This is a genomic window from Streptomyces sp. SM18 (genome assembly GCF_002910775.2).
GTDB lineage: Bacteria > Actinomycetota > Actinomycetes > Streptomycetales > Streptomycetaceae > Streptomyces > Streptomyces halstedii.
Map to the genome: position 1 here is coordinate 4449533 of NZ_CP029342.1, position 230686 is coordinate 4680218.

The following is a 230686-nucleotide window of genomic DNA, read 5'->3' on the forward strand; positions in this document are numbered from 1 at the left end:
CACCGGGGCGATGTCCGGCCCGGCCTCGGGCGGTGTCGCCGGTTCCCGGCCCGGCACGGGTTCGGGCGGGGCTGCCACCGGTCAGGTCCCCGGGTACGGCCCGGCCACGGTCTCCGGACCCGGGGCCCGTGGCCGGTCCGGCAGCGGTCCGGTTCCCGGTGCGGGTACGGGTACGGGTTCCGGTTCGGGTTCGGGTTCCGGTTCCGGGACGGGGGAGAGCACCCGGGAGCGGCTGCGCGGCGCGCTCCGGTCCGCCAGGAACGCCAAGTCCCCGGCCGCCACCGCCTCGGTCTCCGGTCCGGGCGCGTCACCGGGCCGCGCGGGCGGAGCTCCCGCCTCCACCCGCGCCTCGATCACGGACGTCGTGCCGCGCCGCACCCTGGCGATCATCGCGGGCGTCGTCGTGCTCGCGGTGCTGGGTACGGTCCTCGCGCTCACCCTCGGCGGCGACGACGAGGACAAAGGGGCGGGCGGCTCGGCCAAGGGCGACACCACCGCGTCGGCCGGGGCGACGGCCACCGGTGGTGACTCCGGCAAGGGCGACGGGGCGGGCACCGGAGGCGACACGGACAAGGGCGGTGCCAAGGAGGGCCAGGAGGACGGCCAGGGGCAGCAGACCGGCGAGGCGACCGACGACGCGTCACCGTCCGCCCCACAGGACGACCCCCCGGCCGCGGATGCCGTGCCGGACGGGTACAAGAAGGTCTCCGACAGCCAGTTCCACTTCACCATGGCGATGCCCGAGGGCTTCGAGCGCAACGGCACGGCGGGCTCCAACTCCGGCGGCATCTACAACATCGACGGCGGCTTCCCCCGGGTCCAGGTCGACTACAACTCCTCGCCCGGCAACGACGCCGCGGCGGCGTGGCGAGGCCTGCGGGGAGCCGTCGCCGGGAGCAGCAGCGGGTACAAGCATCTCGGCATCCACAAGACCGAGTTCAACGACTATCCGACCGTCGCCGACTGGGAGTTCGTCCGTACCCAGAAGGGCCTGCGGATCCGGGTGCTCAACCGGGGCTTCAAGGTGGACGCCACACACGGCTACTCCATCATGATCAGCTGCGTGGAGAGCGAGTGGGACGGCGCGGAGTGCACCAAGCTGCGCGAGACGGCCTTCGCCACGTTCAAGCCGGCCGACTGACGGGAAGATGATGACGGCCGGTCACGACCGTCGGCCGGCGGCGGGCGGGTGTGCGGGCGGGCCGGACGCCGGGACGCCCGCGTGTACGGACGGGCCGAAGGCGCGGGCGGAGCGGTTGTGTTGGCCGACCCGGCCGCGCGGCGGCGACTTGCCACGTATCGTGAGAGGCCATGGACCGTACGCATCCGGGATCATGGGTCAATTGCACAGCAAGTGACCGCAATTGACGGATTGATGCGGTCTCCGTGACCGGGAGATCGTGCGCTCTGGGGAGGCCTCGTGGACGACTACGCGGGTCGGGTTCTTGCCGACCGCTACCGCCTGCCGCTGCCCCCGTCCGATGCGTACGAACTGGTGGAGACCCGGGCGTTCGACACCTACAGCGGGCAGGAGGTGCTGGTCCGCCAGGTGCCGTTGCCCGAGGTGGTGGACGCGGAGGTCCTGGACGCCGACGGAATGCCGTCGGCGGCGCGGCGGGCCACCGGACGGGCCGTGCGCAGGTCCACCGATCCCGCCGTCCGGCGGGCGATCGAGGCCGCGCAGGCGGCCGCCCAGGTGCCGGACCACCCGCGCCTCGACCAGGTCTTCGACGTGTTCGCGGAGGCGGGATCGCTCTGGATAGTGAGCGAACTGGTCGCGGCCCGGCCGCTCGCCGCGCTCCTCGCGGAGCGCCCGCTCAATCCGTTCCGGGCCGCCGAGATCGGCTCGGACGTGCTCACCGCCCTGCGGGTGCTGCACGCGCACGGCTGGACGCACCGCAACATCACCGTCCGCACGGTGCTGGTCTGCGACGACGGCCGGGTGGTGCTGACCGGCCTGGCGGCGGGGGCCGCCGAGGAGGCGCTGTGCGGGTACGTTCCGGTGCCGCGACCGGACGACGAGGACGGTTACGGGCCGCCGGCGGTCGAGACCGGCCCGACCGGGCCGTACGAAGGGTTCTCGTCCCCGGCCGCCACGCCTGAGCTGGAGACTTCCGACCCGCCGTCGTCCGCCGGGGTACCGGCCGCGCGGGGCCACCTGGAGATCGAGTCGGCGCCGTCGCTCGAAGCCGCCGTGCCGGAGCGCCAGGAGCTCGTCCCGCGCCCGGCCCACCCCGCCGTTCCCGTCGCGGAGCCGGGCGCGGGCAGCGCCGCGCAGTTGCGGGCCGCCCGTGCCGGGGCCATCGCCGCCTACCGGGCGGGCGCCCGCGCGGCGGTCCGCGCCCAGGAGACCCAGCAGCAGGACGGCCCCGCCACCGGTCCGGCGGCGTCCGGCCCCACCGCCGGTCCGGAGGCGACCGGACCTGGCCATGGAAGTGCCTCCGGTCCGGGCGGTGTCTCCGTCTCCGCCGGGGAGGCGTGGCAGGACGGCGGACCAGGGGGCCCGGAGCCCGCGGTGCGGCCGGGCGACCCCGGCGGGCCCGGACGGATACCGGGGCCCGCCGACGCCCCGGGCACCGGTACCGACGCACCGGGCGCGACCAGGCCCGGCCCCGGCTCGTCCGTCACCGGCCTGCCCGCCGGCCGCCCCGGTGGCGGCGAGCCCGGAGCGGGCCCCGCACCGGCCGGGCCCGGTGGTCCGGGGCGGCCCCGGCTGAGCGGGACCTGGGGACGGCCGGTGGAGCCGCCGTACCAGGGGCCGTTCGCCGACGACGACGTCTACGACGACGAGGGGGACGACGAGGACGACGACGGCGACGACGGCATCCTGCCCCCCGGCCGCCGGGTGCATCTCGCCGGTACCTGGGACGACGGCCCCGGCGACGGCCGCCCGGTCCCCGCGGGCGGTTCCGGTGGCGGCTTCGGCTGGGACGAGCCGTGGGCCGAATCCCGGCACGGGGCCGACCGCCCCGACGACCGCCCAGGCGGCCGGAACGACTGGGGCGACGACGACACCGACCACCGCCCCGAGGACCGCCCCGACCGCCTGCCGCAACCCGTGGGCGCCCGTGCCTCCACCAGCGGCTGGGACGAGGTCGTCGCGGGCAGCGGCGGCGAGACCTCCGTCTACCGGGGCCCCGCCACACCGCTCGCAGCCGAACGCGCCCGGCAGGCCCGTATCGCGGTCGTCGGCGCCGTCACCGAGCGGTGGGCGCCCGAACAGGCCGGACCGGTCCACGACAACTGGCAGCTGGCCCCGCCCATCGGCCCCTCCACCGACCTGTGGGCGCTCGGCGCCCTGCTCTACCGGGCCGTCCAGGGCCACGCGCCCTACCCGGAGGAGAACGCGGCCGAGCTCGTCCAGATGGTCTGCGGCGAGCCGCCCGCCTTCGCCGAGGAGTGCGGCCCGCTGCGGCCGGTCGTCGAGTCGCTGCTGCGTCAGGACCCCACCGAGCGCCCCGACTTCGAGGAGCTGCGTGGCTGGCTGCGCTCCCTCGTACGCTCCGCCCCCGAACCGGAGGCGGGCGCCGACGTCGTCACCCTGCCGCCCACGGACACCGACCGGCTGCCCATCGTGCGGCGGCGGGGCGAACTGGTCCGCAGGCGCTGGGGCCGTGGCGCCGCCCAGGGCCGGCACCGCCAGGGCAAGCGGCAGCGCCCCGAGCCGCCGCGTCCCCGGTACGAGAAGCCGCCGCGCGCGCCCCGGGGACCCAAGGAGCCCAAGGAACTGCGGGAGCCCAAGGGCCCCAAGGTGCTGCGCCGGCCTCCGCCCGGCGGAAAGGCGCCGCGACGGCTGGGGCGGCTGCTCCTCGTGCTGATCCTGCTGCTGATGGCCGCCGCCGTGGCCTACGCCGTGCTGTTCATGCCCGGCGCGGACACCGACGCCGACACGGACAACGCCTCCCAGGGCCGGCCCACCGGGTCCGCCTCTCCCGCCCCGGGGAAGAGCCCCTCGGCCGGGGCCTCGGACAAGGCGTCCGCCTCGCCCGGCGGCGGGTCGCAGCGGCCGCAGACCAGCCGCTCCGCCGCCGCCGTCGCCTCCGGTTACGCGCTGCGGAAGGACGCGGAGGGCTTCGAGGTCGGCGTGCCGAAGGACTTCCAGCGCAGCCCGGCCAACACACAGCGTCAGATCGTGTACGGAAGCGACGGATTCAGTGTGCTGATCGTGCCCGGCCGGGACTCCGTCAAGGCCAACGGCGCCGACCCGCTGGACTACCAGCGCACCAAGGAACCGGAGTTGCGCCCCTTCCGGGAGTCCAGCTGGGCCAGCTCGTCGGGTGTGCGACGCGTCGATGTCGGACAACAGGTCATGGCCGAGGGGCAGTTCACCTGGCAGGAGAGCGGCGGCCGTGAGGTGTATGTCCGCAATCTGGTCATGATCGTGTCCGGTCGGTACCACATCGTGCAGGTCATCGGCCCGGTGAACGAGCGTGACAAGGTGACCGGCATCTACGAACAGGCCGTCGCCACCTACCGTGTGAGTTCCTGACGGAGAGTCGGCGGACGCGACAAGCATCACAGTGCGGTCTCGTGGGCGATGCGCGGTTACGCGCCACCGCTTCCCCTCCGTAACCTGGGAGTTCGAGGGAATGGGGCGGGGACACACGTGGAACAGGCGCAGGGTACGGAGTCGGGGCTCGTGCTGGCGGGCCGGTACCGGCTCGGTGACGTCCTGGGGCGCGGCGGTATGGGCAAGGTGTGGCGCGCCCATGACGAGGTGCTCCACCGCACCGTCGCCGTCAAGGAGTTGACCGCCGGACTGTACGCGGCCGAGGCGGACCGGGCCGTGCTCCACGCCCGTACGCAGAAGGAGGCGCGGGCCGCCGCGCGGATCACCCACCCCGGTGTCGTCACGGTCCACGACGTCATCGAGTACGACAACCGGCCCTGGATCGTCATGCAGTACGTGGACGGGCCCTCGCTCGCCGACGCGACGAAGGAGACCGGCGAGATCGAGCCACGCGAGGCGGCCCGCATCGGTCTCCATGTGCTCAGCGCCCTCCAGGCCGCGCACAGCGCGGGCGTGCTGCACCGGGACGTGAAGCCGGGCAACGTCCTGCTGGCCCGGGACGGCCTGGTGCTGCTGACCGACTTCGGGATCGCCGCGATCGAGGGCGACTCCACCATCACCCGGACCGGCGAACTGGTGGGCTCCATCGACTACCTGGCGCCGGAGCGGGTGCGCGGCGGCGATCCGGGGCCCGCCTCCGACCTGTGGTCGCTGGGCGCCACGCTCTACACGGCGGTCGAGGGACGCTCCCCGTTCCGGCGTACGTCGCCGATCTCCACCATGCAGGCCGTCGTCACCGAGGAGCCGCCGCACCCGGACCGGGGCGGCGCCCTGGCGCCCGTCATCACGGCACTGCTGCGCAAGGAGCCCGAGGACCGGCCCACGGCCGCGCAGGCCGAACGGATGCTGCTGGACGCGATGGAGGGCCGCAAGCCCCGCGCGGCCCAGGCGCATGTGCCCACGCAGCGCCTGTCCGACGAGGAGATGCACGCGTTCTCGGTTCCGGAGGGGTCCACGGCCCGGCTTCCGCAGGACGCCCTGCCACCGGAGCCCCCGCCCGTCGCCACCTCGGTGCCCACCGTCCGGCGCAGCCGGGGGCGGTGGCGTACGGCGGTCCTGGTCGTGGCGGTGGCGGCGCTGCTCGGCGGGGCGGCGGGGCTGGTCGCGATGAAGATGGGCGGACGCGACGGGGGGTCGGGCGTCGTCGCGGAGGAGCAGGGCACCGCCGGTCCGGACACCCCGACGCCGTCCGGATCGTCCGAGGAGTCGTCCGGGGCGTCCGGCCCGTCCGAGGAGTCGAAGGGGTCCGGGTCCTCGGAGGAGCCGGCCTCCGACGCGCGGCCCGCCGCCAAGGAGGTCCCCGACGGCTGGAAGCGCGTCGAGGACCCCGAGGGCTTCAGCCTCGCCGTACCGGAGGGCTGGACCCGGCAGACGGACGGCGGCCAGATCGACTACACCCCGGACAACGGGGCGCACCGGATCCGGATAGGCGTCGATCCCGACCCCGACTTCGACACCCCGTACGCGCACATGCTCGGCATCGAGAAGGACCTCGCGGCCCGGCTGCCCGCGTACGAGCGGCTGACGCTGCACTCGAACATCTTCCGCGACCGGCCCGGCTCCCTGTGGGAGTTCACCTGGACGGAGTCCAAGGACCACCCGGGCCCGCGCCACGGGATCGACCAGATGTACTTCGGTGAGCCCGGCGGACCGGAGTACGCGCTGTACATGACCGGGCCCGAGGAGGACTGGGCGGAGACCCGGCAGCTCTTCGAGACGATGCTCCGCAGCTGGCAACCCCCGGCACAGGACGGCTGACGCCCTCCTCGGGGAGGGCCGGGCGCGGGCACCGGGCACTCCTGACGACGGAGCGCACCGGGTACCCCGGACGGCGGACCGCGCGCCGGCCACTCGGCCGGCGGTCTCCGGGCGGCGGTCTCCGAAACCGCCGGGAAAAAGATCCGCGCCGAGGCCGACAGGGGGACGAGCCGGCCCGGATCACGACCGGCGACGGACAGAGAGCCCCTGATCAGCGGTTATGTCGCCAGTGATCACTGGCCGGGTTGCCGGGCGCGGCCGAGGGCGTGCGCGGGGACGGCGAAAACCTGTTACCGACGGGTACCCAAAGCGGGCGACGCGGCATACTCTCGCCCTCATGACGGACTCGCAGGCCCCCTCGACCACCGCCGCCGCTTCCGCCGCCCGCGCCGGCACCAACCCGGTGGCCGCCGCCCCCGCGGGGGCGCGTACCGCCGCCGACGTGGTCACCCCCGAGGTGATCGCGCGGCTGACCCGCGGAGTCGTCGGCTCGGGCCGTACGGCGAGCCACGCCCCGTTCACCGGCGGCAGGCTGGCGGAGCTGCCCGAGTCCACCCCCGAGGACGTGGAGACCGCCTTCGCACGCGCCCGCGCCGCCCAGCCCGCCTGGGCCGCGACACCCGTGGCCACCCGGGCCGCGGTGCTGCTGCGCTTCCACGACCTGGTCCTGCGACGCCAGACCGAGATCCTGGACCTCGTGCAGCTGGAGACCGGCAAGGCCCGCCTGCACGCGCACGAGGAGGTGCAGGGCGTCGCCGTCACCGCCCGGCACTACGGGCGGCAGGCCGCCGCGTATCTGCGCCCCAAGCGGCACACCGGGGTCGTCCCGGTCCTGACGAAGGTCACCGAGCTGCGCCAGCCGCGCGGGGTCATCGGCCAGATCACCCCCTGGAACTACCCCCTCGCGCTCTCCGTCGGGGACGCGCTGCCCGCCTTCGTCTCCGGCAACGCCGTCGTGATGAAGCCCGACACGGAGACCGCGCTGACCGCGCTGTGGGCCCGTGAACTGCTGATCGAGGCGGGGCTGCCCGCCGAGGTGTTCCAGGTGGTCATCGGGGACGGCCCCGTCGTCGGCCCCGAGGTCGTCGCCCGCGCGGACTACGTCTCCTTCACCGGCTCCACCCGCACCGGCCGCGACGTCGCCCAGCGCGCCGCCGCCCGGCTGATCGGCGTCTCGCTGGAACTCGGCGGCAAGAACCCCATGCTCGTCCTCGCCGACGCCGACGTGGAGAAGGCCGCCGCCGGTGCCGTCCGCGCCTGCTTCTCCTCCGCCGGGCAGCTCTGCATCTCCATCGAGCGGCTGTACGTCCACGAGTCGGTCGCGGACGCCTTCGTGGAGCGCTTCGCCGCCCGGACGAGGGCCATGCGCCTCGGCGCGTCCCTCGCGTACGGCGCCGACATGGGCTGCCTCGCCGGTGAGCGGCAGCTGGAGACCGTCGTCCGGCACGTCGACGAGGCCGTGGAGAAGGGCGCCACCCTGGTCGCCGGAGGGGTCGCCCGCCCCGACATCGGTCCGCACTTCTACGAGCCGACCATCCTCGACCACGTCCAGGAGCCGATGGCCGTCTGCACCCAGGAGACCTTCGGCCCCGTCGTCTCCCTCTACCGCTTCACCGACGAGGAGGAGGCGGTGGCCGCCGCGAACGCCACCCCGTACGGCCTCAACGCCAGCGTCTGGACCAAGGACGCCCGGCGCGGCCGGGCCGTCGCCGCCCGGCTGCGGGCCGGCACCGTCAACATCAACGAGGGGTACGCCCCCGCCTACGGCAGCGTCCGGTCCCCGATGGGCGGCATGAAGGACTCGGGCCTCGGCCGCCGGCACGGTTCCGAGGGCATCCTGCGCTACACCGAGGCCCAGACCGTGGCCCACCAACGGCTGATCCCGCTCGCCCCGTCCTTCGGGATGGACGACGAGAAGTACACCGCCTTCATGAGCCGCGCCCTCCAGGCGATGAAGACCTTCCGGCTGCGCTGACCCGCCGCCGCCCCGCCCGTTCCGCCTTCCTTCACCGGCCTTTCTTACCGAGGAGAGCCATGTCCCAGGACAGCCCTGCCCAGAAACCGGCCGGCCCGGCCGTTCCGGCGGCGGACGACGCCGCGTACGACTACGACGTCCTCGTCGTCGGATCGGGCTTCGGCGGCGCGGTCTCGGCCCTGCGGCTGAGCGAGAAGGGATACCGCGTCGGCGTCCTGGAGGCAGGCCGCCGCTTCACCCGCGAGACCCTCCCCAAGAACTCCTGGGACATCAAGAACTACCTGTGGGCCCCGGCGCTGGGCCTGTTCGGCATCCAGCGGGTGCATCTGCTCGGCAAGGTGATGGTGCTGGCCGGCGCGGGCGTCGGCGGCGGCTCCCTCAACTACGCCAACACGCTGTACGTGCCGCCCGCGCCGTTCTTCGAGGACCGCCAGTGGGCCGGCATCACCGACTGGAAGGACGAACTGGCCCCGTACTACGACCAGGCCACCCGCATGCTCGGGGTCCGGCTCAACCCGACCATGACCCCCGCCGACGTCCACCTCAAGGCCGCCGCCCAGGCTATGGGGGCGGGTGACACCTTCCACCTCGCCCCGGTCGGCGTCTTCTTCGGCGACGGCGAGGACGCCGACGGCACCGCGCGCGCGAAGCCCGGCGCGGAGGTCGCGGACCCCTACTTCGGCGGGGCGGGGCCGTCCCGGCGGGCCTGCTCCGAGTGCGGCGAGTGCATGACGGGCTGCCGCCACGGGGCGAAGAACACCCTGAACGAGAACTACCTCTACCTGGCGCAGAAAGCCGGTGCCGTCGTCCGCCCGATGACCACCGTCGTCGCCGTCACCGACGACCCGGACGGCGGCTACCGGGTTTCCGCCGTACCCACACACCGCCGCCGGAAGGCCACGCCCACCGTCCTGCGCGCCCGCCAGGTGATCGTGGCGGCGGGCACGTACGGGACGCAGACCCTGCTGCACACCATGAAGGACCAAGGCCTCTTGCCCCGGATCTCGGCGCGGCTCGGCGAGCTGACCCGGACCAACTCCGAGGGCCTGGTGGGCGCGCAGACCAGCGACCGCCGCTACCGGAAGAAGCACGGCATCGGGAAGGCCGACTTCACCCGGGGCGTCGCCATCACCTCGTCGGTCCACCCCGACGAGAACACCCATATCGAGCCCGTGCGGTACGGCAGGGGGTCCAACGCGATGGGTGCCATGACCATCCTTCAGGTCCCCTACAGCACACACCGGGTACGGGCCTGGTTCGGCAACGTGGCCAGGCACCCGTGGCTCTCGGTCCGTTCGCTGTCCAACCGGCGCTGGTCGGAGCGGACCATCATCGGGCTCGTCATGCAGTCGCTCGACAACTCCCTGACGGCGTACCGCAAACCGGGCGGCCTCGGCAAGGGGCTGCTCACCGCCCGGCAGGGCCACGGCACGCCCAACCCGACGCAGATCGCGGAGGCGACCCAGGCCGCCACGCTGCTCGCCCAGGAGATCAACGGCTTCCCCGGCTCGAACGTCGGGGAGCTGATGGGGACCCCGCTCACCGCGCACTTCCTCGGCGGCTGCGCGATCGGGGAGAGCGCGGAGACCGGTGTCATCGACCCGTACCACCGGGTCCACGGGCACCCGGGCATCTCGGTGGTCGACGGTTCGGCGGTCTCCGCCAACCTCGGCGTCAACCCGTCGCTGACCATCACCGCGCAGGCGGAACGCGCGATGTCGTTCTGGCCCAACAAGGGCGAGGCGGACCCCCGTCCGGCTCAGGGCGCGGCCTACGAACGGCTGACCGCCGTCGAACCGAAGGCGCCCGCGGTGCCGGAGAAGGCCTTCGGGGCGCTGAAACTGCCGTTCCTGGGCATCCCGGCCGTCCCTCCGAGGGTCGCCGCTCCGCGGACCGCTGATCGGGAGCCCGCCGTTCCGAAGGCCGCCGCCGTTCCGAACCCCGCCGATCGGGAGACCGCGCCGGAGACGACCCCGGACGCCTGAACACCTCGGGCCGGCGCACGGCCTCTGACGGGACGTCAGGGGCTGATCGCCCAGGGGCCAGGCACGCCGAAGGGGCCGCGCCCTCACCGGGCGCGGCCCCTCGGATGCCGGCGGTACGCGCCTTACGCGGCGGCGTCACCGTTCCTGCGGCGTCGCACGACGAACATCGCGCCAGCGCCCAGCACCACGGCCGCGCCGCCCGCCAGGGCGATCATCGGCGTCGAGGAGGACGAACCGGTCTCGGCCAGGCTGCCCGTCAGCTGGGCGGTGCCGGCGTTCGGCTTCGTCGTCGGCGGGACCGGGATCTTGCCGCCTTCCTGGGGCGCGGCGCCGTCCTGGTCACCGGCCTCGACGATCTGGAACTTGTAGCTGACGTCCGTGAAGCACGGGACCGTCTCCTCCTCCTGACCGAAGACGAGCCCGCCGCCGAGGCTGAAGCCCGCACCCACCGGGGCGCTCTTCTTCACCTTGACGCGCAGCGGGATGTCCACCTCGTAGCCCGGCTTGATCGTGTCGGTCGCGCCGACGATGCCCGCCGTCAGACCGCCGTCGGACACGTCCTCCCAGGTTCCCTCGTTGAGGGCCTGGAGCTCGACCTGCTTGGTGGTGAAGAGGTCGTCGCCGTGCTTGTCCGTCGAGGCGCCGGCGAAGAACAGGACGTTGTTCACCGTGTTCTTGGAGTCGTTGTAGGCGTTCAGCCGGAACTTGTGCCAGCCGCTGCCCCGGACGATCTTGCCGGAGAGGCCCTTGACGGACAGCTCCAGCGGGCGCGGCTCGCACACCGGGGTGATCTCGTCGTCCTCGGGGTCCGTGTCCTCCGACGGCGTGGCGGTCGGCGTCGGGGACGCCGGGACCGTCGCGGACGGGGTGGCGGACGGGCTGGTGCTCTCGGACGGCGTCGTGGCCCCGTCCTCGGGCTTCTGGGTCTCCTCGGCGTCCCCCGGCGTCTGGGACGTCTCGTCGTCCGGCGTGGCCGACACCGTCTCCTCGGGCGCGGCGGTCTCGGACGTGGAGTCGGAGGGCTCGGGGGAGGTGCTCTCCGTCGTCGTGGTGGTCGGCTCGGCGTACGCGGCCGGTGCCGAGAGCAGCGCGAGGGGCGCTATGACGGCGGTGGCGGCGGCGAGCGCCATGGTGCGGCGAAGCTTCATGTTGGGCCTCAGCGGGTCCGTGGGTACCGCGCGGGTTGCGGTACGGCGAAAGGTGAACGGCCTGCCGTTGTGGGGCACGGGACGAGCCGGAGTGTTCGCCATGCATGACCGGTGGAACGGGGCAACGGTTGCCCCCGGCCTCACAGAATCTTTATGTGGTACACGACACACTCCCGCCACACGCCCACCACGCATCCGCCACATCCCCACCACGCCCCCGACGCATCACCACGCGCACTCCGCGGGCGGCCGGTCCCGGGCGTCCCCGGGTCCGGCCGCACTGGGGTGACCGGGCGGCTGTCCCCTGCCGACCGGCCACACGCGCCGGAACGCGGTCCCACGACGTACCTGCGGTACGCCACACGCCCCGGCGGAGCCACGCGTGGTTTCCCATCGATGCCGCCCCTGGCTGGCACGGACACCCGGACCAACGAGGCCGCCGGAGACCGGTCACGCGCCGTACGGGTGAGAACGGGCCCGAACGCGGGTGCGGCCGTACGCCTTCCCGGTCGGGGTGCGCCGGAGCGCGACCCGGCAGGCCGTGCCCCGGCCCCGCCCGCCGGGGGATCCGGGCCCCGCCTGCCAGGAACCCGCCCCGGTGGCGTCACACCCGGCCGCGGCACAGCTCCAGCAGCGTCATGGCCAGCGCGGTGCCCGGCTTGCCGAGCGCCTGGCTGTAGTGGCCGAGGACGTCCATCTCGCGGGAGAGGTTCACCCGACGGCCGCCGGAGGTGATCCTCGCCTCCTGGATCACGGCGGAGACCGCCATGCGCTCCTGGACCAGGCCGATGATCCGGTCGTCCAGGGCGTCGATGCGCGCCCTGGCGTCCCCGATCAGCGAGGCGGCCTCGTCGGTGTGCGCGCCGGTCCGCTCGGCGGCCGTCTTCGGGGTGGCGGTGCTGGTCATCTGTGACTCCCGGTGAGGTGCGGCTCCCCGGACCGACCGCCCCGCAACGCCAAGGCGCCCCGGGCCTGTCGGCCCGGGGCGCCTGGAGAGGTGCTTGTCAGTTGCTCAAGCAGCACGACCATGGCAGCCGGCGGGCCGGGTGCCATAGGTAAAGACGAAGGTCGTGTGCTGACGCATGGGCGACAGTATGGACCCGCCCCGGCACCGGGGCCACGCCGGGCCCGGATCGTGAGACGGGAGCCCGGCCCGGCCGGGACGGGCGGGGAGCCCGGTGGGGGAAAGCCGGGCGGCCGGTAGAATCGGGAGGACACACCCCTCTCCACCGCCGGAAGGCCGCCCAGTGCCAGCAGCACCCCCCGCCGCCCCCGACAGCACCACCGACGTGGTTCTCGTAGTCGACTTCGGCGCACAGTACGCCCAGCTCATCGCCCGCCGTGTCCGTGAGGCCCGGGTCTACAGCGAGATCGTCCCGTCCACGATGCCGGTGGCCGAGATGCTGGCCAAGAACCCGCGCGCGATCATCCTGTCCGGCGGCCCGTCCTCGGTGTACGCGGAGGGGGCGCCCAGCCTGGACCGTGCGCTGTTCGAGGCCGGGGTCCCGGTCTTCGGCATGTGCTACGGCTTCCAGCTGATGGCCACCACCCTCGGCGGCACGGTGGACGACAACGGAGCCCGCGAGTACGGCCGGACCGCGCTCGCCGTCTCCAAGTCCGGCTCCACCCTCTTCGAGGGCACCCCCGCCGAGCAGTCCGTGTGGATGTCGCACGGCGACGCCTGCTCCGCCGCCCCCGAGGGCTTCACCGTCACCGCGTCCACGGACGTCGTCCCGGTCGCCGCCTTCGAGAACGACGAGAAGAAGCTGTACGGCGTCCAGTACCACCCGGAGGTCATGCACTCGACCTACGGCCAGCAGGTCCTGGAGCACTTCCTCTACCGGGGCGCCGGCATCGAGCCGGTCTGGACGACCAGCAACGTCGTCGAGGAGCAGATCGCCCTGATCCGCGAGCAGGTCGGCACCAAGCGCGCCATCTGCGGCCTCTCCGGCGGCGTGGACTCCGCGGTCGCCGCGGCCCTGGTCCAGAAGGCCATCGGCTCCCAGCTCACCTGCGTGTACGTCGACCACGGTCTGATGCGCAAGGGCGAGACCGAGCAGGTGGAGAAGGACTTCGTGGCCGCCACCGGCGTCCAGCTCAAGGTCGTCGACGCGGAGAAGCGCTTCCTGGACGCGCTGGCCGGGGTGTCCGACCCGGAGCAGAAGCGGAAGATCATCGGCCGGGAGTTCATCCGGGTCTTCGAGCAGGCCCAGGCCGAGATCGTGGCCGAGGCCGCCGGTGGCGAGGACGTCGCCTTCCTCGTCCAGGGCACCCTCTACCCCGACGTGGTGGAGTCCGGCGGCGGCACCGGCACCGCCAACATCAAGTCCCACCACAACGTGGGCGGCCTCCCCGAGGACATCGAGTTCCAGCTCGTGGAGCCGCTGCGCCAGCTGTTCAAGGACGAGGTCCGGATGGTCGGCCAGGAGCTCGGCCTGCCCGACGAGATCGTCCAGCGCCAGCCCTTCCCCGGCCCCGGCCTCGGCATCCGTATCGTCGGCGAGGTCACCAAGGAGCGGCTCGACCTGCTGCGCGAGGCCGACGCCATCGCCCGCGAGGAGCTGACGGCGGCCGGCTTGGACCGTGACATCTGGCAGTGCCCCGTGGTCCTGCTCGCGGACGTGCGGAGCGTCGGCGTCCAGGGCGACGGCCGTACGTACGGCCACCCGATCGTGCTGCGCCCGGTCTCCTCCGAGGACGCGATGACGGCCGACTGGTCGCGCCTCCCGTACGAGACGCTGGCGAAGATCTCCACCCGCATCACCAACGAGGTCGCCGAGGTCAACCGCGTGGTGCTCGACGTGACGAGCAAGCCGCCGGGGACCATCGAGTGGGAGTGACCCCAGCTCCCTGAGGACCTCCGAGGTCAACGACGGTGCCGTCGTCCATTCGTTTGGGCGGCGGCACCGTCGTACGTGCTGGGTACGCTGGCCGAGGAGACGAGACTCTGCCCCATGGGAGCAATCATGAGTGCCGCACCCGACGACGAACTGACCGAGCCCTACCGCTACCCCGTGCCCCCGCCCCAGGGCTGGGTCGCGGAGGACCTCGACCGGCTTCCGGACCTTCCGCGGCACACGGAGCTGATCGACGGGAGTCTCGTCTTCATGAGTCCGCAGCGGAAGTTCCACACGCGCGTGATGTGGCTTCTGGAGAGGGCGTTGCTGGGGTGTCTGCCAGACGGTCTGGACGTCGACCGGGAGATGAGTGTCAAGCTCGACACCAGGAACCGGCCGGAACCGGATCTGCTGGTCTATCGTGCGGAGGCCGACGCCGGAGCAGACCAGACCTGGTACGCACCCGAGGACGTCGTGCTGGTCGTCGAAGTCGTGTCGCCGGACTCCGTCGACCGTGACCGTGACGTCAAGCCCCGTAAGTACGCCGCCGCCGGGATCGCGCACTTCTGGCGGGTCGAGGCCAATGACGACGGCCTGCCCGTCGTCTACGTCTACGAACTCGACCCGGCACTCGAGGCGTACACGCCCACGGGCATCTACCACAACAAGCTCAAGCTGGACGTACCGTTCCCGGTCGAGGCGGACCTCACGGAGCTGTACAGCCGGGGCCGGTAGAACTCGCTGTCCGGGGACGGGGCCGGCGTGCCAGGGTGAGGGCCATGGCCACCGACGACGTACGCGCCCTCATGTCCGCCCCCGGGAACGACCGCCTGATCTGGAACACCCCGCTGTCCGAGGAGCACGCCGCCCGGCTGATCGCCGTCTGCGCGCCCGCCCCGGGGGCGCGGATCGTGGACTTCGGCAGTGGCTGGGGGGAGCTGCTGGCGCGTCTGGTGGAGGCGGCGCCGGGGGCCACCGGGGACGGTGTGGAGACCGACCCGGAGGCCGTGGCGCGGGGGCGGCGGCTGGTCGAGGGGCGCGGGCTCGCCGACCGGGTCTCCTTCCACGAGGTGCCGGCCGCCGCGTACGCGCGGGACGGCTACGACCTGGCCGTCTCCATCGGCGCCGCGCACGCCTGGCCCGGAGGCGCGGCGGAGGCCCTGAGGGCCCTGCGGGCCGCCGTACGGCCCGGTGGCCGGGTGCTGTTCGGGGACGGGTTCTGGGAGCGGGAGCCGTCACCCGCCGCGCTGGAGGGGCTGGGGGCCGAGCCGGGGGACTTCGGCTCGTTGCTGGAGCTGATCAGGCTGGCCGAGTCCGCCGGGCTGCGGGCGCTCCAGGTGACCGTGGCCGATCAGCGCGAGTGGGACCTCTTCGAGTCAGCCGCCAACATCGGCCGGGGCGAGCGCTGGGCGCTGGACCGTCCCGGGCATCCGCTGCACGCCGAGGTGACCGCGGCCGTCGACGCCCGCCGCACCGGCTACTACGGCGGCTACCGGGGGACCCTGGGCCTCGCCTACCTCGTCCTCGGCACCTGACGAACCCGACATTCCACCCCTGGCAATCGCACATGTGTGCAAGGGTTGCCGCCGGGCTGCCCCGATGTGGGCGGATCCCGCTCCGTACGGCACAATTCGCAGAAATCAGAGGCGAGTTGGTTCTGCGAGGGTGGGAAAGGGCGGCGTTCTCCGTGGCGTTGGACGAGGCGAGGGCGAAGAGCACGCACGCGGGCGGCTGCACGTGCGGCGACTGCCCGCACGGAGCGCGCGAGGGACACCGCCGGGCCGTGGCCGCCTTCCTGACGAGACGGGACGAACTGGCCACCGGAAAGGGGCTGCCCGCCGGGGTCGCGCAGTCCGCCTCGGCGTCCCGGCAGTGGGTCTCCGACGAGCTGACCCAGTCGGCCCGCACCCTCGCCGAACGCGGCCGTGAGGCCGGTGACGCCTGGCTCCACACCGTCCGCCGGCGCACCCTGGTCATCGTCTGGGGCGCCGTCGTCCTCCTCGCCCTGGGCGAGTCCTTCACCGCCATCGGCCCCGGCTGGTCCACCGCCCGTACGGCGGGGCTGGCCGCCGGGCTGATCACGGCCGCCCTGCTCACCGGCGCCGCCCACGTGCACCGGGCCCGCGGCGGGCTGCTCGCCCCGCTGATCGGTGAGGACAACCGGCTCTCCACCTCACGCGCCGTCGCCGCCTCCTGGGTGCTGCTCGCCGTCTTCGCGGTCCTGGTCCTCGCCCTCCAACTGGCCGGCGCCTCCGACCACACGGACCGCGACACCCTGATCGAGGGCCTGGACCTGGTCCGCTCGGCCGGGGTGCTGACCGTGCTCGCGCTGGTGTGCGCGGTCGCCGTCGTCGTACGCCGGGTGGTGACCGTACGCGTCCTTGACCAGCGGCTCCAGAAGCTGCGGGCCGACCGGCCACGGGCCGCCGACCTGCTCACCGACGACTCCGGGCGCGGCAGCTTCACCGATGTGCAGTACGTCCTGGTCAGCACGGTGGCCGTGCTGTTCGCCGCGGTCCGCCTGGCCCGCCGCCCCGAGCAACTGCCCGACCTGCCCTGGGGCCTGGCGCTGCTGGTGGCCGTCTCCGCGGCGACCTACTTCGCCGGGAAGTACGCGGAGGGCGGCCGCCCCGTCGTCCTGTCGGTCGTCCGGGCCCGGGAGGCCGGAGACCTGGACGCCCCGATCCGTACCGGCGACGACATCGAGATCCGGGGGGCCGGGTTCGTACCGCCCGGCGCGGGCGGCCCCGACCGCCTCGCCCGGGTCGTCGTCCGGATCGGCCGGGTGCACGTCCACGTCCCGCTGATCCCGGTCGCCGGAGGTTTCGCCAACCCGGCGGACACGGTGCTGACGGTGCCGGTGCCGGTCGAGGTCGAACCGGGCGTCGTGGACGTCCAGGTCATCACGGCGGCGGGCGTCGAGACCGAACCCTGCGCGATCGACGTCACCGACTGAGCCCGCGGGTACGCGCAGGCCCACCCCCTACGTAAGGTCTGTTGAAAGGCCAACGGAAGGCGGGCAGTGATGCAGGGATACGGCACAGGGGCCTACGGGCTGCGGGAGCCGAGGCGTGTCCGGGACCTGGCGCGGCAGTACGCGCTGGTGCCCCTGCGGATCTTCCTCGGCGTCACCTTCGTCTACGCGGGGCTCGACAAGCTGACCGACAGCGCGTTCCTGTCCGCGAGCGGCCCCGGGTCGATCGGCGAGCTGATGGAGTCCGTCCGCGACAGCGCCGCGTTCCCGGGCCTCGTCGATCTCGGGCTGAAGAGCCCCGACGGCTTCGGATACGCCCTGGCGACCGGCGAACTCCTCGTCGGCCTCGGCACCCTGGCCGGGCTGTGGGCCCGGATCGCGGCCCTCGGCGGCGCGCTGATCTCGCTGACCCTGTGGCTGACGGTGAGCTGGCAGTCCACGCCCTACTACTACGGCAACGACCTGGTCTACCTCATGGCCTGGCTGCCGCTGCTGCTCGCCGGAGCCGAGTTCCTGTCCGCCGACGCCCTCCTCGCGTCCCGGCGGCGGCGGAGCCGGTAGCTCACCCACGTCACCGTCGCCGCGCACCAGAGCCCGCCGAGGAACAGCGGGAGGAAGAACGTCCACGGGGCGTCCCAGACCCCCGCCGCGTCCGCCGCGTAGCCGCCGGCCAGGGCCAGCATGACGAGGCCCGCCACCGCGCGGCCGGGCCGGATCTCATGACGTGGCACGGGTGACCTCCACCTGTCCGATGCCGACTTCCAGGGTCAGTTCGACCGTGCCGGCGGGCTTGCTGTCCTCCAGCGGGCCGAAGGTCTGCCGGGTGTGCAGGCCGGTGGCCAGCCGCGTCCCGTCGGGGGCCGGCGTGAACAGCCGGATGTCGCCCAGGCCCGCCTCGGCGTCCACCTTCACCGTCACCCCGTTCGGTACGACGACACGGGCGACGCCCGCCCCGACCTCGACCCGGGTGCGCACCGTGGCGCCCTCGGGGACGGCGAGGCGGGACAGGTCGAGCCTCGCCACCCCGGTGCCCAGCTCGTACCGGGGCTCGACCGTCGCCACCGAGGCCGGCCGCCAGTCCTCGCGGACCCAGTCGGTGCCGATCTCCTTCGGTACGGCCGAGGCGCCCGCCAGCAGGCCCGCGGTGATCACCGCCAGGGTGATCGTGCCGAAGCCGGTACGGCCGAGGAATGAGGCGACCAGCAGACCGAGGCCGAACACCGCGAGGGCGGCGGCGAGCCCGAACTGCAGACTCGTGCCCAGCGGGTGGGTGTCCCAGCTCAGCCCCGTGCCCAGACCGCCCGCGACCAGCGCGAGCAGGAAGACCGGCCCGCCGATCGAACGGGGCCCCCGGGTCTCCGGCGCCCCTCGCGGAGTCAGGAACGGGTCGGTCGTGGTCGTCCCGCGCCGACGCGCGGCCCCGGCGTCGAGCGGCTGGTCCGCGGGACCCCACAGATAGCCCGGACCCATCGGCCCGGTCGTGCCGTCCTTGACGATCGGGTCCCGCCACCAGGACGGGCTGCCCGGCGTGGGCGGCGCCTTCACCTCGGGCGGCGCCCGGGGTGCCTTCACCTCGGCCGGTGCCCCGGGGGCGGGCGGACGCGCGGCCCCGCCGTGGTGCTGCGCCGTCGCGCCCGGCGGCTCCTCGGGGGGCGCCGTCGTGCCCCGGTGCTGGGTCCAGACCGCGAAGCCGACGACGGCCACGGACAGCATCGTCGCGAAGGCGAACATCCCGCCGTTGTGCAGCATCGACAGCAGAAGCCCGCAGCCCACCAGCGCGAAGAGCAGCGCGACCAGGGACGCGCCCTCGACCCGGCCCGACAGCAGCTTGCGCGCCTCGTTCTCCTCCTCGCCCTCCAGGGGCAGCAGGAGCCACGCGAAGCCGTAGAAGATCAGCCCGATGCCACCGGTGACCGCGAGGACGCCGATCACGATCCGGAAGATCACCGGGTCCACGTCGCAGTACCGGCCCAGCCCGCCGCACACCCCGGCCACAGCCTTCTGCCGCGGGCTGCGCTGCAACGGGGGCCGGGGCCCTGGGTGCGGTGCGACACCGGGGGCGGTGTCCTGGGGAACGGTCATGCCTCCATGGTGACGGCCCGTACGCCCCGGCGGGAGACGGGGCGACCCTGGCCGGTCCCTGATATTCCGCTCGGGGATTCCCGGGGGCGGACCGGGGGCGGACAGGGGGGGGCGGGCCGGGGGCGCGGGGGCCAGGGGCCTGGCCGTCACCGGGGCCGGGCGCCGGGTCTCAGGGTCGTCTCCGGGCGGACCCTGATGCCGCCACGGGCCGCCGCGTGTGACCATCGGTCCATGCCATCCGCCACGACCCGAGCCCCGAGCGCTCCCGCACCGGACCTGGAGGAGCCGCCGCCGCGCAAGCTGTACCGCAGCGCCGACGGCCGGCTGCTCGGAGGTGTCGCGCGCGGACTCGGCGGACACGTGGGGCTGCCGGTCGCCTGGGTGCGGTTCCTGTTCCTGGGGCTGTTCTTCGCGGACGGGCTCGGCGCCCTCCTCTACGCGGTCTTCTGGATCGTGGTCCCGCTGGGGGTGGGCGGGGTCGACGCCCCGCGGTCCGTCTTCGAGACCGCGCCGGACGGCCGGCGCCGCCTCCGCAAGCCGGACAAGGGCCAGGCCTTCGCCCTGGTCGCCCTGCTCATCGGTGCCGTGAGCTTCGTCAGCAGCGTCGACATGGGCAACGGCGCCGACCGGTACATCTGGCCCGCCCTGCTCATCGGCGCGGGCTCGGTCCTGGTGTGGCGCCAGGCCGACAACGCCCGCCGGGCCCGCTGGATCGAGGTCGGCCGCCGCCGCCGGGTGCTGCAACTGGCCCGGGGGCTCGCGGGCGTCGCCCTCGTCGGCCTCGGCCTCGCCGTCTTCATGGTGGTCCGCGGCTCGGCGGCCCAGCTCGGCAACGTACTGACCGCCGCGATCGCCGTGCTCACCGGCATCGCACTGCTGGCCGGGCCCTACCTGGTGCGGATGACCCAGGACCTCTCCGAGGAGCGGCTGATGCGCATCCGCGCCCAGGAGCGCGCCGAGGTCGCCGCGCACGTCCACGACTCGGTCCTGCACACCCTCACCCTGATCCAGCGCAACGCGGACGACGGCGGTGAGGTCCGCAGGCTCGCCCGCGCCCAGGAACGGGAGTTGCGTAACTGGCTGTACAACCCCGAGGGCACCGGCAAGGACGAGGACGACGAACCGGAGACGCTGGCCGAGGCCGTCAAGCGCGCCGCCGCCGAGGTCGAGGACAAGCACGGCGTCCCGCTGGAGGTCGTCGTCGTCGGCGACTGCCCGCTCGACGAGAAGCTGACGGCGCAGATGCAGGCCGCGCGCGAGGCGATGGTCAACGCCGCCAAGTACGGTGGCGAGGGCGGTGCCGTACAGGTCTTCGCGGAGGTGGAGGGCAACACGGTCTTCGTCTCCGTACGGGACCGGGGGCCGGGCTTCGACCTGGACGCCGTCCCCGACGACAGGATGGGCGTACGAGAATCGATCATCGGCCGGATGCAGCGCAACGGCGGTACGGCGCGGCTGCGTTCGGTGCCCGACGGGGGCACGGAAGTCGAGCTGGAGATGGAGAGGGCGGGTCAATGACCGAGAACACCGAAGCGACCGGAGGCCCGGAGCGCCGGGTACGGGTCGTGCTCGTCGACGACCACCGGATGTTCCGCACCGGGGTCCAGGCCGAGATCGGCCGCACCGAGGAGACCGGTGTCGAGGTCGTCGGCGAGGCCGCCGACGTCGACCAGGCGGTCACCGTGATCACGGCGACCCGCCCCGAGGTCGTCCTCCTCGACGTCCACCTGCCGGGCGGCGGCGGGGTCGAGGTGCTGCGCCGGTGCGCCCCGATGATGGGCGCGGTCCAGGACCCGGTGCGCTTCCTGGCGCTGTCCGTGTCGGACGCCGCCGAGGACGTCATCGGCGTCATCCGGGGCGGCGCCCGCGGCTACGTCACCAAGACGATCACCGGCAGCGACCTGATCGACTCGGTCTTCCGGGTCCAGGAGGGCGACGCGGTGTTCTCCCCCCGGCTGGCCGGCTTCGTCCTGGACGCCTTCGCCTCGACGGACGCGCCCCCGGTCGACGAGGACCTGGACCGGCTCACCCAGCGCGAGCGGGAGGTGCTGCGGCTGATCGCGCGCGGGTACGCGTACAAGGAGATCGCCAAGCAGCTCTTCATCTCGGTGAAGACGGTCGAGTCCCACGTCTCGGCGGTGCTCCGCAAGCTCCAGCTCTCCAACCGCCACGAACTGACCCGCTGGGCCACGGCGCGACGGCTGGTCTGAGCCGGGTGCCGTCAGGCCGGGGCAGCCAGTGAGATGCCGAGCTTCTCCCCGACCCGGCGGTAGCCGAGGCCCGCGTAGAGCCGCTCGACGTCCGGGTCGCCCGGCTCCAGCCATACGGTGTGGCAGCCACGCTCGAAGGCGCTCGACGTCAGCCAGGCGGCCAGCGCGGCACCGACGCCGCGGCGGCGGAACGGTGCGGCGACGGCGAGGCCGGTCAGTTCGCTGATGCCGTCGGCGGGAGGCGAACAGCAGCCCGTCCCGGCGGACTGCCCGTCCAGCACGGCCAGCGCGGACACCCCGCCGCCGTTCGTGGCGGCCCGCAGCCAGGCGATCTCTCCGTCCTCCGGGTCGCCCTCGCCGCCGAACCCGGTGTGCTGGACGGCGGCGGCCGCGGTGAACTCCGCGTCGGTGACGGGCTCGGTGACGCACAGGCCGTCCACCGGCTTCGGGGCGAGGAAAGTGGCGGGCGTGCAGGCGAGGACCGGGGCACGGCTCTCCACGGTGAAACCGGCCGCGAGCAGGGCGGGTTCGACGGCCGGGGCACAGGCGGGCAGGTACTCCAGGCGGGGCAGCCGGTCGCGCCCGCGCATCGCGGCGACGAGGCCCGCGATGTCCTCGGCGCTGGGTTCCGCGTCCTGATCGGGTATGGCGTAGTTGGCGAACTTCAACGGCCAGCCCGGGTTGTGGCGCACGGTGAAGGGGCCCGAGCGGTAGTGGTCGGGGGAGCGCCGGGCCAGTGTGCGCGTGTAGTGCTGGATGTCGCGGTCCGTCGGCACGGTGGGCCTTCTCTCTCGCGGGGCCGGGCGACCCGGGAGCCTACGCGACCCGGGTCGCTCCCGCGAACGGCATTTCGCTGATCGGCGCGACCCGGACCGGGGCCCCCGGGCGTGGGGCGTGGATCATCTGGCCGCCGCCGATGTAGAGGCCGACGTGGGAGATGCCGGAGTAGAAGAACACCAGGTCGCCCGGGGCCAGTTCGGAACGGGAGACGCGGGTGCCCGCGTCGATCTGGGAGTAGGTGGTGCGGGGCAGGGAGACGCCCGCCGCGCGCCAGGCGGCCTGGGTGAGGCCGGAGCAGTCGAAGGAGTCGGGGCCGGTGGCGCCCCAGACGTACGGCTTGCCGAGGGCCGTGAACGCGAACGCGACGGCCTGTGCGGCGCGGGCGTTGGGGGCCGCGGCCAGGCCTCGGGGCGCGCTCCGGTCGGCGCGTGCGGAGCCGGTGGAGCGGTCGTAGGCGGCGCGCTGACCGGCGTCCAGGGTGGCCAGGAGCTTCTGGGCGTCGGCCAGCTTGGCGCGGACCGCGTCCTTGTGCTTCTTCAGCTCGGCCCGGCGGGAGGCGAGGGCGTCGAGCTCGTTCTCGGCGCGGGCGCGGAGTTGGGCGATCTCGCTCATCTGCCGGCGTACGCCGTTGAGCGCGCCCGCCTGGCGGTCGAGCGCCCGGTCCTCGTAGGAGGCGCGGGCGAGGTACTGGTCCGGGTCGGAGGAGAGGGCCAGCCGGACGGCGGGGTCGATGCCGCCGCCGCGGTACTGGGCGGTGGCGTAGGAACCGAGGGCGTTGCGCGCGGCGTTGAGGCGTTCGGTCCTGCGGGCGGCCTCGTCGCGCAGCGCGTCGAGGGACTTCTCCGCGGCGGCGGCCTTCTCCTTGGTGCCGTTGTACTTCTCGGTGGCGATCTCGGCGTCCTCGTACAGCCGGTCCACCTTGGCCTTGACCTGTGCCGGGGTGAGCTGGGGCTCGGCCTGTGCGGCGCCTTCGAAGGCGGTGGCGGTCGCCGCCCCGGCGAGGGCCAGGGAGGCCGCGGTGCGGGCAGCAGGCCCGGTGAACAGGCGCTGCTTGGGTTTGCGGTGAGCGGCTTTGCGCTGGGCGGCCACGGGGGCGTGGGTCCTTCCGTTCGACTGCCCGTCGGGAGGTGCCGGCGGGCCCGCCGGATTCCGGCGGTACCTGGAAGGGACGCTAAGCCCGGGACACCGGCAGGAGTCGTAATGACTGCTATTTGCCCTGGTGTGACGTTTCGGTTATCGAACATGACCGCAATGGATAAACGGAGTCCGGTAGTCCGTTCTGCTCGCGAGCATGCTCGTAGGTAAGTCGTACCTGACTGAAGAGTGGTGATATGGCCGTGGCTAGGCTGCGGGCCATGAACGTACTCATCCATGTCTTCGTGGCCCTGCACATCATCGGCATCGCCTCCCTGCTGGGCGGGTTCCTGACCCAGATGAAGGCCATGGGGGCCGGTACGGCCCGCTTCGTGCCCGCGATGCTGCACGGTGCGCTCACCATGCTCGTGACGGGCGTCGCCCTCGTCGGTCTCAACCAGGCCGACGGCGCGAGCGTGAACAACATCAAGATCGGCGTCAAGCTGCTGATCCTCATCGTGATCCTGGCGCTCGTCTATGTGAAGCGGGACGAGGAGAGGGTCGACAAGGGCGCGTTCGCGGCGGTCGGTGCGCTGACGGCCGCCAATATCTTCATCGCCACGCTCTGGACCTGAGCGCGCCGGCGCGGAGTGCGGCGCGGGAACGGCGCGGAGTGCGGAAGGGGGCGGGCCCGGTGGCCCGCCCCCCTTTTTTCCTACCTTGCCGTGTGTAGGTTCTCGTTCTTCCTGTCCGATGGGTGGCCGCTGACCTGGGAAGGCTTGGTGCCTTCTCAGCGTTCTGTCCGGAGATTCTTCTCATCAATCTGTCCGATTCCTTGGAGCTCGTAACACGATCATGATCGGGCCTTCTTGAGGCGTCTGAAGCAGATGAGGCTGCAGGCGAGGGAGGTGAAGGCGTCGTGGAGTTCGGTGCGGCGTTCCCAGCGAACTGCGAGGCGTTTGAAGTGGTGGAGGAGGGCGAAGGTCTGCTCGACGACGTAGCGGAGCTTGCCGATGCCCTTGATGTTCGGTGATCCCTTGCGGGAGATGACGGGCAGGATCCGCCGTTGCCGCAGTGCGTCTCGGTTCGGGTTGGAGTCGTAGCCCTTGTCTCCGAGCAGGGCGTCGGGTCGGCGGCGGGGCCGGCCGGGGCGGCCCGCGACGGGTGGGATGCCGTCGACCAGGGCGAGGGTCTGGGTGACGTCGTTGACGTTCGCCGCAGTGGTGATGACCTTGAGCGGGGTGCCGCGGCCGTCGCAGATCAGGTGGTGCTTGCTGCCCGTCTTCCGCCGGTCGACCGGCGACGGACCGGTGTCGGCGCCCCCTTTTTCGCGCGAATGTGGGAGCCGTCCACGCACGCCCGTGACCAGTCGAGTTCGCCGGCCGCGTTCAGCTCCGCGAGCAGGACCCGGTGCAGTTGGTCGAAGACGCCTGCCTTCTGCCATCGGTCCAGGCGGCGCCAGCAGGTCTGTCCCGAGCCGAACCCCAGCTCCAGCGGCAGCAGTTGCCAGGATATGTCGTTGTAGAGGACGAACAGGATGCCCTGCAGACAGAGCCGGTCCGACACCGGCCGCGGCCCCGGCGACCGCTCCGGCCACGGCGGCAGCAACGGCTCGATCAGCGCCCACAACTCATCGTCCACGATCCACGGTCGAGTTCCCACACCTCACGAACGGCCGAAGCATCACATCGGTCACGCCTGGCCAGCGCATCTCAACAAGATCGTGTTACGAGCTCTTGGGCGTCCTGCCGGAGATCGCTGGTTGCCGCCGCAAAGGGATGACGGGCGTCGTGAGGGAGGGCATGATGGACGCCATGTCCAACACACGAAAGGCCCATGCCTCGTAGGCGTCCTTCGCAGGTCCGTCGTGACCTGCCACGGCACTTGCGGCAATGGGAACGTCGAGCCACGGTTGCTGGCTTGTCGTCCCACGTATTGGCGGAGATTGCTCGCGTTGAGCGGCAGCGCCTGTGGATTGGCGCCGCCCACGAAGCTCTGGAGCACTGGCAGAAGATCTGTCGGCAGCCTGGACGCGGCGTGATGTATACGAGGGCGACGCAGTACGACAATTGGTACGACCACGAGACAGGCGAGGACATTGGTCCGGAGCGATGTCGTGGCGTCCTGGAAACACTTGCTCATGCTCTGTCTCCGAGGTCGGCTCGGGATCTGCGGGCGCTCATCGAGCCACTTGATGAACGGTTCCTGAGGCGAACGGTGAAGGACCCGTTCGCGCCGCCAGATGCGCCATGGTGGATGAACCGTGTCAAGCGCCCTTGATCCTTTCGGGACCGCTTGTGCACTGTGGTTTTGAATCTCCTGGGTGGCTTTGTTCACGAGAACCGGTTCTCGTGAACAAAGCCACCGGCGGCTGTCCGGCAGTTGGGGCGGCTCAACAGCCAGCAGTGACCAGTTCGAACGGGGTCACGATTGGTTGCTGTCCCGGCGGGGAAGCTTGTCGCCGATCGCCTCGACGAGAACCTTGACCTCCTCTGGAAACTTTTGGGCCCAGGTCGTCAGGAACGCGCTCTTGACGATGTGGCCAGAGGTGAAGTCCAGGTCGCCGCCGATCTGCTCCCAGATCGTGTGCCGGTCCCAGTTGGTCAGCGCCCGCTCCGTCACTACCTTCTTCACTCGTTCCTGAGCATGCAGGCCCAGGTGGAGGGCCACCGCGAGCCGACCTGCTTCCTCGTCGAGAGAGTCCAACACCCGTTCCAGCACATGGGCTTCGGGATAGCTGGATCCAGGAAGCGTGAAGATGCCCTTATCCGGATTGACGCGTTCGGCCTGGTCGCCGTCGAGGATGCAGATCGACGGATAGACCGCGGTGGGGTCGATGTTGTGATGGGTGTTGACTTTGATGGCAGGGTCGTGGCCTCCCATCGCGTGCACCTTGACCTCGTCCAGCTCGATGCCGCCGTGGCTGCGCAGAGCGGTGAGAACCATGAGCTCGGCGAAGTCGTCCTCGACGAAGATCGCGAGCTTCGCCTGGATTTGTCCGGTGATGGTCCGTAGGGCTTTGACGTCGAGCTTCCCCTGGATCACGTTGCCTTGCAGGGCCGCCCAGACGGCCTTGGAAGGCAACGGGGCGAGCGCGTCGTTGGAGTGCGTGGTGAAGATGACTTGGCAGGACTTGCGGTGGGCGACACCGATCAAGTACTCGACCATGCGCTGAGTGGCCACCGGGTGCAGGCCGTTCTCGATTTCTTCGATGAGGATCATGGCCCCGGGTGAGGCCGCTTCGACCTCGGCGACGATTCGGATGACGCTCGCCTCGCCGGCACCGAAGTGGAACTCGGAGTACCCGTCCCCCCGAGGGGTGAGCCCGGAGAAGAGCGAGACCCTTTCCGCGGCGTCTACATAGAGCTGCTGGAACCCCTCGATGGGCTTGGCCAGGATCTTTGCAGCATGCTGCGTGACCTCGGGAGCAAGGGTCACCTCGCGGACAGCGGCGAAGGATCCCCCGACGGCGGCCTTGAGCTTGGGCCGCTCAGTGGCGGGCAGGGTCCGCTCGACTCCGAACACCAGCACCTCGCGTTCAAGAGCGGTGCGGTTCCACTTCAGTTGCTTGAAGCTGGCGGTGCGCGAGACCGATAGACGCGGTGTGTGCTCTTTGTCGATGATTTCGTACTCGATTGACCAGTTCTGCATGCTGGAGTCGTACTTGCCACTCTTGGCGAAGAACCGTCCTGGCGAGACGCTCTTGTAGGCCAGTGCCGCCGCCCCCAGAACGGTTGTCTTGCCTCCGCCGTTTGGTCCGACCAGGGCGGTGACGGGGAAGTCGAAAGTGACCTCTCGGTCCGTGAAGCCCCGAAGCTTCCGCAAGGTCAGTCGCTTGAGGTACTTGCCGTAGTTTTCCTTGGCAGCCTTCGTCTCCAAGTCGGTGATCACACTCGGTCGGACTTCGCTCCTGTAGTCAGTCACCACTACCCCGTCTGTCTCTTGACTGATTATTGGTTCATCGTCGCAGATCCGGCAAAAGGACTCATCGAGTAACGAGGAAAGACTCATGGAGCTGTGCGACGGCGTGGTTTGTGGTGCTGGACTTCGTGCATCGCTGCGCGGAGCCCATCGGGTGTGAGCGCGTAGTAACTGATCGTTTCAGAATGAGGTTCGCAGGCGGCGGAGGCATATGAGGCTGCAGGCCAGTTCGAGCAGGCCCTGGTGGAGATCGGCGCGTCGCTCGTAGCGGATGCGGAGCCGTTTGAACTGGTGCAGCCAGGCGAAGGCGCGCTCGACCACCCAGCGCACCTTGCCCAGTCCTGAGCCGTGGGCGACACCGCGTCGGGCGATCACCGGTTTAACGCCGCGCTTCCACAGCAGGCGGCGGTACTTGTCGAAGTCGTAGCCCCGGTCGGCATACAGACGCCGGGGTTTTCGGCGGGGGCGTCCTCGCAGACCCCGGATCGGTGGGACCGCGTCCAGCAGAGGCAGAAGCTGGGTGACGTCGTGCCGGTTGCCGCCGGTGAGTGTGACGGCCAGCGGAGTTCCGTGGCGGTCGACGATCACATGATGTTTTGAGCCGGGGCGGGCGCGGTCGACGGGCGAGGGCCCGGTGTGATCCCCCCTTTGAGAGCCCGGACATGGGACCCGTCCACGGCGCAGTCGTCCAGGTCCAGCAGGCCGGCGCGGCGCAGCTCACTCAGCAGGATGGCGTGCATGCGGGGCCAGACACCGGCCTCGGTCCAGTCCCGCAGCCGGCGCCAGGCCGTCACCCCCGAGCAGCCCACGGCCTCCGCGGGGACGTCGCGCCAGGCGACACCGGTCCGCAGCACGTACATGACGCCGGCGAGTGCCGCCCGATCGGGAACACGCAACCGTCCGGGGTAACGGTGGCGCCGTTCAGGAGCAGGTGGCAGCAGCGGAGCAACCCGCTCCCACAGGTCGTCAGGAACAAGATCAGCACGCACTCCGGACACACTGCCGACCAAGATCGCCGAGCACAAGACCCGCAGCCAGACTCATTCTGAAACGATCAGTAAGTGCGTCGGCGACCGGGACCGCAGCCGACTGGGGCTCGCGCGAGCCAGGAGTCTTCGGCTTCGTGTCGGCTGGTGAGCCAGCCCGCTCGTTCCATCCTCTTGAGCTGGTGATAGAGGGTGCCGTTGTCGATGCCGGTTCTCGCATGGATCTGGGCGCCGTAGAACTCTTCGTTCTGGTGGGCGAGCAGGTCGCGCAGCAGGATGAGGGTGGAACTCGTGATGCGGATTCGCTCGGCGGTGATGTCGTCTCCGAAAGGCCTGAGCGGTCCGGGGCTTCGCCGGCTGGTGAGGCGGATTTCGGCTCTGGCCAGAGTGGCCGCGTCCGGCATGGGGGTGATCCGGTCGGGGCCGAGTGCGGAGTGCATCAGCGCCTGGATGTGATCGGTGGCGAGGGATCGCAGGAGGGCATTGCCGTGCCTGGTCGGCCGTTGGGGTTTGTTGAAGGCGGCGCGATGGAACAGCGTGTGCCCGAGATCGCGTTCCAGGCGCTGGAATTGGTGGACCAGTGCGCCTCGGCAGGCACCGAGGTAGTCGGCTGCGGTTTCGAGGCTCGGCAGCGCCATGGCGATCTGGAAGCGGTGAAGGCGGAGCCAGCCGTGCAGCGTGCCCTCGACGGCTGCTCGGACGTTGCGCGGGATGCTCTTGTCGACCTTGGCGGTCATGACGGTGTGGCTGTGAACGCCCGGCGGGCGTAGGGGGATGCCGAGTTGCAGGAACCGCCGGCGGACTGTTTCGTCCTCGGTGCCGAGTTGGGCGGCGATGTCGGATGTTGAGCGCTTGCGGGTCAGGTACTGCTCGCGCAGCCATGTTGCGTCCATGGGGATGGGGCGTTGCGAGTAGTAGATGGTGAGGCCTATCGCCTTCGCCTGCTCGACGACGATGTGGCGGGAGATACCGGTTTCCCGGGCGATGCGGGTGAGTGTCTTGCCGTTCTTGGTGTACTCGCGCTCCAGGAAGGCGGCCGTGAGCACCCCGCGGGCGTGCTCTCGCAGTTTCCAGGCTGAGGTGGGGGTAGTGCGTGCCCATTGCCGCTCGCCATGGTCGATGTATTCGAGGGCGAGTCGGATGTGTGTGACGGTGGTGTTCAGCAGGCGGGCCGCGTCGGACGGCTTGCGTCCTTCGGTGATCACCAGTCGTTTGAGTGCGTCGAGATCGATGTCGTCCAGCCGGGGACCGGGAAGGACCAGCCCGTGGCAGCAGTCTTCGGGCGGCTCCCATGTCACGGGTTCATCGATCCCGAGATCTTCGAGCAGCCCCTGGGCGTGCTGGAGCAGGGCTTGTCTCTGCTGAAGGGAGAGCGAGACGTTGAAGTCGACGTAGCGGTTGCGGTCGTCTGGGCTCTTCCAGGCCAGGGTGTGCCGGGCGTCGGTGAGGTCAGCGCCGGTCAGCAGCTGGAAGAGATATCTCCTGGCCTGGAGCAGGCGGCCAGGGGCGGCGGGCGTACTCGTTTCGCCGGGATGAGTGTTGGTGCGGAACCACAGTTCCTGCCATGCGGCCTCGCTGATCAAGTCGGCAGGGATGAGGGTCCGTCGCCGTTGGTAGTTGATCTCGCTGCCGTGTTCGTCGATGTAGTCGGCGATACGGCAGAGGGCGGGAAAGACCTGTTCATAGCCGCTGTGGCTGATCACTTGCAGTGTGTGTGCGACGTAGTTGGGCAGGTGACCGTGCAGCGGTGTGAGGAGGGCCTTCTTGTCCCTGCTGCCGGCGCCGGGGAGGAAGAGCAGGGCGGCGGCGGTGCCTCGGAACAGGTCGACCCGGAGTCCTTGGGGTGGAAGGAACCGCAAGGTCCAGTGGGACCAAAGCAGTTGTGGGATGTGCTGGGAGCGGGAGGTGTGCGGGGCATCGCCGGGAACGGGGATGCGGGCTGCGGGACTGCCCGAGTACAGGCGGACACGGTCAAGGTGGGTGAGGTGGGCATCGGCCGCGTGGACGAACCTGCCGCGCATGCGGGGTGAGAGCTTCTTCCAGTTCTCCATGGTCATGTCGGCGGGGTGGGGCGCTGTCGCGGCCCCTTGATGTGTGCGGAGCTGCTGGATGCGCTGGATGGCGGTGTCGTGGCAAGGGCCCAGCAGCGGACGGGCGTGGTGCGTGATCACTGCGGTGAGCGGGGCGTTCATCGGCGCCAGCCGGTCGGGCGTGGCCTTGGTGGGGCGCTCGGCCCATGCTGTCGCGGCGATGGTCCCCAGATGGGTGATTTCGTGCTCAGGCAGGACATGCAGGAACCAGCGCGACAGGTGGACCAGGTCGCTCAGGCTCGTGGCTGGAGCCGCGATGTCGGGATCGGCAAGGAGTTCGTCGATCCAGCGCTGAGCTGACAACAGAGGGCTGGTGTCGGGGAGTCGATTCGTTGGCGCGATGCGAAGATCTGTGCCGCAGGGTGGGTCGTCACCGCGGCGGGTGATGCAGATTCCTGCCGGATGGGAGCAGGTGCGGCCCGGGAGCAGGCGGCGTGGCCGGCAGCCGCAGCCGGGACACGTGTCGTGCAGCAGCGTGCGGTGGGTGGTGCAGGCGAACACGCAGGGCAGCCACCAGGCGAGTTTCCACCGTCCCTCGCGCTCGGCCAGACAGTTCGGGCAGTAGCGCGAGCCGCGGGCCTGCCGTGTACGCGGCGGCAGGACGGGATCCGGCAGAGTCTGGTCCAGCTGGTGATCGAGTAGCTGGCAGCGGCGTTCCAGCTCACGAAGCTGGGAGGACGTGATGCTTGTGAAGAGCGTGGAGGTCAGGGAAGGGGTCGGTAGGCCGAAGTCGGTCAGCAGTGCTCGAAGGGAGAGCCCGTTGCGGCGGGCGAGTGCTTCGAGCCAGCTGTCGATTCCCTCGCCGGGGGCGATGGGGACCCGCAGTGGCAGGACGCGATTGCTGCCGAGGATCACGACGCCGCCTTGGACTTGGAGGACAGAGTGCCGTGGGCGAGAGCGGCCGCGAGTTGCTTGCGGGCCTGTTCGGATGCTTCGTCGAGCCGTACTTGGTCGAGCAGGTCGCGGTTCAGCGCCTCGGTCCTGCCACGGATGGCCCGGTAGCAACCGCGCATCAGCAGAGTGAAGTACGACCCAATGTGGCCGCTGGTGCGCTCGAAAAGGTAGCCGGCCAGGTCGATGAGCATGCCGGGGTGGTGCTCCGCCAGCACAAGTTGGCGCTCGGATGCCTTGAGCAGGCTCTGCCAGTGCTGGCGCCCCTGGTCGGAGGTGAGGTGGAACGGGTCCACGCCGAGCCGCGTCCAGCGGCGTGCGGTCTGCGCGAGGACCGTGTTCTTCCCGGTCAGCCCGTCGGCGAAGAAGCGGCGTTCGGCGAGGCCGACGCCGACATAGACGAATGTGACGGGGAGTTCGTTGGCGAGCCACTTCAGATGGTTGCTCACCGCGAGCCCCTCCTTGCGGTCGAGGTCGATGAAGTGGATGTCGTCGATGATCCCCAGACGGGTGTCGCAGCTGAGCACGCAGTCCAGGGCATGGCTGGCCAGGGCTGCCGCGCTGCCCCGGTCGGTGGCGGGATGCCCGTAGAACTCGCAGATCATCCGGTTCAGCGTGCGCAGGGTGGTGTTCGAGGTCAGCCCGACCCGGAAGACCGGGACACGCTCGTTGCCCTCGGCTGTGACCGTTCCGAGGCGGCGGCGCTGCTGGCGGTCGTAGGTGCGGCCGTAGAGGTTGGCGATGGTGGTCTTGCCCAGGCCGGGCAGGGCGTCGACGACCGCCGCCGAGCGGATGCGGTCCCCGTCCTGCCGGTTGCTGGCCACGATCTGGTCCAGTTCCTCGTGGAGGGAGGCCAGCTGAGGGGTCTGGATGATGCCGAAGTTCGCCTGCCAGTCGTGACGCCGGTCGTTGTAGTCCTCACGGGCGTCCTCGCCCAGCGCGTCTAGCTGAGCTCGGGTGAGCATCTCGGGACGCTGCCGCGGAGGAGTGTTGACGTACTGGTTCCAGCCCTCCTTGCGGGACAGGCTGAACAGTCCTGGTGTGCTCATTCCAGTACCTCGAAGGCGTCCGCGTAGAAGTCGTCCCCGTCCGGGGCGTCGAAGATCTCGTCCTCCTCGTCCAGGTCGCTGGTTACGGACCGCTCGGGCACCAGATGCAGGCGGGCCGAGCTCACCGGTGTGCGGGGCTCGTCCTCTGACAGCCGGGGCAGTGGGACCGCGGCTCGTTCGGCGGACAACCGCAGGGCCATGCGGCGTTCGGTGACCATGCCCTGGTCCCAACGGGCGAGGAGCTCGGCCAGAGCCTCGGAGGCGTCGAGATGCCGCCCGCTCCGGAGTGACAGTCGTCGGGCGTGAGCCGCCGCCTCGGCGGAGAACGCCATATTCAGCGCGGGTGCGTGTTCCCATTCCAGCCGGTGCCAGGAGTCGTCGGCTGGATCCTGGAAGTAGATGAACCGCACGTCATCGGGGTGCACACGGAGCGGCCACCGACCGGCGAGCAGGCCGCCGTACGGGCTCTTCTCGTTGCGGTAGCCGTCCAGGGCCGGGCCGTTGTAACGCAACCCGTCGACCTCGACGCCGTAGTGCTGGATAGTGCGCGGCTTGACCTGCAGGAAGTCGAAGACGAGGTCGGGCGACGGAAGAATTCGCAGCCGTCCGGCCCGTGCCAGACCGGCCTGCAGCATTTCCAGCGGCGACAGTTCCACGCCTGGCCACTGAGGGATGACCAGCCCGTCGTGCTGGGAACAGTGATAGACCCCCGTGATCCAATCGCGGATCACGTCTTCCAACTCGTGGATGTAGAAGAACGCCTGGTCCTCCACCTTCTCTCCGCGGCTGTGCAAGTCTGGGCCTTTGTAGGCAGGAAGGTGCTGGATCAGTCCCTCACGCAGAGTGCGGAAGAAGCGTTCGACGGTCGGCTTGTCGGTGGGCTTCTTCGGCTGGGCCGGCTGGATCGACATCCCCAGCCTGGTGCACACACTGATCACGTGGGCCGACATGAAAGCCCGCCCGTGATCGATGATCAGCGTCTCCGGCGGACACAGCCCCCGGCCCGGCACCAGGTCCTTCTCGGTGAACACCACCTGCTGGGGCACGCCGTGATAGGGACCGAGCACCTGCTGGCCAGCGCCGTCCGGAGGGGGAGCGATCGCCTCGAACAGCACTCCCGCGACATCCACAGCCTTGGTGGAAACCGCCGTCACCCGCAGCCCGACGATGCAGCGACTGAACAGGTCCTGGGCGCTGCGGCCGGGTCAGCGACGCCAGCAACAGCCCGGCGCCCTCAGTAGAGTCCGGCAATCCATTGCTTTCCGTCTGGGTATGCGCCGCGAGACGTCCCACCGAGAGTGCGGTGAACTCGCCGGTCCTCGTATTGCGGATGGTCACCCCGCGGTGATCGAACTCCACCACCTCGACCAGGTCGCCGCAGTAGATCAGCCGGGAACCAGGGAAAACCGTTACCGCCTTGCCGCTCATCGGCCCGCCTCCTCGGCGAGCCAGACTGATGTGTGCGTGCTCAAGGGACGTGAAAGATCCGCCGCCAGAGCGCCGGACCACACCAGATGTAACAAGGCCGGCCGGACCAGGTCGCCAGAGTGCCGCCCGATCAGCGCCTTCTCAATGCCGCCGACGCATCGCTGTCCTTGCGCTGCCGCCAACACCTCTGGCAGTAAACGTGACTCGATGACCTGCTGCCGTCGGTAGCCGGCCAGGAACCGGACGTTCTCCACGAGGACCGGGTCGGCCCCCACCCATACTTCGAAGGCCCAACCCCGCAGTGAGCACAGCTCGCGCATCCAGGCGAACTGCTCGACGAACTTCGTCTCCTTTGCCCGCTCCGGCGGCTTGACGTCAACCACCGTCACCAATCCGTCAGCGTGCGTCAGCAACAGATCCGGAACGTGCCGACGGCTTCGGACGCCGTCCTCCCCGGTCAGCTGGAAAGGCTGAGCGGCGATACCTCCCACGTCCCGGGCGAAGTCCGCCAGCAGGATCCGGGCCAGTTCCAGACGGCTCTCGTAAGCAACCAGACGGTCACCCGTTGTCGCGTGATACCACCCCGAGTAATGCCGCCGCCCCTTGTACCAGCGGAATTCCCGCACCGGCAGCCCGGCTGCCACCTCTGCGACGATCACCCGGTCCAGCGTCGTCTGTACGAACTCGCCATCCGCCTGCCGATAGCGCACCTCAACAGGAACCGCCATGACCACCGCCCGGTGTACGAAGCCAGCGGGGTATTGATCACAGCCCCGGCCGAGGCTTCCCAACACGGCCCACCGGCCATGCGGCGACAAGCGGGTACAGAATCCAACACCACCCGTGAGAGTGGACTTCTCATCGCCCTGTCCCATCGGACAAGCCACGGACAGAACGATGAGAAACGGTCAACTCAAATGCGGCCCTACAACCGTGCTCCGGGTCACGCCGGGCGCACGCTCCCGTAGATGGGCATGTAGTAGATCGACTCCTCGCGGACGTTCGCTCCCGGCTTCGGCGCGTGGATCATCATCCCGTCGCCCTTATAGATGCCCACGTGGCTGATGTCGTCGTAGAAGAAGACCAGGTCACCCGGTTGCAGGTCCGCCGTGGCGACCCGGGTTCCGACCTTGACCTGGTCCCACGTGGTGCGGGGCAGGGTGACCCCCGCCTCCTTCCACGCGGCCTGGGTGAGCCCGGAGCAGTCGTACGAGGAGGGGCCCGTCGCCCCCCAGACGTACGGCTTGCCGATCTGGGCGCGGGCGAACGCCAGGACCTTCTCGGCCTTCGACGCGTAGCCGGCGTCCGAGCCGGTGCCGCCGGTCCCGGTCCCCGTGCCCGTACCGGAGCCGGTGCCCGAGCCGGTGCCCTGGCCGGCGGCCGCCTCCTTGGCGGCGCGGTCGGCCTCGGCCTTCGCGGCGGCCTGCTGGCGGGCCAGTTCCTCGGCCTTCCGCTTCGCCTCCGCCTCCTTCTTCCGCTCCAGCTCCGCGAGGCGTGCCTTCTCCTCGGCGGTCAGCTTCGACAGCAGGGAGCGCGCCTCGGACAGCTTCTCCTGGACCTCCTGCTTGCTGGTGCGCAGTTCCGCCTGGGACTCGGTGAGCGTCTGGAGGCTCTTCGTCGCCTCGACCCGCTTGGCGGCCGCCTCGCGCTGCTGGGTACGGAAGTCGGCGACCGCCTTCTGCTGCCGGCTGGTCATCCGGCTCATCAACTGGTCCTGGTCGAAGTACGACTGCGGGTCGTCCGCCAGGAAGAAGGTGGCCGTGGGGGCGATCGAGCCCCCGCGGTACTGCGCCGTCGCGTAGCGGCCCAGCTCACGCCGCGTCTCGTTGAGCTTGTCGGCACGCTCGGCGGCGGCCTTGAGCAGGGCGTCCACCTCGTCGCGCTGCTTCGCGGAGGCGGACTTGGCCTCGTTGTACTTCTGCGTCGCGGTGCCCGCCTGCCGGAACAGGCCGTCGACCTTCTTCTGCACTTCCTCGATGGTGGGTGCCGGTTTCGCGGGGGCGGCCGTCGCGGTCTGCGTGGAGAGCAGGGTCACGGAGGCGAGCGCGGCCGTGGTGAGGCCGACGGCGGGGGTGGTGGCGCGCAGGCGGGTGCGCGGTTTGCGATGCGATGCCAAGGCCGGCATCTCCTTCCGTGGACCGCCTACCGGGTTAGCTGTCGGGTTCGGGCGGAACGGAAGGCTGCCCTACGGTCCCATGGGGCCGGACCGATTCACCCCGGTGCTGCGTGTGGGTCCCCGGTTCCGGTCTCCCGCGAGGGAGGACGGATTCGGCGGAGGCGCCCGCGTGGCGTGGTTCGCCTCAGAGGGGGAACGGGTCACCTGACCGAGCACGCTAGCCAACCGTGGTGTCCCTGTGAAGGTTGATGTTCGATATGCCCGATACGTTTTCGTGACCTTTCCCGTACGGCGGTCGCCGGCCCTGTTCGCGGCCCCGGAATCGTACGGTCCGCATGCTGGTCGTCGCCGTGGGTGACCGGTTGGGGTCATCCTGCCGATGCCGCTCCGTAGTGTCGGTGGGTCGGCCTAGACTCGTGAGGCGATGAGCAGCCTCTTTGACGACAGTTTCCTGGCCGGCCTCCAGCAGGCGGACGACGGCCCCCCGCCGCCTCCCGAGGAGCAGGCACCCGAAGCGGTGCCGGAGGGCCTCTTCGGCGATGTCTTCGACACCCCTCCGCCGCCGCGCGAGACGCACTACCGCGACGGCGCCCCGCGGCCCGTCATCGACTCCGCCGCCCTGCTGGACGGGCTGAACACCGAGCAGCGCGCCGCCGTCGTGCACGCCGGTTCCCCCCTGCTCATCGTGGCCGGTGCCGGCTCCGGGAAGACCCGGGTGCTGACCCACCGGATCGCCCACCTGCTGGCCGAGCGAGGGGTGCATCCGGGGCAGATCCTCGCGATCACCTTCACCAACAAGGCCGCCGGCGAGATGAAGGAGCGCGTCGAGGAGCTCGTCGGCCCGCGCGCCAACGCCATGTGGGTCATGACGTTCCACAGCGCCTGCGTGCGGATCCTGCGCCGCGAGTCCAAGCTCCTCGGCTTCACCTCGTCGTTCTCCATCTACGACGCGGCCGACTCCAAGCGCCTGATGGCCCTGGTCTGCCGCGACCTGGACCTCGACCCGAAGCGCTACCCGCCGAAGTCGTTCACCGCGAAGGTCTCCAACCTCAAGAACGAGCTGATCGACGAGGAGACGTTCGCCGGGCAGGCGTCGGACGGTTTCGAGAAGACGCTGGCCCAGGCGTACGCGCTCTACCAGGCACGGCTGCGCGAGGCCAACGCCCTCGACTTCGACGACATCATCATGACGACGGTGCACCTGCTCCAGGCGTTCCCCGATGTCGCCGAGCACTACCGCCGCCGCTTCCGGCACGTCCTGGTCGACGAGTACCAGGACACCAACCACGCCCAGTACACCCTGGTGCGCGAGCTGGTCGGCCCGTCCGGAGAGGCCGACGCCCCCGGTGAGCTGTGTGTCGTCGGTGACGCGGACCAGTCGATCTACGCCTTCCGGGGCGCGACGATCCGCAACATCCTCCAGTTCGAGGAGGACTACCCGGACGCCACGACGATCATGCTGGAGCAGAACTACCGCTCCACGCAGACGATCCTGTCCGCGGCCAACGCCGTCATCGAGCGCAACGAGAGCCGCCGCCCCAAGAACCTCTGGACGAAGGCCGGCGCCGGCACCCGGATCACCGGGTACGTGGCCGACACCGAGCACGACGAGGCGCAGTTCGTCGCCGAGGAGATCGACCGGCTGACGGACGCCGGGGAGGCGAAGGCCGGCGACGTCGCGGTCTTCTACCGGACGAACGCCCAGTCCCGTGTCTTCGAAGAGATCTTCATCCGGGTCGGCCTGCCGTACAAGGTCGTCGGCGGCGTCCGCTTCTACGAGCGCAAGGAGGTCAGGGACGTCCTGGCCTATCTGCGGGTCCTCGCCAACCCCGAGGACACCGTCCCGCTGCGCCGCATTCTCAACGTGCCCAAGCGCGGCATCGGGGACCGGGCCGAGGCGATGATCGACGCCCTGTCGATGCGCGAGAAGATCTCCTTCCCGCAGGCGCTGCGCCGCGTGGACGAGGCGTACGGCATGGCGGCCCGCTCGGCCAACGCCGTGAAGCGGTTCAACACGCTGATGGAGGAGCTCCGCACGATCGTGGAGTCGGGCGCCGGCCCCGCGGTCGTCCTGGAGGCCGTCCTGGAGCGCACGGGCTATCTCGCCGAACTCCAGACGTCCACCGACCCGCAGGACGAGACCCGCGTCGAGAACCTTCAGGAACTCGCCGCCGTGGCCCTGGAGTTCGAGCAGGACCGGGCCGAGGAGGAGGGCTCGGGCACGCTCGCGGAGTTCCTGGAGAAGGTCGCGCTCGTCGCCGACTCCGACCAGATCCCCGACGAGGACGCGGACGGGACCGGAGTCATCACGCTGATGACGCTGCACACCGCGAAGGGCCTGGAGTTCCCCGTGGTCTTCCTGACCGGCATGGAGGACGGCGTCTTCCCGCACATGCGCGCGCTGGGCCAGGTCAAGGAGCTGGAGGAGGAGCGCCGGCTCGCCTACGTCGGCATCACGCGCGCCCGCGAGCGGCTGTACCTGACGCGGGCGGCGATGCGGAGCGCCTGGGGCCAGCCCTCGTACAACCCGCCGTCCCGGTTCCTGGAGGAGATCCCGGACCAGCACCTGGAGTGGAAGCGCAAGGGCCCGATGGCGGCCCCGGCGGGACCCACCTCGGGCATCACCTCGTCGCTGTCCTCGTCCCGCTCGAAGTCCGGCCCGTCCGGGTTCGCGACCCGGCGCGCGTCGGAGAAGCCGGTCGTCACCCTGGTGGCGGGGGACCGGGTCACGCACGACCAGTTCGGGCTGGGCACCGTGACGGCGGTCGAGGGCTTCGGTGACCAGGCCAAGGCCACGGTCGACTTCGGTGACGAGCGGCCGAAGAAGCTGCTCCTGCGGTACGCGCCGGTCGAGAAGCTCTGACGGGCTAAGGGCGGGGGCACCGGCGGACCGCCGGTGCCCCCGCCCTTCCGTTCGCGCGATGCCTCAGTCGGGGGTGACTTCGCGGTGCCTCAGTTGGGGTTGACGCCGTGGCTGCGGAGCCAGGGCGTCGGGTCGATCGCCGCGCCGCCACCGGGGCGTACCTCGAAGTGGAGGTGCGGGCCGGTGGAGTTGCCGGAGCTTCCGGAGTAGGCGATGACGTCGCCCGCCTTGACCGAACCGGCCCGGATCTTGGTGGTGCTGAGGTGGCAGTACCAGGTCTCCGTGCCGTCGGCCGCGGTGACGATCGCCATGTTCCCGTAGGCGCTGTTGTACTGGGTGCGCACGGTGCCGTCGGTCGCCGCCATCACGGGGGTGCCGTACGAGACGGGGAAGTCGATGCCGGTGTGGACGGACATCCAGTTCACGCCCGCCTGGCCGTACGACGCGCTGAGCCCGTGCTGCTTCACCGGGAGCATGAACTTGGGGCGCAGCGCCTCACGGCGGGCGGCCTCCTCCTCCCGCTTCTTCTTCTCCGCGGCCTGACGCTCCTTCAGGTCGATGCGCTCCTGGGTGCGGCTGGCGCGGTCCGCGAAGTTCTCGGCGTCGGCACTGAGGTTGGCGAGCTGTGTGTCGAGCTTGTTGTTGGCGACGGCCGGCTTGACGGTGTCGGCGGCCGCCATGGACGTGGTGTCGTCCTTCTTCTCGTCCGCGTCCGTCACGCCGCTCACGGAGGCGGCGGCGATACCCGCGACGCTCATCACACAGGCGGAGGGCACGGCGACGGTGAGCAGGGCGGAACGCTTCGCGGGGGTCCGGCGCCGTCCGCGGCCGCCCCCGCGCTGGACCGAACGCCCCACCGGGGCCGAGGGGGAGGGGACACGGGCCGCGGGTACCTCGATGACCTCGGCCAGCTCGGTGACCGCGTCGTGGATACCGGCGGGCTCCCCGGCCGACTCCCCGGCGGACTCGTGCTCGCCCCGCGCGTTCGTGAACGGCCCGTCCGTGAACGGTTCGTCCGTGAACGACTCGTGTCCGGTCATGGACGAGGGGTCGGCGGGGGAGGGGCCGGCGGAGGAGGCCGAAGTCTGCGGTCCGGTGGCCTCGCGGGCGTAGTCGTGGGTGCTGAACTCGGCCGTTTCGTACGGCTGGTGGGAGTCGCCCCGGTGTTCGTACGACGGATACGACGTCTGTTCGGTGGCGTATGGCGCGGTCTCGGGCGTGTCGCCGGTGTTCCAGGCGGTGGCGTCCCAGGCCCCGGTGTCGGCCGGCGCGTACGCGGAGGAGTCGAAGGCGTCCGCGGCGAAGGCCGGTGCCGTGTACGTGCCCGTGGCGTACGCCGTGTCCGCGAACGTGGCGGTGGGGAAGGCGCCGGTGTCCCCGCTGCCCCACGGGTCGGCGGGGGCGGTGTTCCAGCCGCTGGTGTCCCACTGGCCCGTCGCGTCGGGGGTGGCCGTCTGGGTGGGGAGGCCCACGTCGGGCATCCAGATGGCGGTGGTGTCGTAGCTCTGCTGGGGCTGCGGGTGGCCTTGGGCGGCGTAACTCTCGTACGGGGCGGCCTGCTGGTGGGCCCCGGTGTCCCACTGGCCGCTGTCCCACTGGCCGGAGTGGTGCGTGCCGGTGTCGTACTGGCCGGTGGGGTGCGGCTGTTGCCCCGATCCCGTGGTGTCGCCGTAGCCGCCGTACGGGGTGTCCGGTGTGCCGTACGCGGCGCTGAAGCCGCTGCCGTACGTCGTGCTGTGACTGTCGTCGTGGCTGTCGCCGTGGCCCGGGAGCGTTCCGAAGAGCGGATCGGTGGTGTAGCTGCCGGTGGTGCCGCTGTCGTATCCGGCATACCCGGCGTGGGGGTGCTGGTCGTTCACCAACTTCTCTCTCGCCTCGGCAGCAGGACCTGTGCTGGGGTCCGGTGGGGGGATCCCAGGGGGAGCAGTGGCCGCGACTGTACCCGGCGGTATGCGACGACGACAATCTTCCACAGGGTTCAGCCGCTCAGGAAACGGGCAATCGGCCGCCTTTTGGTGGACGGGATGCGGAGGCTTGGCCCTACGTTCGATGTTTGTTCTATTCCTGGGCCTGGGGCCGGATGCCCGGGGTGCGCCGGGGCACGGTGCGGCGTCCGGGGATGCCGGGTTCACGCGGGGATGCCGGGGTTCACGCGGGGCTGCCGGGGTTCAGGGGTGGCTGAAGTGGCGGTTCTGGCGGACCCGGCGGATCCGGGGGTCGCACCACCGTGCCGTGCGGCTGACGGCGCGGTGGTACGACGAACTCGTGCGGCCTCCCTGCACCGGTCCGGTGCGGCACGTGTGCGGCAGGTATCGGCAGGTGTGCCGCGGGATGCGGAGAGCGACGCGTGGCGAACAGGTCCCTGTGTGATTTCCCCCTCCCCGCCCACCGCGAAACGGCACCGTGCGGGATGCTGTGGATAACGTTCGTTCACATCCCCGGCCCGTCAGGCACGGGAGACGCATGTGGAGGCATTGATGGGTGTGACCGGTCCGATCCGTGTGGTGGTGGCCAAGCCAGGCCTCGACGGCCATGACCGCGGGGCGAAGGTGATCGCGCGGGCGCTGCGGGACGCGGGTATGGAGGTCATCTATACCGGCCTCCACCAGACCCCCGAACAGATCGTGGACACCGCGATCCAGGAGGACGCCGACGCGATCGGCCTCTCGATCCTCTCGGGCGCGCACAACACGCTGTTCGCCAAGGTCATCGAGCTGCTGAAGGAGCGCGACGCGGAGGACATCAAGGTCTTCGGCGGCGGCATCATCCCCGAGGCGGACATCCCCCCGCTGAAGGCGGTGGGCGTCGCGGAGATCTTCACGCCCGGCGCGACGACGGCCTCGATCGTCGACTGGGTGAACGCCCACGTCCGTCAGCCGGCGGGCGCCTGAGACGCCCGGCCGCCCGGTTGGCCGACGGCCCCCTCTGCCACGGGGCGCTCCTGGCCGACGCATGCCCGCAGCCCGCGCCCGCGCCCGCGTCGTCGTACACGGGGCGTTGCGTTGTGTCGCGCTGTGTTGCGCTGTGTCGCGGGCGGAGCGCCATGACGCGGCGGTACGCGGAGACGTGTGCGCCGTGTGCCGGGCAGTGCGTCGGTGCGGTGTCCCATGCGCCGGGTGGGGCGGTGGGGTACGCCGTCGTCGTGGGGCGGGCTGGAACGTGGGGCACCCCCGAGGCCGGTAGTCACCCACATGCTGCGGAGGCGGGCGGATCACCCGCATGCTCCGGGCAGGAGGGCCACCCGCATGTTCCAGAGGCGGGCAGGTCACCCGCACGCTCGAAGGTGGGCAGACCACCCGCACGCTCCGAAAGTGGTCAGGTCACCCGCACGCTCCCGGGGCGGGCAGGTCGTTCCCATGCCTCGGGGCTTGCCGGGGCCGCGTCGTGTCGCCGTGGTCCGGCTCCGGATCGGGGTCCGGATCAGGGTCCGGCGACGGTCGCCCGCCGTCGTCCATCAGCTCCCTGTCCATGGCCGCGCGCAGGCGCAGGGTGGCGACCAGGCGCCGGAACGCCTCCGACCAGTAGCCGCCCGCGCCCGGTGAGGCGTCTTCCGGCTCGTCCTGGGTCGTGGTGAGCACTTCGAGCCGGTCCGCCTCCGCCGGGTCGAGGCAACGCTCGGCCAGACCCATGACACCGCTGAAGCTCCACGGGTAACTCCCCGCGTCGCGCGCGATGTCCAGCGCGTCGACCACCGAACGGCCGAGCGGTCCGGCCCAGGGGACGGCACACACACCGAGCAGCTGGAAGGCCTCGGAGAGACCGTGCGCCGCGACGAAACCGGCTGCCCAGTCCGCCCGTTCGGCCGGGGGCAGGATCGCCAGGAGTTGTGAGCGTTCGGACAGGGAGGCCGTGCCGGGGCCGCTCGCCGGAGGTATGGAGGGGGCACCCAGCAGCGCCCTGGCCCACGCCGGGTCCCGTTGCCGCACTGCCGCCCGGCACCACGCGGCGTGCAGTTCGGCCTCCCAGCCGTCGGCCACCGGCAGGGCGACGACCTCCTGAGCGGTGCGGCCCCCGAACCGCTCCCGCCAGACGGTGAGCGGAGCGGCTTCCACCAACTGGCCCAGCCACCACGAGCGTTCACCACGTCCGGACGGGGGGACCGGCGTCACGCCGTCCCGCTGCATGTCGGCGTCGCACTCGTGCGGGGCCTCCACGGCGACCGTCAGCCCTACGCCCGTACGGTCGGCGTTCACACACGTCAGCGCCCGCGAAGCCATCCGCCGGGCCAGTGCCGATGCGGGCAGGGCGGACAGCAGCTCGGCGGCCACGGAGCGGACGTTGCGGCTGCGGTCCGACAACGCCGCCTCCAGGAAGGGCTCGTCGACGTCACCGAGACCCTCGCGGAGGGCGTCGAGGAACATCAGCCGGTCTTCCGCACGCTCGGCGGACCACGTCCCGGCGAGCAGGGCCCGTCCGGCCGAGGGATCGTGCGCCCGTACCGCACCGAGCAGCGCGACCCGCTCCGCGAAGAGCCCCTCTTCCCAGAGCCGCCGCACCGCGTCCGGGTCGTCGGCGGCGACGAGGCGGGCGCCGGTCGAGGCGCGCAGGGCGAACCTCCACTCCGGATTCAGCGCCGCCAGCCAGAGCCCGCGCGGCCCCGCGAAAGGCAGCACGTACGGGCGCAGATCCGTGCGGGCCCTGGCCGCGTCCAGCAGCGCGGGCAGCAACTCGGCCGGTGCACGGAAACCGCGCTCACCGGCCAGGGCCAGCCATTGCGGGATGAGCTCGGTGAGATCGGGTGCCGCGCCCCGGCGGCCGCCGCCGGACGGCGCGGAACGGTCGGCCAGCAGGTGCGCGAGCCGTCTGCGCGCCGCTTCCGGCAGCGGCGGCCGGAGGTCGGGAGGTGCCGGTACGGGCAGCGCGGCACCGACCGAGGGGAGCAGCCCGGCCCGGCGCCGCACGGTGTGCAGCGCGGCCGCCTCCAGAAGCGCCGCCGGACCCTCCGTGGGGCGCGGAGCCGAAGCGCCCGGGGCCGAAGAGCCCGGAGTGGGCGGGCCCGGAGTCGGCGGGCGGCGCTCCGACGAGCCGGCGCCCGCCGTACCGGTCCGCAGCGGTCGCCGGTCCGTGCCCAGCAGCGCCGAGGTGACCAGCTCCTCCCACGGGACGCTTGCCGCCGACATGCCGGGCTCGGGGGCGGCGGAGGCCGCGGTTGCGGAGGACGTGGCGGTGGTGGGTGCGGTGGAAGCAGTAGGCGTGGTGGAGGTGACGGACGGGCTGGACGGGGCGGAGGTGACGGGCGGGGTGGGGTCGATGGACGTGGTGCCGGACATGTGGTGCCCTCCGATGTCGGTCGAGCGCGGTCGGTCACAGCCGGGTCATGGGGCGTCAGGAGAGGGCCGTCGGGAGAGGGCATCAGGCGGGGGCCTCGGACGGGGGCGTCAGACAGGCGCGTCAGACGAGGGCGACGATCGGGCAGCTGCCCGCTTCCGGTGCGCCCGCACGCGACGCGCCGGGCTCCCGCACGCCGGTGCCCCGTGCGGTCGGGCCCTCATCGCCCATGTCGCGGGCGCCCACGCCTCGTTCGGACCCGTCCCGTTCGCGCGTGTCAGGTCCGGGAGCGTCTCCCTCGCCCGGGTGCCACGCGGCCAGCGGGTCGAAGCCCCGGTGGCCGCACTCGCCGAACACCGAGACGGGTCGGCCCCCGGCGAGCGCGACGAGCTTCCACAGGCCGGTGCGGGACAACGCCTCGGGTGTGATCGGCAGGGCGGAGCCGTCGGACGTCCCCACGAGCTGCCAACCGCCCCCTGACGGCACGGGTATCGCGTCCCGCAGGGTGACCGGCCATGTGTCCAGCCAGGGATCGTCGCGCAGCGCCCGTCCGTAGGCGGCGGTGGCCTCGGCCGTCGTGCCGCCGCGCGGTGGTGCGGCCCTGGTGGCCAGGGTCTCGAACGGCTCACCCAGGTCGCTCCGCAGCCGCCCGCCGCCCGCATACCGCGTGACCTCCGCGTCGATCGTCGTGCCCACCGTGAGGGAAGGGGCGGGGGAGCGACCGGGGGCCCCGAAGGAGAGCAGCAGCGTGGTGCGTCCGGACTGCTGCCCGTACAGCCAGATGCGCCGGGCCACCAACTTGCCGTCCGGTGTGTCGTGCTGGGCGAGGACCAGCCACCGGTCGCGGAGAGGCGGCCCCTCGGCGGGTGCCGTCAGCCCGACCCGTGTGCGGACCGTGGCGGCCAACGGGGCCGGCAGATGCTCTCTCCGGAGCCAGGCGGAGTCCAGCAGATGGAGCAACGCGCACTCTTCGAGCAGCCGCGCCGGCCAGTTGGGGCCCGATGCGGTGATCGCCCCCAGCTTCCGCACCCGCGCGGCGAGGCCCGGGGCCTGTGCGTCGACCATGCGGGCCGCCGTCTCCTCCCACAGGCCGTGGTCCGGGCGGTCGGCGGCGGCGATCCCGCCGCGCAGCAGGTCGGTGAGGCGCTGCTCCAACTCCAGGGCGCCGCCGGTGATCCGCTCGGCACGACGCTCCGCGCGCCGCCTGGCCGCCTCCAAATCGACGGGGCCGCCACCCGCCGCGGCTCTCGCTCCGGCTCCCTGACGCGCCGAGCCGCGTGCCGCCCCGGCGGCGTGTGAGGCGTGGTCAGGTACGCCTGTCCGCACCTCTTCCGCCGTCCCGCGCTCCAACGGGCGGGCGGTGTGCGTGGGTTCTCCCCCGTGAGATCTCAGCATGGTGAAGACGGTAGAAGGCACCACTGACAACGGCCTTTGACCTGCGCTTCCGTCGCCCGGCGGTCGATTGTCAGTGCCATGGTGCACGGTGGAGGACACATCGGGTCGAACGATCTGGAGGGGGATCCATGACCGTGTCCGAGTCCGTACACACCGCTTCGACCACCACCGCCTCGACCACCGCCTCGACGCCCGTCGCGACCACTCCCGCGGGGGCCGGTGCCGCCATGCCGGACGGAGTGCTGAGGCCGCACGCCGAGCACGCCTTCGCGGACGAGCTCAGGGCCCTCGCCGCCGCGGACGACCGTCCCCGGCCGGCCCGTTGGCGGCTCTCGCCGTGGGGCGTGGCCACGTACCTGCTCGGCGGCACCCTGCCGGACGGCACGGCGATCACTCCCAAGTACGTGGGGCCCCGCCGCCTCGTCGAAGTCGCCGTCAGCACGCTCGCCACCGACCGGGCGCTGCTGCTCCTCGGCGTGCCGGGCACCGCCAAGACCTGGGTGTCCGAGCATCTCGCCGCGGCGGTCAGCGGGGACTCGACCCTGCTCGTGCAGGGTACGGCCGGCACCCCGGAGGAGGCCGTCCGTTACGGGTGGGACTACGCGCAGCTGCTCGCGCACGGCCCCAGCCGGGCCGCGCTCGTGCCGAGCCCCGTCATGCGGGCCATGGCCGAGGGCACGACCGCCCGGGTGGAGGAGCTCACCCGCATACCGGCCGATGTGCAGGACGCGCTGATCACCGTCCTGTCGGAGAAGACGCTGCCCGTGCCGGAGCTCGGGCAGGAGGTCCAGGCCGTGCGCGGGTTCAACCTCATCGCCACCGCCAACGACCGTGACCGCGGGGTCAACGAGCTCTCCAGCGCGCTGCGCCGACGCTTCAACACGGTGGTGCTGCCGCTGCCCGCCACCCCCGAAGCGGAGGTGGACATCGTGTCCCGCCGCGTGGAGCAGATCGGCCGCTCACTCGATCTGCCCCCGACGCCGGACGGGACGGCGGAGATCCGGCGGGTCGTCACGGTCTTCCGTGAACTGCGCGACGGCGCCACCACGGACGGTCGTGCCAAGCTCAAGTCTCCCTCGGGGACGCTGTCCACGGCCGAGGCGATCTCCGTCGTCACGGGCGGCCTCGCGCTCGCCGCCCATTTCGGTGACGGCGTCCTGCGGCCCGGCGACGTCGTGGCCGGCATCCTGGGCGCCGTCGTCCGGGACTCCGCCACGGACCGGGTGGTGTGGCAGGAGTACCTGGAGACCGTGGTTCGTGAGCGGGACGGCTGGCAGGACTTCTACCGCGCCTGCCGTGAGGTGTCCGCATGACGGCCCGTGCGCCCGCGCGTGCGCCCGGCCGTGCCTCTCGTGGCGGTACGGCCGGTGCGGGCGGTGCGGATCCCGCGACGAGCGGCGGGCCGCTGCTGCTCGGGGTGCGCCACCACGGACCGGGCTCCGCCCGAGCGGTTCTCGCCGCCCTGGAGCACGTCCGGCCGCGAGCCGTGCTCGTCGAGGGGCCGCCGGAGGGTGACGCCCTGCTGTCGCTCGCCGCCGACGAGCGGATGCGTCCGCCCGTCGCCCTGCTCGCCTATGCCGTGGACGACCCGGGGAGGGCCGCGTTCTGGCCGATGGCGGCCTTCTCGCCGGAATGGGTGGCGATCCGCTGGGCGTCGGCGCATCAGGTCCCGGTGCGGTTCATGGACCTGCCCGCCGCGCATGCCCTGGCGGTGCCGGAGCAGCCCGAGCCCCGGCAGGAGGACGCCCGGTCGTTCGACCCGATCGGCGTCCTGGCCTCGACCGCCGGATACGACGATCCGGAGCGCTGGTGGGAGGACGTGGTCGAGCACCGTGCGGCGGACGGGGCCCTGTCCGACCCACGGGCACCGTTCGCCGCGCTCGCCGAGGCGATGGGCGCGCTGCGTGAGGCGTACGGCGACGGCGGGCACCCCCGGGACGCGGTCCGGGAGGCCTGCATGCGGCTGCGGTTGCGGGCCGCCCGGAAGGAGTTCGGGGACGGCGTCGCCGTCGTCTGCGGCGCGTGGCACGTCCCCGCACTGGCCGCGCGGACGACCGTCGCCGCCGACAAGGCGCTCCTCAAGGGCATCCCCAAGGTCCGGACCGAGACGACCTGGGTGCCCTGGACCCACCGGAGGCTCGCCCGGCACAGCGGGTACGGCGCGGGGATCGAGTCGCCCGGCTGGTACGGGCACCTCTTCGACGCCCCGGACAGGCCCCTCGAACGCTGGATGACCAGGGTCGCCGGGCTGCTCCGCGAGGAGGACCGCCTCGTCTCCTCCGCCCACGTCATCGAAGCGGTGCGTCTCGCCGGTGCCCTGGCCGCGGTGCGGGGTCGCCCGGCCGCCGGTCTCACCGAGGCCACCGACGCGGCCCGTGCGGTCATGTGCGAGGGGTCCGACGTCCCGCTCGCCCTCGTCCACGACCGGCTCGTCGTCGGTGAGGCACTCGGGGCGGTCCCGGACGACGCCCCCGCTGTGCCGTTGCAGCGGGACCTCGCCGGACAGCAGCGCACGCTCAGGCTCAGACCGGAGCCGGAGCGACGCGGGCTGGAGCTCGACCTGCGCAAGGATACCGACGCGGCCCGCAGCCGGCTCCTGCACCGGCTGAGGCTCCTCGGCGTCGGCTGGGGCGAACCGTCGGCGGGCCGGGGCGGCACCGGGACCTTCCGGGAGAGCTGGCAGCTGCACTGGCGGCCCGAGCTGTTCGTCCGGGTCGCGGAGGCCGGGGTGTGGGGCACCACCGTGCTCTCCGCCGCGACCGCCCGCGCGGAGTCCGACGCGGTGTCGGCGACGACGCTCGCCGAGGTGACCGCTCTCGCCGAGCACTGCCTGCTGGCCGGGCTGCCCGACGCGCTGGCCGCCGTCATGGACGCCCTCGCGGCCCGAGCCGCCCTCGACGCGGACGTCGGCCACCTCGCGGACGCGCTGCCGGCGCTGGCCCGTGCCCTGCGTTACGGAGACGTACGCGCCACGGACACGGCCGCACTCTCGACAGTGGCCGTCGGCCTCGCCGAACGGGTCTGCGTGGGTCTGCCGTCCGCCTGTACGGGCCTCGACCCGGCCGCAGCCGAGGAACAGCGTGGTCGGGTGGACGGGATACACATCGCCGTCACCCTGCTGGCGGGTGCGGGTGCGGGTGCGGGTGCGGGAGCGGGAGCGGGGGGTGCGGGGTCCGGCGGAGGGACGGGCGCAGAGGGGAAAACCGGGACAGGAGGCGGATCCGAAGCCGGGAGCGAAACGGGCGCAGGGGCCGGAGCCGGTTCGCCGGGCGGCGGGCTGAGGGAGCGCTGGGCGGGTGTCCTGCGCAAGCTCGTGGTCCGGGACACGGTCGCGGGTGTCCTCCGGGGACGGGCCACCCGGCTGCTCCTCGACGACGGGCACCTTTCCGAGGAGGAGGCGGCACGGCTGTTGGGCCTCGCCCTCTCACCCGGCGCGCCACCCACCGACGCGGCGGCCTGGATCGACGGCTTCGTCGGCGGGGCGGCAGGAGGCGGAACGCTACTCGTCCACGACGAACGCCTGCTGGGCCTGGTCGACGGCTGGCTGACCTCTATACCGCCCGCGTCGTTCACCGCCGTGCTGCCCCTGCTCCGGCGCACCTTCTCCACGTACGAACCAGGGGTGCGCCGCACCCTGGGCGAACTGGTCCGCCGTGGCCCGGCGCCGGGCGGTGTCCACCGAGCGGGCGACGCCGAGGCCGGCGGCTTCGGACGCGGGCTCGACGGGGAGAGGGCCGACGCGGTGGTTCCGGTACTGCGGTTGCTGCTCGGCCTCGACACCGGAGAGGCGGGCACCGGAGGCGAGACCACGGCAACGGAGACCACGGCAACCAAGAGCGTGCCAACGGAGAGCATGCCGACGGGGAGCGTGGCAGCGGAGAGCGCGAGCACCGAACAGACAGCCGGGACGGAACGGATCGCGGCGGGTACCGAAGCGGGGAGGACGGCGACGCGATGACCACGTCCCGGGAGACCACCGGCACGAAGGAGCGGCAGATGGCGGCGGGAGCCGGCGGCGCGGAGGGCGCGGACGGTGTCGCCGGACACGGCGGACCCGCGGGAAGCGGCGGGCACCGGGGTCATGGCGAGCACCGCGGGCACGGCGGGGCGGGTGATACGGGCAACGCGGCGGGAGCCGACCGGGGGCATCGTGCCGACGACGCGCACGACGCGCACCACGAGCGGTTGCGGCGCTGGCGCCTGGTGCTCGGACCGGACGGCGCCGAGAGCACCGGACGCGCGCTCACCGGCCAGGACGCGGCGAGAGACGGCGCGCTGTCCGCGTTGTACGGCGGCGGGAAGAAGACCGGCGGCCGTAGCGGGACCGAGCGTTCCGCCGGGCTCGGGGCGTCCGCCCCGGCCGTCGCCCGCTGGCTCGGCGACATCCGTACGTACTTCCCCGGCCCCGTCGTCCAGGTCATGCAGCGTGACGCGATCGACCGCCTGGGGCTGTCCGCACTGCTGCTGGAGCCGGAGATGCTGGAGGCGGTGCAGCCGGACGTCCACCTCGTCGGCACGCTGCTCTCCCTGAACAAGGCGATGCCCGAGACCACCAGGGAGACGGCACGGGCCGTCGTCCGCAAGGTCGTCGAGGACCTGGAGAGGCGACTGGCGCCCCGCACCAAGGCCACGCTGACCGGCGCCCTGGACCGCTCGGCCGTCACGGCCCGGCCGCGCCCCGGGGACATCGACTGGGACCGCACCATCCGGGCCAACCTCAAGAACTACCTGCCCGAGCACCGCACGGTCGTCCCCGAACGGCTCGTCGGACACGGCCGTGCCGCCCGGTCGGTGAAGAAGGAGGTCATCCTCTGCATCGACCAGTCCGGGTCCATGGCCGCGTCCGTCGTGCACGCCGCGGTCTTCGGCGCGGTGCTCGCCTCCATGCGCACCCTCTCGACGCGGCTGGTCGTGTTCGACACCGCCGTGGCCGACCTCACCGACCAGTTGGACGACCCGGTCGACGTGCTGTTCGGCACACAGCTCGGCGGCGGTACGGACATCAACCGCGCGCTCGCCTACTGCCAGTCGAGGATCACCCGGCCCGCCGACACCGTCGTCGTACTGATCAGCGATCTCTACGAAGGCGGCATCCGCGACGAGATGCTCGAACGAGCGGCGGCGATGACGGCCTCCGGCGTCCGGTTCGTGACCTTGCTCTCCCTTTCGGACGAGGGGACACCGGCGTACGACCGGGCACACGCGGCGGCGCTGGGCGCACTCGGTGCCCCTGCCTTCGCCTGCACGCCCGACCTGTTCCCCGAGGTCATGGCCGCCGCACTGGAGAGGCGGCCGCTTCCCGTACCGGACCCCGGCGCCGACGTGCCGTTCCGTCCTCCGTACCCCGGTCACCAGGGCGGTCTGTGACCGTTATCACCGCTCAGGTGTGATCTGCGATTTAGGGTCCTGCCGAGCGCGGGGATAACCTGCCGGGTGGACATGCCGCGTGCCGGAAACACCGAGTGCGCCTCCCTTGTGACCGCAGTCACGTTGCCCTCGCGGCACGCCCACGCAGAAAACGAACCGCGAGACCACTAAATAGGGACGGACGCGCGTGGACCTGTTCGAGTACCAGGCGAGGGACCTCTTCGCCAAGCACGGTGTACCGGTGCTGGCCGGTGAAGTCATCGACACGCCTGAGGCAGCCCGCGAGGCGACCGAGCGGCTGGGCGGCAAGTCCGTCGTCAAGGCGCAGGTGAAGGTCGGAGGCCGCGGCAAGGCCGGCGGCGTCAAGCTGGCCTCCACCCCCGACGAGGCGGTCGCCCGCGCGACCGACATCCTCGGCATGGACATCAAGGGCCACACGGTCCACAAGGTGATGATCGCCGAGACCGCGCCGGAGATCCTGGAGGAGTACTACGTCTCCTACCTCCTCGACCGCACCAACCGCACCTTCCTGGCCATGGCCTCGGTGCAGGGCGGCATGGACATCGAGGAGGTCGCGGAGAAGACCCCCGAGGCCCTCGCGAAGGTCCCGGTCGACTCCAACACCGGTGTGACGATCGAGAAGGCCCGCGAGATCGTCGCCCAGGCGAAGTTCCCGGCCGAGGTGGCCGAGAAGGTCGCCGAGGTCATGGTGACGCTGTGGGAGACCTTCGTCGCCGAGGACGCCCTCCTCGTCGAGGTCAACCCGCTCGCCAAGGTCGCCTCCGGTGACGTCCTGGCGCTGGACGGCAAGGTCTCGCTCGACGAGAACGCCGCCTTCCGCCAGCCTGGCCACGAGGCGCTTGAGGACAAGGCCGCGGCCAACCCGCTCGAAGCCGCCGCCAAGGCCAAGAACCTCAACTACGTCAAGCTCGAGGGCGAGGTCGGCATCATCGGTAACGGTGCCGGTCTGGTCATGTCGACGCTGGACGTCGTCGCGTACGCCGGTGAGAAGCACGGTGACGTGAAGCCCGCCAACTTCCTCGACATCGGTGGCGGCGCCTCCGCCGAGGTCATGGCGAACGGCCTGGAGATCATCCTCGGCGACCCGGACGTCAAGTCCGTCTTCGTCAACGTCTTCGGTGGCATCACCGCCTGCGACGAGGTCGCCAACGGCATCGTCCAGGCCCTGGAGCTGCTCAAGTCCAAGGGCGAGGACGTCACCAAGCCGCTGGTCGTGCGCCTCGACGGCAACAACGCGGAGCTGGGTCGCAAGATCCTCTCCGACGCCAACCACCCGCTCGTGCAGCGCGTGGACACCATGGACGGCGCGGCCGACAAGGCCGCCGAGCTCGCCGCGGCTGCGAAGTAAAGGACGAGGGACTCCAACACCATGGCTATCTTCCTCACCAAGGACAGCAAGGTCATCGTCCAGGGGATGACCGGCGCCACGGGCATGAAGCACACCAAGCTCATGCTGGCCGACGGCACGAACATCGTCGGTGGCGTGAACCCGCGTAAGGCCGGTACGTCCGTCGACTTCGACGGCACCGAGGTACCCGTATTCGGTTCCGTCAAGGAAGCGATGGAGAAGACGGGCGCCGACGTGTCCGTCCTCTTCGTACCGCCGGCCTTCGCGAAGGCCGCCGTCGTCGAGGCGATCGACGCCGAGATCCCGCTGGCCGTCGTGATCACCGAGGGCATCGCCGTCCATGACTCGGCCGCCTTCTGGGCGTACGCCGGCTCGAAGGGCAACAAGACCCGGATCATCGGCCCGAACTGCCCCGGCCTGATCACCCCCGGCCAGTCCAACGCCGGCATCATCCCGGGCGACATCACCAAGCCCGGCCGCATCGGTCTGGTGTCCAAGTCGGGCACGCTGACCTACCAGATGATGTACGAGCTGCGTGACATCGGCTTCTCGTCGGCCGTCGGCATCGGTGGCGACCCGGTCATCGGTACGACCCACATCGACGCCCTCGCGGCGTTCGAGGCCGACCCCGAGACCGACCTCATCGTGATGATCGGCGAGATCGGCGGCGACGCCGAGGAGCGCGCGGCCGACTACATCGCGAAGAACGTCACGAAGCCGGTCGTCGGTTACGTCGCGGGCTTCACCGCTCCCGAGGGCAAGACCATGGGCCACGCCGGCGCCATCGTCTCCGGCTCCTCCGGTACGGCCGCGGCCAAGAAGGAGGCCCTTGAGGCCGCCGGTGTGAAGGTCGGCAAGACGCCGACCGAGACCGCCAAGCTGGCCCGCGAGATCCTCGCCGGCTGACCTCCCGCCGCGGCATCCGCCGCACCGCGCGGAAACGGCGTGGGCCCGCACCCCTCTCGCAGGGGCGCGGGCCCACGCCGTTTCCGGTGTCCGTGTGGTTCCGGGACCGGGCCCTGCCCGTGTGGTTCCGGGACCGGGCCCCGCCCGTGTGGTTCCGGGGCCGGGCCCGTCGGGCGGTGTCAGGGGATCCGGGGCACCAGGCGTTCCGGGCCATGGGCGAGTTCGCCGCGCAGCGCCTTCTGGAGCTTGAGGTCCTGGGCCGTGAGCTTCTCCGGTCCGGCCAGCGGTGGCACGCCCGCCACCCGGGCCGCCGGTGCGATCGGCTGCTCGTAGTGGGTGGGGGCGGTGTTCAGCGTGAAGGCCGTGGCCCCGGCGAGCAGTACGCCGAAGCACACCGTCGCCCGGGTCCACCGCTGGGCACGGCGCTCGCCGCCGGTACGCACGACCGGGGCCGAGGACGGCGCGGGCACCCGTTCGGCGAGGGCGAGCGCCCCCAGCCGCTCGCGAAGGACCACCGACTGTCCGGCCGGGGAGGAGCACCGGGCCAGTTCCGGCAGCCGCTCGGCGACGGTGGCCCGCGCGTTCATCAGCCGTCCCGCCGCGGCCGGGGTGCTCGCCTCGGTCTCGGCCGCCGTCTCCGCGAGGCCCAGCCCCACACCGTCGTGGAGCAGCAGGGTGCGGCGGTAGGAGGCCGGCATCTCCAGCAGGGCGTGGAGGAGCGCGCGGCGCCCTGGCTCCTCGGGCAGGGCGTCCGGGCGGCGGTGGGCCCGGCGCACCCGGTTCCAGGGCGACATCGCGTACTCGTACGCCGCCGCCCGCACCCATCCCGCCGGGTCGCGGTCCCTGGCCACCTCGGGCCAGCGGTGCCAGGCGAGTTGGAAGGCGCGCTCGACGGACTCCCTGGCGAGGTTCCGGCGCCCGGTCAGCACGTAGGCCTGACGGACGAGACCGGGTGCGGTGTGGGTGTAGAGGGCGTCGAACGCCTCTGCGGCGGTGAGGCCCGCCGGAGCGGAGGGGGTTTCGGGGGCGGGAGCGGGAACCGTGTCGGGAACGCTTTCGCGGACCGGCACCGTGCCCGGCACCGGCACCGTGCCCGGCACCGGCACCGTGCCCGGCACCGGCACCGTGCCCGGCACCGGCACCGTGCCCGGCACCGGCACCGGCACGGGAATGGGGGCGGGGTTCGGCGCGCTTGCGTCTGCCTTCACCGATGCCTTCTGGTTCACCGGCGTCTTCGGGGACTTCGGGCCGCTGCCCGCCGTGTCCGCCCCCGCCGTCGCCTCCACTCTCTTCTCCGAACCCGTCCCTGTCCCTGCCCCCGTCCCCGTTCCCGCTCCGGTCTCCACCTCCACCTCCGCCTTCGTTGCCGTGGCCTGAGGCGGTGTCGGTGGTCCGGCCGAGCCGATCACCTTGGCGTAGGCCGCCCGGCGGCGGCCTCGGGGGCTGGTCCGGCCGGTCTCCCAGGCGCGGACGGTGGCCGGGGTGACTCCGACGGCCGTCGCGACCTGTTCCTCGGTCAGGTGCCGTGCCTCACGCAGCCTTTTGCGTTCTTTGGGCGAGGGCAGAGGGGGCGAGGGAGCCGGGCCGGTGGGCTTGCGCGTCATGGTCGTCCTCCACCTACACTGCAATGGGTGAAAAAGTACATAAACATATATTGAGCGACACAGCGACCATTCGTCCGTTACGCGAAAAAGGCGCGTGTCGTTGGCAGCATGGCCCGGGTGACCCAAGTGACCGAACGCAGCCCGATGTTGTCGGCCGGGCGGAGCCGATCCGCCGTCCTGGCCTCCGCCTTCGTACGGGGGACGTGCGCCGCGGGGCTGGGACTGGGCGCGATCACGGTCCTGGTCATGGTGCTGTGGATCAGCTCTTCCTCTCCCGACAGCGGGCCGGGCGGGGCCCTCCACGTCGCCACCGGTCTGTGGCTCCTGGCGCACGGTGCGGAGCTGGTCAGGACCGAGACCTTGAGCGGACACCCGGCCCCCGTGGCGACCGTGCCGCTGCTGCTCACGGTCCTGCCGCTGTGGCTGGCGTACCGGGCCGGCCGCGACTCCACCGAGTCCGGCGGCGACGAGGACCCCGGCGGCAGACGTTCCGCGGTGGGTGTCTGCTGTGCCGTGAGTGCCGGATACCTGCTGGTGGTGCTGGGTGTCGCGGCGTACGCACGGAACAGCGGGCTGCCCGCCGAGCGGGCCTCCCTCGGCTTCCCGGCGGCCGTCGTCGTGGTGCTCGTGGTCGCGGCGGGGGTGTGGGCCTCGCGGGGTCGCCCGTGGGGGCCGGTGCTGGCCTGGGCTCCGTTGAGGGTGCAGGAAGCGGTGGCTCGGGCCCGGTTCCGCGCCGGGCTGGAGGCGGCACTGCGCGCGGCGGCGGCCGGTGTGGCGATGCTGCTCGGCGGCGGGGCCCTGCTGGTGGCCGTGGCGTTGGTGTGGCACGCGGGGGAGGTGCAGGAGTCGTTCCTGACCCTGGCAGGTCACTGGGCGGGCCGGATCTGCGTCCTGCTGCTGGCCCTGGCCTTCGTCCCGAACGCCGCGATGTGGGCGGCCTCCTACGGCCTGGGGCCGGGCTTCGCGCTCGGTACGGCGTCCACGGCCACGCCGCTCACCTTCGGCGGACACCCGGCGCTGCCCGACTTCCCGCTCCTGGCCGCCGTGCCCGCGCAGGGGCCGGGGACTGCGGCGAACTGGGCGTCCGTCGCGGTACCGCTCGCCGCGGGTCTGGTCCTGGCCCGGTTCACCGCCCGCGCCGCCGTCCCGGTGAGCGGAAGCCGGGAGGGGGCGTGGGGCGCCGGGGGTACGGCGGCCGTGGCGGGACTGGCCGCCGCCGGGTGCGGTGCGGGTACGGCGCTGCTGGCGGCGGCGTCGGGCGGTGCGCTGGGGACGGGGGCGCTGGCGGAGTTCGGTCCGGTGTGGTGGCTCGTGGGCCCGGCCGCACTGGTCTGGACGGCGGTGATCGGTGTGCCGGCGGCGCTGCTGACACGGGCCTGGCGGCTGCGGGAACAGGGGTGGAGCTGGCGACGGGACGTCAGCTCCACCGGGGGCGAGCGGCCGGAGTCCGCCCCGGACGAGGCGACGGGCGCCAAGCCGAAGGCCTCGGGCCCGCTCGCGGAGCGGTACGACTTCCTCTCGCCCGGGTCGTGGCACGGGGAGGGGGCGCGCAAGGCCCGTTGGGCGTCGCTCAGGAAGGGTTCCGGCGGGCTGATGGCGGACTTCCCGGCCGGACAGACCGACTCACGGACCGACTCACGGACCGACCTGGGCGCCGTACCGCAGGAACCCTCTCGGGACGCCGCCTCCCAGGACCGCCCTCGGGACGCGCACCAGGACACGGAGAAGGCCGGCGACACGAGCGGCAACGAGACGGAGAGCGCAGGCGCAGACCCGGGTGCGGACACCGACACAGACGCAGGCACCGACCCAGGCACAGACACCGACACAGGCACAGGCGCGAGCCACGCCGAGGACGGCGGCCGCAGCGAGGGCGGCGCAACAGGGACCGGCCGGCTTCCGGATGCCCAGGGGCACGCGGAAACCGGCCAGGAGGACGCGCCGTGACGGTGGAGGACGCCGGAGCGGTTACTCCTTGATGCCGAAGAACGGCCGCAGCGGGTCGGGCAGCTTGTCGTTGCACGCCACGGCACCGGACTTGGTGAGGGCGTCGTTCACGCAGGTGTAGTAGTCGCGGTAGACCAGCTGGACCGTGTAGGTCGTGGCGACGATCGACAGCGCCAGCAGGGCCGTCACCAGACCGCTCACGGCGGCCGTGGTCAGCTGCCGGCCGCTGTTCTGCGGGGTGCCCGGCCGGGTCGACGGGGCGGCGGCGTCCGGGGGGGTGTCAGAGGGGGTGTCAGAGGTGGTGGTGTCTGCCGGCTTGGCCTTGCGCGGACCCGCGCGCAGGGCGCTGACGGCCCAGTACACGGCGAGCGCACCGAGCAGCAGGGCGATCTCGGGGAAGTCGAAGAGGGCGAAGAAGAACGCCCACATGCCGCCGAGGACCGCGTAGCGGGCACGCCGCTGAGCGGGGTCGGTCGGGTCCCAGCGCATCCCGCCGGGGTTGCCTTCGGGGCCGCCCTTTCCGCGCGGGCCACCGGGGCCGCCCGGCCGGTCACCGAAGCCGCCGTCCTCCCGGCCCGGCTGCCGGTCGCTCCACTGACTGCCCCAGACCGGGCGGTCGCCGGACGGTCGTTCGCCCTCGCCACCACCGTGGTCGTGGTCCCCGTCACCCGCTCCGGGAGAGGGGCGGCGCGGCTGCCAGGGCTGGTCGGGCCGGTTCTCCGGCGGTGCCGCGAACGGATTGTCGTCGCCCGGCCCCGAGGCGGAGCCGGAACCCGACGCCGAGGAATCCGGGGAACCCGGCCGCGAGGAACCGGAAGAACCCGAGGAGCCTGAAGAACCCGAAGAACCCGACCCCGAGGAACCCGAGGCCGAAGAGGGACCCGGCGGCGTCGACGGGTCCGGCGAAGAGGACTGGCGTTCCCGCATCAGCGTGGATGCCCGCTCGGGCAGCGGGTGGCCATAGGCGGTGCGGAGGCGGTCCGGCATGTGGTGAACGTCTTCCCCATCTCGTCATGTCCGCCCGGAGGACGGTTCCCTGTCCCCAGACGCTACCTCCCGGTCACGCCCCCGTCCCGTGGGGGCCGCCGGGTGTGCCGGTATCGTTGCTGACGGTCGGACCGTTCGTAGGGTTCCCCGTATTCCGGGGCGAGATTCTTTCGTACGACCATACAAACGCCGGCCCGCGCCCATCCACCCCGGCACATCCGCATCTGCCTGACCCGCGAGAAAGGGCCCCGTCGTGGCCTCCCCGTCCCCTTCCGCCACCCCGGCCCGCCTGGTCGTCCTCGTCTCCGGCTCGGGTACGAACCTGCAAGCCCTGCTCGACGCCATCGACGCCGACCCCCAGGGCTACGGCGCCCGGATCGTCGCGGTCGGTGCGGACCGGCACGGCACGCTCGGCGTCGAGCGTGCCGAGCGGGCCGGGATCCCCACCTTCGTGTGCAAGCTCGGCATCTACCCGAACCGCGAGGAATGGGACGCCGCGCTCACCGAGGCCGTGGCGGAGCACCGCCCGGACCTGGTGGTCTCCGCGGGGTTCATGAAGATCGTGGGCAAGGGCTTCCTCGCCGAGTTCGGCGGACGCGTCGTCAACACCCATCCCGCCCTGCTGCCCAGCTTTCCCGGTGCCCACGGGGTGCGCGACGCGCTCGCGTACGGCGTGAAGGTCACCGGGTGCACCGTCCACTTCGTCGACGACGGTGTCGACACCGGTCCGATCATCGCGCAGGGCGTGGTCGAGGTGACCGAAGAGGACACCCCTGAGGGCGAGTCCGCCCTCCATGAACGCATCAAGGAAGTCGAGCGCACGCTGCTCGTCGAGGCCGTGGGGCGGCTCGCCCGCGACGGCTATCGCATTGAGGGACGAAAGGTTCATCTCGGTCATGTCGGTGAATAAGCCCATCCGCCGCGCCCTGGTCAGTGTCTACGACAAGACGGGGCTCGAAGACCTCGCCCGCGGTCTGCACGAGGCGGGTGTCGAGCTGGTCTCCACCGGCTCCACCGCCGGGAAGATCGCCGCCGCCGGAGTCCCGGTCACCAAGGTCGAGGAGCTCACCGGCTTCCCCGAGTGCCTCGACGGCCGTGTGAAGACGCTGCACCCCCGGGTGCACGCCGGCATCCTCGCCGACCTGCGGCTGGACGCCCACCGCGAGCAGCTCGCCGAGCTGGGCGTGGAGCCGTTCGACCTGGTGGTCGTCAACCTGTACCCGTTCAAGGAGACCGTCGCCTCCGGCGCGTCCGACGACGAGTGCGTGGAGCAGATCGACATCGGCGGCCCCTCGATGGTCCGCGCCGCCGCCAAGAATCACCCGTCCGTGGCCGTCGTGACCAGCCCGGAGCGTTACGCCGACGTCCTGGCCGCGGTCGGGGCGGGCGGCTTCGACCTGACCGCCCGTAAGCGGCTTGCCGCCGAGGCGTTCCAGCACACCGCCGCGTACGACGTGGCCGTCGCCTCCTGGTTCGCGGACGGATACGCCGCCGCCGACGACTCCGGCTTCCCCGACTTCACCGGTGCGACGTACGCGCGCAAGAACGTCCTGCGCTACGGCGAGAACCCGCACCAGCCCGCCGCCCTCTACTCCTCGGGCGAGGGCGGCCTCGCGGAGGCCGAGCAGCTGCACGGCAAGGAGATGTCCTACAACAACTACACGGACACCGACGCCGCCCGCCGCGCCGCCTACGACCACGCCGAGCCGTGCGTCGCGATCATCAAGCACGCCAACCCGTGCGGCATCGCCGTCGCCGACGACATCGCCGAGGCCCACCGCAAGGCGCACGCCTGCGACCCGCTCTCCGCGTTCGGCGGGGTCATCGCGGTCAACCGCCCGGTCACCGTCGCGCTGGCCGAGCAGGTCGCGGAGATCTTCACCGAGGTCGTCGTCGCCCCCGCGTACGAGGACGGCGCCGTCGAGGTGCTCGCCCGCAAGAAGAACATCCGGGTCCTGCGCTGCCCCGACGCCCCGGCCTCCACCGTCGAGACCAAGCCGATCGACGGCGGCGCGCTGCTCCAGGTCACCGACCGGCTCCAGGCCGAGGGCGACGACCCGGCCCACTGGACCCTCGCCACCGGCCAGGCGCTGTCCGCCGACGAGCTGAAGGAGCTCGCCTTCGCGTGGAAGGCCTGCCGGGCCGTCAAGTCCAACGCCATCCTGCTCGCCAAGGACGGCGCCTCGGTCGGCGTCGGCATGGGCCAGGTCAACCGCGTCGACTCCGCGAAGCTCGCCGTCGAGCGGGCCGGCGAGGAGCGCGCACGCGGCTCCTACGCCGCCTCCGACGCCTTCTTCCCCTTCCCGGACGGGCTGGAGATCCTCACCGCCGCCGGTGTCAAGGCCGTGGTCCAGCCGGGCGGTTCGGTCCGTGACGAGCTGGTCGTCGAGGCCGCGGAGAAGGCGGGCGTGACCATGTACTTCACGGGCACGCGCCACTTCTTCCACTGACCGTCGTCCCCCGCGCGGGCCGCACCTCCCGGGGTGCGGCCCGTGTCCGTACCGGGTTCTCCCGCGGTACGGACACGGCTCGCCCCTCTGTTCTAATGAATGGCCTTGTCGGGGCTGCCCCTGCGGCACGCGCGCGACCGGCAACCACCAGCGAGGGATTTCGGCCAGCGGGGGCATCGTGCTTGACCTGAACCAGAGCGGGACCGACACGCCAGGGGACGGGAACAGGAACGGCGACAGGAGCGGGAACGGAAAAGGGAAAGGGCACGGAAACGACGACGGGAACGGCGAGTCCGGCCCGCCCCCCGGGACCGCCGCCCGCACCCTCCACCCCGCGCCCGTATGCCCGTACCTGATCACGGCCGCCGTGCTGTGCGCGCTGTACTTCCTCTACGCCTACCTGCGGTACAGCCACTTCCACTCGCCCTCCTGGGACCTGGGGATCTTCGAGCAGGAGGTACGGGCGTACGCCGGCTTCCACGCCCCCGTCGTGGACATCAAGGGCCCCGGCTACCTCATACTCGGCGACCACTTCAGCCCCGTGGTGGCGCTGTTGGTCCCCCTCTACTGGATCTGGCCGTCGGCCCTCGCCCTGCTCTTCGCACAGGCCGCCCTGTTCGCCGCCTCCGCCGTCGTCGTCGGGCGTACCGCCCAGCAGATCCTGGGCGGCCGCGCGGGGCTGTGCGTCACGGTCGCGTACGGGCTGTCCTGGGGACTCCAGGAGGCGGTCAAGTCGGAGTTCCACGAGATAGCCCTCGCCGTCCCGCTGATCGCCCTGGTCTGCCGGGCGCTGCTGCTGGAGCGGTGGTGGGCCGCCGTCCTGTGGGCGCTGCCCCTGGTCCTGGTCAAGGAGGACCTCGGGGTCACCGTCGCGGTCGTCGGGGCGGTCCTGGCCCTGCTCGGCCGCCGGCTCCAGGGGATGCTGCTGGCGGCGTTCGGGATGTTCGCGTTCGCACTGACCGTCCTCGTCCTCATACCGGCGGCCAGCAGCGCGGGCACCTACGACTACTGGACGAAGATCGAGAAGAACGGCGAGCGGGAGGTGTCCCTGCTCGACTCCGTCCTCGGCGTCCTCAACTCCTCCGTGAAGCTGGAGATGCTCGTCTTCCTGGTCGGCATCACGGCCTTCCTGGCCCTGCGGTCACCGCTGATCCTGCTGGTCCTGCCCACGCTCGGCTGGCGCCTGCTCTCCCAGGACTCCAACCACTGGGGCATGGTCTGGCACTACAGCGCGATCCTCATGCCGGTGGTCTTCCTGGCCATGGTCGACGGTGTCCGCCGCAGCCGCGCCTCGAAGCGCCCCTGGCTCGTCTCGTACGCGAACGTGGCCGTCCCCGTCGCCACCGCGATCGCCGTGACGCTCACCCAGCACCTCCCGTTGCGCGATTTGCTGCGCCCCGAGACGTACGCCGCCGACGCGAAGGCCGAGGCGGCCCGGCGGACCCTGGAGGCGATTCCGGTGGGTGCCCGGGTGGAGACCGACATCACGCTCATGTCGCATCTGACCTCGGACCGTACCGTCTACTGGATGGGCGGGGCTCCGGGCACCGCGCCCGACGTCGTGGCGATCAACCTGGACTTCTGGTCACAGCCGATCGACGACCCGGTGCGGTACGCCGAGCAGCTCCACCCCGAGGCGGAGTACCGGATCACCCACCGGGCCGACCCGTTCGTGGTCATGGAACGGACCACACCGGCGCCCGGAAACGGCTGAAGGCCGTACACCCGCCGGGGTACGGGTGTGACGGCCTTCGCGCGGAACCCCGCACCGGAGTGCGGACGGGATGACGCCGTGCGTCAGTAACGCGGACGCTGGAACCACTGGGCGCCGTCCTGCCGGGCGCAGAAGACGATGACCATGATGCCGAGCGCGACGCTGATGAGGGCGAAGACGTTCGCCGTCAGCAGGCTGATGACGCTGAAGAGCGTCACGAGCGAGCCGTAGATGATCGCCGAGATGCGGATGCCGTTGCCGCCGGTGGAGAACTTGGCGGCGGTCAGGATCGCCCAGAGCGCGATGCCGAGCGTCAGGATCCCGATGACCACGAACACGCCCATGCCGATGTTCGCCATGTCCTGGCTGCTGGAGGAGCCGTAGGTCTCCGTGTCGGAGAGCTGGTCGCTCAGCCAGGCGCCCGCGGCGACCATGATGATCGCGCCGATGACCTGGAAGCCGCCCAGGACGTAGAGCATGACGCGCGCGGCCTTCACGCTGCCGGGCATCTCCCCGGGGACGCCCGGGTAGCCGCCGTAGCCGCCCGGGACCGGGGGTGCCTGCGGGTAGCCGTAACCCTGCTGCGGGACACCCTGCGGGGCCTGCTGGGGATAGCCGTAGCCCGGCTGGCCTTCCGGCTGCCCGCCTTGCTGCTTGCCATAGGGGTTGTTCGGTTCGCCGAAGCTCATGGCGAGGTTCCTCCGTTGCCGATCTGTGGGGACGACGCGATCCGGGTGGAGGAATGCTGCGCAAGGTGCACGGTTGGTCCCCCCGACACCGTCCGCGGTACTGCGCGACTTATCGTCGTCGTGACATCGCCGTTCTGTCCAGTCGAATGCCGGATGCGTTGTGCAAGTGCAACCTCCTGTCCATTCCGGCCACCCGCAATTGGTATGCGGGACGGTTCATCCGCGAAGATGGGTGCCATGACTGCCCAGATTCTCGATGGCAAGGCCACCGCAGCAGCGATCAAGTCCGATCTGGCCGTCCGTGTGGCGGCCCTCAAGGCGCAGGGCGTCACTCCTGGCCTGGGAACCCTGCTGGTCGGCGACGATCCGGGCAGCCGGTGGTACGTCAACGGCAAGCACCGTGACTGCGCCGAGGTCGGCATGGGGTCCATCCAGCGCGAACTCCCCGGCACGGCCACCCAGGAGGAGATCGAGGACGTCGTACGGGAGCTCAACGCCGACCCCGGATGCACGGGCTACATCGTGCAGTTGCCCCTGCCCAAGGGGATCGACACCAACCGGATCCTGGAGCTGATGGACCCGGCGAAGGACGCGGACGGGCTGCACCCGATGAACCTGGGCCGGCTCGTGCTGAACGAGGCCGCCCCGCTGCCCTGCACCCCGCAGGGTGTCGTCACCCTGCTCCGCCGGCACGGTGTGGAGATCAACGGTGCCCATGTGGTGGTCGTCGGGCGGGGCGTCACCATCGGCCGCCCGCTGCCGCTGCTGCTGACCCGCAGGTCGGAGAACGCCACGGTCACCCAGTGCCACACGGGCACCCGCGACCTCTCGGCACACCTGCGGGAGGCGGACATCATCGTCGCGGCCGCCGGTGTCCCGCACCTGATCAAGCCCGAGGACGTCAAGCCGGGCGCGGCCGTCCTGGACGTCGGCGTCAGCCGCGACGAGAACGGCAAGATCGTCGGGGACGTACACCCCGGCGTCCGCGAGGTGGCCGCCTGGGTCGCCCCGAACCCGGGCGGTGTCGGTCCCATGACTCGCGCCCAACTGCTGGTCAACGTGGTCGAGGCGGCCGAGCGCGCCGCCGGGTCCGCTGTCTCCGCCGGCTGATCCGGCCCGGAAGGAACGCCATGGGTGCTGGTACGAGTCCGAGTCCGGCTGACGGGACGCGGTCGGAGGGCTCGCACGCGGCCGAGCCGGGCGAGTCGGCCGGAGCGGCCGTGACGACGGTGCCGGCCGATGCTGCCGTGACGGCTCCGTCTGCGGTGACGGCTGAGTCTGCGGTGACCGGGGAGCGGGGTGAGCCGGGGGAGTCCGCGGCGTCGGCCGCGCCCACGGGCGGAGGGGCCGACGAGGCGACCGGTTCCGACGCGGCCGCCGATGCCGTGCCGGGGCCGCACGCGGCGGGTGCGGCCGGGCCCGACGCTGAGACCGGGGCCGATACGGCGACGGGCGCGGAGCCCGAGGCTGCTGCCCAGGGGGCGGCCGGGTCCGGCAAGGCAGCCGAGCCCGGCAAGACAGCCGAGCCCGAGACCGAGACGCCCGCCGATGCCGGGACCGACGCGGCGGCAGCCGGGCCGGACGCGGCAGGCGGTGCCGACGCGGCAGCCGAGCGCGACGCGGGAGCGGGGCCCGACGCGGCAGCCAAGCCCGACGCAGCCGCCGAGACCGAGACCGAGACCGAGCCCGACGCGGCCGCCGAGGCAGGGCCCGACGCGGCGGCCGCCGAGGACGGTGCTTCGGCGCCGGCTCCTTCGCGGCGTTTCTCCCTCACCCGCGACACCGCCCGTCCGGAGGGCGGCGGCCGGGCGGCGGCGGGTGACGCGTCCGCGCCCGCGCGGCAATGGCCCCTGCTGACGGTGCTCTGCGTGGCCGGTGCCGGGCTGCTGATCGTCGCCGTCGAACCCTTCGCCGAGGCCTTCAGGATCGGCGCGATGCTGATCGGGGCCGCCCTTCTCGCGGGCGGCGTACTGCGCTGGGTCGTGCCGTCCGTCGGCATGCTCGCCGTGCGGTCCCGGTTCACCGACCTCGTCACCTACGGGGTGATGGGGGCCCTGATCGTGCTGCTCGCGCTGACCGCGCAGCCCAAGCCGTGGCTGGACGTCCCGTTCCTCCAGAACGTCGTCCACTTCACGATCCGCTAGCGCGCCTCCCGGCCCCGCACGAGAGTGGTGTCCGTCCCCTCCCCCGAAGAGGGACGGACACCCGACGGGGCGCACCCTGAGCAAGAAGCCCCGGAATACGGTGACTTGAGCGGCCTTGCCCCGTCCTGCCTCCATCGTCATGGACATGCGGTGTCGCTTCAAGGGATGCCTGGTGCCTGTGGCACGGAAGTGACCATTCCGCCATCGTGTGATCGCCGCGCAACGACCTGTCACCACCCGGCGTCCATACACTCTCAGCCAGGGCGCGCGACGGATGACCGGACAACACCGAATGCACCTGTGCGCCCCCCTTCTCCCGAAACTGGGCCACCTTCCCCCGCATCCTCCTGAATAGTCCGGGGGGAACCGACTGGGGGGAACGATGCCGCGTTGGAAGGCGCTTCCGCAGGAACTCGATCCACAGGTGAAGGAGTTCGCGGGGCATGTGCGCAGACTGATCGACCGCAGCGGGCTCGGCCTGGCCGCGGTCGCCGACCGTACGGGGTACAGCAAGACGTCGTGGGAGCGGTATCTGAACGGCAGGCTGCTCCCGCCCAAGGGGGCCGTCGTCGCGCTCGCCGAGGTGACCGGTACGCACCTGGCTCATCTGACGACGCTGTGGGAGCTGGCCGAACGCGCCTGGAGCCGTGCGGAGATGCGGCACGACATGACGATGGAGGCCATCAGGATCTCCCAGGCGCGTGCGGCGCTGGCCGAGACCGGTGCGACGGCCACCGCCACCCCGGCGACCACAGCCGCCACCGCCACGACGGCGGCGCGGGGCGGGCGCGCCGACCGTGGCACCGTGCGCGCCGCCACGGCCGCCCCGGAGCCCGCCGTCGCACCCGAGCCCGGCCCCGGCCCCGATGCCGCCGGTGCCCGTGACATGGACCCCTGGCGGGAGCCTGTGTGGGAGCCGCTCCCGCCGCACCGGGGCGGGAGTGAGGGCGACCCTCCGAGCGGTCTCCGCCGCCCCGGACGCCCGGCCCGTGGGTACGGGGGGACCCACCCGCACGACGGGGGCCGCCCGAGCACGGCGGACGGCCCGCACACAAACGATCGCCCGCGCACAACCGACCGCCCGTACAAGGCGTTCCGCGCCACCGACCGCCCGCGCACGGCGGACCGCCCGCACGGTACGAGCCGCCCACGCCGAACAGCCCGTTCGCACGAGCGGGACCGTCCGGGTGATGTGCGCCGCCCGGACGCCGTTGCCGGCCCGGACGGGCCCGGCGGCCGGCGCCGTACCGTGACGACGCTCCTCGCCGGTGCCCTCGGTGCCCTGTTGGTGGCGGCAGCGGCCGTCCTGCTCACCGGCCTCGGCGCGGGCGACGGCGACGCGACGGCACAGGCCGCCCCGTCCGCCGGACCCGGCACCGCCGCCGGCGTCCCCCGCACGTCGGACGGCGTCGGCTGTGTCGGTGCGGACTGCACCGGCCAGGACCCCGAAGCCATGGGCTGCGGCGGGCAGTTCGCGAGCACCACCACCCGGGTGACGGTCGGCGGCCGCCTCGTCGAGGTGCGCTACAGCAAGACCTGCGCGGCGGCGTGGGCCCGTCTCACCGAGGCCGAGCCGGGGGACACGGTGCGCGTCGAGGCGGGGTCCGTACGGCAGGACGGCACGGTGGGCGCGGACCGGGACGCCTACACACCGATGGTGGCGGTGGAGGACGCCGCGGACGCGCGGGCCTGCGCCACCATCACCTCCGGGAGGACCGGCTGCGCTGCGCCCGGCTGACCCGGCCGGACGCTGCGCAGCGTGACCGGCTGTGTGCGGGGACACAGGGGGGCGGGCGGCCGGGAACGGGCGCGTCGGATAGCCTGGCGGCTGGATATCTCTTCACGTCAAGATTCAGGGGTGTCCAGCACCGGGGGCAGTGCCCCTACCGCCAGCTGTCTAACGGAGACCGCCATGACCCGCACTCCCGTGAATGTCACCGTGACCGGCGCAGCCGGCCAGATCGGCTACGCGCTGCTCTTCCGCATCGCCTCCGGCCACCTGCTCGGCCCGGACGTGCCGGTCAGCCTGCGACTCCTGGAGATCCCGCAGGGTCTCAAGGCCGCCGAGGGCACCGCCATGGAGCTCGACGACTGCGCCTTCCCGCTGCTGCGCGGCATCGAGATCACGGACGACCCGAACGTCGGCTTCGCCGGTGCGAACGTCGCCCTCCTCGTCGGGGCACGGCCGCGCACGAAGGGCATGGAGCGGGGCGACCTGCTCTCCGCCAACGGCGGCATCTTCAAGCCGCAGGGCAAGGCCATCAACGACAACGCCGCGGACGACATCAAGGTCCTCGTCGTCGGCAACCCGGCCAACACCAACGCCCTCATCGCCCAGGCCGCCGCCCCGGACGTACCGGCGGAGCGCTTCACCGCGATGACCCGCCTGGACCACAACCGCGCGATCTCGCAGCTGGCCGCCAAGACCGGTGCCGCCGTCTCCGACATCAAGAAGCTGACGATCTGGGGCAACCACTCGGCGACCCAGTACCCGGACATCTTCCACGCGGAGATCGCCGGGAAGAACGCCGCCGAGGTCGTCTCCGACGAGGCGTGGCTGGCCGACACCTTCATCCCGACCGTCGCCAAGCGCGGCGCGGCGATCATCGAGGCCCGGGGCGCGTCCTCCGCCGCCTCGGCCGCCAACGCCGCCATCGACCACGTCCACACCTGGGTCAACGGCACCGCCGCGGGCGACTGGACCTCGATGGGCATTCCGTCGGACGGCTCCTACGGCGTTCCCGAGGGCATCATCTCCTCCTTCCCGGTCACCACGAAGGACGGGAAGTACGAGATCGTCCAGGGCCTGGACATCAACGAGTTCTCCCGCGCCCGCATCGACGCGTCGGTGAAGGAGCTCACCGAGGAGCGCGACGCGGTCCGCGAGCTCGGCCTGATCTGACCGGACTCCGCCTGATCTGACCGGACTCCGGCCCCACGCCGGATCCGGAACCGTACGACGGAAGGGGCGTCCCCGGCACACACCGCCGGGGGCGCCCCTTCACGTGTGCTCAGGCCGTGAGCAGCCGCTTCGCGAGGTCCCGTACGGCGTCCGTGGCGCGCAGCTGGAGCAGCGGGCCGAAGGTGATCCGGGCCGCGCCCAGTTCGCCGAGGCGCCGGGCGCACGCGGGGTCGTCGGGGGTGCCGTTGGCGTTGAGCGGGACGGGCACGCCGGCCGCCAGCCGGGGCAGGTCGTCCGCGGGGGCGGTGATCGGGTAGACGCACTCCGCGCCGGCCGCGGCGTAGAGACCGGCCCGGGTGAGCGTCTCCTCGACCACGTCCGTACCCTCCGGCAGTGCGGTGAGGTACGTGTCCACGCGGGCGTTGACGAAGAGGCGCCCGTCCGCCGCCGCGCACACCTCGGCGAGCCGGTCCGCCTGCTCCCGGGGGTCGAGGAGCGTCCCGTCGACCGAGTCCTCCAGGTTGCAGCCGACGGCACCGGCCTCCAGGAGGCGTTCCACCAGCTCGGCCGGGGGCAGGCCGTACCCGGCCTCGATGTCCGCCGACACGGGTACGGACACGGCGGCCGTGATCCGGGCGACGGCCGCGAACATCTCGGCGGCGGGCGTCTGCCCGTCCGCGTGGCCGAGGGCAGCCGCGACCCCGGCGCTCGGGGTGGCCAGCGCCGGGAACCCGGCCTCCTCGAAGACACGGGCGCTCGCGGCGTCCCAGGGGCCGGGCAGCACCAGCGGATCGTCCGCCGGGCGGCCGTGGTGCAGGGCGCGGAAGACCGCTACGGGATCGTTCAACAGGGCCTCCGGGTCAGTGCTTGATGTCCCCGGGAGTGTAGTGACCAGGGGTCTGCCGGGTCGTCACCCCGAAGCGGTTCCAGGCATTGATCACCGTGATGGCGGCGATCAGCTGGGCGAGCTCGGCCTCCTCGAAGTGGCGCGCGGCCTTCGCGTACACCTCGTCCGGGACGAAGCCGTCGGTCAGGACCGTGACGGCCTCGGTCAGTTCGATCGCCGCCAGTTCCTTCTCCGTGTAGAAGTGCCGCGACTCCTCCCAGGCGCCGAGCTGGACGATCCGCTCGACGGACTCGCCCGCCGCGAGCGCGTCCTTGGAGTGCATGTCCAGGCAGAGGGCGCAGCGGTTGATCTGCGAGGCGCGGATCTTGACCAGTTCGAGGAGGGCCGGGTCCAGTCCCTTACGGGCCGCGACGTCCAGCCGGATCATGGCCTTGTAGACCTCGGGCGCGAGGGTGGCCCAGGACAGGCGGGCGGGGTGTTCGGGGGCGTACGCGGAGGGCGCGTGGTGCGGGTGTGCTTCGGTCGTCATGGGGACGAAGCTATCGGGCCGGTGGCGCACCGGTATGGTCCATTTCCATGACGGATTCCTGGGCCGCTTTCGGTGCCGACCTGCACATCGAACCGGTCGGGTCCGGGCTCCGCAGCGGGCTGACCACCGCGCTGCGGGACGCCGTGCGGTCGGGGCGGCTGACCCCGGGGACCCGGCTGCCCTCGTCCCGGACGCTCGCCGCCGACCTGGGCATGGCCCGCAACACCGTCGCCGACGCCTACGCCGACCTGGTCGCCGAGGGCTGGCTCACCGCACGGCAGGGCTCGGGGACGAGGGTCGCCGAGCGCGTCCCCGCCGCCCGGGGGTCCTCGGCGGCCGCCCCCGCCCCGCCGGTGCGGCGGCGCCCGGTCCACACGCTGATGGCCGGATCACCCGACGTCTCGGCCTTCCCTCGCGCGCAATGGCTGAAGGCCGCCCGCCGCGCCCTCACCGCGGCCCCCAACGAGGCCTTCGGGTACGGCGACCCCCAGGGCCGTGTCGAACTGCGCACCGTGCTGGCGGAGTACCTGGCGCGGGCACGCGGGGTGTACGCCTCCCCCGGACGCGTCGTCGTCTGCGCCGGGTTCGTCCACGGACTGTCGTTGCTGGGGCAGGCGCTGAGACGGCGCGGGGTGCGGGAGGTGGCCGTCGAGTCGTACGGGCTGCACATCCACCGGGACCTGCTGACCGGGGCCGGACTGCGCACCCCTGGCCTGCCGGTGGACGCGCTCGGCGCCAGGACGGAGCTGCTCGCCGGGATGCGCGGGGTCGGCGCGGTCCTGATGACGCCCGCGCACCAGTTCCCCACCGGGGTGCCGCTGCACGCCGACCGGCGGGCCGCGGCGGTCGACTGGGCGCGGTCGCGGGCGGGCCTGGTCCTGGAGGACGACTACGACGGGGAGTTCCGCTACGACCGGCAGTCGGTCGGCGCGCTCCAGGGCCTCGACCCGGAGCGGGTCGTCTACCTCGGGACCGCCAGCAAGTCCCTGGCGCCGGGGCTGCGGCTGGCCTGGATGGTGCTCCCGCAGGACCTGGTGGACGAGGTCCGGGCGGTGAAGGGGGGCGCCGAGTGGATGCCGCCCACGCCGGACCAGCTGACGCTCGCGGAGTTCATGGCGTCGGGGGCGTACGACCGGCACGTACGGTCCATGCGGCTGCGCTACCGGCGTCGCCGCGACGCGCTCGTGGCCGCCCTCGCCGAGCGGGCCCCGGACGTCCGGGTCAGCGGCATCGCGGCGGGACTGCACGCCGTCCTCGAACTCCCGGCGGACACCGAGCGGTCGGTGGTGCAGGCGGCCGCCTGGCAGGGGCTCGCCCTGGAGGGGCTGAGCCGCTTCCGGCACCCGGAGGCGGAGCCGGGCCGCGAGGGGCTGGTGATCGGCTACGGCTCGCCCGCCGAGAGCGCCTGGGCGGGCGCGCTCGACGCCCTGTGCCGGGTGCTGCCGTAGGGGCCGGGCGCCCCGAACCGCCGTGCTCCGCCCGGAGTTTCGTGGGGCAACGGCTTCAGACGGAGGGGCTATGCATCTAATCTGACAGGCGGTAGGAGGTCGGCCGCGCCCGGCGCGCGGCACGTACGACGGGGGAGAACCGGCCATGGCCACACGCAGACTGAGGTCGAGCACCGTGGTGCTCGGCGGCATGGGGATGCTCGCGCTGACGATCACCTCGTGCGGCTCGGAACCGGACCGGCGGTGCGTCGATCCGGTGAGCCGGGACAAACTGCCGAGCTACGAGTGCCGCAGCGGCGGCAGCGGCTCGTACTACTACGGCGGCAGCGACAAGAACGGCAGGTACTCCGGCGGCAGTTTCGACAAGTCCGCCGTCGACCGGGGCGGTCTCGGCTGCTCCCGTACGGGGGGTGGCTGAGCACGTGGAACGCCGCACCGTCGAGCCGCGCCCCAACTGGCAGCAGACCGTCGAGGCACAGGGGCTGGTGTACCCGCTGACCCGGTACCCGGACGGATCGCTGCGCCCGTACTGGGACGAGAGCGCCTACTACGTCTTCACGCTGCCCGAGGTCGAGGCGCTGGAGGAGGTCGTCGAGGAGCTGCACACCATGTGCCTGGCCGCCGCCGCGCACATCGTGGAGCGGGACCGTTTCGCCGATCTGGGCATCACCGATCCCCGACTGGCCGCCCTGGTCGCCGAGTCCTGGCACCGCCGCTCCGAACTACCGTCCCTGTACGGGCGGTTCGACCTCCGTTACGACGGTCGGGGCCCGGCGAAGATGCTGGAGTACAACGCCGACACCCCCACCTCGCTGGTGGAGGCCGCCGTCCCGCAGTGGTTCTGGATGGAGGACCGCTTCCCCGGCGCCGACCAGTGGAACTCCCTGCACGAACGCCTCGTCGAGGCCTGGGGGCGGCAGGCGGCGCTGCTGCCGCCCGGACCGCTGCACTTCGTCCACACCGACGGCGACGAGAGCGGCGAGGACCTGATGACCGTCGCCTATCTGCGCGAGACCGCCGAACAGGCCGGCGTGGAGACGGAGGCGCTCTCCGTCGAGAGCATCGGCTGGGACCGGCTGAGCGGCCGTTTCGTGGACGACCGGCTCCGCTTCATCCGCGGCTGCTTCAAGCTCTACCCCTGGGAATGGCTGGCCACCGACCGCTTCGGGCCGCATGTGCTGGACACCCTCGACAACGGGGGCGGTACCGGGACCACCTGCTGGATCGAGCCCGCCTGGAAGATGCTGCTCTCCAACAAGGCGCTGCTGGCCGTCCTCTGGGAGCTCTACCCCGGCCACCCCCACCTGCTCCCCGCCTACCTCGACGGACCCCGCGAGCTGGCCGGGCCCCGGGGCGCCGGATACGTGGCCAAGCCGCTGCTCGGCCGTGAGGGCGAGGGGGTCACCCTGCACGGGCCGGGCAGCGAGGCGGTACGGCGCGACGAGGCCTGCTGCTACCAAGGGCTCGCCCCGCTGCCCGACTTCGACGGCAACCGCGTGGTCCTCGGCGCCTGGGTGGTCGAGGACGAGGCCGCCGGGCTCGGCATCAGGGAGTCGGCGGGGCCGGTCACGGACGGATACGCCCGCTTCCTGCCCCACGTCATCCTCTGATCCGGCCGCCCGTCGCGGGAGCCGGCCGCCTGTCGCGGGAGCCGGCCGCCCGGAGCCGGTGCCCCCGCGCGGGAGCGGGCGCCGGCTCCGGAACGGCCCCGCTCAGCCGGCCAGCACGGCGCGGAGCTGGTCCAGGCCCCAGTCCAGGTCGTCCTTGCCGATGACCAGGGGCGGGGCGATCCGGATGGTGGAGCCGTGGGTGTCCTTGACCAGCACGCCCCGGTCCATCAGCTTCTCCGAGATCTCCCGTCCGGTCCCGAGGCGGGGGGAGATGTCCACCCCGGCCCACAGCCCGCGCCCGCGCACCGCCGTCACCGCGTCGCCACCCGTCAGCAGTCCCAGCTCGTGGTGGAGGTGGTCGCCCAGCTCCGCCGCCCGCTGCTGGTACTCGCCGGTGCGCAGCATCGCGATCACCTCCAGGGCGACCGCGCAGGCCAGCGGGTTCCCGCCGAACGTCGAGCCGTGCTCACCGGGCCGGAACACCCCCAGCACGTCGGCCGAGGAGACCACGGCAGACACCGGCACCACCCCGCCGCCCAGCGCCTTGCCCAGCAGGTACATGTCGGGGACGACCCCCTCGTGCTCCAGGGCGAAGGTCCGCCCGGTGCGCCCGAGTCCCGACTGGATCTCGTCCGCGACGAAGAGCACGTTCCGCTGCCGGGTCAGCTCGCGCACCCCGGCCATGTAGCCCGCGGGCGGCACCAGGACGCCCGCCTCGCCCTGGATCGGCTCCAGCAGCACCGCCACCGTGTTCTCGGTCATCGCCGCGTCGAGCGCGGTCAGATCCCCGTACGGCACGATCTCGAACCCCGGGGTGTACGGACCGTAGTCGGCGCGTGCCTCCTGGTCCGTGGAGAAGCTGATGACGGTGGTCGTCCGGCCGTGGAAGTTGTCGGCGGCCACGATGATCTTCGCCATCCCGTCCGGGACGCCCTTGACGCGGTAGCCCCACTTGCGGGCGGTCTTCACGGCCGTCTCCACCGCCTCCGCCCCGGTGTTCATGGGCAGGACCATCTCCATGCCGCACAGCTCGGCCAGTTGGGTGCAGAAGTCGGCGAAGCGGTCGTGGTGGAAGGCGCGCGAGGTCAGCGTCACCCGCTCCAGCTGCGCCCGAGCCGCGTCGATCAGCCGGCGGTTGCCATGGCCGAAATTGAGTGCCGAGTAACCGGCCAGCATGTCGAGGTAGCGGCGGCCCTCCACGTCGGTCATCCAGGCGCCGTCCGCGGTCGCGACGACGACCGGCAACGGGTGGTAGTTGTGCGCGCTGTGCGCCTCGGCCGAGGCGAGGGCGTTCTCCGTGGTCGACACGGGATCTCCGTTCGTCGTGAAAGGTGGGCGGGGTGTGCCCACTTTGTATCGTCGGTCGGATCACCGGCCGGGAAACCTCCGGGGCGCGGCGTGCCTTCGCCGGCCCGCCCGAACGCCCTGCCCGCACCCCCTCCCACGGCGTGCCCAAGGCCCGCCGCGCACGCCCGGCGCATTCCCGCACCGGCTGCCGGGGAACGCCCCCGCACCTGAGACAATGGGGGCATGGCCTCTGATCGTCCCCGCGTGCTCTCCGGAATCCAGCCCACCGCAGGCTCGTTCCACCTCGGCAACTACCTCGGTGCGGTCCGCCAGTGGGTGGCGTTGCAGGAATCACACGACGCCTTCTACATGGTGGTGGACCTGCACGCGATCACCGTTCCGCAGGACCCCGTCGAGCTGCGCTCCAACACCCGGCTCGCGGCCGCCCAGCTGCTCGCCGCCGGGCTGGACCCGGAGCGCTGCACGCTCTTCGTCCAGAGCCATGTGCCCGAACACGCCCAGCTCGGCTGGATCATGAACTGCCTCACCGGCTTCGGCGAGGCGTCCCGCATGACGCAGTTCAAGGACAAGTCCGCCAAACAGGGCGCGGACCGGGCGACCGTGGGCCTGTTCACCTACCCGGTGCTCCAGGTCGCGGACATCCTTCTCTACCAGGCCAACGAGGTGCCGGTGGGCGAGGACCAGCGCCAGCACATCGAGCTGACCCGCGACCTCGCGGAGCGTTTCAACGGCCGGTTCGGGGAGACCTTCACCGTGCCGTCGCCGTACATCCTCAAGGAGACGGCGAAGATCTACGACCTCCAGGACCCGGCGGTCAAGATGAGCAAGTCGGCGTCCACGCCCAAGGGTCTGATCAATCTGCTGGACGAGCCGAAGGCCACCGCCAAGAAGGTGAAGAGCGCCGTCACCGACACGGACACGGTGATCCGCTTCGACGCGGAGAAGAAGCCCGGCGTCAGCAACCTCCTCACCATCTACTCCACCCTCACCGGCACCGCCGTCTCGGACCTGGAGCGGCGGTACGAGGGGAAGGGGTACGGGGCGCTCAAGACCGACCTCGCCGAGGTCATGGTGGAGTTCGTCACGCCGTTCCGGACCCGCACGCGGGAATATCTGGACGACCCCGAGACGCTGGACTCGATTCTGGCCAAGGGCGCCGAGAAGGCCAGGACCGTCGCCGCCGAGACGCTGGCGCGGACGTACGACCGTATGGGACTTCTGCCCGCCAAGCACTGAGTCCAAGGACCCTGGCGAGATCCCTGCCCGAGGGGCCACACTGACGTCGGCACGAGTGACGCACGGCGTCCGGCGTGGCGCTCGGGCAGGGTCGAGAACCGGCCACAGACAACAGAGGAGAACGATGTGGGGACCGTAACGCTTGGCGTTTCGATCGCGGTCCCGGAGCCCTACGGCAGCCTGCTCCAGGAGCGGCGCGCGAGCTTCGGGGACCCTGCCGCGTACGGCATTCCCACCCACGTCACCCTCCTCCCGCCGACCGAGGCCGAGGCGGCCGACCTGCCCGCGGTCGAGACCCACCTCGCGAAGATCGCCACGGCGGGCCGGCCGTTCCCGATGCGGCTGTCCGGCACGGGCACCTTCCGGCCGCTCTCGCCGGTCGTCTTCGTCCAGGTCGTCGAGGGCGCCTCGGCCTGCTCCTGGCTCCAGAAGCGGGTCCGGGAGCGCTCGGGACCGCTGGTGCGCGAGCTCCAGTTCCCGTACCACCCGCACGTGACCGTGGCGCACGGCATCGCCGAGGAGGCCATGGACCGCGCGTACGAGGAGCTCTCCTCCTACGAGGCGGCCTGGACCTGCGGTTCCTTCGCGCTGTACGAGCAGGGCACCGACAGCGTCTGGCGCAAGATCCGGGAGTTCCCGTTCGGGGGCGGCGGCGGCTCACCCGCGGTACCCGCCCAGGGCGGCTCGTCGGTGGACCGGCCCTCGCTGCACCCCTGACCCGCCGGGCCCCCGGGCACACCTGACCCCAGGCCCTACCGCACCGGCAGCCGCCGGAACAGCGGGCGCGGCACATGCCGCAGGGCCGACATCACCACCCGCAGGGCGCCCGGCACCCACACCGTCTCGGAGCGGCGCCGCAGCCCCGTCACGATCGCGTCCGCCACGGCGCCCGGGGTGGTCGCGAGGGGCGCCTCCTCCCGCCCGGCGGTCATCCGCGTCCGTACGAAGCCGGGGCGCACCACCATCACATGCACACCCGTGCCGTGCAGCGCGTCCCCGAGGCCCTGGGCGAACGCGTCCAGCCCCGCCTTGCTGGAGCCGTAGATGAAGTCGGCGCGCCGGGCCCGTTCGCCCGCCACCGAGGAGAGCACCACCAGCGAACCGTGGCCCTGCGCCTGGAGGGCGCCCGCGCACACCAGACCGGCGGAGACCGCGCCGGTGTAGTTGGTCTGCGCCACCTGGACCGCGCTGAGCGGTTCCTCCTCGTCGCGTGTCTGGTCGCCCAGGATGCCGAAGGCCAGCAGCACCATGTCGATGTCGCCGTCGCTGAACACCTTGCCGAGCACCTCCTCGTGCGAGGCGGAGTCCAGTGCGTCGAAGGCCACGGTGCGCACCTCGGCGCCCAGTTCACGCAGCTCGGCGGCGGCGCGTTCCAGCGCGGGGGACGGGCGCCCGGCCAGCCGGACCGTACGGGTGCGGCGGGCGATCAGCCGGCGTGCCGTGGCCAGGCCGATCTCCGAGGTGCCGCCGAGGACGAGCAGGGACTGCGGGGCACCGAAGGCGTCCTTCACGGGGAGCTCCTAGCGACGGGGGCGGGACGGCGGGCGGTCAGAGGGCGAGGCGGCGGGAGAGGTCCGAGCGGAAGGCGCCGTCCGGGTCCAGCTCCGCGCGCAGCGCCCGGAAGTCCGCCAGCCTCGGGTACATCGCGGCCAGCGTCTCCGGCCGCATCCGGGAGTCCTCGGCGAGGCAGACCCGGCCGCCGGCCGCCGCCACCTCGTCGTCGAGGCGGTCGAGCAGCCGTGCCAGCCCGGGGAGCCCGGCCGGCAGGCCGAAGGAGAGCGTCCAGCCGGGCACCGGGAAGGAGAGCCAGCCGGAACCGCCCTCCCCGAGCCGCTGGAGCACGGAGTGGAAGGCCGGGCAGCGCCGCAGCGAGAGCCGGCGGACGACCCGGTGCAGGGCCTCCTCCTGGCCCTCGCCCACCGCGAACCGGTACTGCACGAAGCCGCCCCGGCCGTAGAGGCGGTTCCAGCCGGGGAGCGCGTCCAGCGGGTGGAGGAAGGCGGAGAGGCGCTGGAGCCGCCGGGCGCGCACGGCGCGCGCGCCCCGGAAGCGGAGTTCGGCCAGCAGCGCCGCCGAGGTCCGCCCGAGCAGCCCCTCCGGTACGTACGCCGGGGCGGCGGGCAGCCGCGCCGGGCGGAACTCCAGCGGGGCCTGACGGGCGCGCGCCGGGAGTGCGTCCAGGGGCGCGTGCTCCCCCCGGGTCAGGACGGCGCGCCCGGTGGCCTTCCCGCGCGCCATGAGGTCGATCCGCGCGGCCGCGTACGGGAGGCGGTCGTCCGTCGCGGCGAGCCCGGCCAGCGCCGCGTCCAGACCGGTGGTGCGTTCGGTCTCCACGGACATCAGCGAGGTGGCGACCGGGCGCAGCGCGAGCGTGGCGGACAGGACGACGCCGGTCAGCCCGAGCCCGCCCGCCGTCGCGTCGAACAGGCCGGTGCCCGGCAGCACCGTGCGCACCGTGCCGTCGGCGGTCAGCAGGTCCAGGGAGCGCACATGCCGGGTGAAGGAACCCGCGCTCGGGTGGTTGCGGCCGTGGACGTCGGCACCGATCGCGCCGCCGACCGTGACGAACCGGGTCGAGGGGGTCACCGGGACGAACCAGCCCAGCGGCAGCAGCTCCTCCATCAGCCGGTGCAGGCTCACCCCGGCGTCGCAGACGACCGTGCCGGCGGCGGGGTCGATCGCGTGGACGCGGTCCAGCGCGCTCATGTCGATCACCGAGCCGCCCGCGTTCTGCGCCGCGTCGCCGTGGGCCCGGCCCAGCCCCCGGGCGACGACCCCGCGCGGACCCCGGCCCGTCACGGCGATCGCCGCCTCCTCGTAGGTACGGGGGCGGAACCGGAGCGCGGTCGTCGGGGCGGTGCGGCCCCAGCCGGTCATGGACACCGTGTCGACGGACATGGGGGTGACCGTATCGCCCACGAAAACCCTTTTGAGGGATTTGTTACATCCCTCACCGAAATGGGTGATTGGCTTCTCGGCCGGCCCCCGAGGCCGGTTTTCCGCGGCCGGCCGGGTACGCGTACGTCATGGACTGGCTGAAAAAACTTCCCGTCGTCGGCCCGCTCGTCGGCCGGCTGATGGAGACACACGCCTGGCGCTCGTACGAGACGCTGGAACGGGTCCACTGGGCCAGGCTCGCCGCGGCGATCACCTTTCTCAGCTTCCTGGCGCTGTTCCCCCTGATCGCGGTCGGTGCCGCGGTCGGTGCGGCGCTCCTGTCGGACCAGCAGTTGCACAAGATCGAGAAGCAGCTCGCCGAGCAGGTGCCGGGCATCTCCGACCAGCTGGGCATCGGCAACCTGGTGGACCACGCGGGCACGGTCGGACTGGTCGCCGGTGCGCTGCTGCTCTTCACCGGCATCGGCTGGATCGGGTCCATGCGCGAGTGCCTGCTCGCCGTCTGGGAGAAGGACGACACCCCGCAGGGCAACCCCGTCGTCCGCAAGCTCAAGGACGCCGGTCTGCTGCTCGGTCTCGGCGGCGCGGCGCTCGCCACACTCGCGGTCACCACCATCGGCTCGACGGCCATCGGCTGGACCGCCGAGCAGATCGGCATCCCGGAGAACGGCGCCGGGGGTGTGCTGCTCCAGGTGGCCGCCCTGCTGGTGGCGGTCGGCGCGGACTTCCTGCTGCTGCTCTACATGCTGACCCTGCTGCCGGGCGTGGAGCCGCCCCGGCACCGCCTGATCGTCGCCGGGCTGGTCGGCGCGGTCGGCTTCGAACTCCTCAAGCTGCTGCTCGGCAGCTATATGAAGGGCGTCGCCTCGAAGAGCATGTACGGCGCCTTCGGCGTGCCGATCGCGCTCCTGCTGTGGATCAACTTCAGCGCCAAGCTGCTGCTGGTCTGCGCCGCCTGGACGGCGACGCCGGAGCGCGACGGCGAGGGCGCGCCGGAGGACGGCTCAGGCGCGCCCGCCGGTGGCCCGGACACGCCCGCCGGTGGCCCGGACGCACCGGCCGGCACGGGCACGCCCGCCGGGAACCCGTCCGTCAACGGCGGGGAAGGCGGCGCACCAGGTCGGGCAGCGGCCACCGCCGGTTGACGAGGTACGCCCCCGCGGCCAGGACCACCAGCACCCCGGCGACGACCGACAGCGCGGTCCAGACCCCCGAGCCGGCGGGCGAGGCGCTCGCGGCCGCCGCCTGCTTCCCGGCGGCCGCCGCCGGTGTCGTGCCGGCGTCGGGCTCGGTGCCCTTGCCGGCCTCGGTGACGGCGGACTTCGGCGGCACCAGGGTGCCGACCGGAGTCACCTTGCCGCTCGCGGCGAAGCCCCAGTCGAGCAGGCTCGCGGCTTCCTTGTAGACGGCGTGGCTCACGTCCGACGACGGGTTCATGACGGTGACCAGCAGCACCCGCCCGTCGCGTTCGGCGATGCCGGTGAACGTGTTGCCGGCATGGGTGGTGTAGCCGTTCTTGACGCCCGCGATGCCCTGGTACTGCTCCACGCCGTCGGCGCCGGTGAGCAGCCGGTTGGTGTTCTGGATGCCGAAGGACTGCCGCTTCTTGCCCTTCTTCTTCTCCCCGGGGAACTGCGCGCTGGCCGTCGCGGCGTACTCGCGGAAGTCGGCCTTCTGCATCCCGCTGCGGGCGAAGAGCGTCAGGTCGTACGCGCTGGAGACCTGCTTCGGGGAGTCGTAGCCGTCCGGGGAGACGACCCGGGTGTCGAGTGCCTGGAGCTCGTCCGCGTGCCGCTGCATCGCCGCGACCGTCGCGTCCACACCCCCGTACATCGAGGACAGCACGTGCACCGCGTCGTTGCCCGACTGGAGGAACACCCCCAGCCACAGGTCGTGGACCGTGTAGGTGTAGTCCTCCTTGACGCCCACCAGGCTGCTGCCCTCACCGACCCCGGCGAGCTCGTCCTCGGTCACCAGATGGGTCGTGGTCGGCTGGAGGGCCGGCAGGACCGTGTCGGCGAAGAGCATCTTCAGCGTGGACGCGGGCGGCAGCCGCCAGTGGGAGTTGTGCGATGCCAGCACCTCGCCGTTCTCCGCGTCCGCGACGATCCACGAACGGGCGGTGAGGTCCTTCGGCAGCACCGGCGCCCCCGGCCCCAGCTCCACCTGGGTGCCGATCTCGCCCAGGCGCTTCCCGCCGACGGTGGACATGGGGCCGGTCGGCTTCGGCTGCTTGTCGCCGGGTTTGTCCTTGTCGGCCGCCGCGGCCGGACTGAGGACACAAACGGACAGCAAAGCGGCAGAGAGGACCGTCATTACGGTCTTTCTTAGAGCAGGCACGGTCGGAAACGTACATGGCGTTGCCATGGACCGTGACCCGGATAGGCTGACCCGCCGTGTATACCGCCGGGACAGCCCACCCCGGGCGAAGGCCCCGAAGCGCGGTGGCGATACTGATTCCATGAAGCTCAGCCGCCCCGTGTCCTGGTTCCTGCTCGTGTTCGGGGTGTGGAGCTGGTTCATCTGGATCACTTTCGTCAAGAACCTGTGGAAGGACAGCAGCGGACTCGCGTTCGACGACGCGGGTGACCCGACCGCGTACTTCTGGGTCCATCTGCTGCTCGCCGTGACGTCGTTTCTTCTGGGGACGGCTGTCGGGGTCATCGGGTTCCGTGGTGTCAGGGCACTGCGCCGCGCACGCACATGAACGAGACACGGACGGACGCGGTCCGGCGGGGGAGCGGGGGAACGTAAGTGGTGGTCGTCTTCGTCCTGGTGGCGGTCGCGGTGTTCGCGCTGCTGGCCGGTGTGCACCGCTATGTGTGGCGACGCCTCGTCGGTGACACGACGGCCCAGGGCAGCCTCGCGCGCCGCGCCGGGACGGTCGCGGTGTGGGTGCTGCCCCTGCTGAGCGTGGGCGCCTTCGCCGGAGGGCGGGCGGGATTCCCCTTCTGGCTCCAGCGGGTGCTGGCCTGGCCGGGCTATCTGTGGCTGGCCGTGCTGCTGTACCTGACGCTGGCTCTGCTGGTGGGCGAGGCGGCGCGGCCGCTGCTGCGGCGCCTCCTGGCGCGCCGCGCCGCGCGCACGGCCGCCGCCGGAACGGAACCGGCCGCGGTGCCGCGTACCGCCGCCCTCGTCGCCGCCACCTCCGCGACGGAGACTCCGGCGGGGGCCCCGGCGGAGGCCCCCGTGGAGGCCGCGACCGACACCGATGCCCCCGCCGCGTCACCGCCGCCGGAATCCGTACCGGAACCGGAAGCGGAACCCGCGCCGGAACCCTCCCCGCACACCCCCGCCGACCCCTCGCGGCGGCTGTTCGTCGCGCGGGCGGTCGGTGGCGCCGCCGCCCTCGCGGGGCTCGGCACGGTCGGGTACGGCACCTACGGGGTGCTGCGCGGCCCCCGGGTGAAGCGGATCACCGTCCCGCTCGCCAGGCTGCCGCGCTCCGCGCACGGCTTCCGGATCGCGGTCGTCAGCGACATCCACCTCGGCCCGATCCTCGGCCGTGCCCACACCCGGCGCATCGTCGACACCATCAACGCGACCTCGCCCGATCTGGTCGCCGTGGTGGGGGACCTCGTGGACGGTACGGTCGCCGACCTCGGCACCGCCGCCGAACCGCTCGCCGGGCTCGAAGCGCGGCACGGCAGCTACTTCGTCACCGGCAACCACGAGTACTTCTCCGGCGCCGCCGAGTGGGTCGATCACGTTCGCGAGCTGGGGCTGCGGCCGTTGGAGAACGCCCGGGTCGAGATCGCCGGGTTCGACCTCGCCAGCGTCAACGACGTCGCCGGTGAAAGCGAGGGCCAGGGACCGGACTTCGCCGCCGCGCTCGGCGACCGTGACCGGAGCCGGGCCTCCGTCCTCCTCGCGCACCAGCCGGTCGTCATCGACGACGCCGTCGCGCACGGCGTCGACCTCCAGCTCTCCGGTCACACCCACGGCGGTCAGCTCTGGCCCGGCAACCTGCTGGCAGAGCTGGCCAATCCCACCGTCGCGGGGCTCGAACGGTACGGTGACACCCAGCTGTACGTGTCGCGGGGCGCGGGCGCGTGGGGCCCTCCGGTGCGGGTCGGCGCGCCCTCGGACATCACCGTCGTGGAGCTCGCCTCCAAGCGGACCTGAACGCTGCCGGACATGGCTGGGAACGAACACGCAAACGGCATACCGCCCTTACGCCCAGCAACGAAAGTCGCTGGTAGGAGGCGGTGTGGCCCTGCTTTCGAAGCCATATCCAGTTTTTCGGCGAACAAGTCCCTGTGAGTACCCCATTTGCTCTTCCAGATGTGAAAATCGTGTGATTGGCTGAGTCCGAACATGCGGCAATGTGCGCGAACTCAGCACATGGGCCGCGGTGGGCTGGTAAGGGAGAGCACGGCAACATGCGGTCGATCCGGATACGGATTCTCGCGATTCTCGCGGTACTGATCATTGTCGGCGTCGGCGCCTGGCAGCTGCTCCCCTCGGACGAGGCGAAGAAGGATCCCGTCACGGTCGGGACCTCGGACGTGGTGAGCTCCCTCGATCCGGCCGGGGCCTACGACGCCGGTTCCTGGGCGATCTACAGCAACATCTACCAGTCCCTCCTGACCTTCAAGGCCGGTGCGATCGTCCCGGAGCCGGACGCGGCCGAGAGCTGCACCTTCATCGGGCAGAAGTTCCAGACGTACCAGTGCAAGCTGCGCGACGACCTGACCTTCTCCAACGGTCACAAGGTCACCGCGGAGGTCGTCAAGTACTCCTTCGACCGGATCCTGAAGATCAACGCGGACTCCGGTCCGGCGCCGCTCTTCCCCAGCCTCGACACGATCGTGGTCGACGGGCGCACCATCACCTTCAACCTCTCGGCGCGTGACGCGACCTTCCCGCTGAAGCTCGCCACCGGCGCCGGGTCCATCGTCGACCCCGCCGAGTACCCCAAGGACAAGCTCCGCACCGGGAACCAGGCCGACGGATCGGGCCCGTTCACGCTGAAGTCGTACGAGCCCGGAGTCCAGGCGGAGTTGACGCCGAACGCGGCCTACAAGGGCGCGGTGAAGAGCCCCGGCGGACCGGTCCACATCCGCTACTTCGAAGGCTCCAGCCAGCTCCAGGCGGCCTGGGACGCCGGCAGCGTCGATGTGACACACCGTCAACTGCCCGCCGAGACCCTGGCGGAGCTCAACCCCGGTGCGACCGCGCAGCGCATCACCGAGGCGGGCAGCGCCGAGATCCGCAACCTCATCTTCAACGTCCGTGACGGTTCGGCGTTCTCCGACAAGCGGGTCCGGCAGGCCGTCGCGTGGATCATCGACCGCGGGCCGCTGGTCGGCGACGTCTACCGCAGCACGGTCGAGCCCCTGTACTCCCTGATCCCCCAGGGCTACATCGGGCACAGCACTCCCTTCTTCGACGCCTACCCGCACCCCGACAAGGACGAGGCGAAGAGGCTGATGCAGGAGGCCGGCGTACAGATCCCGCTGCCGGTCACCTTCGCGCACCGCGACGACGACGCGAACAAGAAGGAGAGCACCGAGCTGGTCCGCCAGCTGGAGAAGAGCGGGCTGTTCAAGGTCACCGAGAAGGCCGTGGAGTGGACGGCCTTCCAGAAGGGGTACGCGGCCGGCGACTACGACGTGTACACCGTCGGATGGTTCCCCGACTTCCCGGACTCCGACAACTTCAGCCAGCCGCTCGTCGGCAAGGGCAACAGCCTCAACAACGGCTACCAGAGCAAGAAGGTCGACGACCTCATCGCCGCCACCCAGCAGTACAGCGACCGCAGCCGCACCTCGAACGACTTCAAGGAGCTTCAGCGGCTGGTCGGCGAGGACGTCCCGCTGATCCCGCTGTGGCAGAAGAAGGACTACGTCGTCGCCAAGAGCGAGGTCTCCGGCTCCCAGTACCTCTCCGACGGCACCGGGATCTGGCGCCTGTGGGAACTCAGCTGGATCTGACGCCCTCGCCCGCACGGGCCCCGGGCATGAACTCCACCAGCACCTCGTGGAGTTGCCGCACGAGCGGTCGCAGCACCCGGAACCGGGAGAGCGCGATCGCCCGTGCGGCCAGCGGCGCGGTGCGCTCCACCAGCCGGCGGCTGCGCGCCGCGCCCTCGCTCCGGTCGTAGACCCAGAAGAGCACCAGCCCCATCTGCATCAGCCACATCAACTGCGGCAGTATCGGGCCCAGTTCCGGGTCGTACCGGGTGCTGGACCCGGACAGGCAGCGCTCGTGGAGGGAGATCACCGCCTCGCGGGCGGCGGCCGAGTCCTCGGAGAACGGCGAGAGCGGGCTCTCCGGGTCGGCGGCGTTCTTGAAGAACTGGGCGGCGAAGCGGTGGTACGGCTGGGCCACGTCCAGCCAGCCCAGCAGGACGCCCCGGATGCGTACGGCGAGATCCGGGTCCCCGTCCAGGACCGGCCGCACCGCCGCCGCGTGATCGGCCGCGATCCGGTCGTAGAAGCCCTGGACCAGGTGTTCCTTCGAGGCGAAGTAGTAGTACGCGTTCCCCACGGAGACCCCGGCCTCCTGGGCGACGGCACGCATGGTCGTCCTGTCGTACCCGCGTTCCTCGAAGAGTCTGAGGGCTGTCTCCAGGATCAGGGTGCGGGTCTGCTCGCTCTTCGGGGCCTTCGCCGTCTTCTCTTCCTTCGCCACGGTCCCCAGGCTATCCGGGGCCCGGGTCCCCCGGATTCCGTGTCGCCACGGCCTCGGTGAACTCCGCCCGCAACTCCCCGGGGGAGGGCAGACCCGCGTCCACCACCTCGTTCCACCGGGCGGCCGCCTCCTCGATCCCCTGACGGAACGCGCGCTTCAGGGGGATCCGGAACAGCAGCAGCGCGAGCGCGGCGGGCGGCCGCAGCAGCGCCCGCCCGCGCACGGTCACGAGGACGCCCACCTCCCAGGCCCCCACACCGGCGGCCTCCCACGCCTCCGCACCGGCCTTCCGGGCGTCCTTGCCGGCCTTCCGCGCACCGGCCTCCGGCGCTTCCGCACCGGTCCTCCGCGCCCCGTCGCCGGCCGGACGGACGGTGATCGACAGGTCCGCGCGCCCGAGCGGGTGCCGGGCACGCGCCGACACCGGGGGCCGGGCCGCCGGAAGCGCGCCGGGAGGCGCCGCCACCGCCGCCCACCAGGCGGCCAGGTCGCACCTCGCGCGCCCGGAGATCCGCTGGAGGAAGCCCCCGGCGGGACTGCGCAGGGTGCAGGCCGCCTCCAGCCCCGACGGCCGGTCGGGGGTGCGCAGGCGTAGCGTCACCCGTCCCGCGGCCTCGGCCGACGCCACCCGCTGCTCCACCGCGATCGCGGTCGAGCGCCGCCACTCCCGTATGCCCACCGTCAGCGTCCCGGCGGGGGCCTGGGGCGCCCTGCCGGGCGCGGGCGGAGCCGGGGCCTGGGTGACCGTGTACCGGGCCCCCGCGCGCAGGTGACGGCCCCTCACCAGCCGTACGCCCGGCACGGGTTCACCGCCCTCCAGCAGGGTGCCGCCCGGCCCCGTACGGGTGGACTCCACGACGTCCAGGAGGAGCGCCGCGCACTCCTCGAACCAGGAGCGGTCGAGGGCCGCGACGGTGACGGTGTGATGGAGGCGGGCCACGGGAGATCGGCTCAGGCGCTCATCGACCGGGCGGTGTTGACCTGCGCCATGACCATCTGGAAGGTCTCGGGACCGTTGGCCGGGATCATGGTCGAGTGGTGGCGCCCCCCACTGGTCACCGTGACCTGGACGAAGCCCGTCGTCTTCTTCTCCTTCATCAGGAGGAAGAGCAGACCGACCAGACAGAACAGCGCGAACACGATGGCGAGCACGATCGCCACGGTCGGGATCTTCTCCTCCGTGCGCGACATGTCGGTCGCCGTCCACACCGCGCCCTTGAGCGGCATGGTGCCCGACGGCGTCACGATGCCGTCGTTCATGACGGTGATGTCACCGAACGACAGCATCGCCGTCCCACCGCCCGGATACCCCTGACCCGGCTGCTGCGCCGTGGGGTTGTAGCCGGGCTGCGTCGGCTGCCCGCCGGGGCCCGGGTAGCCGTACCCGGGGCCCGGCTGCGCGGCCGAGTCGGGCAGCGGCTGCGGGTAGCCGTACGCGGGAGCCGCACCCGGCGCCGTGAAGCCGAAGCCCTGGCCCGGTCCGTCCGGCATCGTCGGCGGGTTGCCCGGCTGCTGGGGCGGGCCCCACTTGTATGAGTCGTCCGCGTACGGATTCGGATCGCTCACGACGTTCCCCGTTCTCCATCAAGTCATCCGCTCCCACCGCGTGTCACGTCGGGAGCCGCGGGCCGGTCACCGGCCCCGCATGACCGTACCGTTCCCGCCCCCGCGACGCAGCAGGAGACCCCGCCTCCCGCACGGACGGTGCGGGGAGACGGGGTCTCCGCGGTACGACGGACGGACCCGGACGGGCCGTCGGGTCAGAAGCGGCGTGTGATCAGCGCGCGCTTGACCTCCTGGATCGCCTTGGTGACCTCGATGCCACGGGGGCAGGCGTCCGTGCAGTTGAACGTCGTGCGGCAACGCCACACACCGTCACGGTCGTTGAGGATCTCCAGGCGCTGCTCGCCGCCCTCGTCACGCGAGTCGAAGATGAACCGGTGCGCGTTGACGATGGCCGCCGGGCCGAAGTACTGCCCGTCGTTCCAGAACACCGGGCACGAGGACGTGCACGCGGCGCACAGGATGCACTTGGTGGTGTCGTCGAAGCGCTCGCGGTCCTCGGGGGACTGGAGCCTCTCACGGGTCGGCTCGTTGCCCTTGGTGATGAGGAAGGGCATGACGTCGCGGTAGGCCTGGAAGAACGGGTCCATGTCGACCACGAGGTCCTTGAGGACCGTGAGGCCCTTGATGGCCTCGATCAGGATCGGCTTCTCCGGGCTGATGTCCTTGATCAGCGTCTTGCAGGCGAGCCTGTTCTTGCCGTTGATCCGCATCGCGTCGGAGCCGCAGATGCCGTGCGCGCAGGAACGGCGGAACGTCAGGGTGCCGTCCAGCTCCCACTTGATCTTGTGAAGGGCGTCAAGGACACGCTCCTTCGGGTCGATCGAGATCTGGAAGTCCTGCCACTGGGCCTCGTCCGAGACCTCCGGGTTGAACCGGCGGATCCGGAACGTGGCCGTGATGTACGGGGTGTCGGCGAAGCCGGCCTCGGCGGTGCCGTTCTTCTCCAGGGTCGGGGTAGCCATCAGTACTTACGCTCCATCGGCTGGTAGCGGGTCGTGACGACCGGCTTGTAGTCGAGCCGGATCGACTCGGTGCCGTCGTCCGCGACCTCGCGGTACGCCATGGTGTGGCGCATGAAGTTGACGTCGTCGCGGTTCGGGTAGTCCTCGCGGTAGTGACCGCCGCGGGACTCCTTGCGGGCCAGCGCGGAGGTCGCCATGACCTCGGCCAGGTCGAGCAGGTTGCCCAGCTCGACGGCCTCCAGCAGGTCGGTGTTGAACCGCTTGCCCTTGTCCTGGATGGACACGTCCAGGTAGCGCCTGCGCAGCTCGGCGATCTTGTCGACCGCGGCCTTGATCGTCTGCTCGGTGCGGAACACCATCACGTTGGCGTCCATGCACTCCTGGAGCTCCTGGCGCAGCGCGGCGACGCGCTCGGTGCCCGTGGAGTTCCGCAGCCGCTCGACCTGGTCCTGGACCAGCTGCGCCGGGTTCTCGGGAAGCTCGACGAAGTCGTTCTTCGCGGAGTACTCGGCGGCGGCGATACCCGAACGGCGTCCGAAGACGTTGATGTCGAGCAGCGAGTTGGTGCCGAGGCGGTTGGCGCCGTGCACGGAGACACAGGCGACCTCGCCGGCGGCGTACAGGCCCGGCACGACGGTGGTGTTGTCGGCCAGCACCTCGCCCTCGACGTTGGTCGGGATGCCGCCCATGGCGTAGTGCGCGGTCGGCTGGATCGGGATCGGGTCCGTGTAGGGCTCGATACCGAGGTAGGTGCGCGCGAACTCGGTGATGTCCGGGAGCTTGGCGTCCAGCTGCTCCGGCGGGAGGTGCGTGAGGTCGAGGTAGACGTGGTCGCCCTCGGGGCCGCAGCCGCGGCCCTCGCGGATCTCCGTGTAGATGGAGCGGGAGACGACGTCACGGGACGCGAGGTCCTTCATGACCGGCGCGTACTTCTCCATGAAGCGCTCGCCGTCCTTGTTGCGGAGGATGCCGCCCTCACCGCGGGCGCCCTCCGTCAGCAGGATGCCCATGCGCCAGATGCCCGTCGGGTGGAACTGGAAGAACTCCATGTCCTCCAGCGGCAGACCCCGGCGGTAGCAGGCGGCCTGGCCGTCACCGGTCAGGGTGTGCGCGTTCGACGTCACCTTGAAGAACTTGCCGGTGCCGCCCGAGGCGTAGATGACCGACTTCGCCTGGAAGACGTGGATCTCGCCGGTGGCCAGCTCGTAGGCGACGACGCCGGCGGACTTCTTGACGCCGTCCTCCTCGACGACCAGCTGGTCCAGGACGTAGAACTCGTTGAAGAACTCCACGCCCTCCTTGACGCAGTTCTGGTACAGCGTCTGGAGGATCATGTGGCCGGTGCGGTCGCCCGAGTAGCAGGCGCGACGGACCGGGGCCTCACCGTGGTTGCGGGAGTGACCGCCGAAGCGGCGCTGGTCGATCTTGCCCTCGGGCGTACGGCCGAACGGCAGGCCCATCTTCTCCAGGTCGAGGACGGCGTCGATGGCCTCCTTCGCGAGGATCTCGGCGGCGTCCTGGTCGACCAGGTAGTCGCCGCCCTTGATCGTGTCGAAGGTGTGCCACTCCCAGTTGTCCTCCTCCACGTTGGCCAGCGCGGCGGCCATGCCGCCCTGCGCGGCGCCCGTGTGGGAGCGGGTGGGGTAGAGCTTCGTCAGCACGGCGGTACGGCTGCGCTTGGTCGACTCGATGGCCGCGCGCATGCCGGCGCCGCCGGCGCCGACGATGACGGTGTCGTACTTGTGGATCTGCATGGTTTCCTCTGGTCCCTCTGTCCCGGCGCCTAGCGGATGTTCGGGTCGAAGGTGAAGATCACCAGCGTGCCCAGCAGGACGGTGAACACCGTGGCGGTGTACAGGAGCATCTTCAGCCAGAAGCGGGTGTTGTCCCGTTCGGCGTAGTCGTTGATGACCGTACGGAGGCCGTTGGCGCCGTGCAGCATGGCGAGCCACAGCATCGCCAGGTCCCAGACCTGCCAGAACGGCGAGGCCCAGCGGCCGGCCACGAAGGCGAAGCCGATCTTGGAGACGCCGCCGTCCAGCACCAGCTGGATCAGCAGGTGGCCGATGACGAGGACGACCAGCACGATGCCCGACAGGCGCATGAAGAGCCAGGCGTACATCTCGAAGTTGGTACGCGAGCCCTTGGGCGTCTTGCCCGTGCGCTTGCGCGGGGGCTCGATCACCGGCGCGGGGTGATCGACGTCGTACAGGCTCACGCCCTCGACGTCGCTGATGGCGGACGAGGAAGAGGTCTCGGCGGACATGGGCCTCAGCTCCCGAAGACTTCGCGTACGGCGTGGCCGAGGACGGGGTACAGGGCCCCGACCATCAGCACGATCCAGATGCCCAGGACGGTCCAGAGCATCGTCTTCTGGTGGCGCGGGCCCTTGGCCCAGAAGTCCACGGCGACGATCCGGAGACCGTTCAGGGCGTGGAAGAGGATGGCGGCCACCAGGCCGTACTCGAGCAGGGCCACGAGCGGGGTCTTGTAGGTGGCCACGACCTCGTCGTACGCCTCGGGGGAGACACGCACGAGAGCGGTGTCCAGGACGTGTACGAACAGGAAGAAGAAAATGAGGACACCGGTGACTCGATGAGCCACCCAGGACCACATGCCTTCCCGGCCGCGGTACAGCGTTCCAGCCGGCACGGAAAAACCCTCCGGGAGCGGGGATCGGGGTCGGCCGGCTTGACTGTCGGTCTGACCCGGCCGGGTACGGTCCACCGGCCCCGGCCATCGTAGCGACGGTTTGTCGGTTCCATGGCGGCGGGGCCTGGAGGTGTGATCAAAGTGGCAGCCAAACGGGCACGGACGGGCTATTGCGGGCCTTATACGCCCTGGTCAGAGCAGCGGATCCGGCCGTCCCGCGGCGGTCACGAGCTCGATGATGCGTCCCCGGGCGAGTCGTCGCATCTCCTCCGCGGTGAGCGAACGCTCCTCGTCGGGGTCGTTGGCCAGCCGGGCCCGGATGGCGGTGAGGACCTGGTCCACGTGCTGGGAGGGCGGCACCCCGTCCATGCAGATGACGAACACGTGTCCGAAGCTGTGCTCGTACGCGGCGTGCGCCGCCCGGAGCGCGAGGTGGGCCGCGCGGGGCGCCTCGTGGTGCAGGCAGGGCGCGCACTCGGCGGCGAGCGCCTCGGCGATGTCGGTGGGGCCGAGGTCGTACCCCGCCTCGTCGGAGGCGGCCAGCAGCGAGGCCAGGTCCGGGTACGGGCGGTGGGCCGCCATCCGCTGCGCCCAGCGGCGGCTGCCGCAGCACTCCAGCAGGGCCGCTTCGGCGAGGTCGCCCGTCCAGCCGTTGAAGCGGCCCAGCCCCTTCGAGTGGGCACTGGTGCGGGTGCTCGCGGAGACTGGTTCCGGAACCGGGGTCCGGGCGGGGGTCCGGACCGGGTTCCGGGTCCGGGTCTCCTGCGGAACCGGGACGGAGCCGTGGCCCTGCACGGGACCGTGGCCCTGGACCGGGCCGTGGTCCTGGACCAGGCCTTGGCTCTGGACGGGGACGACCGCCCGGCCGGCCCGGCGCCCTCGCTCCGGCAGGCCTGCGGGGGACTCGCTGGACCTGGACAGCGGAACTCCTCGGACGAATGGCATCTGTGACCCTGGAGAGGGTTCGGAGAGCGACGAGGTTGCGCGGGGGAGAGAGAAGGCTGATGAATGTGTCGCAACGGTAGCGAGACCGGGCAACGAGTACCTCAAACGCACCCGGAATTCACCCGGACGGGAGAGTTCCGGAACGCTTGATGGACGCCCTTCCGGGGCGAACGCCCACTTTTCACCACCTCTGTCCATGCCCCGGTTTCGGCCATGGGGCCCCCTGGGTCCCGGACCCGACATGCGTCTCCCGCCACTCCCTGCCACGGTTCGTCCTTCCGCCCCTTCCACCTCTCCCCTCGCTTTCGCCTCTCCTGTCCCTCCCGCCTCTCCCGCCGCACGGGACTCCCCCGCGATTTCCCAGCTCCCCCACTCCCCAACTCCCCAACTCCCGCGATTCCGTCCCCACGATTCGCCTTCCCCCACGATCCGGAGGATTCTGACCGATGTCGCCCTCGCACAGAGCCACATCACGCTCACGCGGAGCCCTGGTGGCCGGCGCGGCCGCCACGGCGGCAGCCGCAGTCACCCTCACCGTCGTCCTGTGGCCCGACGGTTCCGGCTCCGGACCGCAGAACGGCTCCGCCTCCTCCCGTACGGACGCCTCGCCGTCCCCGTCCCGCAGCTACCCGCTCTCGACGACGCCCCGGACCGTCCCCGCGGTCCGCGAGCACACCCCCGCCCGCGGACCGGGCTGGAAGCCCGGGAAGGACAGCACGGTCGTCGCCGCCGACCACCAGCTGGCCGACGAGGCGCAGCTGCTCGCCAAGGAGCTGAAGATCAGCTACCGGGGTGAGACCGCGGCCCGTGCCGGTGACGTCGAGCTGGCGCTCGGCACCCCCGGCAAGGGCACGGCGGAGTCGTACACGCTGAAGACCGCGGACGACCGGGTCACGATCAGCGGGCCCGACGAGGCCGGTGTCTTCTACGGCACCCGCACCCTCAAGCAGTCGCTCGCGGCGGACGGCACCGTGCCCGAGGGCGTCATACGCGACGCTCCCGACCGGCCGCAGCGCGGCTTCAACCTCGACATCGCGCGCAAGTACTACACCCCCGCCTGGATCGAGGACCGGCTGCGCGAGATGGCCGACCTCAAGCTCAACCAGTTCGGCCTGCACTTCTCGGACGACCAGGCCTTCCGGATCGAGTCCGAGTCGCACCCGGAGATCGTCTCCCCGGAGCATCTGACCAAGGCCGAGGTCCGCGACATCCTGAAGCTCGCCGCGAGCCTGCACATCACGGTCGTCGCCGAGATCGACTCGCCCGGACACCTGGGGGCCGTGCTGAAGGCCCACCCCGACCTGCAACTGCGCAACACGCAGGGAACTCCCCGGCAGGGGGCCATCGACATCTCCAAGCCGCAGGCGGCCGAGATCGTGGACGACCTGCTGCGCGAGTACGCCGAGCTGTTCCCCGGCCAGTGGTTCCACATCGGGGCCGACGAGTACCAGGCGCTCACGGTGAGCGACCCGGCCTCCTCGTACCCGCAGCTCGCCGTCGCGGCGCGCGAGAAGTACGGCAACGGGGCCACCGTGCAAGACCTGACCGAGGGCTGGCTGAACGACCGGGCGGCCGTCGTCCGCGAGGCGGAGAAGATCCCCAAGGCGTGGAACGACGGGTTCTTCAGCGGGGGCACGGTCACCGCGGACAAGGGCATCGAGGTCGAGTACTGGACCGGCAAGGAGATCGGCGCCCGGCCGCCGCAGGACTACCTCGCCGAGGGCCGCAAGGTGGTCAACCTCAACGACGAGTTCCTCTACTACGTGCTCGGCGAGCCCAACAACTTCGTCTACCCGACCGGCGAGCGGATCTACAAGCAGTGGACCCCGCTGGTGCTGCGCGGCACCGAGCCGGTGCCGGAGCGCTACTCGAAGCAGATCCTGGGCGGGCGCTTCGCGGTCTGGGGTGACTTCCCGAACGCGCAGACGCAGGCGCAGGTGGCCGACGGCATCCGGATGCCGCTCAACGCGGTCTCCCAGAAGCTGTGGGACCCGAGGAAGCCGGAGCTGAGCTGGGCGCAGTTCAAGAAGCTCGCGGACGAGGTCGACGCGTCCAACTGATCCCGCCTGACGGCCGGTCCGGGTCCCGACGGCCGCCCGGTCCGGGGTGACCGATGATTTTCGGCCGTGATCCCCCGGGAGCCCCAGCGCTCCCGGGGGATCGATCATTCGAACACCCTCCGAAATTCCCCCGGAAACCCCTCGGAAATGGTCTCGGACCGGAGCGGGGGATGCCCCTCCGTATCGCCTGAGTGACGCTTTTCAGCCATTCGGCGCAGTACGCGGTAAGTGGAGCGAGCGACCGAGAAACCGAGGGGGGCACGTCGATGAGCGTGCTGGAGCTGATCACCCGCGCGGACGAGCGGGGCCTGGCGGCGAGCGGGATCGCCTGCCTGGAGCGGTGCCTGCCGTCCTCGGACGACGGCACCGGCGCGGAGGCGCTGCGCCCGCTCTGGGCGAGCTGCGGGAACGGAAGGGACTGGGCCGCTCGGCTGGTGGCCGCGGGCGAGGCCCTGGAGGGCGTAACCCCGCCGGACGCCGGGAGCGCGGTGGCGGACCGAGTCCGGGACCTGGTCCGCGCGGCACCGAAGGAGTTCGCCGAGGGGCCGTTGCGCATCTGGGCCGACGCCTGCTCGCTGCTCGCGCTGGAGGTCCACCAGGAGTTCGACCTGCCCGCCCCGGACGGCGGGGAGCAGCTGGAGCGTCTGCGGACGGGAGAGGCGGAGGACGCCGGCCCGCTCGTCATGGGTGAACTCCGCCGCCAGATCGCGATCCTGGAACTGCTCGCGGAGACCGAGGGCCCGGCCGGCGGCGGAGCGGGCCTGCGCCGTGCGCTCGACCTGTCGACCGAGGGGCAGCGGGTACTGAAGGCGGCCCTGTCCCGCCGGGCCCGCGGCCGGACCTGAGCGGGTGCTGTTCCCCGGGTGTCCTGATGCGACGTCAGCGGTGTTCAGGTGTCGTAGACGGTGGAGCGGTGTCCGACGCGGACCACCCATACCACCAGTTCGCCGTTGTCGATCGTGTAGATCACGCGGTAGTCGCCCACCCGTAGGCGGCGGCAGTCGGGCTGGGACACGAGGGACGTGCTGTTGAACCCGAGCGGGTCGGCCTCCAGCTCGGTCAGCTTGGTCAGAATGCGGAGGGCCGCGTCCCTCGGGATCTTGCGAAGCTCGGCTTGGGCCTCAGGTCGGAAGACAGTGCGATATTCACTCACCGCGTGCCAACGTCTCCCTCATGACGTCCTCGATCGGGACGCCGGGCGCGGGGTCGGCCATGCGCTCGTCGATGATCCGGTTGATCTCGCGCTCTTCCCACTCCTGATACTTGCGCAGGACCTCGATGGAGACGACAGCGGCGACCTGCTTGCCGCGTCGGGTGATCACGGTGGGCACGTCGTCCCGGTCGGCCCGCTCGACCACGTCCGCCAGGTGGGCGCGGACATCGCGGATGGACTCTATGGGCATCTGCGTCATGCACCAACGGTACATCGTGTTCCATGTGTACACAACGGGTCCGACATGTATGGGCGCGTACGGGCTTCGGTGAGTGGCGTGTGCCCCGGGCGGCAGGTGCGGGTGGCGGGGAGAGTGGCGGACGACGACCGGGGCCGCCACCCCCCACAGGAGAGGCCCCGGCCGTCTTCCACGAGGCCGCGCCGCGACCCCGTACTCAACACAGCGCCGCCGGTGCGTTTTCTGTCACACCGCGCCGCGTCCGGGGACAGTTGCGTGTTGTACAAGTCATGGACGGGGGAGCGTTCGACCACGTAGCGTGCTGAGTCACGCAGAGTGGCGTGGCAGTGATGACCAGCTGCGATTCGGATCAGCAGGGCGGGTTGAGGGAGTGCTGGGGGACGACGCGGAGCTGACCGCCGCGGTGCTCGCGGCACAGGACGGGGACGAGGACGCCTTCCGTACTGTGTACCGCGCTGTGCACCCGCGGCTGTTGGGGTACATACGGACACTGGTGGGCGAACCGGATGCCGAGGACGTGGCCTCCGAGTCCTGGCTCCAGATAGCGCGTGACCTGGACCGGTTCAGCGGGGACGCCGACCGGTTCCGGGGCTGGGCCGCCCGGATCGCCCGCAACCGCTCGCTCGACCACATACGGATGCGGGGCCGGCGCCCCGCGATCGGCGGCGACGAGAGCGAACTGACGGGACGGCCGGCCGAGTCCGACACCGCGGGGGAGGCGCTGGAGGCGCTGGCCACCGGCCGCGCCCTGGACCTCATCGCCCAGCTCCCGCAGGACCAGGCGGAGGCCGTCGTGCTGCGCGTGGTCGTCGGGCTGGACGCGAAGAGCGCGGCCCGCACCCTGGGCAAGCGCCCCGGCGCGGTGCGCACGGCCGCGCACCGGGGGCTGAAGCGGCTGGCGGAGCTCGTGGGCACGGACAACGGCCCCGACGAGGGGGCGTCGGCGGCCGGCGGAGGGCTCGACGGCATGCCCGCGCAACGGCTCGCACGGGGCGGCGCGGTGGCGCCCGCCGGTGTGACGCATTCGCGTCCGTGGACGCAGAGGGACATGTGATGGCCGACGAGCAGGACGAGTGGCTCGACGCGGACACGGCGGAGAACCTGCTCCGCGGCGACCGGGTCGAACCCGACGACGCTCCCGGCCCGAACGGGGCCTGGCGACTGGACGCGTTGCTGCGCGCCGTGCGCACCCCCGGCCCGTCCGCCGGTGAACTCCCTGGTGAGGAGGGTGTGCTGGCCGCGTTCCGGGAGGCGTCCGGGGCGGCGGCCAGGAAGCGGGACGGTGCGGCGCGGTCCACCGGGCCCGCCGGACGGCAGGACATCCCGCGCAGCGTGCGGATCGGTCCGGCGCGTCCGGCTCCCTTCCGGCGCCCCCGCTGGACCCGCCCGGTGCGGTACGGACTGGCCGTCTCGCTCGCCGGGTGCGCGCTCGGCGGGGTGGCGGTCGCGGGGAGTTCGGGCATGCTGCCCGGCCCGTTCGGCGGTCAGGGCGCGCCCGTTCCCGCCTCGTCGGTCTCCTCGGAGGCCTCCCCGAGGGAACTGGGTGCCGAGGTGCCCAGCGCGGATCCGTCGGCCCCGCCGTCCGGTTCGGCCAGTCCGCCCGTCACCCCGGGGAAGCCGGAGGAGGCGGGCCAGGAGGACGGGCGCACCGAGGACGGCGGCGATCCGGCGGGCGGTGGTGGCGACCCGGACGGGGACGACACGGCCACGGGCCGCGGCTCCTCGGACGGCGCGGGCGGCACCGGAGAGGGCGACGCGTCCGGCGGGGCGACGGCCCCGTCCCCCGGCCGCACCGGCGAGTCCGCGACCGAGGCGTACGGGAAGTCGCTGCGGGTCTGCCGGAAGTACCGCGACGACGCCCTGAGCGGCGAGGACCGGCGCAGGCTCCTCGAACTCGCCCGTGGGGAGCGGAACGTGGAGCGTTTCTGCGACCGCCTCCTGGGCGAGGAGGGCGAGGAGGGCGGGGACGAGGACGGCAGGAGCGGCGGAGGCAAGAACGGCGCGGACGGCGGTGGTCACGGGTCCGGCCGGGACGAGGACGGCGGCACGTCGCTCCCCCCGATCAGCTTCCGCACCGCAGACCCGGACCCGGACGGGGACGGCTCGCCGTCCGCCGGGCCGACCTCCTCCACCGATCTGGCGGCAACGCGCTGACCTGCGCAAACGCTCGCCCTGGCAACCGGGCGTAACGTTTTTCGGCCCGGCGGCGCAGTACGGAGTGCCGACTGGTCATCGGCCGCGCGACGAGCCGGGGTTCCCCCCGTACCTTCGGCTCAGCGCGCATGGCGCGGGCGGGACACGTTCCCCCGGTCCCGTCCGCGCCTCTCATTCCGGATCACACGGCTCGTCCCGCTCGCCGGACGCGACGACGCTAGTGGTAGACGACGACCTTGTCGCCGTCCTTCACCTGGGCGTAGAGCGCGGCGATCTTCGCCTCGTCCCGCACGTTCACACAGCCGTGCGAGGCGCCGCTGTAGCCGCGGGCCGCGAAGTCGGAGGAGTAGTGCACCGCCTGGCCGCCGCTGAAGAACATGGCGTACGGCATGGGTGAGTCGTAGAGCGTGGACACATGGTGGCGCGACTTCCAGAACACCGTGAAGGTGCCTTCGCGGGTGGGGGTGTACTCCGAGCCGAACCGGACGTCCATCGACGAGACGACCCGGCCGTCGATCATCCACGACAGGGTCCGGCTGTTCTTGCTGATGCACATCACCCGGCCCTTCAAGCAGCGCGGGTCCGGCTTCGCCACCTCCCGCTCGGTCGGCGGCTTCAGCTCCGCCGCCGTCGGCTTCCGGGTCATCCCCAGCAGCCGTTCCCAGGTCACGGTGTCCGTCCTGCCCGTCCGGGGCAGTCCGCGCTTGCCCTGGAAGGACTGTACGGACGCCTGGGTGGTGGTGCCGTAGTACCCGGTGGGGCTGCGGTCGAAGTGGCCGATCTGGCGCAGCCTGGCCTGGAGTTCGCGTACCCGCTCGCTGGTGTCGCCGGTCCTCATCAGCGTCTCGGGCTCCGGCGGGGGAGGCGGGCTCGGCGAGCGGGTGGGGGGCGCGGCGGACGTGCGGGGCGCGGTGGGGGAGGCGGGGGCCGGTGGGGCGGACCGGGTCGGAGGCCCGCTCGTGGCGCCGCCCGGCTTCGCGTCGTCGGTGGGCCGTGCCGAGGCGGTGGGCGGGGGCGCCGGGGCCGTGGTGCCCGCAGCGCCCGCGGTCTCCACCCGGCAGCCCGTGGTGAGCGCGGCGAGGGCGAGCACGCCGACGGCCGCGGTCGCCGCCGCGCGCGTTCCGCCGCCCCTGCCGCTGGTACGAATCGGTCCCATGTGCCGCCCCCTGGTTCGTCTTCGCCGTCCTGCCGGCCGGCTCTTCCGTCCGTCCTGCCCGTCGCGCCGGCCCTGACTGTCCCATGAGACGGGACTGCCCCGCCGTCCGGTTGCCGAATCCCGTGGATGATGTGCCGGACGGGGCCCTTCCGGTGGTTCATTCTGTGAGGAAGGTCCCAGCGGACGGCACTCCGGTGGCGGGAGGGCCGCCGCTAGAGTCCGTCGCAAGGTTGTTACGCCTGAGTAGGCGGAACGGGAGGCACAGCACATGACGCGTGAGTCCGAATCGGGACTGCCCATCGAGCCGGTGTACGGGCCGGACGCGCTCGACGGCTGGCGGGCCGAGGAGAAGCTGGGTGAGCCGGGGGCGTACCCCTTCACGCGCGGTGTCTACCCCTCGATGTACACCGGGCGGCCCTGGACCATGCGCCAGTACGCCGGTTTCGGCACGGCCACCGAGTCCAACGCCCGTTACAAGCAGTTGATCGCCAACGGCACGGCGGGGCTGTCGGTCGCCTTCGACCTGCCGACCCAGATGGGCCACGACTCGGACGCGCCGATCGCGAGCGGTGAGGTCGGCAAGGTCGGGGTCGCGATCGACTCGGTGGACGACATGCGCGTCCTGTTCGGCGGGATCCCGCTGGACAAGGTCTCCACCTCGATGACCATCAACGCGCCCGCCGCACTCCTGCTGCTCCTCTACCAACTCGTGGGCGAGGAACAGGGTGTCCCGGCCGACAAGCTGACCGGCACCATCCAGAACGACGTGCTCAAGGAGTACATCGCCCGCGGCACCTACATCTTCCCGCCGAAGCCCTCGCTGCGGCTGATCGCGGACATCTTCAAGTACTGCAAGGCCGAGATCCCGAAGTGGAACACCATCTCGATCTCCGGCTACCACATGGCGGAGGCCGGTGCCTCGCCCGCACAGGAGATCGCCTTCACCCTGGCCGACGGCATCGAGTACGTCCGTACCGCCGTCGCCGCCGGCATGGACGTGGACGACTTCGCGCCGCGGCTCTCCTTCTTCTTCGTCGCCCGTACGACGATCCTGGAGGAGGTCGCCAAGTTCCGTGCCGCACGCCGGATCTGGGCGAAGGTGATGCGGGAGGAGTTCGGCGCGACGAACCCGAAGTCGCTGATGCTGCGCTTCCACACCCAGACCGCGGGCGTCCAGCTCACCGCCCAGCAGCCCGAGGTCAACCTGGTGCGGGTCGCGGTCCAGGGGCTGGGCGCGGTCCTCGGCGGCACCCAGTCGCTGCACACCAACTCCTTCGACGAGGCCATCGCGCTGCCCACCGACAAGTCCGCCCGCCTGGCCCTGCGCACCCAGCAGGTCCTCGCGTACGAGACGGACGTGACGGCGACCGTGGACCCCTTCGCGGGCAGTTACGTGGTCGAGAAGATGACCGACGACGTCGAGGCCGCTGCCCTGGAACTGATGCTGAAGGTCGAGGAGATGGGCGGCGCCGTCAACGCGATCGAGCGGGGCTTCCAGAAGAGCGAGATCGAGCGCAGCGCCTACCGCATCGCGCAGGAGACGGACAGCGGCGAACGCGTCGTCGTCGGCGTCAACCGCTTCCGCCTGGACGAGGAGGAGCCGTACGAGCCCCTGCGCGTCGATCCCGCGATCGAGGCCCAGCAGGCAGCCCGGCTGGCGAAGCTGCGCGCCGGACGCGACCAGCGGGCAGTGGACGCGGCGCTGGCGGAGCTGCGGAAGGCGGCCGAGGGCACGGACAACGTGCTCTACCCGATGAAGGACGCGCTGCGGGCGCGCGCGACGGTCGGCGAGGTCTGCAACGCGCTGCGCGAGGTGTGGGGGACGTACGTCCCGTCGGACGTGTTCTGAGGCGGTGGGGGCGCGCGTCCCGGCGGCGGTGCGTCCCGTCGGGCGTGTGTTCCGGTCCGGCGTGGCGTACGTCCCGGCGGCCGGGATGCGGACGGTCCGGGCGGAGTGCCGTACGCGCGTGCGACACTCCGTTCATGCTGGGTGTGACCGATCTTCCGACCTACCTCGCCGGCCTGGTGCTCATCATCCTGCTGCCGGGGCCCAACTCGCTGTACGTGCTCTCCGTCGCCGCCCGGCGCGGGGTGCGCACCGGGTACGTGGCCGCGGCGGGGGTGTGGACCGGGGACACGGTGCTGATGACGCTGTCCGCGCTGGGGGCCGCCTCGCTGCTCCAGACCACGCCGCTGCTGTTCGCCGTGGTCAAGTACGCGGGCGCGGGCTATCTGACCTGGCTCGCCGTCGGGATGCTGCGGACCGCCGTGTCGATGTGGCGTGAGCGGCACCGGCGGGTGGCCGAGCTGACGCGGGACGACGAGGCGGCCGGGACGGCGGGGGAGCGGGAGCGCCCCTACCGGCGGGCGCTGGTGGTCAGCCTGTTCAACCCGAAGGCCATCCTCTTCCTGATCTCCTTCTTCGTGCAGTTCGTCGACCCCGGATACGCCTATCCGGCGCTCTCCTTCCTGCTGCTGGGCACGCTGCTCCAGATCGGCAGCTTCCTGTACCTCTCGACGCTCATCTTCGGCGGTACCCGGCTGGCCACCGCCTTCCGCCGCCGTAAGCGGCTGTCGGCGGGGGCCACCTCGGCGGCGGGTGTGCTGTTCCTCGGGTTCGCGGCGAAGCTGACCCTGAGCAGCGTCTGAGCAGCGTCTGAGCGGGGCGGCGGCCGGCCGTTCAGTGGTGCCAGGCCGTGCCGCCCACGTTGTGGATCATCCGCTGGAGGACCTTGAGGGCCGCCACGTACTCCTCGTCGGGGATTCCCGCGTGGATCTCCGCGATCGCCCGGCTGACCCGCTCGTGGACACGGGCCCGCAGCGAGTGGCCCTCGGCGGTCAGACGCAGCAGGCCGGTGGGGTCCTCGGTGACCAGGCCCCGGGCCACCAGGGTGTCGATCTCGGGTTCCAGCGCGTCCCCGACGTCCAGATAGCCGCGGAGCGTGGCGATCACCTCGGCGCGGGGACGGCCCGCCTCGTCCGCGTCGGCGAGCTGTCCGAGGACCCACCAGGGCGGCTGGGTCAGCCCGTGTTCGGCGAGGGCGGCGCGGATGTGGGTCACGGTCGCCGTGTGGGCGGCCCAACTCCAGTAACCGATGGGCTGGCGGGCGAGGCCCGCGTCGTCATGTGAGTAGTCCATGTCCCGGACCGTAGGAACTCAAGCGGACTTGAGGTCAAGCGGACGTGAGGTCGAGGCCGAGGGCGTGCGCGTACTCGGCGAGGCCCTGGGGGGTGTCGCCCGCCCAGCCGAGATAGCCGTCCGGCCGGACGAGGAACAGGCCGGTGCCGTAGGCGGCGCAGGCGTCCACCCGGTGTGTACGCAGCATGGCGTGGTCCGTGTACGGCGGCGGGGTCCCCGGTCCGACGGCCAGCAGGGTGAAGTGCGGGCCGCGGAAGACGTCGAAGAGGCGCCGGCCGTCGCCCGCCGCGCCGTCCGGGGCCCGGTCGCCCGCCTCCAGCAGCCCCGCCCGGCCGCGGGACAGCGGCCCCTCGCGGTAGCCGAGGCCCAACTGCTGGGTGTTGGTGCCGCGTTCCTCCTGGCCACGGTGGATCCGGGTCGAGAGGCCCAGCATGTCCGCGGCGACGGGGCGGCGTTCCTGCTCGTAACTGTCCAGCAGGCTGTCGGGGGCGCCGCGCAGCAGCACCTGGCCGAGCTTCCAGCCCAGGTTGTACGCGTCCTGCACGCTGGTGTTGAGGCCCTGGCCGCCCGCCGGGGAGTGGACGTGCGCGGCGTCGCCCGCGAGGAAGACCCGCCCGTCGCGGAAGCGGCCGGCCAGCGCGGCGCGCGGCCGGAAGTCCGAGGCCCAGCGCACCTCGGTGACGTCACCGGCCGCCAGATGGGTGCGGGCGGCGACCAGCTTCCGTACGCCCTCCGGTGTGGTGTCGGGCGCGCCGTCCTTGAACTGGGCGACCAGCTGGAAGTCCGCCGTGCCGGGCAGCGGGCACAGGGTGGTGTATCCGCTCCCGCCCATGAAGACGTGCCAGTTCAGCCGGTCCAGGGCGGCCGCGTCGATCCGGACGTCGGCGACCAGCACGGGGGAGGGGTCCACCGTCTCCCCCTCCATCGGGATGCCGAGGGTGCGGCGGACCGTGGAGCGGCCGCCGTCGGCGGCGACCAGGTAGGACGCCCGGACCGGCCCGGCCGTGAGCTGGGCGGTGACCCCGTCCCCGTCCTGCGCCAGGTCCGTGAGGGCGGCCGAGAAGAGGACGTCGCCGCCCAGTTCGCGCAGCCGGGCGAGCAGGATCTCCTGCGTACGCCACTGGGGCATCGTCCAGGGCTCCCCGTACGGCTCGGCCTCGGTCGGCGTGGCGCGGCGGAACATGTCGTGCTCGCCCCGCCGTTCGCCGTTCTCCCAGACCATGCCGACGGGCGCGGCCCCGCCGTGCTCCCGCACCGCGTCGCCCACGCCGAGGTCGTCCAGGACCTCCCGGGTGCGTGGCTGGATGCCCTTGCCGCGCGAGCCCGGGAAGAGCGCGGGGGCCTGCTCGACGACCTGGGCGGGCACCCCGCGGCGGGCCAGGTCGCAGGCGAGCGCGAGGCCGCTGGGGCCCGCGCCGACGATCAGCACACCGGTTTCCTTAACGCCGTTAAGTTCCATGGTGGCGAGTGTGAACTTAACGCTGTTAAATTGTCAAGGTGGGAACGACGAAGATCGACCGGGCACGCGTGGCCGGCACCGCCCTCCGGCTGCTGAACGAGGTGGGCCTCGACGGGCTGACCCTGCGCGCCATCGCCAGGGAACTGGACGTCAAGGCGCCCGCCCTCTACTGGCACTTCAAGGACAAGCAGGAACTCCTCGACGAGATGGCCACGGTGATGTACCGCCGGATGCTCGACGAGGACCTGCCCGGCCCCGCCCCCGGCCGCTGGCAGGACCAGCTCGTGACGTACCAGTGCGTCCTGCGCCGGGCGCTGCTGCGCTACCGCGACGGGGCGAAGGTCTACAGCGGCGCGCGGTTCACCGGGACCGACCACGCGCCCGGCCTGGAGGCCCATCTGCGCACCATGACCGACGCGGGGTTCACGCCGCGGCAGGCCGTGCGCGCGGGCACCACCGCGAACGCGTACACGATGGGGTTCGTCACCGAGGAGCAGGGCGTCCAGCCGATGCCCGACGAGCGGCGCGAGGGGTACGACGTCGCCGAGCGGGCCGCGCGCATGGAGCGGTACCCGCTCGTCGCCGCCGCCGGGGCCGAGATCTTCGGCGCGTACGACGAACGCTTCGAGGACGGCCTGTGGATCCTCGTCGCGGGCATCGAGGCGCGGTACGGGGTGAGCTGAGAGCGGCTCGCGACCGGGGCCCGGTCCCCGGTCACCCGGTGGACGCGCAGAGTTCACCGGGTGTCGGGCCGGAAGACACCCGCACCTCGACGGGACTCATTAGCGTGTGCGGACCAAGATCGAAGGTGAGTTCCGCGTGCCCCAACTGTCCGTCGTCGTCCCGTTCCACAACGTCGCGGCCTTCGCCGACACCGCGCTGGGCAGCCTGGCCCGCAACGCGGGCCCCGACGTGGAGTTCCTGCTGGTCGACGACTGCTCCACCGACGAGACACCGGCCGTCGTCGACCGCTGGGCCGACCGGCTCCCGCAGGCCGAGGTCATCCGGCACACCACCAACGTGGGGATCGCCGCGGCCCGCAACAGCGGCATCGACGCGGCCCGAGGCGACTACGTCACCTTCCTCGACGGCGACGACTGGTACGCCCCCGGTCATCTGGCCCGGCTGCTGCACGCCGTCCGGGAACTGGACTGCGACTTCGCCCGCACCGACCACGTCCAGTCCACCGGCACCAGCCGCGTGGTGCGAAGAGCGCCCGCCCGGCTCCGCGACACCGTGCTGGACCCGAGGGACGGCATCGCGGCCCCCGAGCGGGAGACCATGGTGGACTACCCGTTCGTCTGGGCCGGGATCTACCACCGCCGCCTCTTCGAGGACGGCGCCCTGCGGTTCGCCACCGACCTGCGCACCGCCGAGGACCGGCTCTTCGTATGGCGGATGCACCTGCACGCCCGCAGCTATGCCGCCCTCGGCCTGTACGGCGTCTTCTACCGGCGCGGGGTCCCCACCTCCCTCACCCAGATCAAGGACGCCCGCCAGCTGGACTTCTTCGCCGCCTACGACACGCTGATGGACGAGATCGGGCGGGACCGGGACGCGGAACTCTTTCTGCCCAAGGCGGTCCGCACGTACTGCGCCATGATCGCGTTCCACAACGAGAAGGCGGACGCGTACGAGCCCGCCACCGCGAAGCGGCTGCGCCACGAATCGACCGCCGCACTGCACCGCATGCCGCAACCGGTGCTGGACACCACCCTGACGATGATGGACAGCAAGCGCCGCACCCTGCTCCAGCGCCTGCGCGACAAGCAGAAGGCCGCCTGACCCATGACGCTGCGCACCCAGATCTTCCAGGTCTCCACCCTGTACGGGGCGGCCACCGTCGCGGCGGCGCTGGACGCGGGCATGTTCGGGCCCGGCCAGGACAGCCACCGCGTCCTGCTCGTCTCCAACAACGCCGAGGTCCCCGAAACCGCCCTGCGCCTGGAGGAGATGCGCGGATACGGCTCGATCGCCGCCCGCTTCGACTCCGTCGTCGACTGGAACGACGCGATCAGCCCGCACCACCCGAGCGGCTGGGGGCCCGTCGCCGAGGAGACCGTGCTGTGGCAGCGCGCCTTCCGCCTCGCCTGGGGCATCGACCCCGCGTCCCGGGTGGACCTCGCCGTGGAGTCCATCCAGGTCAACCCGGCCCGCGCGCTGGCGGCGATCTTCTCGGAGAGCGCCCTGCACGTCTACGCCGACGGCCTGATGAGCTACGGCCCCACCCGCAACCGGATCCCGGCCACCCTCGCCTGCCGCGTCCAGCGGGTGCTGCACCTGGACCTGGTGCCCGGCCTGCGACCGCTGCTGCTCACCGAGGCCGGCGTCGCACCCGAACTCGTCCCGGACGAGGCCTTCCGCGCGGTCCTCGCCGAGATCGCCCGCGCCGCGGACGGCGACCGCGGGCTCGCCGGGGCGGAGGAGGCGGCACCCACGGCCGTCCTGCTCGGGCAGTACCTCGCGGCGCTGAACATCCTCACCGCCGAGGAGGAGGAGGACCTCCACGCGCGCATGCTGCGCGGCGCCGCGCGGGCCGGCCACACCTCCGTCCTCTTCAAGCCCCACCCCACGGCCCCGGCGCGCTACTCCCGGGCCCTGGAGGACGCCGCCGCCGAGGCCGGGGTCCGGCTGACCACGCTGGACGGCCCGTTGCTCGCCGAGACCCTCTACGAGCGGTGCGCGCCCACGCTGGTGGTCGGCTGCTTCTCGACCGCCATGTTCACCGCCGCCGTGTACTACGGCATCCCCGTCGCCCGGGTCGGCACCCGCCTCGTACTGGACCGCATCACCCCGTACGAGAACAGCAACCGCGTCCCGCTGACCATCGTCGACCACCTCGTCCCCGACCTGGACCAGATGGGCGCCGAGCCGGTACCCGCCCTGCCCGGGGCGGCACCCGACACACTCGCGCCGCTGGTGCGGACGGTGGGCTACTGCATGCAGTCCGGCCTCCACCCCGCCCTGCGCGCCGAGGCCGAGACATGGCTGCGGGCCCGGCTGGACGCCACCACCCAGCACTACTTCAAGCGCCGCCGCCTCCAACGGCTCCTGCTGCCCGGCGCCGGACCGCGCGGCGCGGCCGTCCGGCTGCGCCGCACCGTGCGGCGGACACGCAGCAGTCTCGGGTTCTGACCGGCGGGCACGGGGTCTTCACCTTCCGGACACCCCGGCGAAGTGAGCGTTCATCCCACGGGAGTTCACCGGGCCGTGGAGCGTTCGTAGCCTGCGAGGACCATGCCCTCCTCCTCCGCCTCCCCCGCCGTCCCCGTGCCCGCTCCCGTCCTCGGGGGACCCGCCACCGCGGCCGCCGCGCCTGAAACCGCTTCCGCACCGGGGGCCGGGCCCCTGCCTGCGCCACGCCGTGAGCACCGGTACGACATCGACCTGATCCGGCTGCTCTGTTCCGTCGGGGTGATCCTCTGCCACACCGGTTCGGCCTTCGTGAACACGGCGCACCGCACGGCCGCCGACGGCCCGGCGACCTACTGGGCCGGGCTGGTGGCCGACTCGGCGGGCCGCTTCGCCGTACCGCTGTTCTTCGCGATCGCCGGCTGGGTGGTCCTGGTCGGGGCCCCGCCCCGGGACGGCCGCCAACTGCGCGTGCGGATCGTGCGGATCGCGGTCCCCCTCGCCGTGTGGACGGCGCTCTACCTGGCGTGGGGGCGGCTGCGCGGCACCAACGACGCCCCCGTCCGCGATCTGGCGCTGGACGCCCTGTTCGGCTCGGTGCGCCCCGCCTACCACCTCTGGTACCTGTACGCCTACATTCCCGTGATCATGCTGCTGGCCTTCGCGGCGGCGGTGAGGGCGGGCCGCCGCTCCTGGGGCCTGGGCGCCGCGCTGCTCGTCCTGGCCGCCGCCCCGTCCCTCTGCGGCGACCTCGCCTCCCTCACCGGTGCGGACGTCCCGCGCTTCGGCTGGGGCTTCGGCCCGTACCAGCTGATCTACGCGGTGCTCGGCGCGCTGCTGCTGGCGGCCCCCGCCGGTACGCGCGGTGCCCGGCGGCTGCTGTGGCTGCTCCCCACCGCCGCCGCCCTGGCCGCCGTGGTCGCGTACCAGCACGCGGTGCACTACGCGATCCCGTACGCGAGCGTCCTGGTCGCCCTGTTCAGCGGCGGAATGCTGCTCTGCCTGCACCGGGTCCGGGTACCGGTCCGGTGGCGGCCGGCCCTGAGCCGGCTGGCCGGTGCCTCGTTCGGCGCGTACATGATCCACATTCTGGTCCTGGGCGTGCTCACCGACGCCCTGGTCACGGCGGACCTGACCTGGCCCGCGGCCCTGGCCCTCGTCGCGGCCGTGACGACGGCCACCACCGCGCTCTCCTTCGCCGCCGCCCTGCTGTGGACCCGCCTCGGCCTGAGTCGCGCGCTGGGCTGAAGCGGGGGCGGGACGGCTCGGGCCGGGCCGTCCGGGTCAGCCCCCCGTGCCCCCGCTCAGCGCGCGGGCGCGGCGGGCCAGGCGGCGTACGGTGGCGTTGCGGCGGACGGCCGCGAGGCGGGCCGGGACCGCGCCGGGCAGGGCCAGCGAGGCCAGGCGGCGGCGTGTGAAGTAGCGCCAGGTGCGGCCGTTCAGGCGGCTGGAGAGGTACCGCTCCGCCGCCGGACGCAGATCGGGCCGCACCCGGGGCCGCATCGCGAACGCGACCGCCGCCAGCAGGTCCGCCAACTCCCCCTCAGCCTCGGGCCCGACGGCGGGCGGGCCGGAGGCCACGGCGGCCGGGTCGGCGAGGTCGGGCAGCAGGGCATCGGTGAGCGTCACCGCGGTCCGGGCGCCGTTCTCGTACGGGGTGAGGCGCTTCAGGAGCGTGCCGGTGCCCGAGACGGCCACCGGGATCCCGTACAGGGAGGCGGCGGTGAGCAGCACGGGGGACGCGCAGCCGACGACCAAGGCGGGACGCAGACGGTCGATGAGGACCTCCGGGAGTACGGAGGTTCCGAACGGCGCTCCCTGGCCCGTGGTCAACTCGGCCCCCAGTCGGGCCGCTTCCTCCGCCAGCTCGTGGACCCACGGCACGGCCGCGCCGGGATCCGGGGCGAACACCAGCCGGGTGAAGCCGGAGGCGACGACCCCGCGCACCATCGCCCGATGCAACTCCCGCTCCTCGGAAGCCGGGAGGAGCCCCGCCTCGGCCAGGCCCTCGCCGAGCAGCAGAGCGGATGCCTGAGAACCCGTCAACTCCGATGGGCTCGGAGTGAGTTCGGCGTACACCTTGGCCAGGGCGGACGCCGGTACCGCCCACGGCCGCGCGCCGAACTCCGCGAGCAGGTGCGGGCGCAGGCCCGGCAGCGGGTCGGTGTGCAGCAGCCGGCGGACCCGGGTCCCGGTCAGTGCGGGGAGCTTGCCGCCGGTGGGGCCGTAGGCGTCGAGGCCCGCGGTGTACGCGTCGATCGGCGCACCCGTGAAGATGTCCGCGACGGCCTGGGCGGGAGCGGTGGTGAGGGATTCCAGCACCAGCGCCACGGGTGCGTCCGCGAGCCCCCAGGCCCTCCGCAGATGCCGTTCCCACAGGGGTACGTCGTCGGCGCGCGGAACCCAGTCGGCGGGGTGGAGCGGGGCGATGGCCTCGTTCCAGGAGACGACGTCGTCGAAGCGGGCCCGCAGCCCGTCGAAGCCCGGCACGGCGGAGACCGGGGGCACGGCCTCCGGTACGGGCGCGGTACCGGTGAGCAGCAGGACGCGGCGGCCGGAGCCCTCGAAACAGCCGGAGTCGGCGGCGGCCGCGAGCACGGCCACGGCCCGGAGCGTCGAGGCGGCGAGGATCAGCGTGGTCACGGGGCGGCCGTCTCCTTCGCGGCGGCCGGGCGCCGGCGCAGTCTGCGCAGCGGGGCGGCCCGCCGTACGTCCATGGCGTCCAGCGCCTCGTCCAGCACCGGCCGCGGCAGCCGCCTGAGCGCCGCGGCGCCGAGCGACTTCAGCGAACGGGCCGCCTGCGGTTCGAACTTGCCGATGTCGCCCAGGTGGTGGGCCAGCACGGCGCAGTAGGTGCGTACCGCCTTCGGCAGCAGGGTCTCCGCGTCGCGGTCCGCCGCGGTCTCCTCGACGACCTGGTCGAACGCGCGGAGGAAGTCGAGCTGGCGCACGTCACCGATCTGCGTGAGGGAGGAGGGGACCCCCCGCCGGTAGAAGTGGCCCAGCGTCCCCAGCACCGCGAAGGACTCCGCCTCCCGGTGCAGACGCCAGATCCACGGCCGGTCCTCGGCGGTCCGCAGCCCGTCGGTGAAGTGCAGCAGCCCCCGGTCCAGCAGTTCGCGGTGATAAAGACCGGCCCAGGCGAACGCGTAGTCCACCGAGGTCGTCCGGTGGGCGGGCAGGATCGCGTCCCGGGGCGCGCTCACCACGCCCCGCGGGCCGTGCGGGACGCGCCGCACCGTGCGGGTCCTCCCGGTGACCCGCACATGGTCCGTGCGGACGAACGAGCAGCCCAGGCGTTCCGTCTCGGTGAGCAGCCGGGCGTAGTGGCCGGGCACCAGCCAGTCGTCGCCGTCCAGGAAGGCGATGTACTCACCGCGCGCCGCGTCCAGCCCGGTGTTACGGGCGGTCGCCAGCCCGCGGTTCTCCTCGTGCACGAGCAGCACCGCCCCCTCGACGCCGTCCTGGGCGCGGCGCAGGAGTTCCCCGGTCCCGTCGGTCGAACAGTCGTCGACGAGGATGAACTCGATGTCCTCGCGCGCGTTGGCGCGCAGACTTCGCAGGGTGTCGGGGGCGTACGCCAGAACGTTGTAGAACGGCACGATGACGGAGAGCTTGACCACCCGCGCCACGGTAGGGGCGGGTCCGGCACCCGCCCTTTCCTGCGGGGGTCCGGCGGGTGAACGACGTGCGGCACCCCGGTGAACCGGTGCGGATCCGCTCCCCGCGGGGCGGCCGCGCGGGCCGGTTGGCCAAGCGTCGGCGGGCTGTTAACCATCTGTTGCCCCCTCGTTGGGCCGCTCCTCGGAATGCCTTCCTAGCTTCTAGGACGTGCCTCCACGTACCAGTGACACGGCTGATCCGGCCGACACCGCACCAGCCGCCCGCCCGGCGCTCAGGGCCGCCGTCCTCGCCGACTCCGACACCCGGTGGAAGTGGGGCGCGCTCACCGCGCGCCGCCTGACCGCCCCGGGCGCCGGGACGGGCGACGGGGCCCGTCCGGTCGAGATCGACGGACTGCTGCTGCGCGGCCGGGCCACGCCCACCCCCCGGCAGCTCGCCGAGGTCGGTGACGTCGGTGTGGACACCGGCCGGGTGCGCGAGGTGACCGCGGTCGAGTTCCTGCACGCCGTACGCGACGAGGGGTACGACGTCCTCGTACTCGCCCTCGTCGGCGGCGCCGTCCAGGCGATGCTGCACGGCCTGGCCGCGCTGCGGCTGCCCCGCAGGCCCGTCGTCGTCACCGGATACGTGGGCGTCGTCTACGAGAAGCTCGCGGACGGGCTCCTGCTGCGGCACGGCGCGGACGTCGTCCTCGCCAACTCCCGCCACGACGCGGAGCGTTTCCGGGCGGTGTACGAGGGGGTCGGCGCCGACGCGTCGGCCGTCACCGAGGCCGCGCTGCCGTTCCTCGGCGGGGAGCCCCACCGCCCCGAGGAGGGCCGCACCACCGTCGTCTTCGCCGCCCAGCCCTCCGTGCCGGCCTCCCGCGCCGACCGTACGTACCTGCTGCGCAGGCTCGTCGAGCACGCCCGGCTGCACCCGGACCGCGAGGTGCTGCTCAAGCTGCGCTCCAAGCCGGGCGAGCACACCACCCACATCGAGGAACTGCCCTACCAGCGCCTCGCGGAACGCCTCCCGGGCGGGCTTCCCCCCAACCTCCGCCTGGTGTACGGGCACATGGGCGAGGTCCTGGACCGCACCGACCTGCTGGTCACCGTCTCCTCGACGGCCGCCCTGGAGTCCCTGCACCGGCGCGTCCCGACGGCCGTCCTCTCCGACCTCGGCGTACGCGAGACCCTCGGCAACCACCACTTCGTCGGGTCCGGGCTGATCACCTCCTGGGACCGGCTGGACGACGGACACCTGCCACGGCCCGACGCCACGTGGCTGGCCGGCCAGGGCGTCGCCGCGGACGGCTCGTACGCCTCCGCCTACGACACCGCCCGCGCCCGGGTCTCCACCCTCCTCGCGGCCGACGCGCTGCCCGCCCTCGCGCCGTACTACACACCCGCCTCGGCCCCCGGCTACCTCCCCGGCATCCTCGCCCGCCACCAACTGGCCCCGGACGGCCACCCGCTGCCCGGCGCCGTGGCGCCGAGGGAGCCCGGCCGGGTCAGGGGAGCGGTACGCGAGACCGTCCGCAACGCGGCACGCGGCGCCTACCGGCACGGCGTCCAGCGCGTCGCCCCCGTGATCCGCCGGATGGGCGAGCTGTGACCACCACCTCAGGAGCATCCATGACCCCGCCACCGACGCCGTCCCCGGCCGCACCCGCCGTGCTCGCCGTGATCCCCGCACGCGGCGGATCCAAGGGCGTACCCGCCAAGAACCTCGCCCAGGTCGGCGGCGTCCCCCTGGTGGCCCGCGCGGTCCGCGCCTGCCTCGCCTCCGCCGAGGTCACCGACGTCGTCGTCACCACCGACGACCCGGACATCGCCGAGGCGGCCCGCGCCGCCGCCGACGCCCTGGGGGAGTCCGGACGGCTGCACTGCGTCGCCCGTCCCGCCGCGATCGCCGGCGACACCGCGACCAGCGAGGCGGCCGTCCTGCACGCCCTGGACGCCTACGAGGCGCTGCGCCACGGCCGCACCGCCGACGTGGTCCTCCTCGTCCAGTGCACCAGCCCCTTCCTGACCCGCGAGGACATCGACGGCGTCGCCCGCGCCGTCGCCCGCGACGGAGCCGACACCGCCGTCACCGTCGCCCCCTTCCACGGCTTCCTGTGGCGCGACGGCAGCGCGGTCGAGGACGACACCTACGGCGTCAACCACGACAAGGCCGTACGCCCCCGGCGCCAGGACCGCCCGCAGGACTTCCTGGAGACCGGCGCCGCGTACGCCATGGACGTCACCGGCTTCCGCACCCACCGCCACCGCTTCTTCGGCCACACCGCGCTCGTGCCGACCGACCCGGCCCGGGTGCTGGAGATAGACGATCCGCACGACCTGGCCCGCGCCCGCGCCCTGGCTCCGCTCCTGGACCCGTCACCGCTGCCGACCCGCGCGGACGTGGACGCCGTCGTGCTCGACTTCGACGGCACCCAGACCGACGACCGCGTCCTCATCGACTCCGACGGCCGGGAGACGGTCGCCGTGCACCGCGGGGACGGTCTCGGCATCGCCGCCCTGCGCAAGGCCGGCGTACCGCTGCTGATCCTGTCCACCGAGCGGAACCCGGTCGTCGCCGCCCGCGCCCACAAGCTCCGCGTCCCCGTCCTGCACGGCATCGACCGCAAGGACCTGGCGCTCAAGCAGTGGTGCGAGGAGCAGTCCGTCGACCCCGGCCGGGTCCTCTACGTCGGCAACGACGTCAACGACCTGCCCTGCTTCGGCCTCGCGGGCTGGCCCGTCGCCGTCGCGAGCGCCCACGACTCGGTACGCGCCGCCGCGCGCGCCGTCACGACCACACCCGGCGGCTCCGGCGCCGTCCGCGAGATCGCGGCCTGGCTGCTGGGGCCCACCCTCACCGACTCCGAACCGACCCCTGTCACCACCCCCACCCAGTAAGGAAGCACCACCATGACCCGCACCTCCCGCCTGCGCACCCTCGGCACCCGTACCGCCGGCCCCGGCCACCCCGTCTACGTCACGGGCGAGATCGGCATCAACCACAACGGCGACCTCGACAACGCCCTCGCGCTGATCGACGTGGCCGCCGAAGCCGGCTGCGACGCCGTCAAGTTCCAGAAGCGCACCCCGGAGATCTGCACCCCGCGCGACCAGTGGGACATCGAGCGCGACACCCCCTGGGGCCGGATGACGTACATCGACTACCGCCACCGCGTGGAGTTCGGCGAGGCCGAGTACACCGCCATCTCCGAGCACTGCGCCGCGCGCGGCATCGACTGGTTCGCCTCCCCGTGGGACACCGAGGCCGTCGCCTTCCTGGAGAAGTTCGACGTCCCCGCCCACAAGGTGGCCTCCGCCTCCCTCACCGACGACGAGCTGCTGCGCGAACTGCGCGCCACCGGCCGTACGGTCATCCTCTCCACCGGCATGTCCACGCCGCGCCAGATCCGGCACGCGGTCGAGGTGCTGGGCAGCGACAACATCCTGCTGTGCCACGCCACGTCCACCTACCCGGCCAAGGCCGAGGAGCTGAACCTGCGGGTCATCAACACCCTCCAGCAGGAGTACCCGAACGTCCCGATCGGCTACAGCGGCCACGAGACCGGCCTCCAGACCACGCTGGCCGCCGTCGCCCTCGGCGCCACCTTCGTGGAGCGCCACATCACCCTGGACCGCGCCATGTGGGGCTCCGACCAGGCCGCCTCCGTGGAGCCGCAGGGCCTGACGCGCCTGGTCCGCGACATCCGCACCATCGAGGCCTCCCTCGGTGACGGCGTCAAGAAGGTCTACGAGTCGGAGCTCGGCCCGATGAAGAAGCTCCGCCGGGTCACGGGCGTCGTCGCCGAGAACGAGAGCGCGCCGGCCGCCGAGCCGGTCGCGGTCTGACGGGCCGACCGGTGAACCTCGCCTTCGTCGAGAGCCCGGTCCAGCTCCTGAACGTCCTGGAGTGGACCCACACCCGGGGAGAACACGACAGCACGGTCGTCGTCGTCCTCCCCCCGGTCGACCCGATGTCGCGCGGTCAGCTGCGCAGGATGGCGGAGCTGGCCCGCGACGAGGGCGCCACGGTCCGCTGGCAGGAGGCGCGCGGGGAGACCGGCGCGCCTCTCAAGGCCCTGCGGGCGCTGACGGGACTGATCCGCCAGGCGGACCGCATCGTCATCGGGGACCCGTTCTCCCGGTACGTGCAACTGCTGCTCTCACTGGTCCGCCCCCGCCGGACCACCGTGGTGGACGACGGCACGGCCACCATGGAGTTCGTCGCCCAACTGGTGCGTGGCGAAAGCCTGGTGCGCTGGCACCGGCGGGGCAGCCGGGGCCCGCGCGACCTGCTCCTGGCCCCGGTCACCGCCGCCGCCCGCCGCAGCTTCGTCCCGTCGGCGAAGCGTACGGTCGAGGTGTTCACGGCGATGCCGGTCGAGGCGCCCGAGGGCGTCGAGGTCACGGCCAACACCTTCGCCTGGACCCGGGCCCGGTTCGGCCCGCCGTCCCTCACCAAGGGCGCCGACCTGGTCGGTACGTCCCTGGTGGAGACGGGCGTCATAGACCCCGTCCCGTACGAGGAGGCGGTGGCCACCCTGGCCCGCACGCACGGGGCGACCCGCTACTTCGCCCACCGCCGCGAGTCCGCGCACAAGCTCCACGCCCTGGAGGCCGCCACCGGCCTGGAGATCGTCCGCCCGGACCTCCCGCTGGAACTCATCGCCCGCCGGGGCCCGATCGGCCACACGGTGCTGAGCTTCCCGTCCACGGTGGTCCACACCCTGCCCCTGGCCCTGGCGGGCACGGGCGTGAAGGTCGCGGTGTGCGACATAGCCCCGGAATGGCTCCGGGACACGGCCTCCCCGCGTGCGCAGGGATTCCTGAGCGGGGTCACGGAGACGGCCCGGGACGTGCAGCGGCTGGCACCCTGGCGGGTGACGGCGGTGACGGAGGGATGAGGCGGGAGGGTGCCCTCCCCGGCGGGTGTCCGCGCCGCACGCACGCCGCGTGCGGCCCGCGCACGGCCCCGGTGCTCTTCTCAGCCGTCGATCGTGCGGAGGAAGTGGTCCGCGTCGTCGGGCTCGGCGAGTCGGCCGACCTCCAGCCAGGAACCGTCGGCGAAGCGGAACCGGAAGGTGGCGAACCCGCGTGGCTGGCCGGCCTCGCCCTCGACCCGGACCTCGGCAGACGGGTACTCCGCCACGATCCGGAAGTCGTCCGCCCTGGTCGGTGACAGCCTCCGGCGGGGGGAGGCGGCCACACAGACGCGGTCCCGGGTCAGCATCACCAGGCGCTTGGGGCTGGGCGAGTGCCCGTACCAGCGCAGCAGCGCCTGCCCCGCCGCCAGGTGCCAGTCACCGTCGAAGACCCCTCCGCCGGGCTCGTCCCCGTCCCGTGCGGGGGTGCCCCGGGAGCCCCGGGACGCGGAGGAGGACCGTGACCGGCCCCGGTTGCGTCCCGGCTCCAGCAGCCGGGGCACCTTCTCGATGAGCATCAGCGGGACCACCACGAAGAAGAACAGGGTGCCCAGGACGTACAGCAGCCAGTGGTGCCTCGACTTCAGGCGGCCGTTGCCCGCCGCCCGGTGAACATCCTTGGGCGGTACGGGAATCGGCCTGGCCACCTCGCACCACACCACGGCCACCGGGTCCTCACCCAGAACCTTCCGCGCCCGCCGCCGCACAGCACGCTTCGCCATGCCGGGAGTCTAACGACGCGGTCCCGCACGGAAGACGGGGAGCCCGCCCCCGTCCGCTCCCGTCCGGACCGGGAGGTGGTGCGCGCGGACGCCCGGACCCCGCTCGGCCGGTACGGGCCGGTCGGCTACCGGGCCGCGTCCCGCCAGACCGTCAGGTCCCCTTGCAGAAAGCCGAGTTCAGGCACCGCCGTCGACTTCGTCTGGATGGTGTACAGACCGATGTTGCCCTCGGTGTCCTGCATGCAGATCTCGGTGCCGGCGGCGGACGCGGCCAGGGACAGGCTGGTGCGCTCCGCTTTCTTGGCGCTCCTGAGCATGAGACGGCACTCGTCCAGAGTGGTGCCCTGTGAGCCGAATATCTGCACGAACACGGTGGTGTCACTCTTCAGTTGGCAGTCGCCCGACGTGCAGTCGAAGTGGATGTCACCCTTGCGGTTCGTCCGCTTCGGGTCGGCACTCTTGAGGCTCAGCGAGTTGTCCGCGTCCAGTGACACCAGGGTGAAGCCCTCCGGCCGTGGATCAGGGGAGGACTTCTCCGAGGAGGCGGTGTCGGCGTCCCCGGACGCGGGGTCACCGTCGGAACCGGACCCGGCCCCGGACGAGTCCGACGTCTCCGAGGTGTCCGATGCCTCCGAGGAAGAGTCAGAGCCCGAGGAGGACCCCGGTCCGGATGCCGAGGGCTGTGCGCTGGTTCCCGACGCGGAGGGCCCGGAGCCGGCCGTGATCCGGTCGTCGAGCAGTCCCTTCGCCTCCATGACCGACCACGCCAGTGCCACGACCAGCAGCGCGCCTCCTGTCACACCGGCGGCCGTGAGCAGCGCGGTGCGCCGCCTGCGGGCCCTGCGCTCTTCCGGCGACGGCGACGGCGACGGCGGCGGTGTCGGCTGTGGCCGGCCGAAGAGCGGCTGCGGATGAACGGGAGCGTGCTCGTGCGCCTGCTGGTGGGGGAGGGTCGGGGTCAGGGTCGGCTCGGGTATCGGCGCCGGAACCGGACGCTCGGCCTCCGGCCCGGTGATCTCCTTCCACACCGCGGGCCCCCCGCCCGCCTCCGCCCCCAGCCGTTGCCGGCACCACTCCACGACCTCCGCCGGGGTGATCCGCTCCGCCGGGTCGGCGGCCAGGCACCGGGCGAACAACGGGCGCAGCGACTCGGGCAGCACGGACAGGTCGGGCTCGGAGTGCACGATCCGGTACAGCACGTTGACGGCCGGGCCGTCGCCGTAGAGCGGCCTGCCGAGCACCGCGAACGCCGCCGTCTGGCCGAGCGCGAAGACATCGGCCGCCGCCGTGACCTCATCCCCTGACGCCTGTTCAGGGGCCATGTAGAAGGGCGTGCCGATGGTGTCCCCGGTGGCCGTGTACGAGGTCGCGTCACCGGCGAGCGCGATACCGAAGTCGATCACCCGGGGGCCGTCGGCGGCCAGGAGCACGTTCGACGGTTTCAGGTCCCGGTGCACGATGCCCTCGGCATGGATGGCCTGCAACGCCTCGGCCACCCCCGCCATCAGCCACAGCACCGCGGGCACGGGCAACGGCCCGCGCCGGGCCACCGCCTCCGTCAGCGACGGCCCCGGCACGTACAGGGTGGCCAGCCACGGTGGTACGCCGTCCGCGTCGGCGTCGATCAGCTCGGCGGTGTACGCACCCCGGACCCGGCGGGCCGCCTCGATCTCCCGTCCGAACCGCCGCCGGAAGCCCGGGTCGTCGGCCAGTTCCGGCCGCACGACCTTGATCGCCACGGGGCGGCCGCCCCGCGTGTGCGACAGATACACCCGGCCCATGCCGCCGGCGCCCAGCCGCGCGGCGAACCGGTAGCCCGCGACCACGGGCGGATCGTCGTCCTGGAGTGGCTGGAAGTCCCTCGTCGGATGGCTCATCAGCCCTGTTCCCCCCACAGTGATGCGTTGGCCAGTGGAAGCAGCCTAAGCGGAGCGGGGGCGCGGCCTGCCGCGACGCCCGCGCGCCGGGACGGCTCGCGAGGGACGGCCTACAGTGGCGCGATGCCCCTGCCCCCGCCTGCCGAGCAGGCCGCCCTGGACCTCCTCGACGCACACCTGGAGGCGCTGTGGGGCGGGCGGGAAGTCCCGTACCGGCGGGAGCCGTTCCGCCGTGCTCCGGAAGAAGGCGGCGAGCTCGTCCGCTGGGCCCTCGACCGGCTTCGGCGCATCCCGCGCGAGCCGGGGGACGCCTTCACCCGCCAGGTCGGGGGCCTCCTGACCGAATACCGCTCCCGTCGCTGTCCCTGGAACGCGGCGGTGCTGAGGCTGCTCGAAGACCCGTACACCTTCGTGGCCACCGGCCCCCGTCGTCACGAGGACTGGGCGTACGACGTCGACGCCGTGCTGCACCGGTCGGTCGCCGATCCCCGGGGGTGGGTCCGGCTGGACGGGGATCGCGACGGCGCGGCCCGCCACGAGGTGCCCGCGTACCCCTTCGACCCTCCCGGGCCGTCGGAGCTACGCGGCCGCCTGTACCCGCTGGAGGCGGAAGCGGCGGTCGCCGCGCTCGCCGTCATGGCCGAGGAGTGGCAGGGGGAGCCGGCCCCCGTCCGCTCCCGTCCGGACCGGGAGGGCGTGCTCGCGGACGCCCGGACCCTGCTCGACCGGTACGGGCCGGGTGCGCGTCACTGGACCAACGCGACGGCCGCCGCCTCGGACCCGGCCCCGGACTTCCTCGCGGCGGGCCTCCACGGCACCGCGTCCCACACCTTCCTGACCTCCGCGTACCTCGACGGCCTCGACCTCCACGAGGACCTGGGGGTGATCGCGGTGGGCGACGACGAGGTGGGCGTCTTCTGGTCGATCGGGGCGTACTGACGCTTCGCGTACGTCAGCGGTCTCCGCGCGAGGCTCCGCCCGCCCTGACGGCCCCTACTCCGTGGGCAGCATCGCCCGGCGGCCCGGGACGGCCGGTGACTGGCTCGTCATGCCCCCGTCCACCACCAGCAGTTGGCCCGTGAGATAGCGGGACTCGTCGGAGGCCAGGAAGACCATGGTGTGGCCGATGTCCTCCGGGGCGCCCAGGTAGGGCAGCGAGTTGTAACCCTTCAGCGCCTCGATCACCTCGGCCGGGAGGTTGTCCCGCAGGGCCGGGGTCATGATCGTGCCCGGCGCCACCGCGTTGCAGCGGATGCCCTGGGGGCCGTACTGGACCGCGACGGACTTCGTGATGTTGACGACCGCCGCCTTGACCGCCCCGTAGGAGATCTGGAGGACGTCACCCACCAGTCCGGCCACGGACGCGGTGTTGATGATCGAGCCGCCTCCCGTCCGGATCATGTGCGGAACGGCGTACCGGGACCCCGTCAGGGTGGAGCGGACGTTCAGGTCCACGGCCCGCCCGAACTCGTCCATGTCCAGACGCAGCAGGTCCAGGTCCTTGCGCGGGTTCGTGCCGCCGACGTGGTTGCAGAGGACGTCCAGCCGTCCGAACCCGCGCACCGCCGCCTCGACCATGTCGCCCACGGAGGTGTCGTCCATGACGTCCACCGCCCACGGCAGGGCCTCGCCGCCCGCCTCCACGACCGTCCGGGCGGTCTCCTCGGCCGCGGCGGTGTCGTGGTCCGCGACCAGCACGCGCGCGCCCTGCGCGCTCATGAGCCGGGCCGCCGCCCGGCCGATACCGCTGCCCGCGCCCGTGATGACCGCCACCTTGTCCTTCAATCGGTCCATCGGTCCGTCCTCCGATCGTTCCGGCCCGCGTCCTCACGGGGCCCCGTCTTCTCGCGGGCTCCCGCATGCGCGCAGCCTTTGTCAACATTGATGACAAGCGTAAGTCATCTATGATGACTTACCTGGCCCGCCGACCGGGAACGACCGAGGAGACTGTCCGCGATGAGTACGCGCCCATCCGCCGCCAAGCCGCGGCAGCCCGCGGCGGTGACCCGGAGTGCGATCTTCGACGCGGCGCGTGAGCTGTTCGGGGAGGCCGGCTTCGACGCCGTCGGCATCCGCGCCGTGGCCGCGCGCGCGGGCGTGGACGCCGCGCTGGTCATCCGGCACTTCGGGTCCAAGGAGCGGCTGTTCCTGGAGACCATGACGGTCGACCTGCCCGCGATCCAGGTCATGCAGGGCCCGCTCGACGGCATGGGCCGGGCGATCGTGGAGCACGTCGTGTGCCTGCCCTCGACCCGGACGGGCGCCCTGGCCGTCACCGCCCTCGCGGCCCTGTTCCGCGCCTCGGACCGCGACGAGGTGCGGCGCAATCTGCGCGCCACGATCGACGAGGTGTTCGCCCGGCCGCTCGTACGGCGGCTGACCGGCGGTGACGCCGAGGTGCGGGCGCATCTGGTCGCCGCCCAACTCGGCGGGCTGCTCACCAGCGTGCACGTGGTGCGGGACCCGGTGCTCCTCGCCGCCGGACCGCAGGTCCTCGTCGCCCGGTACGGGGACGCCGTGCAGAGGCTCATCGACCCCTGAGGCGCCCCGGAACCAGGTCGCGCGCCGGGGAACGCCCTGCGGGCGGAAAGCGGCGAAAACCCGGGAGTGTACCCATCCGTAACGGCCCGCACACGCCGCGACGCCCGTTCTTGTTCGCCTGAGCGGCTGAACTTTTGTTGATCTGTGGCCAGTTGAGGGGTCGGGGGCCCTACCCTTCACTGGGTGAACCAGTTGAAGTCCCGCACATCCCGCGCCGAGGCCGCGCTGCCCGGCACCCTCCCCGACGACCTGCGTGCCGAGCTCATCGCCTTCCGCCGCGACCTTCACATGCACCCCGAGCTGGGCAACCAGGAGTTCCGCACCACCGCCGCAGTCAAGGCCCGGCTGGAGAAGGCGGGGCTCGCGCCGGAGGTGCTGCCCGGGGGGACGGGGCTGATCTGCGACGTGGGGGAGCGGGACGGGGTGACGCCGATGCTGGCGTTGCGGGCGGACATCGACGCGCTGCCGATCCCGGACACCAAGGCGGGCGTCCCCTACCGCTCCACCGTGCCCGACCGGGCGCACGCCTGCGGGCACGACGTCCACACCACCTGCGTCCTGGGCGCCGGGCTGGTCCTCGCCGGGCTGGCCCGGCAGGGGCTGCTGCCGCGTCCCGTGCGGCTGCTGTTCCAGCCCGCCGAGGAGGTGCTGCCCGGCGGGGCCACCGACGCGGTGGCGGCCGGGGTGCTGGACGGGGTCGGCCGGATCATCGGGGTGCACTGCGACCCCAAGGTGGACGTCGGGAAGATCGGGCTCCGGATCGGGCCGATCACCTCCGCCTGCGACCGGCTGGAGGTCTCCCTCGACGGGCCCGGCGGCCACACCGCCCGGCCCCACCTGACCACCGACCTGGTCACCGCCGCCGCCCGGGTCGCCACCGACGTACCCGCGCTGCTCGCCCGCCGTATGGACGCCCGGTCGGGGCTCGCCGTCACCTGGGGCCGGTTGCAGACCGGGCACGCCCCCAACGTCATCCCGCAGCACGCCGAACTGTCCGGGACGGTCCGCTGCCTGGACCTGGAGAGCTGGCGGCAGGCGCCCGACCTGGTCCACGCGGCCATCGACGAGGTGGCCGGAATGTACCGGGCCAAGACGGTGATCGACTACATCCGGGGCGTCCCGCCCGTGGTCAACGAGGCCGAGTCGATCGGCCTGCTGGACGCCGCCATGACGATCCGCCGGGGTTCGTACGCGATCGAGGACACCGAGCAGAGCCTCGGCGGGGAGGACTTCTCCTGGTACCTGGAGAAGGTTCCCGGTGCCATGGCCAGGCTCGGTGTGCGCGCCCCCGGGGACACCCGCGGTCTGGACCTGCACCGGGGCAACTTCGACGTCGACGAGGAGGCGATCACGGTCGGTGTGGAGCTGTTCACGGCCTCGGCGCTGCTCGACGTCAACCGTTAGGAAGCCGCCGGGACACCTTCTGTTCGCGACGATCCGATAACGGCTTCCGTACAGGTCATTATCTGACATCTACGCGCGTTACGATCGCGGCGAAACCAGCGCCGGAAGAGGCGCTTCGGTCAGGTTTGAAGGAGCCTTCCCTTGCGCCGGATCACCAGGATTGCCACCGTGGGCGTCATGTCCGCGGCGCTCGCACTCAGCGTCACCGCGTGTGGCGAGACGTCGTCCTCGTCCTCGTCGGACACCTCGTCCGACTCCAAGGGCGGCAAGACGGCCATCGCCTACGACATCGGTGGCCGCGGGGACCAGTCGTTCAACGACGCCGCTTACGCGGGTCTGGTCCGCGCCCAGAAGGAACTCGATGCCAAGGGCACCGAGGCCGAGCCCTCCGACGGCGAGTCGGACGCCGACAAGGTCCAGCGCCTCACCGCGCTGGCCCGCGCCGGCAACAACCCGGTCATCGGCGTCGGCTTCGCGTACGCGCCCGCCATCAAGAAGGTCGCGCCGAAGTTCCCGAAGATCACCTTCGGCATCATCGACGACGCCTCGGTGACCGGCGACAACATCGCCAACATCGTCTTCAACGAGGAGCAGGGCTCCTACCTCGCGGGTGTCGCCGCCGCCAAGGTCACCAAGACCAAGACGGTCGGCTTCATCGGCGGTGTCGAGACCCCGCTGATCAAGAAGTTCGAGGCCGGCTTCGTGCAGGGCGTCGCGGACACCGACCCGAAGGTCAAGGTCGTCCCGCAGTACCTCACGCAGCCGCCGAACTTCGACGGCTTCTCCAAGCCGGACCTCGGCAAGGCCGCCGCCCAGGGCCAGCTCGACAAGGGCGCCGACGTGGTCTACTCGGCCGCCGGTCTGGCCGGTTCCGGTGCCATAGAGGCCGTCTCCAAGGCCGGCAAGTGGAACATCGGCGTCGACTCCGACCAGTACAAGCAGGAAGGCCTCTCGGCCTACAAGGAGTCGATCCTGACGTCGGTCACCAAGGACGTCGAGGACTCCGTCTTCAACCTGATCAAGTCCGTCAAGGACGGCAAGCCCGAGTCCGGCGAGGTCCGTTACGGCCTCGACAAGGACGGCGTCGGCCTGGCGATGTCCAACCCGGCCTTCACCAAGATGACCGAGGTCATCGCCGCCGTGGACAAGGCGAAGAAGGAAATCATCGACGGCACGATCACCGTCAAGTCCACCCCGTAACGGTTCCGGTCGATCGGCTGGTTTCCCGTGGGCCCGGAGTGCGCGCCGAGCGTCGCTCCGGGCCCGTGGGGTGCTCGTCGAAGGACCACCGAGAGCTACCGGAGAAATACCGAAGTATCCGGAACTCCGAGAGTCACCGAAGAAGTTGTGCCCTTCGCAGTGCCCCCGCTCCTGACGGTCCCGGCCCCTGGTCCCGGACCCCGGTGGTGGCCCTGAGCTTTACGATTCGGCAGCGCTACGCGTGTAGACAGCCCTCAGGCGCGATAACTTCACCCCGCCCCTCTGCCCCTGTGCCCCCGCTCCTGTCCGGCCAAGGAGAGTGCGTCATCAACGCGTCCAGCAGTCCCCCTGCCGTAGAACTGCACGGCATCACCAAGCGTTTCCCCGGAGTCGTCGCCAACCACGACATCGGGATCACCGTCCGCAAGGGCACGGTCCACGCCCTGGTGGGAGAGAACGGTGCCGGCAAGTCCACGCTGATGAAGATCCTTTACGGCATGCAGAAGCCGGACGAGGGCACCATCGCGGTGGACGGCGAGCAGGTCTCGTTCAACAACCCGGGTGACGCCATCGCGCGCGGCATCGGCATGGTGCACCAGCACTTCATGCTCGCCGACAACTTCACCGTCCTGGAGAACGTCGTCCTGGGCGGCGAGAAACTGCACGGCATCGGCGGCGCCGCGCGCAGGAAGATCAAGGAGATCTCCGACGCGTACGGCCTCGGTGTCAGGCCCGACGCGCTCGTCGAGGACCTCGGGGTCGCCGACCGCCAGCGCGTGGAGATCCTCAAGGTCCTCTACCGCGGCGCCCGCATCCTCATCCTGGACGAGCCGACCGCCGTGCTGGTCCCGCAGGAGGTCGACGCGCTCTTCGCGAACCTCCGGGAGCTGAAGGCCGAGGGCCTCACCGTCATCTTCATCTCGCACAAGCTCGGCGAGGTGCTGTCCGTCGCGGACGAGATCACGGTGATCCGCCGCGGTACGACGGTGGGCACCGCCGACCCGGCGAACACCACGACCAAGCAGCTCGCGGAGCTGATGGTCGGCAGCGAACTGCCCTCGCCCGAGACCCGTGAGTCCACGGTGACGGATGTGCCGATGCTGCGCGTCCAGGGGCTCTCGCTCGGCGCGACGGACCCGGACGGCGTCGTCCGCGACGTGCTGGCCGACGTCGGCTTCACCATCCACAAGGGCGAGGTCCTCGGTATCGCGGGCGTCGAGGGCAACGGCCAGACCGAGCTCATCGAGGCCCTCGTCGGGATGCGGACCCCGGACGCCGGAGTCCTCACCCTGGACGGCGCGGACATCTCGCACGCGCCCACCCGCAAGCGGCGCGAGGACGGCATCGGCTACATCCCCGAGGACCGCCACCGGCACGGCGTGCTGCTGGAGGCCCCGCTGTGGGAGAACCGCATCCTCGGCCACGTCACGGAGAAGCCCAACAGCCGCGGCTTCCTGCTCGACCCCAAGGCGGCCCGCGCCGACACCGAGCGGATCGTGCGCGAGTACGACGTCCGCACCCCCGGTATCGAGGTCACCGCGGCCTCGCTGTCCGGCGGCAACCAGCAGAAGCTGATCGTCGGCCGCGAGATGAGCCACCACCCCAAGCTGCTGATCGCCGCCCACCCCACCCGCGGCGTGGACGTCGGCGCGCAGGCGCAGATCTGGGACCAGATCCGTGACGCCCGCCGCGAAGGGCTCGCCGTCCTGCTCATCTCCGCGGACCTGGACGAGCTCATCGGGCTCTCCGACACCCTGCGCGTCATGTACCGGGGAAAGCTGGTCGCGGACGCCGACCCCGCCACCATCACCCCCGAGGAACTGGGCTCGGCCATGACCGGCGCCGCCGCCGGTCACCTCGAAGCAGCACCGGAGGACGAGGCCTGATGAAGAAATTCGACAAGGACCGGATGATCCTGGGCTTCGCCGGCCCGGTACTCGCCCTGGTCGTCGCGTTCGCGCTCACCACCCTGGTGCTGCTCGCCTCGGGGCGTAACCCGTTCGAGCCGTACCGGTTGATGTTCGAGCAGGCGTCGTACGCCGACATCCAGGTGCTGATCATCAACCAGGCCGGTACGTACTACCTCGCCGCCCTCGCGGTCGCGATCGGCTTCCGGATGAACCTCTTCAACATCGGGGTCGACGGGCAGTACCGCCTCGCCGCGATGATGGCCGCCCTGGTCGGCGCCAGCGTCGATCTGCCCGGACCGCTCCACATCCTGCTCATCGTCATCGTGGCGATGCTGGTCGGAGCCTTCTGGGCCGGTATCGCGGGCTTCCTCAAGACCACCCGCGGGGTGAGCGAGGTCGTCGCGACGATCATGCTCAACTCCATCGCGACCTCGCTGATCGCCTGGCTGATCCTGCCGAAGAACTTCGGTGACCAGGCCGCCGGTTCCAACAACCTGACCACGGGCGACATCCCCGAGTCGGGCTGGTTCCCCGGCGTCTCGCTGAGCGCCGAAGCAGGCGAGATCTACGGATTCACCTTCGTCGCCGCGGGCTGCGGCCTCGTCTACTGGTTCGTCCTGAACCGCACCCGGTTCGGCTTCGACCTGCGCGCCACGGGTGCCAGCGAGAGCGCCGCCCAGGCCTCCGGTGTGGACGCCAAGAAGATGGTCCTCACCTCGATGCTCATCTCCGGCGCCGTCGCCGGTCTCGCCGGGATGCCCACGCTGCTGGGCGACACCCACACCTACAGCCTCGACTTCCCCACCGGTATCGGCTTCACCGGCATCACCATCGCCCTGCTCGGCCGGAACAACCCGCTCGGCATCGCGCTGAGCGCCCTGCTGATCGCCTTCCTCGACAAGGCGTCCTCCTCGCTCGACCAGTTCGGGTACGAGAAGGAGATCGCCACGATCATGCAGGGCCTCATCGTGATCTCCGTGGTCGTCAGCTACGAACTGGTCCGGCGCTACGGAACCCGCCGGCAGCAGCAGAAGGTCGGCGAGGAACTCGCCGCCGGCCACGCCCTCACCACCGAGAAGGAGGCGGCCCTGTGAGCACCAGCAAAGTCTCCGCCGCTCGCGTCGCCACCCCGAAGGGCGGTGGACGGCGCAGGCTCTCCCTGCCCGTCGTCCTCCTGATCATCGCCGGGGCGCTGGCCCTGGTCTCGCTGGTCCGCCTCATCAGCGGCGCGGACGACGTGACCTCCGTCGGCCAGGTGCACGGCGCCCTCGAACTCGCCGTCCCGATCGGCCTGGCCGGACTCGGCGGCCTGTGGGCCGAGCGGGCCGGTGTCGTCAACATCGGGCTCGAAGGAATGATGGTCCTCGGCACCTGGTTCGGTGCCTGGGCCGGATTCCAGTGGGGCCCCTGGATGGGCGTCCTCTTCGGCATCATCGGCGGCGCGCTCGGCGGGCTGCTGCACGCGGTCATCACGGTCACCTTCGGCGTGAACCACATCGTCTCCGGTGTGGCGATCAACATCCTCGCCGTCGGCCTCACCCGCTACCTCTCCAACTTCACCTTCGCCGACGCGCCCGGCGGCTCCTCCAAGCAGTCCCCGCGCATCGACCCGATCGACAAGATCACCATCCCAGGGCTGTCGGACTGGATGCAGGACCTCCAACAACGGCACTGGTTCTTCGTCTCCGACCTCGCCGGGATCATCGGCGGTCTGTTCACGGGCCTCTCGCTGCTCACCGTCGTGGCCCTGCTGCTCATCCCCGTCACCTGGTGGGTGCTCTGGCGCACCGCGTTCGGGCTGCGGCTCCGCTCCTGCGGGGAGAGCCCGGTGGCCGCCGAGACCCTCGGGGTCAACGTCTACAAGTACAAGTACATCGCCGTGACCATCTCGGGCGGGCTGGCCGGACTCGGCGGAGCGTTCCTCGCGGTCGTGGCGACCGGGATCTACCAGGAGGGCCAGACCGGCGGCCGCGGCTACATCGGTCTCGCCGCGATGATCTTCGGCAACTGGATGCCGGGCGGCATGGCGCTGGGCGCGGGCCTGTTCGGCTTCACCGACAGCCTCAAGCTGCGCGGCGGTGCCGAGAACGTCCACGCGATGCTGCTGCTCCTGGCGATCCTGCTGGTGATCGTCGTGTTCTGGCAGCTGTACCGGAAGAAGTACCTCGCCGCGGTGATCTCGGCGGCCGTCTCGGCGCTGCTGTTCGTCTGGTACGCGCTGACCGACCAGGTGCCCAGCCAGTTCGTGGACGCCGCCCCGTACGTCACCACGCTGCTGGTACTCGCCCTGTCCGCCCAGCGATTGCGCATGCCGAAGGCGGACGGCGTGCCGTACCGCAAGGGCGAGGGCAAATGACCGGGGACGCGGCGGCGGCCGGCCGGGACGTCGACTGGGACGCCCTGCGCACGGCCGCCCGGGAGGCCATGTCCCGGGCGTACGCCCCGTACTCGGGTTACAGGGTCGGTGTCGCCGCGCTGGCCGACGACGGCCGCACCGTGGTCGGCTGCAACGTCGAGAACGCCAGTTACGGCGTGGGCCTGTGCGCCGAGTGCGGGCTGGTCTCCCAGCTCGCGGCCACGGGCGGCGGCCGGCTGACCCACTTCGTCTGCGTGGACGGCGAGGGCGCGCCCCTCGTCCCGTGCGGGCGGTGCCGTCAACTGCTGTACGAGTTCGGGGGACCGGATCTGGTCCTGGAGACCCCCGACGGCTTCCGTACGCTCGACGCGATGCTGCCGCAGGCGTTCGGGCCCCAGCACCTCCGCTGACGTCCGCCGGGGCCACCGGATCGACCGATGGCCCCGGCACCCGCGCCGGCCCCGTCACGGGCGCCCGGTGATCCATTCATCTCTATGCGCGTAGAGCCACAGGGGACTCGTGCGTACGCACCCGGCCGGAAGGACTCCCAGGACATGGACGCCATCTCCGTCATCCGCACCAAGCGGGACCGAGGCGAACTCAGCCCCGAGCAGATCGACTGGGTGATCGACGCCTACACCCGCGGCGAGGTCGCCGACGAGCAGATGTCCGCGCTGGCCATGGCGATCCTGCTGAACGGCATGAACCGCACCGAGATCGCCCGCTGGACCGCCGCGATGATCGCCTCCGGCGAGCGGATGAGCTTCGGCACGCTGTCCCGCCCCACCACCGACAAGCACTCCACCGGGGGCGTCGGCGACAAGATCACCCTGCCGCTCGCCCCGCTGGTCGCCGCCTGCGGTGCCGCCGTACCGCAGCTCAGCGGCCGGGGCCTCGGCCACACCGGCGGCACCCTCGACAAGCTGGAGTCGATCCCCGGCTGGCGGGCCCTGCTGTCCAACGCCGAGATGCTGGACGTCCTGGACACCACCGGCGCCGTGATCTGCGCGGCGGGCGACGGGCTCGCCCCCGCCGACAAGAAGCTCTACGCGCTCCGCGACGTCACCGGGACCGTCGAGGCGATCCCGCTCATCGCCAGCTCGATCATGTCCAAGAAGATCGCCGAGGGCACCGGTGCGCTCGTCCTGGACGTCAAGGTCGGCTCCGGCGCCTTCATGAAGACCATCGAGGACGCCCGCGAACTGGCCTCCACCATGGTCGCGCTGGGCACCGACAGCGGGGTGCGGACCGTCGCCCTGCTCACCGACATGTCCACCCCGCTCGGCCTCACCGCGGGCAACGCCCTGGAGGTACGCGAGTCCGTCGAGGTGCTGGCGGGCGGCGGCCCCAAGGACGTCGTCGAGCTGACCCTCGCACTCGCCCGCGAGATGCTGGACGCCGCCGGGCTCAAGGACGCCGACCCGGAGAAGGCCCTCGCCGACGGCTCCGCCATGGACGTGTGGCGCCGCATGATCTCCGCCCAGGGCGGTGACCCGGACGCCGCGCTGCCCGTCGCCCGCGAGCAGCACGTGATCACCGCGCCCTCCTCCGGGGTGCTGACCCGCCTGGACGCCTACGACGTCGGCGTCGCCGCCTGGCGCCTCGGCGCCGGCCGGGCCCGCAAGGAGGACCCGGTGCAGGCGGGCGCGGGCGTCGAACTGCACGCCAAGCCCGGTGACATCGTGACCGAGGGGCAGCCCCTGCTGACCCTGCACACGGACACCCCGGAGAAGTTCGCGTACGCGCTCCAGGCGCTGCCCGGCTCGTACGACATCGCCCCGGGCGGCACGCCGTTCACCGCCACGCCGGTCGTGCGGGAGCGCATCGCCTGACGTACGGGGAGCACGAACGGCCTGCCGGGACACGGGTTCCGGCAGGCCGTTCGCGTCGTCGGGGGCTACTTGCCCCGGTAGGCGTCGAAGACGGTCAGCTTCGACGTGTTGCCCCTCTTGTCCGTGACCTGGGCCTTGAAGGAGACCGACTTACCCTTCGCGGGGTTCTTCACCGAGATCCGGCCCGACTTCACCGAGACCTTCTTCCAGGTCTTGCCGGAGTCGTGACTCACCCACACCGTGAGGGACTTGAGGTTCTTCCCGGCGGCCGGACCCTGCACCCGCACCGGCACCTTCGCCGTGGAGCCGGCCGGGACCGTGGAGCCGAGGGAGACCTCGGGGGTGAAGCGCACCGTGGAGGCCGGGAGCTTCTTGCCCGAACCGAACGGCCTGCCCGACCGGAAGGTCCACTCGGCGTCGACGCGGCTCGACACGCCGCCGACCGAGGCACCGCGGCGTACCGAGGTCGTCAGCCGGTAGTCGGCGGTGCCCGCGGGCACGGCGAACGGCTCGGCCGTGCCGGTCAGCGGGTCGTCGCTCCGGCCGACCTGCTTGCCGTTGCGGTACAGCACCGTCTTCGCCGAGGAGTAGAGGGACGAACCCGCGTTGCCCGAGCCGTCGGCCAGGACCGGGAGATAGCCCCAGATGCCCTGTTCGTCGTGGTAGAGCCCGAAGTCCTCGCCCAGCAGCGGCCCGAACACGGCCGTGTTGACGGTCTTCCGGTACGTCGAGCCGGCCTTGTACGCCCGCTCGTCACCGAGGGAGTACTGCGCCTCGTACACCGGCCAGCCGTCCTCGTCGGCCCCGCCGATCTGCGCGAAGTCGATCGAGTACCTCGCCTTGTCGGCCGCCGAGACGTACAGCGTGCGGACGCCCGGCAGCTTCTGCGGGATCTCCGTGGCGCTGGCGCCGCCCATGCCGGGGACCGTGCCCCAGACCGTGAGGGCACCCGTCTTGCCGGACGCCGAGGCGCCCATGCCGACCTGGACCCGGGCGAACCGGTCGGCCGCCAGCGCACGGGTGTAGCCGGTCGCGAGCCGCTGGACCTGGCCGCCGAGCGCCGCGTCGTACTGGGTGGAGGAGCCCTTGGCCCAACTGCCCGCCCAGTACTGCGAGAGGGAACCGTCGGTGACCGCCGGGCCCACGTGCGCCGTGCGCAGCTGGTCGAACGAGTCCAGCCACCAGCCGAGGCCGACGCCGTAGTCGCCGGAGCCCACCTCGTAGTCCGCCGAGGCCAGAGCCGGCTTCGCCCCACCGGGCACGGTGATGCGTGTCCGCTTCGTCAGGCGGGTGTCGAAGGCGACGCCGAGGTCCTTGGTGACCTCCAGCTTTGGCGCGGAGAGCCAGTCGACCGGTCCGCCCTCGGCCTCCGGGTCCTCGACCACGCTGCCGTCGAGCACATAGGTGCCCGCGGGGACGCGCATGGTCGCGGTGCCCTTCGTGCTCTCCCGGTCCACCCACACGTCCGCGACCTTCTCGGAGAGGCCGATGAGCCGGGTGCTGCCGTCCACGGGCCCGCCGTCCCGGCCGGTGAGCGTGACGGTCACGTCGTACGACTCGACCTCGCGGTCGACGGCCGCCGCGGTCCGGACGCTCTGCCCGCCCCCGCTCGCCACCACGTACGCCACGTACGTGCCGTCCACCGTGCCACCGAGCCGGGTGTCCGCGGTCAGCGGCACCTCGGCCCGGCCACCCGCCGGAACGGTGACCTGGGAGGCGCCGAGGGTGAAGAAGCCGTCCGGGGCGGGCTTGCCGTCCGGTCCGGTCGCCGCCACCTTCAGCGACAGGGTGACGTCCTGGTCACCGAGGTTGCGGTAGGCCACCTTCTCGGTGACCGGGGTGTCGTCGGTGTGCGGCCACTGCCGCACTCCGAAGCTCACGGACACCGGATCGGCGACGACGCTCTGCCCCGCCGCCCGGTCCACCGCGATCCGCCCGGTCCCCTGCTCGAAGGGGCTGTACGCGCCCGGCTCGGCGGACGCGGTGAGCGCCCCCTTCAGCTCGGTGTACGTCCAGGTGGGGTGCTGCTGCTTGAGCAGTGCGGCGGCGCCGGCGACGTGCGGGGTCGCCATCGACGTACCCGAGATGGTGAGGTAGCCGGCCGGGTTCTGGCCGACCTCCTGGTCGATGACCGAGCCGGGGGCCGCGGCGGCCGTGATGTCCACGCCCGGGGCCGTGACGTCGGGCTTGACCGCGCCGTCACCGACGCGCGGTCCACGGCTGGAGAAGTCCGCCAGCGCGTCCTGGTGGTCCACGGCGCCCACGGTCAGCGCCGCGTCGGCGCTGCCGGGCGAGGAGACCGTACCGGCTCCGGAGCCCTCGTTGCCCGCCGCTATCGCGAACAGGACGCCCTTCTCGGCGGAGAGCTTGTCGACCGCCGCCTCCAGCGGGTCGGTCTCCGGGGTGTCGCCGCCTCCCAGGCTCAGGTTGACGATGTCGGCGCCCTGGGCGACCGCCCACTCCATGCCGGCCAGGATGCCGGAGTCGTCGCCGAAGCCGTCGTCGTCCAGCACCTTGCCGTTGAGCAGCCGGGCGTCGGGGGCCACCCCCTTGAACTTCCCGGCCGACTTGACGCCCCGGCCGGCGGCGATGGACGCGACGTGTGTGCCGTGCCCGTACCGGTCCACGGCGTCCCGTGCGGCGGAGAAGTTCCGCTCGCCGGCGATCTGACCCTTGAGGTCGGGATGGGTGGCGTCCACACCGGTGTCCAGCACGGCGATGGTGACGCCCTTGCCGGTGTAGCCCGACTTCCAGACCGTGGGCGCCCCGATCTGCGGCACGCTCCTGTCCAGGTCGGCCCGGCGCACACCGTCCAGCCAGACACGGTCGATACCCGCGGCCGTGGTGCGCTGCGCCTGGCCTCCGGCCGGGGCGGTGAGCGCCTCCCAGATCTCGGCGGCGTCGCTCTTCGGCGTGGTCAGGGACTCGGCGTTCAGTGAGGTGAGTGTCCGGCCGACCTTGGTGCCCCCGGCGTTGCGGACCTCGGCCTTCGCGGCCGGGGCGGCCGCGCCCCGGTAGCCGACGATCAGCCGGAGCCCCTTCTGCTGGGACCTGCGGTACTCGGGACGGCTCAGCTCGGTCGTGTCGAACAGCCGCCGGTCGAGCTTCCCGGCCGCGACCAGCCGGTGCGCGTCGGCCGGTACGACATAGGTGTGCCCGCCGAACGTCTGTCGTTGGACGGGTATGTGTGCACGGCCCCGGGCGGGCTCGAAGCCCACCGGGCGCCCCTTGGCGTCCACGGTCACCCGGTCACCGGTGATCAGTGTGATGTGGTGCCGGACGGCGGCCTCGGGCGCCCTCGACCGGGCGTCCACGGTGTCGGCGGCGGCGGCCGGGGCGGTCATCCCGGCCGCGAGTGCCACGGCGGTCGCCGCGGCGACCACGGATGCGTAGGCGCTCTTGACGTGTCTGCGCAACTCTCCCCCTGGAGAATCGTTCGGTCCCGGGCTCCGCGTGACGGATGTGCCCAGGGTTCACCCAGGGAGAGAGCTTCGGAGGTCAGCAGGTTGTCAACAACCGTGCGACAGCGTCGGGATGACGGGAAACGGACGTCGCCACCTGGGACGCGGCGGGTGCCACCGATGAGTTTCGGCCGCCCCACCGGTCTGTGGGGGTGTGGAAGCCACGAACCCGAAGGCCCTCGTCCTGACCGGACGCGTCACCCGTGCCGATGTGCCGGGGCTCTGTGCCGAACTGGAGGCGCTGCTGACCGTGCCCGGGACCACCGTCGTGGACTGCGACGTCGGCGGTGTGACGGATCCGGACCTGGCCCTGGTCGAGGCGGTGGCCCGGCTCGCGCTCGTCGCCCGCCGGGCCGGGGGCGTCGTGCTGCGGCTGCGCGACGCCCCCGCCGGACTCCGGTCCCTGCTCGCCCTGGTGGGTCTGGCCGAGGTGCTGGGGCACGTCCGCGTGGACCCGCCCTGACCGGCCGCCCGGCCGGACCGCCTCGGTCACCGGCCGGGCGGCCTCAGCCCGCGTCCAGATGGTCCGGGAGCCCGAACAGGGGGAACCAGCGCGGAGTGTCCAGGAAACAGTGCATACCGGTGATGGCACCGCCGGAGACGTCGATGATCTGCACCGCCCACGGCACGAACCCCGGACCGTCCGGATCCGGCTTGTAGTGCGCGAACGCCGGGGAGCCGTTGGCCTCGGTCGCCACCAGCCGGGAACCCGCGCAGCCCGCGCCGATGCTGAGCATGAAGCCCGTGATGTCGGCGTGCCCCTGGAGCCAGAGGTCGAACGGCGGCATGGTCATCACCGCGTCCTCGTGGAGCAGTGCCGTCAGCGCCGCCATGTCGTACCCCTCGAAGGCGGCCACGTAGCGGTCCAGGAGCTTGCGCTGCTCCTCGTCCAGCGGGTTCGCCGATTCCGGCGCCGAACGGTCCGTGTCGGCGAGCGTCGCCCTGGCCCGCTGCAACGCGCTGTTGACCGAGGCGACCGTGGTGTCGAGCAGCTGGGCGACCTCGCTCGCCTTCCAGGCCAGCACCTCGCGCAGGATCAGCACCGCGCGCTGCTTGGGCGGGAGGTGCTGGAGCGCCGCGACGAACGCCAGGCGCACCGACTCGCGGGCCACGGCGGCCTCCGCCGGGTCGGCCACCGACGGCAGGACACGGCCGTCCGGTATCGGCTCCAGCCAGGTGTTCTCCGGAAGCGGGTTGAGCGCCGCCTGCGCCAGCGGGGTCGGGCCGGTGAGGTCCACCGGCCTGGCCCGCTTGTTGCCCGCCTTCAGCATGTCCAGGCAGACGTTCGTGGCGATGCGGTAGAGCCAGGAGCGCAGGGACGAACGGCCCTCGAAGGAGTCGAAGTTACGCCAGGCGCGCACCATCGTGTCCTGGACCGCGTCCTCCGCCTCGAAGGCCGAGCCGAGCATCCGGTAGCAGTAACCGGTCAGCTCGACCCGGTGCCCCTCCAGACGACTGTCGATCCCCGCCGTCGCCGCTGCCGCCTGCTCACCCATCGCTCACCCCTGTTGCGCCGTGACACCGCTCATCCAGCACTCCGGAAGCTACCCCAGGGCACTGACAACCGGGGCGGGAAGCGGACAAACCGCAGGTCAGGCGGTGCACGCGGTCGCGGGGAGGCAGGGGAGGCGACAGGCCAGGCGGCCCGCGGCAGGTCTCAGGCGGCCCGCAGCGCCGCCCGGCGTTCCGTGCGCGCGGCCCGGCTGCCGAACACCGTGATCGTCACGACGCCGGACACCGCGAGGAGACCCAGCGCGACCGTGCCGCCCCAGCCCCCGGAGTGGAAGGCCACCGCGCCGAGGGTGCCGCCCGCGCTGGAACCCAGGTAGTACGCCGACTGGTACAGCGCCGACGCCTGGGCGCGGCCCGTCGTCGCCGTACGGCTCACCGAGGACGAGGCGACGGCGTGTCCGGCGAAGAAGCCCGCCGTGATCAGCACCAGGCCGAGCAGGACCGCGGCCAGCTGGTCGGCCAGCGAGAGCAGCAGACCCGCGGCCGTCGTGGACACCGCGAGGTACAGCGCGCCCCGGCGGCCCAGCCGGGCGACGAGCCGTCCGGCCGCGGCGGAGGAGACCGTACCGACCAGGTAGACCAGGAAGATCGAGCCGACGATGCCCTGGGGGAGGCCGAACGGCGCCTCGACCAGCCGGTAGCCGATCACGGTGTAGACCGCGCCGAACACCGTCATGAACAGGGCGCCGATCGCGTACAGCCGGCGCAGCAGCGGATCGGAGAGGTGCGTACCGACGGTCCTGGCCAGGGCCTTCGGGTTGAGTGAACCGGGGGTGAAGTGCCGGGCCCGGGGGATCATCAGGTGGAAGACGACCGCGCAGCCCACGGCCAGCAGCCCGACCGCGCCGAGGGCCGCCCGCCAGCCCCACAGCTGGGCGATCCAGCCGGTGAGGATACGGCCGCTCATGCCGCCGATGCTGTTGCCCGCCACGAACAGGCCGATCGCCGCCACCAGGGCCTTGGGGCGCACCTCCTCGGCCAGGTACGCCATCGCCGAGGCGGGCAGTCCGGCGAGCGCCGCGCCCTGGACGGCGCGCAGCGCGATCAGCCAGCCGAGCGAGGGGGCGAACGGCACGAGCAGCCCGACCAGGACGGCGACCGTCAGGGACGCCGTCATCATCTGCCGCCGCCCGAAGCGTTCCGAGAGCGCGCTCAGCGGCAGGACGCACAGGGCCAGTGCCCCGGTCGCCGCGGAGACCGTCCAGCTCGCCTGGCCGGCCGTGGCGCCGAAGGAGGCGGAGACGGCGGGCAGCAGGGCCTGCGTGGAGTAGAGGAGGGCGAAGGTCGCGACCCCGGCGGCGAAGAGCGCGAAGCTCATCCGGCGGTAGCCGGGGCGCCCCGGTTCCAGGCGGTCGGCGGTGGCCGGGGCACCGGTCGCGGGGGTGGCCGTGGTGTCGGCGGCGGATGACGGAGCTGAGGCGTCCAGCGCGATGGTGGACGCCCCGGTATCGGCAGGAGGCATACGGCGAATCTAGGCTCGCGGGGTTGATGCGTCCAATGCATGAAGTCGCCATAATCGTTCCCATGGCGCATCAACCCAGCTCACAACCCCGGCTGTCACCGAGTAGTTACGAAGAAGACATCCGCGCGGTCCTCGCCCCGAGGCTCGCGTACTTCGAGGCGGTGGCCCGGCACGAACACGTCACCCGGGCCGCCCACGAGCTGGGCGTCCCCCAGTCGACGTTGTCGCGGGCCATGGTCAGGCTCGAACAGGACCTCGGCGTCAGCCTGTTCGCCCGGCGCGGCCGCACGGTCTCGCTGACCCCCGCGGGCCGTACCTTCCTGGGCTCCGCCGAACGCGCCCTGGCCGAGGTGGAGAAGGCCGCCGACTCGGTGCGGGCCGACGCCGATCCGACGGCGGGCAAGGTGGCCTTCGGCTTCCTGCACACGATGGGCTCCGAGACCGTGCCCTCCCTCATCCGCGCCTTCCGCGCCGATCACCCCCGGGTCCGGTTCCAGCTCGTCCAGAACTACGGCGAGGCGATGATCGAACGGCTGCGGGCCGGCGGCCTCGACCTCTGCCTCACCTCTCCCGTGCCGGACGCGCCGGACCTGGTCGCCCGCCGGCTCGACGAGCAGCGGCTGCGCCTGGTCGTGCCCGAGGACCACCGGCTGGCGGGACGGCGGCGCGTCCGCCTCGCGGAGGCCGCCGACGAAACGTTCGTCACCCTGGAACCGGGGTACGGCCTCCGGCGGATCACCGACGACCTCTGTACGGAGGCGGGCTTCACCCCCCGCGTCGCGTTCGAGGGCGAGGAGGCCGAGACGCTGCGCGGCCTGGTCGCCGCGGGACTCGGGGTGGCCCTGCTCCCGCCGCCCGCCGTGGCCAGGCCGGGGGTGGTCGAGCTGAACGTCACGGCACCCCGGGCGGTCCGCGAGATCGGGGTCGCCTGGCTGGACGGCCACCCGGACACCCCGCCGGTCGCCGCCTTCAAGCACTTCCTGCTGTCGCGCCGGGGCCACCTGCTCCCGGACTGAGAGGACGGCCGGTGCGCCGCCCGGACCGCTAGGGGCTCGTCGGGGGCCGGGCCCCAGTGAGGCCGGTGGTCCTCGCGGGGCCCGGACCGCTCCGGGCCCCGCCGTACGGCCGGTGGCGTGTCAGTGCCGCAGCGAGCGCCCGAATCCGGCCGCCAGTGGCATCCGCAGCCCGAGCGGCGGCGGCGCGGCGAACGCGTCCACCACCGGCCGGGCGTACGACCGGGCGAAGAGTGACCCCCGTACGAAGTCCCCCGCCAGCGCCACCACTTCGGAGCGGTGCTGGCGCAGCGCGTGCCCGTCCGAGTGGACCTCGAACCGGCAGGTGTCCCGGTTGGTCTTCTTGGCGCGCTCGGCCAGCCGGTAGGACAGCTCCGGATCGGTCCGCGCGTCGTTCGTGCCGTGCACGATCAGCACCCGGCGCCCCGCCAGGTGTTTCACCGGTTCGGGTTCCACGCCCGCGGCCTCGGGCAGCCAGGGGGCCATCGCCAGCACCGAGGTGACGGCCGTGTGCCCGGCCGCCCGCAGGGCCGCCCGGCCGCCCATCCCGTGCCCCACCAGACAGACGGGCACGTCGCCGTACCGCCGCCCGACCTCGTCGGCGGCCCACCCGGCGTCCGCCGCCGGGTCGGCCCCGGAGTTCCAGCCCCGGCGGCGGTAGCGGACCACGTGCACGGCGAGCCCGTCCTCCCCGCCGGCACGGGCCAGTGTCCGGGCGAGGGGCAACTGGGTCGCGTACGACAGGGTGGAGGGACGGCGACGTGACTCTCTCTCGCCGTCCGGGAGCAGCAGGACCACGCCGCTGACCTCGGATAGTGCCCCGGCCGTCTGGACGGCCCGTCCCAGCCTCGCGGCAGGCGGGGGAAGTGCGCGCTGTGCCATGACAGAACAGTGTCAGAAGGGGACGTGTATTCCACCCGGCTTCGCGGTCACTGTTACGCATCGGGGGCAGCGATCTACGCGCGTAGGCGTTAGAGTGCCCAGATGACGAGCCAGACCCCGAACGTCCCCGGTCCCGACCAGATCCGCCGCGCCCCCAAGGTGCTGCTCCACGACCACCTCGACGGGGGCCTGCGTCCCGGCACCGTCGTCGAACTGGCCGCGGCGCAGGGCTACGACGCGCTGCCCGAGACGGAGGCGGACAAGCTCGGCGTCTGGTTCCGCGAGGCGGCCGACTCCGGTTCGCTGGAGCGCTACCTGGAGACCTTCGCCCACACCTGCGCCGTCATGCAGACCCGTGACGCGCTGTTCCGGGTGGCCGCCGAGTGCGCCGAGGACCTCGCCGAGGACGGTGTCGTCTACGCGGAGGTGCGGTACGCCCCCGAGCAGCACCTCACCGCCGGGCTGACCCTCGAAGAGGTCGTCGAGGCGGTCAACGACGGGTTCCGCGAGGGCGAGCGCCGGGCCCGCGCCAACGGCCACCGCATCCGGGTCGGCGCCCTCCTGACGGCGATGCGGCACGCGGCCCGCGCCCTGGAGATCGCCGAACTCGCCAACGGCTACCGCGACCGGGGTGTCGTCGGCTTCGACATCGCCGGCGCGGAGGCGGGCTACCCTCCCACCCGCCACCTCGACGCCTTCGAGTACCTCAAGCGGGAGAACAACCACTTCACCATCCACGCGGGCGAGGCCTTCGGCCTGCCGTCCATCTGGCAGGCACTCCAGTGGTGCGGTGCCGACCGGCTCGGCCACGGCGTCCGCATCATCGACGACATCACCACCGCCGACGACGGCACTGTGACGCTCGGCCGCCTCGCCTCCTACGTACGCGACAAGCGTGTCCCGCTGGAGCTCTGCCCGACCTCCAACCTCCAGACCGGTGCCGCCGCCTCGTACGCCGAGCACCCCATCGGGCTGCTCCGGAGGCTGCATTTCCGCGTCACCGTGAACACGGACAACCGGTTGATGAGCGGGACCAGCATGAGCCGTGAATTCGAGAAGCTGACCGAGGCTTTCGGATACACGCTCGACGACATGCAGTGGTTCACCGTCAATGCGATGAAATCAGCGTTCATTCCTTTCGATGAACGTCTCGCGATGATCAACGACGTCGTGAAGCCCGGTTACGCGGAGCTGAAGTCGGAGTGGCTCTTCCGCCAGACGGCCACCACCAGCGGTTCTTCGGGCGCGTCCGCCTGAACGAACGGGAAGGGAAGCGGCCGGGAGCGCGGAATTCCGGCCGTTTTCCGTGTCCGGGGATGTTTGCGGTAAGGGGGCGGGCCTGACTACCTTGCGGAGCCGCTCACATCCCCCTTCCCCAAGGATGAATGTCACATGAAGCAGTCTGCTGCCAGGACCCTCGGTGTCGCCGCTCTCGGTGCCGCGTTCGCCGCCGCCGCCGGAGCGGGAAGCGCCTCCGCCGTCGCTCTGCCCGTCGACTCCGTGGCCGGTGTGCTGCCGGCCAACGTCGCGCTCGACACCGTGACCGACGCGCTGCCGACCGCCCAGAAGGCCGCGGGCGGCCTCCTCGACCAGCAGAAGAGCGGCAACGCCGCCAAGAAGGGCGGCAACGCCGGCAAGTCGAAGGGCGGCAACCTGCTCGGCGGCCTGCCCGCGGGCGGGCTCACCGGCTCCCTGCCGATCGGCCGCTGAGGCCCCGGGGCGTTCCGCGCCCCGCCCGCCTCGTACGCCTTGTACGCACAGAGGGCGCGCACCCGGTCAGGGTGCGCGCCCTCTGTGCGTGTCCGGCCTGTCCGCCGTCGTCCCCGTACGCGCTCGTGGGTCGCGGTCCCCGTCCCTCGCGTGTCCGGGGCTCCCGCCGTCACCAGGATGTCGCGGAGGAGTGCTTCTCCGACGGCAGCAGCACCCACAGCGCCAGGTAGAGGAGGAACTGCGGGCCGGGCAGCAGGCAGGAGAGCACGAAGATCACGCGCATCGTCCCGCTGGTGGTGCCGAAACGACGTGCCAGCCCCGCGCACACTCCACCGATCATGCGGCCTTCGGTAGGACGGACAAGTGCAGCCATGGTGACTCCTTCGCGAAGCGTCGCGGGGGCCGCTGTGGTGTGCTCCCGATATCTCCATACTGCCCCGGGAAGGGAGGGCAAAGCGTCGCTCTACGGGGCGATCCCGACCCTGGAAATCGTCGGGGTCGTTCCCTGAGGGGCCTCGTCCCTCAGGGCCCGGGTCTCGTGACCGAGGTGGGAGAGGTCCCCGGCGCCCGCCCGGTTGCCCCGCCGCAGCCGTGCCCGGGACACCGGGACGACCAGCAGATGTGCGAGGGCGACTCCGACCGTGTTCAGCAGGATCGAATCGACGTCCACGACCTGCCCCGGCACCCCGGTCTGCCCCAGCTCGATGGCCGACGACAACAGCGCCCCGGCCGCGACGGTCCGGGCCAGCGAGGCCCACGGGGAGACCAGCAGCCGCCCCCCGGCCATCGGCAGCAGCACGCCCAGCGGGGCCAGCAGCACCAGCCCCTCACCGATCCGGCGGGCCGCCTCGAACCCGCCGAGGGCCAGATCCGCTCTGATCCCGTCGAACGGCCGCAGATTGGCGGCGGTCACCCAGGGGACGTCCAGCGGGCGCAGTGTCAGCCAGCCGACGAGCAGCAGATGCGCGAGGAGAAGGACTACCCCCGCGGCGCGGAAGCGGATGACGGACCGGCCGTCCGGACTGTGACGCACGTGCACCAAGACGCCACGACCGGCAGGATCGGTTCCGCCCAGGCGCGCGAAGGGATGGTGACGCCCGGCACGTACCCCGGACGGCCCAGGGGGCCGCCCCCGGTGCTCACGGCGCGGCCCTCAGGGTCGGTACCTCCGTCGGCCGGCTCTTCGTCTGTGACGTGCACAGATAGTCCCGGGGGGCGTACGCCCCGGGCCCGCCGAGGAGCACCGAGCCCCCGCGGTCGACCGCCACCTCGCTCTCGGCGTACGAGCACACCAACTGGGCCAGTGCCTCCGCCGGGAGGTCCTCCGGCTGCTCGCTGAGGCGCAGGGCGCCCTTCGGATCGCCCCGGCGGGCATCGGCGACCCGCAGCTTCGCCGGTACGAGCGTGGAGAACCCCGCACGGCGCTCCTCGGCGGACGGCGCCTGCTGCAACTGGGCCAGGAGTGCCCGCGCCACCCGCAGGCGGTCCGACTCCGACTCGTCGACCTCGACCGTGCGCTCCACCGTCGCCAGTTGCGAGGCGCACACCAGATAGACCTGGACCGTCAGGCTCTCCGGCGGTTGGTTGCCGCTGTCCGTGCCGGACGTCCGGCACGGCACCCGGGACGGCGCCGCTCCCGCGTCCACCGGGACCGAGGTGCTCCGGATCCCGCACCCCGCAGCCAGCGCCACACAGGCCACGGCCGCGGCGAACGCGGTCGCCCGGCCGGGGCGCGCGTCCCGGCGCGTGCCGTACGCGTGCTCGCTGCGCATCACTTCGCGCCGTCCTTCCCGTTCGCGTCGTCCCCCGGCCCGTCCCGGTCGTCGTCCCGGTCCTCGTCCGCGGGGGCGTCGAGCAGCCGTCCGGCGTCGCGGGGCAGCCGCAGGAGGAACACCGCGCCGTCGCCGTCCGGCGAGTTGAAGGCCGTGATGTCGCCGCCGTGGATGTGGGCGTTCTCCATGGCGATCGACAGGCCCAGACCGCTGCCCTCCGAGCGCGGACGGGAGGCGCTCGCCTTGTAGAAGCGGTCGAAGACGTGCGGCAGCACCTCTTCCGGGACGCCCGGCCCGTGGTCGCGCACCTCGATGGTCAGCTCGTCGTCGTCGGCCCGCACCGCCACCCGGACCGGCGAACCGCCGTGCTTGAGCGCGTTGCCGATGAGGTTCGCAAGGATGACGTCCAGCCGGCGCGGATCGAGCCGCACCATCAGCCCGCGCTCGGCGTCGAGATCCACCGCGTCCAGCCACGCGCGGGCGTCGACGCAGGCGGTCACCTGGTCCGCGACGTCCACCGTGTCCAGGACCAGCCGGGCCGTCCCCGCGTCGAAACGGGTGACCTCCATGAGATTCTCGACCAGGTCGTTCAGCCGCCGGGTCTCACTGACCACCAGGTGCACGGCGGGCGCGATCATCGGATCGAGGCTGTCCGCCTCGTCCTCCAGCACCTCCGCCACCGCGGTGATCGCGGTGAGCGGGGTGCGCAGCTCGTGCGACATGTCGGCGACGAACCGGCGGCTCGACTCCTCCCGGGCGCTCATGTCCGCGACCTTCTTCTCCAGCGAACCGGCCGCCCTGTTGAACGTACGGGAGAGATCGGCCAGTTCGTCGGTGCCCGAGACCACGAGACGGGTGTCGAGCTTGCCCTCGCCGAGCTTCCGGGCGGCGTCGCCCAGCCGTTGCACGGGCCGCAGCACGGTCGTCGCCGCCGCCTGGGCGAGCAGCGCCGAACCGATCAGCGCCAGCGCGGTCGCGATACCCAGGGACCAGGCCAGCGAGTTGAGGTCCTGGCGCTCCTGGTCGAGGGACTTGAGCATGTACCCGGTCGGGCCGCCGCCGATGATCTTCGTACCGGCGACCAGATAGGGCGTGCCGCCGATGCTCGTACGCTGCCAGAACAGGTGGTACTCGAAGGAGTCGCCCTTCTTCAACGGCTGCTTCCGGCTCACCTGCTTCCGCAGCGAGTCGGGCACGTCCTGCGCGGTGAACGCGTCGAGGTCCGAGGAGCCGACGACCGGCTTGCCGTCATGGGAACCGACCAGCAGCACGTGGTAACCGGGGCTGCTGCTCGCCATCTGCTCGGCGGCGTGCCGCAGTTCGGCCGCCGTCAGCTGCGTGGGCAGCGACGCCGCCCGGTTCTGCATCTGCCGGCGGAAGTCACCCAGCGCCGCGTCCTGCGTACGGGTCAGCACCGCCTCGCGGTTGAGCCAGTACGCGATGCCCGACGCGGACACCGCGGCCACCAGGGCCACCAGCGCGAACACGATCAGCAGCCGCAGTCGCAGGCTGGTCCAGCGAAGACCCGCGAGGAAGGAACGCTTCGCGGCACCGCTCACTGAGGCGAGTCCAGCCGGTAGCCGACACCGCGCACGGTACGGATCAGGGTCGGCGAGGACGGCACGTCCTCCACCTTGGCGCGCAACCGCTGGACGCAGGCGTCCACCAGGCGCGAGTCACCCAGGTAGTCGTGCTCCCACACCAGCCGCAGCAGTTGCTGCCGCGACAGCGCCTGACCGGGCCTGCGGCTCAGCTCCAGCAGGAGCCTCAGCTCGGTCGGCGTGAGCTGGAGGTCCTCGCCGTTCTTCGTGACGGTCATAGCGGAACGGTCGATGACCACACTGCCGAAGGTCGCGGAGTCGGTGGACTCCCGCTCGCCCCGGCGCAGCACCGCACGGATCCGGGCGTCGAGCACCCGGCCCTGCACGGGTTTCACCACGTAGTCGTCGGCCCCCGACTCCAGACCCACCACGACGTCGATGTCGTCGCTGCGGGCGGTCAACAGGATGATCGGCAACTGGTCGGTGCGCCGGATACGGCGGCAGACCTCGAAACCGTCGATCCCGGGCAGCATCACATCCAGCACGACCAGGTCGGGCCGCTGCTCGCGGAGCAGCTCCAGGCCGTCCTCTCCCGTCGCCGCGGTGGCCACACGGTGGCCCTGGCGAGACAGCGAGAGTTCGAGGGCCGTGCGGATGGCGTCGTCGTCCTCGATCAGCAACAGGAAAGGCACGGAGGCCATTGTGGCCCATAGGGGTGTCACAGTTCGACAGCGCTCCCCACTTGAGCGGTCACCGGGGGCGCGCCGAGGGGCCGCGCACCACCCTGACCTCCCTTGTGACAGGCCTGTGACAGTCGGGGGACAGGGCCATGAAGTCGCCCCGGCAAGCTCGGTGGCACATGGAAGAGACGAACTCCACCGATGGGGGGCGCGAGATGAACGCACTGCACAGCACCACCTCAAGCGCAGTTGTCACGCGCCTCCACGACACCGGTCGGAGCACCGAGAAGTCCGGCGCCGGGGGAGGGCGGGGGTGCTTCCGCGGTGCCGGGCGTCAGCACTCGTCGTACCTGACGATGGTTGACGTGCCCACGGGGGAACACGGGGGCAACGGGGGACACGCGTGCGGGGAGGCCACGGGGGAGCGGAAGCCCCTGGCGCGGACCGAGGACGCCGAAGCGGCGTTCACGGCCTACGTCCAGGAGCGCCGCGCCTCCCTGTACGCGACCGCCTACCACCTGACCGGCGACCGGTTCGAGGCCGAGGACCTGCTGCAGAGCGCCCTCTTCTCGACGTACCGGGCATGGGACCGGATCACGGACAAGGCGGCGCTCGGCGGCTACCTCCGCCGCACCATGACCAACCTGCACATCAGCGCGTGGCGCAGGCGCAAGCTGAACGAATACCCGACCGAGGAGCTGCCGGAGACGGTGGGCGACACGGACGCGATGCGCGGCACGGAGCTGCGGGCGGTGCTGTGGCAGGCGCTCGCACGGCTGCCTGAACTCCAGCGCACCATGCTGGTCCTGCGGTACTACGAGGGCCGCACGGACCCGGAGATCGCGTCGATACTCGGCATCAGTGTCGGCACGGTGAAGTCGAGCATCTGGCGGTCACTCCGCCGGCTCCGCGAGGACCAGGTCCTCAGCTTCGGCCGTGACGAGGAGGAGTCCTTCGGCGAGTTGGTGGCCTGAGGCGCACGGGGGAAACGGGGGAGACAGGCCGCCGCGCCGGGGGGACGCGGCGGTTACGGGGGCGGTACAGGCGGGGTCGGACGGGCCGGGGGGTCTCGTCGGACCCCGCTTCGCCGTGTGCGGCGGCACGCGGTGGGCGCGCGTCCGGCGCACGGTCCCGGCGCCCGGCACTGCGGCACGGACGGTTTCCCGTGCGGTGTCTTTGTCTCTCCCTGCCACCTGTCTCAGCAGGTCGCGGGCTGCTTGGCGTGTACGGGTCGTCTTGTCGATGTAGGGGTACAGGGCCTTGCTAACCTCAGGGGCCGCGTCAAACTGATGTCCGGGGGGACTCATGAGCGAGCACGTCACCAGCCAGGCAAACGATCGGGCGGCCGAGACCGCAAGCGGCGGCGCGTCGACCATGCAGCTGGATCACGTCCCGGGCGACCCGTCCTCACCCCCCGTCTACGGCCCCTTGTGATCGGCATGGACGAAGAGGGGGACTCCGTACGGGTCTTCGACTCCATATACGAGTCTCAGCGTCTGTACGCGGCCGACTACCTGGACGCCGGCCGGCGCGTTCCCGACAGCAGCCTGACCGAGAACGTGACCGACTGGGACGTCAGGGCACGACACGTGGCTGAGGGCTTCGGGGGAATGAATGCCATCGGCTCGGACATGGTGCTCGATGTCCGTGATGCGGAGATCGGCAAGATCAACGACCAGGCACGCTACGGCTATCACCTCGTGGGAGGGCTGGCCAACATGATCCCAGGAGCCGGCGACATCGCCCAACGCGCCGTGGACGCCGTCACGTACGAGTGGTCCACGGACGTCATGGCGGAGAAGGAACTCGTCGCACGTGGAGAGATCAGCAGGGAATCGGCGAAAGGCATGGCGGGAACGGCGAATCTCATCGATACCTGGGCTGAAACCCGGGAGGCCAAGGGCAGCACAGCCGTCGAAAACGCCAAGGGCGAGGCGAGGCAGAGCTACATCACTGGTCGTGAGGACGCGTATTCCGACCTGCGGACGAGGACGTGAGAAGGGTGAGCGCGGCAGAGGGACGTACGAGGCCGAGGTGGCGGGTATGGGCTGTCGGGGCTGTGCTGGTCCTGGTGGTCGCCGGACTGCACGTCTACCGCAACACCAATGTGCTGACGGCCGATCGGTTCTGCGGGGAACTGGTTTCCGCGGCGAAGGCGGACGCGGTTCTTCCAGGATTCGGTCGTCTCGACGCCGAGGGGGACGGACTTGCCGGAGGAATGAAGGGCACGGTCTGCGAGATCGAGAAGTCGTCCGTCATGCTCGGATCCGGAGGGGGCACGTTGACTGTCCGGATCGGGGAAGAAGACGGTGACGCACCCTTGACGGATCCGGCGTGGCCTTACCTGGCGGATGAGTCGTTCTTCTCCGGCGAGGTGACCGGCGGCGTCGACGCGTACGAAGGGTGGGTCCTGCTGCCTGAGAAGTGCTGGACGACCAAGCCGGTGATCGTAAAATTCGCCTCCAGCCAAAGGATCTCCGACAGCAACGGGTTCGCCGCCCTGGTCACCGATACGGCCCGGACGGCGGCCGCCCGAGCGGAGTGTGGCGCTGTCCCGGGGGAGCCGGGGAAGCTCCTGCCGCCGCGTTCCGATGTGGCCCGTCCGGTTTCCGAGGGGCGGGTCTGCGGACTTGAGGGCCTCTTGGCCGGGGGACAGGTGCCGGCGGGCACCCAGGTGCTGGAGGCGGGCCAGACGGCTCCGGCTGATCTGTGGTCGTGCACGTTGTACCTGGATGACGGCTCATCCGGCTTCGTCCGGGACGACGGGTTCATGAGGTACACGGCGACCCGGGATCCGCTGCTGGTCGCCGCGGTGAGGAAGTCGCCGGGCACGAGCGAGGGCGAGGCGCCGGACGGCCGGGAGGCCGAGGTCGTCGGTGCGCGGGCGATCGTTCTGCCCTGCGCCCAAGGGGCTCTCTACCTGGCGGTCGAGGCAAGGCAGCAGTACCTGGAGACACGCAAGCGTCACCCGGACCTTCCGCAGCGGGACGCCTACTTCGAGTCGTTCGTGAAGTCCGCGACGGAGACCTTCGACTGCGGCACGGCCACGCACTGAGGGCGCGGCCGTGCGCCCGCCCTACTCCGGGACCGGGGCCTTGACCGGGGCCCGGCGGCAACGGCCCGCCGCCGCCGCGGCCAGGCGGCCGAGGGCCTCCTCCTTGCCGCACGGATAGGCGCCCAGCGTCGTCTGGCGGGCCACGATACGCCGTTCGGAGCGCATCAGGCGCCAGCCGCGGCGGAGCAGGAACGGCACCGACTTACGGCCCTCGCGCAGGTCCCGCAGCAACCGCCGCCGGAACGTGGTCGAGGGGCGCCCCCGCAGGCACAGCGCGTCCGCGAGCAGGCCGAGTTCCTGGCAGCGGGACACGATGTCCGCCGCGAAGATGCCCTCGGCCACGAACAGCGGCGTACGGGCGATGTCGAACGCCTCACGGCCCGTCCGGGAGCTCGTCGCGATGTCGTACACCGGTATGTGCGTACGGCCCGTCCCGCACAGCTCCGCGATGGCCGCGACCGCCGCGTCCGCGTCCCACGAACGCACCGAGTCCCAGTCGATGTCGGTGCTACCGGTGACCTGCGGCAGGGTCGGGTCGTTGCCCTCCTTGTAGAAGTCGTCCAGACGTAGCACCGGAAGTCCGGTGCGGGCGGCGAGGGACGACTTGCCGGACCCGGAGGGGCCGGCGAGCAGCACGACGCGAGTGGGGATCGGTTGGGAACTCACAGAACAGAAGTGTGAGGCATGGACCCGCGCAGGCGATCCCCGGGAGGTGCTGTTGGTATCGAGCATCACACCTCAACTACTCTGCGTGTACGTACGACTACTGGATCCGGCTCGATCAGGTGGGAAAACATGGCACGTCATGCACTGTCCAAGCCGCGGCGTCGCGCTCTGCTGCGCGCCGGTCTGACCCTCACCGCGCTGGGCGCGGCCCTCGGCGCGGGAGGCGCGGTGGCCCAGGCGGCCCCGCTGCCCGTCCCGGCCACCGGTTCGGACACCGTCGACGGCGCGGTGGGCGCGGTCGGTGACGCGGCCGCGCCGGCCGTGACCAGCGCGCTCGGTTACGGCCTGGTGGGCGCCGTCGCGCCCGTCGCGGACCTTCAGCTCGACCCGCTCGCCGGAACCGGCACGGACCCGCTGGACAACGCGGTGGGCACCCAGATCGCCGACTTCAAGCCGGTGACGACGGCGCTGCTCACCGACCCGCTGACCAGCGGCGGCTCGCTCGGTGATCTTCCGGTGGTCGGTCAGGTCACGGGCCTGATCACGGGCTGACGGCCGGTGGTCGGTGAAGTCACCGGCCAGGTCACGGGCTGACGGCCGGTCGCGGAAGCGCCCGCAGGGCCCGCCCCGGGAAGGGCGGGCCCTGCGGTTCGCGTGCGTCGGTCAGTACGAGGACCCGGAGGCCCCCAGCGCGCCCGTCGGGTGCCAGACCGTCTTGGTCTCCAGGAAGGCCGTCAGCCGGTGCGTACCGGGGTCGGCCGACCAGTCGGCTCCGTCCACAGCCTGTGGACGGGCGGCGTCCTTCGCCTCCTTCTCGGGGCGGTGGCGGGAGACGGACGGGCGGAGCACCCGCTTCAGGTTCTCCGCGGCGGCCGCCTCCAGTTCCTTCGCCAGCTCCGTGTCGCCCGCGGCGCCCGTGAGGTCGATGCCGTTGACGTCCTGGTGCGAGGCGAGCGGCGTCGCCAGCTCCGCCGTACGGCCCGACAGGATGTTCACCACGCCGCCCGGCAGGTCCGACGTGGCCAGCACCTCGCCCAGCGAGAGCGCGGGCAGCGGGGCGTCGGCCGAGGCGACGACGACCGCCGTGTTGCCGGTGGCGATCACCGGGGCGAGGACGGAGACCAGGCCGAGGAGTGAGGACCCCTGGGGCGCCAGCACCGCGACCACACCGGTGGGTTCGGGCGTGGAGAGGTTGAAGAACGGGCCCGCGACCGGGTTGGCCCCGCCCACGACCTGGCCGATCTTGTCGGTCCAGCCCGCGTACCAGACCCAGCGGTCGATCGCCGCGTCGACGACGGCCGCCGCCTTGGACTTCGACAGCCCCTCGGCGTCCGCCACCTCCCGGACGAACTGCTCGCGGCGGCCCTCCAGCATCTCCGCGATCCGGTAGAGGATCTGGCCGCGGTTGTACGCGGTCGCCCCCGACCAGCCGCCGAACGCCTTGCGCGCGGCCACAACCGCGTCACGCGCGTCCTTGCGGGAGGACTGGGGAACGTTCGCCAGCCACTTGCCCTTCGGGTCCGTCACCTCGTACACCCGGCCGCTCTCGGAGCGGGGGAACTTGCCCCCGACGTACAGCTTGTAGGTCTTGAAGACGCTCAGTCGCCCGTCAGACATCGAGGTAGGCCTCCAGACCGTGACGGCCGCCCTCGCGGCCGTAGCCCGACTCCTTGTATCCGCCGAAGGGCGAGGTCGGGTCGAACTTGTTGAACGTGTTGGCCCACACCACACCGGCGCGGAGCTTGTTCGCCACCGCGAGGATGCGGGAGCCCTTCTCCGTCCAGATGCCGGCCGAGAGGCCGTACTGGCTGTTGTTGGCCTTGGCGACCGCCTCGTCCGGCGTACGGAAGGTGAGCACCGACAGCACCGGGCCGAAGATCTCGTCGCGGGCGACCGTGTGCGCCTGGGTGACGCCGGTGAAGAGCGTCGGGGCGAACCAGTAGCCGGTGGACGGCAGTGCGCAGGGGGCCGACCAGCGCTCGGCGCCCTCCGCCTCGCCGGTCTCCACCAGCGCGGTGATCCGGGCGAGCTGCTCGGCGGAGTTGATCGCGCCGATGTCGGTGTTCTTGTCCAGCGGATCGCCCAGGCGCAGCGTGGTCAGCCGGCGCTTGAGGGCGTGCAGCACCTCGTCGTGGACCGACTCCTGGACGAGCAGCCGGGAGCCCGCGCAGCAGACCTGGCCCTGGTTGAAGAAGATGCCGGTGACGATGCCCTCGACGGCCTGGTCGATCGGCGCGTCGTCGAAGACGATGTTGGCGCCCTTGCCGCCCAGTTCGAGCGTGGCCCGCTTGTCGGTGCCCGCGATCTGGCGGGCGATGGCCTTGCCGACGGCGGTCGAACCGGTGAAGGCGACCTTGTTGACGTCCGGGTGCGTGACGAGCGCGGAGCCCGCGTCGCCGTACCCGGTGAGGATGTTGACGACGCCCTTGGGCAGGCCCGCCTGGCGGCAGACATCGGCGAAGAACAGCGCGGAGAGCGGTGTCGTCTCGGCGGGCTTCAGCACCACCGTGTTGCCGGTGGCGAGAGCCGGGGCGATCTTCCACGCGAGCATCAGCAGCGGGAAGTTCCAGGGGATGATCTGCCCGGCCACACCCAGCGGACGCGGGTTCGCGCCGTATCCGGCGTGGTCCAGCTTGTCGGCCCAGCCCGCGTAGTAGAAGAAGTGCGCGGCGACCAGGGGGAGGTCCGCGTCACGGGTCTCCCTGATCGGCTTGCCGTTGTCCAGGGTCTCCAGGACGGCCAGCTCACGGGAGCGCTCCTGGATGATCCGGGCGATCCGGAAGAGGTACTTGGCGCGCTCGGAGCCGGGCAGCGCCGACCACTTCTCGAACGCCTTGCGGGCGGCCTTCACGGCCCGGTCCACGTCCTCGGCGCCCGCCCGCGCGACCTCGGAGAGCACCTCCTCGGTGGACGGGCTGACGGTCTTGAAGACCTTGCCGTCGGCGGCCTCGGTGAACTCACCGTCGATGAACAGCCCGTAGGAGGGGGCGATGTCCACGACGGAGCGCGACTCCGGCGCCGGTGCGTACTCGAATGCAGATGCCATGGGGTATCAGTCCACCGTCACGTAATCGGGGCCGGAGTAACGGCCGGTGCTGAGCTTCTGGCGCTGCATCAGCAGGTCGTTCAGCAGGCTGGAGGCGCCGAAGCGGAACCAGTGGTTGTCCAGCCAGTCCTCGCCGGCGGTCTCGTTCACCAGGACGAGGAACTTGATCGCGTCCTTCGTGGTCCGGATGCCGCCCGCCGGCTTCACCCCGACCTGGACGCCCGTCTGCTCCCGGAAGTCGCGCACGGCCTCCAGCATGAGGAGGGTGTTCGCCGGGGTGGCGTTCGTCGCGACCTTGCCGGTCGAGGTCTTGATGAAGTCCGCGCCCGCCAGCATCCCGAGCCAGGAGGCCCGCCGGATGTTGTCGTACGTGGACAGCTCGCCGGTCTCGAAGATCACCTTGAGCCGGGCCCGGCCGCACTCCGCCTTCACGGCGACGATCTCCTCGTACACCTTCAGATAGCGGCCGGACAGGAAGGCGCCCCGGTCGATCACCATGTCGATCTCGTCGGCCCCGGCCGCCACCGCGTCGCGGACGTCCGCGAGCTTGACGTCCAGTGCCGCGCGCCCGGCGGGGAAGGCCGTCGCCACGGACGCCACCTTCACGCCCGAACCGGCCAGCGCGGCGGCGGCGGTCGCCGCCATGTCGGGATAGACACAGACCGCGGCGGTGCGCGGGGTCGTACGGTCGAGCGGGTCGGGGTTGACGGCCTTGGCGGCGAGGGCCCGGACCTTGCCCGGGGTGTCCGCGCCTTCCAGGGTCGTCAGGTCGATCATCGAGATGGCGAGATCGATGGCGTACGCCTTGGCGGTCGTCTTGATCGACCGCGTACCGAGAGCGGCCGCGCGCGCTTCGAGTCCGACGGTGTCGACGCCGGGAAGCCCGTGCAGGAAGCGGCGCAGCGCACTGTCGGACGCGGTCGCGTCGGCGAGCGGGGGTGCAGTGGTGGGCATGGTCACCAGAGGAGCATATCTACGCGCGTAGCGACCTGTACAGGCCCCCTCCCTTTTCCGTGCCTCCGGACCGTTGCCGTGTGTCCACGGACCGCCACCCCTGCGGCCACCCGGCCGTACGGCCGGACGGTCAGGCAGAATCGGACCATGACGAGCCCCACGCCCCCCACCGAACCCTCCTTCGCCGACCGGACCTACCGGTCCGGAGCCGGGCTGGTCACCGGCGCGCTGCTGATCGTCCTGGTCGGCGGGGTCGCCGGCGACGCCGTGGTCCGGGGGACGGGCCGCACACCGTGGGCCGCCCTCGCCGTACTGCTGTTCGTGATCCCGCTGATCGTCGCCTTCACGCTGCGACCGGCGGTGTACGCCAACGCGGAGCGCATCCGGATCCGCAACCCGTTCCGGACGATCGAGCTGCCCTGGACCGAGGTCGCGGACCTGCGCGCCTCGTACACGAGCGAACTCTTCGCCGAGGGCGGCGCGAAGTACCAGCTGTGGGCGGTGCCGGTGTCGCTGCGCGAGCGCAAGAAGGCCGCCAGGAAGGCCAGCCGGGCCTCGCAGGACGACCCGTTCCGCCGGACCTCCGTGCACGCCGACGTACGCGACGCGCAGGCCCGCATGGCGGCCGCCGACCGGACGATGAGTGAACTGCGCGAACTGTCCGAGGGCGCCGTCGCCGCCCCGGAGCAGGAGGCCACCAAGCCGTCGGTGCGCTGGGCGTACGAGGTACTCGCCCCGTCCGCCGTGGGCGCGGTGCTGCTCGTGGTGCTGCTGGCGATCGGCTGAGGTGGGGGCGGGGGCCGCGTGGACGCCGGAGGTCATGGGCCCGGGTCGCCGCCACCCGGCAGGCTCGCGAGGGCCCTCATGAGGCAGTCGCGTGCCCCTTGCCCGTACACGGCCGTCCTGGACAGTTCCGCGAACGCTCGTAGGTACGTGCGCACCTCGCCGGGCGCCGTGATGTTCACCTCGGCGGTCAGCGTCTCCACGGCGACCTGGGTGTCGTCGAACGCGTAGAACGCTTCCAGTGGCCAGACGGTACGCCGGGCCGTGACCGGGATGACCCCGAGCGATACGTTCGGCCGGGCCATGACGTCCAGCAGGTACCGGAGCTGCCCGGTCAGTTCCGGGCCGCCGCACACCTGGTAGTAGAGAACGGCTTCTTCGAGGAGCAGCCCGAACCGGTGGTTCCCCGTGTGGACGACACGGGACCGGTTCAGGCGCGCCCGCACGGCGTCGGCCACATCGTCGGGCGTGCCCTGAAAGGCGGTGATCGCCCGCAGGAGACCGGTTGCGTAGTCGGCGGTCTGGAGCATGCCCGGTACGACGTTCGAGGCGTATACGCGGAAGTGGGCCGTCCGCTCGTACAGCGGGACGGTCTTCTCGTGGACCCGGCGCATTCCGTCCCGGTGGATCTGCCGCCAGTGGACGTACATGGCCTCGGCGGTCCTGGACGCGGCGATCAGGTCCGCCGCCTGGTCCTCCACCCCGCACGCCCGGCACCAGGCCCGGATGTCCGCGTCCGACGGGGCGGTCCTGGCACGGGCGATGCGGGAGGCCTTCGACTTGTGCCAGCCGCACCGCACCGCCAGTTCATGCCCGGTGAGCCCGGCATCCCGGCGCATCCCGTCCAGGCGGGAGGCGATGGACGCGCGGGCGGCCTGGGCGGCGGAATGTGGAGACGCGGGCATGAACTGACGCTTCAGATGGTGTACGTGTCGTGCGGGGTGGCGCGTTCCCAGACGGCTTCGAAGGCGTCGGAGCAGAGGCCGGCGACCCCTTGGTCCTCGGTCTGGTCGGTGTGGATCCACCGCCCCTCGCCGTCGAACACGTTGAACTGGACGAGCTTGCCGTCGAACAGCCAGAAGTCGTTGCCGGGGAGGGCCAAGCCGGATGCCAACCGCCGGGGCAGCCAGCGGATTTCCTCACCTGCGGCGATGTTGGTGAAGCTGAACGAGTGCTCGTAGCGGATGTACTCGCTGGGCGGTTCCCCCACGATTCGGGCGCGGCGCACCCGTACCCCCTTGGACGTGACCTCCTCCATGAGGTCGAGCCAGGGCCGCCACCACGACTCGCGGTCGTCCGGGTCGAGTCGGTGGCCCCGCCGCCACGCCGCGAAGCCCTCGTCCTCGTCGTCGATGGCGTACACGTCGCGCATCTCAAGATGGACGGCGGACCGCTCGACCGACTGGAACAAGTCCGCGAAACCACTCGTACTTCGTGCCATCAAGTGCTCCCCTCAGTGGTGGAATCATGTTTCGGCAGCCTGCTCACGCCCTTATGAGCAGGCTGCGGACTGCCCTGGACGGTCCGGGCGACGGTGGCGGTATCAGCCGTCACGCCCTGGATGACGAGGTCCGGTGGTGTTTCCTTCTCCACCCATGGGCGGGCAGCCGTGACTACCCGGACTCCGTGTCCTGCCTGCGAACCGTAAACGTATTAGCCCCTCCTCAGGTATTGACGCGTGGTGACTCGTTGCACGAAGCCTTCCGGCCTTCCAATCCGGGCGTCAACGTCGCTCGGATGCCCTTGCAACCGAGTGCAACTTCGTGGACGGTCATCTTCCGCGTTCCCTACGGTCGCGTGCCATGGACGACGCGAAGACGACGATGGCGCCCCCCGTGTTCCTGGTGGAATCCCCGGAACCGCCGAAGCCGCACAAGGACTGCGACGTGTGCGGTGCGCTGGTCGAGGAATGTACCGAAGCGGCCCGGGTCGGCGACTGGTCGAAGGTGACGGACGTCAACGTCGAGATCGGCCGTCACCGTGCCGGGCGGCGGCGCGGGTGACCGGGGCGGTCCGGGCCGCGTGCTGGTACTGGTAGGCCTTCGCAGCGCATTACCGAACATCCGGATATCGGGGCTACGTTCGCGCCCTGGTGGGTGGGGGAGAGCGGCACGGTGAACTGCCGGGCTGAAGTGGAACGTTCGGTTCGGGTGATTTCTCGGGGTGTATCACTCAGAGTGGCCATGCTCGCGTACCGTAACGGTGAGATGGTCCGGTCACTCCACGTGATTGTCCCGTGGTTGTCCAGTGCTGTCCCGGCTGTCCGGGGTGACGTGCCGGGGACATGGGGGGTTGGTCGGGGGTGGCATGCGCATCGGAAGTGGGGCACAGGTGAGCGTGGTTGAGGTGGGAGCAGAGCACCGGGACGGCGGGGCGGACGAGCCGGGCTGGGACGTCGATCCGGACGACGAGTCGGGGGCGGCGGTGGTCGCCACAGTGGGTCGTCAGATCAAGGCGTGGCGGGAGGCGGCCGGAATGCGGGCCGGCGAGTTCGGGGCCGCGATCGGGTACGGGGAGAACCTGGTTTACAAGGTGGAGGGCGGGCGTCGTATCCCGCGCCCGGAGTTTTTGGACAAGGCGGACGAGGTGCTGGGCGCGGGCGGCCGGATCGCCATGATGAAAGGCGACGTCGCGGTGGCCCGCTACCCCAAGAAGGTGCGAGACCTGGCCAGGCTGGAGGCCAAGGCGGTCGAGATGTTGCTGTACAGCAACCACAACATGCACGGCCTTTTGCAGACACCGGAGTACGCGCGGGCGTTGTTCGAGATGAGGCGGCCGGCGTACTCGGAGGACGATGTGGAGCGGGTGCTGGCTGCACGCATGTCCAGGCAGAGTGTCTTCGGGAGATCCCCCGCGCCCGCTCTCAGTTTCATTCAGGAAGAGGTGACCTTGCGGCGTCCTGTGGGAGGCGCGATGGTGTTGCGACGGCAGCTCCAACACCTGCTGGAGGTAGGGCATCTACGGAACGTGGATATCCAGGTGATGGCGACCGGTCGCGAAGAGCACGCGGGGATGGACGGGGGGATCGAGGTTCTGAAGTTCGAGGACGGCGCAGCGGTGGGCCGTTCGGACGGTGCCTTCGTCAGCCGGCCGGTGTCCGACCCGAAGCAACTCAGGCTGCTTGAACTGCGTTATGGGATGATCCGGGCTCAGGCGCTCACCCCGCGTGAGTCGCTGGCCTTCATCGAGGACGTTCTGGGGGAAACATGAGGCGCGAGACCTCTGCTGAGGCTGTTTCAGGGCTGGAATGGTGCAAAAGCAGCTACAGCAGCAGCAGCGAGGGTGATTCGTGTGTCGAGGTGGCGGCGGCCATCAGCGTGATCCATGTGCGTGACTCGAAGAACGTGGCAGGGCCGCATGTCGGCTTCGCTCCGACCGCGTGGGCGGACTTCGTGGCGTACGCGGCCGGAGGCTGAGCGGTTCGCGCCTCCCGTGCCGGGCCCGAGACCTGTGGCGGAGGGCGATGCTGTCAGGGGAACGCCGGCCTGGTCCCGGTCTCCGGGCTGACGGTGCCTTCGCCCGAGTACGGGCAGTGCGCCGTACGGCCCGGTGGCCGTGGTCGAGCCACCGCCACCAGGTCGTACCGGCGGTCCGTGTCGCCCGGACGGAGGGCCGTCAGATCCCCGCCGCCGTCGCCAGGTCGCGCCTGATGCCGGACAGCAGGTCCGCGGCCGTCTTCCGTGCCTCCGGGAGCCCGTCCCTGGCCGAGACCGGGACCACGACCTCCAGGTAGCACTTGAGCTTCGGCTCGGTGCCGCTCGGGCGGACGATCACCCGGGCGCCGGTCAGGTGGTAGCGCAGCCCGTCGGTGGGCGGCAGGAGGTCCGTGCCCCTGGTCAGGTCCTCGGCCGAGGTGACGGGCAGGCCCGCCAGCGCGGTCGGCGGGTTCTCGCGCAGGCGGCGCATGGCGTCCGCGATGACCGTCAGGTCCTCGACCCGCACCGACAGCTGGTCGGTCGCGTGCAGCCCGTGCTCCAGGGCGAGGTCGTCGAGCAGGTCCGTCAGCGTGCGGCCCCGCTCCTTGAGTACGGAGGCCAGCTCCGCGACCAGCAGCGCGGCCGTGATGCCGTCCTTGTCGCGGACGCCCTCCGGGTCGACGCAGTAGCCCAGCGCCTCCTCGTACCCGTACCGGATGCCGTCCACGCGGGCGATCCACTTGAAGCCCGTCAGCGTCTCCTGGTAGCCCAGGCCCGCCTTCTCGGCGATCCGGCCGAGCAGGGAGGAGGACACGATCGATTCCGCGAAGACCCCGGTGACGCCCCGGTCCACCAGATGGGCCGCGAGCAGCGCGCCGACCTCGTCGCCGCGCAGCATCCGCCAGCCGCCCTCGGCCGAGGGGTCCGGGACGGCGACGGCACAGCGGTCGGCGTCCGGGTCGTTGGCGATGATCAGGTCCGGTTCCGTCCGGCGCGCGGTCGCGAAGGCCAGATCCATGGCGCCCGGCTCCTCCGGGTTGGGGAACGCCACGGTCGGGAACGCCGGGTCCGGGTCGGCCTGTTCCGCGACGAGCACCGGCTCGGGGAAACCGGCCCGTGCGAAGGCCGCCGTGAGCACGGAGGTGCCGACGCCGTGCATCGCGGTGTAGACGGTCCGCGCGGTGCGGGGCGACCCAGCGGCCAGGACGGTGTCGGTGCGGGCGAGGTAGGCGTCCAGGACCTCGTCGCCGAGGATCTCCCAGCCGGACTCCGGACGCGGTACGCCGTCGAGCGGGCCGACCGCGTCGATGGCGGCCGCGATCTCGGCGTCGGCCGGGGGCACGATCTGTGAGCCGTCGCCGAGATAGACCTTGTAGCCGTTGTCACGCGGCGGGTTGTGGCTCGCGGTGACCTCGACGCCCGCGACGGCCCCCAGGTGCCGTATGGCGTACGCGAGGACCGGGGTGGGCAGCGGGCGGGGGAGTACGGCGGCGCGCAGGCCGGCACCGGTCATCACGGCCGCCGTGTCCCGGGCGAAGTCGGCGGACTTGTAGCGGGCGTCGTAGCCGATGACCACCAGCTTGCCGGTGCCGCCGTTCGCCCGGAGGTACGCGGCGAGGCCGGCGGCGGCGCGGATGACGACGGACCGGTTCATCCGCATCGGGCCCGCGCCCATCTCGCCGCGCAGACCGGCCGTACCGAACTGGAGCGTGCCGGCGAAACGTTCGGCCAGGGCGTCGTGGTCCTCGGCGTCGAGGAGTGCCGCGAGCTCCTCGCGGGTCTCCGGGTCCGGGTCCTCGGCCAGCCAGGTCCTGGCGCGGGCGATGAGGTCCTGCTGCACGGGGGCCGCCTCTCGGGGGGTGCGGGTGGGGTGGGCTGGGGTGGTGGTGCGGGTGCGCCTGCGGCGGGCTGTTCCCCTCCCCGCCCTTTCCCGAAACCGTGGGCTTCGCCCCCGGGCCCCCCTTTGTCCTCAAACGCCGGACGGGCTGGGGTGGCCGGACGGGCTGGGGGAGCTGGAGGGGCTGGGGGAGCTGGAGGGCTGGGGAAGCCTCAGGGGCTGGGGAAGCCGGAGGGGCTGGGGAAGCCGGAGGGGCTGGGGGTTGGGGCTCTGCCCCTGGCCCCCGCTCCTCAAGCGCCGGAGGGGCTGGGTTTGGCAGGCCCCGGTCAGACGCGGTCGAGGACCCGGGCCAGTAGCGCGCCCATCCGGGTGGCCGAGTCGCGGCCGGCCTGGAGGACTTCCTCGTGGTTCAGCGGCTGGCCGCTCAGGCCCGCGGCCAGGTTGGTGACCAGCGAGATGCCCAGGACCTCCGCGCCCGCCTCACGGGCCGCGATGGCCTCCAGCACGGTGGACATGCCCACCAGGTCGCCGCCCATGACCCGGACCATGTTGATCTCGGCCGGGGTCTCGTAGTGCGGGCCGGGGAACTGTACGTAGACGCCCTCTTCGAGCGTCGGGTCGATCTCCTGGCACATGGCCCGCAGGCGCGGCGAGTACAGGTCCGTCAGGTCCACGAAGTTGGCGCCGACGATCGGGGACGCCGATGTCAGGTTGAGGTGGTCGCTGATGAGCACCGGCTGTCCCGGACGCATCCCCTCGCGCAGACCGCCGCAGCCGTTCGTCAGGACGACGGTCCGGCAGCCCGCGGCGACCGCCGTACGCACACCGTGCGCCACGGCGGCGACGCCCCGGCCCTCGTAGTAGTGCGTGCGGCCGAGGAAGACGAGGGCGCGCTTCGCGCCGATCCGGTACGAGCGGATCATGCCGCCGTGCCCCTCCACCGCGGGCGCCGGGAAGCCCGGGAGCGCCGTCACCGGGAACTCGGCCTCGGGGATGCCGAGCGCATCGCCGGCGGGCGCCCAGCCCGAGCCCATCACGAGGGCGACGTCATGGGTCTCGGCGCCGGTCAGCTCGCGCAGGCGGGCGGCGGCGTCGGCGGCGGCGGCGTGCGGGTCGCCCTGGATGTGGTCCGGAATAACAGATGCGTTCACGCGGACGAGGGTAACCGCTGATTCCCTACGCGCGTAGATGTGTGGGCGCAGAGTCTGGCTCATCCTGTTCGTACTTTCGTACAAAAGGTGCGTCCGGGTGAGGCCCCGGGAGGCTCAGCAGGGGCGCTTGCGCAGGCCCATCACGTAGTCGTGCGGGGCGCCCGCGGACTCGGCGGCGTCCGCCACCTCGCCGAGGTAGCGGGCGGAGGGCAGGCCGCCCTCGTAGCCGTTGAGCACGTACATCCAGGCCGGCTCCTCGCCGTCCAGGGTGTGTACGCGCACCCGCATCCGGCGGTAGATGTCGAGGCCGACACCCTCCCAGCGGTCCATCGAGTCCTCGTCCATCGGCGCCAGGTCGTACAGCGCGACGAAGACCTGGGACCGGGGCGCTTCCACCACCGTGGCCAGGGCGCCCTCCCAGCCCATCTGCTCCCCGCCGAACGTCAGCCGCCAGCCGTTGAGCCAGCCGGTGCCGCGCAGCGGCGAATGCGGGGCGCGGCGCGTCATCAGCCGCGCGTCGAGGTTGCCGGCGTACGCGGCGTAGAGCGACATGGGTCGAGGGTACGGGAGGTGACCGGGATCATGCCGGTTCCGCAGGTCCGGGTGCCCGGGGGAGCGGTGTGCCGGAGCACGGACGGCGGAGGCCGGGCCGGGCGCGTTCCCGGATGGAGGGCCCCGGGGCGAAGCGGGTCGGCGGGTGCGGGACAATGAACTACGTACTGCATTCCCCGGGGCGATCCCCCGGACCCCCGGCCGGGGTGGCAGACGGCCGTGGGATGACACCACGCGAGGCGGACTTTTTGTGACCCGGATCGTGATCATCGGCGGCGGCCCCGGCGGCTACGAGGCGGCACTGGTCGGCGCCCAGCTCGGTGCGGAGGTGACCGTCGTCGACTGCGACGGCCTCGGCGGGGCTTCGGTACTCACCGACTGCGTGCCCTCGAAGACCCTGATCGCCACGGCCGAGGTGATGACCACCTTCGACTCCTCCTACGAGGAGCTGGGCATCATCGTCGCCGACGACACCCCGTACCAGGAGCAGGCGGCGCGGGTGGTCGGGGTCGATCTCGGCAAGGTGAATTGCCGGGTCAAGCGCCTGGCGCTCGCCCAGTCCCACGACATCACCGCCTCCGTGACGCGCGCCGGCGCCCGGGTGATGCGCGGACGCGGCCGGCTCGAAGGGCTCCAGGCGGCCGACGGTTCGCGCCAGGTCGTGGTGACCGCCGCCGACGGTACGGAGGAGCGGCTCACCGCCGACGCCGTGCTGATCGCCACCGGCGGCCACCCCCGGGAGATCCCGGACGCCCAGCCGGACGGCGAGCGCATCCTGAACTGGACGCAGGTCTACGACCTGGACGAGCTCCCCGAGGAGCTCATCGTGGTCGGCTCGGGTGTGACCGGTGCCGAGTTCGCCGGTGCCTACCAGGCGCTCGGCTCCCGCGTCACCCTCGTCTCCTCCCGTGACCGGGTGCTGCCCGGCGAGGACCCGGACGCCGCCGCGGTCCTGGAGGACGTCTTCCGGCGCCGTGGGATGAACGTCATGGCCCGCTCCCGCGCCCAGGCCGCCAAGCGCGTCGGCGACCGGGTCGAGGTCACGCTGGCCGACGGCCGGGTCATCTCCGGCACGCACTGCCTGATGGCGGTCGGCGCGATCCCCAACACGGCGGGCATGGGCCTGGAGGAGGCCGGGGTCCAGCTCAAGGACTCCGGGCACATCCGCACCGACCGGGTCTCGCGCACCAGCGCCCCCGGGGTGTACGCGGCCGGTGACGTCACCGGGATCTTCGCGCTGGCCTCGGTCGCGGCGATGCAGGGACGTATCGCCATGTACCACTTCCTCGGTGACGCGGTGACCCCGCTGAACCTCAAGACGGTCTCCGCGAACGTCTTCACCGACCCGGAGATCGCCACGGTCGGCTACAGCCAGGCGGACGTGGACTCGGGCAAGATCGACGCCCGCGTCGTGAAGCTGCCGCTGCTGCGCAACCCGCGCGCCAAGATGCAGGGCATCCGGGACGGCTTCGTCAAGATCCTGTGCCGCCCCGGCACCGAGATCGTGGTCGGCGGCTGTGTCGTCGCGCCGCGGGCCAGTGAGCTGATCCACCCGATCTCGATCGCGGTCGACAACAACCTGACGGTCGAACAGATCGCAAACGCGTTCACTGTGTACCCGTCCCTGTCGGGATCGATCGCGGAAGTGGCCCGGCAGTTGCACACCCGTAAGGGATCGGGCGAGTCGTAGGCCCGAGGGCGGGCCGTCCGGAACCCGGCCCCATTTCCCCTGTTCCAGGGCGAGTTGACGGTGGGCGCGAGCGCCTGTGACCGCTCCTGGGCATCTCCCGGACCACTCCTGAACGACAACGGGGCCTCCTATACCACTGGGAGGCCCCGTCTATGTACAACTTCTGTTATTCGGCGCAAAGTGCTGAAAAGCAACCTGCGGCCAGGTTACTGTCAGTTCCGTGTTCGCTGCAGAACGTCGTCAGTTGATCCTCGAAATGGTGCGCGCCAACGGAGCGGTATCCCTCCGTGAGCTCGCCCGCGTCGTCCAGACCTCCGAAGTGACCGTACGGCGGGACGTGCGGGCACTGGAGGCAGAAGGACTCCTCGACCGCCGGCACGGCGGTGCGGTCTTGCCGGGCGGTTTTACGCGGGAGTCCGGCTTTCCGCAGAAATCCCATCTCTCCACCGCGGAGAAGACGGCCATCGCCGACCTGGCCGCCGGACTGGTCGGCGAGGGCGAGGCCATCGTGGTCGGCGCCGGTACGACGACGCAGGAGCTGGCCCGTCGGCTCGCGCGCGTCCCCGGGCTGACCGTGGTCACCAACTCCCTCCTGGTCGCCCAGGCGTTGGCCCATGCCAACCGGGTGGAAGTGGTGATGACCGGAGGCACCCTGCGCGGGAGCAACTACGCTCTCGTGGGCAGCGGGGCCGAACAGTCCCTCCAAGGGCTGCGCGTCTCCCGGGCGTTCCTCTCCGGAAGCGGGCTCACCGCGGAACGCGGGCTGTCCACGTCCAACATGCTCTCCGCGAGCGTGGACCGGGCGCTGGTGCAGGCCGCGGCGGAGGTGGTGGTCCTGGCGGACCACACCAAGCTCGGCTCCGACACCATGTTCCAGACGGTGCCCACGGAGCTGATCACCCGTCTGGTGACGGACGAACCACCGGCCCATGACGAACGGGCCGCCACCGAGCTCCAGGCCCTGGCGGACCAGGGCGTCGAGATCACGGTGGCGGGGGCGGAGGCGGAGCCCTCCGGCGCCGAGGGGCCGCTGCCAGGCCGGCAGCCGCGCCGCGACATGCCGCTGCCGGGCCAGCGGCGTACGCAGCCGGGCGGGGGGCCCACGGGTCTCGGCCCGCAGCTCCGGGGCGCGCCGGTCATGGGAGAGGGCCCGGGGGAGCGAGCCCGGGTAGCCGACCTGCGACGACGGTAACGGTGGAGGACGGCCCGAGCACCCGTGCACCCGTGCGGCGCTGCCGGCCCATGCGGGAGTGGCACGGTCCGCCCCGTGCGGCGCGGTCCGCACCCCCCGTGCGGCGGTGTCGGCCGTGCGGCGCGGCCCGCCCCCGTACGGCGCGGCCCGCCCCCATGCGGCGGTGTCCGCCCGCCCCCGTCCTGTCGTCCGCTCAGTCCGTGGCCCGGAGGCCCTGGAGGGTGAGGCGCAGGAGGCGGTCCGCCAGGGCCGGGTCGGCCGGGGTCTGTTCCGCCGCGAGCGCGATCGCGTTCGTCAGCTGCAACAAGTCGTCGATCGACACGTCCGGCCGTACCGAACCGCTCGCCTGTGCCCGCTCCAGCAACACCGCTCCGGCCTGCCGCAACGGGACATGACATCCCGTCAGGGCTGAGGTGTGGTCCGCCGAGGCGGACATGAGGGCCTGTGCCAGGCCCCGGTACTCGCCCGCGTGGCGGACGATCGCGCCCAGCCACTCCACCAGCGCCGTGCAGGGCCGTTCCGCGTCGGCCAGCTCCCGGGACCGGACCAGCAGGGCGGTCAACGCCTCCTGGAACACCGCGTTCATCAGGGCGTGGCGGTTGGGGAAGTGCCGGTACAGCGTGCCGATGCCCACGCCCGCGCGCCGGGCGACGTCCTCCAGCGAGGCGTCGGTGCCGTGCTCCGCGAACGACGTACGGGCCTCGGCGAGCAGCCGGTCGTAGTTGCGACGCGCGTCGGCCCGCATCGGCCGCTGAGGGGTGTGGGTCCCCGCCGTGCTGCTCGTCGTCATCGCGCTGCCCTCCTGGTCGCCGCTCCGGGTCCAGGATGCCACCGACCGCCCGGCCCCCGTCGCGCACACGGGCGTGTGCGGTCGGGCGGCCGGGCGGCCGGACGGAGAAGCGGTGGTGCTCAGTCCTTGATCTCGCAGATCGCGGCGCCGGAGGAGACCGAGGTGCCGACCGTCGCGGACAGGCCCTTGACCGTGCCGGACCGGTGCGCGTTCAGCGGCTGCTCCATCTTCATGGCCTCCAGGACGACGACGAGGTCGCCCTCCTTGACCTCCTGACCCTCCTCGACCGCGATCTTGACGATCGTGCCCTGCATGGGGGAGGCGAGGGTGTCGCCCGAGACGGCCGAGCCGGCCTTCTTCGCCGCGCGGCGCTTCGGCTTCGCACCGGCCGCCAGGCCCGTACGCGCCAGGCTCATGCCCAGCGAGGACGGCAGGGAGACCTCAAGGCGCTTGCCGCCGACCTCGACGACGACCGTCTCACGGCCGGACTCCTCGTCCGCGTCCACATCGGCGGGGAGGGTGAACGGCTTGATCTCGTTGACGAACTCCGTCTCGATCCACCGGGTGTGCACCCGGAACGGGTCGGCGGTGAACGCCGGGTCGACGACGACCGCGCGGTGGAACGGGATGGCTGTCGCCATGCCCTCGACCTCGAACTCGCCCAGCGCCCGCGCCGCCCGCTGCAACGCCTGCTCACGCGTCGCGCCGGTCACGATCAGCTTGGCCAGCAACGAGTCCCACGCCGGGCCGATGACGCTGCCGCTCTCGACGCCCGCGTCCAGCCGGACTCCGGGGCCGGTCGGCGGGGCGAACGAGGTGACGGTGCCGGGCGCGGGCAGGAAGCCGCGCCCCGGGTCCTCGCCGTTGATACGGAACTCGAAGGAGTGACCGCGCACGGCGGGGTCGCCGTACCCCAGCTCCTCGCCGTCCGCGATGCGGAACATTTCGCGCACCAGGTCGAGGCCGGTGACCTCCTCGGTGACCGGGTGCTCCACCTGGAGGCGGGTGTTGACCTCCAGGAAGGAGATCGTGCCGTCCAGGCCGACCAGGAACTCGACCGTCCCGGCGCCGACGTAGCCGGCCTCCTTCAGGATCGCCTTCGACGCCTGGTACAGCTGGGCGTTCTGAGCGTCACTCAGGAACGGCGCGGGCGCCTCCTCGACGAGCTTCTGGTGGCGGCGCTGGAGGGAGCAGTCACGGGTGGAGACGACGACCACGTTGCCGTGGGTGTCGGCCAGGCACTGGGTCTCCACGTGCCGCGGCTTGTCCAGGTAGCGCTCCACGAAGCACTCACCGCGCCCGAAGGCCGCGACGGCCTCACGGACCGCCGAGTCGTACAGCTCGGGGATCTCCTCCAGGGTGCGGGCCACCTTCAGACCGCGGCCGCCACCGCCGAACGCCGCCTTGATCGCGATCGGCAGGCCGTTCTGCTCGGCGAACGCCACGACCTCGTCGGCACCACTCACCGGGTCCGGCGTACCGGCCACCAGCGGGGCTCCCGCGCGCTGCGCGATGTGCCGGGCGGCGACCTTGTCACCGAGGTCCCGGATGGCCTGCGGCGGCGGACCGATCCAGGTCAGACCGGCGTCCAGCACGGCCTGGGCGAACTCGGCGTTCTCCGAGAGGAAGCCGTAGCCCGGGTGGATCGCGTCCGCCCCGGAGTCCTTGGCCGCCTGGAGCACCTTGGCCATGTCCAGGTAACTGGCGGCCGGGGTGTCACCGCCCAGAGCGAACGCCTCGTCGGCCGCGCGGACGTGCAGAGCGTCCCGGTCCGGATCGGCGTAGACGGCTACGCTGGCGATTCCGGCATCCCGGCAAGCCCGAGCGACACGGACAGCGATTTCGCCACGGTTGGCGATGAGCACCTTGCGCACGATGACTCCCTCCTTGAGAACAAGCTGAGTTTAGGGACTACCGACACGGCCGTACGACCCGTCCCCAATGGTGAACTTGCCCACACGGAGTGTGATTCGAGGCTTGCTCGAGTCGTGAAATCCCTTGTCGCACCACGGTACGCCGGGACCCTTGACCGCACAGTAGCCACGAGGTGTGGTCCAAGTCTCTGTTCGTACGGTCAACCCCGCGTGGCGTTTCTTTGTGGGGTCCCTACGAACGAGCGAGGGAAATTTTGCCGTCGCCACGAGCGGCGTACCGAGGAGGCGCGTCGGTGGGCGTGCGGGCGGGTGGAGGCAGCGCCGGGGGCGTGCGGACGGCGCGCGGCCCCTTGACCCGAGCGTTACCTTCCCCCGGGGCTCTTCACGGGCAGGGGGGTGCCCCCGTAGGGTCCGCGCTGTACCTCACGTACTCCAGGTAACAGGGGGTGGGCTCCATGGTGCGCAGGGCCATGGCCGTGGTGACCGCGATCGTGCTGTTCGGGGAGGCGGTCGGCGTCGTCCTCGTCAACGCGGTCCTCGCGACGGTCGTCGACAACCAGCAGATGTCTCTGGCCGGTATGGACCCGGGCGCCATGTCCACCGGTACCTGGGCGCTCGGCTGGGTCTCCGGCGTGCTCCTGGTGCTGTGCGGGCTGATACCGCTGGTCGCGGCCGTACGGGACCGGGGGCCGGGCCGGTTCGCCCGGATCTCGCTCATAGGGTGCGCGGTCGTGCACGGGGTGCTGGGCGCGCTCGCGGTCGGCCTGGTGGGCTGGGCGGCCTTCGCGGTCATGATGGTCGTGCTGGGACTGCTCGTCCTGACCCTGGTGTCCTACGCCCCGAGCGGCCCGGACGCGGTGCCGGCCGACACGGGCGGGCGCGGCGACGGCGCCGGAGCGGGAGCCCCGGCCACCGTGTGAGCCCGGCCCGGGACGGTCTCCGGTCCCGGCGGTCTTCGGTCCCGGCCGGCTCGCGGTCGGACGCGGGGCCCCGGGCGGCCTGAGCGCGCGGACGGCGGAGCTGTCAGGCCCACAGATCCGTGACGGAGACGCCCAGTTCGCCGAGCAGCCGGCGCAGCAGCGGCATGGAGAGACCGATGACGTTGCCGTGGTCGCCCTCGATCGACTCGACGAACGGCGCCGAGCGGCCGTCCAGGGTGAACGCTCCCGCGACGTGCAGCGGTTCGCCCGAGGCGACGTAGGCGGCGACCTCGGCGTCGGTCGGCTCACCGAAGTGGACCGTGGTCGAGGCGGTGGCCGACGCGGTGCGGCCGGTCGCCGTGTCGATCACGCTGTGCCCGGTCCGCAGCACACCGGCCCGGCCGCGCATGGACTTCCAGCGGGCCGTGGCCTCCTCGGCACCGGCCGGCTTGCCGAGCGCCTCACCGTCCAGTTCGAGCACCGAGTCGCAGCCGATGACCAGGGCCCCGGCCGCCTCGGGACGGGCCGCCACCGCGTCCGCCTTGGCCCGCGCCAGGACGAGCGCCAGCTCTCCCGGGGTCGGGGCGGTGAGCGCGTCCTCGTCCACACCGCTGACGACGACCTCGGGGGCGAATCCCGCCTGGCGCAGCAGGCCGAGGCGGGCGGGGGAGGCGGAGGCGAGCACGAGGCGGCGCTGATCAGTCATACCGGCCATCGTAGGCGGGCCGGGGCACCCGGCCGGATGCCGGAGGACCCACGTACCGGGCGGACGCCGGAGGACCCACGTACCGTGCGGACGCCGGAGGACCCACGTACCGTGCGGACGCCGAGGCGCCCCTGGCGGGCGCCACACGCCACCGGCACAGGCGCACGCCACAGGCAGACGCGCACGCCACCGGCCTCAGCGGATGCCGAGGACGAACATCGCCACGACCATGGCCAGCGCGAGCAGCAGCCCCGCGCGACGCATCATGTCCTGGGCGTCGCGCAGTTCCTTGGGAGGCTTGTTCTCCGGGTCGGACCACAGCATGTCTTCGATGGTGCTCCGGGCCCGGCCGCGGCGCCTGAGTACGCGTACTCAAGCGCCGCCGGGCGTCAGACCGGCCAGTACGTACGCGCCCAGGACCGCGGGCCGGGACTGTGGGCTCCCCGGCGTGCGATGCGGCCCGGGTCCGCCCACCGCTCGGGCGGCAGCGGGGGACCGGACGGCACGGCGGCGGCCGCCGCCGCACGTGCCCTGACCACGGCGAGGGCCGCGGCCAGTTCCTCCGGGGTCGGATTGCCCCGTACGACCTTGATCATGGTGGCTCCCGTTGATCGGCGATCTTCGGTGATCGGTGTCCGGCGGGTGGTGTCCGCGTGTGTGCGAGTCCGCGTGTGCGCGAGTCCGCGAGTCCGCGTGCGGGTCAGAGGGGGATGTTGCCGTGCTTCTTCGGCGGCAGCGCCTCGCGCTTCGTCCGCAGCTGGCGCAGCCCCTTCACCAGGTGGGCGCGGGTGTCGGACGGCATGATCACCGCGTCGACGTAACCGCGCTCGGCCGCGACGTACGGGTTGAGCAGCGCGTCCTCGTAGTCGGCCATCAGCTCGGCGCGGGTGGCCTCCGGGTCCTCCGCGGCGGCGATGGCGCGGCGGTGCAGGATGTTCACCGCGCCCTGCGCGCCCATCACCGCGATCTGCGCGGTCGGCCAGGCCAGGTTCAGGTCGGCGCCCAGGTGCTTGGAGCCCATCACGTCGTACGCCCCGCCGAACGCCTTGCGGGTGATCACCGTGATCAGCGGGACCGTGGCCTCCGCGTACGCGTAGATCAGCTTGGCGCCGCGACGGATGATGCCGCCGTACTCCTGGTCGACGCCGGGGAGGAATCCCGGGACGTCCACGAAGGTCAGCACCGGCACGTTGAACGCGTCGCAGGTACGCACGAAGCGGGCGGCCTTCTCGCTCGCGTCGATGTCCAGGCACCCGGCGAACCGCATCGGCTGGTTGGCGACGACACCGACCGGATAGCCCTCGACGCGTCCGAAACCGGTGACGATGTTCGGCGCGAACAACGCCTGCGTCTCCAGGAACTCCCCGTCGTCCAGCACGTGCTCGATGGCGGTGTGCATGTCGTACGGCTGGTTCGCCGAGTCCGGGATGAGGGTGTCCAGCTCACGGTCCTCGTCGGTGACCGTCAGATCGGCCTCCTCCGGGAAGGACGGCGCCTCGGAGAGGTTGTTCGACGGCAGGTAGGACAGCAGGGACTTGACGTACTCGATGGCGTCCTTCTCGTCACCCGCCATGTGGTGCGCCACCCCGGAGGTGGTGTTGTGCGTACGGGCGCCGCCCAGCTGTTCGAAGCCGACGTCCTCGCCGGTGACCGTCTTGATGACGTCGGGCCCGGTGATGAACATGTGTGAGGTCTGGTCGACCATCACCGTGAAGTCGGTGATCGCGGGGGAGTAGACCGCGCCGCCCGCGCACGGTCCGACGATCAGCGAGATCTGCGGGACGACACCCGAGGCGTGCACGTTGCGGCGGAAGATCTCGGCGAACAGGCCGAGCGCGGCCACGCCTTCCTGGATACGGGCGCCGCCGCCGTCGTTGATGCCGACGATCGGACAGCCGGTCTTCATCGCGAAGTCCATGACCTTCACGATCTTCTCGCCGTAGACCTCGCCGAGCGAGCCGCCGAAGATGGTGAAGTCCTGCGAGTAGACGCAGACGGGACGGCCGTCGACCGTGCCGTAGCCGGTGACGACACCGTCCCCGTACGGGCGGTTCTTCTCGATGCCGAAATTGGTCGAGCGGTGCCGGGCGAACTCGTCGAGCTCCACGAAGGAACCCTCGTCGAGCAGCAGCTCGACACGCTCACGTGCGGTCAACTTGCCCTTGGCGTGCTGCTTTTCGACCGCGCGTACCGACCCTGCGTGTGTGGCCTCGTCGATACGCCGCCGGAGGTCGGCGATCTTGCCCGCGGTGGTGTGGATCTCGCTCTGCGGCTCGGACATCGGGTGGCGGCTCCCTGCCTGATCACGGGGACGGCTGGTGCGTCCAGTGGGGTGCTGGACCTGTTTCCGCGTGCGGCGGCTACCGGCTCGCCGCCCGCGGTGGGCTACTGAGCCGTAGCGTATCGGCGCCGATACGGTTCGGCAGTGCGTCGTTGGCCACACCTAATGTGGGGTGCATGACTCCTCCGGACGCCCCGCACAACCGCTGGTCGGACCTCGACCGGCCGCCCCTGAACGCCGCCGCGCTACGCCGCGGCCTCCTGAGGCCGGACGGCCTGTGGAGCTCGCTCGACATCGTCGAGGCGACCGGCTCCACCAACTCCGATCTCGCCGCGCGGGCCGCCTCCGGCCGGCTGGCCGAGGGCGCGGTCCTGGTCGCCGAGGAGCAGACCGCGGGCCGGGGGCGGCTCGACCGGAACTGGACCGCACCGCCCCGCTCGGGCATCTTCCTGTCGGTCTACCTCACCCCCGGCGGCGGCGTCCCCGCCGAGCGGTGGGGGTGGCTGCCCCTGCTGGCCGGCGTGGCCACCGCCACCGGGCTCGCGCAGTCCGCGGGCGTGGACATGGCACTGAAGTGGCCCAACGACCTCCTGGTCACCGTGCACGGCTCGGAGCGCAAGACCGGCGGCATCCTCGCCGAACGCGCGGGGGACGGCGTGGTGGTCGGCATCGGCCTCAACGTCTCGCTGCGCGCCGCCGAGCTGCCCGCCCCGCACGCCGGCTCCCTGGCACTCGCCGGAGCGTCCTCGACGGACCGCGAGACGCTGCTGCGGGCCGTCCTGCGCTCCCTGGAGCAGTGGTACGGACGCTGGCGCGACGCCGGGGGAGACGCGGTCGGGAGCGGGCTCCAGGCCGCGTACGCGGCGGGCTGCGCCACCCTGGACCGGCCGGTGCGCGCCGAGCTGCCGGGCGACCGGTCCGTCGTCGGCGAGGCCGTCGCGATCGACGGTGACGGGCGACTGGTCCTGGCCACCGGCGACGGGCTCCGGCAACCCGTGTCGGCGGGGGACATCGTGCATCTGCGCGGGGTGGAGGGCGGCCTCACCTGATCCGGGAGGGGCGGCTCGGGGCGGCGGGGGCGCACGGTACGGGCGGGACCGCACCCGGCGGACCAGGGGCGCACCCCCGGCGCGGACGGCGCCCCACAGACGGGTGATGTCACCCCGGACCGCACCCGGACCCGGTGGCCGAGGACGTGAGCCAGGGCACACCTGCCGTATCGTTGAGGCGATCCAGCGACAGATCGGCAGGGCAGTGGCCAGGGAACGGGCAGGAGGCGGCCGGTGACCGTCGATGACACGAATTCCGGGGAGGGCACCGATCCCCCGCCGGAAGAATCGGTCCATTCCACCCCGCACCACGAGGTCGACCACACGGCCGAACCGACCCACGACCCCCTGGCGATCCGGCTGGAATCGCTCATTCTGGGCGCCGACCGCCGCTACACGCCCTTCCAGGCGGCCCGGACCGCCGGGGTCTCCATGGACCTGGCGTCCCGGTTCTGGAGGGCCATGGGCTTCGCCGACATCGGCCAGGCCAAGGCGCTCACCGAGGCGGACGTACTCGCGCTGCGGCGGCTGGCCGGTCTGGTGGAGGCCGGGCTGCTCAGCGAACCGATGGCGATCCAGGTGGCCCGCTCGACCGGGCAGACGACCGCCCGGCTCGCGGAGTGGCAGATCGACTCGTTCCTGGAGGGCCTGACCGAGCCCCCCGAGCCCGGCATGACCCGTACCGAGGTCACCTATCCGCTGGTGGAGCTGCTGCTGCCGGAGCTCCAGGAGTTCCTGGTGTACGTGTGGCGGCGGCAGCTGGCCGCGGCCACGGGGCGGGTCGTGCAGGCCGCGGACGACGAGGAGATGGTGGACCGCCGGCTCGCCGTGGGCTTCGCCGACCTGGTGGGCTTCACCCGGCTCACCCGGCGGCTGGAGGAGGAGGAGCTCGGCGAACTCGTCGAGGCCTTCGAGACGACCTCGGCCGATCTGGTCGCCGCGCACGGGGGACGGCTCATCAAGACGCTCGGCGACGAGGTCCTCTTCGCGGCGGACGACGCCGGCACGGCGGGCGAGATCGCGCTCCGGCTGGTCGAGGCGATGGCCCAGGACACGACGATGCCCGCGCTGCGGGTCGGCATCGCGTTCGGCACGGTCACCACCCGCATGGGCGACGTCTTCGGGACGACGGTGAACCTGGCCAGCCGGCTCACCTCGATAGCGCCGAAGGACGCGGTACTGGTCGACGGGGCGTTCGCGCAGGAGCTGACGCGGACCGGGGACGCCCCCGCCTCCGAGGCGCAGGCGGCCGAGGAGGCCGCGGCGGCGGCCGAGCGGGCACGGACGGCGGAGAAGGAGGGGCGGCGGCAGGACGAGGAGCCGCCGCTGCCGACGTACCGCTTCGGGCTCCAGCCGATGTGGCAGCGGCCGGTGCGGGGGCTGGGTGTGGTGGAGCCGTGGTTGTTGGCGCGGCGGGGGAAGCCGGCTGGGTGAGGTGGGTGGGTGTGCGGGGTGCGCCTGCGGCGGGCTGTTCCCCTCCCCGCCCCTTCCCGGAACCGTGGGCTTCGCCCCCGGGGCCCCCTTTGTCCTCAAGCGCCGGACGGGCTGGGGGTGGGGGCTCTGCCCCTGGCCCCCGCTCCTCAAGCGCCGGAGGGGCTGGATTCTGCCGGGCGGGGCTGGATTCTGCCGGGTCGGGCTGGGGTTGGGGGCTCTGCCCCTTGCCCCCGCTCCTCAAGCGCCGGAGGGGCTGGAATTTGCGGCTTGAGGGGTTGGAATTTGCGGCAGCCGGGGCTGGGATCAGCTGGGCGGCCATGGGGCGTGGTCATGCGGACGGGCCGGGACAGGTTCGGTGGGGGCGGGGCGGCCTAGGATTCCGGTAACGATCGTTAACCGGAGGGGATTGCCATGACCGTCACGTCGGAGCAGCGGTTCGGGGAGTTCGTCGTCGTACGGCGGCACGAGGGTCAGGAGCACGTCGCGGAGCTGGTGCTCGACCGGCCGAAGGCGATGAACGCCGTGTCGAGCGACATGGCCCGTTCGATCGGTGCCGCCTGTGACGCGCTGGCCGCGGACCCCGGGGTCCGGGTCACCGTGCTCACCTCCAGCCATGAGCGGGCCTTCTGTGTGGGCGCCGACCTCAAGGAGCGGAACTCCTTCACCGACGCCGAGCTGGTGCGGCAGCGGCCGACCGCGCGGGCCGCCTACACCGGGGTGCTGGAACTGCCGATGCCGGTCGTCGCGGCCGTGCACGGGTACGCCCTCGGCGGCGGTTTCGAGCTGGCGCTGGCCTGCGACGTGATCGTGGCCGACCGTACGGCCGTCGTCGGGCTGCCCGAGGTGTCCGTGGGCGTCATCCCGGGCGGGGGTGGCACCCAGCTGCTCCCCCGCCGGGTCGGTGCGGCCCGTGCCGCCGAGCTGGTGTTCAGCGCGCGGCGGGTGGAGGCGGTGGAGGCGCGTGAGCTGGGGCTGGTCGACGAACTGGTCGAGGCGGGCCGGGACCGGGAGGAGGCGCTGGCGCTCGGCGCCAGGATCGCGGCCAACTCCCCGGTCGGCCTGCGGGCCGCGAAGCGGGCCCTGCGGCTCGGGCAGGGGCTGGATCTGCGGGCCGGGCTGGAAGTGGAGGACGCCGCGTGGCGGTCGGTGGCCTTCTCCGGGGACCGGGCGGAGGGTGTGGCCGCCTTCAACGAGAAGCGGAAGCCGAACTGGCCGGGGGAGTGAGCAGGGCCGTGCGCCGGGGCGGTGCGTGGAGCCGGGTATGACCGGAGGCGGTGCGTGGAGCGGGGTGTGACCGGAGGCCGTGCGTGGCGCCGGGTGAAGATCATCAGCGTTGCCGACTGATCAAACTGGTGTAAACCTCCCTAAGCTGGAGCGATGGGCGGTGACGATGTGCGACTGCGCGCCGTGGTGTCGCTGGCACAGGCGATGGCGGCGGCCTGTACCCCGCGCGATTCCTGGCGGGCGGCGGCGCGTGGGGCGTGCGAGGCGCTGGGCGGCAGCTTCGCCGCTCTCTCCGTGTGGGAACGCGACCGGGGCAGGCTGCGGGTGCTGGTCAACGCGGGGGAGCGGGCCGCCGGGGAGGAGGAGTTCCCCGAGGAGGAGGCCTACCCCGTGCACCAGTTCCCGGAGATCACCGAGTTCCTGCACGAGCGGTGGGCCGGTGGCGGCGAGCCGGACGCCTGGGTGGAGACCGCCGACGCCGCCGCCCCGGCGCCCGGCGCACCGGTGCGGGGGGCGCGGCCCTACTGCCACCAGCGGGTCGCCGCGCTGCGCCGGCGCGGCCGGGGCTGCTGTGTGGTGGCGCCGATCGTGCTGCACGGCCGCGCCTGGGGCGAGCTGTACGTCGCCCGGCCGGCCGGGGGCGTGGTCTTCGACCGGGACGACGCGGACTTCGCGACCGTGCTGGCCGCCGTCGTGGCCGCCGGGATCGTCCAGACCGAGCGGCTGGAGGAGGTGCGCAAGCTGGCCTTCACCGACCCGCTGACCGGGCTCGCCAACCGCCGCGCCGTCGACATCCGGCTCGACGAGGCGCTCGACCGGCACCGAGCCGAGGACGCCGTGGTCAGCCTGGTCGTCTGCGACGTCAACGGCCTCAAGACCGTCAACGACACCCACGGCCACGCCGTCGGCGACCGTCTGCTGGAACGATTCGGCTCGGTGCTCTCCCTCTGCGGGGCGATGCTGCCCGGCGCCCTGGCGGCCCGGCTCGGCGGGGACGAGTTCTGTCTGCTGGCGGTGGGGCCCACCGCCGACGAGGTGGTCGAGGTGGCCGGGGAGCTGTGCGCGCGGGCCGTCGGTCTGGAGCTCGGTGACGGGGTGGCCTGCGGAGTCGCCTCGACCGGTGACGACATCGGCCCGGTCCGCTCCGCCCGCCGCCTCTTCCGGCTGGCCGACGCGGCCCAGTACCAGGCGAAGGCGGCCCACTCCCGCAACCCGGTGGTGGCCGGCCGGGACGGCGAGGTCATCCGGCTCGCGGACTCGCCCCCGAAGGCGCCCCACGACCGGCGCAGGCTGCGCGGCAATCTGCCGCCGGAGGAGCACCGGCCGTGACCGCCCGGGGCGGGTGGTAAGGGGTCAACCGCGCGACCACTGATGACATGGGGGGTTTCAGTCCGTACGCTTCTGAATATGGATATGCACACTGTCGTGGTGGGGACGTCCGGTACCACCGCCGAGGACGTCCTCGCCGTGGCCCGCGAGGGCGCCCGGGTCGAGCTCTCCGTGGCCGCCGTGGAGGCGCTGGCCGCCGCCCGTGAGATCGTCGACGCCCTCGCCGCCAAACCCGAGCCCGTCTACGGCGTCTCCACCGGATTCGGCGCCCTCGCCAGCCGGCACATCAGCCCCGGCCTGCGGGCGCGGCTCCAGCGCAACATCGTCCGCTCGCACGCGGCGGGCATGGGCCCCCACGTCGAGCGCGAGGTGGTGCGGGCGCTGATGTTCCTCCGGCTGAAGACCGTCGCCTCCGGCCACACCGGCGTACGTCCCGAGGTCGCGCAGACCATGGCGGACGTGCTCAACGCGGGGATCACCCCCGTCGTCCACGAATACGGCTCGCTCGGCTGCTCCGGCGACCTCGCGCCGCTCTCCCACTGCGCGCTCACGCTGATGGGCGAGGGCGAAGCGGAGGGCCCCGACGGCACCGTGCGCCCGGCCGCCGAACTCCTCGCCGCGCACGGGATCACCCCCGTCGAGCTGCGGGAGAAGGAGGGCCTCGCCCTCCTCAACGGCACGGACGGCATGCTCGGCATGCTGGTGATGGCCCTCGCGGACCTGAAGAAGCTGTACACCAGCGCCGACATCACCGCCGCGCTCTCCCTGGAGGCCCTCCTCGGTACGGACAAGGTCCTCGCCCCGGAGCTGCACACCATCCGCCCGCACCCCGGCCAGGGCGCCTCGGCGGACAACATGCTGCGGGTCCTCGCCGGCTCGGGACTGACCGGCCATCACCAGGACGACGCCCCCCGGGTCCAGGACGCCTACTCCGTACGCTGCGCGCCCCAGGTCAACGGGGCCGGGCGGGACACCCTCACACACGGGCGGCTCGTCGCCGACCGCGAACTGGCGGCGGCCGTCGACAACCCGGTGGTGCTTCCCGGCGGACGCGTGGAGTCCAACGGCAACTTCCACGGCGCGCCCGTGGCGTACGTCCTCGACTTCCTGGCGATCGCCGCCGCCGACCTCGGTTCGATCTGCGAGCGCCGCACCGACCGGCTGCTGGACAAGAACCGCTCGCACGGGCTGCCGGCCTTCCTCGCCGACGACGCGGGGGTGGACTCGGGGCTGATGATCGCCCAGTACACGCAGGCCGCCCTGGTCAGCGAGATGAAGCGGCTCGCCGTCCCGGCGTCCGTCGACTCGATCCCGTCCTCCGCGATGCAGGAGGACCACGTCTCCATGGGCTGGTCTGCCGCGCGCAAGCTCCGTACGGCCATCACCGACCTGAACCGGATCGTGGCCGTCGAGCTGTACGCCGCCGCCCGCGCCGTCGAGATCCGCGCCGCCGGGGGCATGACCCCGGCACCCGCCTCGCTGGCCGTCGTCGAGGCGCTGCGGGCCGCCGGTGTCGAGGGGCCGGGCCCCGACCGCTTCCTGGCGCCCGACCTGGCCACCGCCGACGCCTTCGTGGCGGAGGGCGCCCTCGTCGCGGCCGTGGAGGCGGTGACCGGGCCGCTCGCCTGATCCTGGGCCGTGCCGGGGCCCGCCGCACCCAGGAGGTGGGCCCCGGCACGTGCCGCGGGCGGCGGCGCTCAGGCAGCGGCGCTCGGGGAGCCGGCGCGGCGCACCGAGTAGGCGACGAATCCGGCGCCGACGCACAGGGAGAGCGTCCCGCCGACCACGTACGGGGTGGTGTCGATCCCGGTCCCGGTGTCGGCGAGCACGTCCCGCCCGGCCTCCCCGTCCGCCTCCCGGGCACCCGACTCCCCTGCCGCGAGGGGCTGTCGGACCTGTTCGGAGGATCCGGTGGACGCGCTCCGGATGGTCGTCCCGTCGGTCGCGTCGGCGGACGGGACGAACCAGAGCGCACAGAGCAGGGTGCCCGCGGCCGTAGTGGTCAGCAGGGTGCGACGAGCGATGGACACAGAAACGATCCCCTTGCGACAACCATCAGTTGGCCCCGTGGGCCGATGCTAAGCAAAGCAGTGGGTCGGAGGAAAGCCACGGGTCCCGCGACCCTTACGCTCCGGCACATGAGTACTTCACCGACAACGCAATTCGTCCGGCTCCGGGTGGACCTGGTGCTGGAGATCACCGACGCCGAGGCCCTGACCGGCACCGCGCTGGAACACCTCGCCGCCGACCGTACCGCCGCCGCGACCCCCGGCGGAATCCCGGACACCTCCGCGGCCGAGACCGCCGAGGGGCATTTCTCCGGGGAGCGCACGCATACCGAGGAGGCCGTCCGGGAAGACGCGGCAGAGGCGATCGCTTCGCTCATCGACCCGTTCGACCTGGTCGGAGAGGTCCCCGGCATCGAGCTCGCCCAGGCGTCATGGGCCGGCGAGACGATCGAGTACGACCCCGAGGCCGAGGACTGGACCGTCGGGGACGACGAGGACGATGCCTACTACGGGATCGAGGACAATGAGACGGACGACGAGGAGGCCGTCGACGTGACGGACCGCTGACGTCCGGACGGGAACCACCGGAGCCGGGGCCGCGTCGATGAGTGGTGTTCCCCACACCTTCGCGGGATGTGGAACGGACGGCCTGTAACGGGTGTTCTAGAACATTGACGGGGAAACTTGTTCCGCTGCCCCGTCCGGGGATTTCGGGGAAATCGGCAACGATGGAGAAGCGTGTGATGACGGACAGCAAGCGGCGCCGGGGCCTCATGGCCGCGTCCGCACTCCTCGGCGGAGTGATGGTGCTCTCCGCTTGCAGCGACGACGGCGGATCGGGCGGAAGCGCCGGCAGCTCGAAGACGTCGCAGGCACAGGTGGACGAGGCGGCGGCCAAGGACACGTCCGAGGCGCAGATAACGATCGCGCCGAAGAACGGCGCGACCAACGCGAGCATCAACAACGCGGCCATGGTCACCGTCGCCAAGGGCAAGCTGACCGAGGTCACGATGACCACGTCGGACGGCAAGGCCGTCGAGGGCACCCTCGCGGCCGACGGCTCCAACTGGAAGCCGGACGGCCAGCTCGAACGCTCCACCACGTACAAGATCAGCGCGACGGCGGCCGACTCCAAGGACCGTCAGGCGCACGCCAACAGCTCCTTCACCACGGTCTCCCCCGAGAACAGCTTCATCGGGAACTTCACCCCCGAAGACGGCTCCACGGTCGGCGTCGGCATGCCCGTCTCGATCAACTTCAACAAGGCGATCACCAACCAGAAGGACGTCCAGGCCGGCATCACGGTGACGTCGAGCAGCGGCCAGGAGGTCGTCGGCCACTGGTTCAACAACCAGCGTCTCGACCTGCGCCCCGAGGACTACTGGCAGTCCGGCTCCACCGTCACCCTGAAGCTGGCGCTGGACGGCGTCGAGGGTGCCGACGGCGTGGTGGGTGTGCAGCAGAAGACGGTCACCTTCAAGGTCGGCCGCAACCAGGTCTCGACGGTGGACGCCAAGTCGCACACCATGACCGTCACCCGGGACGGCAAGACCGTCAAGACCATCCCGATCTCCGCCGGTTCCCCGGACAACCCCACGTACAACGGCCAGATGGTGATCTCCGAGAAGCTCAAGGAGACCCACATGGACGGTGCCACCGTCGGCTTCACGGACGACGACGGCAAGGGTGAGTACGACATCAAGGACGTGCCGCACGCCATGCGGCTGTCCACGTCGGGCACCTTCATCCACGGCAACTACTGGGGCAAGGGCATCTTCGGCAACGTCAACACCAGCCACGGCTGTGTCGGCCTGGCCGACGCGCAGGGCGCCGGCGACCCGAACACCCCGGGCGCCTGGTTCTTCGACAACTCCATGATCGGTGACGTGGTCATCGTCAAGAACTCCCCGGACAAGACGATCACCCCGGACAACGGGCTCAACGGCTGGAACATGAGCTGGTCGGAGTGGACGGCGGGCTCCGCGAGCTGATCGCGCACGACCGTTTCCCCTCCCCGTACGGAGGCGGCGGCACCCGGACTTCCGGGCACCGCCGCCTCTGTCGTTGCGGGGGAGGGCGGAGAGGGCGGAGGGGGCCGAAGGGCTCGGTCCGGGCGGCGTGCCGAGGCCGGGTCCGGGTGTAGGAGCCGGTTCCACGGTTCTCATCCCGCTCTCATCCCAGGCTTAACTCCTCATCACGCCCGCTCCATATCTTCGCGCCATGTTCTTCACCTACCTCCGGCGCGAGCTGCGCCGCCGCAGAAAGGCGGCGCTCGTCGTCGCCTCGGGGCTCGCCCTCGGCATCGCGCTGGTCATCGTCGTCAGCTCGGTCTCCTCCGGCATGAGCAAGGCCCAGGACAAGGTCCTCCAGTCCCTCTACGGCCTGGGTACGGACATGACGGTGACCAAGGCCGCCGCCGCACCGGGATCCGGCGGCACCGAGCGGCCCCGGTTCGAGTTCGACGCGAAGGACGACGACGAGGCGTCACAGAGCACCGACCGCGTCATGGTCCAGGGCTTCCAGACGCTCGCCGCCGACACCGTCGACAAGGTGGGTGCGCAGGACGGGGTCGCCGACGCCGTGGGCGGGCTCAGCCTGACCGTCATGAAGGTGGACGGCCAGTTCAAACGCGGCGAGTTCAAGCAGGACGAGAGCGCGTCGCAGGGCGGCCAGGGCGGTCGTGGCGGCGGTGGCGGCGGCCAGCCGCAGGGCGAGGTCCGTGGCGGTGGAGCCTCCTTCGACGTCAACTCCTTCACCGTGTACGGCACCGACGTCACCCGGCAGGACCTCGGCCCGCTGACCTCCTCCACGATCACCAAGGGCCGCACCTTCAAGACCTCCGAGACCGACGCCGAGGTCGCGGTCGTCGACTCGGCGTACGCCAAGGAGAAGGAGCTCGCCCTCGACAAGACCGTCACGGTCTCCGGAACCGACTACACGATCATCGGCATCTCGACGGCGGACAGCGGTGACGCCGCCGCCAACGTCTACGTCCCCCTCAAGCAGGCGCAGACCCTCGCGGACGCCAAGGACAAGGTCACCACGGTCTATGTGAAGGCCACCGACTCGCAGAAGATCGAGCCCGTCAAGGCCGCCATCCAGAAGAACGTCTCCGGCACCACGGTCACCACGTCCGCCGACCTCGCGGACACCGTCTCCGGCTCCCTGTCCACCGCCTCGGACCTGGCCGCCGGCGTCGGCCGATGGCTGTCCGTCGCCGTACTGGTCGCCGCCTTCCTCGTCGCGGGCCTGCTCACCTCCTCGGCGGTCAGCCGCCGCGTACGGGAGTTCGGCACCCTCAAGGCGCTGGGCTGGAAGAGCGGCCGCGTCACTCGGCAGGTCATCGGTGAGGCCCTGGTCAACGGCCTGATGGGCGGCGTCCTCGGCATCGCCGTCGGACTCGTCGGCGCGTACGCCGTGACCGCGATCAGCCCCACCCTGACCGCCCAGCTCGGCTCCTCGGGCGGCGGCGGAGGCCGCATGGGCGGGGGCGGCCCGATGGGGGGCGGCGGTCCCGGCGGGCAGTCCGCGTCCAAGACCCTCGACATCGCGCTGACCGCCCCGGTCTCCCTCACCACGATCCTCGTGGCCGTCGCCCTGGCCGTGGCGGGCGGACTCGTCGCCGGGGCCTTCGGCGGCTGGCGGGCCTCCCGGCTGCGGCCGGCCGACGCGCTGCGCCGCGTCGCGTAACACCGCCCCGCCGCTCCCCCTTCGTACGTACAGCAGGAGTCCACACGTGTACCAGCTCAAGGGCGTCACCAAGCGCTACATGCGCGGCAAGAACCCCGTCGACGCGCTCGCCGGCGTCGACCTGACCATCGAGGACGGCGGCCGGCTCGTCATCCAGGGCCCGACCGGGGGAGGCAAGTCCACGCTCCTCCAGATGCTCGGCGGCCTGGACCGGCCCACCTCCGGCACCGTCGAACTCGACGGCGTCGACCTCGCCACCCTCCCCGAGTCCCGGCTCACCAAGGTCCGTGCCGAGTCCATCGGCTTCGTCTTCCAGAGCTTCAACCTCATCCCCACGCTCTCCGCCCAGGAGAACGTGGAGACCGCGCTCGTACCCCTCGGCCTCGGTGCCAAGGCCCGCCGCGAGCGGGCCGCCGAAGCCCTGGAGTCCGTCGGCCTCGGCGACCGGCCCACCCACCTGCCGAGCGAGATGTCCGGCGGCCAGCAGCAGCGCGTCGCCATCGCCCGGGCCCTGGTCAAGCGGCCCAAGGTGCTGCTGGCCGACGAACCGACCGGCAACCTCGACGAGTCCATGCGCGACGAGATCATGGAACTGCTCGACGGGCTCTGGAAGGAGCACGGGCTGACCTTCGTGATGGTCACCCACGACAGCTCCCTCGCCCGCAAGGCACCGAGGGTGGCGACCATCCGCAAGGGGAAGGTCACGGTGACGGAGAACGCGGCGGCCTGAGGCCGCGGAGGGGGCCGGGGTGTAGCGGGCTACACCCCGGTTCCGGGGGCGGCCTCCCTCGTACCGCCCGGCCCACGGCGGAAGACTGGAACCCTCGCCCCGACCACGGAGGAATCCATGAAGGCCCTGCTCTGGTTCGTACTCTGCGCCGCACTCGTCGCCAACGTCATGCTCAACCTCATGGAGGAGAGCGGGCTCCGGATCGGGCTCAGCGTCTGCGCGGGCGTGGCCGTCATCGCGTCCGGCGTCGCGCTGTGGGTCCTGCGCGACCCGCACGAGTCCTGACCGGCCGACCCTGGGAAATGTGAGCTTCGCCACGCGTGCGAGCCGCAGTCGTACGCCCGCGGGCGCCCGGCCGTCCCCGGACGAAGCGGACACCGGATACGGCCTCCCAGGCGCCGGGCAGCGCAGATCGTGGCCAGTATGTGGATGCGAAGGAAGATCTTCGGCGGGCACTGGGACAATTGGCCGGTGCAATGGTTCCATACGTCTCCGGAAGCAGCGTCGCTTTCGTGAGGTTCTCCTCCTGGAGGGGGACCAGCGACGCCCCAGGGACGGGAGCGTCGAGCGCATGACGCCCACCCATGGAAGGTCTTGATCAGATGCCGACCACCTCCGCACACCGCCCCCACGCCGAGAACCGTGTCATCGAGCCGCTCTACGCGGAGATCCTCCGGCGCAACCAGGGCGAGAAGGAGTTCCACCAGGCGGTCCGCGAGGTCCTCGAAACCCTCGGACCGGTGCTCGCGCAGCGCCCCGAATTCGTCGACGCCCGCATCATCGAGCGGATCTGCGAGCCCGAGCGCCAGCTCATCTTCCGGGTGCCGTGGTCGGACGACTCCGGAGACATCCACGTCAACCGGGGCTTCCGCGTCGAGTTCTCCAGCTCGCTCGGCCCGTACAAGGGCGGACTGCGCTTCCACCCGTCCGTCAACCTCGGCATCGTCAAGTTCCTCGGCTTCGAACAGATCTTCAAGAACGCCCTCACCGGCATGCCCATCGGCGGTGGCAAAGGCGGCTCCGACTTCGACCCCAAGGGCCGCTCGGACGCCGAGATCATGCGCTTCTGCCAGTCCTTCATGACGGAACTCCACCGTCACCTGGGTGAGTACACCGATGTCCCCGCCGGTGACATCGGTGTGGGCGGCCGCGAGATCGGCTACCTCTTCGGCCAGTACAAGCGGATCACCAACCGCTACGAGTCCGGCGTGCTCACCGGCAAGGGCCTGGGCTGGGGCGGCGCCCTGGTGCGTACCGAGGCCACCGGCTACGGCTGCGTCCTGTTCACCGCCGAGATGCTGCGCAGCCGTGGCGAGTCCCTGGAAGGCCAGCGCATCGCGGTCTCCGGCTCCGGCAACGTCGCCATCTACGCGATCGAGAAGGCGCAGCAGCTCGGCGCGACCGTCGTGACCTGCTCCGACTCCGGCGGTTACGTCGTGGACGAGAAGGGCGTCGACCTCGCCCTGCTCAAGGAGATCAAGGAGAACGGCCGCGGCCGGATCTCCGAGTACGCCGAGCGGCGCGGCACGCACGTGCGATACGTCGAGGGCACCGGCGTCTGGAACGTCCCGGTGGACGTGGCACTGCCCTGCGCCACCCAGAACGAACTGCACGAGGCGGACGCGCTCACCCTCGTCCGCAACGGGGTGAAGGCGGTCGCCGAGGGCGCCAACATGCCGACCACCCCTGAGGCGGTCCGGGTGCTCCAGGAGGCCGGTGTCGCCTTCGCGCCCGGCAAGGCGGCCAACGCGGGCGGTGTGGCCACCAGCGCGCTGGAGATGCAGCAGAACGCCTCCCGCGACTCCTGGTCCTTCGCCCACACCGAGGAGCGGCTGGCGGAGATCATGCGCCACATCCACGACTCCTGCTACACCACGGCCGAGCGCTACGGCAGCCCCGGCAACTACGTGGTGGGCGCCAACATCGCGGGCTTCGAGCTGGTCGCGGACGCGATGCTGGCCCAGGGCCTGATCTGACCCGACGCGACTCATCCGTCCCACCCGCCACGCGGGAAGGCCCGGCGCGCTCTTCGCACGCCGGGCCTGCGCCGTGAGCCCCCGTGACGTACCGTCACCCGGCCACACGCGGTAGGACGAACACGCCTCGCGCCACGCACGGTTTAGCGGACAGCAGATCAGCCCGGCGCGGAACGCCACCCCCTCCCGCGCGGGCCCCCGCGCTCCTAGGCTGGAGCGATGAGCAGCCGCCCCGCACAGGACCGCGCCCCTGTCATCCCCCTCCGCCCCGTCGTGCCCAGGCAACCGCTGTGGCGCGACGTGGTCGGTGACGTCCTGCGGGGCGAACGGCTGGCGCAGGGGAGGACGCTGAAGGACGTGGCGGAGGCGGCCCGCATCTCGGTGCCGTATCTCTCGGAGATCGAGCGGGGCCGGAAGGAGGCCTCGTCCGAGGTCCTCGGAGCCGCGAGCCAGGCGCTCGGCCTCGGACTCACGGACGTCCTCACCCTGGCCAGGGACGCCCTGACCCAGGGCGTCTGGACCCAGAGGCCCCGGGCGTCCGGCTCGTCCCAGGCCCCGGAGCGTACGGCCCGCGTGATATCCGCCGGACGGCCCCGCGCCCCGGGCCCCCGCGGCACAGCCCCTCTCGGGGAGGTGCGACTGGCCGCCTGAGCCGTCAGGGAGAGGGCCGTGTGTCCGTCGGCGAGGCCTTGGGAAGGTCAGCCGTCAGTCTTCGCAATGCCCGTCGGGCAGGCGCGGCCCCAGTTCGTCTCGGAGGGGGACTCCAGGGTGGCGCCCGTGCCGCCGATGCCGCAGTAGCCGTCGGGGTTCTTGTCGAGGTACTGCTGGTGGTACGCCTCAGCCGGCCAGAACGTGCGGCCCTCGGCCGGGAGGATCTCCGTGGTGATCTCGCCGAGGCCCGCGCCGGTCAGGACACGCTGGAAGGCCTCGCGGGACGCCGCCGCGGCCTCCGCCTGCTCGGGGGAGTGCGTGTAGAGCGCCGAGCGGTACTGCGTGCCCACGTCGTTGCCCTGGCGGAAGCCCTGGGTCGGGTTGTGCGACTCCCAGAAGAGTTTCAGCAGCTCCGCGTAGCTCACGACCGTCGGGTCGAAGACGACACGGACCGCTTCGGTGTGGCCGGTCAGACCCGAGCAGGTCTCGTCGTACGTCGGGTTCTCGGTGTATCCGCCCTGGTAGCCGACGAGGGTCGTCCAGACCCCCTCGGTCTGCCAGAACTTACGTTCGGCGCCCCAGAAACAGCCCAGCGCGAAGTCGGCGACCTCCAGCCCCTCCGGGTACGGCCCGGTCAGCGGGTTGCCGAGGACCGTGTGGCGGGACGGGACCGAGAACTCCGGCACGGGGCGGCCGCGCAGGGCCTCCTCGCGGGTGGGGAGCTGTGGGGTGCGGCGGGTCAGGAACATGCGGGGCTCCTCCGGGTTTCGGGATACGCCTGGTACAACACGGCCGGTGGCGCGGGTGTTCCGCCCGCTCAGGGCGTGGACGACGGCGGTTCCGCGCGGTCCTGGGCCGGGGCCGGGCCCTGCTCGCCGGACTCGTACGACGCCAGGTACTCGGTGGTCTTCTTCCTGGTGCGGAGCCAGAAGAACACGGCGAGGCCGATCAGGACGAGCGGGATCAGGCGGGCCATCGGGTGACCTTCCGGTCGGAGGGGCGGAACGGGGGAACAGGAGAACAGGCGCGGGGAAGGGTGTCGGGAGCTGCCGGGGAAACGCGAAGGAGCTACCGGGGAAGCGTCGCGGGGCTGCCGCCGTTCGCCTCGTACCCGGCGACCGCCAGCGCGCGACAGACCGTGTACTCGGCGGCCGGGTCCGGGTTCTGGGTCCAGGGCAGCGCCCCCACGTGGCCGTCGATGTGGACCAGCTGGTGCATCGCCTCCGCCCAGCGTTCCATGCGGACCAGGAAGAGCACCAGCAGATGCCGGACGTGGGCGAGCATCGGATCGTCCGGGCGGGCCGCGTGCACCGCGAACAGGGCGCCCTCGACCGCCTTCGTCACCCCCTCACCCTGGTAGAAGCCCCGCACCAGGATGACCTCGGGCAGGTGCTCGTACACCGCGAACAGCGGCAGCGCGGCGAGCAGCGAGCCCTGCGGGGCGCGGGCGGCGGCGGTGGTCGCGAAGCGTTCGGCGTCCTCGCGGGAGCCGTGCCACTTCTCGCACCAGAAGTGCAGGGCCGCGATGTGCGCGCCCATGTGCGCGGGCGACCGGTCGATGATCTTCGCCCAGAGCTGGTCGAACTGCTCGTGGGAGTAACCCAGCCCGCGCGCCACGGCCAGCTCCACGAGGTACGGGACGGGGTCGCCCGGCGCCAGCAGGGCCGCGTCCCCGCAGACCGTACGGGCCTCCTCCAGGATCACCCGGAAGTCGTCCGTGCCCACCGTGCCCGTGCGCCACGCCTGCTGGACCAGGAACTCCGCGTGGACGGCGGCGGCACCCGCGTCCTTGGGGGCCTCGGACCGCCAGTTCCGCAGCCAGGCCCCTCCCTGGCCGGGCCGCTGGGCCAGCTCCAGGGAGGCCGCGCCGGCGAACGCCTGCACCCGCTGCCAGCGGGTCTCGCTCTCCTTGGGGGTGGCGGCGAGGAGTTGGGAGGCGGCCCGCCAGTTCTGGGTGGCCTGCACCACGTCGAGGACGTCGAGGAGATCCTGGTCGGGGCCGGGCATCCGGACGTCCAGCTCCTCCTGGCGTGCGAAACCGTAGGTGTCCGGGTCCGCGGCGTCGGGTGAACCGGGCGCGACCAGACGGATGCCGCCGCGGCGGCGGCGCATGACCGGGCCGACGACCGCGGCGAGCATGCACAGCGCGAGCAGGAACCACAGAATCTCCATGCGGTCCATTGTCCCGGACCGGCAACCGTACGCCGCAGTGGCCCGTAAGTGCTCCCGGGACGAACTACGCTCGGCCCCATGAGCGACCAGCACAGCTTCGAGACCCTCGCGATCCACGCCGGGAACACGGCGGATCCCCTCACCGGCGCCGTGGTCCCGCCGATCTACCAGGTGTCCACGTACAAGCAGGACGGCGTCGGCGGGCTGCGTGGCGGCTACGAGTACAGCCGCAGCGCCAACCCGACCCGCACCGCACTGGAGGAGAACCTGGCGGCCCTGGAGGGCGGCCGTCGCGGACTCGCCTTCGCGTCCGGCCTCGCCGCCGAGGACTGCCTCCTGCGCACGCTGCTCACGCCCGGCGACCACGTCGTCATCCCGAACGACGCCTACGGCGGCACCTTCCGGCTGTTCGCGAAGGTCGCGTCACGCTGGGGCGTGGAGTTCTCGGTGGCCGACACCTCCGACGTGGACGCGGTACGCGCGGCGGTCACCCCCCGTACCAAGGCGATCTGGGTGGAGACCCCGTCCAACCCGCTGCTCGGCATCACGGACATCGCGGCCGTCGCGGGCGTGGCCCGGCAGGCGGGCGTGCGGCTCGTCGTCGACAACACCTTCGCCAGCCCCTACCTCCAGCAGCCGCTCGCGCTCGGCGCGGACGTGGTGGTGCACTCCACCACCAAGTACATGGGCGGGCACTCGGACGTGGTCGGCGGCGCGCTGGTCACCGGCGACCCGGAGCTCGCCGAGGAACTGGCGTACCACCAGAACGCGATGGGCGCCGTCGCCGGGCCGTTCGACGCGTGGCTGGTGCTGCGCGGCATCAAGACGCTGGCGGTGCGCATGGACCGCCACGACGAGAACGCCACCAAGGTCGCCGACCTGCTGACGCGGCACGCCAAGGTGACCCAGGTCCTCTACCCGGGGCTGCCCGACCACCCGGGGCACGAGGTCGCCGCCAAGCAGATGAGGGCGTTCGGCGGGATGGTGTCGTTCCGGGTCGCGGGCGGCGAGGAGGCGGCGGTCGAGGTCTGCGACCGGACGAAGGTCTTCACGCTCGGTGAGTCGCTCGGCGGTGTGGAGTCGCTGATCGAGCACCCGGGACGGATGACGCACGCGTCCACCGCCGGCTCTCCGCTGGAGGTCCCGTCCGACCTGGTCCGGCTGTCCGTCGGCATCGAGAACGCCGACGACCTGCTGGCCGACCTGACCCAGGCGCTCGGCTGAGCACCGCGTCCGGCGGGCCGGGGCCACGACCCCGGGCCGCCGGGCACACGCCGCCGGGTGCCCGCGCGCCCGGCGGCCGGGTCCTCAGTCCTCCTGCGACGGCTGGTGCGCCGCCGCGCGGGCGGCCAGTGACGTGTTGAAGCGGGCGAGCAGCGAGCAGAAGACGTCGCGCTCCTCCTCGGTCCAGTCGTCCGTCACCCGGGACATCAGCTCGCGGCGCGAGGTGCGGACCTCCTCCAGGCGCGTCTGGCCGCGCGGCGACAGCTGGAGGACGACCGCCCGGCCGTCCTCGGGGTGCGAGGTCCGCTTCACCAGGCCGGTGTCCACGAGCGGCGCGACCTGCCGGGTCACGGTCGAGGAGTCGATCCCCATGCCCGCGGCCAGGGCCTTGACGCCCATCGGGCCCTCCTTGTCGAGCCGGTTGAGCAGGAGGTAGGCGGCCCGGTCCATCGAGTTGCGTACCTGGCCGACGCCGCCGAGGCGGGTCTGCTCGGCGCGTCGGGCGAAGACGGCCACCTGGTGCTGGAGAGCGTCGAGGAGGTGGTCCGCCCCAGGGTTTCCGGAGGCTGTGCCCCCGGAGGGAGACGCGGCAGTCGACATGTCCTGAGGGGGCATGGCGGGAGCTCTCTTCGTGCGGTGTCGGATGGGTGGGGGACAGAGTACGCGGCCACGGGGCAACATGTACCAGCGCTGCACAAACCTGTGGACAACACCGCAGCCCGGCATGAGACACGACGGCCCGGACGCCCTGGAACTGCAAGACTTGCGGTCATGACCTTCCGCACGGCAGCCCCTGTCCCGCCTCTGATCCTCGACGACGTCCGGGGCGCGCAGAAGATGCTCGCCGGGGTGGCCAGAGCGACCGCCATGGAGGGCAGCCGCCATCTGACGTCGCTGGTCGGTGCGCCGGTCCACCTCAAGTGCGAGAACCTCCAGCGCACCGGTTCGTTCAAACTGCGCGGCGCCTACGTGCGGATCGCGGGCCTCAGCCCTGTCGAGCGGGCGGCCGGGGTGGTCGCCGCGAGCGCCGGGAACCACGCGCAGGGTGTCGCCCTGGCCTCCTCGCTGCTCGGTGTGCGCTCCACCGTCTTCATGCCGGTCGGCGCTCCCCTCCCCAAGGTGGCGGCGACCCGGGAGTACGGCGCCGAGGTCCGGCTGCACGGCCAGGTCGTCGACGAGACGCTGACCGCCGCGCAGGAGTACGCGGAGGAGACCGGGGCCGTCTTCATCCACCCCTTCGACCACCCGGACATCATCGCGGGCCAGGGCACCGTCGGACTGGAGATCCTGGAGCAGTGCCCCGAGGTCCGCACCGTCGTGGTCGGAGTGGGCGGGGGCGGTCTCGTGGCGGGGATCGCGGTCGCGGTGAAGGCGGTGCGTCCCGACGTACGGATCGTGGGGGTGCAGGCCGAGGGTGCCGCCGGGTATCCGCCGTCCCTGGCCGCCGGGCACCCGGTGGCGCTGGAGTCGGTGCGGACGATGGCCGACGGCATCAAGGTCGGCCGCCCCGGGGACATCCCGTTCGGGCTGGTCCGGGACCTGGTGGACGAGGTCCGCACGGTCACCGAGGACGAGCTGTCCAGTGCGTTGCTGCTCTGCCTGGAACGCGCCAAGATGGTCGTCGAGCCGGCCGGGGCCAGCCCGGTGGCGGCCCTGCTGAGCGACCCGGAGGCCTTCCGGGGCCCCGTCGTGGCCGTGCTCTCCGGCGGCAACGTGGACCCGCTGCTGATGCGGCGTGTGCTGACCCACGGCCTGGCGGCGAACGGCCGCTACCTCAGCCTGCGGCTCCGCCTCACCGACCGGCCCGGGGCGCTCGCCGCGCTGCTGTCCACGCTGTCCCGGGCGGACGCCAACGTGCTGGACGTGAGCCATGTGCGGACCGACCCGAGGCTGGGACTCACCGAGGCGGAGGTGGAGGTCCACCTGGAGACCCAGGGACCCGAGCACTGCGCGGAGGTCGCCGCCGCCCTGCGGGCCGCGGGCTACCGGGTGATGGACTGAACCGCCGGGGGCGGAGGGCGCCGGGGGCGGGGCCGCCCTACGGGGTGAGGGCATGGGGAGGGCGCGCCGAAAAGCCGTTGTGACTCGCGATGTATCGCGATACCGTGCATCGCCGAGCACTTCGGCGTTCCCGGTGCGTGAGGACCGGGGACCCTACGATCACGCTCAGGAAGTCACCCGAGAGCAACTGGGGGAGTCCCACATGCCAGGCGCCATTTACGCCGAAGGTCTGGTGAAGACCTTCGGTGACGTACGCGCGTTGGACGGCGTCGACCTCGACGTCCCCGAAGGCACGGTCCTGGGCCTCCTGGGCCCCAACGGCGCGGGCAAGACGACCGCCGTGCGCGTGCTGACGACCCTGCTCCGGCCCGACAGCGGGCAGGCGGTCGTGGCGGGCATCGACGTGCTGAAGAACCCCAACGAGGTGCGCCGCTCGATCGGGCTCTCCGGCCAGTTCGCGGCCGTCGACGAATACCTCACCGGCCGCGAGAACCTGCGGATGGTCGGCCAGCTCTACCAGATGAGCGCGCGCGACGCGAAGAAGCGGGCGGGGCAGCTGCTGGAGCGGTTCCACCTCGCCGACGCGGCCGACCGCACCGCGAAGACGTACTCCGGGGGCATGCGCCGCCGCCTCGACCTGGCGGCGGCGCTCGTCGTCTCCCCGCCGGTGATGTTCATGGACGAGCCCACCACGGGCCTCGACCCGCGCAACCGGCAGCAGCTCTGGGAGGTCATCCAGGACCTCGTCGCCGGGGGCACGACCCTGCTGCTGACCACGCAGTACCTCGAAGAGGCCGACCACCTCGCCCACGACATCTGCGTGATCGACCACGGCAGGGTCATCGCGCGCGGCACCTCCGACCAGCTCAAGGCCCGCACCGGCGGCGAGCGCGTCGAGGTCGTCGTCCACCGCGGCCACCAGATCGAATCCGCCCGCTCGGTGCTCGCCGCCTACGGCACGGGCGAGATCGCCGTCACCGCGCACACCCGCAAGCTGACCGTCCCGGTCACCGGCGGGGCCCGACTGCTCGCCGAGGTCATCCGCGACCTCGACGGCCGCGGAGTGGAGATCGACGACATCGGGCTGCGCCGGCCCACCCTCGACGACGTCTTCATCTCGCTCACCGGCCACGCCGCCGAGCAGGCGAAGAACGGCGAGTCCGGACCGACCGAGGCGGGAGCCACCGAGTCCGGACCGGCCGGGTCCGACCAGGACCAGAAGGAGGGCGAGCGATGACCGCCACCGCACCCACACCGGAACTCGCCCCCCGAGTGCGCCGGGGAGCCATCGCCCAGTCGGTCATGGACTCCCTGGTCGTCGCCCGGCGCAACCTGATCCGCATGATCAGGATCCCCGAGATGGTGATCTTCGGTCTGATCCAGCCCATCATGTTCGTGGTGCTGTTCACCTATGTCTTCGGGGGCTCGATCAAGGTCGGCGCCACCATCTCGCCCCAGGCCTACCGCGAGTTCCTGATGGCCGGCATCTTCGCCCAGACGGTCACCTTCGCCACCGCCGGGGCCGGGGCGGGCATCGCCGACGACATGCACAAGGGGCTGATCGACCGGTTCCGGTCCCTGCCCATGGCCCGGGGCGCCGTCCTCACCGGGCGTACGATCGCCGACCTCGTGCAGACCACCCTCACCCTCGTCGTCCTCGCGGGGGTCGCGCTCATCGTCGGCTGGCGGACCCACGAGAACATCGGCAAGGTGCTGCTCGGCTTCCTGCTGCTGCTCCTGCTCGGCTACGCGTTCTCCTGGATCGGCGCCCTGATCGGCCTGATCGTGCGTACGCCCGAGGCGGCCACGTCCGGCGGGCTGATCTGGCTCTTCCCGCTCACGTTCATCTCCAACGCCTTCGTGGACGCCAACCAGATGCCCACGTTCCTGCGCCACCTCGCCGAGTGGAACCCCTTCAGCGCCACGGTGCAGGCCTGCCGGGAGCTGTTCGGCAACCTGCCGCCGGGCTTCGTCACCCCGGACGCGTGGCCGATGCGGCACCCGATCCTGGCGTCGGTCCTCTGGTCGGTCGTCATCCTCCTGGTCTTCCGGACCCTAGCGGTCCGCAAGTACCGCTCGGCGACCGCCTGAGCACCGGCCGGCGACCACGAGCGGCCCGCGACCACGAGCGGTCCGTGACCACGAGAAGCCCCGGCCGTCAGGCGGCCGGGGCTTCTGGATGTCGTGTGCGGGTCAGCCGGTGTAGGGCTTCGCCGTGAGGATCTTCACCGTCGCCTTCTTGCCGTTCGGCAACTCGTACTCGGCCTCTTCGCCCATCCTCTTGCCGTTCACGCCCGTGCCGAGCGGGGACTGCGGGGAGTAGGTCTCGATGTCACCGGTCGCGTATTCGCGGGAGGCGAGCAGGAAGGTGAGGGTGTCGTCCGGGTCGCCGTCGAAGGCGATCGTCACGACCATGCCGGGCTCGACCACGCCGTCGTCGGCCGGCGGCTCGCCGACCTTCGCGTGTTCCAGGAGCTGGGTGAGCTGACGCACCCGGAGCTCCATCTTGCCCTGCTCCTCCTTGGCTGCGTGGTACCCGCCGTTCTCGCGGAGGTCACCCTCCTCGCGGGCCGCCGCGATCTTGACGGAGATCTCCGTGCGCGCGGGACCAGACAGGTACTCCAGCTCGGCCTTGAGCTGGTTGTACGCCTCCTGCGTGAGCCAGGTGACGTTATCGCTGGTCTGGGTCACAGGGTGCTCCTCGTCGGTACTGGGAATACAAAGCATCGCCCTACCCCAAGCATGTGCTGCCACGGGTGGGCGAAACCACGAGCCTAACAATTCCCCGCGAAAAGGGGGAGAAGGTAAACCGTCACACGCGGGCCGGCGCCACTCCGCGCCCCCGCGCACGATGTGCGTCCGGCCGTTTCCGCGCGCCCCGGGGGGCCCGGGTCAGTCGTTGACCCCGCACCCCATCAGCTCGACCGCCGTCGCCCTGGACGTCGTACGCACCGAGACCACCGTGTCGATCCGGTCGGACCCCGCGTCGAGCCGGACCTCCTTGCGGCCCACCTCGCCGCCGTCCTCGCTGAGCGCGCGGACGGTGCAGTGCGCCACGACGTCCGTCTCCTTGCGCACCTCGACGTGGGCGTCGGCCCGCTCGTCGGAGACCACCTTGGACTTGATGATCTCGGCGCTCACGTCCTGGCCCACGACGTACGCGTAACCGAACCAGCCGAGCAGGGCGAGGAGCGCCGCACCGAGCACCGCGCCGACGATCTTCAGTGTGCGGTCGGCGCGTTGGTCCCGTGACCGGCCGTAGCGCCCGTCGGGCAAGGCCTCACGCACCGCCGTCATGATCGTTCCTCCGGTACCGGGAATCGAGGAATTTTCCGCCCCCTGGTTCAGTCACTATAGAAGCCGACCACCGCGACGAATCACCGAGGACCAGTCTTGACCCAGCAGCTGCGACTGATGGCCGTTCACGCCCACCCCGACGACGAGTCGAGCAAGGGCGCGGCCACCATGGCCAAGTACGTGTCCGAGGGGGTGGACGTCCTGGTCGTCACCTGCACAGGGGGCGAGCGGGGGTCCATCCTCAACCCCAAGCTCCAGGGGGACGCGTACATCGAGGAGCACATCCACGAGGTGCGCAAGAAGGAGATGGACGAGGCCCGGGAGATCCTGGGCGTCAAGCAGGAGTGGCTCGGCTTCGTCGACTCGGGGCTGCCCGAGGGCGACCCGCTGCCGCCGCTGCCCGAGGGCTGCTTCGCCCTGGAGGACGACGAGACGGCGGCGGGGCGCCTCGTCGCGAAGATCCGCGCGTTCCGGCCGCAGGTGATCACCACGTACGACGAGAACGGCGGCTACCCGCACCCCGACCACATCAAGACCCACACCATCTCGATGATCGCCTTCGAGGCCGCCGCGGACACCGAGCGGTTCCCCGAGGCGGAGTTCGGACCGGCCTGGCAGCCGCAGAAGCTCTACTACAACCAGGGCTTCAACCGGCCGCGCACCGTCGCCCTCCACGAGGCGCTGCTCGCCCGGGGGCTGGAGTCCCCGTACGGCGACTGGCTGGAGCGCTGGAAGGAGTTCGGGCGCGCCGAGCGCACGCTGACCACGCACATCCCGTGCGACGACTTCTTCGAGATCCGCGACAAGGCGCTGATCGCGCACGCCACGCAGATCGACCCGGACGGTGGCTGGTTCCGGGTTCCCATGGACGTCCAGCGGGAGGTCTGGCCGACCGAGGAGTACGAGCTCGCGAAGTCTCTGGTCGATACCTCCCTCCCCGAGAGCGACCTCTTCGCGGGCATCCGCGACAATGCCTGATATGTACGCGACCCAGGCACTGACGCACCTCGTCCCGCTCGCCGCCGACGAGCTCGACAAGAACAAGGTCACCCCCGGCGTCCTCGGATTCCTCGTCTTCGCGGCGCTGGCCGTGGGCGTGTGGCTGCTGATGAAGTCGATGAACCGCCACATGGGCAAGGTCGACTTCGAGGAGGCGCCGGACCCCGCGGCGACCGGTGAGACGTCGCCGGAGAAGGCCGGCGCGTCCGGCACCTGACCGGCCGCCCGGACCCCGCGTGGGCCGTGCCCGTACGGACGGGCCCCCGCGGGGTTCCGGTGTGCCGTGCGGCACGGGTGGTGCCCCGGGCCGGGCGCCCCGTCAGCGGACGGGCCGCGGCCTCGCCCCCACCGGGACGCCCATGACCTCGCGCGCCTGGCGGGACGGGGTCAGGCCGAGGCGCCAGGCCTGCCAGCCGTCGTCCAGGTCCACACCGCGGTTCAGGACCACCCCGAAGGCGTCGGCGCAGTTCGTCAGCTTGACGTCGCGCATCGGGTGGGCGTCCTGGACCAGCTCCGCGAGCTCCTGCTGCGCCACCGCCGTACCCACCTCGCTGCCGCCGGGCGACGCGTACGGCAGCAGGGTGCACCGCAGGAAGCGGGCCCAGTCGCCGCCCCGGGCGTCCGCGTACGAGGCGAACAGGCCGATCGCCTCGTCGCACAGCTCCAGCGCCTGGGCGGTGCGGTTGTTGCCGCCGTCCACCAGGGCCAGCTCCAGGCAGGTCCAGGCCTCCCCGTGGGCCACCCCGATGCGCCGGAAGTCGGCCCGCGCGTCCACCAGGAGCTGCCGGGCGAAGCCGGAGTTGCGGAGGTTGCCGGTCTGCGCGGCCCGCTGGTCGCGGGTGGCCCGGCCCGAGTGGTGGCGGGCGCAGGCCAGCCCGTACACGTCCCGCATGCGGGAGAACATCGTCCGGGACCGCTCCAGCTCGCGGACGGCCTGGTCGGTGTCACCGTCCTCCTCCATCGCCTGCCCCAGGTAGTACAGGGTCCAGGCCTCGCCCCGGGCGTCCTCGTTGGCGCGGTGCCGGGCCAGTGCCTCGCGCAGCTGCTCCACGGCAGGGGCCGCGTCGCCGTCCAGCAGCCGGGCACGGGCCAGCTGGGTCAGGGCCCAGGCCTCGCCGCGCTCGTCCTGGGTGCGGCCGTACAGATCGAGGGCGGTGGACAGTTCCTCCTCGGCACGGGGCACGTCGCCCAGGCGCAGGCAGACCTGCCCGAGCTGGAAGTGCGACCAGGCCTCGCCGTGCAGCGACTCGCCCTCCCGGTGCAGGGTGAGCGCGGTGTCGAGCAGGGTCAGGGCCTCGGCGAGGTTGGCCCGGTCGCGTTCCACGGCGGCCAGGGCGTGCATCGACCAGGCGCGGTCCTCGGCCTGGTCGTCGGAGGCCTGGAGGCCGATCGCCTCCCGCAGCCGCGCCGACGCCTCGGTCAGATTGCCCTGGTGGTGCAGGGTGATGCCGAGCGAGCAGAGCGCGAGGGCGGCCCCCGCGTCGTTCTCGGCGTCCCGGTACAGCCCGACGACGGAGGACAGCGTGGTGCGTGCCTTGTCCAGCTCCCCGAGCTGGCGGGCCGCGATGCCCGTACGCCACTGCACGGACCGCTCCAGCAGACCGCGGTCCACGGCCTGGGTCAGCTCGCTGATCTCACCGAGCCGGTACAGGTCGCCGCGGAGCAGGCAGTAGTCGCACAGGGCACCCAGCAGGTGCAGTACGGCCGCCTGATCCACCCCCTCCGCGTGCCGCAGCGCCGCGGTGATGAAGCTCGACTCGTCGTCCAGCCAGCGCAGCGCCGCGTCCAGCGAGCTGAAGCCGTGCGACCCGAACTGCCCGGCCCGGGTGGACATCTTGCCGTCCACCATGCGGATCACCGCGTCGGCCAGCTCCGCGTAGTTCTGGATGAGGCGTTCCTGCGCGGCGGTGCGCTCCTGGAGCGGCTCCTCGTCCAGCAGCCGGGCCAGGGCGAAGTCCCGTACGAGGTCGTGCAGCCGGTAGCGCGAGCCCCGCACATGGATGAGCAGCCCCGTCCGCGACAGGCTCTCCAGCAGCCGCCCGGCCTCCTGTTCACCGGCGCCCAGCAGCGACGCGGCGGCCGCCGCGCCGAGACTGGCGCGGCCGGCCAGGGCGAGCCGCCGCAGCAGCCGCCGGCCCTGCTCGTCCTGGTCGGTGTAGCGCAGCCACAGGGCGCGTTCGACGGGGGTGGCCGAGGCGTACGCCCCGAGCCCCTCGGCGAGATCGGACCGGGTACGGGAGCCGAGCGCGGAACCCGCCACGCGCAGGGCGAGCGGCAGCCCGCCGCACAGCTCGACGACCAAGTCCGTGGACGGGTAGTCGTACGGCCCCTGCTCCTTGTCCTGGGCCGACTCCCGCAGCAACTCCTCGGCCCCCGCCGCGTCCAGGCCGCCCACGGGCAGCTGGTGCACCCGGGCCGCGGCACCGGCGGGCAGGTCGAGGGGTTCGCGGGCGGTGACCAGGACCAGGCTGTCGGAGCGTTCGGGGACGAGGGCCGCGACCTGGGCGGCGTCGGTGGCGTCGTCCAGGACGACCACGACGGGGGTGCCGGTCAGATGCTGGTGGTACAACTCGCCCAGGCGTCGCACCTGCTGCTCGGCGGAGGACCGTTCCCGGAACAGCAACTGCTCCCGGGGCGCGCCCAGCCGGTTGAGCAGGTGCAGCAGCGCGTCCCGGGTGGGCAGCGGCGCCTCGCCGGCCACCTCGCCCCGCAGATCGACCACGCACGCCCCCCGGAACTGGTCCCGGAGCGCGTGCGCCGCCCGCACGGCGAGCGAGGTGCGGCCCGAACCGGGTGCCCCGTGCAGGACGACGACGGTCGGCAGGGTCTCGGTCGCCGCGCGGGCGGCGTGCACCCACCGGGCGATCTGCGCCATCTCGGTGCGGCGCCCCGCGAACGGGCCTTCGGCGGCGGGCAGATGCTGGAAGGACTGGGCCAGCAGCGAGCGGGTGCGGGCGGCGGCGCTGCGGTCCTGGCGGCGCAACTGCGGCACGACGGAGGCGGCGGACTTCTTCGGGGTGCGGGTGGCGGCGGCCGTCAGCACGCGCTGCTGGTCGAGGAACGGGCGGATGCCCCGTACCTCCAGCGCCGTGAGCCACTGGAGCCTCAGCTGTTCGGCGCCGCCGGGCTGGCTCAGCGCACCGGCCCTGCGGTGGGCGGCGGGCCAGTGCGACGCGGTGACCCGGGCGACGGTCGCGGTGGTGCCCGCGACGGCGACGACGGCGCCCGCACCGAAGGCGAGACCGGTCTCCGTACCGAACGCGAGGTCCGCCCCGAACGCGGCGGCCGCGGCAACACCGGTCACCAGCAGCGGGGTGGACAGCGTCGCCTTGGTGAAACGCTGCCCGAGCGGCCGCCGCCCGGCCTGCGCCGCGTCGAGCGCCTCGGTGTACGCGGCGTACTCCTCGGCGGCGCCCGCCGCCATCGTGTCCAGCGCGCCCCGCGCACGCGCCAGCAGCGCGCCGGCGTCCGTCCGGCCGCCGGTGCGCCGCGCCTCTTCCTCCACGGCCCGTACCAACAGCCGTTCGGCGTCGGCCCGATGGCTGTCCCGCATCGCCATACGTCCCCCTCGTGTGTCGCCCGTCGGCCGCTCGTGGCCGCGTCCGTCGTGTGGACCGCCCAGTCTCCTGCGTCGGGCGCCCGCGCGACAGGGAGTCCGCGAGACTACGCCCCGACGGACGGGGACACGGCGCCGCCGGGCGCGTGTTTCTCTGGACGCTCAGGGGACCCTGGGGGGACCTGCCTCAGCGGCTCGGCGTGTGGGCGGGTTGTCGTCCGGCGCGGTCAGACGGCTGCCAGGTCGACGGCGACGGAGAAGGGCGCGGCGGCCTTGATCACGCCGGTGAACATCTCGCCGTCCCGGTAAGCCTTGGCGGCGGGGTCGAGGACGTAGGTGTAGACGATCGGGACACCGGTCGCGGCCTGCTCGATGCGCCAGTAGAAGGGGATGCCGGCCTTGGCGTACTGGTCCACCTTCACGATCCGGTCGGTGGTCTCCGAGCCGGGCGACACGACCTCCACCACCAGGAGTACATGTTCGGGGCGGGTGGGCGTGAGATCGATGGTCTCCGCCCGGTAGACCGCGACATCCGGACGACGGTTGGTGAGGGGGACGTCTTGCAGGCGGACGTCGAAGTCCGTGTCGGCGTTCCAGTCCGGGCCTCCGGCGGTGTCCAGGGCATTGGCCAGGATCCGGGCCAGCCGGTTGTGCCGCTTGGAGGCGCTCGGGCTCACGACGACCATCCCGTCCACGATCTCGATGCCGGCGCACTGCTCCTCGGACCAGGAGTCGTACTGCTCCGCGCTGATCTGCGTGTGCATCCACGCGGGTGCCACCATCTCGGCGGTCATGGTGTACCTCCTTCGAGGAGCTCCGCGGTTCCGGCATTGCCGGCCTCAGCCTACTGTCCTGTGCTGCCCGGGCGCCCGATGTGGAATCGGGGCGGAACCTTCGCGGGCTTCCTTGGCGGAGCGGGGCCCTGTGAGAGGCTGGATCGCATGAACCGGTTGGCTGGTGTGACCTCGCCTTATCTGCTTCAGCATGCCGACAATCCCGTCGACTGGTGGCCCTGGGGGCCGGACGCCTTCGAGGAGGCCCGGCGGCGTGATGTGCCCGTTCTGCTGTCGGTCGGCTACTCGGCCTGCCACTGGTGCCACGTCATGGCGCACGAATCGTTCGAGGACGCGGAGCTGGCGGCGTATCTGAACGAGCACTTCGTGGCCGTGAAGGTCGACCGCGAGGAGCGGCCCGACGTCGACGCCGTGTACATGGAGGCCGTGCAGGCCGCGACCGGTCAGGGCGGCTGGCCGATGACCGTCTTCCTCACCGCGGACGCCGAACCCTTCTACTTCGGCACCTACTTCCCGCCGGAGCCCCGCCACGGCATGCCCTCCTTCCGGCAGGTCCTCGAAGGGGTCGCCGCCGCCTGGACCGGTCGGCGCGCGGAGGTCGCGGAGGTCGCCGGACGCATCGTCACCGATCTCGCCGGCCGCTCCCTGTCGCACGGCGGTGACGGCGGTGTGCCCGGCGAACCTGAGCTGGCGCAGGCGTTGCTCGCGCTGAGCCGGGAGTACGACGAGAAGCACGGCGGGTTCGGCGGGGCGCCCAAGTTCCCGCCGTCCATGGCCGTCGAGTTCTTGCTGCGCCACCACGCCCGCACGGGGGCCGAGGGCGCCTTGGAGATGGCCGCCGACACCTGTGCGGCGATGGCGCGGGGCGGGATCTACGACCAGCTCGGCGGCGGGTTCGCCCGCTACTCGGTGGACCGGGAGTGGGTCGTCCCGCACTTCGAGAAGATGCTCTACGACAACGCGTTGCTGTGCCGGGTGTACGCCCATCTGTGGCGCGCCACCGGCTCCGGCCTGGCCCGCCGGGTGGCGCTGGAGACCGCCGACTTCATGGTCCGCGAACTGCGCACGGCCGAGGGCGGTTTCGCCTCGGCGCTGGACGCCGACAGCGAGGACGCCGAGGGCCGGCACGTCGAGGGCGCCTACTACGTCTGGACGCCCGCGCAGTTGCGCGAGGTGCTGGGCGAGGAGGACGCGGCCTTCGCCGCCGGGTACTTCGGGGTGAGCGACGAGGGCACCTTCGAGGAGGGTTCCTCGGTGCTCCGCCTCGTGCGGTCCGGCCCGGACGAGGACCCGGCGCGCGTCGCGGACGTACGGGCCCGGCTGCTGGCCGCACGCGGGTCGCGGGTGCGCCCGGAGCGCGACGACAAGGTCGTCGCCGCCTGGAACGGGCTGGCCGTCGCCGCGCTCGCCGAGACCGGCGCCTACTTCGACCGGCCCGACCTGATCGAGCGCGCCACCGAGGCCGCCGATCTGCTTGTACGGGTCCACATGGGCGACACCGCCCGGCTCTGCCGCACCTCCAGGGACGGCCGGGCGGGCGACAACGCCGGGGTCCTGGAGGACTACGGCGATGTGGCGGAAGGATTCCTCGCGCTGGCCTCGGTCACGGGCGAGGGTGCCTGGCTGGATTTCGCCGGATTCCTGCTGGACATCGTGCTGGAGCGTTTCACCGGTGAGCACGGTCAGCTGTACGACACCGCGGACGACGCGGAACGGCTGATCCGCCGGCCGCAGGACCCCACCGACAGCGCCACCCCGGCCGGCTGGACCGCGGCCGCCGGCGCGCTCCTGTCGTACGCCGCGCACACCGGCTCCGAGGCGCACCGCACGGCCGCCGAGGGGGCGCTCGGGGTGGTGAAGGCGCTGGGACCGAAGGCGCCCCGGTTCATCGGCTGGGGGCTGGCCGTCGCCGAGGCGCTGCTGGACGGGCCCCGTGAGGTGGCGGTGGCCGGGCCGGTCGGCGGGGAACTGCACCGGGCGGCGCTGCTCGGGCGGGCGCCCGGTGCCGTGGTCGCCGCGGGGGAGGCGCCCGAGGGCGGTGGGGAGTTCCCGCTGCTGGTGGACCGGCCGCGGGTGGACGGGGCGCCGACGGCGTACGTCTGCCGGCACTTCGTGTGCGACGCCCCGGCCACGGACGTGACGGAGCTGGAGCGGAAGCTCGGCGGCTGAGACACGCGAGGAGGGCCCGGCCGTGGCGGCCGGGCCCTCCTCACGTACGGCGGGTGTGCTCAGCCGTGCTGGTAGGCGACCAGGGAGATGCCGACGTAGTGCACGACGAACGCCGCCAGCGTCAGCGAGTGGAAGACCTCGTGGAAACCGAACCAGCGCGGTGAGGGGTTCGGCCGCTTGATGCCGTAGATCACCCCGCCCGCGCTGTAGAGCAGCCCGCCCACGACGACGAGGACGAGGACGGCTATGCCGCCCGTCCGCATGAAGTCCGGCAGGAAGAACACTGCCGCCCAGCCCATCGCGATGTAGCACGGGGTGTAGAGCCAGCGCGGGGCGCCGACCCAGAACACCCGGAAGGCGATACCAGCCGCCGCCGCGCCCCAGACCGCCCACATGAGCGGCCGGCCGGTGGACTCCGGCAGCAGGAGCAGCGTCAGCGGGGTGTAGGTGCCCGCGATGATCAGGAAGATGTTGGCGTGGTCCAGCCGGCGCAGCACCGCCTCGCCGCGCGGGCCCCAGGTGCCGCGGTGGTAGACGGCGCTCACGCCGAAGAGCAGGCACGCCGTGAGGATGTAGACCGCGCAGGCGATCCGCGCGCGGGTGCTGTCCGTGAGCGCGATGAGGGCGATCCCCGCGATGAGCACCGCGGGGAACATGCCCGCGTGCAGCCAGCCGCGCAGCCGTGGCTTCACAGGGACGGGGGCGGTGAGCTCGACGGGCCCGGAGGCTGCGGCGGCAGAAGTCATGACCGCATGCTACCTACGCCTCCGTAGGTAACGGATTCGAGTGGCGATGGTCACGCCCGCTCACTTGGGCGGCCCTCTGGACATATGGGCGCGAGGAGTGGAACATCAAATGAGTGCGGTCGGTACCGGATGAGCGCCAGCATGGGGGACGAAGCATCCGGGCCGCAGCCCCCATGGGGCCTCTTCCACAGAAACCCACTCCAAGGAGCGATCGTGGCGCGCGACATCGCGGCTCCCCTCACTGTTCCGACCAACCACCGGGAGCTCGCCTCCTGGGTGGACGAGATCGCGGCAATCACCGAGCCGGACCAGGTGGTCTGGTGCGACGGATCCGAGGCCGAGTACGAGCGCCTGTGCGAGGAGCTCGTCGCCAAGGGCACCTTCACGAGACTCGACCCGGTCAAGCGCCCCAACTCGTACTACGCCGCGTCCGATCCGAGCGATGTCGCCCGCGTCGAGGACCGCACCTTCATCTGCTCCCGCAAGGAGGAGGACGCGGGCCCGACGAACCACTGGAAGGCTCCCGCGGAGATGCGCGAGATCTTCACCGGGGAGCGGGGCGTCTTCCGGGGCGCCATGCGCGGTCGCACGATGTACGTCGTCCCGTTCTGCATGGGCCCCGTCGGCTCCCCGCTCTCCGCGATCGGGGTGGAGCTCACCGACTCCGCGTACGTCGCCGTCTCGATGCGCACCATGACACGCATGGGCCGGGCGGTCCTGGACGAACTGGGCGACGACGGCTTCTTCGTCAAGGCCGTCCACACCCTCGGCGCCCCGCTCGCGGACGGTGAGAGCGACGTCCCCTGGCCCTGCAACTCCACCAAGTACATCTCGCACTTCCCGGAGGACCGCGAGATCTGGTCGTACGGATCCGGCTACGGCGGCAACGCCCTCCTCGGCAAGAAGTGCTACGCGCTGCGCATCGCCTCCGTGATGGCCCGCGACGAGGGCTGGCTCGCCGAGCACATGCTGATCCTCAAACTCACCCCGCCGCGTGGGGAGTCGGCGAGCCCGAAGTACATCGCCGCCGCGTTCCCGAGCGCCTGCGGCAAGACCAACCTCGCCATGCTGGAGCCCACGATCCCCGGCTGGACCGTGGAGACCGTCGGTGACGACATCGCCTGGATGCGGTTCGGCGAGGACGGCCGGCTGTACGCGATCAACCCGGAGGCCGGCTTCTTCGGTGTCGCGCCCGGCACCGGTGAGCACACCAACGCCAACGCGATGAAGACGATGTGGGGCAACTCCGTCTTCACCAACGTCGCCCTCACCGACGACGGCGACGTGTGGTGGGAGGGCATGACCGAGGAGCCGCCCGCGCACCTCACGGACTGGAAGGGCAACGACTGGACCCCCGAGTCTGGTTCGCCCGCCGCCCACCCCAACGCCCGCTTCACGGTGCCGGCCGGCCAGTGCCCGATCATCGCCCCGGAGTGGGAGGACCCCAAGGGGGTGCCGATCTCGGCCATCCTCTTCGGCGGCCGTCGCGCCTCCGCCGTCCCGCTGGTCACCGAGTCCCTGACCTGGCAGCACGGTGTCTTCCTCGGTGCCAACGTCGCCTCCGAGAAGACCGCCGCCGCCGAGGGCAAGGTCGGTGAGCTGCGCCGCGACCCGTTCGCCATGCTGCCGTTCTGCGGCTACAACATGGGCGACTACATGCGGCACTGGCTGGACGTCGGCGCGGACAAGGCCGACCAGTCCAAGCTGCCGAAGATCTACTACGTCAACTGGTTCCGCAAGAACGACGCGGGGAAGTTCGTCTGGCCGGGCTTCGGTGAGAACAGCCGCGTCCTGAAGTGGATCGTCGAACGCCTGGAGGGCACGGCCGAGGGCGTCGAGACCCCGATCGGCGTCCTGCCGGCCAAGGGCGCCCTGGACACCGACGGTCTGGACATCGACCAGTCCGACCTGGAGTTCCTCCTCACCGTCGACACCGACGTCTGGCGCGAGGAGGCCGCGCTGATCCCGGAGCACCTCGACACCTTCGGCGACCACACGCCGAAGGAGCTGTGGGACGAGTACCACGCCCTGGTGCGGCGCCTGGGCTGACCCCGATCCCCGCGGCGGGCGTCATGTCATCCGCCCTGACCTGTGGAAACGACCACCGCCGCGGCCCGGACCCGGAGCACCCCCTCACCTCTCCGGGCCGGCCCCCGCACCGCCCCGCCGGGCGCGAACCCGGCGGGGCGGTGTGCTGTGCGGGGGCGGGGGGCGCGCTGCCCGGCGGGCGATGCGTGGGCCAGTGCCTGTGGTGCCGGGCGGGACGTGTGGACCGGGCCGTCAGGGTGCGCCCACCAGGGCGGTGGGGTCGGTGGGGGACAGGGCCGCGGTGTGCGCGTCCATGGCCTCGGCGGCGAGGATCGCGACCGCCGTGTCGGCGCGGGACGCGGCGACCACCAGGGCCCGGCCCGCGAGGGCGTGGGCGCGGCGGCGCAGGGCCGGTGCCGGGGCGTCGGTCCGTCCGGCGTGGCGGGCGGGCGGGGCGCCCCGTAGCCGGGCCACCTGGGCCGCGATGCGGTCGCCTTCGGCGGTGAGCCCGAGTTCGTCGGTGACCGCGAGCAGGGCGCCGAGGTGCCCGGCGAGCTGGATGTCCAGCTCGTCCTCACGGCTGCGGTGCGGGAAATCGGCGTGGTCGGCCGATGTGTGGACCGATTTGGTGCGGATCGGCTCGTACATGGGTGGCCTCCTGACGTTACAGTCAGGCCATCCTATCTTAGATCCAGTCTAAAGTTGTGCATGATCCGGACAACTCCGGTTCGACCGCGCTCAGGGCTGGCTGTAACCGTCCAGGAAGCGGCCGATCCGGGTCACCGCGTCGGTCAGGTCCTTGGCGGGGGGCAGCGTGACCACCCGGAAATGGTCCGGATCCGGCCAGTTGAAGCCGGTGCCCTGCACCACCATGATCTTCTCGGCCCGCAACAGGTCCAGGACCATCTGCCGGTCGTCCTTGATCTTGAACACCTTGGGATCCAGCCGGGGGAAGAGGTACAGCGCCCCCTTCGGCTTCACACAGGTCACCCCGGGGATCCGCGTCAGCAGGTCGTACGCGATGTCCCGCTGCTCCAGGATCCGCCCGCCCGGCAGCACCAGGTCCTCGATCGACTGCCGCCCGCCGAGCGCGGTGGCCACCGCGTGCTGGGCCGGCATGTTGGCGCAGAGCCGCATGTTGGCCAGGACCGTCAGTCCCTCGATGTACGAGGAGGCGTGCGCCTTCGGACCGCAGACGGCCATCCAGCCGGAGCGGTAACCGGCGATCCGGTAGTTCTTGGAGAGCCCGTTGAAGGTGAGGACCATCAGGTCCGGGGCGACGGCCGCGGTCGGGGTGTGGGTGGCGCCGTCGTACAGGATCCGGTCGTAGATCTCGTCGGAGCAGACGACCAGATGGTGGCGGCGGGCGATCTCCGTCAGGCCGCGCAGCATCTCCTCGTCGTACACCGCGCCGGTCGGGTTGTTCGGGTTGATGATCACGATCGCCTTGGTGCGGTCGGTGATCCGGCGTTCGACGTCGGCGAGGTCCGGCATCCAGTCGGCCTGCTCGTCGCAGCGGTAGTGCACCGCCGTACCGCCGGCCAGCGAGACCGAGGCGGTCCACAGCGGGTAGTCCGGGGCGGGGACGAGCACCTCGTCGCCGTCGTCGAGCAGCGCCTGCATCGACATCTGGATCAGCTCGGAGACGCCGTTGCCCAGGTAGACGTCCTCGACTCCGAGGTCGATCCCCTTGGTCTGGTAGTGCTGCATCACCGCGCGGCGCGCGGACAGCAGTCCCTTCGCGTCGCCGTACCCGTGCGCCCCCGAGAGGTTGCGCAGGATGTCCTCCAGGATCTCCGGCGGGCACTCGAAGCCGAAGGCCGCGGGGTTGCCCGTGTTGAGCTTGAGGATGCGGTGGCCCGCCGCCTCCAGCCGCATGGCCTCTTCGAGCACGGGGCCGCGGATCTCGTAACAGACGCCGGAGAGCTTCGTTGACTGGATGACCTGCATGGCTGCGAGCTTACGACCGTGTTTCGCACGGTGCGCCCGGTGCGCGGCCGTGCCGGTCCCGCGACGGACGGCCCGCGCGGCGTCGGCTCTTCCATCGGCATGCCGCCCCGGCCGGGGACCGTGGGAAGGACCGGTCGGGGCGGCGCCGGGGCTTGGATTACGGGCGTGGCGGGCGGAACGGGTGAGATGCGCCACGCGGCGCCGGTCCGGGACGCCCCTCGGACACCGGCGCCACGCGGCGCCGCTCGGGCACCCCGGCCTATCCGGGCAGGACGGTCCCCTCGGGGAGCCGCAGGCCGAAGTCCTCGGACAGCACCCGCACGACCTCCGCCGCGCTGTCCAGCTCGCGCTCCTGGACCGTGCCGTCGTCCGCCGTGCGCACATAGGTCCGGCCGGAGAGCGCCAGGTGGAGTCCCGGCAGGGTGCGCTGGGCGTACACCACCTCCCGGAACGGTGAGCGCGGGTAGGTCGCCATGTGCCAGTTGGCGACCTCGAAGTCCGGTGCCTCGAAGGGCTCCAGGGTGAACTCGTACTGCGGCTCCCAGACGCCGCCCTTGTCCGTCTGCAACTCCCACAGCTCCAGCGGCCCGTCGTGCGGGGCGTGGACCAGGCGGTGGCGGCGCGGGGCGTCGGACAGCACGGCGTCCACCACGAGCGGGACGGGCTCCAGGAGCGCCCCCGTCGACCCGAAGCCGACGTCCGCCACGAAGGGCGTGGGCTCGTCCTCGGCCAGGACCTCCAGCAGCATGTGGGTCCGCGGCCGGACGTCACCGGGCGCCGCCCCGACGACCACCCGCGCGGCCAGCAGCGTCACCCGGAAGCCCAGCTCCGTCAGGGCGGCGGCCAGCAGGGTGTTCTGCTCGTAGCAGTACCCGCCGCGCGCGGAGCGGACGAGCTTCGCCTCCAGGTCGGGCACCGCGAGGGACGGGACGCCGCCGAGGGCGGACTCCAGGTTCTCGAACGGGATGCCGCACACATGCTTGCGGTGGACGGAACGCAGGACGTGCGCGGTGGGACGCCGCTCTCCGGTCCAGCCGATGCGGGCGAAGTAGGCGTCGAGGTCGAGTGTCATTCCCCGACAGTACGCAGACGGCTCAGATGTATCTCAAATCCGGTGCGGGCGCGGCCGGTCCGGGGCAGGCTCCCCGCATGATCGGTTTCGGCACGCAGACCAAGCACGACGGCGCCGCGCTCCTGGTACGGGAGGCGGACGCGATCACCGAGCGGCTCAGGCGGGCCCTGGACACCGCCCCGGACGCCGAGCGCCCCGGCCTGGAACGGGCCCTCGCGCTCGTCGCCGAGGCCGCCGCCGTCCCGGACGCCGAACTGCGCGCCCGGTGGGTGCGCCAGCGGCTCGACGCCGCGGGATACGAGGGGCCGCCCGACTCGGTGCGGGCCATCAAGACGCTGCGTGAGGCGGAGCCGGCGCTGAGCCTGCTCGCGGCGGTGGGGTACGCCAAGGAGACGGCGAGGGCCGAGAGTGCTCCGGGGGCGGCTTCCGAAGGGTGAAGGGCGGGCCGCCGGCGCGGACCGTCCCGGCGCGCCCTCACCGTTCGACGGGACGGGAAACGTGGCTGGATTTCGCCCCTTGTGGGGCGCCCCTCCATACAGAAGCATGCGCATGTCAAAACCGGAAGAACTCCGGTCACGGCATACCTGGAGGGGACCCCCACATGAAGAAGCCTCTCGTCGGAGCGTTTCTTTCCGTTCTGCTCCTCGGGGCGGGTGTCGCACCGGCGGCCGCCGCCGGGACGACGGACGCGCCGCAAGTCCGTGCCAAGGCGGTCAACTTCGCCGGCACTGTCGCGCTCAGCAACTGCTCCGGCTCGGTCGTCCGCGTGCCCGCGTCCCAGCCGGACGACCCCGCCCTCGTGCTGTCCAACGGCCACTGCCTGGAGACCGGCTTCCCCGGTCCCGGTCAGGTCCTGCTCAACCGGTCCTCGACCCGCAGCTTCACCCTGCTGAACGCGGCGGGCAGCGGCGTCGGCACCCTGCGCGCGTCCAAGATCGCCTACGGCACGATGACGGACACCGACGTCTCGCTGTACCAGCTGACGCGTACGTACGCCCAGATCGAGAGCTCCTACGGCATCAAGGCCCTGGAACTCGACTCCGCGCGCCCGGCGCAGGGCACCGCGATCACCGTCGCCTCCGGCTACTGGAAGCGCATGTACAGCTGCGCCGTCGACGGGTTCGCCTACCGCCTCAAGGAGGGCTCCTGGACCTGGAAGGACTCGGTCCGCTACACCTCCGCCTGCCAGACGATCGGCGGCACCTCCGGGTCCCCGGTGATCAGCGACACGACCGGCAAGGTGGTCGCGGTCAACAACACCGGGAACGAGGACGGCCAGCGGTGCACGGACAACAACCCGTGCGAGGTCGACGAGAACGGGGCCGTGACCGTCCGCAAGGGCATCAACTACGCCCAGCAGACGTACGGCATCGTGCCGTGCGTCGGCCCCGGCAACCAGATCGACCTGAACCGGACGGGCTGCGCCCTGCCCAAGCCGTAGGACCCCTCACCTCCCCAGGGGCGGTGGGACTCCCGCCTCCGCCCCTGGGCCTCGCCGCCGGGCCTCCGGCCTCCCGGCCCGGCCCCGCCACGCGTTCAGGGCCGGACCGGGCGCCCGGCTCCCCGTACCGCGCGGCCCGCCAGGACGGACGTGCGGCGGCCGTCCTCGATGACGAAGCGGCCGTCGATCAGCACGTGCGGGATGCCCACCGGCAGGGTGCGCGGCTCGTCGAACGTGGAGCCGGCCGCCACCGTGTCCGGGTCGAAGAGGACCAGGTCGGCGCGGTGGCCCTCGCGGACGAGCCCCCGGTCCGGCAGGCGCAGCCGCGCGGCGGGGCGGGAGGTCAGATGGGCGACGCACTCCTCCAGGGACAGGACGCCCAGCTCACGGACGTACCGGCCGAGATAGTGCGGGAAGGTGCCGTAGGCGCGCGGGTGCGGCTTGTCGCCCTGGAGGATGCCGTCGCTGCCCCCGGTGTGCACCCGGTGGCGCATGATCTCCCGGACGTTCTCCTCGTGGCCGACGTGCTGGAGGATCGTCGTGCCGAGCCGGTCCTCGGTCAGCAGCCGGCGGGCCGTCACCCAGGGCGCCTCACCACGCGTCCGGGCGGACTCGGCGACCGTACGGCCGACGTATCCGGCCAGCTCCGGCGCGCCGACACCCGAGATCTCGATGGTGTCCCAGTCGATGGGTACGCCGTGGCAGCCGTCCGAGCCCACGGACTCCAGATGGTGGCGGATCCGCTCGGCATCCGCCTCGTCCGCGAGCCGCGTCAGGACCGACTCGGGCCCGCCCGCCCCGGCCCAGCTCGGCAGCATCGCCACCAGCGTCGTGCAGCCGGGGGTGTACGGATAGGTGTCCAGCGAGATGTCGGCACCCGCCGCCAGGGCGTCGTCCAGCAGGGCGAGGAGGTCGGGGGCCCTGCCCTCGTTGACACCGAAGTTCATGGTGGCGTGCGCCAGGTGCAGGGCGCAGCCGGCGTCACGGGTGAGCCGGACCATCTCCTCGTACGCGGCGAGCGCCCCGGCGCCGTACGAGCGGTGGTGCGGGCAGTAGTAGCCGTCGTACCGGGCCACCACCCGGCACAGCTCGGTGAGTTCGGAACCGCTCGCGTACATCCCCGGGGTGTACGTCAGGCCTGAGGACATGCCGACGGCGCCCTCGGTCATCCCCTGGGCGACCAGGTCCTTCATCCGGACCAGTTCGGACTCGGTGGCCGGACGGTCCTCCCAGCCCACCGCGAGCATCCGCACGGTGCCCTGCGGGACGAGGTAGGCGGCGTTGACCGCGATGCCCTGGCCGCCGAAGTTGCGGTCCAGGCGGTCCAGGTAGCCGCCCACGGTGCGCCAGTCGAAGTCGACGCCGGAGCCGTCGCCGTTCCAGCCGGCGATGGCGCGCCGCACCTCGGACAGGGTCCGGTCGTCGGCGGGGGCGTAGGACAGCCCGTCCTGTCCGAGGACCTCCAGGGTGACGCCCTGGGCGGCCTTCGCGCTGTGGTCGGGGTCGCGCAGCAGGGCCAGGTCGCTGTGCGCGTGCATGTCGGTGAAACCGGGGGAGAGCGCCAGCCCGTCGGCGTCCAGGGTGCGGGCGCCGGTGGGGCGCGGGCCGTCGCCCTCCCGGCGGATCTCGGTGATCCGGCCGTCCGTGACACCCACGTCGGCGCGGTAGGAGGGCGCGCCGGAACCGTCGACGACGCGGGCGTCGCGGATGACCAGGTCCATGAGGGTTTCGCCTTTCGGGGCGGGGGCGGCCCGCCGGGGTCAGAAGAAGGTGCGGAGGTAGCCGGTGACGGTGCCGTCGGCCTCGGCCAGCGGGATCAGCTGCCACTTGTCGAAGGACGTGCAGGGGTGCGAGAGCCCCATGCCGACCCAGTCCCCGACCTCCAGACCGGTGCCCGCGTCCGTGCGGAGCCAGCCGTGCTGGTCGGACAGGCCGGTGACCGTGACACCGGTGGCCGGGCGGACCGAGCCGTCGCGCGCGGAGCGGATCACCTGCGCCTCGGGGAGGTCGAGGTCGTGGGCCGCGTCGCGCTTGCCCGCGTTGACGAAGGCCTGGTCGGGCGAGGGCCGCGACACGACCTGCGCCCAGAGCCGGAACGCGGGGCGCAGCGCGCCCTCGTCGGGGTGGCGGTTGAAGGGGGTGAGGTGGCGGTAGTGGCCGTCGTCATGACTGACGTACGCGCCCGAGCGCAGCAGCGTGCACACCGGGCGGCTCAGCTCCGGGACGTCCGCGAAGACCTCGGCGACCGTGTCGAACCAGGCGCTGCCGCCCGCGCTGAGGACGATCTCCTCGTCGGCGGCCAGGGCGCCGAAGCGGCCGGCCGCGTCGAAGCCGGCGGCCAGCGCCACGAGCCGGCCGAGCCACTCCCGTACCCGCTCGGGGGAGGCGTCGGGGACCTCGCCCTCGTACCCGGCGACGCCCACCAGGCGCAGCGTGGGTACGGCGGCCACGGCGTCGGCGACCGCCGCGCAGTCGGCCTCCGTGCGGGCGCCGGTGCGCGCGCCCTGCCCCGCTCCCAGCTCCACGACGACATCGACGGGGCGTGTGGCACCGGCCGCGCGCAGCGCCTCGTCCATCAGCTCGACGCCGCGCGCCGAGTCCACGTAGCAGACGAAGGTGAAGTCCGGGTCGGCGTCCAGTTCGGCGGCCAGCCACCGCAGGGCGACCGGGTCCACGACCTCGTTGGCCAGGAAGATCCGGCGGATGCCGTACGCCCGGTAGACCCGTACCTGGTGGGGGACGGCGGCGGTGATGCCCCAGGCGCCGTGCTCCAGCTGGCGGGCGAAGAGCTCCGGGGACATCGACGTCTTGCCGTGCGGTGCGAAGGCCAGCCCGTGCCGCTCGGTGTACGCCTCCAGGAGGGCGAGGTTGGCCTCCACGGACTCGGCGGAGAGCGCCAGCACGGGGGTGGTGAACCCGCCGGTGAACAGGTTCCGGCGCTCGGCCGCCAGGGCGCCGACGGTCAGGCCCTCCGCGTCGGGCGGCAGGCCCTTGAAGCGGTGGTCGACGCGTTCGTCGGCGAGTGCCGCGACGGCGTCCGCCACGGCTCCCGCGCGCGGCCGGTCCGTGGGCTGTCCGGCGGACCGGTCGGCGGGCTGCTGCTCGACGGCCAAGGGATCCTCCTCGGAGAGTGGGTGTTGCGCCATGTGCAACGGTCATTGCGCATATCGCTCGACGCTGTCTAACATCCGAGCCGATGCCGGGTCAATGGTCCCCACCGGCGCCCACGGCCGACCAGGAGGAGCCAGCGTGCCCGGATCCGCAGCCAGGACACCCGCCGCGGACACGGACGTCGTCTGCCTCGGCGAGTCCATGGTGACGTTCCTGCCCTCCCGGCCCGGCCGCCTCGCCGACGTCCCCTCCTTCTCCCGGACCATCGGCGGCGCCGAGTCCAACGTCGCCTGTGCCCTGGCCTCGGCCGGACACACCGTGACGTGGGTCAGCCGGGTCGGCGCGGACGGCTTCGGGGACCACCTCGTCGAGGCCGTCGGCGCGTACGGGGTGGACACCTCCGCCGTACGCCGCGACCCGGACCGCCCCACCGGCGTCTACTTCCGCACCGCGACGGACCGGGCCACCGACGTCCACGAGGTGGCGTACTACCGGGCGGGCTCCGCCGCCTCCGCGATGTCCCCGGACAACGTCCCCCGTGACGTCCTCTCCGGCGGCCGCGTCCTGCACCTGTCCGGCATCACCGCCGCGCTCTCCGCCGACTGCCTGGCCCTGCTCCACGACCTGACCGCACCCCGCCCCGGCCGCCCCCTGCTCTCCTTCGACGTCAACCACCGGCCCGGCCTGTGGCGGGGCCGCGAGCCGGGGCCCGAGGTGCTGCTGGAGCTGGCCCGCCGCTGCGACCTGGTCTTCGTCGGGGAGGACGAGGCGGAGGAGGTCTGGGGCGTCCGCGGCACGCGAGCCGTCCGGGCGGCGCTGCCCGAGCCGGACGTCCTCGTCGTCAAGCGGGGCGCGGAGGGCGCCACCGTCCTCTCCCGCACCGGCGGGGGACGCCCCGACACCGTGACCGACGTCCCCGCGCTCCGGGTGGAGGTGGTCGCCCCCGTCGGCGCCGGTGACGCGTTCGCCGCCGGGTTCCTCTCCGCCACCCTGCGCGGCCTGCCCGTACGGGAGCGGGCCCGGCACGGGCACCTGATGGCCGCCGCCGTCCTCACCGTTCCCGGCGACCTCACCGCACCCCCCGCCCGCCCGCACGCCGACCGCCTCGCCGCCCTGGACGACACCGCCTGGGGCACACTTCGTCTCGGCCCCGGCTGGACGGACGAAGGGGCGAACGAGGAGGCCGAAGCCACATGAGCCAGACCGTCGACCGCGCGCTGAGCATCCTGCCGCTGCTGGCCCAGGGCCCCGCCGACCTCGGCCAGGTCGCGGAGCGGCTCGGCGTCCACAAGTCCACGGCACTGCGCCTGCTGCGGACGCTCCACGAGCACGGGCTCGTCTACCGCCAGCAGGACCAGCGCTACCGGCTCGGCGCCCGGCTCTTCTCCCTCGCCCAGGAAGCGGTCGAGAACCTCGACGTACGCGAGATCGCCCACCCCCACCTCGTCGAGCTCAACGAGCGGTGCGGGCACACCGTCCACCTCGCCGTGTACGAGGAGCACGAGGTCCTCTACATCGACAAGGTGGAGAGCCGCTACCCCGTGCGGATGTACTCGCGGATCGGCAAGCCCGTCGCGATCACCGTCGCCGCGGTCGCCAAGCTGCTCCTCGCCGACCTGGCCGAGCCGGAGCGGCGCGCGATCGCCGAACGGCTCGACTACCCCATGTACACGTCCCGTTCGACCCCGAACGCAGGCGCCTTCCTCCGGGAGCTCGCCGTCGTGCGCGAACAGGGATGGGCCACCGACCTCGGCGGCCACGAGGAGTCCATCAACTGCGTCGGCGCGCCCGTCCGGGGCGCGGACGGGCGGGTCGTCGCCGCCATGTCGGTGTCCGCGCCGAACGTGGTCGTCACCGCCGAGGAACTCCTCACCCTCCTCCCGCTGGTGCGCCGCACCGCCGACGCCGTCAGCCGGGACTACTCCGGTACCACCCACACGAAGAAGGCATGAACCGCCATGACCGAGAAGACCGCTCTCACCCCCAGCACCCACACCACCCCGCCCGCGAAGTTCTCGCACGGCGTGCGGAAGGGCAACATCCTCCAGGTCGCCGGTCAGGTCGGCTTCCTGCCCGCCGTGGAGGGCCAGGCACCCACCCCGGCCGGCCCCACCCTGCGCGAGCAGACCCTCCAGACCTTCGCCAACGTCAAGGCGATCCTGGAAGAGGGCGGCGCGAGCTGGGACGACGTGATGATGATGCGTGTCTACCTCACGGACGTCGACCACTTCGCCGAGATGAACGCCCTCTACAACGCGTACTTCGAGGAGCAGGGCCTCACCGCCCCCGCCGCCGCCCGTACGACGGTCTACGTGGGCCTGCCCAAGGGGCTGCTCATCGAGATCGACGCCCTCGCCGTCCTGGGCTGAGCCGGGCCCTCCCGCCCGTACGGGCCTGCCCGCACCGTACGGGCCTGCCCGCACCGTACGGGCCTGCCCGCACGGTCCGGGACGCCGACAGCGCCGCCGGGGGAGCGGCGGCGCTGCGGGTCATCGGGGTGGGAGCGGGGGGTTACGGAAGGCCGTGGACGTGCGGGCCGACCGCGCCGGACCAGGCGTTACCGGCCGTGGCGTCCCAGTTCGTCGACCAGGTCATCGCGCCGCGGATGTCCGGGTACGTCTTGGACGGCTTGAAGGAACCGCAGCTGGTGCCCTTGGCGAGGCAGTCCAGGGCCGCGTTCACGACCGACGGGGCGACGTAGCCGCTGCCCGCGCCCCGGGTGGAGGCGGGGACACCGAGACCGACCTGCGACGGGGCGAGGCCGCCCTCCAGCTGGATGCAGGCGAGCGCGGTGAGGAAGTCCACCGAACCCTGCGAGTAGACCTTGCCGTCGCAGCCCAGCATCGAACCGCTGTTGTAGTACTGCATGTTGACGACGGTCAGGATGTCCTTGATGTTGAGCGCCGTCTTGAAGTACTCACCGGACGTGGACTGCATGTCGATGGTCTGCGGCGCCATCGTGATGACGAGGCCGGAGCCCGCCTTCGCGGACAGCGAGCGCAGCGCCTTCGTCATGTAGGTGGAGTTGAGGCCGTTCTCCAGGTCGATGTCGACCCCGTTGAAGCCGTACTCCTGGATCAGGGCGTACAGCGAGTCGGAGAACGCGTTCGCGGAGGCGTCGCTGTTGACCGAGACCGTGCCCTTCTCACCGCCGACGGAGATGATGATGTTCTTCCCCGCGGCCTGCTTGGCCTTGATGTCGGTCTTGAACTGGGCGACGGTGTAGCCGTTCAGGCCCGCCGAGTCCAGGTTGAAGGTGACGGCGCCGGGCGTGGAGGTGGCGTCCGCGAAGGAGACGGCGATGATGTCGTAGGCCGCGGGCACGTCGCTGAGCTTCTGGACGGCGGCGCCGTTGTTGAAGTTCTGCCAGTAGCCGGTCACCGCGTGCTTGGGCACGGAGGTCGAGGGGCCGGGGGTGTCCGACTTGGCCGTACGCCCGCTGACCGTGGCCGACTTGACCGACTCACCGGCGGCGTTGGTGGCGCTCACCGAGAACTGGTAGGCGGTGTCGGCGGCCAGTTGGCCCACCGTCGCCGAGGTGCCGGTGGTGGTGGTCGCCTTGGCGCCGTCCCGGTAGACGGTGTAGCCGGTGGCGCCGGAGACCGTGTTCCAGGAGAGGGCCACGGACGAGGACGTGGTGGTGCCGACGGTCAGCCCGGCCGGGGCGCCGGGGACCGCGGGACCGGGCTGGTCCGTACCGCCGCCGCCGTCCGGTCCGACGACCTCGACGTCGTCGGCGAGGTAGGCCGCCTGGCCGTACCAGCCGTGGGTGTAGACGGTCACCGAGGTGGTGGACGGGCCGGTGGTGAAGCTGGTCCGCAGCTGCGTCCAGCCGGTGCTGCCCGGCGTCCAGGTGGAGACGTCGGTGGTGCCGGTGCCGCTCGCGCCGAGGTAGGCGTACCCGCCCTGCACCCAGGAGCTCAGCGTGTAGGTGGAGCCGGGCTTCACGGCCACCGACTGGGCGCACCGGGCGTTGTCCTGGCCACTGGGGGTGGCCTTGAGCGCGGCGGTGCCGCCGTGCACGGGGGAGGAGACGGTCGTACCGCTGTTGGCGGAACAGGTCCAGCCGGTGAGGCCGTTCTCGAACCCGGCGTTCTTGGCGACGTTGATGTCCGCCGCCTGGGCGCTGCCGGCCAGCCCGGTCACGGACAGGGCTCCGGCCGCGAGCACGGCGACGGCTCCGCCGAGGAGGGGTCGGGAGCGGCGGCTTCTTCGACTGCTGCCTGCGGAGCGTTCCACTTGCTGCCTCCGGTGGGGGAGTTGGGGGATGCGGGCGGGAACGGTGGCCACCGTTGGCGCATAAACTGGTCCAGACCAATCAGGTTGTCAAGACCTCTGGCGGCACGGATGCCCGCGGGCCGTCGTCGGGAGGGCCGGCCGGGCCCCCTCGGACGGGCGTGCGGGCCGGGTCCGGCGCCCACGAGGGGGCACGCGTACGGGTGATGCGGCCGGGGCCGGGCGACCGTGACGGAACGGATTTCCGAATCGCCTCGGGAAAGCGTTCCCTATCGGCCCTGACGTGCGGGGACGAAATGCCGTGAGTTCAAACCTTCGGGGCGGGCGTAACCCTCCGCAGTGGTACAGGAGTTAACCAGCTCGGGCTACGCCCCTTTTCGTACGCGGGCCTTGCGAACGTACGTGCTGGACATCGCCGTTCTCGACCCCGATTCCTATTCTCTGCCTGGTGGGACGTGGCTAAAGTGCTGAGGAAGAAGTACCGAGCAGGAGCGATTGCGGCCCACGTCACCACGACGGCGGCCGAAGCCGAACGGGGAAGAGCGTGCCGACCGCAATAGCAGTGACAAGCGCCGATCTGGTGCTGCCGCCGACCGATCAGCACACCCCGACCGCCGCCCTCCTCCAGGCCCCGGGCGCACAGGATTTCGAGCCGGCCACCGGCGACATGCACCTTCTCCTGGAACAGCACGGCCATGTGATCGCCGTCTACCCCGCGGGGATCGACCCCGCCCATGAACGCCGGATGCACGCCGTCCGGTCGGTCCTGGAGAGCGACCGCATCGCCCTGCTCAAGGTGGACCTGCCCCCGCTGGGCGTCGCCGTACTGGTGCGCCAGTTACGCCAGTTGTCCCTCTGCGACTTCAGCCCCGGAGTGGTGGCGTCGGCCGCCCGGCTGCTGGCCCACTACATCCACGCCGGCGCCCTCCTCAGCTCGGTGGCCCGGCTCGACCGGGTGCCCGTCAGCCTCAGGACACACGCCAAGTCCTGGGTCCCCGGCGCCCAGTTCGCCGTACTCGCGTCCCCGCGCCCCCAGCTCGTCAGGATCGGCTCCGCCACCGAGCCGCCCGCCGGACCCGAGTACGGCACCCATCTGCTCGTCGCCCAGGGCCGGCTGACCTCCGACTGGGTACGGCAGACGCTGGCCCCCGCCTGGAACGTCCAGGCCGTCCAGGAGTGCGCGCTGCCCGCCGTGTCCCCCCGGTGGTGGGGCACCGGGAAACTGGTGGAGTTCGCCTCCTACCTCCCCGACGTCTCGGTGCTCTACCAACTCGTGTCCTCCGTCCGGCGGGAGAGCTGCCACTGGTGCGGAATGGAGCTGATAGGGGACCGCTGCGGATTCTGCTCGGCACCGTCGGCCCCGGCCGGCCGCACCCGCGCGGCGCGTACCCCGCACCACACGACCCCCGCGCTTCCCGGCCCCTGACGCGCGCCGTGCCCCGTGGCCCGCGCGTGCACCCGCCCGCCGCCCCCGATCCGAACCCAGCGAGGTCGTCCCGCCCATGAACTCCCGTCAGCGCCGCGGCGTGATACTCCTGATCCTGTCGGTCCTGTGCGCCTTCGGCGCCTTCGCCGGGGTGCTCTCGGTCATCAGCGACGTCAATTCCAAGGTGGGTCCGGAGGTCGACGCCTACCGGCTCAGGACAGCCGTCCCGCCCTACACCGCCCTGAACGAGAAGCAGTTCGAGAAGGTCTCGATGCCCAAACGCTGGCTCTCGGCCAACGCCGTCACCGATCTCTCGGAGATCAACGGCAAGATCGCGGTCACCGAGCTGAAGAAGGGCTCCCTGATGCAGTCCGACATGATGGTGCGCAGCCCGCAACTGCGGCCGGGGGAGCAGGAGATCGCCATCATGATCGACGCGGCGACCGGTGTGGCGGGCAAGATCCGGCCCAACGACAAGGTGAACATCTACGCCACCTTCGAGGGCGAACGGGAGGGCGACGCACCCCAGTCCAAGGTCATCGTCTCCAACGCCAAGGTGCTCGACGTGGGTGAACTGACCCCGCTGGAGCCCCGCAAGGACGACCGGAACCGGGCCACCGAGGCCGTGCCGATCACCTTCGCCCTCGACACCCTCGACACCCAGCGCGTCGCCTACGCGGAATCCTTCGCGCAGCACGTACGGCTCGCGCTGATCGCCCCCGGCAGCGACGGCACCATCCGCCCCGGCGACCGCACCTACACGCTCGACAAGGACAAGTGAGGACGGGATGACCACGAGAATCCTCCCGGCCGTCGGCGACGCCGACGCGGCCAGGTCCGTCATCACCCTGCTCAGCCAGCTCCCCGAGGCGGAACCGGCGGCCCCGGTCGGTGACTCGACCCAGCTCGTCGACACCCTCGCCCGGCTGGCCGGGGAGTCCGTCGAGGAGCTGCCCGAGGTCGTGCTGGTGCACGAGCGGATCGGTCCGGTGCCCGCCCTGGAACTGATCCGGGAGGTCTCCCTGCGCTTCCCCGCCGTCGGGGTCGTGCTGATCACGTCGGACGCCAGCCCCGGCCTCTTCGCCGCGGCCATGGACGCGGGCGCCCGGGGCCTGGGCACGCTCCCGCTGAGCTACGAGGAACTCGCCCACCGGGTGCAGGCCGCCGCCCAGTGGTCCACCGGGATGCGGCGCCACCTCGGGACGGGCGGCGACGCCCTCGCGGGACCCGGCGGCACCGTCGTCACCGTCACCGGGGCCAAGGGCGGCGTGGGGACCACCCTCACCGCCGTCCAGCTCGCCCTGGCCGCACAGGCGTCGGGGCACGCGACCGCCCTCGTGGACCTGGACCTCCAGAACGGCGACGTCGCCGCCTACCTCGACGTGCAGTTCCGGCGCTCGGTCGTCGACCTGGCCACGATCACCGACATCTCGCCCCGGGTGCTGTCCGACGCCGTCTTCTCCCACGACACGGGACTGGCCCTGCTGCTGGCACCGGGCGAGGGCGAGCGCGGCGAAGAGGTCAGCGACCGCTCCGCCCGCCAGATCGTCACCGCCCTGCGCTCGCGGTACGAGATCGTCGTCGTCGACTGCGGAAGCCAGATGAACGGCGCCAACGCCACGGCGATCGAGATGGCCGACACCGCCGTGCTGGTGACGACCCCCGACGTGGTCGCCGTGCGGGGCGCCAAACGCATCGTCCGGATGTGGGACCGGCTCCAGATCCGCAAGGCCGAGGAGACGGTCACCCTCGTCAACCGCTTCAGCCGCACCACCGAGATCCAGCCGCCGCTGATCCAGCGGATCACCGGAACCCGACTGGCGGGCACGGCGGTACCGGCCAACTTCAAGGAACTCCAGGGCGCGGTGGACTCCGGGCGCATGCACGAACTGGACGCCCGCTCCACGGTGAAACAGGCCCTGTGGGCCGTGGCCGGAGAACTCGGACTGGTGAAGGCCGCTCCCCGGGCGGCGCAGCGCGGCGGTGCGCTCCGCGGCGACAGGGGCGCGATCGGAGGCCGCAGGCGCAGGGGCGGCACACCCGGCGGGGGAGGCTGAGGCGATGCGGACCACGAGGGCGCGCGGGCGGATACCGGCACGGCCGGGAGGCGACCGGGGACAGCTGATCGTCGAGTTCACCGGGATGGTGCCCATCATCCTGGTGACCCTGGTGCTGCTCTGGCAGGCGGTCCTGGTGGGCTACACCTTCACCCTGGCCGGCGGCGCCGCGGACGAGGGGGCGCGCAAGGCGGCCGGCGCGGGCACCCACGGCAGTACGGCCGCCTGCCTCGACGCCGTGCACGAGCGGCTGCCCGGCGCCTGGGAGGGCTCGGCGGACATCGACTGCCACCTCGGCGGCAGCGGCGGCGTGGCCACCGCACGCGTCTCGCTGCGGGCCCCCGTGCTCTTCCCCGGATTCGCCGGGCTTCCCATCCCGGTCGTGGCGACGGCCGGCGCACCCGTGGAAGGAAGGTGACGCGGCATGAAGCCGTCACGGAGGCCGGGCCCGGCCGGGGCCCTGACCGGACGCCGCGGGGACCGTGGCTCGACCGCCCTCGAATACCTCGGGTTCCTCCCGGTGCTCATCCTCATCGGCATGGCCGGGCTGCAGCTGGGACTGGTCGCGTACACCGCCCAGCAGGCGGGCACCGGAGCCAGGGCGGCCGCCCGCGCCGCCTCGCAGGAGGACCTGTCCGCGTCGTACGACCGCGTCGGCAGGGCGTCCATGACCGGCTGGGTCGCCGGCCGGGCACGGATCGGCCCGCCGACCGGGGGCGACACCGTCACGGTGAAGGTCACGGTGGACATACCGGACGTCCTGCTCGGCCTGCTCGGGGGGCGGACGGTCGAGAAGTCCGCCACCATGCCGCGGGACTCCGCCAGCACGCGCCGCGACTGAGCGCACCCACCCCACCCGAGGAGTACCCATGAGCCTGCGGGCACGCATCACCGCCCCCGAGGAGCGCCCCGGAGGACGGGAGGACGGTCACCTGGTCGCCACGTACCGCGCGAAGCTCCTGGAGGAGATCGACCTCGCGGAGATGTCCTCGCTCGCCGCCGCCGACCGCCGGGCCCGGCTGGAACGCGTCCTCGGCCACATCATCAGCCGCGAGGGCCCGGTCCTCTCCACCGCCGAACGCTCCCAGCTCATCCGGCGGGTCGTGGACGAGGCGCTCGGGCTCGGAGTGCTCGAACCCCTCCTGGAGGACGCCTCCGTCACCGAGATCATGGTCAACGGACCCGACCAGATCTTCGTCGAACGCGCCGGCCGGGTCGAACAGCTCCCGATGCGCTTCGCCAGCCACGAACAGCTCATGCAGACGATCGAACGCATCGTCTCCACCGTCAACCGGCGGGTGGACGAGGCCAATCCGATGGTCGACGCCCGACTGCCCAGCGGCGAGCGCGTCAACGTGATCATCCCCCCGCTCTCGCTGACCGGCGCCACCCTCACCATCCGGCGCTTCCCCCGGTCCTTCTCCCTCCAGGAGATGATCGGCTTCGGCTCCCTCGACCAGCAGATGCTGCTGCTGCTCGCCGGCCTCGTGCAGGCCCGGTTCAACGTGATCGTCTCCGGCGCCACGGGCACCGGGAAGACCACCCTCCTCAACGCCCTCTCCGGACTCATCCCCGAGGGCGAACGCATCGTGACGATCGAGGACTCGGCCGAACTCCAGCTCCAGCAGAACCATGTGATCCGGCTGGAGAGCCGCCCGGCCAACGTCGAGGGCAAGGGCCAGGTCACCATCCGCGACCTCGTCCGCAACTCGCTGCGCATGCGTCCCGACCGCATCGTCGTCGGTGAGGTCCGCGGCGGCGAATCGCTCGACATGCTCCAGGCGATGTCCACCGGCCACGACGGCTCCCTCGCCACCGTCCACGCCAACAGCGCGGAGGACGCCCTGATGCGCCTCCAGACCCTCGCGTCGATGTCCGAGGTCAAGATCCCCTTCGAGGCCCTGCACGACCAGATCAACAGCGCCGTGGACGTCATCGTCCAGCTCACCCGGCATGCCGACGGCGCCCGTAAGGTCACCGAGATCGCGGTACTCGACTCGCACGGACGCGACCCCTACAAGATCGTCACCGTGTCCCGGTTCCAGGCCCGGCCGATGGGCACCGACGGAGTGATCCACGGCGAGTTCCAGGCACTTCCCCTCCCGCGCCGCATCGCCGACCGGCTCTACATGGCCGGACAGCCGATCCCCCAGGCCTACGGGGTCGCGCCGTCGGACGCGTACCTCGCCACCCGAGAGGCCAGATAGGTACTCCCCATGGACAACCTCGCACCGCTCACCCTCGGCGTCACCCTGCTGTGCTGCGTACTCGCCGTCGTGGGCCTGCACACCTACACGGCGGGCAAGGCCCAGCGCGACGCCCTCGTCGAGCGGCTCTCCTCGACCGGACCGACCGACCGGGGGCCGCGGCGCCGCTTCTCCGCGTTCGACCGCCGGCTGCGCCGTACGCGAGGGGGCCGCAGGATCGAGCTGAAGCTCGCCGCCACCGGCCTCGACGTCACCCCCGGCGAATACGTCCTCTACGTGCTCGGCACGGTGGTCGCCCTCTGGCTGATCGCGGCGTCCGTCCTCGCCGCGTTCTTCGGACCCCTCGCCGGGATCGTCGGCATCTGGGGCGCCAACACCTTCCTCACCTGGCACCGCACCCGGCGCACCGAGGCCTTCATCAGCCAACTGCCCGAGGTCTCCCGGGTCCTGGCCAACGCCACCCAGGCCGGGCTCTCCCTGCGGACCTCCATCGCCATGGCCGCCGACGAACTGGAGGCGCCCGCCGGTGACGAACTGCGGGTCGTCGCCGACCAGCTCGCCGTGGGCCGCAGCCTCGACGACGCCCTCGACGAACTCGCCGCCCGGCTGCCCTCGCGGGAGCTCGTCGTCCTCGTCTCCACACTGATCCTCTCCAACCGGGCCGGCGGCCAGGTCGTCTCCTCGCTGCGCAACCTCACCATCACCCTGGAGGAACGCAAGGAGACCCGGCGCGAGGTCCGCACCCAGCTCTCCCAGGTCAACACCACCGCGTACGCCGTGCCGGCCATCGGCGTAGGCGCGATGCTCCTCGTCAACTCGGTCCTGCCCGGAGCGCTCGACCGGATGACGGGATCGCTCCTCGGCCAGATCGCGGTCGTCGTCTCGCTCGGCCTCTACGCCCTCGGCTTCGTCGCCATCCGCCGCATTTCCAAGATCGACATCTGAGGAGGGGAAGGGTATGGAACTGCTGCTCGCGCTCGTCGTCGGCCTCAGCGTGTTCGGCGTCTTCAAGGGCGTACGGATGTACCGCGCCGAGGCCACCCTCCCCGGCGACCTCGCCCTCGCCCTGGAGGTCGGCTCCACCCGCACCACGGCCGTGGGATCCGGCATCGACCGGCTCGGCATGCGCTGGGCACCGCTGGTCCTGCGGCTGATGGGACCCAGGAGGGTCAACGAGAAGCGCCGCAGGATCGACCGGGCGGGCAACCCCGGCGGCCTCACCATCGACCGTTACGCGGCCCGCCGCGCCGTCTACAGCGGCCTCGGCGGATTCGCCGCCTTCGCGATGCTCGCCGACGGCAGGTACGTCATGGCGCTCCTCATGGTCGCCTTCGGACTCTTCTGGGGCGAGGTGGGCATCTGGGCCGCCGTCCGCAAACGCCGGGACGACATCGACCGCACCCTCCCCGACTTCCTGGACGTCCTCGCCGTCGTCGTCTCCGCGGGCCTCGGCTTCCGCCAGGCCCTGGACCGGGTGGCCGAGAAATACCAGGGGCCCTGGTCCGACGAACTGCGCATCACTCTGCGCCAGATGGACATGGGCGTCAGCCGCCGGCAGGCCTTCGACGAACTGCGCAGGCGCAACGACTCCGAACAGGTCGCCATGTTCGTCACCGCGCTCCAGCAGGGCGAGGAACTCGGCGCGCCCATCGTCGACACCCTCATCGCCATCGCGAACGACATGCGCCGCACCGACGCCCAGAACGCCCGGCGCAAGGCGGCCAAGGCCGTCCCCAAGGCCACGCTGATGGTCACCACCTTCATGATCCCCGCGACCATGATCCTCATGGGTGCCGCCATGCTCCTCGGATCCGACACCAGCCTCGGATCCCTCACCGGGGAGTGAGCGGCCACCGATGACGATCTCCGTGCGGCCGGACCCGCCCGAGGAGACCCGGCACACCGCCCTCGCCACCCCGGCGGGCCCGGCCCCCGCGGTCTCCCTCCAGGTCAACGCCCTCTCGGCGCTGGCCCGCCAGGTGTTCCTCTTCCGGCTGGCCATGATCGCCATCGGCACCCCGCAGGCCCTCGACAACACCGCCCCGGGCCTCGCGAGCTGGCTGGTCGCCTCGGCCGTCCTGGTGACGGTCGTCGGCTCGTACGCCCTCTACCGCGACTGGGAACGCTTCGGCCCCCTCCTCGTACGCTTCCCGCTGCTGCTCGGCGCCGACACGGTCTTCGGCGCGCTGCTCCTGTTCACCGCCACACCCGAGTCCACCCTCGGATACGCCGTCGTCTGCACCCCGTTGCTGGCCGGACTGCTGTACGGCTGGCGGGCGGCGGGCGTCTTCGCCGTACTCCAGATCCTGATCCTGGCCGCGGCCTACGGCGCCGACGCACACCTCCGCTCGGGGCTGGCCAGCGTGCTGCTGCTGCCGGGCTTCTGCGTGCTCGCCGGCGCGGTCGGCGTCACGTTACGCACCCTGATGCTGCGGGTCGGCACCGCCGGCCAGGCACTGACCGAGACCCGGGCCCGGCTCGCCGTGAGCGCCGCCGTCGAGCGGGAACGCACCCGGCTGGCACGGGAGATGCACGACTCGGTCGCCAAGACCCTCCACGGCCTGGCCCTGGCGGCGGACGGCCTGGCCCACTCCGCCGACCGGGTGGACCCGCGCACCGTCCGGCACCAGGCGGAACTGGTGGCCCGCTCGGCCCGGCGGGCCGCCGCCGAATCCCGCGAACTCCTCTCCGACCTGCGCCGGGAATCGGGCCTGGACGGCGGGGTGGACCTCGTCGGCGAACTCCGGGCCCGTACGGACGACTTCACCCGCCGCCACGGGACGCGCACGGTGTTCCGCACCCTTGGCGACAGCCCGGTACCCCCGGTGCCGCACGCCGTCGCCCGGCACCTGCTGACCGTCGCCTCCGAAGCGATGGAGAACGCCCACCGGCACGCCCGCCCCACCTACGTCGCCGTTCTGGCCGGGATCAAGGGGGACGTCCTGCGTGTCAGCGTCTACGACGACGGCCCGGGGCTGCCCGCCGGCACCACACTCGACGGCCTCCGGCGGACCGGTCACTTCGGCCTGGTCGGCATGGTCGAACGCGCGGCCTCGATCGGTGCCCGGATCCGCGTGGGCAAGGGCGAGGCGGCCAAGGGCACGGAGGTCCGCCTGGAACTGCCCACGGCCGCCCTGACCCCGCTCGCGGGGGCGGGGGTGCCTGTCGGGGTGGACCTGGGGGTGTCTTGCGGGGCGGACCGGGGGGTGTCTGCCGGGTTGTCGGGCCCGGGGGTGCGCGTCCGGTCGTCGGGCCCGGAGCCGCGCTTCCAGTCGTCGGGACCGGAGGTGTCTGTCCCGTCGTCGGGCCGGGAGCGGCCTGTCCGGTTGTCCGACCCGGAGGTGCCTGTCCCGTCATCGGACCCGGAGCGGTCGGGATGAACCGGGCCCGCCCGCCTGCACGATGCCGCTTCCGCCGCCGCTCCCCCGTACGTACCACTTCCGCAATCCGTCCCCACGATCCGAGAGGAGGCCGCAGAATGCCGGACGACGTCTCCCGCCCATCGGGCCCGGACGGGGCACCGCGCCCCCACATCGCCCCGCACACCTCCCCGCACTCCACCCACACCGGCGCGGACCACAGCGCCCAGGGGCTCCCGGCCGCCGGACGTACACCACCGGCAGCCGAGGCACTGCCACCGTTCCCCGGCGGGCCCGCTCTGCCGCCCCCCGGCACCCTCCGGGTGGTGGTCGCCGACGACAACCCGGTCGTCCGGGCCGGCCTCGGAGCCCTGCTCGGCGGCCGTGCCGACATCGAGGTCGTGGCGGACGCCGCGGACGGCCGCGAGGCCTACGACGCGGCCGTCCGCCACCGGCCCGACGTCGTCCTGCTGGACGTCCGGATGCCGGGCGTGGACGGCATCTCCGCCCTGCCTCATCTGGTGCGCGTCGCGCACGTGATGATGCTGACGTACAGCCGCGAGAGCGACATCGTGCACGAGGCGCTGCGCCTCGGAGCGTGCGGCTACCTGGTGCACGGCGAGTTCACGGCGGACCAACTGGTCCAGGCCGTACGGGACGCCAAGAGCGGCCGGGCGCACTTCACCGCGACGGCGGCCAACGCCCTGCTCGCCCATGTGCGCCAGGACCGGGACCGGGACCGGATACCGAGGCACCTTCCGGAGGGGCTCGGGGCGTCTCCGGCCACCGGCACTCCGAACGGGGAGCCGGGCGCTCCGTTCCGGTCGCCGGGCGGGGCGGCGCACGCGGGTCCGCGACCAGGGTCCGGGGGCGCCGGGCCGACCGACCGGCCGGAAGTGCTTTCGCACCTGCAACCCACTGTGGCACAGTCTTCGACTGACGGTGACCAGCATGGGCCGCCGATTCCCAACAGGGCTCAGTACCACCTGAGTTCGAGAGAGGCGGAGGTCATGGAACTCATCGCGTCAGGGATGAGCAACCACCAGATCGCCGCCACCTGCTTCATCAGTGAGAAGACGGTCAAGAACCACATCAACAGGATCTTCACCAAGCTGCACAGCGGCAGCCGCAGCGAGGCGATAGCCCGCTGGCTCGGCACGGCGCCGGGCCCGGGATGCGGTGTGAGGGGGACGGGTCACCATGGCTGACCGGAGAAGGGCGGGCTCGGACACGGAGCCGCCGGCCGACCCGCAGACCGGACAAACGGCCCCACACCCGCTTTGGGCCCGACTTTGGGCCCTGGGACCCTGCGCCGCACCACATGCGCAGCCCTACGTTGTTCCCGCCCCCCGCGCCACCGGCCAGGAGGAAGCCGGTTGCGCGGGGGACGCCACAGAAGCTCACGTGTCGGCCGGCACCCGGTCGGCCGAACCCGGAGGGGACCACCATGAGCAACCCGATGCTGAAGGCTTCCGTCAACGCCAAGGTCTGGGCGAACACGTCCGTCGCGCGCATGAAGTCCCGCGCGGACCGCGGACAGGGCGCTGTGGAGTACCTGGGCATCATCGTGGTGGTCGTGGCGATCATCTTGGTGCTCATGACGACGAACTTCGGCAATACGATCGCCGGCGCGATCACCACGCAGATCGGCAAGATCACGGGCGGCTAGTAGTCGCCGGACCGACCCGCGAGGCAGGGCAGGCATTCCCCATCTATGTCGCGGTGGTGGCGGGCCTGCTCTTTCTCGCGTTCGCCTACTTCGCCGTCGGCCAGGCTTCGATGAAGAAGAACGAGGCCCAGACCGCGGCCGACGCGGCCGCGCTGGCAGCCGCGCAGGACGCACGAGACGAATGGAGCTGGCCCCGAGCATTCGACCTCGACAGGTGGGACGACCTATTGAATGGCCGGGACATCGGAACACGGTCCTGTGCCGCTGCCTCCTCGCTCGCCTCCGCGAACGATGCGCAGACGGTTTCCTGCCAACCGGATCCCGCCGACTGGCCTGAGGCGTCCTACACCGTCACGGTCGTGACGAACAAGCCCGTGGGCAATTCGGTGATCCCCGGTACGGAGACACGGAAGGCAGAAGCCACCGCGCGAGCTGTGATCGAGCCGCGCTGCCGCGTTGAAGAGGACACGCGCCCCCGATCGAGTCCCTCGCAAAACGAGGACGGCGACACGGACGAGGCAGAAGCGCAGAAGGCGTACAAAGTGGCCTGCAATGGCGAAGACTTCACCATCGACACGAAGAACCTCGGTTTGCTGCCGGATCTGTCGGATCTCTTTTCCGTCCACCTGGCCGACAAGTAACTGAACGACATCGAGAGGACCACGCTGATGCGTGTAGCCATGACCGGAGCTCACCTCAAGAGGGCTGCCACTGCTGCCGCTTGCGTAGCCATGGCTGTCGCCCTGACAGCGTGTGGGGGCGACGACGGCAACGACGCGCCCAAAAATGAGCAGAAGCAACCGAATGCCTCGGCTTCAGAGGCGTCGCAGTCGTCTGACACCAGCGCCTCTGCCGACACGTCGGAGGTATTGGCCAGCGTATCGGGGCCGGGGGAGATCAAGCTGGAGGTCAATACGGCCACGCGTGATTCGGGCGGGTTCATCACGGTCAAGGGCAGCGTAACGAACGGATCGAAGCAGCAATTCGGGGCACAGGGTTGGCAGGGGAACGAGCAGGAGATGGTGAACAACGGCGCATCTGTCGCCGGTGCCTCCTTGGTGGATCAGGCCGGTAAGAAGCGCTATCTGGTTCTCCGTGATACGGACGGCCGTTGCCTGTGCACCAAGTTCACGACTGGCATTGCGCCGGGGGCCACAGCGCCCTTCTTCGCCCAGTTCCCCGCCCCTCCGGCAGAAACCACCGAAGTCGACTTCCAGATCCCCACCATGCCCACCGCGACCATCAAGATCTCGGGGTGACGACCGCCATGCAGCGACCCGCCTCCACCCCCATCCCCGCCCCCACAGCACCGCGCACCGCGGAACGCCGTCGTATCGCCCTCTGCGCCACCGTGGTCGTCTTCCTCGGTGCCACCACCCTCTGGGGTGCCGGTGGCGCGATGGCCGACGACAACCCCACGGCCGTCCCCAGCGCCTCGCCCCCGGTGGAGGTCGATGCCAACTCTCCCGGTCTGATGCTCGGCGACGGTGCCACGCTCGGCAAGGTCCGCGTCCTGGACATCAAGTCGATCGTCGAGGACATGGGGGGAGAGGAGCGCCGCGAGGACACGAACGCGGACATCACGTTGGCCCTCCAGGCCGAGGTCCTCTTCGGTAAGGACAGCGCGAAACTGAGCGGCGAGGCCAACGCCCGCATCAACGCCATCGCCGAAGAGATCAAGAACCAGAACGCCACGAGGGTGCGGGTGTTCGGCTTCACCGACAATCTCGGTACCTCCGCCCACGGGGACGTCCTGTCCAAGCAGCGGGCCAACGCGGTGCAAGGGGTGCTGGCCCCGAAGCTGCCGGACGTCACCTTCGAGATCCGGGGGTACGGCGAGCAGTATCCGATCTCCTCCAACGACACCGAGGAAGGCCGGAAGAAGAACCGCCGCGTGGAGATCTCCTTCCCGCGCACGGGCGGCTCCCAGAACTGAACACCCCAGGTCGAGGGCGAGGGCGAGGCCCGGGCCCGGGGCGCGGCCACCGACCGACCGGCAGGGGGCGCCGGGCCCCGACTCCGGCCCCGGCGCCCCGCCCCGAGGGCTCGCTGCCCCAGCGCCCCGCCCCGCCCCGCCCCGACGGAGCGCCGCCCCACCCCGCCAGACCGGCTACTTGACGGTGACGGACCCGACGAACGCATCGAGGTCCGACGGGCTCAGCGCCCCCTTGACCGCGTTGACCCGGATGGCGAACGGCACGTCCTTCGAGTCGACGCCGGCCACCACGACGCCCGTCATCCGGGTGCCCTTCGCGGGGGTACGCCCCTCGCCCGTGGAGGTGAACTCGTAGTCGATCCGCCGGGCTCCCCGGGCACTCTCCTCTCCCGCCAGCCGGACGTCCCGTGTGGCCTTCCGGGTCGCGCCCAGGCCGATCCCGGCGCCCGCCGCCGCGGCGGCCTCACCGGCGTCGTGGACGCCCGTGGCGAAGTCCAGCTGGACCGAGACCATGCCCGTGCGCACCCCGTCCTCCTCCCTGAGCGCCACGGCGGCGTTGGCCTCGCCGCGCTCGGCTGCGGGCTGTTCGGCGTACCCCTGGTCCTCGGGGTAGCCCACGGACACGCTCGGCGTGTCGAGGGTGCCCCAGCCGTCCGGGACCGACGCACCGGCCGCGCCACCGCAGCCGGTGAGGAGGGTCAGGCCGAGGGCGGCGGCACACACCGCGCCGAGTGCCCTGGACTTCGTCAACGTCAACGTCATCGCCTCTACGCCTCTTCGCCTCTTCGCCTTACGAGGGGTGCGGGTGCCGGGGGTGCCGACGGGGACCACGCGGTGTCCAAGGGCTCCGGGCGCTCCGGTGACCGAGGAACCCACCCGCGGGCCCCACGCCCCTTCCCGCGTGCTCACCGCGCGCAGTAGCTGTACGGGAGGTAGGTGCGCCGGTCACCCTGCGGCGCCCCGAGGAACTGCGCGTCGGTCAGTGTCTCCTGTTTGTGCTCGCCCGAGAGCGAGAATCCGAGGCTCATCCCGAGCGAGACCTCGAAGCCGAACTCCTGGGCGTCCGCCTCCCCGTGGTAGCGCATCGTGCTGGACAGACCCTCCTCGAACATCAGCTGCTCGAACGGGTCGTCGCCGGTGGGCCGTTGCTGCGGCGACCGGTCGCCGAACATGTACGCGAACGGGGCGGTGCTGTCGCCGGAGCCGTCCAGCCACTGCTCGGCGACGGCCCGTCTGCCCTCCGTGGCCTGGTCCGTCTCCTTGCCGAAGACGAGCGTGTCGGTCCGGATCCCGATGCCCGTGCCGCCGGAGGAGTCGGTGACACCGCCCTTGCCGCCCCGCTTGTCCGCGCCCTTCTCGCCGTTGTCACCGCCGATCTCGACCGTGCCGGAGACGGAGGCGTCCTCCACCGTCTGCGTCATGTCGATCCGTACGAGCGTGCCGGTCTTCTGGTCGCGGGTGACGGTGAGGGAGCCCGTGCGGACGCTCGTCACACCGACCGTGCCGCCCAGCGGCCCGGCGTTGCCGGTGGCCTCGGCCTCCAGTTCGAGCCTGGCGGTGTACGTGGCGGACTCGTTGCCGTTCACATCGTCCTTGGTGACGGTCACCTCAGGGGAGAACACGGCCTTGCCGCCCAGTTTCGCGCCGAGCGCCGTGTCGTCCCCGGCCTTGACGGCAAGGCCGCCGTCCGCGTACACGTCCAGGCCGATCGTCGCGTAGGAGATCTTCTTGTCGCCGATCCGCCTCTCGATGTCCTCCGTCTTCCCGGCCCACTTGGTGGCCGCGTACCAGTTGCCGCCGTAACCGCCGCTGTGGGTCATCGAGGTCTCCCACATCTTCATCTCCTCGATGTCGTCCCTCATCCGCTCGGCCTCGGCCTCGCTCGTGAAGACCCAGGTGTCGCCGTTCGTGATCCGGATGCCGCCGCCGATGTCGATGTCCGCCTTGCCCAGGTTCCCGAGTTTGACGCCCGGGGTGCTCGCGTTCACCCCGGCCGAGGCGGCGTCGGTGAACGTCATGTGGACGAGTCTGTCGTTCTCGTCCACCGTCCCGTCCCCGTTCACATCGGTGCTCGCCTGGCTGACCCGCTGCTGGAAGCCGTATTCCTCGCCCCACTCGAACCAGCCGATCTTGACCTTCCCGCCCGCCGTGTCGGAGATGTTCGAGATCTGGCAGAGCTTGGGTTCGTAGTCCGCGTCCGTCCGTGGTGCGGTGGTGGTGCCGTTCCCGCCCGCCACGCATCCGCCGCCCCCGGTGAGCGAGGTGATGGCGCAGCGGATGCCGTCGCCGATCCGGCCGCCCAGGCCCGCCAGGGCGAGCGCGCCGATCAGTGCCACGACCAGGACGACGACCCCGAGGTACTCCACGGCCGTGGCTCCGCCGTCGGACCGGCCGTACAGGCGCCGGGACGGCACGGGGGTCATGGGCGGCCGGCCGGCGCGGTCCTCCAGCAGCCGGTCCAGGGCCAGGCCCACGCAGACGCCGGTGACCATCGCCACCACCGGCATCAGGACGCCCTCGCTGTTCACCAGGTCCCAGGACACGGCGTATCCGTAGGCGAGCCCCGCCAGTGGCACGGCCAAGGTGGCGGACAGGTGCCGGGGGCGTGAGCCGCGGTGCTCGTCGGGCAGCGCGCGGGCCGACGCCAGGACGGTCAGTACGGTGATCAGCACGCCGGGCAGATGCAGCAGGGCCAGCCGCCAGCCGAACAGGTCGAGCCGTTCCCCGGTGGCCAGCGGCTCGACCAGTGTCCGCGACACGAGGAAACCGGCGGCGACGTAGACGAGGGCCCCGGCCGCCCAGCTACGGGTCAGCGCGAGGAACGGGCCGCCGCCGGGAGAGGGACCGGAGCCCCCGTCCGCCGGTATGTGGCCCGCGCTTCCGTCCGCCCAGCCGCCCCCACCGCTCACGGTCCGCCCTCTCCCCGGCACTCGCCCGTAGGCCCGTCCGGCGGGAGCGTACGGCCGGCGGGGCTCGGGCTGCCTGGGCCCTCGGCCCCAAATCCGGGCCCAACTGCCGGGCGCGGTACGGGCCTTACGGCCGGGGCCGCCGATGGGTCCCTGGGCCCATGCGGCAGGACCGAGACGCTGCCTACGCTCGCCGGTGAGCCGGTGAGCCGGTGAGCCGGTGAGCCGATGAGCCGGTGAGTTGGCCGGCAAGGTGCCGGAACGACGACGTGTCGCCGTTCGCGCTGCGACAGGGTGAGGTGTGCCATGGGTGCCGGCTTCTTCCACTCGTACCACCTGGGCTGGGCCCGCGCGGATGCCCTGACCCTGCTCTGCGACCTGGAGGCGGCAGGGCTCCGGATCGCGCATCCGGTCACCGGGCGGGTCCTGCTCGACAGCCATGACCCGGCCTCGCCCGCCCGCTCGGCCGGGACACGGTCGCGGGTGACCAGGGAGCAGTTCCTCTCCCTCGCCGGACTCGAACGGCTGGACACGGTCGGGGTGCGGCTGTGGGTCCGGCACGACCTGGACGTGCTGATGCGGATCCGCCGGGCCGGCGACCGGGTCGTGGCCGTCGAGTTCGGACTCGACGGGCTGCCCCCGCCGGAGCGGGAGAAGGCGGTGCGGGCCGTCCGGGCCGCCATAGGGCGGGCCTCCGTGCTGTGCATCGGGTTCGTCCTCGACCGGACGGGCGCGAACACCGGCACCGACTGGGACAGGCTCGTCGTCGCCGGTACGGCGCTGCTCGACGGCTGGCCCGACGCCGTCGCCGTACGGGAGGACATCGCGTTCCGGCACCCGCAGCTCGCGGTCCTGGACTCCGTCCACCGGTCGCCCTGGCGGATCTTCGGAAGCGCGGCCCTGAGCGTCTGAGGTGCGGGAGCCGGGCCGCCCGCCGGGGCGCCGTGTCCTTCGGGCGGGTCGTGGCGGGTGGGTGCGCGAGGGCGGCCGGTGGCCCGGTGGCCATAATCGGCCTATGCCCGACAACCAGACCCTGCCCCGGCCTGCCCCCGGCACACCGCCCCCCGCCGAGGGCCTGCGGCCGCGTGCCAGGGCCGCGCTCACCGCCGCCGCCCCCGCCCTCGCGGCGTACGCGGCGGTCCGGGCCGTCGGGCTGCTCGTCTTCCTGGTGTGGGCGTCGGCCGCCGGAAAGGACGCCTGGCACCTGCTCGGCGGGCGCTGGGACTCCGTCTGGTACCAGCGGATCGCCGAGAACGGCTACGGCTACACCGCCACCCTCCCCGACGGGACCCTCCATCCCGACCTGGCCTTCTTCCCGTTGCTGCCCGCCCTGGAACGGGCCGTCGGCGCCGTCACCCCGCTCACCCTCCAGGACGCCGGGATCACCCTCGCGTGGATGGCCGGGCTGGTCGCCGCGTGGGGGATCTACGCGGTCGGCGCGCGGCTGCGCGGCCGGCCGGCCGGGGTGGTGCTGGCCGCGCTGTGGGGGGCGTACCCGACGGCGTTCGTCCAGTCGATGGCGTACACCGAGACCCTGTTCACCGCGCTCGCGGCCTGGGCCCTGTACGCGGTGCTCCGGGACCGCTGGATCCTGGCGGGCGCGCTCAGCGTGCTGGCGGGGCTGACCCGGCCCTCGGCGGCGGCCCTCGTCGCCGCGCTCGCGATCACCGCGGCGGCCACCCTCGTGCGGGAGTGGCGTGCGGGGCGGCGGGAGGGACTGCCGCGCCGGCACACCCGCATGCTGGCCGGTGTCTGCCTCGCCCCGCTGGGCTGGCTGGGGTACGTGGTGTTCGTCGCGGTGCGTGAGGGCAGCCCGTTCGCCTACTTCGAGGTCCAGGCCGAGTGGGGCAACAGCATCGACGGGGGCCGGGCACTCGCCGTCTTCGTCGCCGGACTGCCGCTGCCCGCCGCACTCGGACTCTGCGCGGCGCTGGGGCTGCTGGGGTGGCTGGTGTTCCTGTGCGTACGGCAGCGGCAGCCGCTCCCCGTGCTGGTGTACGGCATCGCGATCGTCGTGATCTCGCTGATCGGCTCGGGATACTTCGGGTCCCGGCCGCGCCTGATGATGCCCGCCTTCCCGCTGCTCCTGCCGCCCGCCGTCGCCCTGCTCAGGCCGCGTACGACGGCGCGCACCACGGCCGCCCTCGTCGTGCTCGCCCTGGCCTCCGCCGCGTACGGGGCCTGGACGCTGCTGGGGTCCGGCCCGCCGTGAGCCGGTCGCCCGCGACGAGGACCCCCGAACTACCGGGGATGCGCCGGGGAGATCCGTACCCGGCGGCCCGGACGCAGCCCCCATCCCTCCATCGCGCCGCCCTCGGACTCCAGCACATGACGGGCCCGCGGCCTCGGCAGACCGAGCCGGCCGGGCTTCATCGTGCGGACGGCGAGGACCCTGAAGTCCCGGTCCAGATAGGCCACATCGATGGTGAACCGCATCCGGAAGGTGTGCACGCCCGCGCACGGGGTGATCAGCAGCGCCCCGTCCACCCCGTCCGCCCCGAGCAGCCCCCTCGCCCGTGCCCGGTAGGAGGCCGCGATCCGCAGCGGTATCGCGTGCGGCCGCGCGCCGGACGCCCTCCCGTCCGGCTCCGGCCCCGCGTTCCCGGCCGCGCTTTCGTCCACACCCGCCTCCGTGACCGTGGACGTGTCCGTCCCGACCGTCAGCGTGCCCCTGCCGTCGCGCCATCTCCCCATGGGCCCCGACCGTAGCCCTCGTGGCGCGGGGGTGGGTCCACAACGGTGCGCGCTGGGCCCCCGGACCCAAGACCGGTGTGGGGCGGGCGGATTAGGGTCCGTCCCGTGGACGCCACACTGATCGCGGTCGCCGGTTTCTGGGGCGCCGCCACCGGACTGCTGTTACCACGGGCCGCGTACCGGTTCTCCGTCGAGCCCGAGGAGCCGTGGCGGGACGCCTGCCCGGCCGGACACGCGCTCACCGGTCGCGGCCGTGGCTGGATCGGCCCGGCCGTCTGCGCGAGATGCGCCGTGCCTGTCCGTCCGGGCGGTACGGCCCCCGGGCCCGGCGCGGAGGCCGGAGCCGAGCCCGGTCCGGAGGCCGCCGCCCCCGCCGGAGCCGAGCCCGGCCCGAGCAGCGTCGTACCGGCCGGGCGTCCCCGTTACGCCCCCGGCGTGCTTGCCCCGGCCGTCACCGTGCTCGTCTGCGCGCTACTCGCCTGGGCCGTCGGGCCCCGGCCCGAACTCGCCGTGTGGCTGGCGGCCGCGCCCGTGGCGGTACTCCTCTGCGTCGTCGACCGCCGGGTGCACCGGCTGCCCGATGCGCTGACCCTGCCGCTGGCCGCCGCGGTGACCCTGCTCCTCGGGGGAGTGACGCTGCTTCCGGGCCACACCGGCTCCTGGAGCACCGCCCTGCTGGGTGGCGTGGCGCTCGGGGGCTTCTACTTCCTGCTGTTCCTGATCAACCCCGACGGCATGGGCTTCGGGGACGTGAAGCTGGCCCTGGCCCTGGGAGTGGCCCTCGGCTGGTACGGCTGGGCGGTGCTGTGCACCGGCGGTTTCGCGGGGTTCCTGTTCGGCGCCGTGTACGGACTCGGCCTGCTGCTCCTGCGTCGGGCCGGGCGTACGACGGGCATCCCGTTCGGCCCGTTCATGATCGCCGGTGCGCTGCTGGGGCTGGTGCTCGGCGGGCTGTCCGCCTGATCCCGGCGAACGCGGGCCGGGCGGAAGCGAGTCCGGCGGAAGCGAGTCGGGCGGACGCGGGCACCACCACACCAGCCCCGCGCAGCCGTCCCGGCGCGGCGGCACGCTCGCCTCCGGCCGCACGGTCGTACGCTCGCCTCCGGCCGCACGGCCGTACGCCCGCCTCCGGCCGCACGGATATACGGTCGCGTCCGGTGTGCGGCGCTGACACGATCTCCGTATGACCCCGCCGAACACCTCCCCGCCCGGCTCCGGTCCCTCGCCCGGCTCAGGCGCCTCGCGCACCCCGGGTTCCGACGAGCGGTTCGCCGCTCTCGTCGCGGAGGCCGACGCCGTCTCCGTCGACGGCTGGGACTTCTCCTGGCTCGACGGACGCGCCACCGAGCAGCGCCCGTCCTGGGGTTACGCCCGCGCCATGGCCGACCGTATGGGCCGGGCGACGGCCGCGCTCGACATCCAGACGGGCGGCGGCGAGGTCCTGGCGTCCGTGCCCCGGCTGCCGCCGCTGACCGTGGCCACCGAGTCCTGGCCCCCGAACGTCGCCCGTGCCACCCGACTGCTGCACCCGCGTGGCGCCGTGGTCGTCGCCGACCCGGACGAGCCGCCGCTGCCCTTCGGCGACAGCGCCTTCGACC

204 protein-coding genes, 1 pseudogene and 1 riboswitch (2 of these 206 cut by a window edge) are annotated in these 230686 nt (G+C 72.0%); of the genes and pseudogenes, 118 read left to right on the top strand and 87 right to left on the bottom strand.

The window, feature by feature from the left end; genetic code table 11:
- The 5 genes from B9S64_RS20305 to B9S64_RS20325 form a co-directional block, all read left to right on the top strand.
- Nucleotides 1-1141, top strand: partial view of a serine/threonine-protein kinase gene (locus B9S64_RS20305; protein ID WP_103505171.1) — the 3' portion only. 1025 nt of this gene lie to the left of the window's left edge; only the last 1141 of its 2166 coding nucleotides appear in the window; the start codon falls outside the window, past its left edge; it ends in the stop codon at nt 1139-1141.
- 279 nt (nt 1142-1420) lie between these two features.
- Nucleotides 1421-4489, top strand: a complete 3069-nt coding sequence (locus B9S64_RS20310) for a protein kinase (RefSeq protein ID WP_109492079.1) — start codon at nt 1421-1423, stop codon at nt 4487-4489.
- Nucleotides 4490-4606: 117 nt separating this feature from the next.
- Nucleotides 4607-6328: a serine/threonine-protein kinase gene (locus B9S64_RS20315; RefSeq protein ID WP_103491135.1), complete on the top strand. Its 1722-nt coding sequence runs from the start codon at nt 4607-4609 to the stop codon at nt 6326-6328.
- A gap of 337 nt (nt 6329-6665) precedes the next feature.
- Entirely contained in the window at nt 6666-8303 is a 1638-nt protein-coding gene (locus B9S64_RS20320) for a succinic semialdehyde dehydrogenase (RefSeq protein WP_103491134.1), read from the top strand.
- A 59-nt stretch (nt 8304-8362) separates the two neighbouring features.
- A complete protein-coding gene (locus tag B9S64_RS20325) occupies nt 8363-10288 on the top strand; it encodes a GMC oxidoreductase (protein ID WP_258037838.1) in 1926 nt (641 codons plus the stop codon).
- A 122-nt stretch (nt 10289-10410) separates the two neighbouring features.
- On the opposite strand, the gene B9S64_RS20330 is transcribed toward B9S64_RS20325, so the two are convergent.
- A complete protein-coding gene (locus tag B9S64_RS20330) occupies nt 10411-11436 on the bottom strand; it encodes an LAETG motif-containing sortase-dependent surface protein (protein WP_103491133.1) in 1026 nt (341 codons plus the stop codon).
- A 604-nt stretch (nt 11437-12040) separates the two neighbouring features.
- Entirely contained in the window at nt 12041-12343 is a 303-nt protein-coding gene (locus B9S64_RS20335; RefSeq protein ID WP_103491132.1) for a chorismate mutase, read from the bottom strand.
- 340 nt (nt 12344-12683) lie between these two features.
- Here B9S64_RS20335 and guaA point away from each other — a divergent pair, with 340 nt between their 5' ends.
- The 5 genes from guaA to B9S64_RS20360 all read left to right on the top strand — a co-directional run bounded on the left by guaA (nt 12684) and on the right by B9S64_RS20360 (nt 17808).
- Nucleotides 12684-14276 (top strand): glutamine-hydrolyzing GMP synthase, encoded by a 1593-nt coding sequence (gene guaA, locus B9S64_RS20340; RefSeq protein ID WP_103491131.1) that lies wholly within the window; start codon nt 12684-12686, stop codon nt 14274-14276.
- Nucleotides 14277-14402: 126 nt separating this feature from the next.
- Complete coding sequence (locus B9S64_RS20345; RefSeq protein WP_103491130.1) at nt 14403-15008, top strand: Uma2 family endonuclease; 606 nt, start codon at nt 14403-14405, stop codon at nt 15006-15008.
- Between the two features lie 44 nt (nt 15009-15052).
- On the top strand, nt 15053-15808 hold the full coding sequence (locus tag B9S64_RS20350) for a cyclopropane-fatty-acyl-phospholipid synthase family protein (protein WP_103491129.1): 756 nt from the start codon (nt 15053-15055) through the stop codon (nt 15806-15808).
- Between the two features lie 152 nt (nt 15809-15960).
- On the top strand, nt 15961-17229 hold the full coding sequence (locus B9S64_RS20355) for a hypothetical protein (RefSeq protein WP_103491128.1): 1269 nt from the start codon (nt 15961-15963) through the stop codon (nt 17227-17229).
- A 69-nt stretch (nt 17230-17298) separates the two neighbouring features.
- A complete protein-coding gene (locus B9S64_RS20360; protein WP_103491127.1) occupies nt 17299-17808 on the top strand; it encodes a DoxX family protein in 510 nt (169 codons plus the stop codon).
- Here the strand turns inward: B9S64_RS20360 and B9S64_RS35120 are convergent.
- Nucleotides 17715-17978, bottom strand: coding sequence for a hypothetical protein (locus B9S64_RS35120; protein ID WP_103491126.1), 264 nt, complete (start codon nt 17976-17978; stop codon nt 17715-17717). The two genes, B9S64_RS20360 and B9S64_RS35120, sit on opposite strands and share 94 nt — an antisense overlap.
- Entirely contained in the window at nt 17965-19329 is a 1365-nt protein-coding gene (locus B9S64_RS20370) for a PspC domain-containing protein (protein WP_103491125.1), read from the bottom strand. Before B9S64_RS20370 ends, B9S64_RS35120 begins: the two co-directional genes overlap by 14 nt.
- A gap of 231 nt (nt 19330-19560) precedes the next feature.
- Between B9S64_RS20370 and B9S64_RS20375 the strand changes: the two genes are divergently transcribed.
- Nucleotides 19561-20847, top strand: a complete 1287-nt coding sequence (locus B9S64_RS20375) for an ATP-binding protein (protein ID WP_103491124.1) — start codon at nt 19561-19563, stop codon at nt 20845-20847.
- Nucleotides 20844-21539 carry a response regulator transcription factor gene (locus B9S64_RS20380; RefSeq protein WP_028439182.1) on the top strand — a complete coding sequence of 232 codons (696 nt, stop codon included), beginning with the start codon at nt 20844-20846 and terminating at the stop codon, nt 21537-21539. Before B9S64_RS20375 ends, B9S64_RS20380 begins: the two co-directional genes overlap by 4 nt.
- Before the next feature lie 11 nt (nt 21540-21550).
- On the opposite strand, the gene B9S64_RS20385 is transcribed toward B9S64_RS20380, so the two are convergent.
- Both B9S64_RS20385 and B9S64_RS20390 read right to left on the bottom strand, forming a co-directional pair.
- The gene (locus B9S64_RS20385) at nt 21551-22315 is read right to left on the bottom strand and encodes a GNAT family N-acetyltransferase (RefSeq protein WP_103491123.1); all 765 of its coding nucleotides are present in this window, start codon (nt 22313-22315) and stop codon (nt 21551-21553) included.
- 40 nt (nt 22316-22355) lie between these two features.
- The gene (locus B9S64_RS20390; RefSeq protein WP_103491122.1) at nt 22356-23408 is read right to left on the bottom strand and encodes an NlpC/P60 family protein; all 1053 of its coding nucleotides are present in this window, start codon (nt 23406-23408) and stop codon (nt 22356-22358) included.
- 266 nt (nt 23409-23674) lie between these two features.
- Between B9S64_RS20390 and B9S64_RS20395 the strand changes: the two genes are divergently transcribed.
- Nucleotides 23675-24028: a hypothetical protein gene (locus B9S64_RS20395; protein ID WP_103491121.1), complete on the top strand. Its 354-nt coding sequence runs from the start codon at nt 23675-23677 to the stop codon at nt 24026-24028.
- Between the two features lie 218 nt (nt 24029-24246).
- Here the strand turns inward: B9S64_RS20395 and B9S64_RS20400 are convergent.
- The 8 genes from B9S64_RS20400 to B9S64_RS20435 form a co-directional block, all read right to left on the bottom strand.
- A protein-coding gene (locus B9S64_RS20400) for an IS5 family transposase (RefSeq protein ID WP_374936117.1) occupies nt 24247-25037 on the bottom strand; the annotation gives its coding sequence in 2 pieces (ribosomal slippage) (nt 24247-24735 and nt 24738-25037; 789 coding nt in all).
- A gap of 780 nt (nt 25038-25817) precedes the next feature.
- Complete coding sequence (locus tag B9S64_RS20405) at nt 25818-27284, bottom strand: ATP-dependent endonuclease (RefSeq protein ID WP_258038093.1); 1467 nt, start codon at nt 27282-27284, stop codon at nt 25818-25820.
- Between the two features lie 210 nt (nt 27285-27494).
- Nucleotides 27495-28303 (bottom strand): IS5 family transposase gene (locus B9S64_RS20410; RefSeq protein ID WP_103494021.1). Its coding sequence is split into 2 segments (ribosomal slippage): nt 27495-27964 and nt 27964-28303, totalling 810 coding nucleotides; the frame shifts between segments, so codons are not numbered across the junction.
- Nucleotides 28304-28368: 65 nt separating this feature from the next.
- The gene (locus B9S64_RS20415) at nt 28369-31245 is read right to left on the bottom strand and encodes a TniQ family protein (protein WP_181012479.1); all 2877 of its coding nucleotides are present in this window, start codon (nt 31243-31245) and stop codon (nt 28369-28371) included.
- Complete coding sequence (locus B9S64_RS20420) at nt 31242-32330, bottom strand: AAA family ATPase (RefSeq protein WP_103493958.1); 1089 nt, start codon at nt 32328-32330, stop codon at nt 31242-31244. Before B9S64_RS20420 ends, B9S64_RS20415 begins: the two co-directional genes overlap by 4 nt.
- Entirely contained in the window at nt 32327-33484 is a 1158-nt protein-coding gene (locus B9S64_RS20425) for a Mu transposase C-terminal domain-containing protein (RefSeq protein ID WP_103505303.1), read from the bottom strand. The genes B9S64_RS20420 and B9S64_RS20425 overlap by 4 nt, the downstream gene beginning before the upstream one ends.
- Nucleotides 33485-33754: 270 nt before the next feature.
- Complete coding sequence (locus B9S64_RS20430) at nt 33755-34486, bottom strand: TnsA-like heteromeric transposase endonuclease subunit (RefSeq protein ID WP_103493956.1); 732 nt, start codon at nt 34484-34486, stop codon at nt 33755-33757.
- A 215-nt stretch (nt 34487-34701) separates the two neighbouring features.
- Nucleotides 34702-35883 carry a C40 family peptidase gene (locus tag B9S64_RS20435; protein WP_103493955.1) on the bottom strand — a complete coding sequence of 394 codons (1182 nt, stop codon included), beginning with the start codon at nt 35881-35883 and terminating at the stop codon, nt 34702-34704.
- A riboswitch (cyclic di-AMP (ydaO/yuaA leader) is annotated at nt 35882-36042 on the bottom strand. Its footprint overlaps the gene before it by 2 nt.
- Before the next feature lie 256 nt (nt 36043-36298).
- Here B9S64_RS20435 and pcrA point away from each other — a divergent pair.
- Nucleotides 36299-38737, top strand: a complete 2439-nt coding sequence (gene pcrA / locus B9S64_RS20440) for a DNA helicase PcrA (protein ID WP_103493954.1) — start codon at nt 36299-36301, stop codon at nt 38735-38737.
- Between the two features lie 89 nt (nt 38738-38826).
- On the opposite strand, the gene B9S64_RS20445 is transcribed toward pcrA, so the two are convergent.
- The gene (locus B9S64_RS20445; RefSeq protein ID WP_103493953.1) at nt 38827-40596 is read right to left on the bottom strand and encodes a M23 family metallopeptidase; all 1770 of its coding nucleotides are present in this window, start codon (nt 40594-40596) and stop codon (nt 38827-38829) included.
- Nucleotides 40597-41214: 618 nt separating this feature from the next.
- On the opposite strand from B9S64_RS20445, the gene B9S64_RS20450 reads away from it, so the two are divergent.
- Nucleotides 41215-41628: a cobalamin B12-binding domain-containing protein gene (locus B9S64_RS20450; RefSeq protein ID WP_028439176.1), complete on the top strand. Its 414-nt coding sequence runs from the start codon at nt 41215-41217 to the stop codon at nt 41626-41628.
- 429 nt (nt 41629-42057) lie between these two features.
- Here B9S64_RS20450 and B9S64_RS20455 read toward each other — a convergent pair whose 3' ends face one another.
- Both B9S64_RS20455 and B9S64_RS20460 read right to left on the bottom strand, forming a co-directional pair.
- Nucleotides 42058-44007 carry a DUF5691 domain-containing protein gene (locus tag B9S64_RS20455; RefSeq protein WP_219963722.1) on the bottom strand — a complete coding sequence of 650 codons (1950 nt, stop codon included), beginning with the start codon at nt 44005-44007 and terminating at the stop codon, nt 42058-42060.
- 121 nt (nt 44008-44128) lie between these two features.
- Entirely contained in the window at nt 44129-45400 is a 1272-nt protein-coding gene (locus B9S64_RS20460) for a hypothetical protein (protein ID WP_374936113.1), read from the bottom strand.
- A gap of 227 nt (nt 45401-45627) precedes the next feature.
- On the opposite strand from B9S64_RS20460, the gene B9S64_RS20465 reads away from it, so the two are divergent.
- The 5 genes from B9S64_RS20465 to sucD all read left to right on the top strand — a co-directional run bounded on the left by B9S64_RS20465 (nt 45628) and on the right by sucD (nt 53042).
- Nucleotides 45628-46713: an AAA family ATPase gene (locus B9S64_RS20465; RefSeq protein ID WP_103494020.1), complete on the top strand. Its 1086-nt coding sequence runs from the start codon at nt 45628-45630 to the stop codon at nt 46711-46713.
- The gene (locus tag B9S64_RS20470) at nt 46710-49358 is read left to right on the top strand and encodes a DUF5682 family protein (protein ID WP_219818823.1); all 2649 of its coding nucleotides are present in this window, start codon (nt 46710-46712) and stop codon (nt 49356-49358) included. Before B9S64_RS20465 ends, B9S64_RS20470 begins: the two co-directional genes overlap by 4 nt.
- Entirely contained in the window at nt 49355-50767 is a 1413-nt protein-coding gene (locus B9S64_RS20475; protein ID WP_258038091.1) for a VWA domain-containing protein, read from the top strand. Before B9S64_RS20470 ends, B9S64_RS20475 begins: the two co-directional genes overlap by 4 nt.
- 187 nt (nt 50768-50954) lie before the next feature.
- Nucleotides 50955-52136: an ADP-forming succinate--CoA ligase subunit beta gene (gene sucC, locus B9S64_RS20480; protein ID WP_103493952.1), complete on the top strand. Its 1182-nt coding sequence runs from the start codon at nt 50955-50957 to the stop codon at nt 52134-52136.
- A 21-nt stretch (nt 52137-52157) separates the two neighbouring features.
- Nucleotides 52158-53042 (top strand): succinate--CoA ligase subunit alpha, encoded by an 885-nt coding sequence (sucD, locus tag B9S64_RS20485; protein WP_103493951.1) that lies wholly within the window; start codon nt 52158-52160, stop codon nt 53040-53042.
- Between the two features lie 179 nt (nt 53043-53221).
- On the opposite strand, the gene B9S64_RS20490 is transcribed toward sucD, so the two are convergent.
- A complete protein-coding gene (locus B9S64_RS20490) occupies nt 53222-54646 on the bottom strand; it encodes a helix-turn-helix domain-containing protein (protein WP_109492080.1) in 1425 nt (474 codons plus the stop codon).
- A gap of 108 nt (nt 54647-54754) precedes the next feature.
- Here B9S64_RS20490 and B9S64_RS20495 point away from each other — a divergent pair, with 108 nt between their 5' ends.
- A complete protein-coding gene (locus B9S64_RS20495) occupies nt 54755-56593 on the top strand; it encodes a DUF6350 family protein (protein ID WP_103493949.1) in 1839 nt (612 codons plus the stop codon).
- Nucleotides 56594-56614: 21 nt separating this feature from the next.
- Here the strand turns inward: B9S64_RS20495 and B9S64_RS20500 are convergent, their stop codons facing one another.
- Nucleotides 56615-57580, bottom strand: coding sequence for a hypothetical protein (locus B9S64_RS20500; RefSeq protein ID WP_103493948.1), 966 nt, complete (start codon nt 57578-57580; stop codon nt 56615-56617).
- A 253-nt stretch (nt 57581-57833) separates the two neighbouring features.
- Here B9S64_RS20500 and purN point away from each other — a divergent pair, with 253 nt between their 5' ends.
- The 3 genes from purN to B9S64_RS20515 all read left to right on the top strand — a co-directional run bounded on the left by purN (nt 57834) and on the right by B9S64_RS20515 (nt 61744).
- A complete protein-coding gene (gene purN, locus B9S64_RS20505) occupies nt 57834-58490 on the top strand; it encodes a phosphoribosylglycinamide formyltransferase (protein ID WP_103493947.1) in 657 nt (218 codons plus the stop codon).
- Nucleotides 58477-60030: a bifunctional phosphoribosylaminoimidazolecarboxamide formyltransferase/IMP cyclohydrolase gene (gene purH / locus B9S64_RS20510; RefSeq protein WP_103493946.1), complete on the top strand. Its 1554-nt coding sequence runs from the start codon at nt 58477-58479 to the stop codon at nt 60028-60030. Before purN ends, purH begins: the two co-directional genes overlap by 14 nt.
- 157 nt (nt 60031-60187) lie before the next feature.
- On the top strand, nt 60188-61744 hold the full coding sequence (locus B9S64_RS20515) for a DUF2079 domain-containing protein (RefSeq protein ID WP_374936115.1): 1557 nt from the start codon (nt 60188-60190) through the stop codon (nt 61742-61744).
- Nucleotides 61745-61827: 83 nt separating this feature from the next.
- Here B9S64_RS20515 and B9S64_RS20520 read toward each other — a convergent pair whose 3' ends face one another.
- A complete protein-coding gene (locus B9S64_RS20520; RefSeq protein WP_103493944.1) occupies nt 61828-62433 on the bottom strand; it encodes a hypothetical protein in 606 nt (201 codons plus the stop codon).
- A gap of 237 nt (nt 62434-62670) precedes the next feature.
- Between B9S64_RS20520 and B9S64_RS20525 the strand changes: the two genes are divergently transcribed.
- The 4 genes from B9S64_RS20525 (at nt 62671) to B9S64_RS20540 (ending at nt 67479) form a co-directional block, all read left to right on the top strand.
- Nucleotides 62671-63543 (top strand): bifunctional methylenetetrahydrofolate dehydrogenase/methenyltetrahydrofolate cyclohydrolase, encoded by an 873-nt coding sequence (locus B9S64_RS20525; protein ID WP_103493943.1) that lies wholly within the window; start codon nt 62671-62673, stop codon nt 63541-63543.
- A gap of 275 nt (nt 63544-63818) precedes the next feature.
- Nucleotides 63819-64577: a DUF3017 domain-containing protein gene (locus tag B9S64_RS20530; protein ID WP_109492231.1), complete on the top strand. Its 759-nt coding sequence runs from the start codon at nt 63819-63821 to the stop codon at nt 64575-64577.
- Between the two features lie 382 nt (nt 64578-64959).
- Nucleotides 64960-66315 (top strand): DUF2690 domain-containing protein, encoded by a 1356-nt coding sequence (locus tag B9S64_RS20535; protein ID WP_109492081.1) that lies wholly within the window; start codon nt 64960-64962, stop codon nt 66313-66315.
- A gap of 174 nt (nt 66316-66489) precedes the next feature.
- Nucleotides 66490-67479, top strand: coding sequence for a malate dehydrogenase (locus tag B9S64_RS20540; protein WP_103492894.1), 990 nt, complete (start codon nt 66490-66492; stop codon nt 67477-67479).
- 109 nt (nt 67480-67588) lie between these two features.
- Here B9S64_RS20540 and B9S64_RS20545 read toward each other — a convergent pair whose 3' ends face one another.
- Entirely contained in the window at nt 67589-68326 is a 738-nt protein-coding gene (locus B9S64_RS20545) for an isocitrate lyase/phosphoenolpyruvate mutase family protein (RefSeq protein WP_103492893.1), read from the bottom strand.
- A gap of 13 nt (nt 68327-68339) precedes the next feature.
- Nucleotides 68340-68855 (bottom strand): carboxymuconolactone decarboxylase family protein, encoded by a 516-nt coding sequence (locus B9S64_RS20550; protein ID WP_103492892.1) that lies wholly within the window; start codon nt 68853-68855, stop codon nt 68340-68342.
- A 47-nt stretch (nt 68856-68902) separates the two neighbouring features.
- On the opposite strand from B9S64_RS20550, the gene B9S64_RS20555 reads away from it, so the two are divergent.
- From B9S64_RS20555 to B9S64_RS20565, 3 genes are all read left to right on the top strand, one after another.
- Nucleotides 68903-70303: a PLP-dependent aminotransferase family protein gene (locus B9S64_RS20555; RefSeq protein WP_103492891.1), complete on the top strand. Its 1401-nt coding sequence runs from the start codon at nt 68903-68905 to the stop codon at nt 70301-70303.
- Between the two features lie 145 nt (nt 70304-70448).
- Complete coding sequence (locus tag B9S64_RS20560; protein WP_103492890.1) at nt 70449-70721, top strand: hypothetical protein; 273 nt, start codon at nt 70449-70451, stop codon at nt 70719-70721.
- 4 nt (nt 70722-70725) lie between these two features.
- Nucleotides 70726-71913, top strand: coding sequence for a glutathionylspermidine synthase family protein (locus B9S64_RS20565; protein ID WP_103492889.1), 1188 nt, complete (start codon nt 70726-70728; stop codon nt 71911-71913).
- 102 nt (nt 71914-72015) lie between these two features.
- On the opposite strand, the gene rocD is transcribed toward B9S64_RS20565, so the two are convergent.
- Nucleotides 72016-73221, bottom strand: a complete 1206-nt coding sequence (gene rocD / locus B9S64_RS20570; protein ID WP_037878934.1) for an ornithine--oxo-acid transaminase — start codon at nt 73219-73221, stop codon at nt 72016-72018.
- Between the two features lie 222 nt (nt 73222-73443).
- On the opposite strand from rocD, the gene trpS reads away from it, so the two are divergent.
- Together trpS and B9S64_RS20580 are read left to right on the top strand one after the other, a co-directional pair.
- Nucleotides 73444-74457, top strand: coding sequence for a tryptophan--tRNA ligase (gene trpS / locus B9S64_RS20575; RefSeq protein WP_103492888.1), 1014 nt, complete (start codon nt 73444-73446; stop codon nt 74455-74457).
- 126 nt (nt 74458-74583) lie between these two features.
- Nucleotides 74584-75174, top strand: coding sequence for a 2'-5' RNA ligase family protein (locus B9S64_RS20580; RefSeq protein ID WP_103492887.1), 591 nt, complete (start codon nt 74584-74586; stop codon nt 75172-75174).
- Between the two features lie 35 nt (nt 75175-75209).
- Here B9S64_RS20580 and B9S64_RS20585 read toward each other — a convergent pair whose 3' ends face one another.
- Together B9S64_RS20585 and B9S64_RS20590 are read right to left on the bottom strand one after the other, a co-directional pair.
- The gene (locus B9S64_RS20585) at nt 75210-75968 is read right to left on the bottom strand and encodes a decaprenylphospho-beta-D-erythro-pentofuranosid-2-ulose 2-reductase (protein ID WP_103492886.1); all 759 of its coding nucleotides are present in this window, start codon (nt 75966-75968) and stop codon (nt 75210-75212) included.
- 37 nt (nt 75969-76005) lie between these two features.
- On the bottom strand, nt 76006-77355 hold the full coding sequence (locus tag B9S64_RS20590) for an FAD-binding oxidoreductase (RefSeq protein ID WP_103492885.1): 1350 nt from the start codon (nt 77353-77355) through the stop codon (nt 76006-76008).
- A 128-nt stretch (nt 77356-77483) separates the two neighbouring features.
- Here B9S64_RS20590 and B9S64_RS20595 point away from each other — a divergent pair, with 128 nt between their 5' ends.
- Complete coding sequence (locus tag B9S64_RS20595; protein WP_109492082.1) at nt 77484-78500, top strand: YihY/virulence factor BrkB family protein; 1017 nt, start codon at nt 77484-77486, stop codon at nt 78498-78500.
- Here the strand turns inward: B9S64_RS20595 and B9S64_RS20600 are convergent.
- Entirely contained in the window at nt 78448-79671 is a 1224-nt protein-coding gene (locus B9S64_RS20600) for a D-alanyl-D-alanine carboxypeptidase family protein (protein WP_258317574.1), read from the bottom strand. The genes B9S64_RS20595 and B9S64_RS20600 overlap by 53 nt on opposite strands.
- A 145-nt stretch (nt 79672-79816) precedes the next feature.
- Between B9S64_RS20600 and B9S64_RS35125 the strand changes: the two genes are divergently transcribed.
- The 3 genes from B9S64_RS35125 to B9S64_RS20615 all read left to right on the top strand — a co-directional run bounded on the left by B9S64_RS35125 (nt 79817) and on the right by B9S64_RS20615 (nt 83291).
- Nucleotides 79817-80062, top strand: a complete 246-nt coding sequence (locus B9S64_RS35125) for an SCO4848 family membrane protein (protein ID WP_028439151.1) — start codon at nt 79817-79819, stop codon at nt 80060-80062.
- A 47-nt stretch (nt 80063-80109) separates the two neighbouring features.
- Nucleotides 80110-81480, top strand: coding sequence for a metallophosphoesterase (locus B9S64_RS20610; protein WP_109492084.1), 1371 nt, complete (start codon nt 80110-80112; stop codon nt 81478-81480).
- Nucleotides 81481-81737: 257 nt separating this feature from the next.
- Nucleotides 81738-83291 carry an ABC transporter substrate-binding protein gene (locus B9S64_RS20615; RefSeq protein ID WP_103488499.1) on the top strand — a complete coding sequence of 518 codons (1554 nt, stop codon included), beginning with the start codon at nt 81738-81740 and terminating at the stop codon, nt 83289-83291.
- Here B9S64_RS20615 and B9S64_RS20620 read toward each other — a convergent pair.
- The 8 genes from B9S64_RS20620 to B9S64_RS20655 form a co-directional block, all read right to left on the bottom strand.
- Entirely contained in the window at nt 83278-83991 is a 714-nt protein-coding gene (locus B9S64_RS20620; protein ID WP_103488498.1) for a TetR/AcrR family transcriptional regulator, read from the bottom strand. The two genes, B9S64_RS20615 and B9S64_RS20620, sit on opposite strands and share 14 nt — an antisense overlap.
- A 10-nt stretch (nt 83992-84001) precedes the next feature.
- Nucleotides 84002-84931, bottom strand: coding sequence for a hypothetical protein (locus B9S64_RS20625; protein WP_103505043.1), 930 nt, complete (start codon nt 84929-84931; stop codon nt 84002-84004).
- Between the two features lie 11 nt (nt 84932-84942).
- A complete protein-coding gene (locus B9S64_RS20630) occupies nt 84943-85557 on the bottom strand; it encodes a hypothetical protein (protein WP_103490053.1) in 615 nt (204 codons plus the stop codon).
- 194 nt (nt 85558-85751) lie between these two features.
- Nucleotides 85752-86519: a succinate dehydrogenase iron-sulfur subunit gene (locus B9S64_RS20635; RefSeq protein ID WP_103490054.1), complete on the bottom strand. Its 768-nt coding sequence runs from the start codon at nt 86517-86519 to the stop codon at nt 85752-85754.
- Nucleotides 86519-88273 carry a succinate dehydrogenase flavoprotein subunit gene (gene sdhA / locus B9S64_RS20640; protein WP_103490055.1) on the bottom strand — a complete coding sequence of 585 codons (1755 nt, stop codon included), beginning with the start codon at nt 88271-88273 and terminating at the stop codon, nt 86519-86521. The genes B9S64_RS20635 and sdhA overlap by 1 nt, the downstream gene beginning before the upstream one ends.
- Nucleotides 88274-88302: 29 nt before the next feature.
- A complete protein-coding gene (locus tag B9S64_RS20645) occupies nt 88303-88785 on the bottom strand; it encodes a succinate dehydrogenase hydrophobic membrane anchor subunit (RefSeq protein ID WP_028439143.1) in 483 nt (160 codons plus the stop codon).
- Nucleotides 88786-88790: 5 nt separating this feature from the next.
- Nucleotides 88791-89171 (bottom strand): succinate dehydrogenase, cytochrome b556 subunit, encoded by a 381-nt coding sequence (sdhC, locus tag B9S64_RS20650; RefSeq protein WP_014047903.1) that lies wholly within the window; start codon nt 89169-89171, stop codon nt 88791-88793.
- A 192-nt stretch (nt 89172-89363) separates the two neighbouring features.
- Nucleotides 89364-89837: a 2-oxo-4-hydroxy-4-carboxy-5-ureidoimidazoline decarboxylase gene (locus B9S64_RS20655; protein WP_103490062.1), complete on the bottom strand. Its 474-nt coding sequence runs from the start codon at nt 89835-89837 to the stop codon at nt 89364-89366.
- 725 nt (nt 89838-90562) lie between these two features.
- On the opposite strand from B9S64_RS20655, the gene B9S64_RS20660 reads away from it, so the two are divergent.
- Both B9S64_RS20660 and B9S64_RS20665 read left to right on the top strand, forming a co-directional pair.
- Nucleotides 90563-92176 (top strand): family 20 glycosylhydrolase, encoded by a 1614-nt coding sequence (locus B9S64_RS20660; protein ID WP_103490056.1) that lies wholly within the window; start codon nt 90563-90565, stop codon nt 92174-92176.
- A gap of 266 nt (nt 92177-92442) precedes the next feature.
- Nucleotides 92443-93021, top strand: a complete 579-nt coding sequence (locus tag B9S64_RS20665; protein ID WP_103490057.1) for a hypothetical protein — start codon at nt 92443-92445, stop codon at nt 93019-93021.
- 44 nt (nt 93022-93065) lie between these two features.
- On the opposite strand, the gene B9S64_RS20670 is transcribed toward B9S64_RS20665, so the two are convergent.
- Together B9S64_RS20670 and B9S64_RS20675 are read right to left on the bottom strand one after the other, a co-directional pair.
- Nucleotides 93066-93329 (bottom strand): type II toxin-antitoxin system RelE/ParE family toxin, encoded by a 264-nt coding sequence (locus tag B9S64_RS20670; protein ID WP_103490058.1) that lies wholly within the window; start codon nt 93327-93329, stop codon nt 93066-93068.
- Complete coding sequence (locus B9S64_RS20675; RefSeq protein WP_103490059.1) at nt 93322-93588, bottom strand: type II toxin-antitoxin system Phd/YefM family antitoxin; 267 nt, start codon at nt 93586-93588, stop codon at nt 93322-93324. The genes B9S64_RS20670 and B9S64_RS20675 overlap by 8 nt, the downstream gene beginning before the upstream one ends.
- Nucleotides 93589-93958: 370 nt before the next feature.
- Here B9S64_RS20675 and B9S64_RS20680 point away from each other — a divergent pair, with 370 nt between their 5' ends.
- Entirely contained in the window at nt 93959-94642 is a 684-nt protein-coding gene (locus tag B9S64_RS20680; RefSeq protein ID WP_103490060.1) for an RNA polymerase sigma factor, read from the top strand.
- The gene (locus B9S64_RS20685; protein ID WP_103490061.1) at nt 94642-95742 is read left to right on the top strand and encodes a hypothetical protein; all 1101 of its coding nucleotides are present in this window, start codon (nt 94642-94644) and stop codon (nt 95740-95742) included. Before B9S64_RS20680 ends, B9S64_RS20685 begins: the two co-directional genes overlap by 1 nt.
- Nucleotides 95743-95959: 217 nt before the next feature.
- Here the strand turns inward: B9S64_RS20685 and B9S64_RS20690 are convergent, their stop codons facing one another.
- Nucleotides 95960-96898, bottom strand: coding sequence for a L,D-transpeptidase family protein (locus B9S64_RS20690; protein ID WP_109492085.1), 939 nt, complete (start codon nt 96896-96898; stop codon nt 95960-95962).
- Nucleotides 96899-97166: 268 nt separating this feature from the next.
- Here B9S64_RS20690 and B9S64_RS20695 point away from each other — a divergent pair, with 268 nt between their 5' ends.
- A complete protein-coding gene (locus B9S64_RS20695) occupies nt 97167-98747 on the top strand; it encodes a methylmalonyl-CoA mutase (RefSeq protein WP_103489741.1) in 1581 nt (526 codons plus the stop codon).
- Nucleotides 98748-98881: 134 nt separating this feature from the next.
- Entirely contained in the window at nt 98882-99547 is a 666-nt protein-coding gene (leuE, locus tag B9S64_RS20700) for a leucine efflux protein LeuE (RefSeq protein WP_028439132.1), read from the top strand.
- 31 nt (nt 99548-99578) lie between these two features.
- Here leuE and B9S64_RS20705 read toward each other — a convergent pair whose 3' ends face one another.
- Together B9S64_RS20705 and B9S64_RS20710 are read right to left on the bottom strand one after the other, a co-directional pair.
- A complete protein-coding gene (locus B9S64_RS20705; protein ID WP_103489740.1) occupies nt 99579-100037 on the bottom strand; it encodes a MarR family winged helix-turn-helix transcriptional regulator in 459 nt (152 codons plus the stop codon).
- Between the two features lie 34 nt (nt 100038-100071).
- Complete coding sequence (locus B9S64_RS20710; protein WP_103489739.1) at nt 100072-101496, bottom strand: FAD-dependent monooxygenase; 1425 nt, start codon at nt 101494-101496, stop codon at nt 100072-100074.
- Nucleotides 101497-101534: 38 nt separating this feature from the next.
- On the opposite strand from B9S64_RS20710, the gene B9S64_RS20715 reads away from it, so the two are divergent.
- The 4 genes from B9S64_RS20715 (at nt 101535) to B9S64_RS20730 (ending at nt 105876) form a co-directional block, all read left to right on the top strand.
- Nucleotides 101535-102179 (top strand): TetR/AcrR family transcriptional regulator C-terminal domain-containing protein, encoded by a 645-nt coding sequence (locus B9S64_RS20715; protein ID WP_103489738.1) that lies wholly within the window; start codon nt 101535-101537, stop codon nt 102177-102179.
- 136 nt (nt 102180-102315) lie between these two features.
- The gene (locus tag B9S64_RS20720) at nt 102316-103281 is read left to right on the top strand and encodes a glycosyltransferase family 2 protein (protein WP_103489742.1); all 966 of its coding nucleotides are present in this window, start codon (nt 102316-102318) and stop codon (nt 103279-103281) included.
- 3 nt (nt 103282-103284) lie between these two features.
- The gene (locus tag B9S64_RS20725) at nt 103285-104631 is read left to right on the top strand and encodes a polysialyltransferase family glycosyltransferase (RefSeq protein ID WP_103489737.1); all 1347 of its coding nucleotides are present in this window, start codon (nt 103285-103287) and stop codon (nt 104629-104631) included.
- A gap of 102 nt (nt 104632-104733) precedes the next feature.
- Nucleotides 104734-105876: an acyltransferase gene (locus B9S64_RS20730; protein ID WP_103489736.1), complete on the top strand. Its 1143-nt coding sequence runs from the start codon at nt 104734-104736 to the stop codon at nt 105874-105876.
- A gap of 36 nt (nt 105877-105912) precedes the next feature.
- Here B9S64_RS20730 and B9S64_RS20735 read toward each other — a convergent pair whose 3' ends face one another.
- Both B9S64_RS20735 and B9S64_RS20740 read right to left on the bottom strand, forming a co-directional pair.
- Entirely contained in the window at nt 105913-107271 is a 1359-nt protein-coding gene (locus tag B9S64_RS20735; protein WP_103505298.1) for a polysialyltransferase family glycosyltransferase, read from the bottom strand.
- A complete protein-coding gene (locus B9S64_RS20740) occupies nt 107268-108251 on the bottom strand; it encodes a glycosyltransferase family 2 protein (protein ID WP_103489055.1) in 984 nt (327 codons plus the stop codon). The genes B9S64_RS20735 and B9S64_RS20740 overlap by 4 nt, the downstream gene beginning before the upstream one ends.
- A gap of 208 nt (nt 108252-108459) precedes the next feature.
- On the opposite strand from B9S64_RS20740, the gene B9S64_RS20745 reads away from it, so the two are divergent.
- The 4 genes from B9S64_RS20745 to B9S64_RS20760 are packed head-to-tail and all read left to right on the top strand — an operon-like array spanning nt 108460 to nt 113140.
- On the top strand, nt 108460-109848 hold the full coding sequence (locus B9S64_RS20745) for a DUF6716 putative glycosyltransferase (protein WP_103489049.1): 1389 nt from the start codon (nt 108460-108462) through the stop codon (nt 109846-109848).
- Between the two features lie 20 nt (nt 109849-109868).
- Nucleotides 109869-111137 carry an acylneuraminate cytidylyltransferase gene (locus B9S64_RS20750; protein WP_103489048.1) on the top strand — a complete coding sequence of 423 codons (1269 nt, stop codon included), beginning with the start codon at nt 109869-109871 and terminating at the stop codon, nt 111135-111137.
- Nucleotides 111138-111149: 12 nt separating this feature from the next.
- Nucleotides 111150-112085, top strand: a complete 936-nt coding sequence (locus tag B9S64_RS20755; protein WP_028439121.1) for an N-acetylneuraminate synthase family protein — start codon at nt 111150-111152, stop codon at nt 112083-112085.
- Between the two features lie 11 nt (nt 112086-112096).
- Entirely contained in the window at nt 112097-113140 is a 1044-nt protein-coding gene (locus B9S64_RS20760) for a hypothetical protein (RefSeq protein WP_103489047.1), read from the top strand.
- Between the two features lie 80 nt (nt 113141-113220).
- Here B9S64_RS20760 and B9S64_RS20765 read toward each other — a convergent pair whose 3' ends face one another.
- Both B9S64_RS20765 and B9S64_RS20770 read right to left on the bottom strand, forming a co-directional pair.
- Nucleotides 113221-113880 (bottom strand): hypothetical protein, encoded by a 660-nt coding sequence (locus B9S64_RS20765; protein WP_103489046.1) that lies wholly within the window; start codon nt 113878-113880, stop codon nt 113221-113223.
- 125 nt (nt 113881-114005) lie between these two features.
- A complete protein-coding gene (locus B9S64_RS20770) occupies nt 114006-115757 on the bottom strand; it encodes a serine/threonine-protein kinase (protein WP_103489045.1) in 1752 nt (583 codons plus the stop codon).
- Nucleotides 115758-115880: 123 nt separating this feature from the next.
- Here B9S64_RS20770 and B9S64_RS20775 point away from each other — a divergent pair, with 123 nt between their 5' ends.
- Nucleotides 115881-116696 (top strand): hypothetical protein, encoded by an 816-nt coding sequence (locus B9S64_RS20775; protein ID WP_103489044.1) that lies wholly within the window; start codon nt 115881-115883, stop codon nt 116694-116696.
- A gap of 54 nt (nt 116697-116750) precedes the next feature.
- Here B9S64_RS20775 and B9S64_RS20780 read toward each other — a convergent pair whose 3' ends face one another.
- A complete protein-coding gene (locus B9S64_RS20780) occupies nt 116751-117551 on the bottom strand; it encodes an SDR family NAD(P)-dependent oxidoreductase (RefSeq protein WP_103489043.1) in 801 nt (266 codons plus the stop codon).
- Nucleotides 117552-117713: 162 nt separating this feature from the next.
- On the opposite strand from B9S64_RS20780, the gene B9S64_RS20785 reads away from it, so the two are divergent.
- From B9S64_RS20785 to B9S64_RS20820, 8 genes are all read left to right on the top strand, one after another.
- Entirely contained in the window at nt 117714-118298 is a 585-nt protein-coding gene (locus tag B9S64_RS20785; protein WP_103489042.1) for a TetR/AcrR family transcriptional regulator, read from the top strand.
- A 192-nt stretch (nt 118299-118490) separates the two neighbouring features.
- Nucleotides 118491-119702: an amidohydrolase gene (locus B9S64_RS20790; RefSeq protein ID WP_374936028.1), complete on the top strand. Its 1212-nt coding sequence runs from the start codon at nt 118491-118493 to the stop codon at nt 119700-119702.
- Between the two features lie 141 nt (nt 119703-119843).
- Nucleotides 119844-120902, top strand: coding sequence for a BMP family protein (locus tag B9S64_RS20795; RefSeq protein ID WP_103489040.1), 1059 nt, complete (start codon nt 119844-119846; stop codon nt 120900-120902).
- 302 nt (nt 120903-121204) lie between these two features.
- Nucleotides 121205-122788: an ABC transporter ATP-binding protein gene (locus tag B9S64_RS20800; protein ID WP_103489054.1), complete on the top strand. Its 1584-nt coding sequence runs from the start codon at nt 121205-121207 to the stop codon at nt 122786-122788.
- On the top strand, nt 122788-123906 hold the full coding sequence (locus B9S64_RS20805; protein WP_028439112.1) for an ABC transporter permease: 1119 nt from the start codon (nt 122788-122790) through the stop codon (nt 123904-123906). Before B9S64_RS20800 ends, B9S64_RS20805 begins: the two co-directional genes overlap by 1 nt.
- On the top strand, nt 123903-125168 hold the full coding sequence (locus tag B9S64_RS20810) for an ABC transporter permease (RefSeq protein WP_103489039.1): 1266 nt from the start codon (nt 123903-123905) through the stop codon (nt 125166-125168). The genes B9S64_RS20805 and B9S64_RS20810 overlap by 4 nt, the downstream gene beginning before the upstream one ends.
- Nucleotides 125165-125578: a cytidine deaminase gene (locus B9S64_RS20815; protein ID WP_103489038.1), complete on the top strand. Its 414-nt coding sequence runs from the start codon at nt 125165-125167 to the stop codon at nt 125576-125578. The genes B9S64_RS20810 and B9S64_RS20815 overlap by 4 nt, the downstream gene beginning before the upstream one ends.
- Nucleotides 125579-125722: 144 nt before the next feature.
- Nucleotides 125723-127000 (top strand): thymidine phosphorylase, encoded by a 1278-nt coding sequence (locus B9S64_RS20820; RefSeq protein ID WP_103489037.1) that lies wholly within the window; start codon nt 125723-125725, stop codon nt 126998-127000.
- A gap of 65 nt (nt 127001-127065) precedes the next feature.
- Here B9S64_RS20820 and B9S64_RS20825 read toward each other — a convergent pair whose 3' ends face one another.
- Nucleotides 127066-130344 (bottom strand): S8 family serine peptidase, encoded by a 3279-nt coding sequence (locus B9S64_RS20825; RefSeq protein ID WP_181012135.1) that lies wholly within the window; start codon nt 130342-130344, stop codon nt 127066-127068.
- A 271-nt stretch (nt 130345-130615) separates the two neighbouring features.
- Between B9S64_RS20825 and B9S64_RS20830 the strand changes: the two genes are divergently transcribed.
- Nucleotides 130616-130924 (top strand): STAS domain-containing protein, encoded by a 309-nt coding sequence (locus B9S64_RS20830; RefSeq protein ID WP_103489035.1) that lies wholly within the window; start codon nt 130616-130618, stop codon nt 130922-130924.
- A gap of 43 nt (nt 130925-130967) precedes the next feature.
- On the opposite strand, the gene B9S64_RS20835 is transcribed toward B9S64_RS20830, so the two are convergent.
- Both B9S64_RS20835 and B9S64_RS20840 read right to left on the bottom strand, forming a co-directional pair.
- Complete coding sequence (locus tag B9S64_RS20835) at nt 130968-131957, bottom strand: sigma-70 family RNA polymerase sigma factor (RefSeq protein ID WP_103489034.1); 990 nt, start codon at nt 131955-131957, stop codon at nt 130968-130970.
- A 161-nt stretch (nt 131958-132118) separates the two neighbouring features.
- On the bottom strand, nt 132119-133435 hold the full coding sequence (locus B9S64_RS20840) for an MFS transporter (protein WP_103489033.1): 1317 nt from the start codon (nt 133433-133435) through the stop codon (nt 132119-132121).
- A 62-nt stretch (nt 133436-133497) separates the two neighbouring features.
- Between B9S64_RS20840 and B9S64_RS20845 the strand changes: the two genes are divergently transcribed.
- On the top strand, nt 133498-134451 hold the full coding sequence (locus B9S64_RS20845) for a LysR family transcriptional regulator (RefSeq protein WP_093528694.1): 954 nt from the start codon (nt 133498-133500) through the stop codon (nt 134449-134451).
- 120 nt (nt 134452-134571) lie between these two features.
- On the opposite strand, the gene B9S64_RS20850 is transcribed toward B9S64_RS20845, so the two are convergent.
- Complete coding sequence (locus tag B9S64_RS20850) at nt 134572-135246, bottom strand: S9 family peptidase (protein WP_103489032.1); 675 nt, start codon at nt 135244-135246, stop codon at nt 134572-134574.
- Between the two features lie 186 nt (nt 135247-135432).
- On the opposite strand from B9S64_RS20850, the gene B9S64_RS20855 reads away from it, so the two are divergent.
- Together B9S64_RS20855 and B9S64_RS20860 are read left to right on the top strand one after the other, a co-directional pair.
- Nucleotides 135433-136587, top strand: coding sequence for an adenosine deaminase (locus B9S64_RS20855; protein WP_103489031.1), 1155 nt, complete (start codon nt 135433-135435; stop codon nt 136585-136587).
- A 135-nt stretch (nt 136588-136722) separates the two neighbouring features.
- The gene (locus B9S64_RS20860) at nt 136723-137040 is read left to right on the top strand and encodes a hypothetical protein (protein ID WP_103489030.1); all 318 of its coding nucleotides are present in this window, start codon (nt 136723-136725) and stop codon (nt 137038-137040) included.
- Between the two features lie 169 nt (nt 137041-137209).
- Here the strand turns inward: B9S64_RS20860 and B9S64_RS20865 are convergent, their stop codons facing one another.
- From B9S64_RS20865 to afsQ1, 5 genes are all read right to left on the bottom strand, one after another.
- The gene (locus B9S64_RS20865) at nt 137210-137413 is read right to left on the bottom strand and encodes a PspC domain-containing protein (protein WP_103489029.1); all 204 of its coding nucleotides are present in this window, start codon (nt 137411-137413) and stop codon (nt 137210-137212) included.
- 90 nt (nt 137414-137503) lie between these two features.
- Entirely contained in the window at nt 137504-138079 is a 576-nt protein-coding gene (locus tag B9S64_RS20870) for a VanZ family protein (RefSeq protein WP_103489053.1), read from the bottom strand.
- A gap of 100 nt (nt 138080-138179) precedes the next feature.
- Complete coding sequence (locus tag B9S64_RS20875) at nt 138180-138812, bottom strand: hypothetical protein (protein WP_103489028.1); 633 nt, start codon at nt 138810-138812, stop codon at nt 138180-138182.
- Nucleotides 138812-140371, bottom strand: coding sequence for a HAMP domain-containing sensor histidine kinase (locus tag B9S64_RS20880; RefSeq protein ID WP_037879006.1), 1560 nt, complete (start codon nt 140369-140371; stop codon nt 138812-138814). Before B9S64_RS20880 ends, B9S64_RS20875 begins: the two co-directional genes overlap by 1 nt.
- Nucleotides 140368-141045, bottom strand: coding sequence for a two-component system response regulator AfsQ1 (gene afsQ1, locus B9S64_RS20885; RefSeq protein WP_015578482.1), 678 nt, complete (start codon nt 141043-141045; stop codon nt 140368-140370). The genes B9S64_RS20880 and afsQ1 overlap by 4 nt, the downstream gene beginning before the upstream one ends.
- 203 nt (nt 141046-141248) lie before the next feature.
- On the opposite strand from afsQ1, the gene B9S64_RS20890 reads away from it, so the two are divergent.
- The 3 genes from B9S64_RS20890 (at nt 141249) to B9S64_RS20900 (ending at nt 144088) form a co-directional block, all read left to right on the top strand.
- Nucleotides 141249-142007 carry a SigE family RNA polymerase sigma factor gene (locus tag B9S64_RS20890; protein WP_103489027.1) on the top strand — a complete coding sequence of 253 codons (759 nt, stop codon included), beginning with the start codon at nt 141249-141251 and terminating at the stop codon, nt 142005-142007.
- Between the two features lie 465 nt (nt 142008-142472).
- Nucleotides 142473-143030, top strand: a complete 558-nt coding sequence (locus B9S64_RS20895) for a hypothetical protein (RefSeq protein WP_258037700.1) — start codon at nt 142473-142475, stop codon at nt 143028-143030.
- Nucleotides 143031-143095: 65 nt separating this feature from the next.
- Nucleotides 143096-144088, top strand: coding sequence for a hypothetical protein (locus tag B9S64_RS20900; protein ID WP_258037702.1), 993 nt, complete (start codon nt 143096-143098; stop codon nt 144086-144088).
- A 21-nt stretch (nt 144089-144109) separates the two neighbouring features.
- Here the strand turns inward: B9S64_RS20900 and B9S64_RS20905 are convergent, their stop codons facing one another.
- Entirely contained in the window at nt 144110-144820 is a 711-nt protein-coding gene (locus tag B9S64_RS20905) for a uridine kinase (RefSeq protein ID WP_103489025.1), read from the bottom strand.
- Between the two features lie 63 nt (nt 144821-144883).
- Here B9S64_RS20905 and B9S64_RS20910 point away from each other — a divergent pair, with 63 nt between their 5' ends.
- Nucleotides 144884-145306, top strand: a complete 423-nt coding sequence (locus tag B9S64_RS20910) for a hypothetical protein (protein WP_093528682.1) — start codon at nt 144884-144886, stop codon at nt 145304-145306.
- A gap of 111 nt (nt 145307-145417) precedes the next feature.
- On the opposite strand, the gene B9S64_RS20915 is transcribed toward B9S64_RS20910, so the two are convergent.
- From B9S64_RS20915 to deoC, 3 genes are read right to left on the bottom strand one after another with little or no spacing between them, the layout of a single operon-like run.
- The gene (locus tag B9S64_RS20915; protein ID WP_103489024.1) at nt 145418-146371 is read right to left on the bottom strand and encodes an aldehyde dehydrogenase family protein; all 954 of its coding nucleotides are present in this window, start codon (nt 146369-146371) and stop codon (nt 145418-145420) included.
- A complete protein-coding gene (locus tag B9S64_RS20920; protein WP_103489023.1) occupies nt 146364-147800 on the bottom strand; it encodes an aldehyde dehydrogenase family protein in 1437 nt (478 codons plus the stop codon). Before B9S64_RS20920 ends, B9S64_RS20915 begins: the two co-directional genes overlap by 8 nt.
- Before the next feature lie 6 nt (nt 147801-147806).
- Nucleotides 147807-148754: a deoxyribose-phosphate aldolase gene (deoC, locus tag B9S64_RS20925; RefSeq protein ID WP_103489022.1), complete on the bottom strand. Its 948-nt coding sequence runs from the start codon at nt 148752-148754 to the stop codon at nt 147807-147809.
- A 147-nt stretch (nt 148755-148901) separates the two neighbouring features.
- Here deoC and B9S64_RS20930 point away from each other — a divergent pair, with 147 nt between their 5' ends.
- On the top strand, nt 148902-149540 hold the full coding sequence (locus tag B9S64_RS20930; RefSeq protein ID WP_103489021.1) for a PH domain-containing protein: 639 nt from the start codon (nt 148902-148904) through the stop codon (nt 149538-149540).
- A gap of 32 nt (nt 149541-149572) precedes the next feature.
- Here B9S64_RS20930 and B9S64_RS20935 read toward each other — a convergent pair whose 3' ends face one another.
- Together B9S64_RS20935 and B9S64_RS20940 are read right to left on the bottom strand one after the other, a co-directional pair.
- Entirely contained in the window at nt 149573-150442 is an 870-nt protein-coding gene (locus B9S64_RS20935; RefSeq protein WP_103489020.1) for a helix-turn-helix transcriptional regulator, read from the bottom strand.
- An 11-nt stretch (nt 150443-150453) separates the two neighbouring features.
- Entirely contained in the window at nt 150454-150978 is a 525-nt protein-coding gene (locus B9S64_RS20940; protein WP_103489019.1) for a DUF6879 family protein, read from the bottom strand.
- A 361-nt stretch (nt 150979-151339) separates the two neighbouring features.
- Between B9S64_RS20940 and B9S64_RS20950 the strand changes: the two genes are divergently transcribed.
- The 3 genes from B9S64_RS20950 to B9S64_RS20960 all read left to right on the top strand — a co-directional run bounded on the left by B9S64_RS20950 (nt 151340) and on the right by B9S64_RS20960 (nt 152953).
- The gene (locus B9S64_RS20950) at nt 151340-151540 is read left to right on the top strand and encodes a hypothetical protein (RefSeq protein ID WP_258037699.1); all 201 of its coding nucleotides are present in this window, start codon (nt 151340-151342) and stop codon (nt 151538-151540) included.
- Nucleotides 151541-151868: 328 nt separating this feature from the next.
- Nucleotides 151869-152747, top strand: coding sequence for a helix-turn-helix transcriptional regulator (locus tag B9S64_RS20955; RefSeq protein WP_258037698.1), 879 nt, complete (start codon nt 151869-151871; stop codon nt 152745-152747).
- The gene (locus B9S64_RS20960; RefSeq protein WP_037879025.1) at nt 152744-152953 is read left to right on the top strand and encodes a DUF397 domain-containing protein; all 210 of its coding nucleotides are present in this window, start codon (nt 152744-152746) and stop codon (nt 152951-152953) included. The genes B9S64_RS20955 and B9S64_RS20960 overlap by 4 nt, the downstream gene beginning before the upstream one ends.
- A 199-nt stretch (nt 152954-153152) precedes the next feature.
- On the opposite strand, the gene B9S64_RS20965 is transcribed toward B9S64_RS20960, so the two are convergent.
- From B9S64_RS20965 to B9S64_RS20975, 3 genes are all read right to left on the bottom strand, one after another.
- Entirely contained in the window at nt 153153-154793 is a 1641-nt protein-coding gene (locus B9S64_RS20965; RefSeq protein ID WP_103489017.1) for a phospho-sugar mutase, read from the bottom strand.
- 323 nt (nt 154794-155116) lie between these two features.
- Nucleotides 155117-155941 (bottom strand): purine-nucleoside phosphorylase, encoded by an 825-nt coding sequence (locus B9S64_RS20970; protein ID WP_103489016.1) that lies wholly within the window; start codon nt 155939-155941, stop codon nt 155117-155119.
- Nucleotides 155942-156055: 114 nt separating this feature from the next.
- Nucleotides 156056-156493: a gamma-glutamylcyclotransferase gene (locus B9S64_RS20975; RefSeq protein WP_028439081.1), complete on the bottom strand. Its 438-nt coding sequence runs from the start codon at nt 156491-156493 to the stop codon at nt 156056-156058.
- Nucleotides 156494-156743: 250 nt separating this feature from the next.
- Between B9S64_RS20975 and B9S64_RS20980 the strand changes: the two genes are divergently transcribed.
- Nucleotides 156744-158183 carry an NAD(P)H-quinone dehydrogenase gene (locus tag B9S64_RS20980; RefSeq protein ID WP_103489015.1) on the top strand — a complete coding sequence of 480 codons (1440 nt, stop codon included), beginning with the start codon at nt 156744-156746 and terminating at the stop codon, nt 158181-158183.
- 220 nt (nt 158184-158403) lie between these two features.
- A complete protein-coding gene (locus tag B9S64_RS20985) occupies nt 158404-159375 on the top strand; it encodes a DeoR/GlpR family DNA-binding transcription regulator (protein WP_109492086.1) in 972 nt (323 codons plus the stop codon).
- A gap of 193 nt (nt 159376-159568) precedes the next feature.
- Here B9S64_RS20985 and B9S64_RS20990 read toward each other — a convergent pair whose 3' ends face one another.
- Complete coding sequence (locus B9S64_RS20990; RefSeq protein ID WP_103489655.1) at nt 159569-160165, bottom strand: TetR/AcrR family transcriptional regulator; 597 nt, start codon at nt 160163-160165, stop codon at nt 159569-159571.
- Nucleotides 160166-160284: 119 nt separating this feature from the next.
- On the bottom strand, nt 160285-162039 hold the full coding sequence (locus B9S64_RS20995) for a biotin carboxylase N-terminal domain-containing protein (RefSeq protein WP_103489656.1): 1755 nt from the start codon (nt 162037-162039) through the stop codon (nt 160285-160287).
- A gap of 455 nt (nt 162040-162494) precedes the next feature.
- Between B9S64_RS20995 and B9S64_RS21000 the strand changes: the two genes are divergently transcribed.
- Nucleotides 162495-162959 carry a hypothetical protein gene (locus B9S64_RS21000; RefSeq protein ID WP_103489664.1) on the top strand — a complete coding sequence of 155 codons (465 nt, stop codon included), beginning with the start codon at nt 162495-162497 and terminating at the stop codon, nt 162957-162959.
- Between the two features lie 103 nt (nt 162960-163062).
- On the opposite strand, the gene B9S64_RS21005 is transcribed toward B9S64_RS21000, so the two are convergent.
- The 4 genes from B9S64_RS21005 to B9S64_RS21015 form a co-directional block, all read right to left on the bottom strand.
- On the bottom strand, nt 163063-163674 hold the full coding sequence (locus B9S64_RS21005) for a nucleoside triphosphate pyrophosphatase (protein WP_181012176.1): 612 nt from the start codon (nt 163672-163674) through the stop codon (nt 163063-163065).
- Between the two features lie 186 nt (nt 163675-163860).
- A complete protein-coding gene (gene mmpB, locus B9S64_RS35135; protein ID WP_014047983.1) occupies nt 163861-163989 on the bottom strand; it encodes a morphogenic membrane protein MmpB in 129 nt (42 codons plus the stop codon).
- Between the two features lie 65 nt (nt 163990-164054).
- Nucleotides 164055-164261: an acyl-CoA carboxylase epsilon subunit gene (locus B9S64_RS21010; RefSeq protein WP_103489658.1), complete on the bottom strand. Its 207-nt coding sequence runs from the start codon at nt 164259-164261 to the stop codon at nt 164055-164057.
- Nucleotides 164262-164365: 104 nt separating this feature from the next.
- Entirely contained in the window at nt 164366-165946 is a 1581-nt protein-coding gene (locus B9S64_RS21015) for an acyl-CoA carboxylase subunit beta (RefSeq protein ID WP_103489659.1), read from the bottom strand.
- Nucleotides 165947-166122: 176 nt separating this feature from the next.
- Between B9S64_RS21015 and B9S64_RS21020 the strand changes: the two genes are divergently transcribed.
- The 5 genes from B9S64_RS21020 to hutH all read left to right on the top strand — a co-directional run bounded on the left by B9S64_RS21020 (nt 166123) and on the right by hutH (nt 172611).
- Nucleotides 166123-166995 carry a biotin--[acetyl-CoA-carboxylase] ligase gene (locus tag B9S64_RS21020; protein WP_103489660.1) on the top strand — a complete coding sequence of 291 codons (873 nt, stop codon included), beginning with the start codon at nt 166123-166125 and terminating at the stop codon, nt 166993-166995.
- Between the two features lie 234 nt (nt 166996-167229).
- Nucleotides 167230-168429: an adenylate/guanylate cyclase domain-containing protein gene (locus tag B9S64_RS21025; protein ID WP_103489661.1), complete on the top strand. Its 1200-nt coding sequence runs from the start codon at nt 167230-167232 to the stop codon at nt 168427-168429.
- Nucleotides 168430-168840: 411 nt separating this feature from the next.
- Nucleotides 168841-169653, top strand: coding sequence for an enoyl-CoA hydratase/isomerase family protein (locus B9S64_RS21030; protein ID WP_103489662.1), 813 nt, complete (start codon nt 168841-168843; stop codon nt 169651-169653).
- Nucleotides 169654-169806: 153 nt separating this feature from the next.
- On the top strand, nt 169807-170982 hold the full coding sequence (locus tag B9S64_RS21035) for a GGDEF domain-containing protein (RefSeq protein WP_103489663.1): 1176 nt from the start codon (nt 169807-169809) through the stop codon (nt 170980-170982).
- Nucleotides 170983-171060: 78 nt separating this feature from the next.
- The gene (gene hutH, locus B9S64_RS21040; protein WP_103505170.1) at nt 171061-172611 is read left to right on the top strand and encodes a histidine ammonia-lyase; all 1551 of its coding nucleotides are present in this window, start codon (nt 171061-171063) and stop codon (nt 172609-172611) included.
- A 68-nt stretch (nt 172612-172679) separates the two neighbouring features.
- Here the strand turns inward: hutH and B9S64_RS21045 are convergent, their stop codons facing one another.
- On the bottom strand, nt 172680-173012 hold the full coding sequence (locus B9S64_RS21045; RefSeq protein ID WP_103490639.1) for a hypothetical protein: 333 nt from the start codon (nt 173010-173012) through the stop codon (nt 172680-172682).
- 108 nt (nt 173013-173120) lie between these two features.
- Between B9S64_RS21045 and B9S64_RS21050 the strand changes: the two genes are divergently transcribed.
- From B9S64_RS21050 to B9S64_RS21075, 7 genes are all read left to right on the top strand, one after another.
- Nucleotides 173121-173558 carry a hypothetical protein gene (locus tag B9S64_RS21050; RefSeq protein WP_103490640.1) on the top strand — a complete coding sequence of 146 codons (438 nt, stop codon included), beginning with the start codon at nt 173121-173123 and terminating at the stop codon, nt 173556-173558.
- Nucleotides 173559-173734: 176 nt separating this feature from the next.
- Nucleotides 173735-174982, top strand: a complete 1248-nt coding sequence (locus B9S64_RS21055) for an Ig-like domain-containing protein (RefSeq protein ID WP_258037802.1) — start codon at nt 173735-173737, stop codon at nt 174980-174982.
- Nucleotides 174983-175211: 229 nt separating this feature from the next.
- Nucleotides 175212-176681 (top strand): ABC transporter permease, encoded by a 1470-nt coding sequence (locus B9S64_RS21060; protein ID WP_103490642.1) that lies wholly within the window; start codon nt 175212-175214, stop codon nt 176679-176681.
- 46 nt (nt 176682-176727) lie between these two features.
- The gene (locus B9S64_RS21065) at nt 176728-177411 is read left to right on the top strand and encodes an ABC transporter ATP-binding protein (RefSeq protein ID WP_103490643.1); all 684 of its coding nucleotides are present in this window, start codon (nt 176728-176730) and stop codon (nt 177409-177411) included.
- Nucleotides 177412-177528: 117 nt separating this feature from the next.
- A complete protein-coding gene (locus B9S64_RS34565) occupies nt 177529-177696 on the top strand; it encodes a hypothetical protein (protein ID WP_181012238.1) in 168 nt (55 codons plus the stop codon).
- 317 nt (nt 177697-178013) lie between these two features.
- Complete coding sequence (gene gdhA, locus B9S64_RS21070) at nt 178014-179387, top strand: NADP-specific glutamate dehydrogenase (RefSeq protein ID WP_103490644.1); 1374 nt, start codon at nt 178014-178016, stop codon at nt 179385-179387.
- A gap of 219 nt (nt 179388-179606) precedes the next feature.
- Nucleotides 179607-180038 (top strand): helix-turn-helix domain-containing protein, encoded by a 432-nt coding sequence (locus tag B9S64_RS21075; protein ID WP_103490645.1) that lies wholly within the window; start codon nt 179607-179609, stop codon nt 180036-180038.
- Between the two features lie 47 nt (nt 180039-180085).
- Here B9S64_RS21075 and msrA read toward each other — a convergent pair whose 3' ends face one another.
- The 3 genes from msrA to B9S64_RS21085 all read right to left on the bottom strand — a co-directional run bounded on the left by msrA (nt 180086) and on the right by B9S64_RS21085 (nt 182210).
- Nucleotides 180086-180787: a peptide-methionine (S)-S-oxide reductase MsrA gene (msrA, locus tag B9S64_RS21080; RefSeq protein ID WP_103490646.1), complete on the bottom strand. Its 702-nt coding sequence runs from the start codon at nt 180785-180787 to the stop codon at nt 180086-180088.
- A gap of 68 nt (nt 180788-180855) precedes the next feature.
- A complete protein-coding gene (locus tag B9S64_RS34570) occupies nt 180856-181014 on the bottom strand; it encodes a hypothetical protein (protein WP_181012239.1) in 159 nt (52 codons plus the stop codon).
- A gap of 92 nt (nt 181015-181106) precedes the next feature.
- Complete coding sequence (locus tag B9S64_RS21085) at nt 181107-182210, bottom strand: hypothetical protein (protein WP_103490679.1); 1104 nt, start codon at nt 182208-182210, stop codon at nt 181107-181109.
- A 78-nt stretch (nt 182211-182288) separates the two neighbouring features.
- Here B9S64_RS21085 and B9S64_RS21090 point away from each other — a divergent pair, with 78 nt between their 5' ends.
- Nucleotides 182289-183434, top strand: a complete 1146-nt coding sequence (locus B9S64_RS21090; RefSeq protein ID WP_103490647.1) for a cystathionine gamma-synthase — start codon at nt 182289-182291, stop codon at nt 183432-183434.
- 84 nt (nt 183435-183518) lie between these two features.
- Here B9S64_RS21090 and B9S64_RS21095 read toward each other — a convergent pair whose 3' ends face one another.
- On the bottom strand, nt 183519-184049 hold the full coding sequence (locus B9S64_RS21095) for a MarR family winged helix-turn-helix transcriptional regulator (protein ID WP_103490648.1): 531 nt from the start codon (nt 184047-184049) through the stop codon (nt 183519-183521).
- 156 nt (nt 184050-184205) lie between these two features.
- On the opposite strand from B9S64_RS21095, the gene ilvA reads away from it, so the two are divergent.
- From ilvA to B9S64_RS21110, 3 genes are all read left to right on the top strand, one after another.
- Nucleotides 184206-185435 (top strand): threonine ammonia-lyase, encoded by a 1230-nt coding sequence (gene ilvA / locus B9S64_RS21100; protein ID WP_103490649.1) that lies wholly within the window; start codon nt 184206-184208, stop codon nt 185433-185435.
- 202 nt (nt 185436-185637) lie between these two features.
- Complete coding sequence (locus tag B9S64_RS21105) at nt 185638-186672, top strand: ATP-binding cassette domain-containing protein (RefSeq protein ID WP_103490650.1); 1035 nt, start codon at nt 185638-185640, stop codon at nt 186670-186672.
- Entirely contained in the window at nt 186669-187526 is an 858-nt protein-coding gene (locus B9S64_RS21110; protein ID WP_103490651.1) for an ABC transporter permease, read from the top strand. The genes B9S64_RS21105 and B9S64_RS21110 overlap by 4 nt, the downstream gene beginning before the upstream one ends.
- A gap of 102 nt (nt 187527-187628) precedes the next feature.
- Here the strand turns inward: B9S64_RS21110 and greA are convergent, their stop codons facing one another.
- Nucleotides 187629-188126: a transcription elongation factor GreA gene (gene greA / locus B9S64_RS21115; protein WP_014048009.1), complete on the bottom strand. Its 498-nt coding sequence runs from the start codon at nt 188124-188126 to the stop codon at nt 187629-187631.
- 201 nt (nt 188127-188327) lie between these two features.
- Complete coding sequence (locus B9S64_RS21120) at nt 188328-188732, bottom strand: DUF4307 domain-containing protein (RefSeq protein ID WP_103490652.1); 405 nt, start codon at nt 188730-188732, stop codon at nt 188328-188330.
- Between the two features lie 96 nt (nt 188733-188828).
- On the opposite strand from B9S64_RS21120, the gene mca reads away from it, so the two are divergent.
- Both mca and B9S64_RS21130 read left to right on the top strand, forming a co-directional pair.
- Nucleotides 188829-189710, top strand: coding sequence for a mycothiol conjugate amidase Mca (mca, locus tag B9S64_RS21125; protein ID WP_103490653.1), 882 nt, complete (start codon nt 188829-188831; stop codon nt 189708-189710).
- A 1-nt stretch (nt 189711) separates the two neighbouring features.
- Entirely contained in the window at nt 189712-189948 is a 237-nt protein-coding gene (locus B9S64_RS21130; RefSeq protein WP_103490654.1) for a hypothetical protein, read from the top strand.
- Between the two features lie 102 nt (nt 189949-190050).
- On the opposite strand, the gene B9S64_RS21135 is transcribed toward B9S64_RS21130, so the two are convergent.
- Both B9S64_RS21135 and B9S64_RS21140 read right to left on the bottom strand, forming a co-directional pair.
- Nucleotides 190051-193284, bottom strand: a complete 3234-nt coding sequence (locus tag B9S64_RS21135) for a tetratricopeptide repeat protein (protein WP_181012240.1) — start codon at nt 193282-193284, stop codon at nt 190051-190053.
- 230 nt (nt 193285-193514) lie between these two features.
- Nucleotides 193515-194081: a Uma2 family endonuclease gene (locus B9S64_RS21140; RefSeq protein ID WP_103490656.1), complete on the bottom strand. Its 567-nt coding sequence runs from the start codon at nt 194079-194081 to the stop codon at nt 193515-193517.
- Between the two features lie 147 nt (nt 194082-194228).
- Here B9S64_RS21140 and B9S64_RS21145 point away from each other — a divergent pair, with 147 nt between their 5' ends.
- Entirely contained in the window at nt 194229-196250 is a 2022-nt protein-coding gene (locus B9S64_RS21145) for a thioredoxin domain-containing protein (RefSeq protein WP_103490657.1), read from the top strand.
- A 59-nt stretch (nt 196251-196309) separates the two neighbouring features.
- Here the strand turns inward: B9S64_RS21145 and B9S64_RS21150 are convergent, their stop codons facing one another.
- On the bottom strand, nt 196310-196996 hold the full coding sequence (locus B9S64_RS21150; protein ID WP_103490658.1) for a hemolysin III family protein: 687 nt from the start codon (nt 196994-196996) through the stop codon (nt 196310-196312).
- A 213-nt stretch (nt 196997-197209) separates the two neighbouring features.
- On the opposite strand from B9S64_RS21150, the gene B9S64_RS21155 reads away from it, so the two are divergent.
- Nucleotides 197210-199045, top strand: coding sequence for a phosphoenolpyruvate carboxykinase (GTP) (locus tag B9S64_RS21155; protein WP_103490659.1), 1836 nt, complete (start codon nt 197210-197212; stop codon nt 199043-199045).
- A gap of 231 nt (nt 199046-199276) precedes the next feature.
- On the opposite strand, the gene B9S64_RS21160 is transcribed toward B9S64_RS21155, so the two are convergent.
- The 3 genes from B9S64_RS21160 to B9S64_RS21170 form a co-directional block, all read right to left on the bottom strand.
- Nucleotides 199277-199672: a hypothetical protein gene (locus B9S64_RS21160; RefSeq protein WP_103490660.1), complete on the bottom strand. Its 396-nt coding sequence runs from the start codon at nt 199670-199672 to the stop codon at nt 199277-199279.
- Between the two features lie 90 nt (nt 199673-199762).
- Nucleotides 199763-200974, bottom strand: a complete 1212-nt coding sequence (locus B9S64_RS21165) for a pyridoxal phosphate-dependent aminotransferase (RefSeq protein WP_103490661.1) — start codon at nt 200972-200974, stop codon at nt 199763-199765.
- A 259-nt stretch (nt 200975-201233) separates the two neighbouring features.
- Nucleotides 201234-202046, bottom strand: coding sequence for an arylamine N-acetyltransferase (locus B9S64_RS21170; protein ID WP_103490662.1), 813 nt, complete (start codon nt 202044-202046; stop codon nt 201234-201236).
- A 77-nt stretch (nt 202047-202123) separates the two neighbouring features.
- Between B9S64_RS21170 and B9S64_RS21175 the strand changes: the two genes are divergently transcribed.
- On the top strand, nt 202124-202483 hold the full coding sequence (locus B9S64_RS21175) for a hypothetical protein (RefSeq protein WP_103490663.1): 360 nt from the start codon (nt 202124-202126) through the stop codon (nt 202481-202483).
- A 164-nt stretch (nt 202484-202647) separates the two neighbouring features.
- On the top strand, nt 202648-203487 hold the full coding sequence (locus B9S64_RS21180; RefSeq protein ID WP_037879077.1) for a serine protease: 840 nt from the start codon (nt 202648-202650) through the stop codon (nt 203485-203487).
- A 95-nt stretch (nt 203488-203582) separates the two neighbouring features.
- Here B9S64_RS21180 and B9S64_RS21185 read toward each other — a convergent pair whose 3' ends face one another.
- Together B9S64_RS21185 and B9S64_RS21190 are read right to left on the bottom strand one after the other, a co-directional pair.
- The gene (locus tag B9S64_RS21185) at nt 203583-205208 is read right to left on the bottom strand and encodes an amidohydrolase family protein (protein WP_103490664.1); all 1626 of its coding nucleotides are present in this window, start codon (nt 205206-205208) and stop codon (nt 203583-203585) included.
- A 39-nt stretch (nt 205209-205247) separates the two neighbouring features.
- A complete protein-coding gene (locus B9S64_RS21190) occupies nt 205248-206633 on the bottom strand; it encodes an alanine racemase (RefSeq protein ID WP_228869222.1) in 1386 nt (461 codons plus the stop codon).
- Between the two features lie 61 nt (nt 206634-206694).
- Between B9S64_RS21190 and B9S64_RS21195 the strand changes: the two genes are divergently transcribed.
- From B9S64_RS21195 to B9S64_RS21205, 3 genes are read left to right on the top strand one after another with little or no spacing between them, the layout of a single operon-like run.
- Nucleotides 206695-207795 (top strand): sugar kinase, encoded by a 1101-nt coding sequence (locus B9S64_RS21195; RefSeq protein WP_103490665.1) that lies wholly within the window; start codon nt 206695-206697, stop codon nt 207793-207795.
- Nucleotides 207792-208550: an IclR family transcriptional regulator gene (locus B9S64_RS21200; protein WP_103490666.1), complete on the top strand. Its 759-nt coding sequence runs from the start codon at nt 207792-207794 to the stop codon at nt 208548-208550. The genes B9S64_RS21195 and B9S64_RS21200 overlap by 4 nt, the downstream gene beginning before the upstream one ends.
- 6 nt (nt 208551-208556) lie before the next feature.
- Nucleotides 208557-208967 carry a RidA family protein gene (locus B9S64_RS21205; RefSeq protein ID WP_028439030.1) on the top strand — a complete coding sequence of 137 codons (411 nt, stop codon included), beginning with the start codon at nt 208557-208559 and terminating at the stop codon, nt 208965-208967.
- Between the two features lie 142 nt (nt 208968-209109).
- Here B9S64_RS21205 and B9S64_RS21210 read toward each other — a convergent pair whose 3' ends face one another.
- Nucleotides 209110-210837 carry a chitinase gene (locus B9S64_RS21210; RefSeq protein ID WP_103490667.1) on the bottom strand — a complete coding sequence of 576 codons (1728 nt, stop codon included), beginning with the start codon at nt 210835-210837 and terminating at the stop codon, nt 209110-209112.
- Between the two features lie 559 nt (nt 210838-211396).
- Here B9S64_RS21210 and B9S64_RS21220 point away from each other — a divergent pair.
- From B9S64_RS21220 to B9S64_RS21285, 14 genes and pseudogenes are all read left to right on the top strand, one after another.
- Complete coding sequence (locus B9S64_RS21220; RefSeq protein WP_258037805.1) at nt 211397-212260, top strand: hypothetical protein; 864 nt, start codon at nt 211397-211399, stop codon at nt 212258-212260.
- A 76-nt stretch (nt 212261-212336) separates the two neighbouring features.
- Nucleotides 212337-213041 (top strand): Flp pilus assembly protein CpaB, encoded by a 705-nt coding sequence (gene cpaB, locus B9S64_RS21225; RefSeq protein WP_028439027.1) that lies wholly within the window; start codon nt 212337-212339, stop codon nt 213039-213041.
- Between the two features lie 7 nt (nt 213042-213048).
- The gene (locus B9S64_RS21230; protein WP_103490669.1) at nt 213049-214317 is read left to right on the top strand and encodes an AAA family ATPase; all 1269 of its coding nucleotides are present in this window, start codon (nt 213049-213051) and stop codon (nt 214315-214317) included.
- Nucleotides 214318-214321: 4 nt separating this feature from the next.
- Complete coding sequence (locus B9S64_RS21235) at nt 214322-214735, top strand: pilus assembly protein (protein WP_103490670.1); 414 nt, start codon at nt 214322-214324, stop codon at nt 214733-214735.
- 6 nt (nt 214736-214741) lie between these two features.
- Nucleotides 214742-215158 carry a TadE/TadG family type IV pilus assembly protein gene (locus B9S64_RS21240; RefSeq protein ID WP_103490671.1) on the top strand — a complete coding sequence of 139 codons (417 nt, stop codon included), beginning with the start codon at nt 214742-214744 and terminating at the stop codon, nt 215156-215158.
- Between the two features lie 28 nt (nt 215159-215186).
- Nucleotides 215187-216524 (top strand): CpaF family protein, encoded by a 1338-nt coding sequence (locus B9S64_RS21245; protein WP_103490672.1) that lies wholly within the window; start codon nt 215187-215189, stop codon nt 216522-216524.
- Between the two features lie 9 nt (nt 216525-216533).
- Nucleotides 216534-217469, top strand: coding sequence for a type II secretion system F family protein (locus B9S64_RS21250; RefSeq protein WP_103490673.1), 936 nt, complete (start codon nt 216534-216536; stop codon nt 217467-217469).
- A gap of 13 nt (nt 217470-217482) precedes the next feature.
- Complete coding sequence (locus B9S64_RS21255; protein WP_103490674.1) at nt 217483-218370, top strand: DUF5936 domain-containing protein; 888 nt, start codon at nt 217483-217485, stop codon at nt 218368-218370.
- 10 nt (nt 218371-218380) lie between these two features.
- On the top strand, nt 218381-219904 hold the full coding sequence (locus tag B9S64_RS21260) for a sensor histidine kinase (RefSeq protein ID WP_258037806.1): 1524 nt from the start codon (nt 218381-218383) through the stop codon (nt 219902-219904).
- A 98-nt stretch (nt 219905-220002) separates the two neighbouring features.
- Nucleotides 220003-221091, top strand: a complete 1089-nt coding sequence (locus B9S64_RS21265) for a response regulator transcription factor (protein WP_103490675.1) — start codon at nt 220003-220005, stop codon at nt 221089-221091.
- A 239-nt stretch (nt 221092-221330) separates the two neighbouring features.
- A complete protein-coding gene (locus tag B9S64_RS21270; protein ID WP_103490676.1) occupies nt 221331-221552 on the top strand; it encodes a hypothetical protein in 222 nt (73 codons plus the stop codon).
- 38 nt (nt 221553-221590) lie between these two features.
- Nucleotides 221591-222193 (top strand): annotated as a pseudogene (locus B9S64_RS21275) (pilus assembly protein TadG-related protein); the annotation flags it as partial.
- 90 nt (nt 222194-222283) lie between these two features.
- Nucleotides 222284-222811, top strand: coding sequence for a hypothetical protein (locus tag B9S64_RS21280; protein ID WP_258037807.1), 528 nt, complete (start codon nt 222284-222286; stop codon nt 222809-222811).
- Between the two features lie 8 nt (nt 222812-222819).
- Nucleotides 222820-223488 carry an OmpA family protein gene (locus B9S64_RS21285; protein ID WP_103490678.1) on the top strand — a complete coding sequence of 223 codons (669 nt, stop codon included), beginning with the start codon at nt 222820-222822 and terminating at the stop codon, nt 223486-223488.
- Between the two features lie 174 nt (nt 223489-223662).
- Here B9S64_RS21285 and B9S64_RS21290 read toward each other — a convergent pair whose 3' ends face one another.
- Together B9S64_RS21290 and B9S64_RS21295 are read right to left on the bottom strand one after the other, a co-directional pair.
- Nucleotides 223663-224250 (bottom strand): hypothetical protein, encoded by a 588-nt coding sequence (locus tag B9S64_RS21290; protein ID WP_258317575.1) that lies wholly within the window; start codon nt 224248-224250, stop codon nt 223663-223665.
- Between the two features lie 143 nt (nt 224251-224393).
- Nucleotides 224394-226397 (bottom strand): hypothetical protein, encoded by a 2004-nt coding sequence (locus B9S64_RS21295; protein ID WP_103492667.1) that lies wholly within the window; start codon nt 226395-226397, stop codon nt 224394-224396.
- Between the two features lie 303 nt (nt 226398-226700).
- Between B9S64_RS21295 and B9S64_RS21300 the strand changes: the two genes are divergently transcribed.
- Entirely contained in the window at nt 226701-227306 is a 606-nt protein-coding gene (locus B9S64_RS21300) for a hypothetical protein (RefSeq protein ID WP_103492666.1), read from the top strand.
- 103 nt (nt 227307-227409) lie between these two features.
- Entirely contained in the window at nt 227410-228606 is a 1197-nt protein-coding gene (locus B9S64_RS21305) for a glycosyltransferase family 39 protein (RefSeq protein ID WP_103492665.1), read from the top strand.
- Between the two features lie 29 nt (nt 228607-228635).
- Here B9S64_RS21305 and B9S64_RS21310 read toward each other — a convergent pair whose 3' ends face one another.
- On the bottom strand, nt 228636-229088 hold the full coding sequence (locus tag B9S64_RS21310; RefSeq protein ID WP_103492664.1) for a DUF192 domain-containing protein: 453 nt from the start codon (nt 229086-229088) through the stop codon (nt 228636-228638).
- Between the two features lie 105 nt (nt 229089-229193).
- On the opposite strand from B9S64_RS21310, the gene B9S64_RS21315 reads away from it, so the two are divergent.
- Both B9S64_RS21315 and B9S64_RS21320 read left to right on the top strand, forming a co-directional pair.
- A complete protein-coding gene (locus B9S64_RS21315) occupies nt 229194-230051 on the top strand; it encodes an A24 family peptidase (RefSeq protein WP_103492663.1) in 858 nt (285 codons plus the stop codon).
- A 220-nt stretch (nt 230052-230271) separates the two neighbouring features.
- Nucleotides 230272-230686, top strand: partial view of a class I SAM-dependent methyltransferase gene (locus B9S64_RS21320; RefSeq protein ID WP_103492662.1) — the 5' portion only. 419 nt of this gene lie beyond the right edge of the window; only the first 415 of its 834 coding nucleotides appear in the window; it begins with the start codon at nt 230272-230274; the stop codon falls past the right edge of the window.

Coding starts and splice junctions, on each gene's coding strand:
- cpaB (WP_028439027.1), top strand. CDS start 212,337: ATGAACTCCCGTCAGCGCCGCGGCGTGATACTCCTGATCCTGTCGGTC.
- B9S64_RS20950 (WP_258037699.1), top strand. CDS start 151,340: ATGGACGACGCGAAGACGACGATGGCGCCCCCCGTGTTCCTGGTGGAA.
- B9S64_RS20960 (WP_037879025.1), top strand. CDS start 152,744: ATGAGGCGCGAGACCTCTGCTGAGGCTGTTTCAGGGCTGGAATGGTGC.
- B9S64_RS20750 (WP_103489048.1), top strand. CDS start 109,869: ATGACCCCGCCACCGACGCCGTCCCCGGCCGCACCCGCCGTGCTCGCC.
- B9S64_RS20675 (WP_103490059.1), bottom strand. CDS start 93,588: ATGACGCAGATGCCCATAGAGTCCATCCGCGATGTCCGCGCCCACCTG.
- B9S64_RS20520 (WP_103493944.1), bottom strand. CDS start 62,433: ATGAGCTTCGGCGAACCGAACAACCCCTATGGCAAGCAGCAAGGCGGG.
- B9S64_RS20815 (WP_103489038.1), top strand. CDS start 125,165: ATGACCGGGGACGCGGCGGCGGCCGGCCGGGACGTCGACTGGGACGCC.
- B9S64_RS20915 (WP_103489024.1), bottom strand. CDS start 146,371: ATGTCTGACGGGCGACTGAGCGTCTTCAAGACCTACAAGCTGTACGTC.
- B9S64_RS20615 (WP_103488499.1), top strand. CDS start 81,738: ATGCGGTCGATCCGGATACGGATTCTCGCGATTCTCGCGGTACTGATC.
- B9S64_RS21300 (WP_103492666.1), top strand. CDS start 226,701: ATGGGTGCCGGCTTCTTCCACTCGTACCACCTGGGCTGGGCCCGCGCG.
- B9S64_RS20370 (WP_103491125.1), bottom strand. CDS start 19,329: ATGACCGTTCCCCAGGACACCGCCCCCGGTGTCGCACCGCACCCAGGG.
- B9S64_RS20560 (WP_103492890.1), top strand. CDS start 70,449: ATGGCCACACGCAGACTGAGGTCGAGCACCGTGGTGCTCGGCGGCATG.
- B9S64_RS21010 (WP_103489658.1), bottom strand. CDS start 164,261: ATGATCAAGGTCGTACGGGGCAATCCGACCCCGGAGGAACTGGCCGCG.
- B9S64_RS20845 (WP_093528694.1), top strand. CDS start 133,498: ATGGCGCATCAACCCAGCTCACAACCCCGGCTGTCACCGAGTAGTTAC.
- B9S64_RS20430 (WP_103493956.1), bottom strand. CDS start 34,486: ATGGCGGTTCCTGTTGAGGTGCGCTATCGGCAGGCGGATGGCGAGTTC.
- B9S64_RS21280 (WP_258037807.1), top strand. CDS start 222,284: ATGGCTGTCGCCCTGACAGCGTGTGGGGGCGACGACGGCAACGACGCG.
- B9S64_RS20550 (WP_103492892.1), bottom strand. CDS start 68,855: ATGACGACCGAAGCACACCCGCACCACGCGCCCTCCGCGTACGCCCCC.
- B9S64_RS35125 (WP_028439151.1), top strand. CDS start 79,817: ATGAAGCTCAGCCGCCCCGTGTCCTGGTTCCTGCTCGTGTTCGGGGTG.
- B9S64_RS20725 (WP_103489737.1), top strand. CDS start 103,285: ATGACGCTGCGCACCCAGATCTTCCAGGTCTCCACCCTGTACGGGGCG.
- B9S64_RS20840 (WP_103489033.1), bottom strand. CDS start 133,435: ATGCCTCCTGCCGATACCGGGGCGTCCACCATCGCGCTGGACGCCTCA.
- B9S64_RS20360 (WP_103491127.1), top strand. CDS start 17,299: ATGCAGGGATACGGCACAGGGGCCTACGGGCTGCGGGAGCCGAGGCGT.
- B9S64_RS20375 (WP_103491124.1), top strand. CDS start 19,561: ATGCCATCCGCCACGACCCGAGCCCCGAGCGCTCCCGCACCGGACCTG.
- B9S64_RS20470 (WP_219818823.1), top strand. CDS start 46,710: ATGACGGCCCGTGCGCCCGCGCGTGCGCCCGGCCGTGCCTCTCGTGGC.
- B9S64_RS20770 (WP_103489045.1), bottom strand. CDS start 115,757: ATGAGCCATCCGACGAGGGACTTCCAGCCACTCCAGGACGACGATCCG.
- B9S64_RS21035 (WP_103489663.1), top strand. CDS start 169,807: ATGGGCGGTGACGATGTGCGACTGCGCGCCGTGGTGTCGCTGGCACAG.
- B9S64_RS20705 (WP_103489740.1), bottom strand. CDS start 100,037: ATGGACTACTCACATGACGACGCGGGCCTCGCCCGCCAGCCCATCGGT.
- mmpB (WP_014047983.1), bottom strand. CDS start 163,989: ATGCTGTGGTCCGACCCGGAGAACAAGCCTCCCAAGGAACTGCGCGAC.
- B9S64_RS20775 (WP_103489044.1), top strand. CDS start 115,881: ATGCCCCTGCCCCCGCCTGCCGAGCAGGCCGCCCTGGACCTCCTCGAC.
- B9S64_RS20660 (WP_103490056.1), top strand. CDS start 90,563: ATGTCGCCCTCGCACAGAGCCACATCACGCTCACGCGGAGCCCTGGTG.
- B9S64_RS20500 (WP_103493948.1), bottom strand. CDS start 57,580: ATGCCGGACCGCCTCCGCACCGCCTATGGCCACCCGCTGCCCGAGCGG.
- B9S64_RS34570 (WP_181012239.1), bottom strand. CDS start 181,014: ATGGCCCGCCTGATCCCGCTCGTCCTGATCGGCCTCGCCGTGTTCTTC.
- B9S64_RS21060 (WP_103490642.1), top strand. CDS start 175,212: ATGTTCTTCACCTACCTCCGGCGCGAGCTGCGCCGCCGCAGAAAGGCG.
- B9S64_RS20475 (WP_258038091.1), top strand. CDS start 49,355: ATGACCACGTCCCGGGAGACCACCGGCACGAAGGAGCGGCAGATGGCG.
- B9S64_RS20710 (WP_103489739.1), bottom strand. CDS start 101,496: ATGGAACTTAACGGCGTTAAGGAAACCGGTGTGCTGATCGTCGGCGCG.
- B9S64_RS21000 (WP_103489664.1), top strand. CDS start 162,495: ATGGTGCGCAGGGCCATGGCCGTGGTGACCGCGATCGTGCTGTTCGGG.
- B9S64_RS20335 (WP_103491132.1), bottom strand. CDS start 12,343: ATGACCAGCACCGCCACCCCGAAGACGGCCGCCGAGCGGACCGGCGCG.
- B9S64_RS20920 (WP_103489023.1), bottom strand. CDS start 147,800: ATGGCATCTGCATTCGAGTACGCACCGGCGCCGGAGTCGCGCTCCGTC.
- B9S64_RS20665 (WP_103490057.1), top strand. CDS start 92,443: ATGAGCGTGCTGGAGCTGATCACCCGCGCGGACGAGCGGGGCCTGGCG.
- sdhA (WP_103490055.1), bottom strand. CDS start 88,273: ATGCAGATCCACAAGTACGACACCGTCATCGTCGGCGCCGGCGGCGCC.
- B9S64_RS20450 (WP_028439176.1), top strand. CDS start 41,215: ATGGGTGTGACCGGTCCGATCCGTGTGGTGGTGGCCAAGCCAGGCCTC.
- purH (WP_103493946.1), top strand. CDS start 58,477: ATGTCGGTGAATAAGCCCATCCGCCGCGCCCTGGTCAGTGTCTACGAC.
- B9S64_RS21180 (WP_037879077.1), top strand. CDS start 202,648: ATGAAGAAGCCTCTCGTCGGAGCGTTTCTTTCCGTTCTGCTCCTCGGG.
- gdhA (WP_103490644.1), top strand. CDS start 178,014: ATGCCGACCACCTCCGCACACCGCCCCCACGCCGAGAACCGTGTCATC.
- B9S64_RS20345 (WP_103491130.1), top strand. CDS start 14,403: ATGAGTGCCGCACCCGACGACGAACTGACCGAGCCCTACCGCTACCCC.
- B9S64_RS21235 (WP_103490670.1), top strand. CDS start 214,322: ATGCGGACCACGAGGGCGCGCGGGCGGATACCGGCACGGCCGGGAGGC.
- B9S64_RS20930 (WP_103489021.1), top strand. CDS start 148,902: ATGACGAGCCCCACGCCCCCCACCGAACCCTCCTTCGCCGACCGGACC.
- B9S64_RS20855 (WP_103489031.1), top strand. CDS start 135,433: ATGACGAGCCAGACCCCGAACGTCCCCGGTCCCGACCAGATCCGCCGC.
- B9S64_RS20865 (WP_103489029.1), bottom strand. CDS start 137,413: ATGGCTGCACTTGTCCGTCCTACCGAAGGCCGCATGATCGGTGGAGTG.
- B9S64_RS20350 (WP_103491129.1), top strand. CDS start 15,053: ATGGCCACCGACGACGTACGCGCCCTCATGTCCGCCCCCGGGAACGAC.
- B9S64_RS20890 (WP_103489027.1), top strand. CDS start 141,249: ATGAACGCACTGCACAGCACCACCTCAAGCGCAGTTGTCACGCGCCTC.
- B9S64_RS20455 (WP_219963722.1), bottom strand. CDS start 44,007: ATGTCCGGCACCACGTCCATCGACCCCACCCCGCCCGTCACCTCCGCC.
- B9S64_RS21075 (WP_103490645.1), top strand. CDS start 179,607: ATGAGCAGCCGCCCCGCACAGGACCGCGCCCCTGTCATCCCCCTCCGC.
- B9S64_RS20555 (WP_103492891.1), top strand. CDS start 68,903: ATGACGGATTCCTGGGCCGCTTTCGGTGCCGACCTGCACATCGAACCG.
- B9S64_RS21255 (WP_103490674.1), top strand. CDS start 217,483: ATGGAACTGCTGCTCGCGCTCGTCGTCGGCCTCAGCGTGTTCGGCGTC.
- trpS (WP_103492888.1), top strand. CDS start 73,444: ATGGCCTCTGATCGTCCCCGCGTGCTCTCCGGAATCCAGCCCACCGCA.
- B9S64_RS21290 (WP_258317575.1), bottom strand. CDS start 224,250: ATGACGTTGACGTTGACGAAGTCCAGGGCACTCGGCGCGGTGTGTGCC.
- pcrA (WP_103493954.1), top strand. CDS start 36,299: ATGAGCAGCCTCTTTGACGACAGTTTCCTGGCCGGCCTCCAGCAGGCG.
- B9S64_RS21130 (WP_103490654.1), top strand. CDS start 189,712: ATGTACGCGACCCAGGCACTGACGCACCTCGTCCCGCTCGCCGCCGAC.
- msrA (WP_103490646.1), bottom strand. CDS start 180,787: ATGTTCCTGACCCGCCGCACCCCACAGCTCCCCACCCGCGAGGAGGCC.
- B9S64_RS20490 (WP_109492080.1), bottom strand. CDS start 54,646: ATGACGCGCAAGCCCACCGGCCCGGCTCCCTCGCCCCCTCTGCCCTCG.
- B9S64_RS21165 (WP_103490661.1), bottom strand. CDS start 200,974: ATGCAGGTCATCCAGTCAACGAAGCTCTCCGGCGTCTGTTACGAGATC.
- B9S64_RS21005 (WP_181012176.1), bottom strand. CDS start 163,674: ATGGCCGGTATGACTGATCAGCGCCGCCTCGTGCTCGCCTCCGCCTCC.
- B9S64_RS20935 (WP_103489020.1), bottom strand. CDS start 150,442: ATGCCCGCGTCTCCACATTCCGCCGCCCAGGCCGCCCGCGCGTCCATC.
- B9S64_RS21305 (WP_103492665.1), top strand. CDS start 227,410: ATGCCCGACAACCAGACCCTGCCCCGGCCTGCCCCCGGCACACCGCCC.
- B9S64_RS21020 (WP_103489660.1), top strand. CDS start 166,123: ATGACTCCTCCGGACGCCCCGCACAACCGCTGGTCGGACCTCGACCGG.
- B9S64_RS20910 (WP_093528682.1), top strand. CDS start 144,884: ATGGCACGTCATGCACTGTCCAAGCCGCGGCGTCGCGCTCTGCTGCGC.
- B9S64_RS20785 (WP_103489042.1), top strand. CDS start 117,714: ATGAGTACGCGCCCATCCGCCGCCAAGCCGCGGCAGCCCGCGGCGGTG.
- B9S64_RS20805 (WP_028439112.1), top strand. CDS start 122,788: ATGAAGAAATTCGACAAGGACCGGATGATCCTGGGCTTCGCCGGCCCG.
- B9S64_RS20540 (WP_103492894.1), top strand. CDS start 66,490: ATGACCCGCACTCCCGTGAATGTCACCGTGACCGGCGCAGCCGGCCAG.
- B9S64_RS21085 (WP_103490679.1), bottom strand. CDS start 182,210: ATGGAGATTCTGTGGTTCCTGCTCGCGCTGTGCATGCTCGCCGCGGTC.
- B9S64_RS20600 (WP_258317574.1), bottom strand. CDS start 79,671: ATGACGGTCCTCTCTGCCGCTTTGCTGTCCGTTTGTGTCCTCAGTCCG.
- B9S64_RS21145 (WP_103490657.1), top strand. CDS start 194,229: ATGAACCGGTTGGCTGGTGTGACCTCGCCTTATCTGCTTCAGCATGCC.
- B9S64_RS21030 (WP_103489662.1), top strand. CDS start 168,841: ATGACCGTCACGTCGGAGCAGCGGTTCGGGGAGTTCGTCGTCGTACGG.
- B9S64_RS20595 (WP_109492082.1), top strand. CDS start 77,484: ATGGACTGGCTGAAAAAACTTCCCGTCGTCGGCCCGCTCGTCGGCCGG.
- B9S64_RS20420 (WP_103493958.1), bottom strand. CDS start 32,330: ATGAGCACACCAGGACTGTTCAGCCTGTCCCGCAAGGAGGGCTGGAAC.
- B9S64_RS21185 (WP_103490664.1), bottom strand. CDS start 205,208: ATGGACCTGGTCATCCGCGACGCCCGCGTCGTCGACGGTTCCGGCGCG.
- B9S64_RS21140 (WP_103490656.1), bottom strand. CDS start 194,081: ATGACCGCCGAGATGGTGGCACCCGCGTGGATGCACACGCAGATCAGC.
- B9S64_RS21150 (WP_103490658.1), bottom strand. CDS start 196,996: ATGACTTCTGCCGCCGCAGCCTCCGGGCCCGTCGAGCTCACCGCCCCC.
- B9S64_RS20590 (WP_103492885.1), bottom strand. CDS start 77,355: ATGTCCGTCGACACGGTGTCCATGACCGGCTGGGGCCGCACCGCCCCG.
- B9S64_RS21135 (WP_181012240.1), bottom strand. CDS start 193,284: ATGCGGGACAGCCATCGGGCCGACGCCGAACGGCTGTTGGTACGGGCC.
- B9S64_RS34565 (WP_181012238.1), top strand. CDS start 177,529: ATGAAGGCCCTGCTCTGGTTCGTACTCTGCGCCGCACTCGTCGCCAAC.
- B9S64_RS21090 (WP_103490647.1), top strand. CDS start 182,289: ATGAGCGACCAGCACAGCTTCGAGACCCTCGCGATCCACGCCGGGAAC.
- hutH (WP_103505170.1), top strand. CDS start 171,061: ATGGATATGCACACTGTCGTGGTGGGGACGTCCGGTACCACCGCCGAG.
- B9S64_RS20695 (WP_103489741.1), top strand. CDS start 97,167: ATGACGCGTGAGTCCGAATCGGGACTGCCCATCGAGCCGGTGTACGGG.
- B9S64_RS20535 (WP_109492081.1), top strand. CDS start 64,960: ATGCCGCGTTGGAAGGCGCTTCCGCAGGAACTCGATCCACAGGTGAAG.
- B9S64_RS21230 (WP_103490669.1), top strand. CDS start 213,049: ATGACCACGAGAATCCTCCCGGCCGTCGGCGACGCCGACGCGGCCAGG.
- B9S64_RS20825 (WP_181012135.1), bottom strand. CDS start 130,344: ATGACCGCCCCGGCCGCCGCCGCCGACACCGTGGACGCCCGGTCGAGG.
- B9S64_RS21160 (WP_103490660.1), bottom strand. CDS start 199,672: ATGTACGAGCCGATCCGCACCAAATCGGTCCACACATCGGCCGACCAC.
- B9S64_RS20990 (WP_103489655.1), bottom strand. CDS start 160,165: ATGACGACGAGCAGCACGGCGGGGACCCACACCCCTCAGCGGCCGATG.
- B9S64_RS21270 (WP_103490676.1), top strand. CDS start 221,331: ATGAGCAACCCGATGCTGAAGGCTTCCGTCAACGCCAAGGTCTGGGCG.
- B9S64_RS21095 (WP_103490648.1), bottom strand. CDS start 184,049: ATGCCCCCTCAGGACATGTCGACTGCCGCGTCTCCCTCCGGGGGCACA.
- B9S64_RS20895 (WP_258037700.1), top strand. CDS start 142,473: ATGGACGAAGAGGGGGACTCCGTACGGGTCTTCGACTCCATATACGAG.
- B9S64_RS20730 (WP_103489736.1), top strand. CDS start 104,734: ATGCCCTCCTCCTCCGCCTCCCCCGCCGTCCCCGTGCCCGCTCCCGTC.
- B9S64_RS21265 (WP_103490675.1), top strand. CDS start 220,003: ATGCCGGACGACGTCTCCCGCCCATCGGGCCCGGACGGGGCACCGCGC.
- B9S64_RS20380 (WP_028439182.1), top strand. CDS start 20,844: ATGACCGAGAACACCGAAGCGACCGGAGGCCCGGAGCGCCGGGTACGG.
- B9S64_RS20435 (WP_103493955.1), bottom strand. CDS start 35,883: ATGCCGGCCTTGGCATCGCATCGCAAACCGCGCACCCGCCTGCGCGCC.
- B9S64_RS20495 (WP_103493949.1), top strand. CDS start 54,755: ATGGCCCGGGTGACCCAAGTGACCGAACGCAGCCCGATGTTGTCGGCC.
- B9S64_RS20765 (WP_103489046.1), bottom strand. CDS start 113,880: ATGGCGAAGCGTGCTGTGCGGCGGCGGGCGCGGAAGGTTCTGGGTGAG.
- B9S64_RS20690 (WP_109492085.1), bottom strand. CDS start 96,898: ATGGGACCGATTCGTACCAGCGGCAGGGGCGGCGGAACGCGCGCGGCG.
- B9S64_RS21175 (WP_103490663.1), top strand. CDS start 202,124: ATGATCGGTTTCGGCACGCAGACCAAGCACGACGGCGCCGCGCTCCTG.
- B9S64_RS21285 (WP_103490678.1), top strand. CDS start 222,820: ATGCAGCGACCCGCCTCCACCCCCATCCCCGCCCCCACAGCACCGCGC.
- B9S64_RS20330 (WP_103491133.1), bottom strand. CDS start 11,436: ATGAAGCTTCGCCGCACCATGGCGCTCGCCGCCGCCACCGCCGTCATA.
- deoC (WP_103489022.1), bottom strand. CDS start 148,754: ATGCCCACCACTGCACCCCCGCTCGCCGACGCGACCGCGTCCGACAGT.
- ilvA (WP_103490649.1), top strand. CDS start 184,206: ATGACCTTCCGCACGGCAGCCCCTGTCCCGCCTCTGATCCTCGACGAC.
- B9S64_RS21120 (WP_103490652.1), bottom strand. CDS start 188,732: ATGACGGCGGTGCGTGAGGCCTTGCCCGACGGGCGCTACGGCCGGTCA.
- B9S64_RS20635 (WP_103490054.1), bottom strand. CDS start 86,519: ATGGCTACCCCGACCCTGGAGAAGAACGGCACCGCCGAGGCCGGCTTC.
- B9S64_RS20835 (WP_103489034.1), bottom strand. CDS start 131,957: ATGGGTGAGCAGGCGGCAGCGGCGACGGCGGGGATCGACAGTCGTCTG.
- B9S64_RS20780 (WP_103489043.1), bottom strand. CDS start 117,551: ATGGACCGATTGAAGGACAAGGTGGCGGTCATCACGGGCGCGGGCAGC.
- leuE (WP_028439132.1), top strand. CDS start 98,882: ATGCTGGGTGTGACCGATCTTCCGACCTACCTCGCCGGCCTGGTGCTC.
- B9S64_RS20975 (WP_028439081.1), bottom strand. CDS start 156,493: ATGTCGCTCTACGCCGCGTACGCCGGCAACCTCGACGCGCGGCTGATG.
- B9S64_RS20325 (WP_258037838.1), top strand. CDS start 8,363: ATGTCCCAGGACAGCCCTGCCCAGAAACCGGCCGGCCCGGCCGTTCCG.
- B9S64_RS20525 (WP_103493943.1), top strand. CDS start 62,671: ATGACTGCCCAGATTCTCGATGGCAAGGCCACCGCAGCAGCGATCAAG.
- B9S64_RS20460 (WP_374936113.1), bottom strand. CDS start 45,400: ATGCTGAGATCTCACGGGGGAGAACCCACGCACACCGCCCGCCCGTTG.
- B9S64_RS20755 (WP_028439121.1), top strand. CDS start 111,150: ATGACCCGCACCTCCCGCCTGCGCACCCTCGGCACCCGTACCGCCGGC.
- B9S64_RS21050 (WP_103490640.1), top strand. CDS start 173,121: ATGAGTACTTCACCGACAACGCAATTCGTCCGGCTCCGGGTGGACCTG.
- B9S64_RS21240 (WP_103490671.1), top strand. CDS start 214,742: ATGAAGCCGTCACGGAGGCCGGGCCCGGCCGGGGCCCTGACCGGACGC.
- B9S64_RS20940 (WP_103489019.1), bottom strand. CDS start 150,978: ATGGCACGAAGTACGAGTGGTTTCGCGGACTTGTTCCAGTCGGTCGAG.
- sucD (WP_103493951.1), top strand. CDS start 52,158: ATGGCTATCTTCCTCACCAAGGACAGCAAGGTCATCGTCCAGGGGATG.
- B9S64_RS21055 (WP_258037802.1), top strand. CDS start 173,735: ATGACGGACAGCAAGCGGCGCCGGGGCCTCATGGCCGCGTCCGCACTC.
- B9S64_RS21260 (WP_258037806.1), top strand. CDS start 218,381: ATGACGATCTCCGTGCGGCCGGACCCGCCCGAGGAGACCCGGCACACC.
- B9S64_RS21200 (WP_103490666.1), top strand. CDS start 207,792: ATGAGCCAGACCGTCGACCGCGCGCTGAGCATCCTGCCGCTGCTGGCC.
- B9S64_RS21310 (WP_103492664.1), bottom strand. CDS start 229,088: ATGGGGAGATGGCGCGACGGCAGGGGCACGCTGACGGTCGGGACGGAC.
- B9S64_RS20860 (WP_103489030.1), top strand. CDS start 136,723: ATGAAGCAGTCTGCTGCCAGGACCCTCGGTGTCGCCGCTCTCGGTGCC.
- B9S64_RS20905 (WP_103489025.1), bottom strand. CDS start 144,820: ATGCTCGATACCAACAGCACCTCCCGGGGATCGCCTGCGCGGGTCCAT.
- B9S64_RS20645 (WP_028439143.1), bottom strand. CDS start 88,785: ATGTCCGCCGAGACCTCTTCCTCGTCCGCCATCAGCGACGTCGAGGGC.
- B9S64_RS20465 (WP_103494020.1), top strand. CDS start 45,628: ATGCCGGACGGAGTGCTGAGGCCGCACGCCGAGCACGCCTTCGCGGAC.
- B9S64_RS21250 (WP_103490673.1), top strand. CDS start 216,534: ATGGACAACCTCGCACCGCTCACCCTCGGCGTCACCCTGCTGTGCTGC.
- B9S64_RS21195 (WP_103490665.1), top strand. CDS start 206,695: ATGGTCCCCACCGGCGCCCACGGCCGACCAGGAGGAGCCAGCGTGCCC.
- B9S64_RS21170 (WP_103490662.1), bottom strand. CDS start 202,046: ATGACACTCGACCTCGACGCCTACTTCGCCCGCATCGGCTGGACCGGA.
- B9S64_RS20875 (WP_103489028.1), bottom strand. CDS start 138,812: ATGCGCAGCGAGCACGCGTACGGCACGCGCCGGGACGCGCGCCCCGGC.
- B9S64_RS20320 (WP_103491134.1), top strand. CDS start 6,666: ATGACGGACTCGCAGGCCCCCTCGACCACCGCCGCCGCTTCCGCCGCC.
- B9S64_RS21245 (WP_103490672.1), top strand. CDS start 215,187: ATGAGCCTGCGGGCACGCATCACCGCCCCCGAGGAGCGCCCCGGAGGA.
- B9S64_RS20395 (WP_103491121.1), top strand. CDS start 23,675: ATGAACGTACTCATCCATGTCTTCGTGGCCCTGCACATCATCGGCATC.
- B9S64_RS21110 (WP_103490651.1), top strand. CDS start 186,669: ATGACCGCCACCGCACCCACACCGGAACTCGCCCCCCGAGTGCGCCGG.
- B9S64_RS21015 (WP_103489659.1), bottom strand. CDS start 165,946: ATGTCCGAGCCGCAGAGCGAGATCCACACCACCGCGGGCAAGATCGCC.
- B9S64_RS20820 (WP_103489037.1), top strand. CDS start 125,723: ATGGACGCCATCTCCGTCATCCGCACCAAGCGGGACCGAGGCGAACTC.
- B9S64_RS20685 (WP_103490061.1), top strand. CDS start 94,642: ATGGCCGACGAGCAGGACGAGTGGCTCGACGCGGACACGGCGGAGAAC.
- B9S64_RS21190 (WP_228869222.1), bottom strand. CDS start 206,633: ATGGCGCAACACCCACTCTCCGAGGAGGATCCCTTGGCCGTCGAGCAG.
- B9S64_RS21105 (WP_103490650.1), top strand. CDS start 185,638: ATGCCAGGCGCCATTTACGCCGAAGGTCTGGTGAAGACCTTCGGTGAC.
- B9S64_RS21205 (WP_028439030.1), top strand. CDS start 208,557: ATGACCGAGAAGACCGCTCTCACCCCCAGCACCCACACCACCCCGCCC.